Origin of the sequence: Nesterenkonia lutea, assembly GCF_014873955.1 — a bacterium.
GTDB lineage: Bacteria > Actinomycetota > Actinomycetes > Actinomycetales > Micrococcaceae > Nesterenkonia > Nesterenkonia lutea.
Map to the genome: position 1 here is coordinate 285,509 of NZ_JADBED010000001.1, position 229,442 is coordinate 514,950.

The following is a 229,442-nucleotide window of genomic DNA, read 5'->3' on the forward strand; positions in this document are numbered from 1 at the left end:
GTGCGGCGGGGGTGGTCATGAGGCTCCTTGCGTGACGGTGTGCGGGGGACAGGGGAAGCAGCATCTCTCAGACGGCTCCCCGTGACTCTTCTACACAGTGTAGAAGATGGTGATCCGTGAATCTTCCCGGGTTTCTTCGATCATTCAAAGAATCGCAGATCTTTGATGGAAAAACTGTGGTCTGGGAGCTTCACAGGCCGTGAACTGGGGTTGTCCCCAAAAACGGTCCACGATTCAAAGGAGATTCCGATGACCGCGACATTCACTTCCGAGAACCAGACCTCACAGCAGCGCAACGGGCTGAGCCCGGAGAGCGCCCAGGCCTTTCAGCAGAAGGTCGATGCCCTCCAGCGGGACTGGGACACCAACCCCCGCTGGGCGCAGACCACCCGCGAATACTCCGCGGCCGACGTGGTGCGGCTGCAGGGCAGCGTGCAGGAGGAGCACACCCTGGCCAAGCGCGGTTCCGAGAAGCTCTGGAGCCAGCTCACCGAGGAGCATGCGGAGGGGAAGTTCACCAACTCCCTGGGCGCGCTGACCGGAAACATGGCGGTCCAGCAGGTCAAGGCGGGGCTGCGGGCCATCTACCTCTCCGGCTGGCAGGTTGCCGGTGACGCGAACCTCTCGGGGCACACCTACCCGGATCAGTCGCTCTATCCGGCCAACTCGGTGCCCAGCGTGGTGCGCCGGATCAACAATGCCCTGCTGCGCGCGGATCAGATCGACTACCTCGAAGGCACGCGCACGGTCGAGGACTACCTGGTCCCCATCGTCGCCGACGCCGAGGCCGGCTTCGGCGGACCGCTGAACGCCTATGAGCTGATGAAGTCCATGATCGCCTCGGGCGCGGCCGGCGTGCACTGGGAGGATCAGCTGGCCTCGGAGAAGAAGTGCGGACACCTCGGCGGGAAGGTGCTGATCCCCACCGGTCAGCACGTGCGCACACTGCAGTCCGCGCGGCTGGCGGCCGATGTGCACAACACGCCCAGCGTCGTGATCGCCCGCACCGACGCCGAAGCCGCCACGCTGATCACTTCTGACGTCGACGAGCGCGATATGCCCTTCATCACCGGGGAGCGGACGGCCGAAGGCTTCTACAAGGTGCGCAACGGCATCGAACCCTGCATCGCCCGAGCGAAGGCCTACGCTCCCTATTCGGACCTGATCTGGATGGAGACCGGAACGCCGGACCTCGAGTACGCCAAGCAGTTCGCCGAGGCGGTCAAGGCGGAGTATCCGGACCAGATGCTGGCGTACAACTGTTCTCCTTCGTTCAACTGGAAGAAGCACCTCGATGACGAGACCATCGCGAAGTTCCAGCGCGAGCTGGGCAAGATGGGCTTCACCTTCCAGTTCATCACCCTGGCAGGCTTCCACGCGCTGAACTACTCGATGTTCGAGCTGGCCCGCGGCTATAAGGACGAGCAGATGAAGGCCTACGTGGAGCTCCAGGAGAAGGAGTTCGCGGCCGAGGCGCAGGGCTACACGGCCACCAAGCACCAGCGGGAGGTCGGCACCGGGTACTTCGATGCCATCTCCACCACGTTGAACCCCGAGTCCTCCACGGTGGCCTATAAGGGGTCCACCGAAGCGGGCCAATTCCACTGATCACACGGCATTGACAAAGGAGTCAGCCATGAACGCCCAGACCAGCACCACTCTTCGCTCCAGCACCACCGTCTACAGCACCACAGCGCACAGGAGCGCCCACTCTGAGACCGACACCGGGCGGATCGCCGATCCCGGCAATGCCATCACCATCAACGGGATCACGCTCACTGCAGCACGGGCGCCTCGGCAGAACGAGGTGTTCACCGCTGATGCGCTGACGTTCCTGAGCTCCCTGCACCGAGAGTTCGGTGCGCGGATCGCAGAGCTGGAGCCGGGGGAGCCGCAGCCGCAGCAGAACAATCGGGGCGGGGTCACCGGACAGCAGGATCCGGCGGCGGAGGCCGAGGCCTCCTGGAGGGCGCTGGTGGAGAAGCACCTGGCGCAGACGGACTGTGCCTTCGCGACTCCTCGACGGCTGACCCGTTCCGAGGACCGGATCTTCAGCCAGGGGCAGCCGCTCTCGGGCGGACTGGTCGACTTCGGCCTGCACATCCACCGCTGCGCGCGTCGGCTGGTCTCCGAAGGAAGGGCTCCGTTCATCTCGCTGCTGGGACTGGAGAGCGAGCAGGAGCTCGAGATCTGGCAGGAGATGTTCGCGCGGGCCGAAGAGCTGATCGGTCTCCCGGCCGGCACGATCCGGGCCATCACCTTCAGCACGGCGGAGGATGACGGCGGCGGTGCCATCCTCGTCGAGAAGCGGGCCCGCTGAGCATGCAGGAATCGACAGGAGAGGCCTTCGGTCTCGGAAGAGCACACTGCTCATCTCGAGGCCGGAGGTCTCTGTCTGCGGCCCCGGGGCAGTCGGGTGACGTGGCCTGTGACGCGGGCCACCGACCCGGTGTCTGCGGACGGTAAACTGCCCTCGTATGCGCACAGCACGAGAAACCTCATCGGTGAGGCAGGGGCCGACCCGTCCCCCGCTGCGTCCACTCGAGCGCGCCTCGGCCACTGCAGATGAAGACGGCTTCGACCTGATCGCCCTGGGTCGGCGGGTGCGTCATCTGCGCAAGCAGGCAGGACTGACCCTGGATGCGCTCGCGGAGTCCCTCGGCACAGCACCGAGTCAGCTCTCTCTGCTGGAGAACGGTCGACGCGAGCCCAAACTCTCCCAGCTGCAGCAGCTGGCCAAGGTGCTCCACGTCAGCGTCGACGACCTCTTCGGCGCTGAGCCGCCCTCGAAGCGCGCGGCCCTGGAGATCGAGCTGGAGAAGGCTCAGCGCGGTCCGCTCTATGCGGCGCTGAACCTTCCCACCGTGCGGATCGGCTCTCGGCTGCCCATGGACGTCCTGCAGTCGCTGGTGGCTCTGCAGGGTGAGCTGCGCCGTCGTCTGGAGGAACAGGCGGCGACTCCCGAGGAGGCGCGCCGGGCCAACACCGAGCTGCGCGAAGAGATGCGCGCCAGGAACAACTACTACCCCGAGATCGAGGCGGCCGCCCAGGAGCTTCTGGATGCCGTGGATCACCGGGACGGTCCGCTCTCTCATCACGTGGTGGCAGACATTGCGGCGCACCTGGGCTTCTCGCTGCGCTTCGTGCCGAACCTGCCGGAGTCCACGCGTTCGGTCACCGATCAGAAGAACCGGATCATCTACCTCACCCAGGGAAGCTCCCGGCAGTGGGACGCCCGGTCGGTGCTGCTGCAGGCGCTGGGTCACCAGGTGCTGGGTCACACCGAGCCGGGTGATTATTCGGAGTTCCTGCGTCAGCGGGTCTATACCAACTACTTCGCGGCGAGCCTGCTGATGCCCGAGGCCACCACGGTGCGCTTCCTCAAGGAGGCCAAGTCACGCAAGGAGCTGGCCATCGAGGATCTGCGGGATGCCTTCGCGGTGTCCTATGAATCGGCCGCCCACCGGTTCACGAATCTCGCCACCGAGCATCTGGGCATCACCTGCCATTTCCAGAAGGTCCATGAGTCCGGCATCCTGCACAAGGCCTATGAGAACGACGGGGTGAACTTCCCCGCCGATCACTCCGGGGCCATCGAAGGTCAGACCATCTGCCGACAGTGGACCTCCCGCCAGGTCTTTGACGTGGATGACAAGTTCCGCTCCTTCCATCAGTACACCGACACCACGGTGGGGACCTTCTGGTGCACGGCACGCACTGAGGCACACTCCTCCGGGGTGTATTCGCTCTCGATCGGAGTGCCCTTCGACCACGTGAAGTGGTTCCGCGGATCCGACACCACCTCGCGCTCGGCCTCGCGCTGTCCAGAGGACCCCACCTGCTGCCGCCAACCCCCGGCCGAGCTCGCCGTTCGTTGGGAGGGCAAGGCATGGCCTGCCGCGCGGGCCAACACCCACCTGCTCGCGGCCATGCCGCAGGGCGCCTTTCCCGGAGTGGACACCACCGAGGTCTACGAGTTCTTGGAACGCCACACACGGCAGGACTGATCGCCGGGTCCGGCAGACGAATCCTCACTGACTTCCCTCAGATTGTTGAACAATCCTCTGGCGTCAGGCATCCTTGACTCAACTCACACTGAGACGTGGGCAACATCAGTCCAAGGAGGATCACGTGGCACAGATCGACCTGAACAGTGACGTCGGAGAGTCCTTCGGCAACTGGACCATCGGCGACGACGCGGCGATCCTGCGCACCGTCTCGAGCGCGAACATCGCCTGCGGCTTCCACGCCGGGGACCCGCTGACCATTCGTGCCACCGCCACGGAGGCAGCGGCCAACGACGTCGTCATCGGGGCTCACATCGGCTACCGCGACCTGGCCGGCTTCGGTCGACGGCATCTGGAATGTTCCCCCGATGAGCTCGCCGCCGATGTGCTCTACCAGCTGAGCGCCCTGGAAGGAATCGCCTCGGCGGTCGGCTCACAGGTCCGGTATGTGAAGCCCCACGGCGCCCTGTACCACTCGATGATCTCCCACACCGGGCACGCCCATGCCGTCATCGACACCATCGCGGCCTACTGCGAGAGCACCGGACGCGACCTGCCCGTGCTGCTGCTGCCGGGTTCCATCGCCCTGGACTACGCTGCGGAGGCCGGTCTGCGCGGGGTCTCCGAGGCCTTCGCCGATCGCAGCTACAACCCTGACGGCACGCTGGTCTCCCGGCGTAAGCCCGACGCGGTGCTCCATGACACCGAGCAGGTCGTGGAGAACATGCTGCGCCTGGCCGAGGAGTCGGTGCTGATCGCTCGCGACGGCACCCGCATCGAGACCCAGGCCGAGTCCATCTGCACCCATGGCGATACGGCCGGGGCGGTGGCGATGGCGCAGTCGGTGCGCTCAGCACTGGAGGGCGCCGGAGTCGAGATCCGGAGCTTCGCATGATCAGCGCCATCCGCGAGGCTGGTCCTCGCGCGCTGCTGCTGGAGTTCGAGACCCTGGACCAGGTGCTGGCCTGCCATCAGCAGCTGCGCCGGGAGCCCCTTGCCGGTCAGGTCGAGGCGGTGGCCGCGGCACGCACCATCCTGCTGCGCTTCACCGCCCGGTTCGCCCTCCGCGAGGCGCGCCAGCAGCTGCCCAGCCTTGAACTGGGAGAGTTCTCGGCCGCAGACTCGCGCCGCGTGGAGCTGGAGGTCGTCTACGACGGCGAAGATCTGCCCGATCTGGCCTCTCACCTGGCGATGAGCGTCCAGGCGCTGATCAACTGGCACAGCGGAACAACCTGGGCCGGCGCCTTCGGTGGCTTCGCCCCGGGATTCACCTACTGCGTGCCCAGCACGACTCCCGATGCTGCGGCCCTCGGCAACGTCGGTCCACTCGATGTGCCGCGCCGCAGCAGTCCACGCACGGCCGTGCCCGCCGGCGCCGTCGCCCTTGCCGGCGAATTCTCCGCGGTCTACCCGCGCGTCTCCCCAGGGGGCTGGCAGCTGATCGGACACACCCCGGCGACCATGTGGGACCTCTCCCGGGAAGCCGACGGCGAGTCCCCGGCGCTGGTCCGCCCGGGCGACTCGGTGCGGTACAAGCCCGTGACCGCCCGGTCAGTGACCAGCGAAGCCACCGCTCAGCCCGAAGCCCCGAGCCAGCAGGACTCCCGCCCGGACCACGACGTCGCGCTCACCGTCCTCGACCCGGGACTGCAGACCCTGATCCAAGACTTCGGCCGCAGCGGGTTCAGCGACCTCGGAGTCTCCCGCGCGGGGGTCGCCGACGAGGACGCGGCGCGCCAGGTGAACAGACTTCTCGGCAATGCTCCACAGGCGGCCGTGCTCGAGACGCTGTACGGCGGAGTCAGCCTGCAGGCCGAGACCACCGTGGTGCTCGCGGTCGCCGGCGCACAGGTGACGCTGGACGTCACCGCCCCCGAGGGATCCAGCCGACGCGTGCGGCTGGGCGCCCCCTTCGCCCTCACCGCAGGAGAGACCCTGACCCTCGGCGCCCCCGAGTGGGGACTGCGCAGCGTGATCGGGCTGCGCGGAGGCATCGCTGCCACCCCGGTCCTGGGCAGCGTCTCCGCCGACACCATGTCCGGACTGGGCCCCGATCCGCTGGCGCCCGGAGACCAGCTCCGGACTGCCGGCACTGCCACGGGCGCCGTCGCCGCTGCGGAGCCCCAGAACCGCCGGGCGCAGGACCCCTCCTCCGAGGGCCAGTCCGCCCTGCGTTTCACCTATGGCCCGCGCGCAGACTGGTTCAGCACCGAGGAGGCGGTGCGGCTGGCGGCTCAACCCTGGGTGGTGAGCCGGTCATCAAACCGGATCGGGATTCGACTCGAGGTCCCCGAGGACGATGCGGCGCAGGGGGCCGAGAACTCTGCGCACAGGGCCCAGAACTCTGCGCCGGGGGCCCAGGACGAGGCGCCGCGACCGCTGCGCCGGCTCAAGGAGGGTGAGCTGCCGAGCGAGGGAGTCGTCCGCGGCTCGCTGCAGATGCCGCCATCGGGCACCCCAGTGCTGTTCCTCAACGACCACCCGGTGACCGGGGGGTATCCCGTGATCGGCGTCGTCATCGACGAGGACCTCCCCCTCGCGGCGCAGCTCGCCCCTGGAGACCAGATCACCCTGGTCTCGGTGGACCCCGAGACGCTGGCCCCGCCGCAGCATCCCTCCGCTGACTCCGCTGAACCGGCTGAACCCGCTGACCCGGCAGCGCCGACGCCCCAGACCACCGCGACCCCTGACGCCTGAGAGAAGAACCTCACCATGAAGCGCATCCTGATCGCCAACCGCGGCGAGATCGCCGTCCGCATCATCCGCAGCGCGCGGGAATCCGGCTACGTCGCCGCGGCGGTCTACGCCGATCAAGACGCCGACGCGCTGCACGTCCAGCTGGCCGATGACGCGGTGGCGCTGCACGGGACGACCCCGGCGCAGACCTATCTGGACCAGCAGAAGCTCCTCGCGGCCGCCCTCCAGGTCGACGCCGACGCGATCCACCCCGGCTACGGGTTCCTCTCCGAGAACGCCGACTTCGCCCGCGCCGTCATCGAGGCTGGACTGACCTGGATCGGCCCGAAGCCCGAGACCATCGAATCCCTCGGGAACAAGGTCACCGCCCGGGCGCTGGCGGTCAAGGTCGGCGCCCCGCTGGTTCCAGGCACGGACGGTCCGGTCGCCGATGGCGAGGAGATTCGTGAATTCGTGGCCGAACACGGGCTGCCCGTGGCGATCAAGGCCGCCCACGGCGGGGGCGGGCGCGGCATGCGCATCGTCCGTGAGGAGGCCGAGATCGACGAGGCCTTCGCCTCTGCAGTGCGCGAGGCCGAGTCCGCCTTCGGTCGTGGGGAGTGCTTCGTGGAGCGGTTCCTGGACCGGCCCCGGCACGTGGAGGCCCAGGTCCTGGCGGACACGCACGGCAACGTCGTCGTTGTCGGCACGCGGGACTGCTCGCTGCAGCGGCGCAATCAGAAGCTGGTCGAGGAGGCGCCCGCGCCGTTCCTCAGCGACGATCAGCGCGCCGACATCCACCGCTCCGCCCGGGCGATCTGCGCCGAGGCCGGCTACGTCGGGGCCGGGACCGTGGAGTATCTGCTCAGCCCGGGCCAGGGGGACCGGCCCGGACTGCTCAGCTTCCTGGAGGTCAACACCCGGCTGCAGGTGGAGCACCCGGTCACCGAGGAGACCTCCGGGGTGGACCTGGTGGCCGAACAGCTGCGCATCGCCGAGGGCGAGCCGCTGCGCCTCACGGAGGATCCGCAGCCGCGAGGCCACTCAGTGGAGTTCCGACTCAACGCCGAAGAGCCGGCCCAGGGCTTCCTACCCACCCCGGGTCCGGTGGAGCTCTTCGCTCCCCCCACGGGGCCCGGCATCCGGGTGGACACCGGCGTGCGCAGCGGTGATGAGATCTCCGGGGCCTTCGACTCGATGCTGGCCAAGCTCGTGGTCACCGGCCCGGACCGGCCCACCACGCTGCGCCGCGCCCGTATGGCGCTGGCCGAGATGCGCATCGAGGGTCTGCCAACCGTGCTGCCGTTTCACCGTCAGGTGCTCGAGGCCGAGGACTTCCTCGCCGCCGAGGGCGAGGACAGCTTCACAGTCCACACGCGGTGGATCGAGACCGAGTTCGAGGCCGCCTATGGGGAGTCCATGGCCGAGTCCGAGCATCTCGCCGCCGCGCTTCGTCACCGCAAGCATCGAATGCACCGCACCACCGTGGAGATCGACGGCCGCCCGGTCACCCTCGGGCTGCCGGGGGCTCTGCTGAGCCTGCTGGGCAGCGGCACCGGGACAGGTCCCGACAGCCAGAGAGGCTCCGGCAGCGGGACAGGCGAGGACGAGGAGGCGGACCCCCGCGTCGGAGCGGCACCCGGGGCCGTGGCGTCGAAGCTGGCAGGCAGCCTGGTCAGCTTCTCCACCGCGGACGGCGCCCAGGTCTCCGCCGGAGACCCGATCGCCGTGGTGGAGGCGATGAAGATGGAGTCCACCGTGGCCGCCCCGCGCAGCGGACGCTTCATTCGCGCCGATCTCGCGCCCGGCGCGGCGCTGCAGGCCGGCCAGCTCCTCGGCACCATCGAATGAGAGACCGAACCCACCTGTGACGTGCAGGTGCAGTGTCTGGCCCGATCGCTGTCTCGACTAGGTTGGTGTCATGACCGACGTGTTGTGGAGCTCCTTGTCTGCCGAGGGCCTGAGGGAGCACGCGCATGCCCCGGAGCGGGTCGCGGAGCTGCTGCGCGGAGCCATCGCGGCCGGGGCGATCCGTCCGGGCACCAAGCTGCCGGAGGTCCAGCTGACCCGTCAGCTGGACATCTCCCGGCACACGCTGCGCAGCGGATTCCAGATCCTCGCCGCCGAAGGGCTCGTGGAGCGCCATCCCAACCGGGGGGTGTTCGTGCACCAGCCCACCGCGGCAGACATCGCTGAGATCTATCGGGTGCGCCGGGTGCTCGAGGTCGGTGCGGTGCGCACCGCGGAGTTCCCCGCAGAAGAGCTGGAGCAGCTGCACCGGGTGGTCTCCGCCGCGGAGGTGGCGAGGGATCGCGGGGACGTCCCTGCGATGGCCCAGGCCAACCAGGTGTTCCACCGGACCATCGCGGCTCAGGTGCGCAGCGCGCTGATCGATGCACTCATGGAACAGGTCCTGGCACGGATGCGACTGGCCTTCCACGCGAAATCCGAGCAGCCCAGCTTCCATCACACCTTCATCGAGCGCAACCGGGAGCTGGCCCGGCTGCTCGGCGAGGGAGACCGGCAGGCGGCGGAGGACTACCTGGTGGACTATCTCGCCGCCGCCGAGGCTGAGCTGCTGGACCACCTGGGAGGCTGACCGGTCAGCTCAGGCGCTTGGTCCCGACGTAGACGGTGTTTGAGGAGGTGCCCCCGGTGAGGTGGTTGGCGAACTCCACGATATGGGCCCGGCAGTCATCGAAGACCGAAGCGAGGATGGTCATGAACTCCTCGTCCGGCGGGTCATCGGACCACAGGGTGAAGACCCCGTGCTCACCGAGGTGCTTCGCCAGGGCGGTCAGCCCCTCGGTGGTGTAGAGATCCGCGTGGCTCGGGTGAAGCGTGTGCCGCGGTGAATGGTCGACGTCGAGCAGGATGACGTCATGGAGGGGCGAACCAGCTTCGGGCGGCCGCCGCACCACCGCGAAGAAGTCATCGTGGCGCAGAGTCGTCCGCTCGTCCTCGACCAGCTGACTCGAGACCGGGAGCAGCTTGCGCTGGTGCCAGTCGATGACGGCTGGGAGAGCGTCGATGACCTGCAGCCGGTGCACCCGCTCATCGCCGAGTGCTGTGACCGCTGTGTAGCCCAGGCCGAGGCCGCCGACGAGCACGTCGAGCTTCTCGCCCGTGGCCGCGGCGAGGCCCAGGGTCGACATCTGCTCCTCGGCCACGGTGAACAGGCTCGACATGAGGAACTCCTCGCCCAGCTTCACCTCATAGATCTGCGTGCCCGTGCCGGGCTCGGTGCGCCGACGCAGCATCAGCTCGCCCATCGGGGTCTGCTGCCAGTCAAGCTCTTCGAACCGTGCGATCATGCGGATGCCTCTCCTTCGGGGGGGGGCGGACTCAGGAGTCCTCGGTGGCGAACTGGGTCCGGTAGAGCTCGGCGTAGCGCCCGTCGGCCGCCAGCAGCTTGGAGTGCGTGCCGCGTTCCACGATCTGGCCCGCCTCGACCACGAGGATCGCGTCGGCGGCGCGCACCGTGGAGAGCCGGTGTGCGATCACCAGCGCGGTGCGTCCCACCAGCGCCTCGGTCAGCGCGGCCTGTACGGCGGCCTCGGAGGTGGAGTCCAACGCGGCGGTGGCCTCATCGAGGATCACCACCTGGGGCTGGGCCAGCAGCAGCCGGGCCAGGGTCATCCGCTGGCGCTCTCCGCCGGAGAGTCGATAGCCGCGTTCCCCGACCACGGTGTCCAGCCCATCGGGCATGGAGTGGACCACCGATTCCAGCCGGGCCCTGCGGATGGCATCCCAGATCTGCGCGTCGGTGGCCCCGGGGGAGGGCAGGGTGAGGTTGGCGCGGATGGTGTCGTGGAAGAGGTGTCCGTCCTGGGTGACCACGCCCAGGGAAGCGCGCAGCGAGGCGAAGGTGGTGTCGCGGACGTCCACTCCGGCCAGGCGCACCGATCCGGAGTCGACGTCATAGAGCCGTGCCAGCAGGGCGGCGATGGTGGACTTGCCGGCTCCTGAGGAGCCCACGATGGCGACTGTCTGCCCGGGCTCCACGCGCAGGCTGACGCCGTGGAGGACCTCTTCGCCACCGCGCTGGTCCAAGGTCGCGACCTCCTCCAGCGAGGCGAGTGAGACCTTCTCCGCAGACGGGTAGGAGAAGGTGACCTCGTCGAACTCCACGGCGGCAGGGCCCTCCGGCAGCGGCTCGGCGTCCTCCTTCTCTGTGATCAGCGGCTTGAGGTCCAGCACCTCGAAGACTCGCTCGAAGCTGACCAGAGCGCTCATCACTTCCACCCGAGCGCTCGCGAGGGCGGTCAGCGGCGCATAGAGGCGGGTGAGCAGCAGCGCCAGGGAGACGACCGCCCCGGCTTCGAGATCGCCGACGATGGCGTAGAAGCCGCCCAGGCCGTAGACCAGGGCGAGGGCCAGTGCGGAGACCAGGGTCAGCGCGGTGACAAAGGTGGACTGCAGCATCGCGGTCTTGACCCCGATGTCCTGCACGCGCCGGGCGCGCCGCTCGAATTCGGCGGACTCCTCCTCGGGACGCCCGAAGAGCTTGATCAGCGTGGCGCCCGGGGCGGAGAAGCGTTCAGTCATCTGAGTGCCCATGGTGGCGTTGTGGTTCGCCGCCTCGCGCTGCAACACTGCCAGTCGGCTGCCCATGAGGCGGGCAGGCAGCACGAAGACCGGCAGCAGCACCAGGGCCAGCAGGGTGACCTGCCAGGACAGTGAGAGCATGGCGATGAAGGTGAGGACGACCATCACCAGGTTCCCGACGACGCCGGAGAGGGTGCCGCTGAAAGCGCGCTGCGCCCCGATGACATCGTTGTTCAGCCGGCTCACCAGCGCGCCGGTGCGGGTGCGGGTGAAGAAGGCGATGGGCATCTTCTGCACGTGGTCGAAGACTGCGGTGCGCAGATCAAGGATCAGACCCTCACCGATCCGTGATGAGAGCCACCGGCTGAGGATGTTGAACCCCGCATCGGCGACGGCGATGATCGCGATCAGCACGGCCAATCGGATGACGACCTCGACAGCGGCCGAGCTGGTGATCGCATTGACGACCTGTCCAGCCAGCAGCGGAGTCGCCACCGCGAGCGCGGCGGTGACCACCGAGAGGATCAGGAACCAGATCAGCCGGGTCCGGTGGGGGCTGGCGAACTGGCCGATGCGAGTCAGCGTCTCCCGGTTGAGCGGCCGATAGTCCTTCTTCGCATGGGTCATGCTGTACAGCGAGCCCCATGCCGCGCGTTCCATGCTCACGCACAAACCCCCAAGATCTCCGGTGATGCCGCGCTGGCTGCCACGGCACCGTTGTCAGCACAAGAGACAACCCACGTCACGCTACTCGCATTCCGGCAGCCCCCTCGCCCCAGAGCGGCCGACCCTTGGGCGTCGCCGGACCACTGACGTAGTGTCGCTGCCATGGATCTTGATCCCATGTCGGTGCTGTTCCTGCTCTTCGGTCTGGCGGCCGTCGCCGTCGTCGTGGGGTTCATCGTGATCGCGCTGATCCAGGTGCTCCGCGAGCCTCTGCTGCCGCCGGCGCTGCGGATGTGCTGGGTGATCGTCCTGATTGCTCTTCCGATCCTCGGCACGCTCGTCTGGTTCGTCTTCGGGCAGAGCATCAATGAGCGGATCCTCTCTGCGATCTGACGCCAGGTCCGGCCTGGGGATGTGACAGGCGTGTAAAAGGTGGGCCGATTGTTCCACAATCCCTTGCCTGGATTGTTGAACAACAGTACTGTGATCGGTGATCCACGGAATAGACGTGCGTCACACGTGCACTGCGCACAGTGCCGCCGCTGTTTCCCCTACTGACCCACGGAGGGCTCCTGTGGCTGACGCCTCAACCCCCAGATCGTCTTCAGCAGATGCACCCCACACCCCCGAGACCCACGGGCCAGATTCGAACGGGCCAGATTCGAACGGGTCGGATTCGAACGGGCCGGTGCTGATCCGGACCCGCCGAACCGCGCTGCTCGGGGCGATGTTCCTGATGGCCACCAGTGCCGTGGGCCCGGGCTTCATCACCCAGACCGCCACGTTCACCTATCAGCTGGGAGCCGCCTTCGGCTTCGCGATTTTGATCTCGGTGCTGGTCGACATCGCTGTGCAGCTCAACGTCTGGCGGGTGCTCGGGGTCTCCGGGCTCTACGCCCAGACCCTGGGCAACCGCATCCTGCCCGGCCTGGGCTGGGCGCTCGCGGCACTGATCTTCTTCGGCGGCGTGGTCTTCAACATCGGCAACATCGCCGGCGCCGGCCTGGGCCTCAACGCCATGACCGGCATGGACGCCCGCATCGGCGGTGCGCTCTCGGTGATCCTCGCGCTGCTGATCTTCCTCTCCAAGAAGGCCGGGGTCGCGCTGGACCGGATCGTGGTCGGCTGTGGCGCCGTGCTGATCCTGCTGATGATCTTCATGGCCGTCACCACTGCCCCGCCGCTGGGGGAGGCGCTGCGTCAGACCTTCGTGCCCGACCAGGTGGAGTTCCTGGTGATCACCACGCTGATCGGCGGCACCGTCGGCGGCTATATCACCTATGCCGGCGCCCACCGGCTCATCGCCTCGGGCAACACCGGGGTCGAGAACGTCAAGGCGATCTCGCAGACCTCGGTGCTCGGGATCATCGTGGCCACCGTCATTCGCTTCCTGCTCTTCCTGGCGATCCTCGGGGTCGTCTCCACCGGTGCGGTCCTGGCGGAGGACAACGTCGCGGCAGATGCCTTCTCGGTGGCTCTCGGAGAGATCGGTCTGCGCGTCTTCGGTGCGGTCTTCTGGGTCGCCGCGATCACCTCGATCCTGGGCTGCACCTACACCACGGTGTCCTTCCTGACCACGGAGAACACCAAGGACCGCACGAAGAACTGGTACTTCCTCGGCTTTCTGGTGCTCACCAGCGGGGTCTTCCTGCTGCTCGGCCAGGCGCCGCAGACCCTGCTGATCATGGCGGGCGCGTTCAACGGCACTGTGCTCCCGCTGGGATTCGCGGTGATCCTCTACGCCGCATGGCGCCGCCGGGACCTGCTGCAGGGCTATAGGTACCCCAAGTGGCTGCTCATCCTCGGCGTCCTGGTCTGGCTGCTGACCATCTTCATGGGCTACAGCTCGCTGGGCGGTCTGGCCAGCCTCTGGACCGAAGGGTGATCCCGCCGGACACAGGCTTCACCCCCGGAGGGGCGCCGCTGAACCCCGCCGCAGCCCGCGCACGCTTCCGTGCCGGGCTGCGGCGGCCCACCAGCGGGATCAGCCCGGGCTTCGCCCAGGTCAACCTGCTGGCGCTGCCGCGTGAGCTGGCCTTCGACATGCTGCTCTTCGCGCAGCGCAACCCGAAGTCCTGTCCGGTGCTGGGCGTCTTCGAACCGGGCCAGCACGACGACGCCGGCATCGCACACCCATTGCTGGCCGAGGGTGACCTCCGCACTGATCTCCCCGCCTACCGGGTCTACCGCGACGGCGAGCTCATCGCTGAACCCGATGACGCCACCGCGCACTGGCGCGAGGATCTGGTCGCCTTCCTGATCGGGTGCAGCTTCACCTTCGAAGCCCCGCTGCTGGAGGCCGGAATCCCGATCGCCCATATCGAGCAGGGCGTGAACGTGCCGATGTACACGACCGCCATCCGCTGCGCACCGGCGGGCCGGCTCCGCGGCCCTCTGGTGGTGTCCATGCGTCCGCTGCCGGCGGATCAGATCGCCGACGCCGTGCGGATCACCTCACGCTACCCAGGAGTCCACGGCGCCCCGGTGCACATCGGCAGTCCCGCAGCACTCGGAATCGATGACCTCGCCTCCCCGGACTTCGGGGATCCGGTGGAGATCCCCGCAGGCTGGACGCCGGTCTTCTGGGCCTGTGGGGTCACCCCGCAGGCGGAGGTGATGGAGTCCAAGCCGGAGCTGGCGATCAGCCACGCGCCGGGGCACATGCTGATCACCGACCTGCCCGACGCCCAGCTTCAGGTGCCGTGACACAGCCCTTCGGAGCTGTCAGTGCTCGTGAGGCACTGGAGCGCGGTCCCTCAGGGGCGCTGTGGGCCGGGGGCCGCGCCGTCGTCGTCCTTGGCCCGCGGACCTGAACGAGGGATTCTGCGCGGGACCCCCTGGAGCACGTCGTGGCGACCGTGGACCAGCCAGTACAGGATCAGCGCGACGACGACCACGCCTGCGCAGGCGCCATACATGAAGCGATAGTCAGCGAAGCCGACCAGCGGTCCCAGCAGCAGCGGGGAGAAGCCGAAGCCGGTGTCGAGCATGATGAAGAAGGTCGAGATCCCGATGCTCGTGCGGTGGGCGGGCAGGTCCGAGGCGATGATCGCCTGCAGCACCGGCAGCAGCGAGCCGAACCCGAAGCCGGCCAGCACCCCGGCGGTGAGCAGGACGCCCTGGTTGGGTGCCCACGCCAGCAGTCCCATGGCCACGATGTAGAAGATCACGGCGGGGTACACGGCGAGGTTGTCCCCGTAGCGGTCTTGGATCCTGCCCATGAACAGGCGCGACACCAGGACAGCACCGGCGTAGATCACGAAGAACAGCGAGGCCGCGTCCACCATGTCGAGGCTGCGGGCATAGCCGTTGAGGAAGGTCATCACCGAGGCGAAGCCGATGCCCAGCAGCATCGCCACCAGGGAGATCTTGAACGCGCGCGGCTCGATGATGTCCCGAGGGCGCAGCGTCAGCTTCTCCCGCAGGCTGGTCCGCCAGGGTCTGTCCTCGGGGAGCTTGAGGAACAGCACCGCGATCAGTCCGAAGACGGAGACGATGGTGACCGCCACGAACATCGCCCAGAAGTCATAGCGCTGAGTCAGCTGGATCGCGGCCAGCGGCCCGATCGCCGGGGGCAGGGAGTTGGCGAGCAGATAGTATCCGGCGCCCTCACCGCGGCGGGAGGCGGGGATCATCGCGAAGACGCCGGCGTTGAGCGCGGTCTGTCCGAAGCCGAAGGAGATCCCGTGCACGGCGCGCAGCGCGATGAGCATCTCGTAGCTGTCCACCCAGAGGTACGCCAGGCCGGCGAGGACATAGACCACCAGGCACGCCAGCACAGTGCGGCGCCGACCCAGGAAGTTCACGTACTTGCCCGCGAAGACCCGCGCACCCAGGGCGCCGACAACGAAGGCCGAGGCCGCGAACCCGGCGGCAGTCTCACCGGCGGCGAACTCCTCGGCCGCGTAGACCGCCAGCCCGGTCACCAGCACGAAGAAGACGATGGCCAGGAAGAGATTGATGACGATCGCCAGCAGGAAATCTTTGGTGAAGAGCGGCTCCTTCGGCGTCGCCGCGGGGTGCTTGTTCTGGGCCATCACAGGCCGATTGTTTCATGGTTCGCAGAAGAAACGACCGAAGGGCGAGCGGAGATCGGCATGGTGCAGATCACAGCGCGGCGGGCGCCGTATGGGACCCTGGTGGGATGATCCACAGTGTCCGGGAGATGGGACAGCGAGCTCTCCTCATCGAGCTCGCCACCGAGAAGGACCGCCCCCACCTCTCGGCACATCTCCGGCAGAGTCCCCTCCCCGGTCAGGTGGAAGTGATCCCCGGCACCAGAACGGTGCTGGTGGACTTCCGCCGACGCCGGGACGCCCTCGCGGCGATGAAGCTCGCCAAGCGGCTGAAGGTGCGCCGGCGCCGGGACGCCGATGCCGAGCAGGACGCACCGGAGACCGCGGACGGTGGCCTGATGACCCTGCCCGGGTCCTTCGCGCCGTGCCTGGGGCTGGATGACCGTGAAGCGGTGGTCGAGGTGCTCGACGTCGGCGGACGACCAGACCGGGTGCTCGTCCAGGACATGGGCCGCTTCGGCTTCGGTGAGGCAGGCGTTGGCAGATCGGGGTCCGTGGATCTCGTCGCGGCGCGCCAGGCCAACCGGCTCGTGGGCAATGACGATTCTGCCGCGGTCTTCGAGGTCCGCTCGGGCGAACTCAGCCTGCGGATCTGGCAGACCTCGATCCTGGCCGCAGCCGGAGCCGAGGTCTCCATGGAGATCATCACCGAGGAGCTCGTGCCGATCTCCCGCGGCGGGACCGATGCCGCGAGGACCGCTTCCCGTTCCCGCGCGGTCCCGGTGCGAGCGCCCTTCTGGGTCTTCCCCGGGGAGACGCTGCGGCTGGGTCCGGTGCAGCGCGGGGTCTACGCATACCTGGGGATCTCCGGGGGACTCGACGCCCCCCTCCGCCTGGGCAGCGCCTCCACCGATCTGGGTGCCCGGATCGGCCCCGCTCCCGTCCAGCCGGGCCACCGCTACGCTCTTGCCGGGGCGGCCTCGCGGTTCGTGGGCATCGCCTCGGTGGCGCCCACTCCGCTGCCGCCGCTCGATGCCCCCACCGTGCTCCGCTACGTGCCGGGACCTCGTGAGGAGTACTTCGGCACCCGCCGGGCTGCAGCTGCGGGACTCTCCCGTCTGGAGGGCCAGCCCTGGGAAGCCATGGAGCCCTCGGGCCGCGCCGGTCTCCGGCTGGACGGCGACGATCCGATCCGTCGCACACAGTCCGAGCCGCTGGCCGCGGAGCCGCTGATCCGCGGGGCCATCTGCGTCTGCGCCGCGGGCCAGCCGACGATCGCGCTCGCCGAGCATCCGGTCACGAGCACCGACCCCGTGCTCGGAGTCGTGGTGCGAGAGGATCTTGCCCTGGTCGCGCAGCTGCGTGCAGGCGCGCAGGTCAGATTTCAGGCCGTGGATCCCGAATCGCTGGGGGCCGTGCGGCCTCGATGAGACAATGATCGACGACGCGGTGCGCTCGCCCCAGACACCGAGACCGGATCCGACGCCGGCGTCCCTGCACCCCTCATCAAGGAGTCCATCATCGCTGCCGAGTCTCCCCACTCCCAGACCAGTCCCCAGGGTGACGTGACGGCCGAAGAGTCGATCCACGATGCTCCGACCCCGCCCGAGGCGCGGCGCACCTCCATACCGGGAAACCTGGTCCGTGGCGCGCTCATCGGTGCGGTGGAGACCGTCCCCGGGGTCTCCGGGGGCACCGTGGCGCTCGTGGTCGGGATCTACCGCCAGCTCATCGATTCCGCCTCGCATGTGGTCTCCGCAGGTCGGACGCTGATCACCGGCCCGGACCGCTGGGCCGGATTCAGGCACCACCTCAGGCTGGTGGACTGGAAGATCATCATCCCAGTGATGCTCGGCATGATCATCACGGTCTTCACCGTGGCGGGACCGATGTCCACCGCGGTGGAGACCTACCCCGTGCTGACCCGCGCCACGTTCTTCGGCATGGTGCTCGCCTCGATCGCAGTGCCGCTGCGCATGGCTCTGGAGGACCGGGAAGGTCCCCTCCGCATGCGGCACATCCTGGCCGGAATCCTCGCGGCGGCGGTGGTCTTCTGGCTCGTCTCACTCCCGCCGACCTCCGTTGAGCCCTCCTGGTACGTGATCCTTCCCGCCGCCGCGATCGCCGTCTCGGCGCTGCTGCTTCCCGGGCTCTCCGGATCCTTCCTGCTGCTGACCTTCGGTCTGTACGAGCCCACCCTGCGCGCCGCCTCCGAGTTTGACCTCGGCTACCTGGGCATCTTCGCGCTGGGTCTCGCGATAGGGCTGGTCGCGATCGTCAAGGGGCTGAAGTGGCTGTTGGATCATCACCATCGGATCACCATGGTGGTGCTCACCGGTGTCATGATCGGTGCGCTTCGCACGCTGTGGCCCTGGCAGGACGAAGGCCGTGGACTGCAGGGACCGGGGGATGAGCTCGGTCTGGTGCTGCTGCTGGGGGCCGCAGGCTTCGCCGTCGTGCTGGTGCTCGTGCTGCTGGACTACCGGCTCTCCCGGCGCCAGATGCGCTGACAGCGCCTCGGCGGGGCGGTTCCTCCCTCGAGCACACCGGCCCTTGCCCGTGCGGAAACCCTGCGGGATGGTGAAGCCACTATGGACGAGGCTCTTGAACGTGACTGCGTGATCGCCGGAGGAGGACCGGCGGGCATGGTCCTGGGCCTCATCCTGGCCCGGGCCGGTCTCCGCGTCACGGTGCTGGAGAAGCACGAAGACTTCCTCCGCGACTTCCGTGGGGACACCGTTCACCCGTCGACTCTCACACTTCTGGGCGAACTCGGGCTGCGTGAGCGGTTCCTGGCGCTGCCGGTCACCGCTCTGAGCACCCTGGACGGTGTCATCGAAGGTCAGCGGATCACCCTCGTCGACTTCGGCGCGCTCCCGAGCCCTGACGATTTCCTCGTGATGGTCCCGCAGTGGGACTTTCTGAACTTCCTGGCCCGTGAGGCGCGGAGGCTGCCCACCTTCGAGCTGCGGATGGGCACCGAAGCGACTGGCCTGCTCCACGAGGACGAAGATCGGCAGCCCCTTGAGGAGAAGGCGTGGGACGTCGACGCCGCGGTCCGAGGTCTGCGCGCGACCTCGCCTTCCGGGGTGCTGGAGATCCGCGCGACTCTGACGGTGGCTGCGGACGGTCGAGACTCTGGGCTGCGCCGCGCGGCGGGCCTGATTCCCGAGGAATCAGGAGTGCCCATCGATGTGCTCTGGTTCAGCCTTCCGAAACCCCCCGATCCGACGCCCCCCACTCTGGGTCACCTCTCCTCAGCCGGGATGGTGCTCACGATCGATCGCGGGGACAGCTGCCAGTCGGGTCTGATCATCAAGAAGGGCGAGTTCACCCAGATGCGGCGTGCGGGGCTGGATGCCTTCCATGCTCGGCTCACTCAGGCCGCTCCGGTGCTGGGCCCGGTGGTGGGCACTCTGACCGAGTGGAGGCAGGTCAAGCTGCTCACGGTGCAGATGAACAGGCTCCCGCACTGGTACCGCCCCGGCTTCATCGCCATCGGGGACGCCGCCCACGCGATGTCACCGATGTTCGGTGTGGGGGTCAACTTTGCGATCCAGGACGCGGTCGCGCTGGCCAATGCGATCGTGCCCGACCTTCGCCGGGGTGCAGCACCCGTCCGGACCCTCGCCCGCGTCCAGTCCCGCCGGGAGAGACCTGTGAAGGTCATGCAACGGATCCAGGGCCGAGGGCACCGGGTGATCGCCCGTTCCACCACGGGACGCCGAGTCCTTCCGCGTCCCATGGTGGCTCTGATCCGCCTCGCCTCACCGGCGCTTCGCCGTGTGGCCGCCCACGTCATCGGACAGGGGCTGTTCCCGGAACATGTGCACACCGGCTCCGTCACACCGAGGGGCGGGCACGGCGAGGTCGGAGGGGTTCCTGAAACGTGGTCGAAAACACGCCTGTGGCACAATGAAGGAAACTGAATCAATGCCACGTCCCCTGTGTGGGAGAGTCCGGCCGGTGTCCACGGAGCGCAGAGCTTCTGCAGACACCCGGGTCGGCGCCGAAGGAGCAATATCCTCCCCGGGAACCTCTCAGGCACTCAGTACCGTGCAGGGGTGGCAACTCTGGAAAGCAGCACGTCAGGTCCCCGGCCCGACGCGCTCACCCAAGGTGCAAGCCGGTCCGAGCCGTCCAGGCGGCGGTGACCGGTGAATCTCTCAGGTCCATCACAGAGCGGGGGAGGAACCCTTGTCATCTCCATGCCTGGAAGGTTCCTCCATGACCGCGACATCTGAACTGCTTCGCTCCAGCCTCGCTCCCGACGTCACCGAGTTCTCCGCGCGGCACATCGGTCCCACCTCCGAGACGGCGGCCACCATGCTGGCGACCCTGGGCTACGAGAGTCTGTCAGACCTGGTCGACGCCGCAGTGCCCGAGGCCATCCGTCAGCCGACTCCGCTGAACCTGCCGGAGGCGCTGACCGAGGCTGAGACCCTGGCGGCTCTGCGCGGGTACGCCGGCAGAAACCTGCCGCACGCGCAGATGATCGGACAGGGCTTCTACGACACCCACACTCCTCAGGTGATCCTGCGCAATGTGCTGCAGAATCCCGCCTGGTACACCGCATACACCCCGTACCAGCCAGAGATCTCCCAGGGCCGGCTCGAAGCGCTGCTGAACTTCCAGACCATGGTCGCGGACCTCACGGGGCTGGACATCGCCAACGCCTCTCTGCTGGATGAGGCTTCAGCCGTCGCCGAGGCGATCCTGCTGATGCGCCGCGGCAACAAGAAGCTCGCCACCGCGAAGATCGTGCTCGACTCCGACATCTTCCCGCAGACCCGCGCCGTGGTCACCGGCCGGGCCGAGGCGCTGGGGATCCAGATCGAGACCGCCGACATCGCCGCAGACGGACTGCCCGCTGGTGAGATCTGCGGGCTCGTGCTGCAGCAGCCCGCTGACTCCGGCGCCGTCGTCGATCACCGCCAGGTCATCGCTGAGGCCAAGGAGCGGGGCGCCCTGGTCACCATCGCCGCGGACCTGCTTGCGCTGACCCTGATCACCCCGCCCGGGGAACAGGGTGCTGACATCGCGGTGGGCAGCTCCCAGCGCTTCGGCGTCCCGCTGTTCTTCGGCGGACCCCATGCCGCGTTCATGGCAGTGAAGGCCGGGCTGCAGCGTCAGCTCCCCGGCCGGCTCGTCGGCGTCTCCAAGGATGCCGAGGGCCGCCCCGGCTACCGGCTGGCGCTGCAGACCCGCGAGCAGCACATCCGGCGCGAGAAGGCCACCTCGAACATCTGCACCGCGCAGGCGCTGCTCGCCGTGGCGGCCTCGATGTACGCCGTCTACCACGGCCCGGAGGGACTGGCCCGGATCGCGAAGCGCGTCCACCGCCACGCCCGCACCCTCGCGCAGACGCTGCGCGGCGCCGGCCACCAGCTGATCACGGAGTCCTTCTTCGACACCGTCCAGGTGCGGCTCGATTCACACGCCGCGGCGGAGGAGGTCATCGCCGCGGCCGAGCGTGCCGGGATCAACCTGCGCCGGGCGGGCGAGGACATCGTCGGCATCTCGTCGGATGAGACGACGACGCCGTCGCAGCTGAGCTCGGTGCTCAAGGCCTTCGGCGTCACCGAGCCCACCGGAGTCACCGAGGCAGCTGGGGCCGCTGAGGTGGCCGGCGAGGAGCAGAGCTTCGCCTTCCCGGCGGAGCTGGCCCGGACCTCGGAGTTCATGACCCATCCGATCTTCCATGAGGTCCGTTCCGAGACGCAGATGATGCGCTACCTGCGGCGGCTCTCCGACCGGGACCTGGCTCTGGACCGCACCATGATCCCGCTGGGCTCCTGCACCATGAAGCTCAACGCGGCCACCGAGATGGAAGCGATCTCCTGGCCCGAGTTCGCCGGGATCCACCCCTACGCTCCGGCGCCGCAGACCATCGGCTGGCGTGAGCTGATCGCTGATCTGGAGTCCCGGCTCGCCGAGGTCACTGGATACGCCGCGGTGTCCATCCAGCCCAACGCGGGCTCCCAGGGGGAGTACGCCGGGCTGCTCGCCATCCGGCAGTACCACCTCGCCCAGGGGGACGCCGCCCGGGACATCTGCCTGATACCGGCCTCGGCCCACGGCACCAACGCCTCCTCAGCGGTGCTGGCCGGTCTGCAGGTCGTGGTCGTCGCAACCGCCGAAGACGGCACGATCGACATGGCCGATCTCCAGGCCAAGATCGGCGCCCACCCGGACCGGATCGCCGCGATCATGCTCACCTACCCCTCCACGCACGGAGTCTATGAGGCCGAGGTGCGCGAGGTCTGCTCCACCGTCCACTCCGCCGGGGGACAGGTCTACATCGACGGGGCCAACCTCAACGCGCTGGTCGGTCTCGCCCAGCCCGGCGAGTTCGGCGGAGACGTCTCACACCTGAACCTGCACAAGACCTTCTGCATCCCGCACGGCGGCGGCGGTCCCGGGGTCGGCCCAGTAGCCGTGGCCGAACACCTCAAGCCCTTCCTGCCCAGCACCTCGGTCGGTGCCGCCTGGGCGACCGGAGAGCATGAGGGAGAAGGCCGCGACGGCGCCCCCGTCACCTCCACGCCCTTCGGCTCCGCGGGGGTGCTGCCGATCTCCTGGGCATACCTGGCGATGATGGGCTCCGAGGGCCTGACCAGCGCCACCGCCCATGCGCTGCTGAGCGCGAACTACATCGCTGCGCGGCTGAAGGACCATTTCCCGATCCTCTACACCGGCGAGCGCGGGCTGATCGCCCACGAGTGCATCCTTGACCTGCGTGAGCTCACCAAGGCCTCCGGGATCACCGCGGAGGATGTCTGCAAGCGGCTCATCGACTACGGCTTCCACGCCCCGACGCTGGCGTTCCCCGTGACGGGCACGCTGATGGTGGAGCCCACCGAGTCCGAGGACCTGGCCGAGATCGATCGATTCATCGAGGCGATGATCGGCGTGCGGGCCGAGATCCAGGACATCATCGACGAGAAGCTGACTGCCGCGCAGTCGCCGCTGCGCCTGGCGCCGCATCCGGCCGCCGTCGTCGCCGGGGACGACTGGGACCGGGCCTATCCGCGGCAGCAGGCCGCCTTCCCTGTGAAGAACCTGCTCCAGGACAAGTACTTCCCCCCGGTGAGCCGGATCGACGGCGCCCATGGCGACCGCAACCTGGTCTGCTCCTGCCCGCCGCCGGAAGCCTTCGAACTCGAGGAGAGCACCGCATGAGAGAGACAGCGCTTACTGCCGCCCATGCGGAACTGGGAGCCAGCTTCACCGACTTCGGCGGGTGGAAGATGCCGCTGAAATACAGCTCCGAACTGGAGGAGCACCACGCGGTGCGGCGCACCGCCGGGCTCTTTGATCTCTCCCACATGGGCGAGATCCGGATCATCGGGCCCGACGCCGCCACCTTTCTGAACACGGCCCTGGTCGGGAACTTGGCCGCGGTGAAGATCGGCAGGGCCAAGTACTCGCTGATCTGCCGTCAGGACGGCGGAATCCTGGACGATCTGATCGCCTACCGGATCGACGAGAACGAGTTCCTGCTCGTCCCCAACGCCTCGAACCGGGACGTGGTGGCCGCGGCGCTGACCGAACGTGCCGCCGCTGGCTTCGACGTCGAGGTCTGGGATGAATCCGAGGGCATCAGTCTGATCGCTGTTCAGGGGCCGGCGTCTGAGACGATCATCAGTTCGGTGGTGCGGGCCAATGAGACCTTCCTGGTGGAGGAGCTCGGTTACTACGCCTTCACCACGGTGACCATCGGCGGCGATGAGATCCTGCTCGCTCGCACCGGCTACACCGGAGAGGACGGCTTCGAGCTCTTCCTGCCCAATGACAAGGCTGGGGCTCTGTGGCTGGCCCTCCTCGAGGCTGGATCCGACCACGGTCTGGTCCCGTGCGGGCTGGCCTGCCGGGATTCGCTGCGCCTGGAAGCGGGGATGCCGCTCTACGGCAATGAGCTCTCCACCGAACGGGTCAGCTTCGAAGCCGGACTGCCGGTGGTGTCCTTCTCCAAGGAGGAGGATTTCATCGGACGTGCCGCGCTGGAAACGGCTAAAGCCGAAGGACGAGGCAAGACCTCGGGCCAGCGGCTCGTGGGGCTCAAGGGCCTGGGCAAGCGCGCCGGGCGCAGCGGCTATCCGGTGTTGGCCACTGAGGGGGAGAAGGCCGGCGTCACCGTGGGGGCGGTGACCTCCGGGCTGCCGAGCCCGACGCTGGGACACCCGATCGCCATGGCCTACGTGGACATCGATCAGACCGAACCCGGCACCCGCCTGGATATAGATCTGCGGGGCAAGCCGCAGCCCTTCGAAGTGGTCCCCCTGCCCTTCTACGCCCGTGAGCGCTGACCGCCGCTTCAGGATTCGAGGCCTCCCATGACCATCAGCATCTTTGACCTTCTCCGGGTGGGGATCGGTCCCTCCTCCTCCCACACCGTGGGGCCCATGCGAGCTGCTCGACGGTTCGTGATGGAACAGCTCTGCGCGACTGGAGCCCTGGACACGACCGCGTCCCTGCGCGTGGACCTCTACGGCTCGCTCTCAGCCACCGGGCGCGGCCACGGCACCTTCACCGCGGTCCTGCTGGGCCTCGAGGGCTGGGACCCGGAGAGAATCCTGCCCGAGCAGGTGGATTCGCGGCTTGCCGCGATGCAGGCCTCCGGCACCATCCAGCTCGCCGCTCAGCAGGACGACGACGGCGCGCAGCGCCATGCGGGCGGCCGGGAGATCGCCCTGCGCGTAGAGGACATCGTGCAGCGGCCGCTGACCGTCCTGGACCGGCACACCAACGCCATGACCCTCACCGCGCAGGACGCCCAGGGGCAGGAGCTGGCCAAGGAGACCTACTACTCCATCGGCGGGGGCTTCGTGCTCTCCGAGTCCGACGCGGTCGCCTCCGACGCCTCGCTCGGAGAGGCGCTCGCCACCGAGGACGCGACCGTTCCCTACCCGTTCACCACAGGCGCTGAACTGATGGACCACTGTGCCCGTTCGGGGCTTCCGGTCTCCCGTCTCATGATGGCCAATGAACGCGCCCTGCACCGTGCCCGCCACGGCGGCACCGAGGAAGAGGCGGAGAAGGACATCACGGCGAAGGTGCTGCACCTGTGGCAGGTGATGGAGGACTGCAAGAACTCCGCGCTGGAGCGTGAAGGCAGCCTCCCCGGCGGACTCAAGGTGCGCCGTCGTGCTCCTGACTGGCATGACCGGATGTGGAAGGACGATCCAGGCCGGACCCACGCGTACTGGCAGGAGTGGGTCAATCTGGTGGCGCTCGCGGTCAATGAGGAGAATGCCTCCGGAGGTCGGGTGGTCACCGCGCCCACGAACGGGGCGGCCGGCATCATCCCCGCGGTGGGCTTCTACGCGACACACTACGGTCCCGGTGCCAGCTACGCGGGGGAGGAGGACCGTGAGGACATTGCGGTGCGCTTCCTGCTCACCGCCGCCGCAGTCGGCGTGCTCTATAAGGAGCAGGCCTCGATCTCGGGAGCCGAGGTCGGCTGCCAGGGCGAAGTCGGATCAGCCTCCTCGATGGCGGCCGCGGGGCTCTGCGAGGTGCTCGGCGGCACTCCGAAGCAGGTGGAGAACGCCGCCGAGATCGCCATGGAGCACAACCTCGGACTGACCTGTGATCCGATCGGTGGACTGGTGCAGGTGCCCTGCATCGAACGCAACGCCATGGGGGCGACCAAGGCCGTGAACGCCGCGTGCATGGCGCTGATGGGCGACGGCGATCACCGAGTCTCCCTGGATGAGGTCATCGTGACCATGCGGGAGACCGGCAGAGACATGTCCTCGAAGTACAAGGAGACCGCGATGGGCGGGCTGGCGGTCAACGTCGTGGAGTGCTGAGCGCCCGGTTCCGCTCCTCGCCGCCGGCCGGCCTAGGCGAAGGCTGAGTAGCCCGTCAGGTCACGTCCGATGATCAGGCTCTGCACGGACTCGGTGCCCTCATAGGTGTGGATGGCCTCGATGTCGGCCATGTGGCGGGGGACCTTGTTCTTCAGCAGGATTCCATTGCCGCCGAGCATGTCCCGGGCGACCTGGGCGATCGCCCGCGCCTTCCGCGTGTTGTGATATTTCGCCAGTGAGGCCTGGGGGCCGGTGAGCGTGCCAGCCATGTCCCGCTCGGTCACCTGGCGCACATGCAGCTGCATGGAGGTCAGCTCGGAGACCATCCAGGTCAGCCGCTCCTGGACCAGTTGAAAGCTGGCCAGCGGACGGCTGAACTGTTCGCGCTGCTTGGAGTAGCTCAGGGCCGCCTCGACCAGGGCTGAGGCATGGCCGACGGCGGACCAGGCCACCCCCAGCCGAGTGGCGAAGAGAACCTTGGAAGCGTCCTTGAAGGTCTTCGAGCCGGGCAGGACGGCATGGGCGGGGACCTCGAGGTCCTCGTACTGGATCAGCGCCTGATGGATGGCGCGCAGAGAGGCCTTGCCCTGGATGACCTCGGCCTTGTACCCGCGGGTCGCCTGGTCCACCAGGAAGCAGCGGACATTGCCGTCGTGGATGCCGCCGAGGACCCGCGCCCAGGTGAAGGTGAGACCTCCCGAGGCGCCGTTGCCGATCCACTTCTTGGCGCCGTTGAGGACGTAGTAGCCGGAGTCATCGTCCCCGACCAGCTGCGCCGTGGTCTCAAGAGAGACGGAGTCGGAGCCGTGAGTGGGCTCGGTCAGCGCGAAGGACCCCAGCGTCTCAGCGCTGGCCAGCTTCATCAGATGCTCCGCCTTCTGGTCCTCCGAGCCGAAGTACGCCAGTGTGCGCAGCGCCAGGCCTCCCTGGACCGCCAGGGCAGTGCCCAGTGAGCCGTCCGCCCGCGAGGTCTCCATGTTCACCAGACCCGCGGCCATGGGGGAGAGCGTCTCCATCCCTGCTTCGCTCACATCCACACCGTCTGTGAGAAGTCCCAGCGAGCCGGCCCTGCGCACGAGGTCCAGCGGGTACTCCGCGTGCTCCCAGTGCTGGGCCATGCGGGTCTCCAGGCCGGCGGAGAATTCACGGGCCTGCGCCCACCACTTGCGGTCTGACTCAGGGAGGTCGTGGAAGACACCGTAATAGTCCAGGCCCTGAGCGGTGGAGACGTCGTAGACGGGATCGACGGAGGCATCGGGAGCATGATGTGTCATGGCACACATGTTACTCGATAGTCACAAGCCTTCGTGCCTTAGTTGCATCTCCGAACTGTGGACCAAAGTCCACTGGCGCGGGGTGATCGCTCCCCGAATAATAGTCAGTGGACGTGCAGCAGTGGTGCACGATTCAGGGAGAAGCATTGGCCTTGAGGCGCTCCGAGTTACGGTGCAAGGGTTCGGAGCAGAGCCTCGGCTGGTGTTAGTGCTCGGGCGGTGGGAACGGCACCGCCCGAGCCTCTCTGTGTCAGCGGTCTTTTCTCAGCGCGGAAGCCGCAGCTGAATCCCGGAGACCTGCACGCTCCAGATTCCTTCGGCCGGTGATCCCGCTTCAATGGTGCCTCCGAACGTCGCCGCACGATCCTCCATGCTGATCAGCCCGGTTCCCGACGAAGCATGCTTTGGAGCTGGGGCCTGGAGGGAATCGGTGCGGTTCGTCACGGCGAGGTCCACGGTGGCCTCCTTGACCTCGAGTTCGATGGTGCAGTCATTCGTCGCGTGCCCGCGGGCTCCGTGCTTGACGATATTGGTCGTGCACTCCTGCAGGATGCGGTAGAGACAGGCCTCCACCGACTGCGAGATCGAGCTGAGATCTCCATGCACCGAGGTCTCCACTGTGAATCCAAGGTCTTTCAGCCGCTCAGTGAAGCGTTCCAGCCCTGACTCCAGGTCCAGCTCAGGAGCATCGCCTGGCCCCGACCCGATGATGTTCTCGCGCTGCAGCACCAGCAGCACGCGGCGAAGATCGTGGAGGGCAGCGCTGGCTGACTGAGAGATCTGCGAGAGTGCCGCGGCACGGGACTCAGGAGTCCCCGTGGCCGCCGCGACTTGGGTCTGCATGGAGATGACGGTGAGGTCGTGCGCAAGAATGTCGTGGAGGTCTCGCGCGATGGATCGACGTTCTCCGGCCAGGGCCTCCTCATGGGTCGCCCGCAGTTGGACCAGCTCCCGCTCCGAGGACATGCGAGAGACCAGCTGCTTTCGCGTAGCGAGTCCGATGAAGAACGACAGGGCCATGACAATGGCCGGAACAAGTGCGAAGCCTGCCACTAGGAGCGGATCGCTCTGGGCTAGTCCGACGTTCGCGGCCAACCCGAGGGCCAATACAAGGTACAACAATCGTATAAGACGCGAGCAGTAGACCGCGGTAAGCCCAGAAAACAAGACCACGAGTAGGAGTGTCTCGAATTGTGATTCCAGCAAGGCTCCCAGCACTCCACCTGTCAGCGCCGCAAGTGCGCCCGCCGCAGGGTGCAGCCAGAACAGCGCCACCGCCAGGATCCAAACCAGGTAACCGAATAACAGTGTTGCGCTGAACTCCAGAGTTTCCAGGACCGTCGCCAGCAATACATCTGCGCAGATTCCACCGATGGTGCCTAGCGTCAAGAGATTGAGCAACCGTCGACTGGGAGCAACTTCACTAGACAAGGCCACGCTCAAGGATACGTCACGGCACCGTCAGTGCACTGGCATCAGCATCCGTTGGCAGTGGGAAAGGCGCGACAGATGAAGGAGCGGAAAAAGCTTGCGGCTTCGATGTTTGAAAGATCAAAGAAAGCGATAGCAGTGGTGAGAACGAGGGCGGAGACGAGAGCGATACGGTAGGCAAACAAAGCAAGAGACATTTCTTGTTCCTTTCGGGGGTATACCTTCTGATGTTGAACGTGTTAAATTATAATAAGGTGTGCCTAGATTCAGGCATAGTGGACTTAAGTACCTAATTTATACAGATTCACTCAATTGCGGCATTACTGCCGCCCGAAAGATGCCCGTATCGCCGGGCACGAGCTGGGTTCAGATAAACTAGGACACCGCGCCGGGTATCACAGGCCCAGGTGCCACCGGCCGAGGAAGAACAGGTTCAGCCATGCTCCGTCTCGTCGTTGCAGACGACCACCCGATCATGCGGGCGGCCCTGCGTGCCTATGTCGATTCCGCCCCAGACATGGTCTGTGTGGGCGAAGCGCAGAACGGAATAGAAGTCATCGAACGGGTCCGTGAAGAACGGCCCGACGTGGTGATCATGGACCTGAAGATGCCCAAGATGGGCGGCGTGGAGGCCACGGCAGAGGTCATGGCCATCGCCCCGGAGACCTCGGTCCTGGCGGTGACGACGTTCAGCTCTGAGGGACATGCGCTGCAGGCGCTCAAGGCCGGCGCCAAGGGATACATCGTCAAGGACGCCACGGCGGATCAGGTGCTGGAGGCCATCAGGCAGGTGCACGGCAGCTCAGTGCCGATCTCCCCGGATGTGGCGCGCAGGCTTGAGTTCAACGCCGTCAGCGAGGCAGAGGAGTTCTCGGTGGCGCTGGCCGACTCGGACTACCTGCCGCGGATACCGCCGCGAGAGACAGAAGTCCTGAGTCTCTTGGCGCGAGGATTCAGCAACCGCGAGATCGCGACACGCATGGTCCTCACCGAAGGCGCTGTCAAAGCACACCTCGGTCGGCTCTGCGCCCGTTTCGCCGTGCGGGACCGGGTCCAGCTGCTCATTCGCGCCACGCAGCTGGGACTCATCGAGCCACAGCTGGAGGACATCGCCCCAGAGGGCGGGGACACTTAGTCACTCGCCGCTCAGCGGCGCAGACCGCCCTGCCAGAGCGCATCGAAAGGCGTGTTCCCGGCGACCCGCTGGCGGATCCCCGCGGTGACGAAAGCCTTCGCTCGGCGCGCCGCCTCCCGCGCGGAGTACCCCTTGGCCAGTTCCGCGGTGATCGCCGCGGCCAGCGAGCAGCCGGCGCCGGAGACCGCATGCTCCCCGATCTTCGGCGCGGACAACACCTCCATGCCTTCGGCATCGACGAACACGTCCACCGCGTCAGACCCGGCGAGCCGGACACCGCCCTTGGCGAGGACAGCTGCCCCGGAGACACGGTGTATCTCGGCGGCGGCGGCCTGCAGATCCTCCAGGGACTCCACCTTCATCCCGGAGAGCTGCTCGGTCTCAAAGTGATTCGGCGTGACGAAGGTGGCCAGGGGCAGCAGCTCGGCCTTGAGCGCGTTGTCTGTGTCCTGGGCGTGGCCCGGTTCCTGTCCCTTGCAGATCAGCACCGGATCCAGCACCAGGTGACGGGGCTTCCGCTCGGCGACGGCGGCGGCCACGGTGGAGATGGTCGCCGGTGAGCCCATCATGCCCAGCTTGACCGCGTCCAGCGCTTCAGGACCGTAGTTGCCGAAGATAGCCTCGAGCTGATCGGAGATCACCTGGGTCTCCACCGGCACGAAGCGGTGATTCCAGTTGTCCTTCGGATTGAAGGACACGATGCAGGTCAGCGCCACCATCCCGAAGGTGCCCAGTTCCTGAAAAGTCTTCAGGTCGGCCTGCGCTCCAGCTCCGCCGGTGGCTTCGGATCCTGCGATGGTCAGAGTCATTGCCGGGCGTGCAGTGGTCTCAGTCATTCTCAGGGTCCTTCGTCTCGAGGGTCTCGGATGTGTCCTGAATCCGGGTCAGCGGCTGGGCCATCCAGCGGCCCAGGCCCAGCAGGATGCCGGCGGGGAACCCGATGAGCGGGATGAGCATCGGCACCAGGCCGCCTGCCCCCGCCACCAGCACCACGGGCCCGTAGAGGAGTCCCACGACCGCGTATCCGAGGATATGGACGGTCGGGCTCGGCTGATGACGGCAGAGCCAGGTGACCAGCAGAGTGCCCGGGATGCCGACGACGACGGCGGCCGCACCGATCAGCGGGATCAGCGGTGCCAGGAATCCATCTTCGTCGAGGCCGGGCATCAGGCCCAGCGACAGGAGCAGTCCGCCCATCACCGCCGTGGGGATCAGCCAGGAGACGATCCACCCCGTGAAGCCGATCCTCAGGACTGGCCGGGGGGCGGCGTGGGCGCGCTTGGGCGGCCTGGTGCGGCGCCTGGTCTTCTCTGGGGCTGGAGTCGTCATCGCCTAGATTCTACCGGCGGTGGAGGATCTGCGCTCAGCCCGTGTGGCCCAGGTGAGCCAGCGCCTGCCGGATGAGCCGCTCGCGCCCGCCGAGGAACTCCGCCTGCACCTCGGGACTGAGCACCTGCTCCGGAGTCATCCAGCTGAGCTCCAGGGCGTCCTGGCGAGGCGAGCACTCACCCGAGACAGGAACGATATAAGCCATCGAGACCGCGTGCTGGCGGTCATCGACCAGACCGGTCTCGGAGGGATACGGGAAGTACTCCGCCACCGTGAACGGCGTGGGGGAAGGGGGAATCTGCGGCATTACCAGCGAACCGAGATCCTTCTCGATGTTGCGCAGCAGCGCAGCGCGAATCGTCTCGCGGTACATCACCCGGCCCGAGACCACAGTGCGGTAGAAGTGCCCCTCCGCATCGGCGGTGTAGAGCAGGCCCAGCTCAGTGATGCAGCCGAGCGGATCCAGCCGGACGGGGATGGCTTCCACATAGACCATGGGGAGCCGGCGGCGGGCCTCGTAGAGGTCATCCTCGTTCAACCATCCGGGGTTCGGATCAGGGGTTCGAATGCTCATAGTCCCATCATGCACCACAACCGGTACAGACGTTTCTCAGGGACTACTCGTCGCGGTTCTCGAGGTCCACCACGAGACGGGTGGGATCTTCGAGCAGCCCGACCGAGAAGGGAACTTCATCGGGCAGGCCGATGAGATATTGCGAGTGAGCTTCGAAGGGGCCCTGGATGTAGACCTCTTCGAAGATGGCTCCGGTATCTCGCTCGTAGTACTCCCCGGAGGTGACCTGGTCCTGAACCGCCTCCTCGGGCAACCAGGAGGGACCGCTGATGCCGATCTGGAGGATCACTCCGCCAGCCATGGGGATGGGGTTGCCGCGCCCCAGCTCAGCTGCTGACTCCACGTACTCGGCGCGCCAGCTGGGACGGCCATCGCCGCTGAACTCGAAGACCACCCGATCGAATCCCTCATGAATGCCGGAGCGCACCTCGATCAGCTGCTGATCACCGGAGGCGGAACCATCCGGAAACCCGGCAGACTCCTGTGGCTCGGTGTCGAATTCTTCCCCGATCGGGTCTGCGTCTGACGCCTTCGAGTCGTCCGGAGAAGGTTGCGCGGAGTCGCTGGGGGAGGTGCCGCTCTCGACGTCGCCCTCGCGGCGGGACTGATCGCTCTCGGACTCGTCGCTGGTCGGGCTGCCAGGTTCTGCACCCGCCGAGGGCTCCGGTGAGACGGTGGCGGACTCCGGAGCGTCGGCCGGGTCCTGGTCGGCTCCGCAGCCGGTGAGCAGCAGCAGTGCGGCGGTGCTTGCCGCGGCGGACAGACGGTGCGTGATGAGGGCTCCTGTGCGGATGATCAGATGATGTCTTCGAGCGGCCGTCCCATGGCGGCCCGGCGCTCTGCATGATTGATCTTGTGCCGCCGCGACTCGGTCGCCAGGATGACCACGAAGGCTCCCATCGCGGCACAGAGCGCGACCCACACCGAGGTGACCTCTGAGAGGATGCGGGGGAAGATCAGCCAGAACATCCCCCACCCCATGCCCAGGGCAAGGGTGATCCTGCCCCGCTCGGTCATCGCGTAGTACGAGGCGGCCCAGATGCAGACGCTCAGACCGATCAGTGCCCAGATCACCGCGGGGAAGCCAGGCACGCGCCAGCCCATGGCGGTCAGCCAGATGGACAGCGAGGACATGCCTGCCACGAGCGCCCAGCCGGCGAAGAGACCGGTGGTGGTGTCGGCAAGCCGGCGCTCCAGGGAGCTGCGGGCGGTGCGGAAGGTGAACTGTCGGATCGCATCGATCAGGGCCAGCGCGACCGCCAGCGAGGCCAGCACCGCGATGGTGAGCATCCCGTGGTGGACTGCCGCGGTCCAGACCAGCATGAGCAGCGATGCGGAACCGACCTGCCAGCCGGAGAGGCGCTGACGCGGCGTCGCGGTCTGCGTGGTGGTCCATTGGTAGACCGCATGCGCGATGAGACCGATCACGATGAAGGGCCACAGCCAATAGAAGTTCGCGTCTGGGGAGAGCAGCGCCAGGTCTCCCGAGTACCAGCCCTCGACGAGCTGATCCAGGCCGTTGCCACCGAGGATCGCAGGGGCTGCGGTGAACGCGCCGAACATCCAGATCAGCGAGACCAGCGCGGCCAGCGCGCCGAGACTCACAAAGACCTGTCGGTAGAGGTCGGTGCGGACCGGTGCCGGATCGGGATCACGGGAGGGGAGGTTGTACGGGGGGATATAGGTGAAGAGGTCTTCCTCATCATCTGCGAACTCCACGAACTCCCGCCCGGTGGGACGGTAGTTCCGCGCTGTTGCGGCCTCGATCGCGGCGGCCTTCTCCAGGATGACATCGCGCTGCCGACGCTCATCCAGAGCGCGGCGAGGCTTGGGGAGCGTGACCGCAGCCGGCTCCTCCTGAGCCTCGGTGAGCGGACCTTCCGCGGGAGTGGAACCGCCGGCGTTCGGGTCGGAGGTCGCTTCCGGTGCATTCACCGGATCCCCGGACCCGGAAGCCGGCTCAGGGTCTGGTTCTTCGGCTGCGGTAGCGGGCCGGGCGGCGTCGTCGGGGTCCCCCGGACTGGGTGCGGGGGTGCTGGTTCCCGGGGTCTCCTCCTGGACGGAGGGGTGCTCGGATTCGGCGGGGGAGTCCGGGTGATCCTGTGCCTGTGCCTGTTCCGGTGCCTGTGTCGCAGGCTCGGGACGCCTGAAGGCGCTGGCCAGGCGACGCGTGGCATCCATGAACTTCTCGTCGAGGTTGTCGAAGAAGTCGCTCAGCCCGGACTCCTCCGATCCTGTCTCGGTCGGGTTCGGCCGCGGGGGTGTCGGCTGGCTGTGTCGCACCGCAGAAGCGCCGGCGGGTGTCGCCGAGGTCTGCCCGGAGGACTCGGTGCCGGGCAGCTCGGTCTCCTCCTGCTCGGGGGCGCCGCTCCCGGCGGTCTCACCGTCTCCCGCGGACTCCGACTCACCGGCATGCTCGTCGCTGGAGAGCTCCTCACTGAGGGTCTCTTCGCTGAGGGTCTCTTCGCTGGAGAAGTCGTCGCGGGGGAGCCCCTGCGCTGAGGCGGCCGGGGTCTCGGGTTCTGCTCCAGGGGCACTGGAGGCAGGGGGTTCGGAAGCGGGGAGAGTCTCGGTGGACTCGTCCTGGGACTTTTCAGTCAAGCCCGTGTTCCCCCTCTGCGTCATAGCTGGCATATGCGTTCACTGCCGCGGATCCGGCGTCCGCTCAGATGTGCTGGTCACTTCGCCGACGGTCTCCGTCCGGTCCTGCGACGCGAACGGTGCCTGGTCATCAGCACCGTGATTCCCAACCCCACCAGGGTACCCACAACGATGGCGGCGCCCGTGCTCGCCCAGGGTGGGAGCCCGGTAGTTGTTCCCGTAATGTAACCTAATCCGACCAGCCAGAGGGACCAGGTCAGCGCCCCCAGCAGCGTGAGCGCAACGATGGCGCTTCCGCCGAGCCGCATGATCCCGGCGGTGGCCATCGAGGCCGAACGCCCCCCGGGGATGCCACGGATCAGGAGCAGGCCGGCCCAGGTGGTGGCGCCTCCGGCGCGGATCGAGATCCGCACCATCTTCCGGTGCAGCCTGCGGCCCCACTTCCAGCGGTAGAGCAGACGGATCAGCTTGTACCGGAAGAGCAGGTAGACCCCGACATCCCCGGCCAGGCAGCCGATGAAGGTCACCCCGAGCACCAGCAGAAGCGGGAAGATGTCCTCCGCCGCCATGGTGCCGGAGGCGATGACCATGACCTCTGAGGGGAAGGGCGGGACGATCGCGGTGAACGCCACGGCGACCGCCAGCACGATGAAGTAGTAGAACCCCCACTCCTGGTAGAGGGCGGGATCGCCGAGGTCGTTGACGCCCAGGGCGATCACTGCGTTGGTCACTGCGGGGACTCCTGGAGGGTTCGCGGGGAGGTGAAGCTGCGCTGGACTCCGTTCAGCGGATCTCTGAAGGACAGCGTCTTGGCCAGCAGCTGCAGCGGCCTGTCGAACTCATCAGGTGCATCATCGAGAAGTTCGGGGTAGAAGCGGTCATTCAGAATACCCAGTCCCAGGAGCGCCATATGGATGCGCAGCTGGTGAGTCTTGCCGGTGTGCGGGATCAGCTGGAAATGCCCAACCTGCTCACCGGAGGGGCTGGTGCCGGCCGCGAGGAGCTCGACCCTTGAGGAGGAGTTGGCGCCCGGAATCGCCTCCGTTCGGCGCTTTCCGGTGCGAGCCTTCCGGTCATGAGGGCGTCTGCCCGAGTGCTCGGGCGCATAGGCGGCCAGCTGGGAGACGACGACCCCTTTGGTCTTCTCGATCCTGTTGCGCACGCTCAGCGGAAACCGGGAGGCGAGCGCCTCCGCGGTCATTCCCCGCGGCGCGGCGCTGACGCACTCATAGGTCTTGTTCACCTGTCGGTTCTCGAAGAGCAGCTGGTACGCCCCGCGGGTGGAGGGCTCCTTGGAGAAGAGCACCACGCCGGCGGTGCCGCGGTCCAGCCTGTGGACGGGAACCAGGTCCGGGACCCCGAGGGTGTTGCGCAGCCGCACCAGCAGGGATTCCTGGACATAACGGCCAGCGGGAGTGGTGGGCAGAAAGTGCGGCTTGTCCACGACGACCAGGTGCTCGTTCTCGTAGATGATCTCTTCGCGCACCGGCAGCGGGACCTCTTCGCTGACAGAGCGGTAGTACCAGAGGAACTCGCGCTCGCCCAGTGAGGTGGTGGTGCTCAGCGGGACGCCATCGATGTCCACGACCTCGCCGGCGTCGAATCGGGCGGTGATGCCGCCGTGGTCGATGTGTCCGAAGGTCTCCAGCACGTAATCGTGGATGGTCCGCCAGGGACCGGTCAGGGGCACACGCAGGCGTGTGGCGTTGACGCCGTTGCGCACGGGCAGGGGGGACTTCTGAGTCACAGGTCAGCTTTGAGGACGGTCAGCGGTCGGGCGGCTCAGCCCCAGACCGGTGCCTCAGTGGTCGCGGTGGGTTCAGGCTGCCCCAGAGGCTGGTTGACCTGCCAGGACATGCCGAAGCGGTCCTTGACCCAGGCGAAATTGGTGGCGAAGTCATAATCGCCGGGCTCCATCAGGAACTCCCCGCCGGGGGCGAGGCTGTCCACGATCTGGTTGAACTCCGCGGTGGAGTCCACGACCACTGCCACGGAGATCGAGGGCGTGAAGCTGAACTGGTGCTTCATCAGGCTGTCCTGGATCATCAGCACCTGACCGCCGATCTTCAGCTGCGCTGTGGCCACCAGGGGCACCGGGACGTCGATGACCTCGTCAGGATCGTCCTCCTCGCTCAGCTGCATGTCGGTGTGGTGGACCTCGGCGCCGGAGCTCCGGGAAGGTTCATCGTCGGCATCGACCACGTCGTCTTCTGCCTCTGCCCCGTCAGGAGCCGCACCCTGGTCGAGGTTCTGGTCCACGTTCTCCGCGGTGAGGTCATTCGCCGCAAAATCCTCGGGCTCCTCGCCGATGTCGAGCTGCACTTCCGCTTCAACGAGCTCCTCGTCCTCCGCCTCGGCGATGTCCTCGGACTCGGCGGGCGCGGGGGCGGGGTCATAGATCTCAGTGCCCGCGGGGTGATGCACGATCTCCAGCAGCTCGGCGTCGGGAAACACGCTGAGGTAGTGGTCGATGGCTTCCTGGGCCTGACCCTGGAACATCAGAAACGGAATGCAAAGAGTCATGTGCTCACCCTAACGGGAAATCGCGGGACTGGAACGTGTGTGCGCTCTGAGCATGAGCCTGCACGGACACCCACAACAAAGCCCTGCACCGAGATCATGGCGCGAATCGCAGTCCGGAGGGCGAGGAGTTGAAGCCCGCATCGCGGAGCAGCTGCCCCAGCGGGTGGGTGAGGATGCGTTCGCCGTTGACGCGCTCCACGGCGATCCTCCCCGTCTTGGCTGAGCGCAGCGCCGGGACCAGCGCCCGGGAGATCAGGTCCATCACAGACTCATCCTCAGTGAACAGCAGCAACGTCCGACCCCCGCGCTCCATGTAGAGAGCCAGTTCACCGCGGTGGAGGACGACGACGGCGCCCGCCTTGCGACCGGGCCGATGCGTGGAGCTCTCCAGCTCGGGCCAGTCCAGAGCGGCGCCGTAGGGATTCGCCGGATCGGCGGCGGCCAGGACCACGGCGGGATCCTGCTTCTTCCCCCCACCGCGCGGAGCGGCGCCAGGCGGTGAGGCGCTCGCCTGTTCCGCCGCGTCGTCGAGCCGCTCGGAGATCCAGCGCAGCTGATCGATGGTCGCGGAGGACGTGAACTGGGCGGCGCCGAGCTGCTCGATGAAATAGCCGCGCCGAATCTGGCCGGAGTCCTCCGCTGCCGAGAGCACCTTGTACACCGCGGCGAATCCGCCCTTGGCGGCGGCACCGAGTCCTGACTGCTGCTCGGACATCACCGAGCCGCGGGTGACCACTCCGTAGCGGTCCAGCAGGATCTCGGCACGGGTATGAGCCGCAAGGGTGGGATCGACCGCACCCCTGGGCACCAGCTGCCAGCGACCGCCGGCCCCGGCGCCCGGCAGGCCTGCGCCCGAGGCTCCTCCGATCCGGCTCCGATGAGATTCTGCGGCCTGCCGCAGCGCCATTCGCCGGGAGGCGTGCCGTGGCCGGGCCGGAGTCGGCTGCTTCTTGTGCGCGGTGGTGCCGGTGGACATGAACCGGCGCAGCGCGCTGAAGCTGTCCGGTGCCACCCGTCCGGCCCAGAAGAGCTCCCAGAGCGCGTTCTTGGTGGTCTCGCGGGAGCTGGTCAGTCCGGGGTCGAGCTGATCGTGCAGGGCCTCGATGAACCAGGCTCCGCCGCGGGTCAGCACCTCGAGGATCGCCTCCTGCAGGGGGGTGGGCGTGAAATCCTCACCGTTGCTGCCCATGCCCGCCGTGCCGGGCTGGTTCAGCAGCAGGGCCGCATCCTCGCGCGGGTAGAAGGCCAGCCAGCCGTCCTGGCCGCTCAGCGCCCCCTTGCCCACGGCGAGGAACTCTCCGCCGGTCAGCAGCTCATCCAGCATGGACGGGCGGTAGTCGGGAATCCGAGCTGGGAGGATGAACGATTCCCAGGCGCTGGCCGGGGCCGCCGCGCCGGAGAGCTGGGCCAGGGACTCTGCCACCGCGGAAGTGCCGGCGCTCGATGATCCCTTTCCTCGCGCCGCGGTGATGCCCTGCCATTCGAGCAGGAACTGGCCATAGGCCGCCGTCGGGACAGGCTCCACCTGGGCGCGGAGCGCCGCGAGGGAACGGCGACGGATCCTGCGCAGCATCTCGGCGTCGCAGTACTCCACCGTGTCGGCCCGCGCCTCGGCGGGAAGCTCGCGGTCGGGCCGGAACAGGCCCTCCACCACACGGTGCTCGCGCACCAGCCGGGTCAGCGTGTCAGCGACGACGGCGCGACTGAGCCCCAGCTCTGACCCCGCCTCCTCCACCAGGAACGGTCCGTGGGTGCGCGCATACCGGCCCACCAGATCTCCCAGCGGATCATCCACCGGGTCCAGGAAGGCATGCGGGATGCCGACAGGGATGGGCGTGCCCAGCCCGTCCCGGAGCCGGGAGGCGTCCTCGATCGCCGCGTAGCGCTCCTCGACGTGGTCCTGGCCAGCGGCGGAGCGCCACATCACCCGGAACGCGCGCTGGCTGGAGACGAGCGCCTCGGCGTGGTCCTTCGCCGGTTCACCCTCTTCGAGTCGGGCGGCGAGCTGCTCCGCGGTCAGCGGTCCGAGCAGGCGGAGCAGGTCAGCGACACCTTCTTGGCCGCGGAGATGCCGTGAGGGGACCAGACGCTGGGCGTAGGCCTCGGATTCGGCGATGATCGCGGCATCGAGGAACTCGCGCAGCTCGACCCGGCCGAGGAGCTCGCCGAGCAGGGCGGGGTCCACGGAGAGCGCAGCAGCCCGCCGTTCCGCCAGCGGGGAATCCCCCTCATAGAGGAACTGGGCGATATAGCCGAAGAGGATGGACTGGGCGAACGGAGAGGGCTTCGGGGTGGTGGTCTCCACGATCTTCAGCCTGCGCGCGCTGATGCTGCGCAGCAGGTCCAGCAGGGCGGGCATGTCGTAGACGTCCTGCAGCACCTCGCGCATGGCTTCCATGATCACCGGGAAGTCGGGGTAGCCCGAGGCGACCTCCAACAGCTGCGAGGAGCGCTGACGCTGCTGCCACAGCGGGGTGCGCTGGCCGGGATTCTGCTTCGGGAGCAGCAGGGCGCGCGCGGCGGCCTCGCGGAAGCGTCCGGCGAACAGCGCCGAGGAGCTGACCTGCGCGGTGATGAGGTCCTCGAGCTCGTCCGGGTCGAACTGGAAGAGTTCGGCCCCGGGGGGATCCTCATCCATCATCGGCACCCGCAGCACGATGCCGTCGTCGCTGGCCATGGCGGAGCCGTCCAGACCGAAGCGGTCATGCAGACGTTCACCGACCGCCAGCGCCCAGGGCGCGTGAACCTGCAGACCGTACGGGGAGAGCAGCACGATCCGCCAGTCCCCGAGCTCGTCACGGGTCTGCTCCACCACCAGCGTGGTATCGCTGGGCAGCACGCCCGCGGCCTCCTGCTGCTCGGTGAAATAGCGCAGCAGGTTCTCCTGCGCCCAGGTGTCCATGCCCAGAGCGCTCAGCCGTTCGGCGGTCTCCTCCGTGGAGCCCGAATGGACTTCACGGGTGAATCGGCCCAGCGCCCGGCCGAGCTCGGCGGGCCGGCCGAAGCCGTCACCGCGCCAGAACGGAAGCGAGGCGGGCTGCCCGAAGGCGGGGGAGACCAGCACCCGATCGAAGGTGATCTCTTCGATGCGCCAGCTGGTCGCGCCCAGGGCGAAGACATCGCCGATGCGGGATTCATAGACCATCTCTTCATCCAGCTCACCCACCCGGCGCCCGCCGGAACGTGCCGAGCCGGAGTCCTCGCCTCCGGCCAGGTAGACACCGAAGAGGCCCCGGTCCGGGATGGTGCCGCCCGAGGTGACCGCGATGCGCTGTGCTCCGGGGCGCCCAGACACCGTGCCGGCGTCGCGGTCCCAGATCACCCGGGGGCGCAGCTCGGCGAAGCGGTCAGAGGGATATTTGCCGGCCAGCAGGTCCAGCGTCGCCTCATAGGCGGACCGCGGCAGAGTGGCGAAAGGTGCGCTGCGCCGCAGGGTCTCGTACCAGGACTCCACGTCCAGGGTCTCCATGGCGGCCGCGGCCACGGTCTGCTGGGCCAGGATGTCCAGCGGGTTGCGCGGGATGTGCAGGGCCTCGATCTGCCCGGCGAGCATGCGTTCGACGACGACGGCGGTGCTGACCAGGTCACCGCGGTGCTTGGGGAAGAACCAGCCCACGGAGACCTCCCCGACCTGGTGGCCCGCGCGACCGATGCGCTGGAGTCCGGCGGAGACCGCGAAGGGGGCCTCCACCTGGATGACCAGGTCCACGGCGCCCATATCGATCCCGAGCTCCAGTGAGGAGGTGGCCACCACGCAGCGCAGGCGACCTGATTTGAGCGCCTCCTCGGTGAGCTTGCGCTGCTCCTTGGAGACGGATCCGTGGTGCGAGCGTGCCAGCGGATCCGGCTCGACCGCCTCGGCCTCCTCCCCGGAGGGGGCGTAGGCGTCGTCGTTGGCGGGGTCCTGGCTGGCGGGGGGTCGGCGTTCAGACCAGATCTCGTTGATCCGACCGGTGAGCTTCTCGGCGAGCCGGCGTGAGTTCACGAAGACGATGGTGGAGCGGTTCTCGGTGACCAGGTCCACGATCCGGTGCTCCACATGCGGCCAGATGCTCGGCTGCAGCGGCTGGGCGCTGAGCATGGTGTCCTCGGCGGGGAGATCGAGCGGGCCTGCCGAGTCAGCCTCGGGGGAGCCCTCCCCGATGCCCGGACCCGCCGCCGGGAACGGCACGGCTCCCTCGGGTGGAGCCGTGCTGGGGGAGGCCAGGTCCTCCACCGGCGCCGAGACCGTGATGTCCCACTTCTTCTCAGACTTCGGCGCGACGATCTCCACCTCGGCGGAGCCGCCCAGGAATCGGGCCACCTCCTCGCGCGGTTCCACGGTGGCGGAGAGTCCGATCCGCTGGGCGGGGGCCTCGAGCAGGTTGTTCAGCCGCTCCAGGGAGACCGTCAGGTGCGCGCCGCGTTTGGTGCCGGCCAGGGCGTGGACCTCGTCGATGATCACGGTCTTGACCCCGGACAAGGTGCTGCGCGCCTGGGAGGTGAGCATCAGGTAGAGAGATTCCGGGGTGGTGATCAGGATCTGCGGGGGCCTCCGCACCAGGTCGCGGCGTTCCTTCGGGGTGGAGTCGCCGGTGCGCACGCCCACAGTGATCTCAGCGGGCTCTTCGGCCGCGCCTTCGGCGGCGAGCCGGCGGGCGGTGTGCGCGATGCCGACCAGGGGGCTGCGCAGGTTGCGCTCGATGTCCACGCCGAGTGCCTTCAGCGGGGAGATGTAGAGGACCGAGGTGCCCGCGGTGGGCTCGGCGAAGAGCCGGTCGATCGACCAGAGGAAGGCCGAGAGCGTCTTGCCCGAGCCGGTGGGTGCCACGACCAGGGCGTTCCTGCCCTTCGCCACGGCTTTCCAGGCGCCGGCCTGCGCGGGCGTGGGCTGACCGAAGGAGGCTTGGAACCAGCGCCGGGTCGGCTCGGTGAACGGTTCCAGGGCGGTCATGATCCCACTCTAAATGGCGCCGCGGACACGCGGTGACGCATGGTCCGTCCGCTCCTCCCCGCGGGGCCGCTGACCATCTAGCTGACCATCTATAGGGCAGAAAACGGTGGAATGGCGCCCCGCCGCCGGACTCATTCCGCCGCATTGCGCCCTATCGATGGGGAGGCCGGGCGGCGAGTGAGAGGGTCAGCGGGCGAAGCGCAGGATGTCCTCGCGGCGCAGCGGCCGGTTGAACAGCGGGCCGTCGGGCTCCATGATCCGGCCCGCAGCCAGAGGCCCCACCGAGACGGGGTCGTAGCCCATCCGGACCAGCAGCCCCATGACCAGCCCGCGGGCGGCCTCATCATCTCCGGCCACCGCGAGCGCTCGCCGACCGGACAGGTCGGCGTCGGGCCGGGCGCCGTCGTCGAAATCTGCGTGGGCGATGTGGTTCAGCGCCTTGACCACTCGCGCAGAGCTGAACCGGCCGGCCAGCGCCATGGAGGTGGGCAGCTGCTCATCCACCGCCGCCTGCAGCCAGCCGGGGAGCAGCTCGTCCTGCCAGGTGTTCGTGGCATCGACGAGCACCGTGCCGGCGACCCAGTCCGGGTCCACCTCATCGAGCTCCTCCTGCGGCACGGCCAGGATGACGATCCCGCTCGTGTCCCGGGCGCGGACGGCGATGTCCTCACCCTCGACGGGCTGCGCGCCGGGGGCGTAGATCTTCAGGTGATGCTGCAGGGCACGTGGCGGGCGGGTGGAGGCGATGTCCACCGCGATCCCGGCGCGCAGCAGCGTGCGGGCGAAGGCGGTGCCGGCGCGGCCGGCGCCGAGGATGCCGACCACTGGAGCGGGTTCGCCCGGGGAGACAGTCTCGACGGGGGACTCACTCATGGTGATAGGACCGTCCCGCCGAGATCTCCTGTGCACGGTAGACCTGCTCGGCCAGCAGCATGCGCACCAGCTGGTGCGGGAAGACGAGCTTGGAGAGCGACCAGACGAAATCCGCGCGATGCTGCAGCTCATCGGTGACCCCGTAGGCGCCGCCAATGATGACGACGATGTGCTGGCCGGCGTCGAAGCTGCCCTGCAGATGCTCAGCAAGGACCGGTGAGCTGATGTTCTTGCCACGCTCGTCGAGCAGGATGACGTGGTCCTTGGGCTTGAGCGCCGCGAGGATCCGCTCGGACTCTTCCTGGCGGGCCGCATCGAGTTCACGGGAGGAATGCGGGAGCAGCTTCCAGTCCAGCTCATAGGGCTTGCGGAGCCGCTTGGTATAGCGGTCGATCCCCTCCACGGCCCATTTCTCGTGCTTCTTGCCGATGGCCAGGGCAGTGATGCTCATGAAGCTGAGACTACCGGCAACCCTAGGATGGAGCCCATGTCTGCACAGTTTCACATCGCCCCGGTGGCCCAGATGGACCCGCTCTGCCTCTACTCCGTGCTGCGGCTCAGGACCGACGTGTTCGTGGTTGAGCAGCAGTGCCCCTATCCCGAGCTGGACGGCCGGGACGTCGAACCCGGAGCGGTGATGGTCTGGGCGCAGGACGAGGGCACGGTCACGGCCACCCTGCGGGTGCTGCGCGAGCCTGAGGGCTTCCGGATCGGGCGCGTAGCGGCAAGTCCGGCGGCGCGGGGCAGCGGTCTCGCCCGGGAGCTGATGCGGCGCGGGCTCGAATATTGCGCGGCGCAGTCGCCCGAGGGGGCAGTGATCCTGGATGCCCAGCAGCCGCTGGAGAACTGGTACGGCGCATTCGGATTCACTCGGACCGGGGATTCATTCCTCGAAGACGGCATCCCGCATGTGCCCATGCGCCGCGGGGCGAACTCAGGTCTTTCGGCGCGGTCCGGCCACGAGTGAGGCCACAAGAAGGATCGCCACCCAGGAGAGCAGGTACCAGCCGCCGGTGAGCCGAAGGTCCCTCGGGGCAAGGTACATCCAGGCGATCAGCGGGACCCCGAGGCAGGCCATGACCGTCTGCCAGGTGGTCCAGAACCGCCCTTTCGGCCGGCGTTCTGTGGTCCCTGTTGCCATGGTCTCCTCCTGTCAGGGGCCGTGCAGAATCTGAGTCCCCAGCACCCTAACGGGTCAGCCGTTGGACTCGCATCCGAAGCCGTCGCCATCGGCATCCAGGCCATGCAGGTCTTCGCCGATCACCCGGACAGAGAAGTCCAGGTCGCCGCAGTTCACATCCGGCGGGTAGACCGGCACGCAGGGTTGGTAGTTCGGATCGCAGCTTCCCGACTGCTGCCCGGGTGCCGGCGCGGGGGCGGGTTCGGGAACCGGCTCTGCGGCACAGCCCTGCAGCGACGCGGTGTTGTCTGCGGCGATGTAGTCAGGCTCGCGGGTGTGGAAGTCGTAGCCGTCGCGCGAGTCATAGCGCGCGGTGGCCAGGCCCTCTTCGATCAGGGTCAGTCCCGCATCGGTGCCGCCCACGTCCAGATAGCGCAGGATCCGGTCATACCGGTCAGTGTCATCACCATCGCGGGTGAGCGTGACGGTCTTGCCGTGCACCAGATCTCCCATCCGCGCGGAGGCGGTGTCGAAATTGCACTCTCCGCGCTCTGGCGTGTCGATGCCGGTCACACGGACGGTGTCCCCGCTGTCCAGCTCGACGGTGTCCCCATCGATGATCCGCACGACGACGGCGCTGTCCTCGTCCCGGTCCGCTGACGGAGTGGGGGTCGGGGTCGGAGTCGGTGAGGGTGAAGGCGCCGGCGTCGGCGTCGGTGAGGGTGAAGGCGCGGGCGTCGGGGAGGGCGAAGGGGTCGGTGTTGGCGAGGGGGTCTCGCTCTCCGTGGGCTCGCCGGAGGGCTCTTCGGGTTCGGGTTCCTCCGTCTCCGGCGCCGCGAGCTCCTGGTCCTCGCGGTCGGAGGCGCTCTCCCGGGCGCCCTCGGGTGCCACGCTGTAGGCGATCAGCCCCACGACCAGGGCAAGCACGAAGAGGCCGATCAGCCCACCGCAGCCGATGACCCCGATCCTTGCGATCAGCGGCCAGCGCTTGAATCTCTGCCAGGCCGTGAGCCTGTACGGATCGTTGTCGGAGGCTTTTCCAGACAGGCGGAATCGCCCCGGGGAGTGCTGCGCCATCAAGGGAACCTCATCAAGTTCGAGTGACAGACCCGCGCCGGGTGCACGAGTCTGACATCACAGTAGCGCGACACGTGAGGTCTTCTCGTGCACGAGGTTGTGACGGGCTAGTGTTTCGTCATGGAGTTCACCATCGCCTCGAGCTGCGGGAACTCGCCCCGCATGCTGATCGTGGCGGAGATCGCCCGCGCATGGGCGGAGGATGATCGAGCCCACCTTCACGAGTGGCTGCGCGAGGACGCGGAGTGGCGCGTCTATCCGGGGGATCTCCCGACCGGTTTTCGAAGCGTGGTGCTGGACAACGTGGTGACCCACGGTCGATCGGGTTCCTGTGATGGCTCAGCTGTGAGCGCGGATGGCTCCCGGCTGCGCTTCGCCCATTTCTTGGTCTTCGCCTCGACCGCCAAGACCGCGCTGATCCGCTCGATCAGCTCGTACGTGGTGTCAGAAGGACAGGAAACTCCCGGTGCCGTCGACGGGTGAGGACTACCAGGGGTTCATCGGCTGGGTGCTGAGCCTGATGGAACGCTTCGGTGAACTCGGAGTCGGGCTGGCGATCTTCCTCGAGAACTTCATTCCGCCCATACCCTCTGAGGCCATACTGCCTGGGGCGGGATTTCTTGCGTATGCGGGACTGATGAGCCCTTGGGGCGCGTGGATCTGCGCGAACCTCGGCTCCCTGCTGGGCGCGCTGCTCTGGTACGGGGTAGGTGCCGCGCTCGGCGCCGAGCGGACGCGCGCCATCATGGGACGGCTGCCGCTGCTGAAGGCCTCGGACTTCGACAAGGCCGAGCGTTGGTTCGACCGTTGCGGTCCCTGGGCTGTCCTGCTGGGACGCTGTGTGCCGATCGTGCGATCGTTCATCTCGATCCCCGCCGGGATCACCCGGATGCCGATGCTGACGTTCCTGATCTTCACGCTGGTCGGGTCCGCGATCTGGAACGGCATCTGGATCGGCCTTGGATTCGCTCTGGGACCGGGCATCGAGCCGGTGCTGAACAGGTGGAGCGGTGTCCTGTCGAACCTCGTGGTGGCGCTCGCGGTCCTCGCGATGCTCGGGTTCGTGGTTCAACGGCTCCGCACCCGCCGGCGCAGATCCACTCCCTGACTCGCCCCGGCGTTTTACCGGCTCCTGCGTGGTCTACCGGGTCGACGTCGGGGCCGGTAGAGCACGTAAGCCAAGGTAAAACGCTGGGTGGAGAGAGTCTGCGGGTCCAGGCTCCCTTTCCTGAGGTTCGCCGGGCTTTTGCGGGCTCTTCACACTTGAGCGTGGAGTCCTGCTCGAGCATGGATTTGGGAGCGTCGGCGTGTCTGCCTGAAGCTCCTGGCCAGAATACGTGACTGGTAGTTGTTCTGATTCCGGAAACCCCGGCCGGTGCGCTTGATCTGCTTGATGGCCGTGTTCGCCGCCTCGGTCCGCGCGTTGGTCACCCGGGTCCGGATGAACACCTTGATCTGCGGCCACCACGCCGCCACCGTGGCCGCCAGCCTGTCGGCCTCGGGCAGCCCGGCAGCGGCCACCGCCAGCTCAAAGTCGATCCTCGCGCTCTGCGCCGCAGAGACGGACTCTGCGTTCAAGATCCTGCGCAGTTGCTCCTTCACCGCCCAAGCGGCGGCGACCTGCTCGAAATCGGCGTCGTCGAGGACCTGCTCGAGGCGGTGCAGCCCGGCGTCGGTGAGCCGGTCTCCAGCGCGCAGCAGAAGCATCCGGTGGGCCCAGACGGCGTCCTGCTTCCGGCCCCGCCGGCCCAGCACCTCGCGCAGGGCGCGCTGACGAACTGAAGTGAGCATTTGGTTGCCCAGCTTGACCAGGTGGAAGTGATCCACACTGATCTCCACCGCGGGAAGCACCGTGCGGATCGCAGACCGGAACGTGGTCGAGGGGTCGATCGCCACGACTTCGAGGCGGTCCAGCCACGCCTGGGAGCGTCCCTGCAGCCAGGCGGTGACGTTCTTCGAGGACCGGCCGTCGATCACTCCGAGGACGTGTCCGGTGTGGGCGTCGACGAAGGTGCTCATCCAGGGCTCCACCCGGCACCACACGGCGGTCTCGGGGTGCTTGAACCACTTCGCGGTGGCGAAGCGGTGCTCATCGATGCCCAGCGCCCGTACCGGCACCTGATCCACCTGGGGCAGGACCATGGTCTGGGTGAGGATCGCGGTGTTGACCGTGCCCCAGGCGATCCCGTGGGCGGCGGCGACTTCGGCGGTGGCCCGCCCGGAGTCCAGCACTGCGGCCGCCACCGTCTCCTTGAGTCGGGTGGTGCACCGTGCCCGCACGGGCAGCTGCTCGGTGACCTGGGTGAAGGTCCTGCGCGGGCATCGCGTCTCGGCGCAGAGGAAGCGCGGCTTGATGACCACCAGCTCGGCCCTGTCCCCGCCGGTCGGGATGTCCTTGACTCGTTGACGGACCCGCTGGTGCACCCGAGCGGAGAGCACCCCGCAACTCGGGCAGGCGTTCTCAGGGGCCTCGGCGGTGACCACGACCCGCCTGCCTCCCAGTGGCAGGTCAGTGGCTTCGGTGACGGTGTAGCCGGCCAGGTTGAAGACCACCGATGCTGCATCGCGCACCGGATGCTCATTGGTGTGGTGGGCAGACAGGGGCGAGGGCGCGCACGTATTCTGGGGCATGGCTCGTGTCCTTCGTGATCGAGGATAGATTCGTCGCAAAATCCATCCTCAAGCAAGGGCACGAGCCTCTTGACTCACGACGCCCCCACGCTCAACTGGGAAGAGCCCTTTTGCGCAGCACCGAGGCCTGAAATCCGAACTGCCTAGGCGTAATTTTGGGCTGTCGCTAAAAAGGTTGAACTGTGCCGGTAGAGGTCTGAGAGCTTTTCGATCTCGTGGAGATCTTCCGACTTGTCAGCATCGAAAGTACCGATTCGAAGTTTGGCGGCGTTATTGAAACGCAGACGGGCGATCGGCTTGCGGTTGTTGTCGTCGAGAATGATTGAGCAGTACGTCTTGTTGTCGCGCAGAACGACGCGTTCGGGGTCAAGTTCTTGGCTGAGGATCGCACGAATGATCATATGCCCCTGGATTTCTTCCGCTGTTGTCTCGATTCCTGAATCATCGAGAGGCTCTTCCGCTGCAGTTGGTTCATCCTGAGTTGCTTCGCGGACGTCACTAGTCCCGCCGGACGCGCCCAACGCTGCCTTCAGACGGTTGTTGGCCTGGTCGTTGAGGAAATGGGCGAATCCTTTCTCGACGAGCGGAGTCAAGTCCTCACGAACGCGCTGGGTCAGACGACCACTATAGATTTGGCCCAGTACGAGGCTGGCGAGATCCCAGCTGAGGGTTTTAGCTTCATTCGCAAAGAACCGCCTTGCAGCCGAGACGTACTTAAGTTCTTCGGCAGCGTTCAGCACGGAGTCCAAATCGAAGTTCGGCTTGGAGAGCTTATCGAGTTCGGCCAGGTTCGCCGTGTCGATGTCATCGAGGTTCAGTTCCAGGAACGGACGTTGGTCCATCTTGTTTGGTTCGTCGAGGTCGGTATAGAAACGGTACTCGACGCCGTTGGTGAGGACGGCGATCCGTGCAGTCGTCACATGGAAGTAACGGTACAGCTGGGAGGCGTTCTCGAGGGTGAGCGGTTCATTGAGCTTCTTACACTCGATGAGGATCGCGATTTCCTCATCCTTGATGATCGCGAAGTCGACTTTCTCGCCCTTCTTGAGACCAACGTCGGCGACGAACTCGGGGATCACCTCGTGCACATCAAAGACATCGAATCCAAGAACGCTCTGAATGAACGGCATGATTAGAGTAGTCTTCGTCGCTTCTTCTGTCTCGATAAGCGCACGAGACTGTTGCAGCTTCCGAGCGATAATGGACAGCTTGCCCTCAATGTCAGACATTTGTACGTCCCTCAATTGGATTTAACTGGTTGGGCAAATATCTCATATCGTCCTGCCTCCGGGAAGCATGGGCACGAGTGTTGCCAGTTTTTCTTCCTGTCTGCACAGGGAAGACCTCTCCGGGAGAAGTGACGCGAACCCCTACGTCGTCCACCTATTTTTTGGATGCCTCATGGGGGGCTCGTCGACAATCTGGACCGACTCTGACTCAGGTGTCACTAGACCCTTGACTACGGTGTACGCCAAGGCGGGACCCGCCGCCAATGCGGCGACAGCAGAAGACCAAGCTGCGTTATTTTTGCCTGCAGAGGCCCGCAGACTGCTACTTGGCTTCACGGGCCCTCGCAAGGGGTCGGAAGCTCTTCCGCCGCTTTACCTGCTCCTGCGTGGTCTACCGGGTCGACGTCGGGGCCGGTAAAGCACGAAAGCCAAGGTAAAACGCTGGGGCGGGGGAACCAAGAGACCCCCATCTGACAAGACTGCTTGTCGGATGGGGGTCATATGGCGGTGACGGTGGTGTTGAGTCTCAATACATATTCAAGGGATGTCTCAATACATCGGAAAGGTTCCGGTGGCCGATCATGATTGATGACCAAGCGCAAGCAGATCATCACAGCGGTCAACAGAGGCACGATGTCTCAAGCCCAGGCTGCACGGGCCTACGGGGTCTCGGAATCGATGGTTTCCAAACTCTTGAGACAGTGGGCCCGAGAAGGCGAGGCGGCGTTCTACACCAAGACCCGCAGACCCCATTCACACCCTGCCGCGACGGGCCAGGAGGTCATCACCGAGATCACCCGACTGCGGACTGAGCTGGTGGCCCAGGGCCTGGACGCAGGCCCGGCCACGATCAGAGATCACCTGCGCAAGAACCTCTCCGAGAATCAGACCCCGTCCCGGGCGAGCATCGCGCGGATCCTGAACCGGCAGAACCTGGTGGCACCCGCGCCGAAGAAACGACCGAAATCCTCGCTGCTCAGATTCGAAGCAGAACTGCCTAACGGGTGCTGGCAATCAGATGTCACCAAGATCGTCCTTGCCGACGGGAAGATCGCCGAGGTGATCACCTGGCTCGATGACTACTCCAGAATGGTGGTGCATCTGCAGGCACATCTGCGGGTCACGGTGGACACTGTGATCTCCTCCTTCACCGTCGCCGCAGGTCAGCACGGGATTCCAGCGGCCACACTGACCGATAACGGGCTGGTCTACACCACCCGGTTCCGGGGCGGGCCCAACCGGTTCGAGAAGCTGCTGCGCACCCACGACGTGATCCAGCGCAACGGTCGAGGCAATCATCCCCAGACCCAGGGCAAGGTCGAACGATTCCAACAGACGATGAAGAAATGGATCACTGCCCGCCCCGCGGCGGCCAGCATCACTGAGCTGAACCAGCTGCTGGGGGACTTCACCAGGATCTATAACACCGAGCGGATCCACTCAGCACGCCGCGCAACCCCTTATGCGGCCTATATCGGTCGGCCCAAAGACTCTCCGGCACCGCTGCCCGAAGACACCACGAGGTACCTACAAGATCGGGTGGATAAGTTCGGCAAGCTCAGCATCCGCTACGACGGGCGGATGCGACATATCGGGATCGGGCGAACCCACGCGGGAACCCCCGTGGTGAAGATCATCAAAGATCGCCATGTGATCATCGCGGACAAACGCACCGGAGAGGTCTTGAGGGAACTGATCCTTGATCCCACACGGGACTACCAGCCCCGTGGATCCGGGCAAGAAGAAAGGCCCTGAACCGAGGGTTCAGGGCCTTTCCGATGTACTGAGACATCACATGGCGGTGACGGTGGGATTTGAACCCACGGTGCGGGGTAACCGCACACAGCATTTCGAGTGCTGCACCTTCGGCCGCTCGGACACGTCACCAGGCCCGTTGAGTATACGCAAACATCACGCGCTCACCCAAAAGCGAGGATCCAGCTCAGCCCGGACCCAGCCTCAGCCACGCTCAGGCGTGGAACAGGGCGTGGACCTCGCCGGAGATCTCGCGCCCGCGCAGGGCCTCGATCTCCAGGACGACGGCGGCCCCGGTCACCTGGCAGCCCAGCTGCCCGATCAACTCTCGGCTGGCCGCCAGTGTGCCGCCGGTGGCCAGCACGTCATCGACGATCAGCACCCGGTGCTCCGGGTTCAGCACGTCCGGCGCCTCGATCACGGCGGTGCCGTACTCCAGCGTGTACTCCACGCGTCCGCCCGGGGCGGGAAGCTTTCCGGCCTTGCGGATGGGCAGGAACCCAGTTCCGGTCAGCGCCGCGATCATTCCGGCCAGCGTGAATCCACGTGCTTCGATGCCGGCCACCATGTCGAACCCGCCGGCAAAGGGGGCGAACAGCCCCTCGGCCACCGTGCGCAGGGCGGCAGGATCAGCCAACACGGGGGAGATGTCCTGGAAGAAGACGCCCGGCTCAGGGAAATCCGGGGTCACCGCGAACAGTGACCGGGCGTGGGCCAGCTGCCCTGCAGTGGGTGCCGATGAGCTGGGCCGGGACGCGCCGGTCACGGGTGGATGCGGCGAAGAAGGTGGTGTGGACACACCTGCCAGCCTATCCGCGGAACTGCTCGAAGAACGCTCGCAGCTGGGCGGCGCACTCCTGCCCACGCACGCCGGGGTGGACCTCCACCCAGTGATTGAGTCGCGGCTCGCGCAGGATGTCGAACACCGAACCCGCCGCTCCGGCCTTCTCATCCCATGCGCCGAAGATCACATGCCCGATCCGTGACTGGTAGATCGCCCCGGCACACATGGCGCAGGGCTCCAGGGTCACCGCGAGCACGCAGCCGTCCAGCCGCCAGCTGCCCCGAGTGGCGGCAGCGGCGCGCAGGGCGGTGATCTCAGCATGGCCCGCCGGATCGTCGTCGCGCACCCGGGTGTTGAAGCCCTCGCCGAGGAGCTCGCCCTCGGCAGAGAGGACGACGGCGCCCACCGGCACGTCCGCCGCCACGCCTGCCTGCTCCGCAAGCTCCAGACACCGGCCGATGGCTCTCTCCTGATCGCCACGGGCCCGTGGGGACCAGGCGACCTCGGAATCGATGTTCTCCGTCACGGGCCCAGCCTATGGCCCACGCTCCCGCGTCCGGTCCCAGCCGGGGCCAGTCTGAAGGGGTGCTGGTAACTTTGAGTCCATGCGCGTACAGGTTGTGGAACACCCACTGATCTCCCATAAGCTCACCCAGCTCCGCCGGGTGGAGACCGCCTCGAACCAGTTCCGCGAACTGACTCGGGAGCTGGTCATGCTGCTCTCCTATGAGGCCAGTGGATCCATCGCCACGGAGCCTGTCGAGATCCAGACCCCGGTGGCGACGATGACCGGGACCCAGCTTGCGGACCCCAAGCCGCTGGTCGTGCCGATCCTGCGCGCCGGCCTCGGCATGCTCGACGGCATGACCGCGATGGTCCCCACCGCCGAGGTCGGCTTCCTGGGCATGGCCCGGAACGAAGAGACCCTGGACATCATCACCTACGCCGAGCGCCTTCCCGAGGATCTCTCCGGCCGCCACGTCTTCGTCCTGGACCCGATGCTGGCCACGGGAGGCACGCTCGCCGAAGCCATCCGCTTCCTGAAGAAGGCCAACGCCGCGAAGATCACCTGCATCTGCCTGCTGGCCGCCCCGGAGGGCATCGAGCGGCTCCGCTCCAAGGTCGGCGACATAGACGTCGAGCTGTATCTGGCCGCCATCGACGAGAAGCTCAACGAGAAGTCCTATATCGTCCCGGGTCTCGGAGATGCAGGGGACCGGCTCTACGGCCTTGCGCAATAGGTCTCGCATCCGCGAAGAACTCCACCAGGCGGAATATCGTGATCCCGGTCACAAATAGAGCCTCGCATCTCATTATGTGAAATATCCCCCCTTTTGTTACTTGCGGATTTCAAATGTGACGGACACGCTGTATTGGATACCACCGTCCACCTGCAGCGGGGGAGTTGCCGCCAATGTCCGCACATCTGAGCCAGCCGCACAATCCTGGCTACGTTCATGTCTCCGTGCGCAACGCCGCCCGCCGAGCCGAGATGGCTCGCAGGATGCGCGAGGCCAATGCCAGTGCGGCCTCCGGGGACGCACATCCACGCACCGCGCCGGTGCCGGTGGTCGCCCAGAACGGCGGCGGGCCACAGATGGTCCAGCCCGATGTCGTGACGCGCGGCTTCGTGGTCTACGTGGGCCTCGATGAGGACACCGCCAGCGCCGCGGGCACCTCGCTGCACAAGATCGCCACCGAGCTGCGCGACTACGTGGAGCACATCGCCGCCGAGGCCCAGGTGCACATCGCCATGGCCCTCGCCTCCGCCGCCCATGAGGGCAGCGACCTCGAAGTGGTGCGTCAGGCCCTGGGAGACCCCACTGTCACCCACCGTGGGGTGGAGGTGCCGGTCAACACGCCACCTGCGCCGAGCAGCTCCGGGGTGCTGATCGATCTCTCCCGCCGCGAGGTCCGGCTCGACGGGGAAGGCCTGAATCTCACCTTCAAGGAGTTCGAGCTGCTGAACTACCTGGTGGACAACGGCTCGCGCACTGTGGGCCGTGAAGAGCTGCTGCAGACCCTGTGGCGCAATGTCGACGCGGACCAGATGCCCAATGAGCGAACCATTGACGTCCATATCCGCCGGCTGCGCTCCAAGCTCGGTCGGCTGGCCAACACGGTGCGCACTGTCCGCGGAGAGGGCTACCGGTTCTACGAGCACCCCGAGGTCACCGTCTGGGCGGCCCCTGAGTACTCGATCTGAGCAGCCGTGCCTGAACTGCTGATCCTGCGCCACGGGGAGTCTGGACATTCCTTCTCCGGGGATGACCACTCCCGAACCCTGACCGACCACGGGCGGCAGCAGGCCCGCGCCGTCGGCCGCTGGCTCATGGAGTCCGGGCACCTGCCGGACAACACGGTCTGCTCCGATGCGATGCGAACGCGGCAGACCTGCATCTGGGTCAATCACGAGCTCGGGGAGAAGGCACCGACTCCGTATCTGGACCAGCGGCTGTATCTGGCGGCGCCGCGGTCCATGCTCGCGATCATCAATGAGGTGCCCGAGACGGTGCGCTCGCTGCTGGTCGTCGCGCATATGCCCGGCGTGCAGGAGCTCAGCATGGACCTGGCCTCGGCACGCTCGGCGGAGGACCCCGTGATCCAGATGGCTGGCTCCTGGCCGCCCGCGGGACTGGCGCGGTTCGAGGTGGACAAACCCTGGGCCGAACTCGATGGGCGCGATGCACAGCTCACGGACTTCTTCACCGCCGATTGAACGTCACCGCCGGCTGACCAAGACCGCCGGTTGAGCATGACCGTCGGTTGAGCATGACCGTCGGCTGAGCATGACCCTCGGCTGAGCCGACGGGACAAGGCTGGATCAGCTCCCTGACTCCAGCAGACGCACCAGCTCCTCCAGCGCGTTCTCAGCCTGCGCTCCGCCAGCGCGCAGCACCACTGTCTCGCCGTGGCTCGCGTTCAGACTCATCACGCCCAGCAGGCTGTCGGCCTGCACCGAACGCTCCGGCGCAGCCGTTCGGGCGATCTCCACGAGGACCGGCTGTGCCGCGGCCGCATACGCGAACGCCGCGGCAGGCCGGGCGTGAAGCCCGGCCGCCGCGGCGATCACCGCAGTCCGCTCAATCATGCAGGAGAGGCTACACCCTTGCGTGCCCAGCGCTTCAGTGCGATCACCGAGAGCGCGGTGACCACGGCACCGACCAGCACAGCGACCAGGAACAGCCAGAAGTTGTCGATGGCGAACGGCACGAAGATGCCGCCGTGGGGCGCGTAGGACGTGATGCCGAAGGCCATCGTCATCGCACCGGTCACCGCACCGCCGAGCATGGAGGCTGGCAGCACGCGCAGCGGATCGGCCGCCGCGAATGGGATGGCACCCTCGGAGATGAACGCGGCGCCGAGCAGCACGGCGGTCTTGCCGTTCTCGCGCTCCGCGGCGCTGAACAGCCGGGAGTCGATGAACGTGGCAAAGGCCATGCCCAGCGGCGGCACCATGCCGGCGGCCATGACAGTGGCCATGATCATCAGCGGCCCGGTGTTTCCATCAGCCACAGCTGCCGAGAGGCCGGCCACGGCGAAGGAGTACGCCACCTTGTTCAGGGGTCCGCCGAGGTCGAAGCACATCATCAGGCCCAGGATGATGCCCAGGAGGATGGCCGCAGACCCGGTCATCCCGTTGAGCCAGGTCTCCAGGGCTGAGGTCAGCCCAGCGATCGGTCCGCCGAGGACGAGCAGCATCAGGCCGCCGGCGACCAGGGTGGCCACCAGCGGAATGATCACCACCGGCATCAGACCCGCCAACCAGCGCGGGACGCTGAGCCGGCGGAACCACAGTGCGACGGCGCCGGCGAGGACGCCGCCGACGATGCCCCCGATGAATCCGGCACCCATGGTCAGCGCGATCGCGCCGGCCGTGAAGCCGGGGGCGATGCCCGGGCGATCGGCCATGCCGAAGGCGATGTAGCCGGCCAGCGCGGGGACCAGGAAGCCCATGGCCGTGCTGCCCAGGGTGAAGAACACCGCGCCGAGGTAACCGCCCAGAGCGCCGAGGCCGAGGAACTCCTCCGGCAGCTGGTCTGCGGTGGGCAGGTTCCACAGGGTGTTTCCGAGAGCCACATCTTCAGCGACCTCGGTGATGTTGTAGCCGCCGAGCAGAAAGCCCAGCGCCATGAGCAGGCCGCCCGCGGCGACGAAGGGGATCATGTAGCTGACCCCGGTCATCAGGACCCGCTGCGTCTTTCGACCGAAGCCTTCGTGTTCCCCATCGGCTGCTGTGCTGCCATCGCCGTCCTCGGCACCACCGGAGGGGACGACGGCGGCCTTCGGGTCCTTGGCCGCGGCGAGCGCCTCTGCGATCATCTCGCGAGGCTCATCGATGCCGCGCTTGACGCGTGAAGCGATGACCGGCTTTCCGGCGAAGCGGTGGCGGTCACGCACATCCACATCGGTGGCGAAGATCACGGCGTCCGCCGCAGCGATGATGTCGGCGCCCAGGGGAGTCGCGCCGGAAGATCCCTGGGTCTCCACCTGGATGTCCACACCGGCTTCCTGCGCGGCCTTCTTCAGCGAATCGGCTGCCATATAGGTGTGCGCGATGCCGGTCGGGCAGGCGGTGACGGCGACGAGCCGCCCCACCGGGGTGCTGCCCTCACCGGCGTCGGAGGTCGATGCGGCGGTGTCGGCGCCGGATGACGGGCCGGCGGCACCGGAGCTGCGGCCGCCGGCGGCGGCCGTGACCGGCGCGGGCTGCACCGCCTCGGCGACGAGGTCGACCACGTGCTGCTCGGTCTGTGCCCCGCGCAGCTCGGCGAGGAACTCCTCGTTGATCAGCGAGGTCGCCAGGGCGGAGAGGATCTTCAGGTGGGCCTGGTCGGCGCCGTCGGGGGCGGCGATCATGAAGACCAGATCCGCAGATCCGTCGGAGGAGCCGAAGTCCACGGGCTCGGCGAGGCGGGCGAAGGCCAGTGTGGCCTCGGTGACTGCCCCGGTGCGGCAGTGTGGGATGGCGATCCCACCGGGCATGCCGGTTTCGGAGGTCTCTTCGCGGGCCCAGACATCGGCCGCGAGCGCCTGGAAATCGGCGCTGCGACCAGCAGAGCCGATCTGGGCGGCGAGGGCATCGATGACCTCGCGCTTGGTGCCGACGGTGAGCTTGTCGAGGCTCACCAGCTCCGGCGTGATGATGGTGTTCATGATGTCTCCACATTCGCTGTAGTGGTTGTGCTTGGGACGAGGATGAGCTGTTCGGTGCTGAGGTTTTCAGTGATCAGCTGGTCAGGTGTCGGCATGGTGGAACCGGACAGCTCGGCGGCGGCGCGTCCCATGGCCATGGCCTGCTTCAGGGACTCGGTCGGGGAGCTCCCGGCCTGCGCGGAGGCCAGGAATCCTGCCAGCGAGGCATCGCCGGCACCCACCGTGGAGCGGGGAATGATCGGAGGCCCCCACGCCCGCAGCGCCTCGGCCGGTCGGTGGGAGGCCTCCGGTGCGCTGTGTGGAATGAGCACTGCTCCGTGAGCACCCAGGGTGACGAGGCAGGCGCGAGCCCCGTGGCCCTGCAGCTCCAGGGCGAGATGCGCCGCCCGCAGCGGGTCGGTTTCCAGCGTCTCTGCCTGTGCCTGCTCATCGATGCTTGGACCATTGACCTCCCCGTCCAGCGTGGAGGCGGGCGCGGAGGCAGGGGAGGCGGCCGGGCCCGCCACGGCGGCATGCAGCTCGAGCAGCTCCTCGGCGTTGGGCTTGATCAGGTCCGGCGCCGCCTTCAGTGCGGCTGCCAGCGGTGCCCCCGAGGTGTCCAGCGCGATCCGCGGAGCGTGCTCGCCGAACGTCTCCCGAAGTGCGGTGATCGCCTGAGCGTAGAAGTCCACGGGGACTCCCGGCGGCAGCGATCCGGCCAGCGCCACCCAGGCCGCGCCCTCTGAGGCCTCCAGGAGCAGCCGAAGCAGGGACTCGGTGAGCGCGGCGTCGAACTCGGGACCGGGCTCGTTGATCTTCGTGGTCACGCCTGCGTGGTCGGTGATGGCGGTGTTGGTTCGCAGGGGCGCCCCGATGGGCAGCGCGCGTGCTGGCACATCGAGCTCCTGCAGCGCGAGCAGCACCGGGTCCCGGGCATCGCCGGGAAGCACCGCCAGAGAGGGTGTTCCTGCGGCGGTCAGCGCGCGGGAGATGTTCACGCCCTTGCCGCCGGGCTCTGCGGAGTGGCCCACGGCCCGCTGCACCGCTCCGGGACGCAGCGGAGCATCGAGCACCAGTGTCTTGTCCAGGCTCGGATTGGGAGTGAAGGTGACGATCACTGGGTGACCGCCACGACGACTCGGACATCCGCCTCGTGCAGCGCGTGAGCGAGCTCCGCGTGTGGCTCGGCATCGGTGATCAGCACATCGATCTCCTCTAGGGTGGCGAACTGTACAAGCGTGCGCAGGCCGAGCTTGCTTGAATCAGCAAGCAGCACGACCTGACGGGCGGCGTGGACCAGCCCGGACTTCACGGCGGCTTCAGCGGTGTCCGGTGTGGAGAGGCCGAAGCTCGCGTCCACCCCATTGGTGCCGATGAACGCGACATCGGCCTGTCGGCGGGCCAGTGTGGCCACCGCCTGGGCGCCGACCACGGCCCCGGTGATCCCGCGGACCTTTCCGCCGAGCACCTCGACGTCCAGGGCGGCCAGCTCGGCGAGCTTCTGCGCAATGGGCACGGAGCTGGTGGTGAGGAATCGCGTGTGCTGCTCGTCGATGAACTCGGCGGCGAGCAGCTCGGCGAGCGCCTCGGTGGTGGTGCCGGCGTCGAGGAGCAGCGAGGCATCGGGGGAGGAGGGCACGTAGCGCAGCGCCTCGAGCGCGATGGCCTGCTTCTGCCGGGAGTGCTCACTCTGCCGCTGCCTCAGCGAGGTCTCTCTGCGGGAGGGACTCGAGCTGACGACGGCCCCGCCGTGCACCCGCTGCAGCGAACCCGCCGTCTCCAGCTGATCGAGATCGCGGCGAACCGTCTCTCTCGTGACCTTCAGGTCCTGGGCGATCTCTTGGACCGTGACTGTGCCGCTGCGGCGCAATCGGTCGAGGATGCGCTCGTGGCGCTCGGGGGCGAGCAGTGTCATAGTGCGCTCCGTCGTCAGTGATCCAGACCACTTTCGAGTGGGTTTAGGCAAACTTTATCTGTGTTTGCCTGTGTATGCAACAGGTTTCGTCGCTCTCACACAGCTTCAGCAGGCATCCTGTGGAAGTCGTGGGAGGGGACAGCACCCGGATCGCTGGGCACCGGTCGGCGCTGCCCTCCACGCCGAAGGATCGTCGCGGCGATGGCCGACAGGTATCGCACCAACAGGAGGTGGGCATGAAAAAAGGCCCCGAACCGAGGGTTCAGGGCCTTTCCGATGTACTGAGACATCACACTGGTGCGCCCAAAGGGATTCGAACCCCCGACCTTCGGTTCCGTAGACCGACGCTCTATCCAGCTGAGCTATAGGCGCATCTTCAATTTTTCTATCTTCACCGCGCGGCTAACGCGACCTAGAAGACTATACACGGACCACCCGGGGCCCTACAAATCATCACAGCCGTCGAGAACCGGCCGCTTCGGCGTCGTCGTCATTTACAAGGCTGTCATCCGGGAACGCTACAGTGGACTACAGCTGGTCCCCATCGGTGCTGACGGGGACGCAGGGATGAGTGCGCACAGTGTTGTGTGCACCCGGAACACCTCAGGTGCTCCAGTCCTTGGGTCCTGGTCGCGCCAACCAGGAGGGGGTCAGGACGAACCTGTACCCAATGGAGGGAAACAATGGTCAACACCGTTGCAACGGCGCCCGGTGAGAACAGCTCCACAGACCACAGGACCACTGCTCCTGCGTTCACGGCTGATGCACCCACCACACACACCCCGCTGCTGAACTTCGTGGAGGAGATCGCAGCCCTCACCCAGCCCGCACGGGTTCACTGGGTGGAAGGCTCCGAAGCGGAGCACCGCACCCTGACTGACGAGCTGGTCGAGACCGGCACTCTGACCCGGCTCACCAGTCCCGACTTTCCGAACTCCTTCGCCGCGTTCTCTGACCCCGCAGACGTGGCCCGCGTGGAGTCACGCACCTTCATCTGCTCTGAGAACGAGCGTGACGCCGGGTTCACCAACAACTGGGTCGACCCCGCCGAGATGCGTGAGAAGCTCCAGGGGGTCTTCGCCGGTGCCATGCGCGGGCGAACCATGTACGTGATCCCCTTCGTGATGGGCCACCTGGACGCCGAGGATCCCAAGTTCGGCGTGGAGATCACCGATTCCGCCTACGTGGTGACCAGCATGCGCATCATGGCCCGGATCGGCACCGATGTGCTGCGCAAGATCGAAGAGCTGAATGCCTTCTTCGTGCCGGCGGTCCACTCCGTGGGAGCGCCGCTGGAGCCCGGGGAGCAGGACGTCCCCTGGCCGTGCAATGGCGAGAAGTACATCGTGCACTACCCGGAGACCCGCGAGATCTGGTCCTTCGGCTCCGGCTACGGGGGAAACGCCCTGCTGGGGAAGAAGTGCTACGCCCTGCGCATCGCGTCGGTGATGGCGCGGGATGAGGGGTGGCTGGCGGAGCACATGCTCATCCTGAAGCTGACCAGTCCAGCGAACCGCAGCTACTTCATCGCCGGTGCGTTCCCCTCGGCCTGCGGCAAGACGAATCTCGCGCTCATCGACCCCACGCTTGAAGGGTGGAAGGCCGAGACCCTGGGCGACGACATCACCTGGATCCGGCCGGGTCACGACGGTGAGCTGCGTGTGGTCAACCCGGAGTCCGGCTACTTCGGCGTCGCCCCCGGCACGGGCTGGCACACCAACGCCAACGCCATGCGCGCCATCGCCAAGGGCAGCTCGGTCTTCACCAACTGCGCGCTCACCGATGACGGCGGCGTGTGGTGGGAAGGCATGACCGAGGAGCCACCGGCGCACCTGACGGACTGGCGAGGCCAGGACTGGACTCCGGACTCCGATGAGCCGGCGGCCCATCCCAATGCGCGCTTCTGCACCCCGATCGATCAGACGGACATGCTCGCCGAGGAATACTTCGAGCCCGACGGGGTCAGGTTGGACGCCATCCTCTTCGGCGGTCGGCGCAAGACCACGGTTCCGCTGGTCACCCAGGCCCGCGACTGGAACCACGGCATCTTCTTCGGAGCCACGCTCTCCTCCGAGACCACGGCGGCGGCCGAAGGCGCGGTGGGCACGGTCCGTCGGGACCCGATGGCCATGCTGCCGTTCATCGGGTACGACGCCGGAGATTACCTCAAGCACTGGGTGGAGGTCTCCGGTCGGGCAGATCAGTCGAAGCTGCCCGAGATCTTCCTGGTCAACTGGTTCCGCAAGGGTCGGGACGGCAAGATCTCCTGGCCTGGCTTCGCCGAGAACTCCCGGGTGCTGAAATGGGTCACAGAGCGTCTGGACGGGGAGGGTGAGGCCGTGGAGACGCCCATCGGCTTCACGCCGACCATGGACGCCCTGGACCTCTCCGGACTGGAGATCACCCCCGAGGCGCTCGAAGACTCGATCAGAGTCGACCGGCAGGAATGGGCCACCGAACTCGAGGGCATCGATGAGTGGTTCGCCCAGTTCGGGGACTCGCTGCCGACGTCGATCGCGGCGGAGCAGGAGGAGCTGAGACGACGGCTCTCATCCTGAGCAATGGTCTGGAACGGACCCTCTGCCGCCTCGCCCGGTGAGCGGGGTCTAGGAGCCGATCTTCGCTTCCTGCTCAGTGCGTGTGACCGGTCGAGTGTCGCGGAAGCGCGGGTCTCTGCGGATCTCCTTGACCAGAGATACTCCCAGCAGCACGACGATGATCGTGAAGGGGACCGCAGAGAGCAGCGCGGTCTGCTGCAGCGCCTGCAGTCCTCCTGCGAGGAGCAGGACGATGGCGCAGAGCCCGGTGAGCAGGCCCCAGATGCCCAGCATGGGTCGAGTGGGATTCATCGAGCCGCGTGAGGAGAGCACGCTCAGCACGAAGGTGTTGGAGTCGGCGCTGGAGACGAAGAACAGGACCACCATGACCACGGTGAGCACGGAGGTGATCGCGGTGAGCGGCAGCTCTCCCAGCAGCGCGAAGAAGGTCACGTTGGTGTCCTCCAGCGTCGCCTCGCCGATGTTCGTGCCGCGGAACATGTCGGAGTTGATGGCGCTGCCGCCGAAGATGGTGAACCAGAGGCTGAAGACCAGGGTGGGCACGCCGAGCACGGCCACCACGAACTCCCGGATGCTCCTGCCCTTGGAGATCTTCGCGAGGAAGATCCCGACGAAGGCGCCCCAGCTCAGCCACCAGGCCATCATGAAGTAGGTCCACCACTGCATCCACTGCAGGTCCTCGGGCGTGCCGGGGGTGAGCAGCGCGACCATCGGGAACTCTGCGATGAACTGTCCCATGGAGCGGAAGTACAGGTTCGAGATGAAGCTGGTCGGGCCGATCACCAGGACGTAGAGGCCCAGCCCGGCAGCGGCGAGCATCGTCGCCTTGCTGATCCACTTGATCCCTCTGCTGACCCCCGACATGGCGGAGAGCGTGAAGATCACGGTGATGGCGCCGATGATGACGACCTGGACGAAGAGATCGGACGGGATCCCGGTCAGGCTGTTGACCCCTTCGGCGATCTGCGCCGCGCCCAGTCCCAGCGAGGTGGTCGTGCCGAAGAGGGTGGCGATGATGGTGAAGATGTCGATGAGCTGACCAGCCCAGCCGTCCATGCTCCGGCCCAGCACCGGGCGCAGCATGGGGGAGATGAGCCCGGTGTTGTGGCGGCGGTGCGTGGAGTAGGCGATGGCCAGGCCGAAGACGCCGAAGAGCGCCCAGGCATTGGGCCCCCAGTTGAAGTAGGAGAACTGCATGGCCGTCACGGCCGCGTCCATGGTCTCCGCCCCGGCGAGCCCATGCGGCGGAACCATGAAGTGGGTCATCGGTTCCGCGGCGCCATAGCTGATCAGCCCGATCCCCATCACGGTGCCGCAGATCATGGCGATCCAGGACCAGTTGCTGAACTCGGGGCGGTCGTGGTCCTCACCCAGTCGGATCTTCCCGAACCGGCTGAAGCCCATGTAGAGCATGAGTCCGATGCAGCCCGTGGTGACGACCAGGTATGACCATCCGATGTGCTGTGAGGTCCAGTTCGAGGCCGCCGTCATCACTGTGGTCAGGTGCTCCGGCGCCAGCGCCGCCCACAGCACGAACCCGAGCAGCGAGACGGTCGAGACGAGGAAGACCCCGCTCGGGCGCTCGCGGCCGGTCGGGCTCATGGCGTGCTTCTTGGCTGACAGACTCATCGGTTTCACATGTCCTTGGCTCAGCGAGCAGCCAGTGGCCTGTCGCGACGTATGCGCAGGCGATCGCCAGAACATCGGGTCAAGCATACTGAATGACGATCACCGCCGACGACCTGTTGCGCCGAGGACCCGTGCATGGTCCTCTTTCGTCGAGGGAACACGCCGTGACAGACTTGCCGGGTACACCAGGGTTCAACGCATCAGGGTTCAACAGCCGGGGCTTGCGGCGTCAGTGCTGTCATCCTCCCGTCAGGGTCGCTACTGCACACTCACCGCGCGGGCTGTTTTCAGGCTTCCGCCGGTTCTTCCCAGATTCTTCACGCAGCGGAGGCCCCATGCAGCCCCATGATCCGATCCAGGCCGAGAGCGCGTCTGCCGCCATCGATCCACGCATCGATCCCAGCGACCACGAGGCCGTGCTGCTGCCGGTCGTGCACCCCGCCGAGGAGCCGGAAGAGACGGGGAGCTTCGCGCAGCACCTGACCCGGCACGTCATCGATTCCTGGAATCACTCGGCCGCTGAAGAGACTCATCACGACCTGCCCGAGACGAATGAGCCGACGTCGTTCCATGCGCCGGAGCCCTATCGCTTCGAGGATTCGAGCGCACCTCCGACCTTTCCGACATCGACGTATTTCCCCTCCGACGCACTGCATGGGACCGAACAGTGGCCCGACTCCCAAGCTGCCCACGAGGGTATGGACGGCTTTCCGATCGAGGCTGATGGTGTGTTCAACGGCACATCGCAGGGCACGCGTCCGGGACAGCCTGGACGGCGGATCTCCTTCCCGGCGCGGTTCATCGCAGAGAAGTTCACCCGCCCCGTCTCTCAGGCCACCGGCCAGATGTCTACGCTGGACTGGCTCTCCGGAACACCGTTCGAGAACCCCCATCAGGCCCAGGAGCCGGGTGAGGCCGACGAGCTGGTCACGATCAACCTGGTCCTCGACATCGGTGAGGCCCTGTTCCGCTACGGGGCCGGCGCTCTGGAGGTGGAGACCTCCACCATCGCCGTCACCTCTGCCTTCGGGATGAAGAACACAGACGTCGACATCACCAACCAGTCGATCATCCTCAACTGGTCGCCCCCGGGAAAGATCCCGTACTCACGAGTGCGGGTGGTGCGCTCCTGGTCGGCGAACTTTCGGGCGCTCTCCGAGGTGCACACCCTCGTGACCGACATCGCCTTCGGGAGGATCACCCGCGCGGAGGCGGAGGAGACCCTGCAGGACATCACTCGGGACCCCAAGCCCTATCCGCGGTGGGTCGTCGCCATGGCCGGCGCCCTGTTCGCGGGGCTCTTCGCCAGCTACACCGGGGCGCCGCTGCTGGACGCCTCGCTGGGATTCCTGGCGACTCTGCTCGTGCTCGCGGTCACGCGCCAGCTGGCCATCTGGCGCGTGCCGGAGATCTTCACCCTCGCGGCCGGAGGGTTCCTGGCGACAGCTGTGGCGCTCTGTGCGCTCACCATGGGAGCGCCGATCACCACCTCCATGGTGGTCGCGGGGGGACTGATGATCCTGCTCCCCAGCGTGCGGATCGTCTCTGCCATCCAGGATGCGATCAATGCCTTCCCCATCACCGCGGCGGGCCGTCTGGTCTCCTCTCTGGTGGCCTTCTCAGGATTGACCGCCGGGATCATGCTCGGGGTGGTGCTCACCGGGCGGGCCGGCGCCCCCGAGGTCGATGTGACCCGCGAGATCCTGCGGATCTATCACCCCGGTGTCCTCACTCTGCTCGTCTTCCTCACGGCCATCACGGCCGCTGTCGTGCAGCAGGCTCCCTACCGGCTTCTGCTGCCCACGGGAGGAGTCGCTGCGCTCGGCTTCGCAGGGGTCTACGGGGCCGAGTTCATGGGCTTCGGGGGATGGTTCACCCCGATCGTGGGCGCGACGGTGGTCGGGGCCCTGGCGAGGGTGGTGGCACTGCGGCTGCGCGCGCCCCAGCTCGTGGTGGCGGTGCCGGCGATGATGTTCATGCTTCCCGGACTGATCGTCTTCCGCGGGATGTACCAGATAGCGATCAGCGAATCCGTGGCCTCTCGCTCAGCAGGCCTGTATGGGATCTTCGACGCGCTGATCATCATCATGGCGATCGCTGCGGGAATCGTGCTGGGGGACGTCCTGATGCGGCCGCTGACCAAGCGGCTGCAGTCCAACGAACGCAGCAAGGGACGGCGGCGCTGACCCTGGTTAGGGTAACCTTCCCCATAATTTGCTAACATTCAGGTGTGCAAATCAATCACACTCCCGCCACGCTGCGAACAGAGTCGATCTCGGTCTCCTATGGAGCGGCCCCGGTGGTCATCGATGCCGATATCGAACTGCTGCCAGGCGGAGTCACCGCGCTCATCGGTCCCAACGGCAGCGGCAAGTCCACGCTGCTGCGCGGCATCTGCCGTCTCGCCCAGACCCGAGGCCAGGTCACGCTGGACGGCTCCGACAGCGCGGCGCTCTCGCCGCGTGCCTTCGCCAGACGGCTGACCATCCTGGCCCAGCAGCGGCCCACCCCGGGAGGCCTCACCGTGACCGAGGTCGTGGAGCTCGGTCGACATCCGCACCGCCGGCGCTTCAGCCGCACCGACGACGCCTCTCGCCGTGCCGTGCAGCGCGCGATCGAGCTGACCGGACTGGAAGAGCTCGCGCACCGTCCGGTGACCGAACTCTCCGGAGGCCAGCTCCAGCGCGTCTGGCTGGCCACCTGCCTGGCTCAGGAGACCGACGTCCTGCTGCTGGACGAGCCCACCACCTTCCTGGACCTCAAGCACCAGATGAGCCTGCTCGATCTCATCCGGGACCTCGCTGACACCCATGGCCTGACCATCGGTGTGGTGCTCCATGACCTGGAGCAGGCAGCCGACATCGCCGACCGGGTCATCCTGGTCGCAGAGGGCCGGATCACCGCCACCGGCACGCCCGCCGAGGTGATGACCGCAGAACGGCTGAGCGGCACCTTCGGCGTGGACATCCAGGTGACCGAGCTGCCGTTCGGCGGACTGGCCGTGCGTGCCCAGCGTGCCGGACGCCGCGGAGCCGCGGGGCAGCTCACAGAACCGGCACTGCTCTCCGCCTGAGCCTCCGAGTCCTCCGAGAACCCGGTCTGTGAAGACCCCTTCACAGCCTCACCGAAAGGAACCATGCCCACTATGAACCTCTCTCCACGCCTCGGCAGGACAACGGCGGCCGCCGTCGTCGTCCTGATGGCACTGACCGCATGCGGCACCACCGACGTCGGAGAGACCGAGGACGAGTCGGCCTCCGCCGATTCGGGACCGGTCACCGTCACGGACTATCGCGGGGAGGAGATCACCCTGGATGCCCCCGCGGAGCGCGTGGTCACCCTGGAATGGGCGCAGACGGAGAACGTCGAGATCCTCGGCGGCAATCAGGTCGGCGTCGCTGACCTCGAGGGGTATGAGATGTGGAACTCGGCCGCGCCGGTCGAGGAGGGCACCACCGACGTGGGGCTGCGCACCGAGCCCAGCCTCGAGGCCATCGGCCAGGCGGACCCCGACCTGATCCTGGGTGTGGACGTCTCCGTCCCCGAGGGCCTGCTGGAGGATCTCGAGGAGATCGCCCCCGTGGTGCTGCAGCCCGGTGCCGACGCCTCGGATCCGCTGGGCAACATGGAGGACAATTTCCGCGTGACCGCGGAGCTGCTCGGCGCGGAGGATCGTGCCGATGAGGTCTGGACCGAGTTCGAAGAGACCCGCGACGCCGGCGCCGCGACCATCGAAGCCGCAGGTGTGGGCGGCACCCCCTTCGTTCTGGTCTACCCGACCGTCGAGGGCAACACCGCCACCTTCCGCATGCACGGCCCCGGAGCTCTGGCCCAGACCCTCGGTGAGGAGATCGGTCTGACCTCGGCCTGGGAGGACGAGGGTGACGAGGCCTTCGCGATCAGCCAGTCTGACATCGAAGGGCTGACCGCGCTGGAGGAGGACACGATCCTGTACTGGTGGACCGCGGAGACCGAACCCGAGGATCCCTTCGCCGAGCTCGAGGACAACTCGGCCTGGACCTCCCTGGGCTTCGTCGAGAATGAGGCCACTCACCCGGTGGAGGAGATCTGGATCTACGGCGGGCCCGCCTCGGCGGGTCAGTGGATCGACTATCTCGCCGACACCGCAGTCGAGACTGCCGGCCAGTAGTGACGCCGCTGGAGACTGTCGCCGGCACGACCCCCGCCGCGGCAGCGGTCCGGGACGCGCCGGGCAGGGCACGCGCAGCCGCGACCGCAGCCCTGGTCCTCGGCGCAGCGCTGCTGCTGGCGCTCTCCCTGGTGCACCTGACCCAGGGCACCTCGGCGGCATCGCCGCTGGACCTGCTGGCGGCACTCTTCAGCTCCGACGACGGCGCCGCCGCCTCTCAGCTCCGGGCCCTCGCACTGGATTCGCGGCTTCCGCGGCTCGTGGGAGGGCTCGTGGTGGGAGCGGCGCTGGGCGTGGCCGGATGCGCGCTGCAGGCGATGACCCGCAACCCGCTCGCCTCACCGGACACGCTGGCCGTCAACGCAGGGGCGCATCTCGCGCTCACTGCGGCGGCGGCCTTCGGCGTCTCGATGCCGCTGCTGAGCTCCGCCGCACTGGCCTTTCTCGGCGGAGGCACGGCGGCCGGCGTCGTGCTGCTGCTCGCAGGGTTCTCCGAGCATGCGCCGATCCGGCTCGTGCTCGCCGGCACTGTGGTGGCCATGGGACTGGCCTCGGTCACCGCCGCGCTGCTCATGCTCTATGCCCAGTCCACCCAGGGGCTCTTCCTCTGGGGTGCTGGCACGCTGAACCTCGCGGGTCTCTCCGGGCTGCTGCCCCTGCTGCCGGTCGTTCTCGCCGCAGCCATCGGACTGGTGCTGCTCTCGCGCAGCACTGATGTGCTCGCGCTGGGCACCGACACCGCCCAGTCCATGGGAGTGAACGTGGCGTTCCTGCGTGGAGCGCTGCTGGTCTGCGCCGTGGCGCTGTCCGCCGCCTCGGTGACAATGGTCGGCCCGCTGGGCTTCGTGGGCCTGTGCGCCCCCGCGATCGTCCGGCTGGCCGCGTCCAGGGTGAGCCGGCTGGGTCGCTTCGCCTGGGCACTGGGAGCCTCGGCCCTGGTCGGGGCGCTCATCGTGATCGGCGCCGACGTGGCCGTGCGTGCCCTGGTCTTCGCCGTGGCCGGTCCGAACCTAGCGGTGGCGATACCCACCGGTGTGGTCACCTCGCTGGTCGGCGCCGTGTTCCTGGTGGCCCTGGCCCTGCGGATGCGCAGCGCCGGCGGCAACCAGGAGATCTCAGCGATGCCGCTGCCACATGGGGTCACGCTCAGTCGACGGGTCATGTTCACCCTCGCCGCGGCCGTGCTGCTGATGATCCTCGCCGGCGCGGGGATGCTGCTGGGGGACTGGTGGCTGAAGATCGGCGACGTCCAGCTCTGGATCTCCGGAGAGGCTGCGCGCGCCATCGAGATCACCCTGGACTTCCGTGCGCCTCGCGTGGCCGCCGCCGTGCTGGCCGGGGCCGTGCTGGCGATCGCGGGTGCGCTGGTGCAGACCGTGACCCGCAACCCGCTGGCGGACCCCGGCATCCTGGGTGTGGCAGCCGCAGGAGGCGCCGGCGCTGTGGTGGCGCTGATCCTCTTCAGCACTTCCGCCTGGACCATGTCCGCCGGCGCCATGGTCGGGGCGATCATCGCCGGGCTCGTGGTGTTTCTGCTGGCCGGTTCGCGCGGAAGCTCCCCGGAGAAGGTGGTGCTGGTCGGCATCGGCGTCATGACTGCAGCTCAGGCGATCACCCAGCTGCTCATCTCCTCGACGAACCCCTATAACCAGGCCATGGCCATCTCGTTCCTCGGCGGCTCCACCTTCGGCACCACCTGGAGCGACCTGACCCCGATCCTGCTGATGCTGGTGCTGTCAGTGCCCGTGCTGATCTTCCTGCGCCGCGAGCTGGACCTGATCAGCATCGATGAGCTGACCCCGCGCATCCTCGGAGTCCGGCTGGCTCGGGTGCGCGCGACGGCGCTGATCATCGGAGTGCTGCTCTCGGCGGTCGCCGTCGTCGGAGTCGGGGTGATCAGCTTCGTCGGGCTCGCCGCCCCGCATATGGCACGCATGCTCGTGAGCAGAGAGCACAGATGGTTCCTGCCGGTGGCGGCGCTGCTGGGCGCAGTGCTGGTCTCGGTCTCGGACACCTTCGGCCGGACCGTGATCGCTCCGGATCAGCTTCCGGCGGGGCTCGTGGTCGCGGTGCTCGGCCCGCCCTACCTGCTCTGGCTGCTCAAGCGTTCGACCCGCAGCTGAGGCTGACGCGTCCGCCGCCTCAGACCGCCGATTCAGCCCACCGGTTGAGCTCGGCGGGTTCAGCCCACCGGTTCAGCTCTGTCGGACCAGTCCGAGGACCTCGTCGCGGACGGATTCCATCTGCTCCTGGCTGTGGGCCTCGCCGTTGAAGCGCAGGAACGGCTCGGTGTTGGAGGGCCGCAGGTTGAACCACCAGGTGCCATCGCTGGCGCGGACGGTCAGCCCGTCCATATGGGAGATCTCCACGTCGCGCTCGGCGAAGCTGGTCTCCACCCGTGTCGCGGCCGCGGCCTTGTCCTGGACCTCAGAGTTGATCTCACCGGAGGCGAAATAGGGGTTGAACTCGGCGGCGAGCTGGCTCAGCGGCTCGTCCTGGTTGCCCAGCGAGGCCAGCACATGCATGGCGGCGAGCATCCCGGTGTCGGCGTTGAAGAACTCGCGGAAATAGTAGTGCGCGGAGTGCTCCCCGCCGAAGATGGCCTGCTCCTGCGCCATCACGGCCTTGATGTAGGAATGTCCCACGCGGGTCTCCACCGGGCGTCCACCGGCCTGCTCCACCAGCTCCGGGACCGCGCGGGAGGTGATCAGGTTGTGGATCACCACCGGGGTGTCCTCACCTTCGGCCTGGGCGCGGGTGATCTCGCGGCGGGCCACCAGCGCGGTCACCGCGGAGGGGGAGACGGGCTGACCCAGCTCGTCGATCACGAAGCAGCGGTCGGCGTCGCCGTCGAAGGCCAGACCGATGTCCGCCCCGGTCTCGCGCACGGCGGCCTGCAGGTCGCGCAGGTTCTCCGACTCCAGGGGGTTGGCGGGGTGATTGGGAAAGGTGCCGTCGAGCTCGAAGAACAGCGGGGTGATCTCCAGTGGCAGCGGTGCGAGGAGGTCATCGCCGAGCACTGCACCGGTGGTGAGCCCGGACATGCCGTTCGCGGCGTCGACCACGACCTTGAGCGGGCGGATCCCGGAGAGGTCCACCAGGGAGCGGAGGTACTCCGCGTACCGGGCGAGGATGTTGACCGTCTCCACCGAACCGGGTGCTTCCACCGCTGGGATCTCTTCGGCCTCGAGGTACGCCTGCGCGGCGTCGCGGATGTCTTCCAGCCCGGTCTCCGCGGAGAGCGGCACGGCACCGGCCTTGGACATCTTCATGCCGTTGTACTCGGCCGGGTTGTGGCTGGCGGTGAAGACGACGCCGGGGGCGTCCAGCGTGCCGGAGGCGAAATAGAGCATGTCCGTGGAGATCAGGCCGAGCTGGGTCACGTCGGCGCCACGAGAGGTGGCGCCCTGCGTGAAGGCGGCGGCGAAGTCTCCCGAGGAGGCGCGCATGTCTCCGCCCACGAGCACGGTCTGTCCCGCCAGGCCGAGGATGTCCACGAAGGCGGCGCCGACGGCGCGCACCGACTCTTCGGTGATGGTCTCGTCCACGAGCCCGCGGACGTCATAAGCCTTGAATGAGGCAGAAAGATCAATGGTCACGGGGCTCATCGTACGTGAGCGGCATTCATCTAGCCCGCGCACAGGTGAACAGACGTAGACTGGCGTTGTGGAGATACTGGTAGTACTGGCAATAGGTGTCATGTTGTTCCTGGGTATCCGGATGCTGATGCAGCGGCAGGCCCAGAAGCTCAACGATGGCATCAAGGGCTCTGTCACCGCCGAGAACGCACGCAAGGCGGCGCTCGCGCTGACTGATGAACAGCACCGCGAGGTGTACCGCGCCATCGGTGCCGAAGACGGCCGCCGGGCGCTCGCTGTGTTCAAGCAGTCCACCGGGGCGCCGATCAAGGACTGCATCATCGCGGTCCAAGCCCTGCATGCGTATCCGCAGCAGTCACCCTCCGAGCTCAGGGCCGAGGACTCGCTCAACGACGACGGCGGCTCGGCAGTCTCCAGCCCCCTCGACACCGAGGACCGCTCCGGCCGCGAGGATGACGTCCTCGACGGCGAGCTGGTCGAAGACGCGATCGACGGTGTGCGCGAGGACGCGGACAGCTCTGAGGATGATTCGTCCCGGCCCATCGGCGAAGCGGACCCGCAGACCGGGGAGATCATCGGCGAGAACTCCCAGCAGATTCCAGACATCCCCGGAGGCGAGCCCCGGGCCCCCGAAGAGACCCCCCAGGACGTGGACGAGCGGGCCCGCCGGCTGATGGCGGAATCCGGCTTCGATCCCGAGGATGAGCTGACCATCCCCGAGGACTGGGGCACCGAGGAAGAAGAGATGGCGGGCTTCCACCTCGAGGTCCAGCGCGGTGAGGAGAAGATCACCCTCTCCCATGACGACCTGGAGCCCTGGGTCCACGATCAGCTCTACGCCCTGCTGCGCGACGACCTGGTGGATGATGCGGCCGAGCTGCTCTCCGCGCACTCCCCCCTGACCACGGAGGAAGCCCGCAAGTTCCTCGTGGTCTTCAAGAACCAGACCTGAGCCGGCTTGCGGCAGACTCCGTGACAGAGGGCTGACATGCCAGAGGGAGACACGGTGTTCCGGCAGGCTGCCGTGCTGCACGGCGCTCTCGCGGGACGGGAGCTGCTCACCAGCGATTTCCGGGTGCCCGCCTACGCCACCGTGGACCTCTCCGGGCGCGCCGTCGAGCGTGTCATCGCCCGCGGCAAGCATCTGCTCATCGAGTTCGGCGACGTGACAGTGCAGTCACATCTGAAGATGGAAGGCACCTGGCACGTCTACGCCCGAGACAGCCACGGCGGAAGGGTGCAGTGGAGACGCCCGGCCCATACCGCGCGCTGCGTGCTGCGCACAGCGCAGCACGAGGCGGTCGGATTCTCCCTGGGGGAGCTGCATGTCCTGACTCCGGCGGAGGAGCGGGAGAAGCTCGCCCATCTGGGACCAGATCCTCTGGGGCCCGACTGGGACGCCGACGAGGCCGCACGCCGGCTGCTCGCCTCACCCCGGCGCAGCATCGGAGTCGCGCTGCTGGATCAGCGAAACCTCGCCGGCGTGGGCAATGTCTTCCGCAGCGAGATCTGCTTCCTCGCCGGGGTCCTCCCCAGCCGCCCGGTCGCCGACGTGCCTGACCTGGCCCGGGTCATCCGGCTCTCCGAGAAGCTCCTCCAGGTCAATCGCCTGCGCAGCCGACGCTGCACCACCGGAGACCCCGCCGCCGGCCCTCCCTACTGGGTCTACGGACGTGGCAGCAGACCTTGCATGCGCTGCGGAACGAGACTGAGCCGCGGCGAGCTGGGCGAGGCCGAGCTGCGCAGAGCGGCAGTCGCCGATCGAGTGATCTACTTCTGCCCCTCCTGTCAGTCCTGAACCCAGCGCAGGAGATGAGCCCCACAGCCACAGACAAGCGAACAGAAGCGAGGAATGAATCGATGAGGACCACGCCAGCTGTCATCATCTTCGACGTGAATGAGACCCTCTCCGATATGGGTGCGATGGGAGGGTCCTTCGAACGGGAGGGGCTGCCCCCGGTCCTCGCCCGGGCCTGGTTCGCCGAACTCCTGCGCGACGGCTTCGCCCTGACCTCCACCGGGAAGAACCCCGCCTTCGCGGACCTCGCCGCCGATGGCCTGCGCCGACTCATCGCCGAACATTCCAGCCACCCTGACCCGGACCGGCAGGTGGAGAGGATCCTCGGCGTCTTCAAGAAACTGGAGATGCACGGCGACGCCGCCCCCGGGATCCGGGGCCTCGGCCGGCTCGCACAGCTGGTGACTCTGAGCAACGGAGCGCCCAGTGTCGCCGATTCTCTGCTCAGCCGGGCAGGTGTCAGGGACCAGTTCTCGCAGCTGCTCAGCGTCGAGGACGCGCTGCTCTGGAAACCCGCGCGCGAGGCCTATGACTATGCCGCGCAGACTCTTGATCGCCCCGTCGAGCAGCTGATGCTCGTCGCCGTGCACCCCTGGGACATCCAGGGCGCACACTCTGCCGGCCTGCGGACCGCATGGATCAACCGCAGAGGCAGCGCCTACCCCTCGTACTTCGCGGCCCCAGACATCGAGGCCGCAGACCTGGTGGAGCTCGCCGAGAAGCTCCAGCAGACGAGCTGACCAGCGAGCACGCAGAGCGTCTCCAGGTCACCGGGCCGGGTCCTCCTCGGTGCCTTCGTGGCGGAGGCCCGAGTGCCGACGCCTTCATCCACCCCGGGTTCAGGACTGTGCGGGGTCGGCGCTTGAAAATGTGCTGAACGCGGCGTCCACGGCTTCCAGGATCTCGATATCACCCTCGTGTTCGGCCCAGTGGGAGAACGCGGTGTCGAAGCACGTCAGGGCGGCGTGGACGAGGACGCGGGCACGCAGGTCGTCCAGGGCCGCCGGTCCGCCGAGCCGCGGGGAGAGGACGGGAATCAGTGACTGTGCCAGGTTCAGGTGCTGCTCCAGGTGCCCTGCGCGCAAGGTGTCGCTGGTGTTGACCACGCGGAGCTGCCGTGACCAGCGACCCCGCTGAGCGCGGACGCTCTCCGGGACGTTCCGCAGAGTCTGATGCAGCGCCTCCCAGGGAGCCAGACGGGCGAGGTGCTCGCTGAGCAGCTCGGGCAGGTCGATGCTGCTGGGGGGCAGATCACTGAAGAGCACATCTTCCTTGGTGCCGAAGTATCGGTAGAAGGTCCGTGGTGAGATCCCGGCGGCGGTGGCGATGTCGTCGACGGTGGTCTCGTCATAGCCGCGGTCCTCGAACTGACGCAGCGCCACGTCGGCGAGTTCCACTCGTAGTGCTCCCCGCGCGCGTTCCCTGATGCCGATCGACTCGTCCATGTGTCCAGTCTAACTGTCGGTTGTGGCAGAGCCTGCCACAAAAGTCATATAGTGTCTCTCCGAGAGGTGATTCCAGGCCTCAACAGTCTCTTCACCAGGGTTTTCATCCAAGGAGTTCAACAGTGTCCATCAGCACAGAGGCCGAAGCTCGGTCGCAAGCGCTCGATCCCCGCGGCACGCGAGTCATCTGGCTGCTGCTGATCTCGGCGTTCGTCGCGATCCTCAACGAGACGACCATGGGCATCGCGATTCCGCATCTGAATGTCGAGCTCGGCATCGCGCCTTCGCTGGGGCAGTGGCTGACAAGTGCCTTCATGCTCACCATGGCCGTCGTCATCCCGGTGACCGGTCTGGTGATCCAACGGTTCACCACGCGCGGAGTCTTCTTGACCGCGATGTCCCTGTTCACCGCGGGCACGCTGATCTGCCTGGTGGCACCGGGGTTCGCCGTGCTGCTGCTGGGCCGGATCATCCAGGCTTCGGGAACGGCGATCATGATGCCGCTGCTGATGACCACGGTCATGAACGTGGTCCCGGAGCATTCCCGCGGACGGATCATGGGCCGCGCCGGCATCGTGATGGCACTGGCACCCGCCATCGGCCCGACAGTCTCCGGAGTCATCCTGGATTCACTGAGCTGGCGGTGGCTGTTCGGTCTGATTCTCCCGATCGCCCTGATCGCGCTGCTGATCGGCGCGAAGTGGATGCTGAACCTGGGAGAGTCGGAGCACCGCCGCATCGATGTCGCCTCGATCGTCCTGTCGGCGCTTGGATTCGGCGGCGTCGTGTTCGCGCTCAGTCAGTTCGGCAGCGCCCATTCAGGAGAGTCGACGATCTCCTCTGCGGGCGCCTCGCTCCTGCTCGTGGGCGCCGGGATCTCTCTCGCCCTGTTCGTGTGGCGACAGCTGCGGCTTCAGCGCCAGGAACAGGCCCTGCTGGATCTCCGGGTCTTCCGCTCACTGAACTTCACGATGTCGGTCGCGGTGATGTCGATCCTGGCACTGTCGATGTTCGGAAGTCTGACGCTGCTCCCGCTGTATCTGCAGAACGTCGTCGGTCTGTCCGCGACCCAGGCCGGACTGATCATCCTGCCCGGATCCATCGTCATGGGGATCCTGGGGCCCGTCGTCGGAGCGATCTACGACTCCCGTGGTCCGCGACCGCTGCTCATCCCCGGAACCGTTCTCGTCTCAGCTGGACTCTGGTCCTACAGCGCAGTGGGGCAGGACACCTCCGTGGTGGTGCTCGCGGCGATCCAGGTGGCGATGTCCGTCGGACTGGCCATGTCGTTCACTCCCTTGTTCTCGGCATCGCTGAGCTCCCTGCGACCGAGTCTCTACTCGCACGGGTCCGCAGTGCTGAACACCCTCCAACAGGTCGCGGGGGCTGCCGGTGTGGCCGTGCTGATCACCACGATGTCATCGGTGGCGGCCGACGAGTCCGGCGCGCTCGGGGAGATCACAGCCCAGGCAGCCGGTGCCCAGTCAGCGTTCATGACCGCCGCGATCGTGTCACTGGCGGCTGTGATCGGAGCGTTCTTCGTCCGCGCACCATCGCGCGCCGAGGACCAGCTGCCCTCCGCTGACCCCAGCTGAATCTGAACAGGGGTCAGCGCTTGGAGAGCGCCTTCTCATGGTGGACAGCCTCGGCCCCGGACTTCTCGGACTCGACGAGGTAGACCGGATCATCGGAGGAGGCCCGGAAGGTCTGTCCTGCGAACTCCAGGTCCTCGGTGTGGCGGCTCTTCACAGTTCCGTGGGTCGTGCCCTGGGGCGTGTTCCAGGAGACTTCATCACCCTTGCTGAATGCCATGATGGTGCCCGTCTTTCGTGGTCGCGGTTTCTTCACAGAGTTTTCTTCACAGCGGGTTCTTCACAGAGGCTTCTTCACGGGGCCGCTCACTCGGCGTCGTCGAACTTCTCTCGGTTCGCCCAGGTCCGCCCTGGATCTCCGCCCCAGGCGTCCCAGGCCACCCGTCCGGGAGTCGGGTATCCATCCTGTCCGTGGAAGAAGCCCTCGGTGTCCCGGTCCACGACATGGCGGGCGAAGTACTGGCGGATCTTGTGGATGTCCTCCAACGGCACCGACGCACCTTCGGCGAGCTGCTGGGCCCGGTGCCTGCCGGTGTCGGTGAAGCCGCGGCCGGCCCTGCCCTCTTCGATCCAGTCCAGTGCGCGCGGGCGGCCGCCTGGCCGTCCTGCGGGGGAGTGTGGCCAGTCATCGAACACCTCCTTCAAGTAGGGGTGTGGCCCACTCTAGCGGCGTCTGCGGATGAGCACCGCGGCCAGCAGGAGGCACAGCAGGTAGATGATTCCCACCGTGATCCATCCCATCGTGAAGCCGCCCGGGGAGCTCACGATGATCCCCATCCCCAGCGGACCGATCGCGAAGCCGGTGAACATCCCGGCGGTGACCACGCCGCTGGAGGAGGCCATGGAGGCTGACGGGATGCTGCGCAGCAGCACGCTCATCAGCACCACCGAGACGCCCAGCGCTGAGGAACCGTGCAGCACCACTGCGGTCCAGAGCAGCGGGGCCCAGTCAGTGGCCTGCGCGCCGAGGAAGGCGCAGACGCCGCCCAGGGAGGTCAGCGCCAGCGCGAAGAGCAGCACAGGTCCCGAGGTGCCCCGCGCCATGACGCGCGCCCAGCCGATGCGGGCGGTCACCCCGACGACTCCGGCGACGGCGGCGGTGGCTCCTCCGAGGACCAGGGAGAAGTCGAGCTCCCGGACCGCGAACAGAGGCAGGTAGACATTCGTGGCCTGGACGCCGATGCCGTTGAGACAGCCGAAGGCGGCCAGTGCCCAGACTGCGGCGGAATGGCGGGGCCGCAGCTGTTTGACGCCCTCCACCGGGGATGAACCGCTGTCCTTCGGAGTCGTGCGCGTCTGCTGGAGCAGCGGCACGGATCGCAGGGTCCGCCAGGTCAGCACCAGAAGCGTCAGCGGGATCAGCATGGCCAGCGCTGCGGTGCCGCGCCAACCGATCAGCAGCGCGAGCAGCGGGAAGGTCAGGCTGGCCACCAGCTGACTGACCTGGACCCCGGACTGCTTGATGCCCACCCAGCCGATGCGCTTCTGTGCAGGGACCCGTTCCAGCAGGATCCGGTTGGTGACGCCGTTGGGGAAGGACTGTGCAAAGCCGGAGACTCCGACGGCGATCAGCAGCACCAGATACCCGCCCGGCACGCCGGCCAGGCCCAGCGCGAACGTCGCCATCAGGAAGATGACGGTCATCAGGCCCAGATCGGAATGTCGGTCGGCCAGACGCCCCAGAGTGGCGTTGCCCAGCGCGGCGCAGGCGAAGCAGGTGGTGGCCAGGAGTCCGAACTGGGCTTCGTTGATGCCGAGGTCGCTGATGATCTCTTCGCTGGTGGCGCTGAGCCCGTAGAGCAGCAGCGGACCCACGCCCACCGCGCCCAGCAGCACGGTCAACAGCCCCGGCCCCGCCGATGCCTTGCGCATGCGCACCTCCGATTCTCCACCGGTGTCCGCGTGCTCGGTGCGGGCGTCTTCGGGATCGAGACGCGTGCACGTCTCTCAATGCTGAGCGGAGCGCGTGGGATTCGAACCCACGGTGCGGGGTTGCCGCACACTGGTTTTCAAGACCAGCTCCTTCGGCCGCTCGGACAGCGCTCCCCGACTTTTCAGTCGGCATGGAGGTCCCCGGTGTTTCGTGGAAAACTCCAGTCACAGACTATACGTGAGTCCCCAGTACGGATCGAGTTGAGGAGCTGAGCATGCGAGCAGTGCACTACGACGGCGCAGGCGGACCTGAGGTCATCATGGTCACCGAGGTGCCGGATCCGGTGCCGCAGGCAGGCGAAGTGCTGATCGAGGTCGCCGCCGCCGCGCTGAACCGTGCCGATGTGATGCAGCGCCGGGGCATGTACGCCCCGCCCGAGGGGGTCTCTGAGATTCCGGGGCTCGAGGTCTCCGGCCGCGTGGTGGCCGCAGGCGAGGGCAGCGATCTGGGGGTGGAGGAGCTCATCGGCAAAGAGGTCGTCGCGCTCCTGGCGGGAGGCGGATACGCCGAGAAGGTGGTCGTCGATGCCCGCCATGTGCTGCCGGTGCCTGCCGGCGTCAGCCTCACTGACGCCGCAGGACTGATCGAGGTGGCGGCGACCGTGCACTCCAACCTGCGCGGGGAAGCTCAGGTCCAGCCCGGAGACACGGTCCTGATCCATGGCGGCACCGGGGGCATCGGCTCCTTCGCGCTGCAGCATCTTCGCTGCCTGGGTGTTGAAGTGCTGACCACCGTCGGTTCCGCGGAGAAGGCGCGACTCGCCGTCGAACTCGGCGCGGACCACGTGATCAACTACAACGAGGAGGACCTCGGAGAGCGCGTCCAGGAGATCACCGAGGGCCGCGGGGTGGACGTGATCCTCGACGTCGTCGGGGCGAAGTATCTGCAGACGAACCTCGCCTCGCTGGCGCTGGACGGGCGGATGGTGGTCATCGGTCTGCAGGGCGGACGCAAGGGGGAGGTCGACCTGGGCCTGATGCTGGGCAAGCGGCTGCGGATCATCGCCACCACGCTGCGCTCCCGCGGTGCCGAGGCCAAGGCGGAGATCGTCCGAGGTGTGGCCGCCGAGGTGTGGCCGCTGCTCGACTCCGGGAAGATCAGGATCCAGACGGACAGGACCTTCCCGCTGGACCAGGCCGCTGAGGCACATGAGTATTTCGACTCCGGCACTCACACCGGCAAGATCCTGCTGCGCATGAGCTGACTCCGCTGTTGGCCCCCTCCGTCGAGGGGTGGATGCCGCTCAACGGCGGGGAGAGGGGTTCGATAGACTTTCGCCCATCATGATGAAGCTCTTCCCGCGCCGCCGACGTGCCCGCCGCCTCGACAAGGAGCTGGGCAGGGGTCTGTGGCGTCAGGCCCATGATCGCTATGTCCGCGGCCTGGACCGGTATCACCAGGTGATCGAAGGCGTGGAGGATGACGCCACGCACAGCCAGCTGGTGCTGATCGGCGATGAGCTGGCCGAGCAGCTGGACACCGTCTACGAGCTCTGCCGACGAGCCGAGAGCAGCCGCCCCAGTCAGGGGCTCCAGGTTCCCGGGGGTGCGACCAAGCTGCACTCCTCCCTCTCGCGCGCGGCGAACCATCTGGCGACCACGGCGGAGGCGGCCGCGATGGTCAGGCTGGGACACGGCGAGACGGTGGCGGTGCGACGTCGCGCCGACCAGGTGCGGGCAGCGCTGCAGGACGCGCAGGACTCAGCCGTGTGACAAGGTCCCGCCTTCTCAGCGGGTGGCGTCGGTCAGCAGTCCGGCGAGCCGGCGACCGGTGTCCACCAGCGAGACCCGGTGAAGACCGTCAATCTCCTCGTGGGTGAACCAATTGACGTCATCTGTGGAGCCTTCGGGCTCCACCCTGAGGGTTCCGCCGGTCACGCGGGCCCGGTAGATGATGCGCAGGTTCTGCAGCGGGGTGCCGCGCTGATGGGGGTGAAGCCGACGCTCTCCGTCGATGACCAGATTGTCGATGCCGAGCAGCTCCTGGACCTCGGCCTCATATCCGGACTCCTCAAGGATCTCGCGCAGGACGCCTTCAGCCGGATCCTCACCCGGGTCGAGTCCACCGCCGGGCAGGGTCCACCCCTGGGCGTTCTCATTGACATACCAGTGCGGCAGAAGCATGCGCCCGGAGTCGTCGGTGATCACGGCGTAAGCGGCCACGCGGAGGTCCATGGGGGCACTGTAGCACCGGGGCATGTCGGCCCTCCGCACTACTCTGGGCAGTGCTTCGCACTATTCTGGGCGGGGCAGGAAGGTGACCGGATGAAACAAGTTTCAAGCCCCAGGCTGCGGGTCCAGCGGCTGGGCGACCTCGTCGGGGGCAGCGAGACCGAGCTCCGGCTGACCGGACAGGCTGACCGCATCACTCTGGAGGGCGTCGACCTCTCCGGTGTTGATCTCTCCGGTGGGCGGCTCACTGAATGCCTGTTCCGTTCGGTGGCGCTGACCGACGCTGACCTCGCGGCGGCATCCATCGTCGAATCCCGCTGGGAGCGACTGAGCAGTCCTCATCTGAAGGCACCGCGCTCGACCTGGCGGCACGTCACGATCCAGGACAGTCGCATCGGAGTCGCGGAGCTCTACGAGGCCGGTCTCAGCGGTCTGGTGCTGCGCGGGTGCAAGCTGGACCTGGTGAATCTGCGCAACGCCGTCCTCGCGGACGTGCTCTTCGAGGACTGCACCATCGGGGAGCTGGACATCTCAGGCGCTCGCGCGAACCGGGTGGCGTTCACCGGCTGCACGGTGGGAGTCCTGGAAGCTCAGGAGGCCAGGCTGAAGGACGTCGATCTGCGCGGAGCCCGGCTGAGCCGGATCGTGGGGCTTGCCGGGCTCAGGGGCGCGGTGATCAGCGAGGAGCAGCTGATGGACCTGGCTCCGTCCCTGGCAGGGCACCTCGGGCTGGTGGTGGGATGACGAAGCCCGATCAGGGACAACGTCACTCAACGCGTCGAGCCGAAATCTGCCACATCCAGCATGACGCCGGGCGGCGTTCAGGCCGGCTAGACCGAGTCTCGCAGGGTCAGAGAAGTCGCCATTCTGGTCACCCGCTCGGCAGGTCTCCCTTCAATCCGGTCCACCAATATCTCAGCCATCTTCTTGCCGAGTTCAACGATGGGGTGATGCACCGTGGTCAATTGCGGTGTCACTGATAGGGCGAACGCATCATCGTCGAATCCCACGACTGCGACGTCGTCTGGAATGCTCAGTCCGCGACTTTGGATCGTGGTGTATGCGCCAGCAGCCATCTGGTCATTGGCGGCGAACACGGCGTCAATGGTGACGTCCCGGTCAAGGAGTCGCTGCATGGCGGCCGCGCCAGAGTCGAACGTGAAATCCCCGATCTCGACAAGCTCTCCGGTGAGTCCCGCACCCTCCACGGCGGCACGCCACCCCGCGAGTCGATCGATTCCAGGCGGCATGTCCTGCCGGCCCGCGATGATGGCCAGATTTCTCCTGCCGCGCTCGAGCAGCAGGTTCGTGGCGCCGAAGGCCGCCTGCGCGTTGTCCACCTCCACGTAGTAGCTGTCTTCACCGCCGTCCAGCGGACGTCCGGCGAGGACCATGGGCGGCGCACCGGAGAGGTGCGTCCATGAATGATCCCCGATGTGGTGAGACACGACCAGCACGCCATCAACATTGCCTCCCAGCAGAAAGCCGCGAGTCTTCTCCGGTCGGGACTCCGAGGCGATGACCATATTCAGCGTGTAGTCAGTCTCCGTCAGGTGGAGCGCTATCCCCTCTACAACAGATGCGAAGAACGGATCAGCGAAGACCTTCGACGTCGACTCCGGGACCACGACGGCGATCGAGTTGGTCCGTCTGCTGGCGAGGGAACGCGCAACCCTGTTGGGGATGTAATTGAGCTCGGTGATGGACTTCTGAACAATTCGGACCAACTCAGGATCCACGCTCGGGGTGTCGTTGACTACGCGCGAGACCGTCGCCCGAGAGACACCTGCGTGGGCCGCGACCATCTCCAGGGTGGGGGATGGTCGGGTCCCGCTCGTGTCATGCGTCATCGTCATCTCCGAGGCCTCAAATGTGTCATCCAAACCTACTTCAGGACCGTCCACCAGAGATGAGCGCTTCCCGGGCCTGAGATATCAGCTTCGCATACGCCAGCCCGCTGTCCTTCACCGTGCGCTCGAAGGACTCATAGTCGACCCGCACGATCCCGAAGCGCTTGCCGTACCCCCAGGACCATTCGAAGTTGTCGAGCAGCGACCAGACGAAATACCCCCGGACGTCTGCTCCCTGATCGATGGCCGCACCGACGGCCGCGATGTGATCGAGAATGTACTGCGTGCGTTCGGCGTCATGCACCGCCCCGTCATCACTGACGATGTCGTCGAAGGCTGCACCGTTCTCTGTGACGAACAGTGGAGGCAGGGTCGAGTATTCTTCCCCGAGGCGCACGAGCAGCTTGCGCAGTCCGTCGGGGTTGACCTCCCAGTTCATTCCGGTCCTCGGCAGTCCTCGGCTGGGGAAAGAGATGTCTTCTGAGCCGATCCAGCAAGACGACGTCGGCCGTGCAGCGCCGCCGGAGTGTCCGTCGCCCCCCTCGTGATCCGGGTATCCGCTGATGAGGTCATCGTGGTAGTGGTTCACGCCCAGGAAGTCGATGGGGGCGCTGATCACGTCCAGATCTCCGGGACGAATGATGTCCCGGACGCCGAACTGATCCAGATCGGTCAGCGAATCCTCCGGGTAGGATCCCCGGAGGATCGGATCCAGGAAGATCCGGTTCTGCAATGAGTCGAATCGACGCGCCGCGTCGAGGTCCACCGGGTCAGTCGGATCCCGGGGGATGGCGTTGCTCAGGTTCAGCGTGATCCCCAGCTGTTGCGCGCCGCGGCTGCGCAGCGCCTGGGTCGCGAGCCCGTGGGCCAGATGTTGGTGATGCACGGCCGCGACTGCGGCGCGCGGCTCCTGCCGACCGGGCGCGTGAACACCGGCGGCATAGCCGAGAAGTGAAGAGCAGAACGGCTCATTGAAGGTGGTCCAGTGCTCGACCCGGTCCCCGAGGACTGAGTAGACGTCCTCGGCGTACTCCACGAAACGGTGCGCCGTGTCCCGGTTCGCCCACCCTCCCCTCTCCTCCAGCGCCTGGGGGAGGTCCCAGTGGTACAGAGTCAACCAGGGCAGGATTCCCGCCTCGAGGAGCTCATCCACGAGCCGCGAGTAGAAGTCCAGACCTTGGGTATTGGGCCCCCGGTCTCCCGGCCGTACCCGGGACCAGCTCGTGGAGAACCGGTAGGAGCCCAGTCCGAGCTCCTTCATGATGGCGACATCCTCGGGCATGCGGTGATAATGACGGACGGCATCGCGCAGCGTCTCGCCACGGGCGATGGCACCGGGCACACGGGCGAAGGCGTCCCAGACGGAGTCTTCCTTGCCGTCCTCGTGGCTCGCGCCCTCTACCTGGGCGGCGGCGGTGGCGGAACCCCAGATGAAGCCCTCAGGCCAGCCTCCGCCGATTGTGCTTGTGCTCTGGGCGGGGTGGTTTGTGTCGTTGAGTGGCATTAGCCCTTCACTGCTCCTTGCATGATTCCAGAAATGAGTTGACGACCCGCGATGATGAAGAGCACCAGCAGCGGGAGTGTGGCCAGGACCGCGCCGGCGAGGACGATCGAGTAGTCCACGTAGTGGGCAGCCTGCAGCTGGCTCAGCGCCGTCTGCAGGGTGGGGTTGCCGGCATCGAGGACGAGCAGCGGCCAGAGGAAGTCGGTCCAGGCGGTCATGAAGGTGAACAGCCCCAGGATCGCCATAGCAGGCCTGGCGGCCGGGACTCCCACGTGCCAGAACGTGGAGATCATCGACGCGCCATCCATGCGTGCAGACTCGATGAGTTCGTAGGGGATGCCGTCCACGAGGTATTGCCGCATGAAGAAGACGCCGAAAGCCGTGACCAGCGTCGGGATGACGACGGCTCCGATCTCCCCGGTCCAGCCCAACGTGCGCATCAGCATGAACAGCGGGATGATGCCGAGCTGGGTGGGGATGGCCATGGTGACGATCACGGCGACCATCAGCCCGTTGCGACCGCGGAATCGCAGCTTCGCGAAGGCGTATCCGGCCAGCGTGGAGAACCCCACCACGGAGATGGTGATGATGCTCGAGATCAGGATGCTGTTGCCGAGCGCGAGCCAGAACGGGATGGTGTCGAAGACCTGGCTGACGTTGGTCCAGAAGTTTCCTCCCGGCAGCAGCGGCGGCCAGGTCAGGCCCAGCGCCTCGTTGGTCCTGCTGCCGATCACCACCGACCACCAGAGCGGGTAGGCCGAGGACAACAGGAAGGCGAAGAGGAGTCCATACGTCAGGAATCCGGGCCGACGACCGTTGCCGAGCGCGCGTCGGCGCAGTGAATCCTTCTGCACGCTGGGGGCTCGGCTCTGCCGGGGCCTCGTCGCGGTGGCGGTCATGACTGTCTCCTCGGGGTCGTGCCGTCTGAGTGCTTCGGGCCTGCGGTGAGCTTGGGTGCCGGCGGCTGTTGCCCCACGGCGGGGAGCACGACCGCGGCAGCGCTGGAGCGCTTCCCGAAGCGCCGGCGTGGTGGCCTGCCCGGATCGCGCCCCTCACCGGAGGTGGCGATGCGCCTGGAGAGGAGCCAGTTGACGATGCCGAACGCCACGATGATCAGGAACAACAGCCAGGCGATCGTCGAAGCCTTGCCGAAGTTCTGCCGCTGGAAGGCCATCTCCCAGAGATAGAGCACCGTGGTCTGGAACTGACGACCGGTGCCGCCCACGGTGGTGGGATCGAAGAGGCGAGGCTCGGTGAAGATCTGCAGACCGCCGATGGTCGCCGTGATGATCACGAACACCATGGTGGGACGGATGCTTGGAAGCGTGATGCTGAAGAAGCGGCGCACCGCCCCCGCTCCGTCGATGGCGGCGGATTCGTAGAGATCTCGGGGAACCGACTGCATGGCGGCGAGGAGGATCAGCGCGTTGTAGCCGGTCCAGCGCCAGTTCACCATGGTGGCGATGGCGATGTGGCTGGGGAGAGTCTCGCTCTTCCACATGATGGGTTCGATCCCGAAGCTGGCGATGATGTTGTTGATAAGCCCGTACTGCTCCCCGAACATGTTGGTGAAGATCAGGGCGACGGCCACCGGGGTGACCACGTAGGGCAGCAGGATGCTCATCCGCCAGAACGTCCGGGCGCGCAGGTTCTGGTCCAGCACCGCGGCGATCAGGATCGCCACGGCGAGCTGTGGAATGGCGGAGAGCAGGAAGATGCTCATGGTGTTGAACAGCGAGTTCCAGAAGAAGCGATCCTGCAGCACCTCCGCGAAGTTCTGCAGTCCCACGAATTCGCCCTGTCCTGTGAGCAGGTGCCAGTCGTAGAGCGAGACGACGAATGTGTATCCGAGGGGAAAGAGCCCCACCAGTGCGAACAGGACGAAGAAGGGTGCGATGTAGAGATAGGGCGACACCTTCATGTCCATGACGTTGAGGCGGTGCCGCAGGGAGGGTTTCGAGGTCGAGGTCGGTACAACGGGGGGAGTGCTCACGGGCGGACGATTCAATGTCGTGGTCATGATGGTCTCAGACTCCAAGAGGGGGCCTCCGGCGACACCGGAGGCCCCACGCGGCCGGATGTGTTGACTAGTTGTTGACGACAACGTCGTTGAGAAGGGTGATCGCTTCATCCCACGCCTCGTCGGCCGTGGCCTCACCGGAGTCGATCATCTCCATGACAGGGCGGAAGACGCTCTCCTGGATCACCGAGTCGTCGGGACCCTTGAACTGCGCCACCACACCCTCGGCCCGCGATTCGAAGATGTCCCCGTAGGGAGCGTCGTTGAACAGCTCATTGGGGGTTCCGGCCTCGACGATCTCGGCCTGCGCCTCAAGCGTGCTCGGGAAGTTGTTCGCCGCTGCGGACTGCTTGACCTGCTGCTCAGGTGCGGTCAGCCACGCGGCGAGTTCGGCAGCCTCTGCCGGCTGTTCAGAGCTCGCCGGAACTGAGAGGAAGGCCCCGCCCCAGTTTGAGGCTCCACCGGGGAAGACGTCTGCGACATCCCAGCCGCTCTCTGGGCCGCCACCGGCAGCCTCCAGCTGGCCCTGGATCGTCCCGAGCATCCACGGCGGACAGACGATGGTCGCGAAGGATTCATCCACAAAACCCTGCCCGTTGCCCCAGTCATGCTGCTCCTGGTCGGCGGACAGGCCGTCAGCAGTGGCCTCGGCGAGCAGGTCGAACTGGGCGCGCATCTCTTCGTTGCCCTCGATGTTCAGCTCGCCCTCGGCCGTGTAGTAACCCTCTTCCATCTGGTTGACCATCGAGTTCCATACGAAGCCGGACTGGTCGTACCACGCCTTGCCACTCGCCTCGGTGTACTCGCGACCCACATCGAAGTAGTCCTCCCAGGTTCCCTCGTCGCCGCCTAGATGTTCGGCGACCTCCTCGCGATCGCTCGGCAGGCCCGCGGCGTCGAGAAGGTCGCCGTTGAAGCACAGCGCCTGCGGGCCGATGTCGGTGCCATACCCGATGGCCCGGCCCTCGGGGTCGGTGCCCTGCTCGAACTTCCAATCCACCCAGTTGTCCTTGATGTCTGCTGCGCCGTGCTCGTTGAGGTCCACGAACTGGTCAGAGACCTCCATGATGGAACCGAGCCACCCCTCTTCGACGGCGACGACGTCGCTGAGTCCTGAACCGGCGGCGAGCTTGGTGAACGCATCTGTACGGGCGTTGGCGCTGCCGTTGATGTTGTTCGCTTCAATGGTCACGCCGGGGTTCTGATCTTCGTACTCGCTGTAGAGATCGTCGTACCCGAAGGTGCCGAAGGTGGTCACGGTCAGGGTGATGGGATTGTCCTCGGATGCTGCGGCGTCCTCGCTGCCGCCGCATCCCGAGGCCACCACGGCCAGAGATGCGACGCCGCAGACGGCGGTGATCCTTCTATGTCGAGATGTGTGCACGATCGCTCCTTTGAGTGTGTGAGCGATCCGCACGGAATGTCGGAGAGCGCTCTCTGAGGTGTGTCACCGACGGTATGTGCTCTACATCACAAAGTCAATAGAGCGCTCTCTGAGGGATGGCGAAGTGATTCCGAGGACACGGGAGCGGACCTGCCGCCGCAGAGGCAGGGCCTGCGCTGCCGTACTGCAGCTGCGGTATCCGATGCCTGCATCTGGACGACGACGTGACTGGGGCCGCGTTGGGACGCTGTAAGCCTCATCCAACAAGGAAGTGGAGTGTCAGGTCACGGCAGGCATACTCAGTCGTCTTGGTCGTTTTTCCTATCGCCAGCGGTGGTTGGTCGTTGCGCTGTGGCTGCTTGCGCTCGGCGGCGTGGTGCTGGGCGCCGTCAATTCGGAAGGGCCGGTGAACACCCGAGCAACCATGCCGGGAATTGAGTCGCAGCAGGCGTTCGACCTCATCGAGGAACGCTTTCCCGACAGTGGGGCGGACGGCGGAACGGCAACGATCGTGTTCGTCGCTCCGCAGGGTCAGGAACTGACGTCCCCGGAGCATGAAGAGACCATCAATGCGTCCCTGGCCTCGGTCTCCGACGGCTCTCAGGTGCTGCGAGTGGTTCCGCCGTCGCCCGGCAGCAGCATCAGCACCGACGGTTCGACGGGGTTCGCGTCGGTCGCGTACGACGTTCCGTCGTCCGAAGTGACCGAGGAATCGCGCGCCGCGCTGGCTGATGCCGTGGAGCAGGCACGCGACGCTGGATTGACGGCGGAGATGTCAGGTTCGGCGCTCAAGACCAGTGCGCAGATGAGCGGTGTCGAGCTCGCCGGAGTCGCGGTCGCCGCGGTCGTGCTGCTGATGACCTTCGGATCGATGGTGGTGGCGGGCCTCCCACTCCTCACGGCGATCATCGGGGTGGCCATCTCGTTCCTCGGCGTCTGGGTAGTCGCCGGTCCGCTGGAGATGGCGATCAACAGCGGGATTCTTGCCCTGATGTTGGGACTGGCGGTCGGTATCGATTACGCGATGTTCGTCGTCTCGCGCTACCGGGAGGAGCGCCACGGCCCCGACGATGCCGAGCAGGCCGCTGGTCGCGCCGTCGGAACGGCTGGTTCCGCGGTGGTCTTCGCCGGGGCGACCGTGGTGATCGCCCTGGCCGGATTGTCCGTGGTCGGAATACCGTTGTTGGCGAAGATGGGTCTTGCCGCCGCGGGAGCGGTGGCGGTGGCCGTCGTGGTGGCGCTGACCCTGGTCCCAGCGTTGCTGGGCTTCGCCCCGAACCGTGTCCTCGCCAGAGCACAACGTCGAGGCAACTTTCACCCCGCCAATGCGCATTCCGTGGCGCGGCCCTGGATGCGGGTGGTGCTGCGCCGTCCGCTCCTGGTCACGATGGCTGGTGTCATGCTGTTGGCCGCTATCGCGGTTCCGTCGTTGTCGCTGCAGCTCGGCACCCCCGGGGATGCATCCCTCTCGCAGACAGAAACCCAGCGACGCGCATACGACATACGGGCCGCAGCGTTTGGTCCTGGGTTCAACGGCCCGCTGACTGTGGTGGTCGACGCTCGCGGCGCCGCGGATCCAGCGGCCGCGGTGGCGACCGTGGCGAACAGCATCAAGACGACCAGTGGCGTCGTGTCCGTTTCTGATGCAAGCTTCAACCAAGAGGGTGACACGGCGATCCTCAGCGCGGTGCCGTCGACAGGTCCGACCGACGAGCGCACCGAGGACCTGGTGGAGAAGCTTCGGGCGGAGCGACCGGGCGTGGAGGCTACGGAAAAAGTGAGCTACGAGATCACGGGCACCACAGCGTTGGACATCGACATGGCGCAGAAGATGCAGTCGGCCCTCGTGCCCTATGTCGGGATCGTGATCGGTCTCGCTGTGCTGCTCCTGCTGGTGGTGTTCCGATCGCTCTGGATCCCGGTCACGGCGGCGCTCGGTTTCCTGCTGTCGCTGTTCGCCGCACTCGGAGTCATCGTCGCGGTCTTCCAGTGGGGCTGGGCGGCGGACATGCTCGGCGTCGAGCAGACCGGGCCCGTGATGAGTCTGATGCCGATTCTTCTGGTGGGCATCGTGTTCGGGCTGGCCATGGACTATCAGGTCTTCCTTGTTTCACGAATGCGCGAAGCCCACGTGCACGGCAGACCGGCTCGCGAGGCGATCGTCACTGGTTTCCAGCAGAGCTCGAAAGTCGTGGTCGCGGCCGCGGTGATCATGATCGCCGTATTCGGCGGGTTCGCGATCGCCCATGAGCCGTTGATCAAGATGGTAGGCCTCGGGCTCGCGTGTGCGGTGTTGTTTGATGCCTTCGTGGTCCGCCTGACCCTGATACCCGCCATATTGCAGCTGCTGGGCGAGCGGGCCTGGTGGCTGCCGCGCTGGCTCGACCGGATCCTGCCCCACGCCGATGTGGAGGGCGAGTCATTGAACGAACAGCGGCCGAAGCCCGTCACGATGGTCAGCGTGCAGTGATGAACCCAGGAGTGTCGCTCCGATGAACCTGTTGACCGCCCTGGTCGCGTTCATCTTCGCCGCCCTCGGTGCCAGCCTGAGCACCGAGGGCATCTTTCGGCCGGGTGATGTGCTGCCCGGTGCACTTCTGAGCCTGGTTGCAAGCGGAGCCCTCTTCGCATCCACTCGGTATCCGCGCGCGGCGACCGTCGTAGCGATCGGCTGCGAAGCCGCCGTCTGCGCGGCCGGCTACCTGCCGACCCCGTTGCTGCTGGCCCCGCTGATCGGATGCCTGTACCGACTGACAGTTCTCAGCGGCCCCAGGACAGCCACCTGGTGGACCGGGATCGCTGTGAGCGCGGTGATACTGGGTGGAACGACCAACGACACGGACCCGACAGGAGGGTCCTTCCTCTTGGAAACCGTCGGCGTGGCCCTATGGCTGCTGCCAGCAGTGTTCGCCGGACGGCTGGCCCATGCCGAGCGGACCTACCTGCAGATGGTTCAGGCACGAGCCGAAGACGTCGAACGCAGCCGGGACGAGGATGTGCGCCGCCGGCTGAGCGAGGAACGACTCCGCATCGCGCGGGACCTGCATGATGTCGTCGCGCACCACCTCGCCGTCGCCAACGCCCAGGCTGGGGCGGCGGCGCACCTGCTTCCCAAGCGCCCCGAGCAGGTTCCTGACCTTCTCGCCAGTCTGGGCAGCTCCACGGCGGCGGCTCTGCGAGAGTTGAAAGCAACAGTAGGACTGCTGCGCACTCCCGACGACGACGACTCCTCAGCGGACACTGCGCCGGCGCCCAGCCTCGACCAGCTCCCGGACCTGGTCGAAACCTGCCGAGCGACCGGCATGGACGTCCGTATAGTCAGCGACGGGACGCCGCGGCGCCTACCGCCGATCGTCGAGCTCACCGTCTTTCGGGTCGTCCAAGAAGCCCTGACCAACGTCACCAAGCACGCCGTCCGCCCAGTCGTGACCGTCTCCCTGACGTACGACGAAGAAGCCTTCTCCGCACGCGTGGTCAACACCTCCGACCACCCTGTTCCCGCAGGGACGGTCGGTTATGGACTGATCGGCATGCGGGAACGCGTGCGCGCCGTCCACGGGACGGTAGAAGCGGGTGCCACCGGCCATAATCAGTACGAGGTCACCCTCACCATCCCTCTCAGCCCGTGGCAGGAAGACCTGGAACCCCAATGATCAAGATCCTTCTCGCCGACGATCAAGCGCTGCTGCGTTCGGCGTTTCGCATGCTGATCGACTCCTGTGACGACATGACGGTCGTCGCGGAAGCCACGAACGGCGAAGAAGCCGCCAGCCTCGCCCGCATACACCGGCCGGACCTGGTCCTGATGGACATTCGGATGCCCGTCCTCGACGGCCTGGCCGCGACGCAGCGCATCTGCTCCACGTCCGAGCTGGCGCACACGCGAGTGCTGATACTCACCACGTTCGAAACCGACGAATACGTAGCCCGCGCACTCCAGGCCGGAGCGAGTGGATTCCTCGGCAAGGACGTGACTTCTGAAGGCCTGCTCGCGGGGATCCGAACCGTGATCAGCGGGGAGGCTCTCCTCTCGCCGTCGGCCACCCGCGCACTCATCGGTCGCTTCTTGTCCAGTCCCGGCAGCATCGGTGAGCTGCCCCTGGGGTCGTTGGAGGCGCTGACCGACCGTGAGCGCGAACTCACCGCCCTGGCGGCTCACGGCATGTCCAACCAGGAGATCGCCGAACGGCTCGTCGTGAGTCCTTTGACAGTCCGGACACACATTCACCGGGCCATGATGAAGGTACAGGCACGTGACCGCGCCCAACTGGTGGTTGCCGCCTACCAGCAAGGTCTGGTCCGCGTGCGTTGAAACCAGCACCGTTGTAGTGATTTCCAAAGGCAATGGCGACACTGCCGAAGCCATCTACGACGAGTACGGGTTGTACCCGTTCTTCGCGCAGACAGGGGTGTCGGAGTCGACCGTATGGCCCTTTCGCCGCACTGACGGTGCTCTTCCTGTTCCTTGGTGCCTCGCCGATCGGACGACGTATGGGGTGATCCGGTCGTCCCCCGAACAAGCCTCGTCATTCCGAGACCGAGACCGAGACCGTGATCGCGCGGGCGCGCGGCCTGCGACGACGGCAGGTCATGCCATCCCGCAGAATCGTCAATCATCAATCGAGACTCAGGCGACGGATCGAGCTGTCGAACGTCCTTCGAAGCGCAGTTTCCAAGTCTGAATCAATAAGAAACCCCGAACTGAAGGTGTCTCCAGGTCAGGGGTTTCAGTCGAGCCGCCTGCCGGAATCGAACCGGCGACCTATTCATTACCCGATTAATAACAAGTTCCTGCTGGTCAGATCGCCTAGTGTCCGCTTCTGACAGGGTATATAGGTGTTCTCTCATATCCAGAGATATCCCGCGATTCTCCTGAATGCCCGTCCTAGACCGTAGTCTTGAGCGTAGTTACACCGCGCGTAGTTGCCGAGCTGCGGCCTGCATTCCGGATGTGTCAGACAGGTCGGTGTAGTGTCCCCGCGAAGTAGCCGCATTGTGTCCGAAGAAGGCCGTCCTCACGGCCTCGGGTACAGAGTCCAGTAGAAGGCTGTTCAGAGTGGCCCGCCACACGTGTGATCGTGCAGTCCGTAGCAGCTCGATATTCAGTTTCTCCGCCAGCGCTAGATAGAGGTCAGCAACGGCGGCGGTGCAATTGCGACCGTCCCATGGGACGGTGGGGTCTGCGGGGGAGCCGATTACTCGCTCGGCTTCGTGGTGGGCAGAGTTTCGTCGTTCGAGGATCCGTGCGGCCACCCTTCCGTCCAGGACAGGCACATGGCGACCTCGATGGGTCTTTGAGATTTCCGCAGTTACTTCCACATGCATGGTTCCATCGTCGGCAACCTCAACTTCCCGCCAGGTGATGCTGGTAGCCTCGCTGATTCGAAGTCCGGTGGCCGCCTGGAGCAGTGTCAGGTCGATGGCGTTACGCCGTTTGGCCACTCGGTCCTCTAGCTTCCACCGACCCCGCTTCGGGCTCTCGATGCCGTCGGAGGGGTCAATCTCTAACAGGTAGTCCACGACGCGCTGGTAATCCTCGCGACTCAGTGACCTTCCTCCGCGCCGCGGGGGCGTCTTGGGCCCCAGGTCGAGAGATTCACCCTTGATCGGGTCGGCCCCGATGAGGTTGTCGCGCTTGAGCTGCGCGACCACGTACTTCGAAAGCACGCTTCGCGCCTGGTGGGCACTCTCAGGTCCGTGGAGGTCTGCAATCTCACGCAGGGCGTGTTCCATGGCACGGAAGGTGGTGCCCGATGCGATGCTATGGCCTCGGAGGCTGTCGCGGTGGCGGTGGGTCTGGCAGTCTCCGGCGAGCAGTTTCAGTACGAGGGAGTATCGCTTCCGGCTGCTGTCACGAAGCCGGGCACTTTCGATTGCGGGTTTGGACACAGCGGCGATGTACTCGACCAGAGGATCTGTGGTCTTCCAGGTGCTGTCGGCGCTAGCCATGAGTTCGTTGGCGGTCTGCCGTGCACGTCTTCGAACCTCGCCCTTACTGGACCCCTGCGTGCGCTTGGTAACGAGTCTTCCGTCGGAGAGTCGAAGACTCCAATCCAGGAGCCACACGCTGCCCTTAGGCCTGGGTTGAACTCGGTCGATGGAGTGCTGACCCGGTTCTAACCTGGTGGTGGCTGCGCGCATTCTCGTCATACCCAGAGCGTATTTCTTACAAGTGGTTCAAGTCAAACGCAGGGTCGATGTTTGGCTGCAGGCGAGAGCTCTGCGGATTTGTACCCGTCCCTGCACCCAGTGCGTACCGGAGCAGGAGGGGCTCTGACGGTACGCAGAGAACCTTGTAAACAAAGGGATCGGGAGGGATTCAGGGTCGACGTACCGGGGTGTAACCCCTAGAAGCAGATTTGGCTGGGCAAGGCTTGGCTGGTGACCTTGAGGTGCACAAGTGTGCTTTCGGCTCGGCGTGGGACTGCCTGTGCCTACTAATCCTTGTGTTCTCAGGGCGTGCGCGCGCGGGGGCACGTCATCTTCCTTGATTGAAAGAAGTGTGCATAAGTGTGGGTAAGTGTGCTCGATGTGACCGTGAACAGTCCTTGATTCCCTTGATAGATCAGGCGATTCGGCTGTGGTTCCGATCGGTTCGGGTTAGAACCCCAAGTGTGCTCGAAGGCGCATTGACGTCTGACCCAGATCCGATGTCAGTCTTGATCAAGAACACAAAGAGAACATGAACAGGCGCGACATCAATCCCGGGTCAGTTGATCCCATTCTGGACATCCACCGGTGGCTTCGGTACTGTAAGGGCATTCGAAGGCGTTCCACGAGGCTCTGCAATTGCATCCTTGATACTCAGCTTCAACCCCAATGGTGAGCTGATAAAGGGCAACAGTATCCGGGGACCGGAAAACACTCGTACCGAAGGTGTTGCCGTGTCCTCGAATAGTTCTATCTCCGCCGTGTCGTATGGTTCGATCCCGCGGCTTTCGCTCAATACCCGCCAGACGTCTGAGACCCTCGGTGTCACGGTGCAGACGCTCGCTAAGTGGCGGTGCCGTGGTGAGGGTCCGCCCTTCAGTAAGGTCAATTCCATGATCCTCTACCGAATCGAATCTCTCGACCAATTCTTGCGTGAGCGGGAACAGGGTGGGGGTCGTGGGAAGTGACTAAAGCACAGACGGAACAGTCTGCTGGCCAGGATTCGAGCCAGTATCCCGTGATGCACGGCCAGGGCGGAGGAGCAAAGAATCCGCGATATCGGATTTTCAGCTTCACCCAACGACTGCATCATCCAGAATCGGGAAAACCCTTGATGACCCCCAAGGCGATTCAGGGGCATCTCGACGACTACGTCTCGATCACGGAGTATGCGTATCTCGTTCACGACAAGGACCAAGACTCGCAAGGGGCGCCCGTGGGCGCCCACATCCAGGGCGTCGTCCGGCTGAAACACGCTCGTGAACAGGAGCAGCTAGCCCAGTGGCTGCGTCTGCCGTCCGCACTGGTCAAGCCCATAATGGGCCGCGGTCCTGGCAAGTACGCTCGCGTGCTGCGGTATTTGACGCACGAGTCTCCCAGTGAGCAGGCTCAGGGCAAGCACCACTACAGCGATTCGGAGGTAGTGGCCAATTTCGATTGGCGAGCGGCGATAGATGCGCACTTCACACCCTCTGTGGAACAGCCGTTGACCGCGCTGCAGCAGGTCAAGATGGACTTACTCTCCGGACGCACTACGGCGAATCAGGTGCGTGACCAGCATCCGTTGATCTATGCCGAGCACTCTTTCAAGCTCCGGAGGCTGGAAACGGATTTCCTGGAAAGGGTGAAAGACCTCGCTGTCAGGCTCGATTACTGGACTGAAGCTGGGACAGCGGATCTCCAGCGGATCTACGGGCTAAAGACGGCTGCGGAGGAGCTGGGGATTCAAGGCTCCTTGGAAGAACAGTGTCTCCGTGCGGTTCGGATCAAGACGTCCCCATTTCCGGGCGGTGTGGTCTGACTCTGCGGGTGGTGAGCCCATCGGGCGGGCTGGGCGCGCCCCGCGCGCCCAGCCCGCCCGATGGGCTCTACATCTAAATCCGCCCCATTTCCGCTTACAGCATCACTTTCCACGGGACTGCCCGGGCGCTGCCTCCGAAACAAGGAGACAAACCCGCGGTCAGGCACGGGCACTGTTGGAGCCTGCTCGGACTCTCTCCCCGCGCTCCCACGCCTCAACGTCGCTCCTGTTGTTTCCGCGTAGGCCGGGCCCATGTGTTCCTCTATGACGCCCAACGGGTTAGAGCAGTGGCCAACCGGTAAGAAGCTCTTCAATCTCATCCTGTAGATCTATGGTGCGACGTATAGCGTTCACGGTCTTTACGAGGTGTTCCATCTCGCTGAAGGTCAGCACGTCCCCCTTTCGCGCATCTAGCCATTTCTTGAGGACTTGGTGGCCTCCAACCTCGAACCGCCACACGTCCTCGTCGACCCCTGGCAAAAGCTGAGGACCACCGTCCTGACCTCCATCCAAGTTGATTACGACCTGACCTTGGTCAGTAACCTCTTCGCCCGGAACCCATCGCTGCCCGGCTGGAATGGCGTCCACCGTGTTGGTGCCTCTTGTGGGCCCTCCTGTCGCGCCTGTGTCTAAGCCCTTGGCCTTCAGCATATGAAGGTCCACCAAGTTGGCTCCAAACTCGCAGACTAATCTGAACCTCGTAATGTCAGAGGTGATTGGAATACGAGGATAATCAGAACGCAGGAAGTTGCCGTAGCGGACGCGGTAGGTCCGCGAGTGCACGACCCCGTAGACGTAGTCGAGGACATCGCGAGGCCCTATGGTAGACGTCAAGTCACCCCTGTCCTTATCTACCGGGTCTAATCCGAGGTTCTCTTTCAGAAGTACCTTGAATTGTGGGCCGATGTTGGCATTTCGGCGTCCGCTCAGCGCCGCGGCGGACAGAAGAGTCTCGTCGTCTTGCTCGTCGTCCGCGTAGAGCCACAGAGGAAAAAGTACGGACCCAGTCGTCGCTTCTCCGGTCTTCGTCTCCGTCATCAGGTCCGTGACTAGAAACTGGTCCTGGACACCTGACTTGTTACTGCGAGCCGATATCAGTCCAATATTTTCATCGGACAGCATGTGCTTCATTACCTCGTACTTACGCCTATCGACGACGTCGGCGTGATACACAACGTAGCGGCTATCGAAGGGCCGATAGAGTATGGGCTTGATCGAGGAGCCACGTTTGTCGTCAGCTATGAGCTTCGCTCGTCGGTCCACGAGGTCCCAGTCTGCGTTGTCGCCGGGAAGATAGTGGATCCCTTTTGACGTGACCCGTCCTTTGGTCCCGAAATACTGTCGCCGTACTTCATCATCGGATTTGGTAGTACTGCAGAAGTCTTCGAGTCTCGCTTTCAAGCGGGTCGAACGAGTATCTACAGCTAGTTCGTCGCGATGAGTCGCAATTCCCACGGAGTACACCGGAAAGATTTCAGTGAGGGACGGAGCGTCCAGCCACTCCTCACGAGTGACCGGGTCCTCGGGCCTGAACGAGTAGAACGGTCCTACGGGAACGGAGTCTTCCCATACGGTTGTGTCCGTTGTGTTGGCGTCGAGCCAGTCGTACTTTTCTTCCCGGGAACCCCATTTATCACTGTAGTGGATCGTTGCCGGGCTCTGGTCCCCTTGGGTTTTGACAAAGATGGCAATGCAAACGCCCTGTTGAATCTGGTCAAAAACGTTATCGTCCACGCCTCCGTCAGGGTTGCTGTCCCGCCGCCGTATGCTGCCATGCAGGTCCAGTATGTAGATGTCGTTGAAGGTCTGGAGGAGACTCTGTCTCATCCCGCGGAAAGTCGGAGCGTCCAGGTAGGTGTGGTTTGTGACGTACCCTAAAACGCCATACCCCGTGGCATCGATTCGGGACTGACCGAGTCGAATGAACTTGACGTAGTCGTCCTGAAGCCACTTCGAGTTCTGCTCCTGAATAGGTGCGCCATCTACTTGATAGTAGGCAGTCAGCAACTCCCCGATGGCTGTCTTCACGGTGCGGAACCTGTTTACGCCGTTCCGGTTTGTTCCCACCAGCTCTCTGCGGGAGCTCGCGTTGGCGGACTGACCTTGATAGGGCGGGTTACCCAGCACTACCATTATCGGTTTCTGGGACTTGACTGCCGAAGCGGCATTAGCTTCATCGGAAATAAACTGTCCGAGAGGGAGAGTGCTATGCGCTTCCCCTGGATCGAGTGCGTTGGTCAGGTAAATGCCAATCCGCTCGTCAGTAGCGAAGTCGTAAGCCGCTTCTGCGCGTTCGTTCTCGGGGAGATCCTTGCCAGCAAGTTGAAGTGCAAGCTTCAGGTGCGCCACGGCATAAGGTGCCATCATGAGTTCGAAACCGTGCAGGCGCGGAAGCAGGTGCTCTTTCACGTACGCGGGCCACATGCCAGATCTCCCCTGTGACATGAAGCGTTCGCGTATCAGGTCCACGACTTCATATAGAAAGGTTCCAGTGCCTGTGGCGGGGTCCAGCACCAAGACTTTGTGCGGTTGGTCGTCACCCGGCCCGGTCCGCGTAGTGTCTGCGATGCCTGCCGGAAGTCCGAATGACGACGCCAGAATTTTGTCGACTGATCGGACGATGTAAGAAACTATGGGCAATGGCGTGTAATACACGCCGCGGACATCTCTCAACTCGGGGTCGTATGCCCCCAAGAAGGTCTCGTAGAAGTGGACAATTGGGTCTCGCTTTTCGGCTCCGAAGTTTTTAAGGATCTGATTCATGTCTGCGTCGTTGAGCAGCTGGGCCAAGTCGTCGACAACACTGACATACGGTTCGTCTTCCAACTCGGGGCCAGTCACAACGCCGAAGAGTCGGCGAAGAAACGGGTTCGTCCGGGGGATGCTCTGAGCGGCAGTCAGGCGGGTGAAGGCAACTTCAGCATCGCTATGCTGGACCCGAGCGGCAAACAGTCCATAAGCGATCGTTTGCGACATCATGTCGGCAAAGGCTTCATCGGTCAGATCAGCTACAAGGGTTTCTTTGAAGGCCCTATGTAGCCCCGTTGTGGTTTGAGACAGACTCTTCGCGCCCATGGCTGAGAGTATGACCTCGCGAATGAGTGCTGCGAGACGCGCCATGCGTTCAGCTAGTTTCTTCGGGGTCCTGATCTTCAGCGGGGCGGTGTCAAGGAAGTTTTGAAGGAGGACTGTTACTTCAGAGCTCGCCTCGTTGCCAAGAGTCACTTCGTTGGCGCTTACCGTTCCGAGTGTCTTCGCAGTTCGCAGTTCTCCTCGTACGTACCACCGGAACTCCACGTAGTCGGTAAGAATCAGGTTCTCGAATGCCCCGCGATATCGCTTTAACTGTTCCCCGCTCCGTGTGCGAGGCTTTTCTCGGTCGCTATCTCGCTCAATGATTTCTAGGGCAGCCGACCCTATGTCTTTGGCTTCGATCTTTCCTATCGAGAGCGTGCCATGCCTACGGGAGAGTTTGATGTCGTAGTCGGGTGCACCAGCTTCGCTTTGCTTCGGTTCATTCGTCGCAGTTACCTCAGAATCGAACGACTCGACTAATGCTTTCAGCGAATGTCGGTGTGAGTGCTCCGTGGAGTCGCCGGAGGCCAACGTTGCATTTAGTGCTGTGACGTACTCATCGATAGCCGGCAATTTATCCTCTTCCGTCCAAAAGCAATTGCTGCAAACCTATCAATCGGATCAGCCCCTTTCGCTTCAGACGACCGCGCCGCTCCGAATCGAGGTCCTGCCGCTCGATAGGTGGCAGTCATGCTCACGCCGCCAGAGCAACGGTCCGTGTCCATCGTTGTTTGTAGTCCACTGGGGTCAGTCCTGGGAGCCGCTTCTGCCTGCGGCGACGGTGATAGGTCCCCGGGATCGGCGGCTCTTGCCGCCCTTCTTCCCAAATGCACTTCACCAACAGCTGTCTCCATAGATCAGCCACGCTGTGCGGTCTGCCATCGGCTCACCAGCATCACGGGACTCATCTAAGAGGAACCGGTAGCCGCCCTTCGAATCATGACGGTGAGCGTCGGAGAGGGCATTCACGCGATGGGCGTGAACCTGCTCAACGCTGGTGACAGGATCGAGCGTCCATTGGTAGTGGAGCTGACGACCGAGCTTCAAGGCCGGCACGCCACCGCGACCGGTATCGCATCGACGGAGAGCACGTTCATGCGGGTGGAGCCATTCTCGGCAACACCTCGCCTTATTGTTCAAGGAGCCGGATCCGTTTGTGGGCTTCGCGGAGCTGGGCTGCCACGGTGCGGGTCGGGCGGGGCTCGGGGTCGTCATTGACCGCGGCTCGTCCCCGGGCAGGCTCGATCAGACGTGGCCCCTCGTTTCCTCAGACCCGGATAATCTGACCGACACCCGTCGCTGAATCGGCCGGCGGCTACTACCGATTCGCACGAGGGGTCTGCGCGTCATCACCATTCTCTCGGTGGGCGACGACAGGAATCGCGCCGTCTCAGGTTGGGGAATCCAAAGGGGAGGGCGGAGCCCTATCCCCTTTGGCGAGAAGTTATCTGTCGGACTCAGCGAAGCTAGAGTACCGTACAGATAAACTACTCGCCTTTGTTCTTTGCCCCTCGATAGAATAAGATTAGATACAGCCGGAAGAGGTATTTATTCGCGGGGCAAAGAACAAACGAGGAAAAGAGGCCAGGCGACCATGACCATTGCTGATGAGGCGCAGCCGAAGAAGGCGAGGCGTCGTCGGGCCACTTTTCCGAAGCGACTTGAGCTGCGCGTCACAGACGCTCAGCTCGCTCTGGCATTGAGTGCACGTGAGGCGGCAGAGGAGAGAACGGGAAGAAAGGTGACGCTCTCTGAAGTTCACCGGTCTGCTCTGACTGATGGATGTCGGTCTTTGATCTCTGGTCCAGCTCCTTCCACCGAGGTTTCGATCCAGGCTCTCGCTGTACTCGACGGGGTAGCTGAAGAGATGCGGCTGGTTCGAGGGGATCTCCGCAGGATCGGGCACAACGCCAATCAGCTTGCGGTACGTGCACATCACACCGGAGTCGTGGGTGACGTCAAGGATCTACTCCGGCAGCTTGTCATTCTGGATCGACGTTTGGTCCTGATTGCACGCAAAGCCGCCCACGCGGCGTCGGGGGCAGTTAGGTGATGGCAGGATTCATGCTTCTGGCAGCCGTAGTCCTTGCGAGTCCTACTCGGAACAGTGCTGCTCTCGATGCCTACCTTCGCAATGAGAAGGAGGGTCAGATGGCGGGTGAAAGGTTCGTGGCCGCGTCTGGCATCAACGGCGCCGTCCCCGAGTTTGCAGAGAGGCAGCGCAGGGACAACCGCAAACGGTGGGGAAAGAATGGCGCGCGTCAAGTGCTCAAGGGGGATAGAGCCGTTACCGAGGGGGAATTTGTCCAGGGATACCACGTGATCATGTCCCACGCGCGGGAAGGCATGGGGCGTCTTGACCCTAACAGCACTGAAGACTGGGAAACTGCCCATGAGCTTGCCGTGGCACTGGCGCGTAAGGTCGCGGGGAAGGCTCGTTTCGGAACGATATACACCCAGCGCGACGGGTCGACTGGCTGTCTACATTCGCACCTCCACATTGATTCCATCGACAAGTTCACGGGCCGCTCGTTCGATTCGTCTCACGTCAAGCACTCAGCCCTCGTAGAGACGACGAACCAGATGCTCGAAGAGATGGGCTATCAGCAAGTCCTGGTGTCGACGACGCGTGAATACTGGTCACTTAGCGACGGGTGAATTCTGGACACCCGGACCATGCTAGGAGACATGATCACTGTGGAAGATTGGGCTGAAATCCGTCGGCTACATTTTGCCGAGTCCATGCCGAAGAAGCAGATCGCTGAGAAGCTCGGGGTCTCCCGAACCACTGTCTATAAGGCCTTGGAATCCAGTGGACCTCCGAAGTACCAGCGCGAACCTAAGGGCTCGATCGCCGACGAGTACGTCCCAGAGATCCACAAGCTGCTCAAAGACACTCCCCGGATGCCAGCGACGGTGATCGCTGAACGGATCGGGTGGGAACACTCGATGACGGTGCTCAAAGACAAGGTCCGGGAACTGCGCCCCCTCTACACCGGGGTCGATCCGGCTGACCGATTGGTCCACCGCCCTGGGGAAGCCGCTCAGTTTGATCTATGGTTCCCCGAACCTCAGATCCCGGTCGGTTTCGGACAGACCCGCACCTTGCCGGTGCTGGTGATGACCCTGACGTTCTCGAGATTCCTGACCGCCACGATGCTGCCCTCGCGGCAGTCCGGCGACCTGCTGGCCGGGATGTGGCAGCTGATCAGCGGAGTCGGAGCGGTCTCGAAGTCCTTGATCTGGGACCGTGAAGCTGCGATCGCCCCCAAGGGCAGACCGCTGCCGCCGTTGCAGGCCTTCGCGGGGACCACCGCGACGAAGATGGTGATCGCTCCACCCAGGGACCCGGAGTTCAAGGGCATGACCGAGCGCAACAACGGGTACTTCGAGACCAGCTTCCTGCCCGGCCGATCCTTCGCTTCACCGCAAGATTTCAACACCCAGATCAGCACGTGGATCACTGGCCGGGCCAATCAGCGCATGATCCGCAGCCTCGGGGACAGACCGGTCAACGTCCTGGGCCGAGATCTGGCGGCGATGACCGCGCTACCGCCCTCCCCACCTTCGACAGGTTTCTCGCACCAGGTGCGTCTGGCCCGGGACTACTATCTGCGGATCGATGCGAATGACTACTCGGTGGATCCGCGGTTCATCGGTCGGTTGGTCCAGGTCACCGCGACCTTGGACCGGGTGGTGGCCGTGTGTGACGGTGAGATCGCTGCTGATCACCGGCGGTGCTGGGCCCGAGCCCAGGTGATCACAGACCCGGCTCATGTGGGCACCGCGAAGGCCATGCGGGCTCATTACAACGACACCGTGCGCCACCAGGTGCGCGGGACCAAGGACACTGAGGTGGCCTACCGGCCGCTGAGCGTCTATGACGAGCTTTTCGGACTCACCCACACCACGGTGCCGGCTGATGATCACAGGAGTGCCGCATGAGTGCCACCAGTGGTGAGAAGATCGGCTCGACCCTGGCGCATCTGGTGAAGGTGATGAAGACTCCCACGATCGGCAGGGTCTGGGAAGACCTCGCCGAGATTGCCCGGGAGCAGGGCTGGTCCCACGAGGAATACCTCGCTGCTGTCTTGGAGCGCCAAGTCGCTGATCGAGAGGCCAACGGCACCGCTCTGCGGATCCAGACCGCGAAGTTCCCCGCGATCAAGACCCTCGAGGACTTCAACACCGACTATCAGCCCGGCCTGCGCCGTGACGTGCTGGCTCATCTGCAGAACACGAGCTTCGTGCCCAAGGCAGAGAACGTCATCCTGCTGGGACCCCCAGGGGTGGGTAAGACTCATCTGGGCATCGGGCTAGGAATCAAGGCCTGCCAGGCCGGGTACCCGGCGCTCTTCGACACTGCTGCGGGGTGGGTCAACCGGCTCAGCGACGCGCATCAGCGCCACGGTGGTCTGGATCAGGAGCTCAAAAGGCTTCGCAGGTACCGGCTGTTGATCATTGATGAGCTCGGCTATCTGCCCTTCGATGCTGATGCGGCGAATCTGTTCTTCCAACTGGTCGCTGCCCGCTATGAACAGGGGTCTTTGCTGATCACGAGCAACCTCTCCTTCGGCAGGTGGGGTGAGATCTTCAGCGATGACACCGTCGCGGCGGCGATGATCGATCGGCTGGTCCATCACGCGGAGGTCCTCACCCTCGATGGAGAGTCCTACCGCACACGGAGCCGCCGCGAGCTCATCGAGACCACTACCTCTAGAACCCCGTAAGGAAAACACGGCGTTCAGTTTTTACCCGTCGCTGAGTGTTCAGTTTTCGGCCGTCGTTGACACCTGGAATACAGGGCTAAGGGCACCAAGGCCAGAGAGAAGACGGAAAAGTCTGAGCTCAAGGCTCTTGTGAAGCATAAGCAGTGGCAGGCCAGTGACAAGACGGTTCCGGAACCATTCTCCGTGGCCGTGCTCAAACAGCGGATCCGGGCGACCCTTGCGGATGGCAACTTCCTCAACTGGGACCAATTTGAGGAAGTTGCGATGGGATATGGCGTAGATGCAGAGCTGCGTGGAGAGGGTGGACGTGGTATCACGTATCGCATGATGCGCGACGATGGGACCGGGCGTGATGAGTGGTTGGAAGAGGGCTCAGTGGGGGACCGTAGGCGAGCGTCCAAGCTGGGAACTGAGTTCATGATGGATGCGGTCGAGCGCGCGATCCAGCAGAACGCTAGGCAGAGGGCCCTATTGCTCAACGGGGTGCGACAACCCTCAGTGCCGCCGCGTGCTGCACCGAGTCGGGTGGCGGTCCTTCTCCAGGGCATTCTGGATGACTCTGGCGACGAGGCTGTAGCCTCGATGCAGGCACCCGGAGAGCAGCGTGGAGATGGGGAGGATCACGGCCCTGTGCAGCTCCCTATGCGCGTCTCGTGCCCTGACAGGAGGAACTCTGAGAGTCCTGAGGAGACGGAGCTTGCGCCGGCGTCTTCTGAAGCTCCTGCCCCGACGGGGTACGAGCAGCACCGTCAGCAGTTGACGCAGCGTCTGGCTGCCAAGGGGCTGAGGGAGGAGCTGGATTCTCATGGTCCGGAGTTCGGCTGGAATTAGCTCGTCCTGGAGCGAGACAGACAACCAGTTTCGTAAGGCTAAGATCTGGTCTTGCGATAGCTAGCTATTGCGCTTCTCAAGCGGGTAGACCTGGTGGTTCTCGTCCCACCAAATCAGCTTGAAGAGACTCCCGGACTTGAATCCCCATAGACGTCCCGGTCCAGTTAGCCTGAACCTGAATAGTTCTTCCTCGCTGTCTTCGGTGAGCCCCTGCGCCCTGAGTCGTTCTCTAGCCTCGGCACACAGGCTGTCCAGTGGTTGACCGTGGTGTTTCCGATGTCCCCCAGAGGTCTCCTGCTCGATCTCACCCCAGGTTTTCTTGCCGCACTCTTCCAAGAACTTCAGGAGTTCGATGGTGCGTTTGGTGTCCATGTCCCAAGTCCATCCGCACGAAGAGTCCTGCGTCACGCCAGTGTCAATTTCGCGTGCAGTCCACTTGAAGAAGTTCCTGGCCGGGCGACCTTGATCGACTGCTTGAGCAGAGACGTTCTTGCCAGGAGGTCTCGCCTGGGGCAATGAAGGAACGTGCTTGCCGGTCTCGTTGTTTTGCTGCTTCGCGAGCTTCTTTGCCGCGCGTTTACTGCCGGCCATCTACGAGGCGCGCTGGGCCGAATCTAAGCCGCCGAAGAAGTCCTGCAATGCGTCCCGGTCTATTGGGGTCGAGAGTGTAGACCCTTCCGGGGCGTCTCCTCTGGCGTTGATCCAGGGATCCTCGTTATGGGAGAGGTCACTGAGCTGCTGTCCGGTTAGGTGACCGTACGCGGACAGGACGGCGTTCACCGTGTCTTGTTCCGCCTCTGACAGGGCGTTCGAGTCTCCACCCTGAATCTTCGAGATCCGAAACTGACCCCGGTGGGTTCTGTAGAGGTCGCGAACCACGGGGCCGTTGGCCCAAGCTTCGATCTGATTGTCGAAGATTGGCACCTCGTCCCAGGCCAGTGACCAACCCTGGGAGTAGTAGCAGAGCTTTTGCAGCTTCATCGTCGTCATCTCACCATGCTTCTCCAGGATGAACTGGGCTACATCGAGGGCATTAGCCATGACGGAACATCCTTTCGAGGTGGTGGTAGCAACGTCTAGAGACGGTGGTGGCTGCTGTACATACAGTAGCAGCAGAGGATCTGACTTTCCTGGGTACCGTGCTGGGTTGTCGCGCACCAGCTAGTCCCGTTTACCTCGTCACCTTCGAAGTGGCGAGTTGCTGGAAGATCGGGAGATCTGGGAACTAGGCCGTAGTTTAGAGCGTAGGTTAAGTCCTGGGGTTTGCGAGAAACGACAGGGATACAAGAAAACCCCAGGTCAGGAGCTCTTTTGGAGCCGCCTGCCGGAATCGAACCGGCGACCTATTCATTACGAGTGAATCGCTCTACCGACTGAGCTAAGGCGGCGCGGCGCCGCGGTGAGGCGCACGAGGGACAACTTTACTGCTGCACCCCACCGCGGTCAAAGCTCGTTCAGTCCTGGCTCGGCACCACCATCACCGGTCCCGTGGCATGGTGCAGCAGTTCTCGAGAGACGGACCCCAGGAGAGCGCTGCGCAGACCGCTGAGGCCCCGGGTGCCGACCACGGTCAGCTGCACCCGCGCGCTCATCTCGTGGAGCAGGTTCACCGGAAATCCCTCTTCAACTGTCCCGGAGACCGAGAGCTCCGGGAACTGTGCCTGGACCCAGCCCACCTCGACGTCGAGGTCCTTGTTCAGATCATCCATCCGCGAATGCACCAGCGCCTGTTCGCGGGCAGCAAGCTCCGGATACCACATGGCCGCGGTGGTCAGCGGCGGCAGGGCCATGACCAGCTGGAGATCGGTCTTGTGACTGAGCGCGGTCCGGGCGGCCTCTGCCGCCGCGCGACGGGAGTGGGGCGAACCGTCGATGCCGACCACCACGGGCCTGGAGTCGGCAGTGGTCAGCGCCTCGAGGCCTTCTCCCACGTCGGAGCCCTCAGTGTGCGGGACGACGACCGTGGGGGAGTGCGCATGAGCGGGAAGCGCGGCCGCGACCGAGCCGAGGATGCGCCCCGTGAATCCGCCGCGTCCGCGGCTTCCGACCACGGTCAGTTCGGCCGAACCGGAGAGCCGCACCATCACTCCGGCTGCGTCTCCATGCTCCAGCCGATACGTCACCTCGCCGTCGTAGCCGGAGAGCTTCTGCTTGGCTTCGTTCAAGACGGCCTCAGTGGCCTGGCGGGCGAGGGTCTGTCCCTCGGAGTCGGGAAAGCTCTCCAGATAGCCGCTCACCGCCGGAGCGATCGTGAAGGAGCTTGCGACCGTCAGGGCAAGGCCTCGGAAATGTGCCTCGCGGGCGGCCCAGCGCAGCGCGGCGGTGGCGTTGGCCGAGCCGTCGAAGCCGACCAGCACTCCGAGTGGCCGCGGCGCGCGCGGCTCCTCGGAGGCGGCACTGGGGGCTGCGGAGGTGTGGGTGTCGTGAGTCTGGGCGGAGTCTCGTGACTCCGCGGTGGGTGTGACAGGAACCTCGATGTTCATGGCAGCGTCCTAACGCAGATCAGCGGATGAGACCGGTGTCCATCAGGTGCCGCGGGCGACGTCTGCGTCACCGGTGTTCCGAGTCTACGCGTGGACTTCTACAAGCGGTAGAAGAACCTTCGATCCGGTGTTCAACACTCTGTTCGACCCTCCGCGAGGTCCCCGCCCAGAAGGTACCCGTCCACCGCGTCATCCACGCAATCATTGCCCGCCTGGTAACCCAGGTGGCCTTCTCCCTCACGAATGATCAATGAGGACTGAGGCACCGACTCGTGCATGTTCTCCGCCCATTCCACCGGGGTTGCAGGGTCTCCGGTGGTGCCGATGAACAGGATCTCCTCGACCTCTGTGAGGCCCGGATCCCAGGGCTCGGCCACACTCTCGGCCGGCCACTCCTGACAGACCACGCCCCGATGACCCAGGTACGGACCGAAGGTGGGGGCCTGGTCCGAGACTTCTTCGAATTCCGCCTCGATCTGCTCCGGGTCCTCGGGCATCGGGTAGTCCAGGCACATCACGGCGGTGAAGGCGAAGGAGTTGATCCAGTCATAGTTGCCATCAGGACTCCTCCCGGACTGCAGATCCGCGAAGTACTGGAACGCAGAGAAGTCATCCTCTGAGAGCGCCATGTTCAGCGCCTCGGACAGCACAGGCCAGCTCAGCTGGTTGTACAGGGGGGTGATGAACCCGCTGACCAGCGTGGACACGTTGATCGTGCGACCATCCGCGCCCTGGACAGGTTCTTCATCCACCTCCGCGAAGAGATCCTGGGTGCTCTGGACCACTTCGTCCACGGTGTCACCGGCGGCACAGTTCTCCTGCTCGGTGCACCACTGGGCGTAGTTCTCCAGCGCGTCCTCGAAGCCGAGGGCCTGCTGCGTGTTCAATTCGTGCGCCTCGATGGAGACGTCGAACATCCCGTCGAGCACGAACCTGCCCACACGCTGCCCGTAGTGCTCGGCATAGGTCAGACCGAGCTTGGTGCCGTAGGAGAAGCCCAGGTAGTCCAGCTCATCCTGCCCCAGCGCCGCGCGGATGACGTCCATGTCTCTGGCCGCAGAAAGCGTGTCCACATGCACGAGAAGGTCGCCGCTCTCCGCCTCGCACTGTGCCGCCAGCTCTGCGGCAGACTCGCGGGCCTCGGCGTAGGCGGCATCGGTGTCGAGCTGTTCGTCGGAGACCTGTTGCCGGTACTCGTCCATCTCTGCGTCGTCGAGGCAGGTCACCGGTGAGGAGCGGTGCACCCCGCGGGGGTCGAAGCCGACGACGTTATAGGTCTCCACCAGTTCCTCGCTGAACGCCGAGGTCAGCGTGTCTGCGACGGTGTTGTATCCGGAGGAGCCCGGCCCGCCGGGGTTGGTGAGCAGGTACTCGTCCTCACCGCCGGTCTCGGAGCTGATGATCCGGATCTCGAGGTCCTCGCCGGCGCCGGGGTCCTCGTAGTCCATCGGCACCGTGACATCGGCGCACATCATCGTGTCCTCACAGGAGGACCACTCGAGCTCCTGCTCGTAGTAGTCGGTGTAGTCGCCCGCGTCACCGGGCAGCGCGTCCGCCGGCACCGTAGTGGCGGTCATCGACTCTTCGTCTGTCGTGCCTTCCACCGCACTGCTCGCGGCGGAGTCGGACTCGTCTCCGGGGGTCGCGCAGCCCGACAGCAGCAGCGCGGCCGCCGCAGCGAGGCCCGCCAGTCGAAGCCCTCGCGGGAACAGCGGATTCTCAGGCACGGGACCTCCCGGGTAGGAACTGCATCATCAGGGCCTCCATGGCCAGAAGCGGGGGGACATTCTGCGTGATCCGGGTCCGGGCGGCATTGATCGCATCCAGCCCGGCCAGGGTCTGCTCGGCGCTGAGCGACTCGGCGTAGCGGGTCAGCTCCGCGCGCAGATGCTCATTGATCAGCTCAGCACCGGTGCCCAGCTTCAGGCTGAGCACATCACGGAAGACGGCCGTGAGATCGATCAGGGCCCGGTCCAGCGAGTCAGCGACGGCGCGCTTGGCCCGCCGGGTGTTCTCCTCCTCCAGCCGCTTGAACTGGGCGCGGAGCTTGGGCGGGATCTTCTCCTCCGCCTCGAGTCCGAGGGAGCGGCGCAGCGAGGCCTGCTCGGCGCTGAGCCGGGCCTCGGCAGTGCTGGCCGCGTCCGCCTGGGTCATCTCGACCAGCGTTCCCGCGGCCTTGATCGCTGCGGAGGAGGTGCTCAGTCGCAGCGGCAGCGTGACGATCTGCTCCCGTCGGCTGCGCGCCTCCGGGTCGCGGGCGAGCCGGCGTGCGACTCCGATGTGGTTCTGTGAGACCCGGGCGGCGAACTGAGCCTGCTGCTCGTTGAGGCCGTCCCGGGTGGTCAACAGCTGAGCCACCGCTTCTGTGGGAGGGATCCGCAGGCTGACCAGGCGGCAGCGGGACCGGATGGTGACCAGCACATCGGCCGGGCTGGGCGCGCAGAGCACCCAGACCGTGTGCGGGGGCGGTTCCTCGATGGCCTTGAGCAGCACGTTGGTGGCTCGTTCGGTCATCCGGTCCGCGTCCTCCACCACGATGACCCGCCACCGGGCGCCGTGGGGCTTCTCCTGGGCGGTGGTCACCAGCTGGCGGACGTCTTCGATCTTGTACGTGACGTTCTCGGTGGAGATCAGCTTCACCGAGGGGTGGCTCTGCGCGGCCACGAGGCGGCAGGACCTGCATTCGCCGCAGCCCCGGGCAGCGGGTTCCGGCTGGTCACAGTTCAATGCGGCGGCGAAGGCCCTCGCCGCGTTGGAGCGACCGGACCCGGGAGGTCCGGTGAACAGCCAGGCATGTGAGGGCGTGCCGGAGCCGGCGGCCTGACGCAGCTGCTCGACGACGGCGTCCTGCCCGACGAGTTCTGTGTAGACGCTCATGCGCTCAGGAGCTCCTCGACGCGGGCACGGATCTGCTTCTGCAGGCCCTCAGGGGCACCGTCGGCGGCGAGCACCAGGTATCGCTCCGGCTCCGCCTCGGCGCGGGCGAGGAACGCCGCGCGCAGCCGCTCGTGGAAGGCGTCCTCGGCCGATTCGATCCGGTCCGAGGTTCCCTCGCGGCCTTCGCGCCGGGCGCGGGCGGCGGCCGGCTCGAGGTCCAGCAGCACGGTCAGATCGGGCTGCAGGCCGCCGGTGGCGAAGACGTTCACGTCTGCCACCGCTTCGGTGCCGATCTGGCGGCCCTCTCCCTGATAGGCCACCGACGAGTCCACATAGCGGTCACAGAGCACGAAGCGGCCGGACTCCAGCGCTGGCCGGATGCGCTGGACCACATGGGCGGCACGGGACGCGGCGAAGAGCAGCGCCTCGGTCCGGGGATCCACCTCGCCCTGTCCGTGCTCGAGCACCAGGGAGCGGATGCGCTCGCCGATCGGGGTGCCCCCGGGCTCGCGAGTGCGCTCATAGGGCACTCCGCGCTCGACGAACCAGGACTCGAGAAGGCTCAGCTGGGTGGTCTTGCCGGCGCCGTCGCCGCCTTCGAAGGCGATGAATCCTCCACGTCTGAGCTGGTTCACCCTCCAAGCCTACCTAGCGCCACGGACGCCCCCGTGCGCCGGCGCAGGAAGCCACTCTGGACTGGTGCATCAACGCCCCGCGCGCACGCCAGCTCCGGGACAGCCCCGCTGGGGTACCGTAGCGGTGTGAATCAGCGCGAACGCACCTTCGTGGTCAGCGCGGGCCGCGGTGCCCACGCTCCGAACCAGCCCGTCAACAAGCCGGTGGACTTCACCTCGACCTACTCCTACAGGCCCGGAGTCCCGGCGGCGATGGACTACGCCCGCGAGGGCATGCCCTCCTGGGAGCCGCTGGAGGAGCTCCTGGCACAGCTGGAGGCCGGCACCCGCTCCAGCTACCGGGCCGAGGGCTTCGTCACCACCGCTGAGGACCACCCCGCACAGGTGCTGCCGGGTCTGCTCTTCGCCTCGGGCATGGCCGCCATCTCCGCCGTCGTCCATCTGCTCCCGCCGGGGAGCCACCTGGTCATGCCCCGGCACAGCTATATGGGCTTCTCCACCCTGGCGCAACAGATGGCGGACCAGGGACTGCTGACCCTGCACCGCGTGGACATCGCCGACACCGAACAGGTCATCACCACCCTGCATGACGTCTCCACGCTGGCCAGCGCCCAGGATGTGCAGGTGATGCTCTGGATCGAGTCCCCGACCAACCCGATGCTCGAGGTCGCCGATCTGCCTGCACTGTTGGCCGCCGCAAAGAAGCGCGGCGTGCTCAGCGCAGTGGACAACACCTTCGCGACCCCGCTGCGCCAGCGCCCGCTCAAGCATGGGGCCGATGTCGTGGTGCATTCGGTCACCAAGTTCCTCTCCGGACACTCGGACCTGATCATGGGCGCCGCCATCACCGGTGATCCCGAGATCCACCGACAGCTGCACCAGCACCGCACCCTTCACGGCGCCATCCCCGGACCGATGGAGGTCTTCCTGGCGCTGCGCGGCGTGCGCACCCTGGCTCTGCGCCTGGATGCGGCTGAGTCCAGCGCCGGCGAGCTGGCGAGACGGCTGGACCAGCTCAGCGAAGACGCCGGACTGCCGCTGCGCCGGGTCAACTACCCGGGCCTGGCCTCCCACCCGCAGCACCAGCGCGCTGCTGAGCAGCTGGGCGGGTTCGGCGCCATCCTGACCATCGAGCTCGACGCGGACCAGCCCGCTGGCCCAGGGCAACCCGGTCCAGGACAACCCGCTCCAGGACAGCCCGGTTCAGGTGAGCTCGGTTCCGCCGACCAGCGGACCGAGGCCGAGGTGGCCGACGCCGTGCTCAGCGCCCTGAAGATATGGACCCCCGCGACCAGCCTCGGCGGTGTGGAATCGCTCGCGGAGCGTCGTCGTCGTCATCCCGGGGAACCGACATCGGTGCCGGACGGGCTGATTCGACTTTCCGTGGGCATCGAAGATGTCGAGGACCTCTTCGCGGATCTGCTCAATGCGCTGCGGACCGCCGCAACGGCGGACCCATCAGATGACGAGACCATCCGATAACATCGAGGTATGCAGTCTCCCATCTCTGACATCTGGAGGTTCGTCCTCCTCTCCGAGTTCTGGATCCAGTTCGCCTTCGCCTTCGTCTGCCTGATCGTGGCCGTGGTCGCGCTGGTCAAGTGCATCCCCAAGAACGCGCAGCGCTTCGACATCGCGTTCAAGCGCACCAAGGGATTCTGGCTCGGCATGACCGGCGGCGCCGTGGTGCTGGCGCTGCTGGGCGCCTTCGGCAGCACGCCCTTCGGACTGATCTTCCCGGTGGCGGCCGCGTGCATGGCGATGGTCTACCTGACCGACGTCAATCCCGCCGTCTCCGAGTGACCCCGCTGCAGTCTCGGGCGAGCGATGCCGGCTCACATGCCCGTGACTGACCTGACCATCGCTGACCGACTTCGAAAGGGAGACCATCTCCAATGGCCTATGACCTGATCCTGCTCCGCCACGGGCAGAGCGACTGGAACGAGAAGAACCTCTTCACCGGATGGGTGGATGTCCAGCTCACCGCTCTGGGCCGTGAGGAGGCCGCCCGCGGCGGCGAGCTGCTCGCCGAGCACAAGCTGCTCCCGGACGTGGTGCACACCTCGCTGCTGCAGCGGGCCATCACCACCGCGCACCTCGCCCTGGAGACCGCCGATCGGCTCTGGATCCCGGTCAAGCGGGACTGGCGCCTGAACGAGCGCCACTACGGCGCGCTGCAGGGCAAGAACAAGGCTGAGACGCTGGAGCAGTACGGCGAGGACCAGTTCATGACCTGGCGCCGCTCCTATGACACCCCGCCGCCAGAGATCTCCGCAGACGACAAGTTCTCCCAGGTGGGGGACCCGCGCTATGCCGACCTCGGCGATGCCGCCCCGCGCACCGAGTGCCTCAAGGACGTGGTGGAACGGATGCTTCCCTACTGGGAGTCCTCCGTGGTGCCCGACCTCCGTGAGAACAAGACCGTCCTGCTGGCCGCTCATGGAAATTCGCTGCGCGCCATGGTGAAGTACCTCGACGGCATCTCCGACGAGGACATCGCCGGGCTGAACATCCCCACCGGGATCCCGCTGCACTACCAGCTGGACGAGGACCTCAAGCCGCTGAACCCGGGCGGCACCTACCTGGACCCGGAGGCCGCCAAGGACGCGATCCACGCGGTCGCGAACCAGGGCAAGAAGTAGCCCACGCACGTTTGAAGCCCCCTCAGCCATCACATGACGGCGGAGGGGGCTTCGTGCATCCAGGCGGGGGAGGGGCCTCCGCGCCTCTGCTGGGGGCGGGAACGGAGGGTTCCCTCATCTATTGGGCGCAAATCGTCGGAATAGGCGCCGCGTGGCGGGGGCGGGTTCTAGTGGTGGTTGCAACAGCCTGAGATTCAGGAGCTGCCAGTGCCATCACCACAGCACCCCCGGCCCAAGATCGGGCAGGGATACCCGCCCTGGTTCAAAGATCAGGTCCTCGACCAGCTGAACCGGAACCCGAACCTCACCCGGGTCGCCCGAGAAACCGGGATCAGCCGGGAAATGCTGCGACTCTGGGCCAAGGCCGCAGGAGTGGACCGCAGCCGGGCCCGGGGCGGCCCGAAGCATCCGGGCAAGAACGAGTTCCACCGGCAGCGACTCCAAGGCGTCAGCATTGCTGAAGCCGCAGTCGCTGCCGGGGCCGCGGAGTCCTCGGCGCGGAAATGGGATCGTGAATACAACACGAGGCCAAAGCGCTCTAAGACGGTGATGAGAGTTGCTGCTGACCACGCCCCCGAAGAGAAGGTCTGCGACAGGTTCCTATCTCTGCCGGAACGCGAGAAGATCCTGGATCTGAGGAACCATGGATGTTCTGCCGCCCAGATCGCACGGGAACTGGGCCGGGCCCGCTCCACGATCACCAGGGAGCTGGCCCGCAACAGCGGCCGCGATCACCGCTACCTGCCCTACGGGGCGCACCGGGCCGCCTCTGAACGCAGGGCCCGACCCAAGGCGTCCAAATTGGTGGCAGAGACCCAACTGCGCCGGTGGGTGCAGCAGAAGCTGTTGCTGCGGTGGTCTCCTGCCCAGATCAGTAAGAGACTGGTGGAGGATTTCCCCCAGGATCAGGAGATGAGGGTGAGCCACGAGACGCTCTACCAGGCGCTGTACTTCCAGGCCCGAGGCGGACTGAAGAAGGAAGTCCAAGCCGCTCTGCGCACCGGAAGGGCCCGGCGCAAACCTCAGGGCCAGCAGCGCCGACCCCGGGTCCTCGGTGACGAGATGATCATGATCTCAGAGCGTCCTGCGCAGATCGAGGACCGAGCGGTGCCCGGTCACTGGGAGGGTGATCTGATCATGGGAGCGTCGAATCGTTCTGCGATCGCGACCCTGGTGGAGCGGCGCACCCGGTTCACGATGCTCTGCCACCTTCCGCAGGGTCATAACGCTGCCGCGGTCGCCGACGCGTTGACCGAGCGGATGAAGTCTCTGCCGGGGCACCTACGGGGTTCACTGACCTGGGATCAGGGCTCAGAGATGGCCGCGCATCAGCAGGTCAGCGTGGCTGCGGATCTTGCGATCTATTTCTGCGACCCGGCCTCGCCCTGGCAGCGCGGGACCAACGAGAACACCAACGGGCTGCTGCGTCAGTTCTTCCCGAAGGGCTCAGATCTCTCAGCGCACGGGCCTGAGGACCTCGAACATGTGGCAGGGCTGCTCAACGGACGACCGAGGATGACCCTGCAGTGGCGGACCCCAGCAGAAGCGATGAGAGACTTACTCACCACCAGTTAGAACACCCGTTTGTTGCAACGACTGCTTGAATCCGCCGGGCCCAGAGCGACGATTTCTGCCCAACAGATGGTGGCGGGGGGATCGGCCCTGAGGCTCAGTGCTCGCGGGAGTCCCAGGCGCCGGTGACCAGGTAGTCGACCTTGTTCGCGACGGAGACCCCGTGATCGCCAAAGCGCTCGAAGAAGCGGCTCACCAGGCTGGAGTCCACGCTGGTGGCCGCGCTCTGCTGCCAGTCCTCGGCGGCCACGATGGTGAACACCGAGGCATGCAGATCGTTGAGCTGCTCGTTCAGCGCATGGATCTCCGCGACCAGGTGCAGCTCGCGGGTCTCGAGCAGCGTGATCAGCCGCGCGGAGATCTGCGTGGAGAGCTTCGACATCTTCTCGAAGACCGGATGCAGGACATCCGGGGCCACGCGGTCCGGGTAGCGCAGACGGGTCAGCTGGGCGATGTGCCGAGCAAGGTCGCCCATCCGCTCCAGGGAGGTGCTCATGCGCAGCGCGCCGACGATCATCCGCAGGTCGGAGGCCACCGGTCCCTGCAGGGCGAGCAGCTCGATGGCCTTCTCATCAAGCTCCACCTGCAGCCGGTCGATCTGGACATCTGCGGCGATGACCTCCTCAGCCAGCTGCAGATCGATGTTCTCGAAGGCGGTGTAGGCCTTCTCCATCGCTGCGTGGACCAGGGTGGTGATCTGGATCAGCTGTTCACCAAGATTGATGAGGTCTGCCTGAAAGAGCTTTCGCACGTTTCTGTGTTCCTTTCGTGCCGTGGAGTATCCCGACATCGAATCCTCGCTGGCGCAGATGACGCGACCAGAGTGAACAGACGACCTGAAGGTGAACGGTGGCTGAACCCTCAGGGTCGGACCGGACATATGGCGCTGTGCACCTGGGGGCGGGCCTAAGCTGTAGGGCGTGGATCCCCTGCTCATCGCCGCACTTGCCGGCGTCGTCGGTCTGGCCCTGGGCGTCGTCGGCATGTATGCCTTCCGTGTCAGTGAGAAACAGCGCGCCTCCGGCATCGACGTGGATGAGCCCTCCATGCCCGAGGGCGCCACCGAGGTGCTCGCCTCGCTGGGCCTGGCCTACATCGTGGTGGACACGGTGGACGGGGTCGTCCGTGCCAACCCCGCCGCCTACGCCTTCGGTCTGGTCCGGGGTCACACCGTGGTCCACCAGCAGCTGCTGAACCTCACCGCCCGTGTGCGCGGGGACGGCGTGATCATCGACCAGGAGCATGAGCTGGCCCGCGGGCTGCAGGGGGAGACCTCCCTGGTGGTGCATCTGCGCGTGGCCCCGCTGGGGGATGAGTACATCCTGGTCCTCGCCGATGACCGCACGGAGTTCTCCCGCATCGAGGCCGTGCGCAATGACTTCGTCGCCAACGTCTCCCACGAGTTGAAGACCCCGGTGGGAGCGATCTCGCTCCTCGCCGAGACGATCGAGGACGCAGCCGACGACGACGTGGCCGTGCGTCGCTTCACCCAGCGCCTGCACAAGGAGTCCCGCCGCCTCGCGGCGCTGGTCCAGGACATCATCGAGCTCTCCCGGGTGCAGGGCAAGGACGTGGTCCACGCCGGACGTCCGGTGGACCTGGAAGAGGTCATCGCCGATGCGGCGGACCGCTCCCGGCTGCCAGCGGAGTCCAAGAGCATCGAGCTCAAGATCGGCGGTGCGCTGCCGCACCGCGTCCACGGCGACGCGGATCAGCTGATGATGGCCTTCCGGAACCTGATCGACAACGCGGTGCGCTACTCCCCAGACTCCACCCGCGTCGGGATCGGACTCTCCAGTCGTGACGGGATCGCCCAGGTGAGCATCACCGACCAGGGGATCGGCATCGCCAAGGAGGACCAGGAGCGGATCTTCGAACGCTTCTACCGGGTCGACGCCGCGCGCTCACGTCAGACCGGAGGCACCGGACTGGGTCTGAGCATCGTCAAGCACGTCATCACCAACCACGGCGGAGAAGTCGCGCTGTGGTCCCAGCAGGGGAAGGGCTCCACGTTCACCGTGCGCCTGCCCGAGCTGGACGAGAGTCTCGACACCCTGGAAGGGCTCGGCCGCGGCGCGGCCGGGCTCGGATCAGGTCGCACTGACCCACACGATTCTGCATCGCGTCACAATGCAGAGAACCCGGCCCCCACACGGGCCGGCGAAGGAGGAAACGCGTGACCAGAATTCTGCTCGTCGAGGATGAGCCTTCATTCTCGGAGGCATTGTCCTACACCCTCGAGAAGGAGGGGTACGACGTCGTCGTCGCGGAGAACGGCTTCGACGCCGTGGACATCTTCGACCGCGAGGGCGCGGACCTCGTGCTGCTGGACCTCATGCTCCCCGGCCAGTCCGGCACCGAGGTGTGCCGGCAGATCCGACTGAAGTCGAACGTGCCGGTCATCATGCTCACGGCCAAGGACTCCGAGATCGACAAGGTCGTGGGCCTGGAGCTCGGTGCCGATGACTATGTCACCAAGCCCTACTCCTCCCGGGAGCTGCTGGCCCGGGTCCGCGCGGTGCTGCGTCGCCAGGTCGAGGCCGAGGTCGACGACGGGTCCATGGTCACCGCCGGGCCGGTCAGCATGGACATCGAACGCCACACCGTGGAGGTCAAGGGCGCCCCGCTGAGCCTGCCGCTGAAGGAGTTCGAGCTCCTGGAGATGCTGCTGCGCAATGCCGGGCGAGTGCTCACCCGCGGTCAGCTCATCGACCGGGTCTGGGGCTCCGACTACGTGGGGGACACCAAGACCCTCGATGTCCACGTCAAGCGGCTGCGCGCGAAGATCGAACCGGACCCCTCCCGCCCCGAGTTTCTCATCACTGTGCGCGGGCTGGGCTATAAGTTTGAGTCCTGACCGGGGTCGGTAGACTGGTCCAGATCTTTGAGCGTCGATCCCACTTCAGGAGTGTGCATGAGCACTGACAGCGAGTTTGCAGCGCAGAAGCCCACCGCCGCGCAACCGGGCAGCACCTCGCAGGGGGAGACCCGCCAGCCGATCCGGCGCGCGCTGATCTCCGTCTATGACAAGACCGGTCTCGAGGACCTCGCCGCAGGGCTGCACACCGCCGGGGTGGAGATCGTCTCCACCGGCTCCACCGCCAAGCGCATCGCGGCCGCCGGAGTCCCGGTCACCGAGGTCTCCGAGGTCACCGGATTCGCCGAGTGCCTCGACGGCCGGGTCAAGACGCTGCACCCGCGCGTCCACGCCGGGATCCTGGCGGACCGGCGTCGAGCCGACCACCGGGATCAGCTCAGCGAGCTCGAGATCGAGCCCTTCGACCTCGTGGTGGTCAACCTCTACCCCTTCGCCGAGACCGTGGCCTCCGGCGCGACCGAGGACAAGATCGTCGAGCAGATCGACATCGGCGGTCCCTCCATGGTGCGTGCCGCCGCGAAGAACCATGCCTCGGTGGCGATCGTGGTGGACCCGCTACGCTATCACGACATCATCTCCGCCGCCTCGGCAGGCGGATTCACGCTGACCGCACGACGCCGGCTGGCCGCCCTGGCCTTCGCGCACACCGCCGCCTATGACACCGCCGTGGCGCGCTGGACCTCCCAGCAGTTCGACGACGACTTCGACCCGGCCTCCGTGCCGGCCTCGCCGCTGGCCAGCATGGAGAAGAAGCTGAACTTCCCGCCCTATGCCGGCCTCGCGCTGCAGCGTCTGGACACGCTGCGCTACGGCGAGAACGCGCACCAGCCCGCGGCGCTCTACGCCGATTCCAGCGCGCGGCCCGGCCTGGCCCAGGCGGAGACGCTGCATGGCAAGGCGATGAGCTACAACAACTACGTCGATGCCGACGCCGCGGTGCGCACGGCCTTCGACTTCGCTGAGCCGGCCGTGGCCGTCATCAAGCATGCGAACCCCTGTGGCGCGGCAGTCGGGGAGACCGTGGCCCAGGCGCACCGGGCTGCCCATGCCTGCGACCCGCTCTCGGCCTTCGGCGGCGTGATCGCCGCCAACCGCACGGTCACCGTCGAGATGGCCAAGGCGGTCGCGGAGATCTTCACCGAGGTGGTGGTGGCTCCCGCCTTCGAGGAGGAGGCGCTGACCATCCTCAGGGGCAAGAAGAACATCCGCCTGCTGCGTCTGCCGGCGGGACACCGGCGAGACCGGATCGAGTACAAGCAGATCTCCGGGGGAATGCTGCTGCAGGCCTCCGATGCCGTGGACGCCGAGGGTGACGCTCCCGCCGCCTGGAAGCTGGTCTCCGGGGAGGCCGCCGATGAGCAGACGCTCGCCGATCTGAAGTTCGCCTGGCGGGCCATCCGCTCGGTGAAGTCGAATGCCATACTTCTGGCCCGCGACCAGGCCACCGTCGGCATCGGCATGGGCCAGGTGAACCGGCTGGACTCGTGCCGGCTCGCCGTGCAACGGGCCAACACGCTGGCCGGGGACGGGGTGGACCGGGCCCGCGGCGCCGTCGCCGCCTCGGATGCCTTCTTCCCCTTCGCCGATGGTCTGCAGAGCCTGATCACCGCCGGCGTGCGCGCCGTGGTGCAGCCGGGCGGCTCGCAGCGCGATGAAGAGGTCATCTCCGCGGCACGGGAGGCGGGACTGACGATGTACCTCACCGGGACGCGGCACTTCTTCCACTGAACCGCACAGCACCGTTCTGCACAGCACTGACTCGCACAGTACCGATCTGCACCAACCCGCACCGCACCGCACCGCACTGCACCGCACCGCACTGATCTGCTTCGGTCTCCTTCGGTCTCTCTTCAGGGGGAGCTGAGCGGGAGGATCCACCCCATAGTCCAGCTCGGCACCCTCGAAAGGGGTGAGGCAAGTGAATGAAAAGCTTGAAGATCTGGAAGATCTCATCCGCGAGGAGCGCCTGACCGAGCTCCGTCGCGCGCTGGACGACTTCAACGTCGGCGACGTCGTGGACTTCCTCGAACGACTCGGGGTCAAGGACCGGGCTGTGACCTTCCGTCTGCTCCCCAAGGCTGTGGCGGTCGAGGCCTTCGAGATGCTCGATCAGTCCCTGCAGCACGAGATCATCGAGGGCCTCAAGGACGTCGACGTCGCGCTGTTCTTCGAATCTCTGGACCCCGATGACAGGGTCCGGCTCATGGATGAGATGCCGGCCTCCATCGCGCGCCGGATGATGCGGCACCTGGACCCGCGCGAGCGCAGCCTGACCAACATCGTGCTGGGCTACCCCTCCGGGACCATCGGACGCCAGATGAGCCCAGAGTTCGTCGCCATCCCCGAGCATTGGACCGTCGCCCAGGCCATGGAGAAGGTCAGCCGGGCAGGTGAGGACGCCGAGACGCTCTACACGCTGCCGGTGGTCGATCCCGCTCGGCTGCTCCGTGGGGTGGTCTCCCTGCGTGACCTGGTCAGCGCCGGCGGCGAGGAGCTCGTCGTGGACCTGATGGCCGAAGCCGACTCGGTGGACGCCGATCACGACGCCGAGGACGCGGCCCGCCTGTGTGCCGACCGCAAGCACCTGGCCGTGCCGGTCACAGACTCTGAACACCGTGTGGTCGGCATCTTCACCGTGGACGACGCCCTGGACATCCTCGAACGTGCCGAGTCCGAGGACGCCGCCCGCCACGGCGGTGCAGAGCCGCTGCACCGGCCCTACCTCTCCACGCCCGTGCTGACCATCATGCGCTCGCGCGTGGTCTGGCTGCTGGTGCTCGCCCTCGGCGCGGCGCTGACCGTGCAGGTGCTCGACGTCTTCGAGGGCACCATCGAGTCGATGGTGGTGCTGAGCCTGTTCGTGCCGCTGCTGATCGGCACCGGCGGCAACTCCGGCAATCAGGCGGCCACCACGGTCACCCGCGCCCTGGCGCTGGGCGACGTCGGCACCCGTGACGTGCTCAAGGTGCTCTGGCGCGAGGTCAGGGTGGGCATCACGCTCGGCGCCACCCTGGGCGTGCTGGGATTCCTGGTCGCCGGATTCATCTACGGCTGGGACATCGGCACCGTGATCGGCCTGACGCTGCTGTCCATCTGCACCCTCGCCGCCTCGGTGGGTGGGCTGATGCCGCTGCTGGGCAAGAAGCTCGGCGCTGACCCGGCGGTGTTCGCCAACCCCTTCATCTCCACCTTCGTGGACGCCACCGGACTGATCGTGTACTTCATGATCGCCCGAACCGTGCTGGGGCTGTAGCCACCTGGCCGGAGACGGCATCTGAGGTAGATTTGTGAGCAGGGAAACGACATTTCATCGAACTTGAGGGAGATCCATGCCTGCGGCGAAGATCATCTATACCAATACTGACGAAGCACCCATGCTGGCCACCTTCTCCTTGAAGCCCATCGTCGAGGGCTTCGCCGCACCGGCCGGCGTCGAGGTCGAGACCCGGGACATCTCGCTGGCGGGCCGGATCATCTCGCAGTTCCCGGAGCACCTCCGCGAAGAGCAGCGCCAGAGCGACGCGCTGGCCGAGCTCGGCGACCTGGCGAAGACGCCTGAGGCCAACATCGTGAAGCTGCCCAACATCTCCGCCTCCGTGCCCCAGCTCAAGGCCGCCGTGGCCGAGCTGCAGTCCGCCGGCTATGCGCTGCCCGACTACCCCGAGGCGCCCTCCACCGAGGAGGAGCGCGACGTGCGCTCCCGCTATGACAAGGTCAAGGGCTCGGCCGTGAACCCCGTGCTGCGCGAGGGCAACTCCGACCGCCGCGCACCCGCCTCGGTGAAGAACTACGTGCGCTCCAACCCGCACCACATGGGCGACTGGAGCGCCGACTCCAAGACCAACGTGGCCACGATGACCTCCGGGGACTTCGCCGCCAACGAGCAGTCCGTGGTCCTCGACACCGAGGACACGCTGAGCATCAAGCACGTCGCCGCCGACGGCACGGTCACCGTGCTCAAGGACTCGCTGCCGGTCAAGGCCGGAGAGGTCGTCGACGCCACGGTCATGCGCGCCGCCGCGCTCGATGAGTTCCTCGCCGCGCAGGTGGCCCGGGCCAAGGAGGAGGACGTCCTCTTCTCCGCCCACCTGAAGGCCACCATGATGAAGGTCTCGGATCCGATCATCTTCGGTCACATCGTGCGCGCCTTCTTCCCGGGCCTCTTCGAGAAGCACGGAAAGACCCTCGAGGAGGCCGGCCTCTCCGCGAACGACGGGCTGGCATCGATCCTCTCCGGTGCGGAGAAGCTGGGCGAGGCCGGTGACGCCATCAAGGCAGAGGTCACCCAGGGTCTCGCCGAAGGCCCGCGGATGTCCATGGTGGACGACTCCAAGGGCATCACCAACCTGCACGTCCCCTCCGATGTCATCGTGGACGCCTCCATGCCGGCGATGATCCGCAACGGCGGACAGCTCTGGGGCCCCACCGGGGAGACCGATGACACCCTCGCGGTCATCCCGGACTCCTCCTACGCCGGGGTCTACCAGGCGGTCGTGGAGGACTGCCGCGCGAACGGCGCCTTCGACCCGACCACCATGGGCACCGTGCCGAACATCGGGCTGATGGCGCAGAAGGCCGAGGAGTACGGCTCCCACGACAAGACCTTCGAGATCGAGTCCGAGGGCACGGTCCAGGTGACCAATGCGGCGGGCGACGTGCTCCTGGAGCACGAGGTCTCCGCCGGTGACATCTGGCGCGCCTGCCAGACCAAGGACGCTCCCATCCAGGACTGGGTCAGGCTCGCCGTCACCCGGGCCCGCGAGTTCGACACCCCGGCCGTCTTCTGGCTCGACGAGAAGCGCGCCCATGACCGCACCATGATCGAGAAGGTCAACAGCAGCCTGGCGGATCTGGACACCGAGGGCCTCGAGATCAAGATCCTCGACCCGGTGGCGGCCACGAAGTACACCGTGGAGCGTCTGCGCCGCGGGGAGGACACCATCTCGGTGACCGGCAACGTGCTGCGTGACTACCTCACCGACCTGTTCCCGATCCTCGAGCTCGGAACCTCCGCGAAGATGCTCTCCATCGTGCCGCTGATGGCGGGCGGCGGGCTCTTCGAGACCGGCGCCGGCGGCTCGGCGCCCAAGCATGTCCAGCAGCTCACCGAGCAGAACTTCCTGCGCTGGGACTCCCTCGGCGAGTTCTTCGCCCTGGTCCCCTCGCTTCAGAAGTACGCGGAACAGGCCGATGCGCCCAAGGCCAAGGTCCTCGCCACCGCGCTGGACCGCGCCACCGCGACCTTCCTGATGGAGAACCGCTCTCCGGGACGCAAGCCCGGCAGCATCGACAACCGCGGTTCGCACTTCTACCTGGCCATGTACTGGGCCCAGGAGCTGGCGAAGCAGACCGAGGACGCCGAGCTCGCCGAGCGCTTCTCCTCCGTGGCCGAGGCGCTGACCTCCGGCGAGGAGCAGATCCTCGAGGAGCTCAAGGGTGCCCAGGGCGACCCGGTGGATCTGGGCGGGTACTACCGTCCCGATGAGGCCAAGGCCTTCGCCGTGATGCGCCCCTCGAAGACCCTGAACAGCATCATCGACGGACTCAAGGGCTGACCCCCCAGCGTTTTACCCCCTCTGCGAGTTCTACCGGGCCTACGGAAAGCCCGGTAGAACACGCAGGGCCCGGTAATTCGCTGAGCTGGGATGGCAGGGGCAGTCGTGGCAGGATGATTCAATGACCCAACGAATCCACGTCATGCCCGAGGGTGAACCCAGGCTCATCGCAGGTCTCCACGAGCAGGGGGCCGGGCTGGTCGCCGCTGACGAGCAGCCCGATGGCCTGATCATCACCGGCATGTTCCAGAAGCTGAACCTCACCGAGGTCCTCGCCGCGAACCCACAGCTGCGCTGGGTGCAGCTGCCCAGCGCCGGCATCGAGCTCTACGCGGAGGCCCTGAAGCAGTTCCCGGATCTGACCTGGACCTCTGCCAAGGGCTCCTATGCCAAGCCCGTGGGAGAGCACGCCCTGGCGCTGACCCTGGCCGCGCTGCGCGGGCTCAAGACCCGTGCGCTGGCCACCAGCTGGGGCGCCGAGGGCGGGATCTCGCTGAACGGGCTGCGCTGCGTCGTCGTCGGCGGCGGGGGAGTCGCCGCCGAGATCGTCCGGCTCTACAAGGGCTTCGACACCCATGTGACCGTGGTGCGGCGCACGCAGACACCCGTGGATGGCGCGGACGCGACCGTGTCCTTCGAGAAGCTCGACGAAGCCCTCGACGGCGCGGACGTCGTCGCACTGGCCGCCGCGGCCACCCCCGCGACCCGGCACATGATCAACGCCGAACGGCTCGGGCTCCTCGCCCGGGGCGCCGTGGTCATCAACGTGGGCCGCGGCAGCCTGATCGATCAGGATGCGCTGGCCCAGGCGCTCTCCGCCGGCACTCTGCGCGGGGCCGGACTCGATGTGACCGAGCCCGAGCCGCTGCCCGACTCCGATCCGCTCTGGTCCTTGGAGAACTGCCTGATCACCCCGCATACTGCTGACACCACGGACATGGTGCAGCCGCTGCTGCGGGAACGGATCCTGGCGAACCACCTCCGGTTCAGCGCCGGTGAACCGATGCTGGGCGTGGTGGATCCCGCTCAGGGATACTGAGAGACCCGGCGCAGCGGCCGCCGGTCCCATCCCGCCCAGACAGGAGTCACCGACATGGCCCATATCCTCACCGTTCGAGGTCACACTCCGGCGATCGCGGAGGGTGTCTTCCTCGCCCCGACCGCGGCGATCACCGGCGATGTCACCATGGGCGCGGACTCCTCCGCGTTCTACGGAGTCTCGGTGCGCGGAGACTCAGCTTCGATCACCGTGGGGGAGCGGACGAACCTCCAGGACAACGCCGTGCTGCATGCGGACCCGGGACACCCCTGCACCATCGGAGAGGGAGTCTCCGTCGGACACTCGGCGGTGGTCCACGGATGCCGCGTCGGAGCAGGCTCCCTGGTCGGCATGAGCGCCACCATCATGAACGGGGCCGTCATCGGTGAGCAGAGCCTGATAGCCGCCGGCGCCCTGGTGCTCGAAGGCACCGAGATCCCGCCCCGGTCACTCGTGGCGGGGGTGCCGGCGAAGGTCCGGCGCGAGCTCACCGAAGAGGAGATCGCCTCGCTGCGAGAGAACGCCGAGGTCTATCTCGGCCATAAGGACGCCCACCTCGCCGCAGAGTAGGGACCGCCCAGCATGCCGCTGACCCGGACGACGTCTTCGAGAAAGAGTCGGGCTGTGTTCAGCTGACCACCAGGATTCTCTCGGTAGCCTGACCTCAGGACCGACTCACGAGAGGAAGCCCCAGTGACCGCCTACGGATTTCACGCGTCGCAGGAACAGATCGCGCCGGCACAGCTGCTCCTCGACGTCCAGCACGCTGAGACGGTGGGGTTCGACTGCGCCATGAGTTCAGACCACTTCATGCCGTGGTCTGAACGTCAGGGACACTCCGGGTTCACGCTCTCGTGGCTCGGTGCGGCGCTGGCCACCACCTCCTTCCCCATAGGGTCGGTGATCGCTCCTGGGCAGCGCTATCACCCCGCCATCGTGGCGCAGGCCACGGCGACCCTCGGCGCGATGTTCCCGGGCAGGTACTGGACTGCGCTCGGCGCCGGACAGGCGATGAACGAACACGTCACGGGGGACAAGTGGCTGGACAGGGACACGAGACGGCGCAGGCTGCAGGAATGCGCGCAGATCATCTCCCGGCTGCACCGGGGGGAACGGATCCACAGCCACCACGGCCTGGTCGATGTGGAGGACGCCTACCTCTATGACCGGCCCGATCAGCCCATTCCGCTCTATGCAACCTGTCTCTCGGCCGAGGCCGCAGGGCGCGCCGCTGACTGGGCAGAGGGCATGATCACCCTCAACCAGCCCGGCAACGTGCAGGGAGACGTGCTCACGGCCTACCGAGAGGCGGGCGGTCGCGGGCCTGCCATGCTTCAGATCCACCTCAGCTGGGCGCAGACCTACGCGCAGGCGGAGGACATCGCCCATGACCAGTGGCGGACCAACGTCTTCGGTCCTCCTCTGGACCAGGACCTTCCCACCCCGGAACATTTCGATTCCGCCGCGGTGGGGGTGACTCGCGCCACCGTGGGGGAGGCCGTGTGGATCTCCCAGCACCCCGGTCAGCTCGCCGAATGGATCGCAGGATCGGCCGAGACGGGATTCGAACAGGTGTATCTGCACCACGTCGGCCAGGATCAGCGACCCTGGCTCGACCTCGCCGGTGAGGCGATCCTGCCCGAGCTGAGGGCCGTCTGATGCGGATCACCGACACCGCCGACCTCTGGTACAAGAACGCCGTCGTCTACTGTGTGGACCTCGAGACCTACCTGGATTCGAACGGCGACGGGATCGGGGACATCCCAGGTCTCGCCCAGCGCATCGACTACCTGGCCGATATCGGCGTCAGCTGTCTGTGGCTCATGCCCTTCTATCCCTCTCCACGACGGGACAACGGCTACGACATCGCCGACATGTTCGGCGTCGATGATCGCTACGGAGATCACGGTGACTTCGTGGAACTGGTGCGAGTCGCCCATGACCGCGGCATCCGGGTCATCATCGATCTGGTGATCAACCACACCTCGGATCAGCACCCGTGGTTCCGCAAGGCGCGAGCGTCGAAGTCCAGCCCCTACCGGGACTTCTACGTCTGGCGCAGCGACACTCCGCCCGAGACATCCGGTGAGGCCATGTTCCCCGGCGCGGAGGACGGGATCTGGACCTATGAGGAGAAGACGCAGGAGTGGTATCTCCACCACTTCCTGCACACTCAGCCGGACCTGAACACCGCGAATCCCCAGGTCCGCGATGCGATCGCGAAGACCATGGGATTCTGGCTCCAACTCGGCGTGGACGGATTCCGGGTGGACGCCGTGCCGTTCGCCATCAGCCAGACCACCCTGACCGGGTCCGACGACCATGAGCTCCTGGAGCCCCACGACTATCTGCGCACGCTGCGATCCTTCCTCCAGCGCCGTGTCAGCGGAACCAGCTCAGCCATCCTCCTGGGGGAGGTCAACCTCCCGCACCAGGAACAGCTGGCGTTCTTCGGCGATGATGGTGGCCAGCTCACGATGCAGTTCGATTTCGTGGTGAACCAGAAGGCCTTCCTCTCCTTCGCGCGCGAGGACGCAGGTCCCTTGGCCGAAGCACTGGGGAGGCGCCCCCGGGGGCTCCCCACGGAGACCCAGTATGCGAACTTCCTCCGGAACCATGACGAGCTGACCCTGAACCTCCTGACCGCTGAAGAGCGCGAAGAGGTCCTCGACACATTCGGTCCTGACGAGGAGATGCGTTTCGCCGGTCGGGGTCTCCGCCGCCGTCTGCCATCCATGTTCGACGGGGATCCGCGGCAGATCAAGATGGCCTACTCGCTGCTCTTCTCGCTGCCCGGCACGCCGGTGCTCTTCTACGGGGAGGAGATCGGCATGGGGGAGAACCTGGACGTGCCCGGACGAGAGGCGGTCCGCACCCCCATGCAATGGACCACCGACAAGAATGGCGGCTTCTCCTCCGCTCGGCCCTCGCGGCTGGCCCGGAGAGTGGTGGAGGGGCCGTTCGGGCCTCAGCATGTCAACGCCGCCGCAGCCCGTCGTGACGAGGACTCGCTGCTCCAACACATCACCCGGCTGGCGAAGCGCTACAGGGACTCTCCGGAGCTCGGATGGGGTGAGCTCGACATCCTGGACCAGCCACACCGGGAGGTGCTGGCCCACCGGATGGTCTGTGAAGACCAGGCGATGGTCCTGCTGCACAACCTCTCGCCGAAATCCATGGTGGTCCCGCTGGAACTGGTGAACGAGGAGGAGGGAACCGAACTGATCGATCTGCTCCAAGACGGTGGGTGTGCCATCGACGCCGAGCACCGCACCGAAGTCACTCTCCAGGGCTACGGCTACCGCTGGTTCAGGGTCAAACGAGCCAGTGACCCGCGCCTGGTCTGAGTCTCATCTGTCCACGCCCTCAGACCGGCTAGTCTGGAGAGTCACATCGGCTCGGGGCCCGCGCCCAGGGCTCGCCGCTCATCGTCTCGAACGTCCACGGGAACTTCCGCAAGAGAGTTCCCCCGAGTCCCTCCCAAGAGTCCTCAAGGAGTCCCCATGAAGCGCAAGGCCATGGCAGGCAGCAGTCTGGCCGCCGTCGTCATGCTCGCCGGCTGCGGAGGCAACCCCTTCGAGGCCGAGGACCAAGGGCCGGTGGTGCCCGGCTTCAGCGCGATCCAGGACCGGATGTGGGACGCCATGCTCACCGCAGACACGGTCAGCATCGAAGGTCAGGTGGAGGCCTCCGAGGCCGACGTGGACGAGATGTTCGAGGAGATCGACGAGGACCAGACCGGCGACCTGACCATCACAGGCGCCGTGGACGGCAGCGACTCAGAGATGACCTTCAGCGCCGGCGAGGTGAGCTTCACCCAGCGCGCGGTGGACGGGACCGAGTACTTCCGGGGCGAAGACTTCGCCTCGCTGCTGATGAGCGAGCTCGATGACGAGTTCGCCGACCTCGTTGAAGAGGAGTTCATCGACTCCGTGGTGGCCGACCAGTGGGTCCGTTTCAGCACCGACGACGGCGGGGCCGTGTTCTCCGCCGAGGACTTCATCACCACCTGGCAGCGTGAGCTCGACGATGACGGAGTCGGCGCGCTGCCGGGCACGGAAGAGACCCGGGACGGCGCCGATGTCTATGTCTACGCCACCGAGGACGAGTCCACCGAGTTCGTGGTGGCCGCCGAAGGCGCTCCCTACCTTCTCGAGATGCGCGACGATGAGTCCCACTACGTCTTCAGCCAGTGGAACGAGGCGCAGCGCCCAGAGGAACCCGAGAACGTGACCACGGTGGAAGAGATCTTCGTGGCCATCGCGCAGGACAACGGCTGGTCCACTGAGGATCTCGGTGGAGAGGCTGAGCAGGACGCCGGCGAGGACGGACCGTAACCACTTGAATGGAAGGAAAGACCATGAGCATGTTCACACGTGGAGACAGCAGGTCGACGACCACCAGCCGTCGGCGCGTCGGAGCTGGTCTGGTGGCGGTCGCCGCCTTGGCCCTCTCCGCATGTGAAGGGCCTGGGGGATCGCCCGAGGATGAGGACATGCAGGAGAACATCAATCCCTCCGGCGCGGAGGATCAGGGAATCCCCTCTGACGAGATCGCCGCAGATGAGGACGATCAGCAGCCTGCAGACCTCGCCGAGATCGAGGAGGAGATCTGGGAATCCTCGATGTCCCAGGAGAGTGTGAACATCCAGGTCCTCGCGGGGCTCGAGAGAGGCCACGAGCTCTTCGGATACGCCCCGGACTTCTTCGAAGCGGAGGGGGAGAGTTTCGAGATGCAGGTGACAGGGGAGATCGAGGGGGATTCTGTCACCGAGCTCAACTACGTCCCTGACTTCCAGGTGCTGACCTCCGGCGACGAGACCTATCAGACGGTTGAGGCCTTCGTCTTCGACTATGAGGCCCAGGTGCCTCCGGAGGTCGATCCTGAGCCTGATGCCGCGCAGCTGGATGCCGAGCTGAGCGCCGAAGGCGAGTGGGTCGACGTCACCGACAGCGAGCCAGCCGTGCCGCGCACCCCGGCCGCGCTCCTGGAGCTGCTCCGCACCGAGCTGGAGGAGTCTCTCGGCGTCAGCTCGCTCTCTGAGCTGGAGCTGGCGTCCGCAGTGGACACCCGCGAGGGGGAGAACGTGTGGGTCTACTCCGACGAACAGGTGGAGCTGGCGGTGCTTGCGGATGAGGGTTCTCCGCAGCTGGTCGGCGTCACCATCTTCGGTGAGGACCAGGATTTCACGGCCACTTTCACCCAGTGGAATGAAGCGGAGGCGCCCGAGGCCCCGGCCGACGACCTGATCATCGACCAGGAACAGCTGCAGGAGATCCTCAACGGTTTTGTGGGTCCTGACCAGGGCTGACGAACGCGCGACAAGAACGTCCAGCTCACTTCAAGGGTTCGTGGGCTATCGATACAAGTCCTGCACAGGCGGTAGGAGCATTCTCTGAATCGGCCTGAATCCGCCAGAATCGCTTCCCCCGGTCCATGTCGCGTAGGCAGAATGGATCATGTCATCGGCGAGAGGCCCGAGCCGCTCGTGGGTGACGGCGGAAAGACCGCTCAGCATCTCGCGATGCGAATACACGGAGGTACTACTTATGACTGCCACCGAAACCAGCAAGCTTCGCACGATCGCCGGCGTGATCGGCGTCGGCTCCCTCGCACTCTTTGGTGCCACTGCCTGCGACGACGGAGGCACAGCAGAGGAAGAGGCGCCAGCCGAAGAGGCACCGGCTGAGGAAGAGCCCATGGAAGAAGAGCCCATGGAGGAAGATCCGGCTGAGGAATCTCCGGCTGAGGAAGAGACCATGGAGGAGGAAGAAGAGATGTGATCATCCTCTTCTCCACGAAGGACCCCCGCGAGGAGCTCACGCTCTCTGCGGGGGTTCTTCTGCGTCGGGGGCTTCCCCGGCAGACACACGAGGACCGCCAGAAACGGCTCAGCCCTGCTCAGTCCTGCTCAGGCCTCGGCGGAACCTGCCGCGGCCAGTTCCTCGGCCCGCATGGAGCAGGAGCTGCAGACTCCGCGGAAGACCACATCAGCGATCTGGATCTGCATCCCGAGACTGGCCGGAGCCTGCAGGCACGGCGCTTTTCCGTGGACACACTCCACATCTTCTATCCGGCCACACAGCGTGCAGATCGCGTGGTGGTGATTGTCATGGGTCCGCGTCTCGTAGCAGGCGGGGGAGCCCGGCGGATCAAACCTGCGCAGCAGCTCCCGGGCAGTGAGGTCATGGAGCACGGTGTAGACCGACTGCACGGTGATCTCCGGAAGGTGTTGCCGCACCGCAGCGTGCACAGCCTCAGCGGGCCGGTGGGGCTGTGCGGCCACGGCTTCCAGGACGGCGAGCCGCTGGCGGGTCACGCGGAGTCCGCGTTCGCGCAGCCGAGCAGGCCAGTCGGGGGAAGTCATGGGCTCCAGTGTGCCGCACATATGAGTCATTCACAATAAATGGGACGCGTGTCACCGCACGTGTCACCGGGAGTGTCGTGGGCTGAGTCGCCGCGCGTGTCGCGGGAGAGTGTTCGGCGCGGGGACCGCGTGCTCCACAGGCACGGGCCGCTAGACTGACCACGCTGCCCCGTCTTCATCCGCAAGGAGAGCTTCAGTCCATGAGCACACCGGATATCAACAACGCCCCTCTGTCCGAGGTTGATCCAGAGATCGCCCAGGCGATCTCCGACGAACTCGGTCGCCAGCGCGACACCCTCGAGATGATCGCGAGTGAGAACTTCGTACCCCGCGCCGTTCTTGAGGCGCAGGGATCAGTGCTGACGAACAAATACGCCGAAGGGTATCCGGGGCGTCGCTACTACGGCGGCTGCGAGTTCGTCGACATCGCCGAGAACCTCGCCATCGACCGTGCCAAGGCACTCTTCGGTGCCGAGCACGCCAACGTCCAGCCGCACGCCGGGGCACAGGCCAATGTGGCGGTCATGACGGCCTTCCTGAAGCCGGGCGACAAGCTGATGGGCCTCTCGCTCGCCCACGGCGGCCACCTCACCCACGGCATGAAGCTGAACTTCTCGGGCAAGTTCTACGAGATCGTCGCCTATGAGGTCGACGCCGAGACCGGTGTCATCGACATGGACAAGGTTCGCGAGCAGGCCCTCGCCGAGAAGCCGGACATGATCGTCGCCGGCTGGTCCGCGTACCCCCGCCAGCTGGACTTCGCCCGCTTCCGCGAGATCGCCGACGAGGTCGGCGCGATTCTCTGGGTGGACATGGCGCACTTCGCAGGACTCGTCGCCGCGGGGCTGCACCCGAACCCGGTGCCCTACGCCGATGTGGTCACCACCACAGTGCACAAGACTCTTGCCGGACCCCGTTCAGGGATCATCCTGAGCAAGGAAGAGCACAAGAAGAAGATCAACTCCGCGGTCTTCCCAGGTCAGCAGGGTGGCCCCCTCATGCATGCCATCGCGGCCAAGGCCATCGCCTTCAAGATCGCTGGCACCGAAGAGTTCGCAGAACGGCAGAAGCGCACCATCGAGGGCGCCCAGATCCTGGCCAAGCGGCTCGTGGCGCCGGATGTGACCGAGCACGGCGTCTCGGTGCTCACCGGCGGCACCGACGTGCACCTGGTGCTGGTGGACCTGCGCAACTCCGAGCTGGACGGCAAGCAGGCCGAGGACCGGCTCCACGAGGTCGGCATCACCGTCAACCGCAACGCCGTGCCGAACGATCCGCGCCCGCCGATGACCACATCGGGACTGCGCATCGGCACCCCGGCGCTGGCCACCCGCGGCTTCGGCGAGGTCGAGTTCCGCGAGGTCGCCGACATCATCGCCGAGGCGCTGAAGCCTGATGCTGATCTGCATGGCCTGAAGTCCCGCGTGGCCACCCTGACCAAGGACTTCCCGCTCTACGAGGGACTGGAGGACTGGTGAGCTCACCGATGACAGAGAACATCAGTCAGCCGAGACACGACGACGCCGGGTCAGCGCCCGTCGCCGACGCAGCCTCAGCACCGCTGGGCCAGCTGCTCGACGGGAAGGCCACCGCCAGAGCGTTGAAGGCAGATCTGACGGAGCGGGTCTCCGCGCTGAAGTCCCGCGGCGTGACTCCCGGGCTCGGAACCGTGCTGGTCGGGGCCGATCCCGGCAGCCAGTCATATGTGGCGGGCAAGCACCGGGACTGCGCCGAGGTCGGGATCAACTCCATCGAGGTGCAGCTGGGTGCCGAGACCACGCAGGAGGAGCTCCTGGCAGAGCTCGAGAAGCTCAACAACGACCCCGCCTGCACCGGCTACATCGTCCAGCTGCCGCTGCCCAGGCATCTGGACACGCAGAAGGTGCTCGAAGCCATCTCTCCGGAGAAGGACGCCGACGGTCTGCACCCGATGAACCTGGGTCGACTGGTCGCCAACGTCAACGAGCAGATCAGCTCCCCGCTGCCCTGCACCCCCAAAGGCTGCGTGGACCTGCTGGACCACTACGGGCTGGATCTCAGGGGCAAGCACGTGGTCGTCGTGGGACGCGGCGTCACCATCGGGCGGCCCATCGGGCTGCTGCTCACCCGCCGCGACGTCAACGCCACCGTGACCCTGTGCCACACCGGCACCCAGGATCTCGCCGCGCATCTGGCCCAGGCCGACGTCGTCGTCGCTGCTGCTGGTGTCAAGCACATGATCGACCCGGCCCAGCTGAAGGCCGGGGTGATCGCCCTGGACGTGGGTGTCACCCGCGAGGTCAACCCGGAGACCGGCAAGGCGAAGATCTACGGTGACATCGCGCCGGGGATCGAATCCGTCGCCTCCTGGTACTCACCGAATCCCGGCGGGGTCGGGCCGATGACCCGCGCGGAGCTGCTGGCCAATGTGGTGCTCGCCGCCGAGAAGCAGATCCAGGAATAGCCCCAGCAGCGGCGGCGTTCTTTCAAATGTGAAGAACCTAGGATTTCTCTCTTTCGGACACTGGACGCCGTCTCCGCACTCCCAGACTCGTTCTGCGTCGGATGTGCTGCTGCAGTCCATCGACCTGGCAGTCGCCGCGGAGGAGCTGGGCATCGACGGCGCCTATTATCGGGTGCACCACTACGCCCGGCAGCTCGCCTCACCGTTCCCGCTGCTCGCCGCCGTCGGCGCAAAGACCTCGACGATCGAGATCGGCACCGGCGTGATCGACATGCGTTACGAGAACCCGCTGTACTTCGCCGAGGACGCCGGGGCGGCAGATCTCATCGCCGAGGGCAGACTCCAGCTCGGCATCTCCCGCGGCTCGCCAGAGCAGGCCGTGGAGGGCTGGCGCCACTTCGGCTACCAGCCCGCCGAGGGCGAGTCCGACGCCGACATGGGGCGCCGCCACACCGAGGTGGCTCTGCAGGTGCTCTCCGGGCAGGGCTTCGCCGAGCCCAGCCCACGCCCGATGTTCCCCAACCCGCCCGGGCTGCTGCGGCTCGAGCCCCATTCCGAGGGCCTGCGCCAGCGCATCTGGTGGGGTGCGGGATCGGACGCCACTGCCCGTTGGGCCGCGACTCGGGGGATGAACCTGATGAGCTCCACGCTGAAGGATGACGAGACGGGCGAGCCGTTCCACATCCAGCAGGCCAAGCAGATCCAGGCCTTCCGCGAGGAATGGGCCAAGCATGATCACGGCTTCGAGCCGCGGGTCTCGGTCTCGCGGTCGATCCTGCCGATCGTCTCGGACCAGGATCGTGCCTACTTCCTGGGGCAGCGGGACTCACAGGACCAGATCGGCATGATCGACGAGAAGACCCGGGCGATCTTCGGGCGCAGCTTCACCGCTGAGCCCGACGTCCTCGTGGAAGAGCTTGCCAGGGACGAGGCCGTCCAGGCCGCGGACACGGTGCTGGTCACCGTGCCCAACCAGCTGGGCGTGGACTACAACGCACACATCCTCGAGTCCCTGCTCGAGCATGTCGCCAAACCCCTGGGCTGGAAGTAGCCCCGTGCACGTGATCGTCCTGCCCGGAGGCGGGTACGCGAAGCTCTCTGATCACGAGGGAGAGCCTGTCGCCGAATGGCTGCGCGAGCTGGGATTCTCCGCCAGCGTCCTCCGCTACCCGGTGAGCACCAGACATCCCGCTCCACTGGAGGCCGTGCGGGCTGAGATCCGCCGGCTCAGGGGCGAGGGCGCTGAACGGATCGTCCTGCTGGGATTCTCCGCCGGCGGGCATCTGGCCGGCCACGCAGCGCTGACCGCCCCAGCGCAGGGCCCCGGGTGGGTGGACGCGGCCGTGCTGAGCTATCCCGTGGTCTCCATGGAGCTGGACACACATCGCGGCAGCCAGGACGAGCTCCTCGGGAGGACACCGAGCGCGCAGCTGCGCGCGGAGACCTCAGTGGACCGACTCGTGACCGCAGCGGCACCGCCGTTCTTCATCTGGCATACCGCGGAGGACGTCTCGGTTCCGGTGGAACATTCCTATCGACTGGGCCAGGCCCTGGCGCGCGCGAAGGTGCCGCATGCCCTTCATGTCTTCCCTGAGGGCGTCCACGGGATCGGACTCGCGGAGGGCTCCGGTCAGTCTGAGTCATGGACCGCGCTGTGCGCGGCCTGGTTGGAGCAGCTCTCCGAGACGTGGAGCGGCTGAGCCAGGACACCGAGCACCCCGGGGTCAGGGACGGCCCTGAACCACGGGAAGTCCAGGATCACTGGAAGTCCAGGGTCACTGGAAGTCCAGGGTCACGGGAAGTCCAGGGTTACGGGAAGTCCAGGGTCAGGGTCGGCCGGGATCGCGGGGAGGTTGTTGCCGCGAGGTCGACTGCGGCCGGGTCCGCAACCTCATCCTCGAGCTCAGGCGTGGTGCATGAAGCCAGGCGGGAGACGCAGACGCAGAGCTTGGTGTCGCTGCGCTTCTCCTCCTCGTTGAAGAAGACGTCGCGGTGGTCGATCACTCCGACGAGCTGTTCGGCCTTGACCACGCAGAGCCCGCACTCGCCCTTGCGGCAGTCGTACATGGCCTCCACACCGACGCGCTCGAGCGCCTCGAGGATGGATTCATCGGCTGAGACGATCGTGCGCTGCTCCGAGCCGCGGATGCGCAGCTCGAACTCCTCGGGGTCGAACCAGCCGCTGTTGCCGAAGGTCTCGTAGCGCAGATTGGGCATGGGCAGGTCGCGTTCGATCCAGGCGCGACGGATCGCGTCCATCAGGCGGATGGGCCCACACATGTAGAGCTCCGTGGAGGCATCCACCTGGTCCAGCAGCGCTTTGACGTCGAGCACGTCTCCTTCGTCGTCGACCGAGACCACGCACCGCGGGCCATGCTCCTCCTGCAGGTCCCGCAGGAAGGCCATGGCCGGCCGGGAGCGTCCCACGAAGACCAGCTGATAATCAGCGCCCAGGCGCTTGAGCACCCGGGCCATCGAATGGATGGCCGTGATGCCCACCCCGCCGGCGACCAGCAGGTAGCGCGGCGCGCCCACGCGCAGCGGAAAGTTCTGCACCGGCGCGGTGATCTCCAGCGAGTCTCCGGGCGCCAGGTTGTGCATGAATCGAGAGCCGCCGCGGGAAGTGGGGGAGAGCCGCACGCCGATCTTCACCCAGCTGCCGTCAGCCGCTCCCTCGACCACGGAGTAGGACCGCACGGTGTCCCGCTCGGCATCACGTCCGATGCGCACGTCGACGTGCGCCCCGGGCTCGGTGAAGAGCGGCTTCTCACCGGCCAGGACGATCTCGGCGATCTCATCGGCGGCGAGGCGGCGAGACGTCACCACTGCTCGCTGCCAGTGCAGCTGTGTTCCCTGAGACATCCAGCATCACCTGCCAGCGGCGCTGAGGTCGGCGTCGGTGGCCATCATGGACCTCTCGGCCTCCACGGCGCGCTGGATGAGTCTGCGGACCCACATGCCGCCGGCATCAATGTTGAGGTTGTAGAACTCGTGATCCGGATTCTCCAGAATGGCCTGCTGCTGGGCGGTGAGCATCTCCTCGTCCTCGGCGAAGACCCCGTGCACGCCGTCGCGCAGCTCCGTGGTGATGCGCTGGCTCTCGAGGCGGTAGTTGCGCATGAAGGCCCAGTAATACATCGCGTTGCTCTGATCCACCGGAGAGATGGTGTTCATGACATAGCCGTTGACTCCCTGGCTGCGGTCACCGCTCAGTGCGCCGGTGCCTGCCGCGGCGACTCCCACATCGATGCAGATGGTCGAGGGCATCTGGAACTCGATGATCTGCCAGCGATCAACCTTGCCCTCGAAGTCCGGGAACTTGTCCCGCATGTTCTTCAGCCAGAACGGAGGCGCATCGATGTTCTCCATATAGCGGGTCACCGTGACCGTGCGTTCGTCGTGGGTCACCTCGATGTCGGATTCGCTGAGCTCCTTCTGTCCGATGGAGGAGGAGTGCAGAAACTCCTCATGGGTGAGGTCCATGAGGTTGTCCAGCACCAGCTGGTAGTTCGCCCGCACGTCGATGGTCCGGCCGTCCCCGGCCCAGTCATCCGCGCCCATCTGGTGCATGTCGGGGATCAGTGCGGCGTCGGCGAGCATCGGATCGCCAGGCCAGACCCAGATGAAGCGGTGCCGCTCCACCACCGGGTAGGAGTTCACCATCGCGGAGGGGTTGATCGTCTTCTGCGCCGGCATGAAGGTGCACCGGCCCGCAGAGTTGTACTGCAGCCCGTGATAGGGGCACTGCACGCCGTCGGGGCCGACCAGGCTGCCCATGGACAGCGGGGCCAGCCGGTGCCAGCAGGCGTCGGTCAGCGCGACCGGACGCCCCTCCTCGGTCCGGTAGAGCGCCATCGGGCGGTCCGCGATCTTCCGCGAGAGGATCTTCTTGCGGTTGACCTCGTGATCCCATCCGGCCACGTACCAGGCGTTGAGCGGGTATGCCATGTTCTTGGCGGTGGCGCCGCTCGGGCTGAGATCTGTCATGGTGGCCTCCCTGGGCGATCCGTCGCTGACGGATTTTCATTGACTATGGAGATAGTTATATGTGCGCTGAGTCACACAATAGCTCTGGATATAGTGGAGGGCAAGCACCGTCTGCCGTCGAAAGGTCCGTCACCTGTGAGTCTGCGCTACGCCCTGCTGGCGATTCTCACTGCTGCGCCGCTGACCGGCTATGAGACGGCGAAGCGGTTCGAGGGGTCCGTGGGACATGTCTGGCATGCCCCCGACTCACAGATCTATCCCGAACTGCGCCGCATGGAGACGGAGGGGCTGGTGCAGGGCCGGGAGGAGCGCTGGGGCCCGAACAGCACGAAGACCCGCTACTACATCACCGCGGAGGGGGAGTCGGCCTTCCGCGGCTGGATGAGCGAACCGCTCAGATACGCGCCCTGGCGGGACGTGGCCCATATGCAGGCTGCCTATTTCGAGTGGACGGATCCGGACAGCGTCCGCATGCATCTGCAGCAGCATGCCCAGCACTATGAAGAGCAGATCGCCCAGTGGAGCAGCCAGGTCCAGGCCATTGAGTCACATGAGCACCCGATGATCGCGGCGAGGCTTCAGCGCTACCCCGCCGAGCAGCACGCGCGCATCGTTGCGTTCAAGTCCTTCGCCTACGAGGGACTCATCCGACTGGCCCAGGCCGAGGTGGACTGGGCCAACAGCGGACTGGCCCTCCTCGAGGAGCTCGAGGCACAGGATGCCGAGGGCGCAGGCTAGGCGTACTGCCGGCGGAGGTCCGGCTTGCGGATCTTCCCGGAGGCTGTGCGTGGCATGGATTCCACGAAGATCACCGACTTGGGGATCTTGTACCGCGCGAGCCTGCCGTCCAGATGCCGGAGCACCTGTTCCTCGGTGAGTTCATGGCCCTCGCGGACCACGACGATGGCCCGCGGGACCTCGCCCCAGCGCTCATCTTCGACTCCGATCACGGCGACGGCGGCGACCGACTCCAGTGCGGCGATCTGCTGCTCGACCTGGGCCGGGTAGATGTTCTCCCCGCCGGAGATGATCATGTCCTTGAGCCGGTCGGAGATGTAGAGGAATCCGTCCTCGTCGAGGTACCCCATGTCCCCTGTCTTGAGCCAGCTGGCGTGCTCTTCGTGGACGAAGGAGCTGGCCGTGGCCTCAGGCCGGTTCCAGTACTCCGCGATGACGTTGGGGCCGTGCACCTGAATCTCGCCCACCTCTCCGGGAGCGCAGGGCTGGTCTGCGGGATCCACCACCCGAACGTCGGTGTGGAAATGCGGCAGGCCTCCGGATCCCTGCTTGGACCGCGAATATGCCGAGGGGAGACTCGTGGCACCGGGTGAGGTCTCCGTCATCCCATAGCCCATGGTGAACGCCAGTCCGCGGCTCTCATAGGCCTCCAGCACACGCGTCGGCACGGCCGAGCCGCCGCAGGTGAGGTTGCGCAGCGAAGAGATGTCGGTGTGATCCCAGTCCGGATGCTCACAGAGCAGCTGGAAGGTGGTCGGGACCCCGGAGATGTTGCTGACGCTGTGCTCCTGGATGAGTGCGAGCACGCGGCCCGGCTCGAAGCGCTGTTCCAGGACGACGCAGCCGCCCTTGAGCAGCACCGGCAGGGCACCCTGGCCCAGTGCCGCGACGTGGAACAGCGGAGCGATCATCAGGGCGACATCTCTGCTGGTGATGTCGTGATCGGTCAGCACGTTGATGGCGTTCCAGGTGAGGTTGCCGTGGGTGAGCATGGCGCCCTTGGGGCTCCCGGTGGTGCCGGAGGTGTAGAGGATGACCGCGAGATCTTCGTGCGAGACCTGCACGTCGGGCCGATGGAGGGCGCCCGAGCTCAGCGCCTGTTCGAAGGGCTCCGCCGGGAGGGGAAGCTCTGCGTCCTCGTGCTGCGTCCCGTGCCCGTCGTCGACGATCATGATGCGCTCCACGGCCGTTTCGCGGCTCCCCGAGGCTGCCAGTGGCTGCAGGGTGCTGGAGGAGACCAGCAGCCGGGCCCCCGAGTCCTGCAGCGCGAACTGGATCTCCGGCGGCGCGAGCCGGGTGTTGAGCGGGACGAACACCGCTCCCAGGCTGCCCGCGGCGAAGAGGGTCTCCAGAAAGGCGGGCGAGTTCTCGCCGAGGTAGGCCACGCGGTCTCCCGTGCGGACACCTCGATCGGCGAAGGCGTTGGCGAGCCGATCGATCCGCTCCGCGAGCTGGTCGTAGGTCAGCTCACCGGCCGCGCTGATCAGAGCCGTCTCTCCGCGGGACCGTACGCGGCGTCGGTGGATCCAGTCTCCCAGACCATGGTTCTTCATCGTCTGTGTTCCTCCTCTTCCGGAAGATGTCATCGAGCGCCTTCCCAGACCAGCTCGTCGACGTTGGGGCTCTCGTCGATGAGTCCATGCCGTTCAGAGATCTCGGCGACCTCCTCGAGAGAATCCAGGTTGATCTCCTCGGGGAAGGTCGGGATGGCGATCTCGCTGAGCACTGATTGATCGATCTCCGTGTACTCGCCCAGCACCTCGCGGACCGCGTCGGGGTTCTCGTCGGCGTAGGCCTGGGACTCCTGCATCGCGGTGTAGAAGCTCTCCACGAGTTCGGGATCCTCATCGACCAGCTGCTGGGAGGCGAAATAGGTGCCGACTCCCAGTTCATCGACCACATCGGCGAAGGGTGCGAAGATCCGCTCGTAGCCCTCGTTGTCTGCGACTGTGGTGAAGGGGTCGACGGCGGAGACGGCGTCCACGTTGTCGGACTCCAGCTGGGCGATCATGTCGGGGAAGCCCACCTCCACGAAGTCCACATTGGCGGGGTCGCCCCCGGCCTCCAGGACACCTTCGGAGATCACGGAGTCGAAGATGTTGTTCAGCGTGTTGACCGCCACGCGCTTGCCCTCGAGGTCCGCCACCGTTTCGATGCCGGAGTCAGACTTCACCATCACGGCCGAGAAGTCGTTCTCGGAGTCGCCGGTGGTCTGCGGGCCTGCGGCGACCATCTGCAGCGGCAGGCCGCTGTCTGCGGCGACCAGCAGTGAGGTCACGTTGGAGAAGCCGAAGTCGAAGTCCCCGGACTGGACTGCGGGGATGATCGCTGCGCCGCCCTGGGCCAGGGTCAGGGTCAGATCGATCCCATGCTCTTCGAAGATCCCCTCCTGGTCACCCAGGTAGATCGAGGCGACGTCCACGATCGGGATGACGCCGACTTCAACCTCGGTGAGCTCGCCGTCCTGGGCCTCCGCGCCTGTGTCCTCGGCTGGCTCATCATCGGCATCTCCTGAGGGGGACCCGCTTCCGCAGGAGGTCAGGGCAAGGGCGGCGCAGAGCGCGAGGGCTCCGCGGGATAGGTTTTTCATGGCAGCTCTCCGGTCATGGGATGTGGGACGTCGGTGGTGGGGAACACGTGCTGCTGAAACTGCTGCTGGAACGTGCTGCTGGAAGCTTCCTGGTGCCGGTGCCGGTGTGGGCACCGGCTCAGACGGTGGACATCTGAGCTGATCTCTCCGATGTCCACCGTCCGAGCGGGCACCTCAGTGATCACTCACCTTCGAAATAGAGGGTGGAGGTGTCCGGCTCCGCGTCGATGAATTCGAACTTGACCATCAGGTCTCCGGCCTGCTGGATCTCGTCCCGGGGGAGTTCAGCGTCGAGCTCCTCCATGCGCAGGTTCTCGGCGGCCTCCTCGGGCAGGTCGACGAACTCGGGCAGCAGTGCCCGGGTGCCCTCTTCGTCCTCGGTGGACATCTGCAGCGACTCCGTCATGGCGTCCGAGAAGGCCTGGGCGATCTCCGGATTCTCTTCGACATATTCTCCGGAGCTGAAGCTGACCATGGTGGGCATGCCGGGAATGGCGTCCTGGAAGGAGTAGCCGACCAGCTGGTTGTTCTCATCGGCCAGCGCATTGCTCAGGAAGGGCTCGGGGACCCAGATGGCATCCGTGTTGCCCTGCTCGAGCTGTGCCTGCATGTCGGGGAAGGGCATCTCGGAGAACTCCACCGCGGCGGGGTCGCCTCCGGCCTGCTCCACTGACTCCATGATGGTCAGATCTCCCTGGGTCTGCAGCGCGTTGACCGAGACGGTGTTGCCCTCCAGGCCCTGCCAGTCGTCGATCCCGCTCTCGACCGTGGAGACCACGCCCGCGATGTCGTCGCCCTCGGCCAGCGAGTTCGAGTATCCGGTGACGATCCGCATGTCCAGGCCACGGTCATTGGCGTTGAGCACCGAGTTCGGGTTGCCGATGCCGAACTGCAGCTGCTGGGTGTTCACTGCGGGAAGCATTGCGGCACCGGCGTTCGAGGTGGACAGCTCGACGTCGAGCCCGTGCTCCTCGAAGATGCCGTTCTCGATGCCGTAGTAGATCCCGACCGAGGGAGCGATGGGCAGCACGCCCACCGTGATCTCAGTCAGCTCGCCGCCCTCGCTGCTGGTCTCGCCTTCGGACTCCGCGTCCTCATCCCCGGAGGCTGAGCCCGAACCGCAGGCGCTGAGGGCGAGGATGCTGATGGCGGCGATCCCGGTGACAGATGCGATGTTCTTCTTCATGGTTGCTCCTTGATGTGTGGGGTCGCGGAGGGGCGGCCCACGGCGGATACAGCGATTCCGTGCGGTGGTGATGCTGGTCGGGCTGCTCCGCTGCGGATCTTCAGCTCACGGAGTCTCCCCAGGGCGGATCGCTCGCAGTTCACGGATAGAACCGTGCCAGGAAGGTCGTCACGACGGCGGGGCGCTCCTGACCCTCGACCTCGAAGGTGGCGTCGACGATCAGGTGCAGACCGCCGCCCTTGACCTCTTCGACCTCGCGGATGGTTCCATGCATGCGAACTCGCGAGCCGACCTTGACCGGTGAGGTGAAGCGGACCTTGTCCAGACCGTAGTTGAGCTTGGTGCTGACATCGGTGACGTCGAAGAGCTCGCCCCAGAAGGGGATGATCAGCGACAGGGTCAGGAAGCCGTGGGCGATCGGCGCACCGAAGGGCCCGTCCTTCGCACGTTCGGGGTCCACGTGGATCCACTGATGGTCATCGGTGGCGTCGGCGAAGGTGTTGACCATCTCCTGGGTGATCTCGCGCCAGGCGGTCTCGCCCAGCTCGGTGCCGGCCATCGACCGTGCGTCGTCGAAGGATACGACCGTCCGAGCTGCATTGGTGTCAGTCATTCTGCTCCTCAGTTGGAGTGATTGTGTCCTGGGTCACATTCTATTCTTGATATACATATGCCCAGATGGTTTCTTGATCACAGTTCGGCTGAACTCTGCGGGGTTATTTGTGGGATTCTCTGTGGAGTCCTCGGCCGGTTCCTCGACGAGATCCTCGGCGAGATCCTCTGGGGTCGGGTGAACGGGACTAGGTGAAGGCCCCCACTCCTGTCACAGCGCGCCCGACGATCAGGGCATTGATCTCGTGGGTGCCTTCGTAGGAGTAGATGGCCTCGGCGTCGGCGTGGAACCGGGCGACATCGGTGTCCAGGGTGATGCCGTTGCCGCCGCAGACCTCACGGGCCAGTGCGACCGTCTCGCGCAGCCGCAGCGAGGTGTACATCTTCGCCAGCGCGGAGTTCTCATCGCGGTAGATCCCGGCCGCCTGCTGCTCGGTGAGTTGGACGACCATGCCCAGCGCGGCGGTGAGATTGCCGAGCATCATCGCGAGCTTCTCCTGGACCAGCTGGAATCCGGCGATGGGGCGGCCGAACTGTTCCCGCTGCCGGACGTAGGCCAGTGCGGCCTCATAGGCACCGGCCATGGCACCGGTGGCCATCCAGGCCACATCCGAGCGCATGCGCCGCAGGCAGCCTGCGACGTCGGAGAAGCTGTTGATCTGCTGGAGTCGGGCGCTGTCCGGGACTCTGACGTCCTGGTACCCGATGTCAGCGTTCTGCATGATCCGCAGCGAGGCCTTGCGCGGGATGACCTGCATGGACACGCCCTCGGCCGAGGTGGGGACCAGGAAGCACTTGACCTGCCCGTCCGCGGTGTCTCGCGCGAAGGTGGCCACGACGTCGGCCGCGGTCGCACCGCCGATCCAGCGCTTGGCGCCGTTGATCACCCAGTCCTTCGTCGCAGGGTCCTGGGTGGCGTGGGTGGCGAGTCCTCCGGCCACGTCGGAGCCGTGCTCAGGCTCGGTGAGACCGAAGACCCCGGTGAGTTCATGGGAGACGATCTTCGGGTCGAGCTCGCGGGCCTGCTCGGCGGATCCGCCCACGGCGCAGACCGTGCGGAACAGGCTCGCCTGGGCGTTGTAGTAGGTGGCGACATTGATGTCACACCGGGTGAGTTCGAAGTTTCGGAAGCCCAGGAAGATGTCGCGAATCGGTTCCCCCGCCTCGCGCAGCGCCGGGGGGTCCATCAGCCCAAGGCTGCGCAGCGGAGCGACGATCTCCTCGGGAAAGCGCGCCTCGTCCCATGCGGCATTGAGGTGCGGGTGGACCTGCTCAGCGAGCACCTCGCGCAGTCCGGTGATCACGCTGCGCTCGGCGGGGGTGAGCCGCTCGGCGAAGCCGTAGAGGTCTGAGGGGATGACGCTGCCGGTGACCGGTTCACGCATGGCGGACTCCCGAGGTGGTGGAGTCTGCGCTCGAGGTCTCGGGCTGATCAGCGGGCACGTCGAGTCCGAGCAGTGCGACGGCGTTGTGCTTGAGGATCCGCGGCCGCACCTCGTCCTTGATCGGCAGCTCTGCAAAGGCGCCCAGCCATTTCTCCGGGGTGATCAGCGGGTAGTCGGTGCCGAAGAGCAGCTTGGACGAGAGGATGTTGTTCGCGCTGCGCACCAGGGCTGGTGGAAAGTACTTCGGTGACCAGCCGGAGAGGTCGATGTAGACGTTGGACTTATGCGTGGCGATGGAGATCGCCTCGTCCTGCCAGGGCACCGAGGGGTGCGCCATGATGATCGGCAGCGCGGGGAAGTCCGCGGCGACGTCGTCGAGCAGCAGCGGGTTGGAGTACTTCAGCTTCAGCCCCGACCCGCCGGGGGTGCCTGCGCCCATCCCGTTCTGCCCGGTGTGGAAGATCAGCGGCAGACCGATCCCTTCCAGCGCCTCCCACAGCGGATAGTGCTGCGGGTCCGAGGGATCGAAGCCCTGCACCGTGGGGTGGAACTTGAAGCCGCGCACGCCCAGCTCCTCGGCCTGACGCTGCGCCTCGGTGATCGCCGCGCCCCCCATCCAGGGATCCACCGAGCCGAAGGGCAGCAGCACGTCGTTGTTGCGCAGACACCCCGCAACCAGATCATCGACCGAGTTGGGCGCGTGCTTCAGCTGGGTGCGCGCGTCCACGGTGAAGACCACCGCCGCCATCCGATGCGCCCGGTACACCTCAGCGATGCGATCGATCGAGGGGGTGCGCTCCGCGGTTTTGAAGTACTTCGCGGAGGCCTCGAAGAACACCTCGGGCAGGGCTCGGTGTCCGCTGGAGTCCATCTCCAGATGGACATGGGTGTCCACGGCTTCGATGGCCTGCACGTCGATGGCGGATCGGTATCGCATCGGTGGCTCCTCTCCTTGTCTCGACTGGGTCTCGGGCTGGGCTGGCTAGGGTCAGAGAGCTGGCTAGCTGGTCGGCTGCAGCTCGGCGGGAAGCTCCGGCATGGATTCGCCCACCGACTGCAGGTTCGTGTCGAGGATCTCGCGCCCCTTGTCCATCAGCGTCGCGTAGTCCCACCCGCCGTCGTGGTACTCCGAGACCACGGGTTCGGGGTGGCTCCAGATCTGCAGGCGGTCTCCGCCTGCGCCGATGACCTGGCCGGTGACGCCCTCGACCGCGTCGGAGGCCAGGAAGGCGACGACGCCGGCCGCATCCTGTGCCGTGCCGAAGCCGAGCTCCTTGCGGAAGAAGTCCGGCATGGGCTCACCCTGCTCCTCGGCCTGAACCGCCTTCTGGAAGTAGGGCACGGTCTTGGTCATCGCGGTCGCAGCCACCGGGATGACCGCGTTGACGCTCACGCCCGCACGTTTCATCTCCAGCGCCCAGGTGCGCACCATGCCGACGATCCCGGCCTTGGCGGCGGCGTAGTTGGTCTGTCCGAAGTTGCCGCGCTGGCCGGTGGGGGAGCCGATGCAGACGATCCGGCCTGCTACGCCCTCGGCCTTGAAGTGGCCGAACGCCGCACGCACGCAGGTGAAGGTGCCCTTGAGGTGGACGTTGATGACGGCGTCGAAGTCCTCGTCGGACATCTTCAGCAGCGACTTGTCGCGCAGGATGCCGGCGTTGGTGACCAGGATGTCGAGGCGTCCGAAGGTGTTCACCGCCGCCTCCACGAGCTTCTCGGCGGTCTCGGTGGACCCCACGGGTGCCACCACGGACACGGCCTTGCCGCCGTCGGCCTCGATCGACGCCACTGCTGCATCAGCGGTGGCCTGATCCACGTCGTTGATGACCACGCTGGCCCCCTGGGCGGCGAGCTCCCGGGCGTACGCCAGGCCCAGTCCTGCTCCGGAACCGGTCACGATGGCTACCTTGTCCTGCAACGACATAGTCTCTCCTCTGGTACGGCCACCTGTGTGGCCATGCGGCCTATGCTTACTGTGATACATCTCACTTGATAATATTGAGAAAGTCAATGATTTGTCTTCTCATCCGCCTAACCCCTCTCCTGAGGGCCTCTGCTAGGAGTCTCCATGCCCCCCTCGACCCCTGCTGCCTCCACCGCATCCGGTGCGGCGCCGCTCTCGGTGCAGCCGGACCGTGCCGGTGACGCCGAGGGCCGCTTTCAGGCGACACCGCTGGCCCGAGAGGTTGCCTTCCTCACCGCCCGCGCCCGCGTCCGGGGCAACGCCCTGGCCAACGAGCTGCTCAGCGACCTGGACCTCAAGGTGCGCCCCTTTGCGGTGCTCGCCATGGCCTGCTCGGGGACCAACCCCTCACAGCGAGAGCTCGGCGACTTTCTGGACCTGGACCCGAGTCAGGTGGTGACCCTGGTCGACCGGCTCGAGGAGCGCGGCGCCATCCGCCGAGAGCCGGACCCGCGCGACCGACGATCCAAGATCCTCGTGGCCACAGAGTCAGGGCAGCAGCTCCACGCCCAGGCCGCCGAGCGGACCCGGAAGGCAGAGGAGCAGACCCTGCAGGCCCTGACCTCCGCAGAACGAGACCAGCTGCGCGAGCTGCTTGCCCGGGTCGTCTACTGAACCGAGCGCAGGATCGTTCCGCGCAGAGGCCTAGGAGGGTGTCAATGAGTCCTCCGGGCGGAAGCCTTTCTTCGCCAGCTGGATCTGTTCATAGACATGGTGACGCAGCTCGGCGAAGCGCTGCGAGGAGCGCGTCTCGAGCTGATCGCGCTCCGCCGGCAGGTCCACCAGCACGTCCTCCTGGATGACCGTGGGCGAGGAGGACAGGATGATGACACGTTCGCCCAGGTAGACCGACTCATCGATGTCATGGGTCACGAAGAGCACCGAGACGCCGAGCTTCTTCCAGATGCCGCGGACCAGGTCTTCCAGGTCCGCGCGGGTCTGTGCGTCCACCGCGGCGAAGGGCTCGTCCATCAGCAGCACCTCGGGCTGGTAGGCCACGGCGCGGGCGATGGCCACACGCTGCTGCATCCCGCCGGAGAGCTGCCACGGGTAGGACTTCGGAACATGGGACAGGCCGACGGCCTCCAGCGCCTCGGCCACCACCTCACGTCGGGCAGTCTTGTCCATCCCCTGGTTCTTCAGCGGAAGCTCCACGTTCTCCGCCACGCGCAGCCAGGGGAACAGCGAGCGGCCGTACTCCTGGAAGACCACCGCCATGGACTTGGGCGGGCCGGTGACCTTCTCACCGTGCAGCGTCACCTCCCCGGCGGTGGGGGCCATCAGCCCCGAGATGCATTTGAGCAGCGTGGTCTTGCCTGAGCCCGAGGGTCCCACCAGGCACGCGAGCTGGCCCTTGGGCAGGTCGAAGGTGAGGTTTCGCACGGCCTCGATGTCTCCGCCGTCGGTGTGGTAGACCTTCTTCAGATTCTGCACCGAGAGCATGGGCTGCTCACCGGGCATGGTCCTGCCGACCGGGATCCTCCCATCGGGAGTGTCCTGGACGCTGGACTGGCTGATCACGGGATTGGTGGGCTGTGAGTGTGCGGAGGTCATCTCCGGGTCCCTTCTCTTGTGAAGCTCTGGTCAGTGAGGTTCTGGCCGGTGCGGCTCTTGTCGATCCAGCCCGGCAGGTGCTGCCCGGCCGCAGATGCATGTGTCGCGGCCCTCAGGCAGACTGCTCGATCTCGCGCAGCCCGTGGTACCAGCCCAGGATCCAGCGCTCGGCGAACTGGAAGAGGAAGGAGAGCACGACGCCGATCAGGCCCAGCAGGACGATGCCCGACCACATCTCTGGAATGGCGAAGGAGCGCTGGAACTGGACGATGGCGAAGCCGAGACCCTCGGTCGAGGCGAACATCTCCGAGATCACCATCAGGATCAGCGCGATGGAGAGTGACTGCCGGATGCCGGCCATGATCTGCGGCATGGCAGAGGGCAGGATCAGGTACCGCACGCTGTTGACCTTGGTCATCCCATAGGTGCGGCTGGTGTCGGCAAGGACCTCGTCCATCGAGCGCACACCTTCGATGGTGTTGAGCAGGATCGGCCAGACCGCGCCGAGCACGATCACCGAGACCTTCATCTCGTCACCGATGCCGATGAGCAGCATGATCACTGGAATGAGCACCGGGGGCGGGATGGCGCGGAAGAACTCCAGAGTGGGTTCGAGCAGGGCCCGCAGCCAGCGGAAGGAGCCGATGAACAGTCCGGCGACGATCCCGATCACGATGGAGAGGACGATGCCGATCATCAGCCTGCCCAGCGAGGGGAAGACGTCGCTGATGAAGCGTTCGCTGGTCCAGGTCTCGATGAAGGTCTCCACCAGCAGCTGGGGAGTGGGGATGAAGAAGTTCGCCTCGCCCAGGGATCCGAGGAACCAGATGAAGAGCAGGATCAGCGGCAGAGCCACGATGTTGAAGAAACTGCGGAGATATTTCATGCCGCCACCTCCGTGCGGACCGAGGAATGCCAGGACAGGATCTTGCGCTCGATGATCCGCATGACCAGGTTGATCAGGACTCCGAGCAGGCCGGTGGCGAGCACCAGGGCGTACATGGAGACGTAGTTTCCGCCGGACTGGGCCCGGCTGATCTCAGCCCCCAGGCCAGGGGTGCCGATGATCAGCTGCGCCGTGATCGCCAGGATCAGCGCCACTGCGGCGGCGAGTCGGACTCCTGTCATCACATAGGGAAGCGCCGTGGGAAAGGTGACGTAGCGCATGCGGGCGAAGGGCCCGAGGCCGTAGGAGCGGGCGGTGTTCATCGCCACGGCATCGACGTCGGCGACCCCGTAGAGCACCTGGATCAGCACCTGCCAGAAGCAGGCGTAGACGATCAGCATCAGCGAGGACTCGATGCCCACACCGAAGAGCAGCACGGCCAGCGGAATCAGGGCGACCGAGGGGACCGGACGCAGAAACTCGATGGTGGAGTTCGTGAACCGCCGCAGGAAGGTCGAGGAACCGATCACGAAGCCCAGCACCGTGGCCAGCACCACCGCGATGATCATGCCCAGTGCCCAGGCCCACATGGTGTCGGCCACCGCGACCCAGAAGTCGGTCAATCCGAAGTTGGTGATCAGCCCGCCGATGGCCTGCGAGGCAGGAGGCATGAAGCGCTCGTTGACCAGGCCGGTCAGCGGCAGCAGCTCCCAGGTCAGCAGCATGCCGAGCACGCCGGCGGCGCCCAGGAGCTTGGTGCTGAGTCCGCGTCGCCGTCGTCGTCGGGCTCGGCCGGGACCGGAGGTGGTGGCTCGCCCGGTGGCGCCGCTCTGCGCCACCGAGGACAGCGGGGCGGCGGGGTCTGGACGGGTGGGGATGTCCAGCGCGGCCGAGGTCGAGACATTTGTGTGACGTCGGATGTCACCCCCGCGACGGTCCGCGGCGGCAGAGGCCTCCCACCGGTGGAGTCGGTGGGCCTCCTCATCCCGGCTGCGTCGTGCCTCGCCGCGGGACCTGGGTCCCGGGCCTGAGCGCTCATCGGTCATCTGCGACTCCCTTGTGCAAGGTCGTTCCGAGCCTCACACCGAGATCAACCTCGGTGTGACGTGGAACACATCAGGCTCAGCATATGCCTATGGATCCAATAGTTCAAGAAGTCAATGATTGAGATAGTCAAGTAAGGCCCCCCGCCCGCGCTGGGAGGCGGATTCTCCGAGCAGCCGCGGCCTTGGAGCCGATCAGATGCCCGGACAATCCGCCCCTCGACGACGGGGTCGACGGGGGCCTCAGCGGAGGAAGAGCTTCTTCATCCGGTAGGTCGTCACGGCGAGTCCGATGACGATCATGACCAGGTAGTAGCCGATATGGGCGAGGGTGAGGGCGCCGAAGTCCCAGAAGGCGATGTCACGCATCAGCTCCACCCCGTGCCAGAGCGGCAGCGCCTGGATCACGACCTGGACTCCGGCGGGGTAGACGCTGATCGGGAACAGCGTGGCCGAGAACAGGAACATCGGGATCAGGACCATCATCATCCAGTCCATCTGCTGGAAGCGGGTCATGAACGAGGTCACCGCCATGCCCACCGAGGCGAAGCCCAGCGCGATGAACAGCGCCGCGCACCACATCAGCACGGCCGCCAGCGGGTCGACGAGTCCGCCGAGGATCAGCACGCCGAGGAAGCCCAGGGCGTAGATGCCGCCGCGGAACAGGGCGAGGCAGATCTCGCCCACGGCCACATCCACCGGTCCCAGGGACGTGGACATCATCGTGCGGTAGAGCTTGGTGATCTTGAGCTTGAAGAACACGTTCCAGGTGGAGTCGAAGATCGCACCGTTCATCGCCGAGACGGCCAGCAGCGCGGGCGCGATGAAAGCGGCATAGCTGATGGTTCCACCGCCGTCGAGGCCCACCTGATCGGCCTCGACGCTGGCGATCATCGGAGAGATGCCCAGTCCGAACGAGGTCAGGAACAGCACCGGCTCCAACAGCCCGGAGAGGAACATGACCCCGCGATTGTTCCTGATCGCCGTGAGTCCACGACCGAACACGGCACGGATGTTGCCCGAGTAGTAGTTGGCACCGAGACCGCTCCGGAACGTGCTGCGGGGCGGCGTCGGCAGAGCAGCTGAACTGCTGTGGGGCTCCGTCGCATCTGAACTGCCCCGTGCGGCCGCTGAGCGTTCGACGTCGGCCGCGTCCCTGGCGGCCATGCGGGTCTGTCTGCGCGCATCGGCCCTGGCGCCGGGAGTGCGCCCGCGCCATTCCTCCAGTCCCAGCCTGCGGGTGAAGACCCTGACGGTGATCAGCCATCCGCCGGCGGTGATCGCGAGCAGGTAGGCCACATGGACCAGGATCAGCCACATCGGGGTCGGCTGGGAGAACGCCAGCACCCGGCCCAGCTCATTGGCGTGCCAGATCGGCGAGAACCAGCCGATGACCTGCAGGAACCCCGGCAGATTCGTCAGCGGATAGAACGTCCCTGAGAAGAGGAAGAGCGGCATGATGACGAAGCGCTGGATCAGCGACATCTGCCCCTTCTCATCGCGGAGAGTGGAGACATAGGCCATGATCGGCAGGCCGATGGCCAGTCCGCCCAGCAGCGCGCTGGCGATCTGCAGGACGGCCAGCGGCGAGCTGACGGCGCCGAAGAGGTGCAGCACGAGCGTGAAGATTCCTGCGTGGACGGCGAAGCGGACGCTCACAGCGAGGATGTGGCCCGAGGCGATCTGTCCCGGACTCAGCGGGGAAGCCTGTGCGCCGTAGTAGAAGCGTCGCCATTTGAAACCCTCCATGACGGGGAAGGTGAACTCGATGCCCGCGGCCATCGCGACCGTGGAGGCGAGGACGGCAGGTCCGATGTACATCAGATAGCTGCTCGCCCCGTACTGGGTGAAGTCGCCTCCCTCGCCCACCAGCACCCCGAGGCCGAGGCCCATCGCCAGGATGTACATGATCGGCTGACTGATCGAGGAGAACAGGATGACCCCGCCATAGGCGCGCATTCCGCGCAGCGTGCGTTCAGCCTGGTGCAGGGCGCCGAGGCGGCGGACACCTCCGGCGAGGGCCTGCTTGTCGGCCGCCGGGCCGAGGGGCGAGTCGGCGCGGGAAGCCGTGTCAGTCCTGCTGCGCACCTGCTCAGTCAACGAGGCTCCTGCCGGTCAGCCGCAGGAAGACGTCCTCCAGTGATGACCGGCGGACGAGCGAGGTGACCGGGCGCAGCCCCGCCGCGTGGATGCGCTCCAGCGCAGACTCGGCAGAGGCCGCATAGACCAGCAGTCGGTCCGGAAGGACCTCGACATGGCTGAACCCCATGCCGCCGTCGGAACCAGCACCGCCGGGATCCTCCGCGGAGAGCAGCGTGGTGAGCTGCTCCGCCTGCTGCTGGTTGCGGTCCAGACCGAAGCGCAGCTCGAGGACCTCGCGGGTGGAGTGCTCGCGGATGAGTGCGGAGGGGGAGCCTTCTGCCATGATTCGTCCCTGGTCGACCACGATCAGGCGCTCGCAGAGCTGCTCGGCCTCATCCATATGGTGAGTCGTCAGCACCAGCGTGGTGCCGGATTCGCGCAGTCGGAACAGCCGGTCCCAGAGGATGTGGCGCGCCTGCGGGTCCAGGCCCGTGGTGGGCTCGTCCAGAAGCAGGATCTCAGGCTCGTTGACCAAGGCGCGCGCGATGGTGAGCCGGCGCTTCATTCCTCCGGAGAGGTCCTCCACCCGGGAGGTGGCCTTATGGGTGAGCTGCGCGAATTCCAGCAGCTCCTCGGTCTTCGTGTTCAGCCAGCGGCGAGGCAGGCCGAAGTACCGGCCGTACATGATGATGTTCTCGCGGACGCTGAGCTCTTCGTCGAGGTTGTCCTGCTGGGGGATCACTCCGAGCCGTGCGCGGACCTCGGGCCCGTTCTTCTCCGGGTCCAGCCCGGCCACGGACATGGTTCCGCCGGTGCGGGCGGCCACGGCGGCGATCATGCGCATGGTGGTGGACTTGCCCGCTCCATTGGGACCCAGCAGCCCGAAGGACTCCCCGCGGTTCACCGTGAAATCGATCCCGTCCACTGCGGTGAAATCTCCATAGCGCTTGGTCAGACCTGTGGCGCGGATCGCGTGTTCGACGGGCATGAGGTGCAGTGTACTCGGGCGCCCGAGACCCCTGGGGTCTGTCAAGGGTTCATCCTCAAGAGCGATGTGTCCTGCGCCGTCATCCGGGAGAATGAGTGACAAGTGAACACCCCTCTCCGATGAAAGGTCATCTATGTCCGTTCCAGTTCTCGAGACCGAGAACCTGGTCAAGGTCTATGGCAAGGGCGCGACTCGTTTCGACGCGCTCAAAGGCCTGACCTTCGAGATCCACGAGGGCGAATCTGTCGCCATCGTGGGCAAATCAGGTTCCGGCAAGTCCACCCTCATGCATCTGCTGGCGCTGCTCGACGAGCCCACCGCCGGCGTCGTCGCGCTGGAGGGTGAGCCGGTGAACAGGCTCAAGCCCAAGAAGGTCTCTCAGCTGCGCAATGACACCTTCGGCTTCGTGTTCCAGCAGTTCTTCCTCAACCCCAACCAGACCGTGCTGGAGAACATCACGCTGCCGCTGAAGATCGCCGGCGTCGGCAGGTCCGAGCGCAACCGCCGAGGCCTGGAGGTGCTGGAGCAGCTGGACATGGCCGACAAGGCCCGCAACAAGGCCACGAACCTCTCCGGCGGACAGAAGCAGCGTGCCTGCATCGCCCGAGCCCTGGTGAACAAGCCCACGGTGCTCTTCGCCGATGAGCCCACCGGCAACCTGGACACGGTCACCTCCGAGATCGTCGAGGACATCCTCTTCGGACTTCACCGTGACCACGGCATCACCCTGGTGGTCGTCACCCATGATGAGGACCTGGCGGCCAAATGCCAGCGTCGCCTCATGATGCAGGACGGCGAGATCGTCACCGAGGAGCACGGCGCGAAGGGGACGCACGCATGAGATCAGTCGACGTCGCCCGCACTGCGCTGGGCAACACCTTCCGTTCCAAGCTGCGCACGGCCCTGACCGTGGTCGCCATCGTCATCGGTGCCTTCACGCTCACGCTGACCTCAGGTCTCGGCGCAGGGGTGAACAAGTATGTGGACAATGTGGTCGCCGGATTCGGTGACTCCTCGCAGATGTTCGTCCTGAAGGCCGGTTCGGCCGAGGCCGAGACCGAGGGTCCCGCCGAATACGACCCGGAGGCCGCCGCGGGCTCGTCAGGCATGTTCGGGCCGGGCACCGGCGGCGACGTGCTCACCGAGTCCGACATCGAGAACATCGAAGACATCGACAACGTCTCCGCAGTGGATCCGGTGGTCGTCGTCTCCGCCGATTATCTGGAGAACAGCGCCGGCGATCAGTACGCGCTGACGCTGGACAGCCCGGCCAATGCGCTGGGGCTGGAGCTCGAGGCGGGGGAGACCCCCGGCGACGACGGGATGGACCTGAGCGTGCCGGCCGAGTGGCTCACGGTCTTCGACGCCGAGGACGCCGAGCAGGTCATCGGGGAGACCGTGGAGATCGGTGTCTCGAACGTGACCGGCGAGCAGTCGACCGTGGAGGCGGAGATCGTCGGGGTCACCGAAGAGGCCCTCTCCGGCATCGGCGCCACGCCGATGCCTTCCCGTGAGCTGAACCAGGAGCTCTATGACCTCTCCATGGAGGGCTACCAGGGCGAGGCCCAGGACGCCTACTCCATGGCCGTGGTCGACGTGGACGATCTCGAGGCCAATGAACAGGGCGTGAAGGACGCGCTCAGCGAGGAGGAGCTGCTCGGGATGACCGTCGAGGACCAGATCGGAGCGATCCAGGGCGTCATCGACGCCGTCTCCTGGGTGCTCTCGGGCTTCGGCCTCATCGCCCTGCTCGCAGCCAGCTTCGGCATCGTCAACACGCTGCTCATGTCCGTCCAGGAGCGAACCCGCGAGATCGGTCTGATGAAGGCGCTCGGCATGTCCAGCGGCAAGGTCTTCGGGCTCTTCTCCATGGAAGCCGTGGTGATCGGCATCATGGGCTCGGTGATCGGCGTGGGGCTCGGAGTGGCCGCGGGACTGATCGGCAACGGGTGGCTCACCGGAGAGGGCGGGCCGCTGGGCGAGGTGGCGGGGCTGACGCTCTTCGCCGTCGACCCGATGGCGCTGCTGGGCATCACCGCCCTGATCGTCGTCATCGCCTTCCTGGCCGGCACGCTTCCCGCCGCCAGGGCTGCGAAGAAGGACCCGATCGAGGCGCTTCGCTACGAGTGAGCGCGGCCCCGCGGGCTACGGTGAATGATGACCAGTGATGAAGACGAAACAGTGATGAAGACGAAGGAGCAGTTATGAGCACCCCACCCTATGGTGAACAGCCCGGCGGCCACCCCGGAGGTCAGCCCGGCGGTCAGCCGAACCCGAAGTACGGCACGGATCCCTATGCCCCCGGGACATATGGCGGTCCGATGGCGGAGCCGAAGAAGTTCAGCCTGCTGAAGACCTTCACGCTCGTCTCGCTGGCGATCTATGTCCTCAACGCCCTTCCCGGATTGTTCGGGGGCGGGGATGAGGCTCGCCAGGAGATGATCTCCGCCTATGAGCAGGCGGGCATGACCGGCCAGGAGGCGGTGGACGCCGCAGAGCTCGGGGCGGCGTTCAACACCGGCTTCGCCTGGATCACGCTGATCATCGGCGTCGGCCTGTACCTGCTGGTCTATTTCGGCCTGGTCAAGAACAAGAACTGGGCGCGCGTCACCGGCATCGTCTTCGCCATCATCGGCGTGGTCCTCAGCGTGGTCAGCGTCGCCTTCGGGGCGCTGTTCGGCCTGGGCGCCGACATGCTGGTCGTGGTGCTCACGATCGTCTACGTCATCGTCACCATCTACTGGCTGATGCTGGCGTTCAGCGGCGAGGTCAAGGCCTATCTGAAGCAGTTCACCAGGTAATCAGCCCCAACGCTCCGTCATGACGGGGGCGCTCCTGCTTCAGGGGCGCCCCCGTTCTGTTCTGCGGGGATAGTGTGAGCTCGTGAATCAGACCTCTCCCACCGGCAGCTCGCGCCGCATCATGGCAGCGATGTTCCTGCCGCTCTTCGCCGCGCTGCTGAGCATCAGCATCGTCAACGTCGCACTTCCCGCCATCGAGGACAGTCTCGGGGCGAGCTCCGCAGATCTGCAATGGGTGCTCTCGGGCTACGCGCTGGCCTTCGGCATGGCCCTGGTCCCGGCCGGACGCGCCGGTGACATCTGGGGCCGCCGCCGGCTCTTCATGATCGGCGTGGTGCTCTTCGGCCTCGCCTCCCTGGGCGCGGCGCTCGCGATGAGCCCGCTGGTGCTCAACGCCGCACGGCTCTTCATGGGATTCGCCGCCGGAATACTGACGCCCCAGGTCATCGGCATGATCCAGCAGCTGTTCACCGGGTCCGCGCGCGGCCGCGCCTACGGGATGATGGGCACGGTGATCGGGGTCGCCGTGGCGGCGGGCCCCGCGCTGGGCGGGCTGATCATCGACACCACCGGCACTGACTTCGGCTGGCGCGCGACGTTCTTGATCAACGTCCCGGTCACGGCCGCGGCGCTGCTCTGCATTCTGCTCTGGCTGCCGAAGCCCCAGGACGACGACGCGGCGCCCGGTGCTGAAGCGCAGGCGCCCACCGGTGGGCAGCCGCAGGGCATCCTGCGGCTGGACCCGCTCGGCGTCGTCCTGCTCAGCCTCGCGGTGCTGCTGCTGATGCTGCCCTTCATCCAGTTCCGCAGCCTGCTCGGTGGTCTGTCCGCTGTGGCGGGACTGCTGGTGCTGTGGCTGTGGATGCTCTGGGAGCGACGGGCGGGACGCCGGCACGAGTCCGCACCGATGGTGAACCTGAAGCTGTTCGCGCTGCCCAGCTACACGCTCAACACCATCGTGCTGGGCCTCTACTTCGCCGGCATGCCCGCCATCTGGGCCGTCGTCGCCGTCTATGTCCAACAGGGCCAGGGACAGGGCGCCCTGATCGCCGGGCTGGTGACCCTGCCCAGCGCCGCGATGGTCGTGCTGCTGTCCTCCCGCGTGGGCAGGGCGGTGGAGCGCAAGGGTCCTCGGATGCTCGTGGCAGGCACCGTCACGGCCGTGCTCGCGATGCTGCTGCTCTCCGGAGCCGCCGCGCTGATGGCGACCCCCTATGGTTCGCTCTGGCTGCTCGCCGCGGCCCTGGGCGTCGTCGGCGTCTCCCAGGCGCTGATCATCCCCAGTGCGCAGACGCTGTCCATGCATGATGTCCCCGAGCAGATGGCGGGGGCGGCCGGCGGGGTGGCGCAGACCGTGCAGCGCGTGTTCACCGCGATCGGCATCGCCGTGGTCACCGGCATCTACTTCTCGGTCAGCCAGGAGCAGGGGCATCAGAGCGGGATCGTGATCGCCACGCTGGTGATCGCCGCCCTGATGCTCAGCTCTGTGGCCGCCGCGATCTTCGCCGCCCGGCGGGCGGGTCAGGCAGGGCCTCAGGAGCCTCCGGGGCCTCAGGAGCACCGAGGACGCTGAAGCCTCAGCGCAGGCGCGTCACCGGGCGCAGGTCCTTGCCCGTCACATAGGCCGGAGCGCCTGCGAAGATCTCGGCACGCTCGGGGGACTCCTCCCAGGCCTGTTCCGCCGCGAGAAAGTCCTCGCGGTCACCGAAGCGGCTGACGAACCAGGTGAGCTCGTCCTTGCCGTCGGAGAGCCACATGGACTCCACGGTGAACCCCTGCTCCTCACGCGCCGGGATGACCTGCTTGGACAGGAACGAGACGAACTCATCGGCCAGCGCCGGGTCGAGCGTGTAGCGGCGCATCCAGGTCGTGCGCTCAGGGACATCGCCGCGCGGAGTCTCGGGCTGTGTGGTCATCTGGGTCTCCTCTGGGTGGCAGGGCGTCTGGCGTGCATCGGTCCAGGCCATCATAGGAGACCCAGGCGCCCCGGCGCCTGTGCAACATCCGCCCGGGGCTCCTGCGCAGCATCCTCGCCCGGGTGCCTGTGCGACCCCTGCGGTGCCGTCCTGCCCGCGATTCGCGTTCCGCGCGCGCAGACAGGGATAATCAGCCCATGAGTTCTCCGCAGCCCCTGCCCACTGGCAGCACATCCGGCGCGAACGGTGCGCTGAGAAACTTCGGCCGACGCACCTCGGGACTGAGCTTCGCGGTGATGATCACCGTGCTCCTGGTGGCGCTGATCTTCGCCGCGAACCAGAACGACGTGATCGGCTGGATCATCGCCGTGATCGCGGGCGGCTGGCTGCTGCTGGCCACCGTGCTGGTGCTCTCGGTGCGTTCAGGGGCCAAGAAGTTCGGCGACACCCTGGACTCCGCGCGGGCCGATGCCGCCTCGCGCCGGGCCGACGCCGGCGGGGGCACCGCCGTGGTCGATGAGGACACCCACGCCCGAAACCTCAAGCTGGACCATTCATTCAAGATCGTGGAAGTGCAGAAGCGCGTGATCACCCAGGAGCTCGCCAAGGGATCCGAGGCTGATCTGGAGATGATCGACCGGGCGCTGGACACCATCGAGACCACCGCCGGCAACGGCCGCGACATGCTCTCCGAGCACGTGGGCCGCAGCTCGGGCGCACAGCAGGACTCCGCCGGGCGCAGCGGCAGGAACAACGAGGACGACCGTCCGATCACCGGCGAGATCGTCAACTGAGAGGATCAGACGTGACTGAGACCCCCACGGATGAGAAGTACTTCGGCGAGCATCCCCACCGGATCGTGGACTCCAAGGCTGAGGGCCACATGCGCATCGCCTCGGTGAACGTCAACGGGATCCGTGCAGCTCACCGCAAGGGCATGGGCGAGTGGCTGGCGGACCGGGAGATCGACATCCTGGCCCTGCAGGAGGTGCGGGCGAACGAGGAGATCCTGACCAGGCTCGTCGCCGAGATGACCGAGCCCACCGGGCATCAGTGGCACGTCCACGAGCACGAGGCCGCGGACAAGGGTCGTGCCGGCGTCGCGATCATCTCCCGCACCGCACCCGTCGCGACCCGCACGGGAATCGGCGGGGGCCATTCCGAGGACGACGGCCGCTGGATCGAAGCCGACTACACGCTCGGTGACGGCACGACGCTGACCGTGATCAGCGTCTACGTGCATTCCGGCGAGGTGGGCACCACCAAGCAGGAGCACAAGATGCGATTCCTGGCCGATATGGCCGAATACCTGCCCAGGCTGGCCGCGCGCACCGACCACATCCTGGTGATGGGCGATCTCAACGTCGGCCACCGGGAGCTCGACATCAAGAACTGGAACGGCAATGTGAAGAACTCCGGATTCCTTCCGGAGGAGCGCGCCTATTTCGACCGGTACTTCGGCGAGCTCGGCTATGTGGATATCGCCCGCACCCTGGCCGGTGAGGTCGAGGGGCCCTACACCTGGTGGTCCTACCGCGGGAAGGCCTTCGACAACGACACCGGATGGCGCATCGACTATCACATGGCCACGCCGCAGCTGGCCGGGCTGGCCTCGAACCTCAAGGTCGACCGAGCCCTGGACTATTCGCTGCGCTGGTCCGACCATGCGCCGCTGGTCGTCGACTACCGGCTGCCCTGATCAGGGCGCCTGCCCGCTGAAACTTCTCTGACAACACGAAGGAACTGCTGTGACTGAGCGCGTACTCTCCGGGATGCAGCCCTCGGCTGACTCCCTGCACCTGGGTAACTACCTGGGAGCGCTGGTCAACTGGGTGAAGATGCAGGAGCGCTATGACGCCTTCTTCTTCATCCCGGACATGCATGCGATCACGGTGCAGCAGGATCCGGCCGAGCTGCGCATGCGAGTGCGCAGGACCGCCGCGCAGTACATCGCCGGGGGCCTCGACGTCGAACGCTCCACGCTCTTCGTGCAGTCCCACGTGCCCGAGCATGCGCAGCTGGGCTGGATCATGACCTGCCTGACCGGCATGGGCGAAGCCTCGCGGATGACCCAGTTCAAGGACAAGTCCGCCAAGCAGGGCGCCGATGCGGCCGGCGTCGGACTCTTCACCTACCCCATGCTGCAGGCCGCCGACATCCTGCTCTACCAGCCGCACGGCGTCCCGGTGGGGGAGGACCAGAAGCAGCACGTGGAGCTCTCCCGCAACCTCGCTCAGCGGTTCAACCACCGCTATGGCGAGACCTTCCGCGTGCCCGAGCCCTTCATCCCCGAGTCGGGGGCGCGCATCTATGACCTGCAGAACCCCACTGCGAAGATGTCCAAGTCCGCGCAGTCGCCGAACGGCCTGCTGAACCTGATGGACACCGATAAGCAGATCGCCAAGCGGATCAAGTCAGCCGTGACCGACGACGGCGGCGAGATCCGCTTCGACCGCGCCGAGAAGCCGGGCGTCTCGAACCTGCTGAGCATCTACTCCGCGGTGACCGACCGCCCCGTCCAGGAGATCGTGGACGAGTACCAGGGCAGGATGTATGGCCACCTCAAGGTGGACCTGGCCGAGGTGGTGGTCGCCCGGCTCGGGCCCATCAGGGATCGTGCCGAGGAGCTGCTGGAGGACCCGGCGCAGCTCGACGCCCTGCTCGCCACAGGTGCCGCGAAGGCGCGCTCGGTGGCGGGGGAGACCCTCGCCGAGGTCTACGAGAAGATCGGGTTCCTCCCGGCGGCGGGATGATTCCGTGCGGAGGGTGACGCGAGGTGACGTGAAGGTGATGCCAGGGTGAATGAGGACCCTTCTCGGCTGCGGCCACGGACCGGCGGGCTCGGTGTGATCGCCGGGCACGCGCGCGCGGCCGCGAAGGTGATGAATGACCGTGAAGAGGTCTCGGGGATGGTCAACCCGCTCGACCTCGACGCGCTGCGCCGCCGGGAGGTCAGGGCGCGTCGCGACTGGGGCCATGCTCGCCGCGCCGGGCGCAGCCGGGTCCAGATGATCGGGCCGAGCCTCTACTGGGGGCTCACCCGGCTGGACACGATGCGTGGAATGCGGATCATCAACCTGTTCCTGTTCCATTACGGGACGGTCATGGCCGCGGGTGCGGCGTACATGATGTTCTTCTCCGTCTCGGCGGCCCTGGTGGCGGGCTTCTCCGTGGCCGGGATCGTGATCGGCGGAGATGCGGAGCTGCAGCAAACGATCGTGGACCTGACCAACGACGCGCTGCCCGGGGTCGTCGGCGAAGGGGGGCTCGCCACGGAGGAGCGGCTCTTCGACACCCAGGGGTTCGGACTCACGCTGGTGGTCTCGCTGGTCGTGGCCACCGTCGCCTCACTCAGCTGGATCAACGGGCTTCGTGCCGGGATCCGGAGCATCTTCGACCGCCCGCTCATGGATGAGAACGTGCTGCTGGTCAAGGCGCGGGACCTTCTGGTCATGCTGCTGCTGGGGAGCATGCTCCTGGCCGCCACGGCCACCAGCCTTCTCTCCACGGAGCTCTTCAACTTCAGCGCTGACATCCTGGGCTGGGATCTGACCTGGCTCGAAGGTGTGGTCGGCACTGTGCTGACCGTGGCGGTGCCGCTGATCCTGGATCTGCTGGTCGCGGTCCTGGTCTTCCGCGTGGCCTCGCGGGTGGTGATGCCGGTCTCGGTGCTGTGGCGGGCCGCGCTGATCGCCGCGGTCGGTTCCTCCCTGCTGCGCAATCTCTCCACGGTTCTGCTCAGCGGGGTCGAAGGCGGCAACCTGATCGTGTCTTCCTTCGCCACGGTGCTCGGCTTCTTCATCTACTTCTTCGTGCTCAGCCTGGTCTACCTGCTCTCCGCGGCCTGGGCGGCCATCGCCACCGACCACCGCCTCCGGCGGGAGGGCCCCGCCGGTCGCGTCCGCTGATCGGGGAGCCAGCGGACTGCGGCCCGGCTGCGTGTACCGTCCGGGCAGGCCCGCGGTCTGCGTCGCCTGGCTCAGCTCAGTGTGCTGAGCAGCTCCTGGCAGGCGGATTCGCAGCGGCGGCAGGCCTCTGCGCAGATGCGGCAGTGGTCATGCATCTCGGCGTGCTGTTCGCATTCCTTCGCGCAGGCCTGGGTCGCCTCGATGCAGGCGCTCAGCGCCGCACGCACGAGCGCCGTGTTCTCCCCGGTCAGCCGGCTCAGCACGCGGCCGGTGGCGAGGCAGATGTCCGCGCAGTCCTGATCGGTGCTGATGCAGGAAGTCAGCTCCCCGGCGCTGGGCTCGCTCAGGCAGGCGTCGGCACAGGCGGTGCAGGTCTGGGAGCACTCATAGCAGGCGGCGATGCACGCTGCGAGCTTCTCCTGGTCGCCGACGCGGGCGCCGCGGGGATGTGCTTTGAGCATCTCGGTCACGTGAGTCATGATGATCCTTCTTCCGGTGATCGCGGTTCCTCGGTCTTTCCACGGCCGAGGCTACTGGGTCTGCCTCCGCGGCGGAACCCCCGCATGCAGCCCGAGGCCGCCTCACGCGGTCCCGCAGGCTCAGCGGCGGGCGGTCCGGGGGAAGAGTGAGTCCACCACGGGACGCGCCGCATCGCGCGGCTGCCCGGACCAGGGGAAGTGGTGCATGGAGATCATCGGGCTGGCGTTGATCTCCAGGACAGAGGGATCGTGGACATCAGATTCGCCACGTGGAAGCAGGACATCGAACCCGACGATCCTGAGTCCCGGGAGAGCCCGCGCCGCGCGCTCGACGAGTTCACGCTCTTCGTCGCCGATCTCATCAGTGGCGTCGACCGCGTCTCCTCCGGTGTGCAGATTCGACGTGCTGCGGAGGTAGACGCGCTCCTCGACCTCCGGAACGGTGTCGAGTCCGTAGCCCCGGCGAGCCAGGTACTCACGCGAGACGTCGTCGATGACCAGTTCCTTGTGGATCGGTCCCCGATCCAGGTTCTTCGCGGCCACCAGGTCGGCGATGCTCATCCTGCCGTCTCCGAGCACGCTGGCCGGTCTGCGTCGAGTGGCTGCGATCAGGACGTCGTCGACGATCAGGCAGCGGTGCTCCACGCCGGTGAAGAACTCCTCCACGAGGATCCGGCCGCTGGTGGCCCCCACGCGGGTGAACGCCGCGTGGAACTCCTCTTCGGTCTCGATCCCGGCGAAGACGTCCTGGCCCTGGCGGCCGTTGTGCGGCTTGACCACGACCTTGGTGAAGGGTGAGGCCCAGGCCCACGCTCTGGCTGATTCCGCGGGGGAGAAGACCGCGTTCTCGGGAGCGTTGACCTTCAGATCCCGAAAGAGCCGACTGGCGACGTCCTTATAGGCGGCGATCTTCTTGACGAGGTCGCCGTTGTGGTTCGTGCCCCCGCCGTTCCAGGTTCGCATGCGGTTCTGGTGCTCCAGCACCATGCGTCGACTGTTGGCTGACTTCCTGACGGTGATGCCGCGATCCAGCGCCTCAGCGGCGACCACGATGTTCGTGAAGTTCGTCCTCCCGACCCCGACGTCGATCAGATGCTGGGCGGCAGCTTCATATCTGTCCACGAGGTCACCCCACCTGTCTGCTCTGATGCGTGATTCCTACATGCTGCGGGTCAGCACGGCTCGCTTGACCTCTTGGATGGCCTTGGTGACCTCGATGCCGCGCGGGCAGGCATCGGTGCAGTTGAAGGTGGTGCGGCAGCGCCACACGCCCTCTTTGTCGTTGAGGACCTCCAGGCGCATGTCGCCGGCGTCGTCGCGGGAATCGAAGATGAATCGGTGCGCGTTGACGATCGCCGCCGGGCCGAAGTACTGACCATCGGTCCAGAAGACCGGGCAGGACGAGGTGCAGGCGGCACAGAGGATGCACTTGGTGGTGTCGTCGAAGCGCTCGCGCTCCTCGGGAGACTGCAGACGCTCGGCGGACGGGGCAGGGGAGTTGTTGACCATGAAGGGCATGATCTCGCGGTAGGACTGGAAGAAGGGCTCCATGTCCACGATCAGGTCCTTCTCCACCGGCAGGCCCTTGATCGGCTCGACCAGGATCGGCTTGGAGGTGTCCAGGTCCTTGAGCAGGACCTTGCAGGCCAGGCGGTTGCGGCCGTTGATGCGCATGGCATCGGAGCCGCAGACGCCGTGGGCGCAGGAGCGCCGGAAGGTCAGGGATCCATCGATCTGCCATTTGACCTTGTGCAGGGCATCCAGCACGCGGTCAGTGCCATACATGGTGAGCTTCCACTCATCCCAGCGCGCGTCCTCGGAGAACTCCGGGTCGTAGCGGCGGACCTGCAGGGTGATCTCGAAGCTCGGAATCTCGCCGCCGGCGCCACCGACCTCGGCCAGGTCGATCTTGGACGCGGGCTCTGCGACTTCTTGGGTGGGAGTGCTCATCAGTACTTACGCTCCATCGGCTCGTAACGGGTGAAGACGACCGGCTTGGTGTCGGCGCGGATGCCGTGGGTGCCCTCGGTCGAGGACTCGGTATCCAGGTACATCATCGAATGCAGCATGAAGTTCTCATCATCACGCTCGGGGAAGTCCTCGCGGTAGTGACCGCCGCGGGATTCCTTGCGGTGCAGGGCCGCCACCGTCATGACCTCGGCCATGTCCAGCAGGAAGCCGAGCTCCACAGCCTCGAGCAGGTCCAGATTGAACCGCTTGCCCTTGTCCTGGATCTGCACGTTCTTATAGCGCTTGCGCAGATCAGCGATGACCGCGAGGGCTTCCTTGATGGTCTCCTCGGAGCGGAACACCTGCATGTTCGCGTCCATGGTCTCCTGCAGCTCGGTGCGCAGCGTCGCCGTGCGCTCACCGCCGGTGGAGGCGCGCATCGCGTTGAGCTGGTTCTCGGTGAACGCCGTCGGGTTCTCCGGGATGTCCACGAACTCAGCGGTGCTGGCATACTCCGCGGCGGCGAGACCGGCGCGCTTGCCGAACACGTTGATGTCGAGCAGCGAGTTGGTGCCCAGACGGTTCGAGCCGTGCACCGAGACGCAGGCGACCTCCCCGGCGGCGAACAGGCCCGGGACAACAGTGTCGTTGTCCTGCAGCACCTCTGACTTCACGTTGGTCGGCACGCCGCCCATCGCGTAGTGGCAGGTCGGGAAGACCGGGACGGGCTCGGTATAGGGCTCGACTCCGAGGTAGGTGCGTGCGAACTCGGTGATGTCAGGAAGCTTCGCGTCGATGTGTGCGGGCTCCAGGTGGGTCAGGTCCAACAGCACATAGTCCTTGTTCGGACCGGCGCCGCGCCCCTCGCGCACCTCGTTGGCCATCGACCGCGCCACGATGTCACGCGGTGCGAGGTCCTTGATCGTGGGAGCGTAGCGCTCCATGAAGCGCTCACCCTCGGAGTTGCGCAGGATGGCGCCTTCGCCGCGCGCCGCCTCGGAGAGGAGGATGCCCAGTCCGGCCAGGCCGGTCGGGTGGAACTGCACGAACTCCATGTCCTCGAGCGGGATGCCGGCGCGGTAGGCCAGGGCCATGCCGTCGGCGGTCAGGGTGTGCGCATTCGAGGTGGTCTTGAAGATCTTGCCCAGACCGCCGGTGGCGAAGACCACTGACTTGGCCTGGAAGACGTGGATCTCGCCGTTGGCCAGATCATAGGAGACGACGCCGGCCGTCCTCTTCTGCATGTAGGTCGTGCCGTCTTCACGGGTGACCTCTTCCTCCACCGTGAGCAGATCCAGCACGTAGTACTCGTTGTAGAACTCCACGTTGTGCTTCACGCAGTTCTGGTACAGCGTCTGCAGGATCATGTGCCCGGTGCGGTCCGCGGCATAGCAGGCCCGACGCACGGCAGCCTTGCCGTGGTCACGGGTGTGCCCGCCGAAGCGTCGCTGGTCGATCTTGCCCTCGGGAGTGCGGTTGAAGGGCAGGCCCATCTTCTCCAGGTCCAGCACCGCGTCGATGGCCTCCTTGGCCATGACCTCCGCGGCGTCCTGGTCCACCAGGTAGTCACCGCCCTTGACGGTGTCAAAGGTGTGCCACTCCCAGTTGTCCTCTTCGACATTGGCCAGCGCGGCACACATGCCGCCCTGGGCGGCGCCGGTGTGAGACCGGGTCGGGTAGAGCTTGGTCAGCACCGCCGTGTGGGCGCGCTGTCCGGACTCGATGGCTGCCCGCATGCCTGCGCCGCCAGCGCCGACGATGACGACGTCGTACTTATGAACCTGCATCAGCTTGTGGCTCTCTTTTCTTGGTGTTCGGAAGCTTGCGAACGCACGGAGGTGCGCACCGGGGACGCCCCGGCGGACCTCAGGCGTTCTGGCAGAAGGAGGGTGCCGAGTCCAGCAGCGCGCCGGTGTTGTCGACCATGCAGGGCTCGAAGGTGAAGATCACCATGGTGCCCAGGACGATGATCACGACGACGGAGAGGCACAGGATGGACTTGAGCCACATCCGTGTGGAGTCCTTCTCCGCGTAGTCGTTGATGATCGTGCGCATGCCGTTGCCGCCATGGAGCATGGCCAGCCAGAGCATCGTCAGGTCCCAGAACTGCCAGACCGGATTCGCCCACTTGCCTGCGACGAAGCCGAAGTCGACCTGGTGGATGCCTTCGCCGACCAGCAGGTTGACGAACAGGTGCACGAAGATGAGCAGCACCAGAGCGGCGCCGGAGACGCGCATGAAGACCCATCCGGCCATCTCGAAGCTGCTCGAGGAGCCCGAGGAGCTGCGCAGGTACTTGGGATCGATCCGTCCGGATCGGGGGGCCGCGATGCCCTGGTTGGGCAGGGCCACGGAATTTGTGGTCGTCATCTTCAGAATCCTCCCCAGCCCTCAAGGAACAGCATCACGTGGCGTGCTGTGAAGCCGATCATCACGATCGCCCAGAGGCCCATCACGGCCCACAGCATCTGCTTGTGGTAGCGGGTTCCCTGGGACCAGAAGTCCACGAGGATGATCCGCAGACCGTTGAAGGCATGGAAGACGATGGCGCCGACCAGGCCGATCTCGCCCATGATCATGATCGGGTTCTTATACGCGCCGATCACCGCGTCATATGCCTCTGGCGAGACTCGCACGAGAGACGTGTCGAGTACGTGCACCAGCAGGAAGAAGAAGATCCCGACACCTGTGATCCGGTGCCCCACCCAGGACCACATGCCTTCCCGGCCCTTATAGAGTGTGCCCTTTTTCTGCGTCACCTGTCATTACCTCCCTGCATCTTTGCATGGCGTTCCGCGCCGCACAGTTGCGTACGTGTGTTCTTCGCTGCGGCGGTGCGGAATCCGTGACGCCGGCGCGAGTGCGATGTCATGTACAAGAGTAGAGCACCGCGACCCCCCATGCGGCTCATGGTGCGCCTGTCCAGGCATTGTTGCGCCGTTCCGCAGGGACCTCTCCGCACGCTCGACGCGAAATGACGGCGCGCCCCATCGGGTTCTACAACGTGTAGAAGATTCGCAATGTTATGACGCAATTCCAGTGCGCTGTGAGAGTGCACCCGAAGACAGGCCCGCTGCGCGGCTGACGGGGCGCGCCAGGGTATGGGTCTACCCTGGGGAGGTGACTTCACAGGCAGCTTTGGACAAGTTCTATACGGTGATCCCCGCGGGTGGAGTGGGGACGCGGCTCTGGCCGCTCTCCCGCGCCAGCGCCCCCAAGTTTCTCCACGACCTCACCGGGGCCGGGACCACGCTGATCCGGGGGACGTATGAGCGGCTCGCGCCGCTCACCGGCAGCCGCGTCATGGTGGTCACCGGGGAGTCCCACCGCGAGGCGGTGCGGGCCCAGATCCCGGAGCTGAACACCGAGGACCTGGTGCTCGAGTCGGAGCCCAAGGACTCCGGGGCGGCCATCGGGCTCGCCGCCGCAATCCTGCACCGCCGCGATCCGGAGATCATCATGGGCTCCTTCGCCGCGGATCAGGTCATCGCGCCGGTGGACGTCTTCCAGCAGGCCGTGCGCGAGGCCGTCGCCGCTGCCGCCACCGGCAAGATCGTCACCATCGGGATCACCCCCACCCACGCCTCCACGGGCTTCGGCTATATCCGCCGCGGCGCCGCGCTGCAGCTCGAGGGCGCCCCGATCCAGGACGCTCCGCATGCCCATGAGGTGGTGGAGTTCGTGGAGAAGCCCAGCCAGGAGCTCGCCGAGCAGTACGTGGCCTCTGCGGACTATCTCTGGAACGCGGGAATGTTCGTCGCCCCCGTGGCACTGCTGCTGGAGCACCTCGCCCGCGCCGAGCCTGAGCTGCACGCCGGACTCACCGAGATCGCCGCCGCCTGGGGAACCGAGCAGCAGGCCGAGGTGACCGCCAGGGTCTGGCCGCAGCTGCCGAAGATCGCGATCGACTACGCCGTGGCCGAGCCGGCAGCGGCCGCCGGGGATGTCGCGGTGATCCCGGGAACCTTCACCTGGGATGACGTGGGGGACTTCGCGGCCATCGCCCGGCTGAACCCGGCCCGAGAGCAGGAGTCCATGACTGTCCTGGGGGAGAAGGCGAGGGTCTACTCGGACCAGTCCTCCGGCGTCGTCGTCTCGGACACCCAGCGTCTGGTGGCACTGATCGGAGTGGAGAACATCGTGGTGGTGGACACCCCGGACGCGCTGCTGGTCACGACCACCGATCACGCGCAGTCGGTGAAGCAGGCAGTGGAGGCGCTGAAGGCCCATGGAGAATCCGATGTCCTCTGAACCGGCACCCCGCAGCGTGATGCTCAAGGCCGCCCACGCCTCTGCCGCCGAGCTCGTCGACGCGCTCGAGCCGAAGCTGGTCACGGTCCGCAGGGATCTGCATGCCCACCCGGAGCTGTCCTGGAAGGAGGAGCGCACCACCGAGAAGCTCGCCGCGCATCTGCGCGCCGCCGGGCTGGACCCACAGCTGATGCCCGAGACCACTGGCCTCTATGTGGACGTCGGCGAGGGGGAGTTCGCCGCAGGATTCCGCGGTGACATCGATGCCCTGCCGGTGGAGGAGCTCACCGAGCTGCCCTTCGCCTCCACCCACCCCGGCGTCACCCACGCCTGCGGCCATGACATCCACACCACGGTCGCGCTCGGGGTCGCGCTGAGTCTGCAGCAGCTGCATGAGAACCGGATCGACGACGGCGACCCCGCCGGCCTGGGCGCCAGCGTGCGGGTGATCTTCCAGCCTGCCGAGGAGACCATGCCCGGCGGAGCCCTGGAGATGGTGCGTCAGGATGTGCTGAGCCCGCTTCCGCGGATCTTCGCGCTGCACTGCGACCCCCGCATCGACGTGGGAAGGATCGGCACCCGGATCGGGGCCATCACCTCGGCGGCCGATGTGGTGCGCATCAACGTCGCCGGACGCGGCGGGCACACCTCCCGCCCGCATCTGACCGAAGACATGATCTCCGCGCTGGCACACATCGCCTCCACCGTGCCTGCCGTGCTCTCCCGGCGCGTGGACGTGCGCTCGGCGGTCTCGCTGGTCTGGGGACAGATCGAGGCCGGCAGCGCGCACAACGCCATCCCCTCCACCGGCACCCTGGTCGGAACCATGCGGATCCTCGACGCCGATGCCTGGCGCGACGCCGGGAAGCTTCTCGACCAGATCGTCGAGCAGGTCGCCGCGCCCTACGGGGTCGAGGTCGAGCTCGAGCACATCCGCGGCGTGCCCCCGGTGATCAACAACGAGCGCGAGACCACGCTGCTGGAGAACGCCGGCCGTGAGGTGCTCGGCTCCGAGGGTCTGGAGCTCGCTCCGCAGTCCATGGGCGGGGAGGACTTCGCCTGGATGACCCAGGAGCTTCCCGGGGCCATGTTCCGGCTGGGCACCAACACCCCCGGCGGCCCGGAGTTCGATCTGCACCGCGGTGACTACGTCCCGGATGAGCGCGCGATCGGCTATGGGACCAAGATCATGGTGACCACCGCGCTGGGCGCGATCCGCGAGCTGCGCCGCACCCAGTCCCGCTGAGCCTCGTAGGATGGCCTCTATGACTCAGGACGATGATTTTCTGACCGGACGGATCGCGCGCATCCCGGCCCCGGAGCACGACGCCGACTGGGACCGCCTCACCACTCAGGCCAGGATCGCGATGACACGGGCCTATGCCCCCTATTCGAACTACCCGGTGGGCGCCGCCGCGCTGCTCGAAGATGGGTCGATCATCTCGGGCTGCAATGTGGAGAACGCCTCCTACGGGCTGGGGCTCTGCGCCGAGTGCACCATGATCGGCGCGCTGCAGATGAACGGCGGCGGCCGGATCGTGGCCTTCACCTGCGTGAACCGCGAGGGCGAGTACATCACGCCCTGCGGGCGCTGCCGGCAGCTGCTCCATGAGTTCTCCGCCGAGACGATGCACGTGCGCACGGCGAAGGGCGCCACCACGCTGGCGGCCCTGCTTCCCGAGTCCTTCGGCCCGCGTGATCTTGAGATGACCGATACGGAGACGACATGAGCCCTGCCGGCCTGACCTACGACCGCTCCGCCCATGACGCCGTGGAGCTGATCCGGACCAAGCGGGACCACGGGCGGCTCTCCCAGGAGCAGATCGAATGGATGATCGCGGCCTACACCGACGGGTTCGTCGGCGATGAGCAGATGTCGGCGCTGGCCATGGCGATCCTGCTCAACGGCATGACCCGTGAGGAGATCGGCCACTGGACCGCGGCGATGATCGCCTCGGGAGAACGGATGGACTTCTCCTCGCTGCGCACCCCCGACGGCGCGCGCCGGCTCACCGCCGACAAGCACTCCACCGGCGGTGTGGGGGACAAGATCACGCTCCCGCTGGCACCGCTGGTGGCCAGCTTCGGCGTGCCCGTGCCGCAGCTCTCCGGGCGCGGACTGGGCCACACCGGCGGCACCCTGGACAAGCTCGAATCCATCCCCGGCTGGCAGGCTGAGCTGAGCAACACCGAGCTGCTGCGTCAGCTCGACGAGGTCAACGCCGTGATCTGCGCAGCAGGCCCGGGTCTGGCTCCCGCCGACAAGAAGCTCTATGCGCTGCGCGATGTCACCGGCACCGTGGAGGCCCTGCCGCTGATCGCCTCCTCCATCATGTCCAAGAAGATCGCCGAGGGCACGGACGCACTGGTGCTCGACGTCAAGGCAGGCTCCGGGGCGTTCATGAAGTCCCGGGCGGACGCCGTGGAGCTCGCCCGCACCATGGTCGCGCTGGGCACCGACGCCGGGGTCAGCACCACGGCCCTGCTCACCGAGATGGACACCCCGCTGGGGCTCACCGCCGGCAACGCCATCGAGGTCGAGGAATCGATTCAGGTGCTCTCCGGCGGCGGCCCTGCCGACATCGTCGAGCTCACCGTGGCACTTGCCCGCGAGATGCTCGACGCCGTGGGGATCAGCGGAGTCGACCCGGCAGAGAATCTTCGCAACGGCCGGGCGATGGACTCCTGGCGCCGGATGATCTCCGCCCAGAGCGGGGACCCGGATGCGGACCTGCCGCAGGCCAGGCACAGCCACACCATCACGGCGGCGGTCTCTGGCACCGTGACCCGGCTGGACGCGATGGCCGTCGGGCTGGCCGCATGGAGACTCGGCGCAGGACGTGCCCGGAAGCAGGACTCCGTGCAGGCAGGCGCCGGAGTGCGCATGCATGCCAAGCCGGGTGACACGCTCACCGCAGGCCAGCCGCTGTTCACCCTGCTCACCGACGACGAGCACCGGATCTCCCGCGCCGCGCAGTCGCTCGAGGGGGCGGTGGACGTGGATGCCGACGGCGGCCCGCATGAGGCCCCGGATCTGGTCTTCGACCGGATCAGCGCGGCAGACCTGACCGACTGAGGACATCGGCATGGGGCCTGGAGAACTCCTTGATGCCATCAACGCGGGCATCCTTGACGCCGCCTCCGGGTGGTGGACGCTGGTGGGGCTGTTCCTGCTGTGCATCATCGACGGCTTCTTCCCGATCGTGCCCTCCGACTCTCTGGTGGTCGGTCTGGGCTCGCTCGCGGACGAGCCCGGCACACCGTTCCTGCTCTGGGTGATCCTGGTGGCAGCCGCGGGCGCCCTGCTCGGCGACTTCATCGCCTACCGGATAGGCCGCGCCATCGGCCCGATGCGGTTCGGATGGATGCGTCGACCTGCTCCGCAGCGGACGCTGATCTGGGCTCGGCACGAGCTGGACAAGCGCGGAGTGCTGCTGATCTTCGTGGGCCGCTTCATCCCCGGGGCTCGGGTGGCGATCAACTTCGTCGCCGGCACCACGCGCTTCTCGCTGCGCCGGTTCCTGATCATCGACCTCATCGCCTCTCTGGTCTGGGCCTCCTACTCGGTGGGCATCGGGGCGATCAGCGCGAACATCTTCGACTCGGTGCTGGTGGCGATGACCGTCTCGATCTCCGGAGCGGTGCTGCTGGGCTGGATCTTCGACCGCCTCTTCCGACTTCTCGCGGCCTGGCTGGACCGCAAGGGCGTGCACATCGACCCTGAGGGCTACCTGGACACTGCGGCGCTTCCTGTGGAGGCGCCGCTGCGGCTGCACCGGGACAGGCGCCATCCCGACGACGACGGCACGCCTCCTGCTGAATCCTCCCGCTGAAACATCCAGCGGGGTGTCCCGGCCGAATCTCCTGGGCGACTTCGGGAGCGGTCCTCGATAGACTCGGGCCCATGACTTCCACTGCTTCTGATGTCCGCACTGCCGCCGCCCAGCTCGAAGAGCAGCTGCGCAACCTTCCCAAGGTCTCCCTCCATGATCACCTCGACGGATCGCTTCGCCCGGAGACCCTGATCGAGCTCGCCGCGGAGATCGGTCACGAGCTTCCCGTCCAGGATCCCGAGGAGCTCGCCGAGCGTTTCCGGCAGAACGCAGATGCCGGGTCGCTGGAGAAGTACCTTGAGGCCTTCGCGCACACCGCAGCGGTGATGCAGACCGCGCAGAACCTGCGCCGGGTGGCCAAGGAATACGTGGAGGACTTGGCGGCCGACGGCGTCGTCTACTCCGAGGTGCGCTGGGCGCCCGAGCAGCATCAGGAACAGGGGCTGAGCCTGGACGAGGCCGTCGAGGCCGTGCAGTCGGGCCTGAACGAGGGCATGGAGGCCGTGGCCGAGAAGGACGGCGTGATCGTGGTCGGCCAGCTGGTCACTGCCATGCGTCAGTCCGACCGCGCCTCCGAAGCGGTGGAGCTCGCGCTGCGCCACCGTGATCAGGGCGTGGTCGGCTTCGACATCGCCGGACCCGAGGCTGGCTTCCCGCCGAGCCGATTCGCCGACGCCTTCACCCGACTGGCCAGCGAGATGCTTCCCGCCACGGTCCACGCCGGCGAGGGCGACGGCATCGAGTCGGTCCGTGACGCACTGGTCTCCGGGCGCGCCCAGCGCCTGGGCCACGGTGTGCGCGTGGCCGATGACATCAGCGTCATCGAGAGCGAGCCGGACTCGGCGGCCGGTGAAGAGGTCTTCCAGGTGGAGCTGGGGCCGGTCGCGCGCTGGGTGCGTGACCGCCAGATCCACCTCGAAGTCAGCCCCACCTCCAATCTGCAGACCGGTGCCATCGCGGGCTTCGCCGAGAGCGGGAAGCCCGAGCTCAGCGATCACCCCTTCGACATGCTCTACCAGCTCGGCTTCAACGTCGGTGTCAACACCGACAACCGGCTGGTCTCCGGCGTCACGCTCTCCGGAGAGCTGGCGCTGCTCGCGAGCACCTTCGACTATGGGCTCGCCGAGCTTGCTGACTTCCAGATCAACGCGCTGGAGTCCTCCTTCATCGGTCATGAGGAGCGCGAGGCGCTCGCGGCCATGATCCTCGAAGCCTGGCAGTGACCCGCCCGGAGCCAGCGGCCCCGACGGTGACCTCGTCCAGCGTGATGACCTCCCCCGCAGCGGCGAGCTCTCCGGCGGAGGGGGCGCAGATCAGCGCGCTGCGCTGGGTCATCGCCCGGCTGCGCGAGCACTGCCCGTGGACCTCCCAGCTGACCCACGCCGACCTCACCGAGTACCTGGTGGAGGAGGCCTATGAGGTGCTGGAGGAGATCGAGGCCGGGAGCCTCGATGAGGGTCTGCGCAAGGAGATGGGGGACCTGCTCTTCCAGGTCGCGCTGCACTCCCAGCTTGCCCAGGAGCGCGGCAGCTTTGACCTCGACGGTGTGGCGGAGGCCATCACGGCCAAGCTCGTGCGGCGCAGTCCTCATGTCTTCACCGCCGACGGACAGCTCGCAGTGGATCCCGCAGCCACCGTGGAGCAGGTGGAGGCGGCCTGGACACGGATCAAGGCTGACGAGAAGGCGGACGAGAAGGCGAGCGAGGCGGAGGAGAGAGCTGGCGGCGCAGCGAATGAGAACGCCGCGGAGCCGCCGGTTCACCACCAGCGGGAGACGGATCTGGACGGGGCCTCCGAGAGCCACCTGGCCGGCGTCGTCGGCTCGCTTCCCGCGCACCTGCCCGCGCTCGCCAAGGCGGCCAAGGTCATCGATCGGCTCGGACGCGCCAGCGGTGAACATCTTCCGCCCCGGGCCGGTGAGCCGCCGTCCGCGGCTGACGAGGAAGAGCTCGGTGAACTACTCTTTGCTGTGGTGCGCACCGCACGCGCGAACGGACAGGATCCGGAGCGCGCGCTGCGCAGTCACCTCAACCGACTGAGCTGAACAGCCGGAACGGCGCGGAACTGCGCGGAGCTGCGCTGAACAGTCAGATCTGAACACACCGGCGCAAGGGCGCGCGCGGCACACGTCCAAGTTTCCCACCGAATGAAAAAAACAAGGAGCCGACAGAATATGTCTCTGATCGTCAGTGTGTACGGCCGCGAGATCCTCGACTCGCGCGGCAACCCGACCGTGGAGGTCGACGTCCTCCTCGAGGACGGCAGCTTCGGCCAGGCCGCAGTCCCCTCCGGCGCCTCCACCGGTGCCTTCGAAGCCGTGGAGCTCCGCGACGGCGACAAGGACCGCTACCTCGGCAAGGGCGTCACCGGCGCCGTGGCCGCGGTCAACGATGTCATCGCCTCCGCGCTGGAAGGCCAGGACGCCACCGAGCAGCGCATCGTCGACCAGATCCTGCTGGACCTTGACGGCACCGAGAACAAGAGCTCCCTGGGCGCCAACGCGATCCTCGGCGTCTCCATGGCCGTGGCCAAGGCCGCCGCCGATGCCTCGGACCTCCCGCTCTACAAGTACCTCGGCGGTCCCAACGCCCACCTGCTGCCGGTGCCGATGATGAACATCCTCAATGGCGGCTCCCACGCTGACTCCAATGTGGACATCCAGGAGTTCATGATCGCCCCGATCGGCGCGGCCACGTTCTCCGAGGCGCTGCGCTCCGGCGTGGAGGTCTACCACGCGCTCAAGGCGCTGCTGAAGGAGAAGGGTCTGGCCACCGGCCTCGGCGACGAGGGCGGCTTCGCGCCGAACCTCTCATCGAACCGCGAAGCGCTGGATCTGATCACCGAGGCGATCACGCGGGCCGGGTACACCCCCGGCAAGGACATCGCCCTGGCCCTGGACGTGGCCGCCAGCGAGTTCTTCTCCGACGGTGCCTACACCTTCGAGGGCGAGTCCAAGACCCCCGAGCAGATGAGCGCCTACTACGGCGAGCTCGTCGACGCCTATCCGCTGGTCTCCATCGAAGACCCGCTGGACGAGGACGACTGGGCCGGCTGGAAGACCCTGACCGATCAGATCGGCGACAGGGTGCAGCTGGTCGGCGACGACCTCTTCGTCACCAATCCGGATCGGCTGGGCAAGGGCATCGCCAACAACACGGCGAACTCGCTGCTGGTGAAGGTCAACCAGATCGGTTCGCTCACCGAGACCTTGGACGCGGTCTCGCTGGCCCAGCGCAGCCGCTACACCACGATGATCTCCCACCGCTCCGGCGAGACCGAGGACACCACCATCGCCGACCTCGCGGTGGCCACCAACGCCGGCCAGATCAAGACCGGCGCCCCGGCGCGCTCCGAGCGCGTGGCCAAGTACAACCAGCTGCTGCGCATCGAGGAGGAGCTCGGCGATGCGGCACGCTACGCCGGCGCCTCCTCCTTCCCGCGCTTCAGCGCCTGAGCAGCGCCAGCTCGATGAGGCGCGGCTGAGCAGCGCGGGCTCAGTCCGCACCGCCTGAGCAGAAGCAGCTGACGGGCGACGCCTGCTCAGCTGTGCTGCCTGGACGGGGTGTGGGCCATGGAGCGCCGGTTTCGACCGGTGAGCTCCACGGTCCGCACCCCGTCCTTTTCATGCGCGTGTCAGAACTCGGCGGCGTCGCCGGGTGCAGATATCGTGAGAAGCCACGCCTACTTCCCTCTTCCCCCTCAAGGCGGTGACATCTCGTGCCGAACAGACGCGCATCCTCCTCGGAGGTCAAAGCCCGTGCGGCCCAGGCGCGTCGGCTGGCCGAGCGCGAACAGGTCTCCGGTGAGATCCGGACCCCCGCAGACATCACCGCCCGGCGCGTGAAGCGCGCCGGCGGCTCCTCCGCCTCAGGCTCGGCGAAGACCCCGGTCAGTGCTGCCACCACAGTGCCCGAGCGAACGTTTCCAGGCCGGATGATCGTGCTGAGCATCGTCGTGCTGGTGGTCATCTCCTTCCTCGTGCCCACAGTGCACAGCTTCTTCCAGCAGCGCTCCGAGATGCTCGAGCTCGAGGCGCAGATCGCTGCGGAGCGCCAGGAGCAGGCGCAGCTGCAGTCCGAGCTGCTGCGCTGGGACGATCCGGACTTCGTCCGTCAGCAGGCCCGCGAGCGGATCAACCTGGTCATGCCGGGGGAGCGGCGCTACCAGGTCATGGGAACTGCGGAGGAGCCTTCCGTCGAGGCGGCGGAGCTGGACTCCGCCGAGGTGCGTCAGGACCTGCCCTGGGCAGAGGCCCTCTGGGACTCCCTGGTCCGCTCCGCCGCCACCGACTGAGCTGTCCAGGTCTGTGAAGTAAGCTGGGGCCCCGTGAACTCGACTCTGCCTCGCCCCAGCGATCTGGACACCCTCAGCCTGCAGCTGAGCAGGCCCGTGCGCGACGTCGTCGAGATCCCTGCCCGCTGTGTCTGCGGCAACCCGCTGGTCGCCGCCACCGCCCCGCGGCTGAGCAACGGCATCCCGTTCCCCACCACGTTCTACCTGACTCATCCTGCTGCCACCGCCGCGGTCTCCCGGCTGGAGGCCGCCGGCGTGATGGCCGAGATGACCCAGCGGCTCAGCACCGAGGCTGACCTCGCCGCCGCGCACCGCGCAGCACACGAGAACTACCTCGCTGAGCGGGAGCGCATCCGCGTGCTCGCCGGACTGGATCCCGTCTGGGAGATCGAAGGGGTCAGTGCAGGCGGCATGCCCGAACGGGTCAAATGCCTGCACGTGCTGGTCGGACATTCACTCGCCGTCGGACGCGGAATCAATCTGCTGGGGGACGAGGGACTTGACCGCATCGCGGAGAGCTGGACGCCGGAGACCTGCACCTGCGCCCAGTCCTGGGACCATGAGGCCCCCGTCCCACAGCGAGATCTCAGCCGCCACGTGCGCCGCGCGAACCAGGGCTTCGCCCGGCAGCAGACCTCATCCAGCGAAGACGCGCCCCGCTCGCAGCCCGAAGAGGAGAACGCATAGAGTGCTGCCAGAGCTCTCCGTGAGACAGTCAGACCGCCGAACATCGAAGAACGCACGCCAGGAAGAGGACACCCCATGAGAGTTGCTGCCATCGACTGCGGGACCAACTCCATCCGCCTGCTCATCGCCGATGTCGACGAGGCCGGCCGCGTCACCGATGTGGTGCGACAGATGACTGTGGTCCGACTGGGCGAAGGAGTGGACGAGACCGGAGAGTTCTCCGCAGACGCCCTGGACCGCACCTTCGCCGCCGTGGACAGCTATGCAGCGCTGATCCGCCGTCACCAGGTCGAGGCCGTGCGCTTCGTGGCGACCTCAGCCTCCCGCGATGTGGCCAACCGCGAGGAGTTCATGACCGGCGTGGAGCACCGGCTGGGTGTGGAGCCCGAGGTGATCCGCGGCAGCGAGGAGGCGGGACTCTCCTTCGCCGGGGCGGCCTCGGTGCTGGACTGGGACGCCCAGCGCAAGATCCTCGTGGTCGATCTGGGCGGCGGCTCCACCGAGTTCGTCCTGGGCACCTCAGCCGGGGTCGAGCACGCCATCTCCACGGACATGGGCTGCGTCCGCTTCAGCGAACGGCATATGCGCACCGACCCGCCCACCGACACTGAACAATCCATGACCGCCTTCGAGACCCTCTCCTTCCTGGAGAACGTCTCCGAGGTCATGCCGCTGCACGAGACCGAGGTGGTCATCGGGGTCGCCGGAACTGTGACCACGGTGGCCGCGCATGCGCTCGAGCTCGAGGACTACGAGCCGGACCTGATCCACGGCGCCGAGATCGATCTCGACCGGATCCACCAGTCCGTGGAGGAGCTTGTGCACGCCACCCGCGAGGCGCGCGCCCAGATGCCGATCATGCACCCCGGCCGGGTCGACGTCATCGGTGCCGGGGCGCTGATCTGGGGCACCATCCTGGACTACCTGAACAAGGTGACCGAGGGACGGATCGTCTCCGCCGTCGCCTCCGAGCACGACATCCTCGACGGCATCGCGATGTCCCTGGCGCACACCCGCGCCCAGACCACCGGTGCCGACGCCCAGGCCACCCGCGCCCAGACCAGCGACGCCCAGACCACCGCTGCCGACGCCGAGACCACCGATGCCGAGGCACCTGCATGAACGGCGCACCCCAGAGCCGGCGCACCGGTTCACGCGCACTGAGCGCCGCCATGGTCGCCGGACTCGCACTCGGCTCAGCAGTGGTGGCAGCCCCGGCCGCCCACGCCGACGAGTGGCGGGACCAGCAGTACTGGCTGGAGGACTATGGCGTCACCGAGGCCTGGGAGACCACCCGCGGCGAGGGGATGACCATCGCCGTCATCGACACCGGCGTCGATTCCTCCCACCCCACCCTTGCAGGGGCGGTGGTGGGCGGCGCGGATGTCTCCGGAGCCGGCGACGGCGGGGCCCCCGTCGACCAGATCGCCACCGAGCATGGAACTCTGGTCGCCTCGCTGGCCGCCGGCCGCGGCACCTCGGAAGAGGCCGAGGAGGTCGCCGAGCTCGTCGAGGGAGACTTCGAGGACCTCGATGAGGACGAGTGGGAGGACTGGTGGGATGACTTTGAGTCTGACCTCGAGGAGATCTACGGCGAGGACTGGCAGGAGGCGGTCGACACGGAGGCGCTCGAGGAGTTCGAGGAGACCCGCTCCGCCCCGCGCGAGCTGACCCAGGACGAGACCGGCGACGACGGCGTGGTCGGCGTCGCCCCGGAGGCCTCCATCCTCTCCGTCTCGCTGCTGCTGGAGGATCCCAACCCCTATGGCGGAGGTACCGAGGAGCAGATCGCCGAGGCCGTGACCTGGGCGGTGGACAACGGTGCCGACATCATCAACATGTCCCTGGGCTCCGGCTTCCAGGAATGGCCCGAGTCCTGGGATGAGGCCTTCCTCTACGCCGAGGAGAACGATGTCCTCGTCGTCGCGGCCTCGGGCAACCGCGCCTCGGGTCATCTCTCGGTGGGCGCGCCCGCGACCATCCCTGGGGTGCTCGCCGTGGCCGGAGTGGACGAGCAGCGCAGCATCAGCGAGGACTCCTCCTCGCAGGGCATCGCGATCGGCATCGCCGCCGCGTCCGAGCCCCTGGTCGGCGCGGTCCCCGGCGGGGACTACATGCAATGGAACGGCACCTCCGGTGCTGCCCCGATCGTCTCCGGCGCCGCGGCGCTGGTCTGGGCGGCGAACCCCGAGCTCAGCGCCGCTGAGGTCAAACACCGGGTGCTCTCCACGGCTGACTCCGAGGGGGCCGACGGCGTCGACCCCGAGTACGGGCACGGTGTGCTCGATGTCGCCGATGCCGTGAGCGGGGAGGTCCCAGCCTTCGATGCGTCCCAGTACCCGACCTTGGCTGAATGGGTGCGCGTACATCGCCGCGGCCAGGTCGAGGAGACCGAGCAGCAGGAGATCCCGGAGGACGCCGGCGTCGTGGCCGGCCCCGAGGGTGAGCCCCGGGCCATGCCCGAGGCCAGCCGGGCCAGCACTGCGCAGGACTGGGCCGGGCCGGTGGCACTGGGTGCCGCAGCACTGCTGATCGTCGCGGTGATCACCATGGCCGCGGTGCACTACAACCTCGTGCGCAGACAGGACCCCTGAGCTCTGCTCAGCCGCCCCTGCAGCCGCTGGACGACCAGACCATTCAATGCAGAGCAACGTATAGGATGAAGGATATGGCTATCTCTCAGACACTTTCCGCGAAACCCCGCGTCCTCATCGTCGGCGGCGGCTACGTCGGTCTCACCACCGCACAGCTGCTGCAGAAGAAGGTGAAGGCCGCCGGCGGCATCGTCACCGTCGTTGACCCGATGCCCTACATGACCTACCAGCCCTTCCTTCCGGAGGTCGTGGGCGGTCACATCGAGGCCCGGCACGCAGTGGTCTCCCACCGCCGCCACCTCAAGGACTCCGAGATCATCACCGGCAAGGTCACCGGCGTGGATCACGACGGACGCACCGCCACTGTGGAGCTCTCCCAGGGCGAGACCGTGGAGCTGCCCTACCAGGACATCATCATGGCCGCCGGCGCGACCACGAAGACCTTCCCCATCGAGGGCCTGGCTGAACACGGCATCGGCCTGAAGACCATCGAAGAGGCGCTGACGCTGCGCAATCACATCCTCGAGCGCATCGAGGCCGCCTCGGTGATGACCGACGAGAAGGCCAAGTCCCGCGCCTTGACGTTCACCGTGGTGGGCGGCGGCTTCGCCGGCATCGAGACCATCGCGGAGATGGAAGACATCATCCGCGCCGCCGTGGGTGCGAACCCGCGCGTGGGCCAGACCGATGTGCGCATCGTCATGGTCGAAGCCATGGGTCGCGTCATGCCCGAGGTGACCGAGGACCAGGCCGTCGGCGTGGTCGAGCACCTCCGCGGTCGCGGCATCGAGGTGCTGCTCAACACCTCGCTGGGCTCCGTCGTGGACGGCGAGCTGACGCTGATCAACATGGGGGACAAGTCCGAGGCTGATCGTTTCGAGTCCGACACCCTGGTGTGGACCGCAGGCGTGGCCGCAAACGTGGTCGCCAAGAACTCCGGCTTCCCGGTGGATCCCCGCGGCCGCGTCACCGGCGCCGCGACCCTGCAGATCGCCGATGAGGATGGCAAGGTGCTGCAGAATGCCTGGACCGCGGGCGACATCTCCGCGATCCCGGACCTCTCCGGCGGAGGGCTCCCCGACGGCACCTGCGTGCCCAACGCCCAGCATGCTTCGCGCCAGGCCAAGGTGCTGGCGAAGAACCTGCTGGCTGCGAGCTATGGTCAGGGCCAGCTCAGCGAGTACAAGCACGACTCCCTCGGAGCCGTCGCCGGCCTGGGCATGTTCCAGGGCGTGGGCAACCCGCTCAAGGTCAAGATCAGCGGATTCCCCGCCTGGATGGCACACCGCGGCTACCACGCCATGGCGATCCCCACGATGGAGCGCAAGATCCGCGTGGTCGGCGGCTGGATCAACGAGCTCGTGCTGGGCCGGGACTACACCCCGGTGCGCGACCTGGAGACCCCCTACCGCCAGTTCCAGGAAGCTGCAGGAGGCGGAAAGAAGAAGGAAACCTCACCGAGCTGACCAATAGGCATGATGCAGAGCTGAGACAAGAAGGCGGGCTGTCAGTGACAGCCCGCTTTCTGCCCCTATAGCCCAATCGGCAGAGGCAACCGACTTAAAATCGGTCCAGTGTGGGTTCGAGTCCCACTGGGGGCACCTCCAGTGATGTGCACGACCAGCCTCTCGCCATGGGTGAGTATGCGAGGATTCGGCTGAGGATGAGTGCACAGGTGAGGAAACGCGCCGACGCGGGTTCGGCGGCGGGATCCTCGCCCGGCCCGGCTCAGCGCACACCGCGGGCGGCGAGGGCCTCTGCGGTCTCCTCGGCGTGGCGCAGGCTCATCACCAGCAGCGGCATCACCGTGGCACGTGGAGTGGGCCGCATGCCGCGTGCGCGCTGGGCCTCGCGGATCTCGGAGTAGAAGGACAGGATCACGGGCACGGAGCGGATCGTCAGCGAGAGGCCCAGTGAGATGCGCTCCGAGCTGAGTCCGAATCGGGCCAGCTGGGGGTCCAGCGGACGCAGCAGCCTCTCGCAGCCGGAGAGGATGTCAGAGGTCGCCGTGCTCAGGGTGAACAGAGCCGCCAGCAGAACGACGGCGAGCACCCGGGTCAAGTTGAACGCCGTCTCTGCGGGGCTCAGGAAGATCAGCCCCGGGAGGGTCAGCACCAGCACGAGCCATTTGAGCCGCCAGAGCTGGGCCAGCAGGGCTCCCGGGCCGAGGCCGGAGAGCACATAGCCGGCCAGCACACTGGCCCAGATCACCAGCAGCACCCAGGGGTTCTCGCGGAAGATCGACGCGGACAGGGCGGCGAGAAAGATGAAGAGGAACTTCGCGCCCACCGGCATGCGGTGCAGCGCGGAGCGTCCGGCGCGGTAGAGCGGGATCATGGGACCGCCGAGTTCCTGCGTCGCAGCACCGCCGAGTCCCTGCCTCGCAGCGCCAGCCTGCCTGGCAGCATCACCGGGATGCCGGTCGCCGCCGCTCGCGGGCGTGGGTGAAGGGCGCGGGATAGGCCCGCGCCAGTGAATGGGTCAGCGTCACCGCGATCGCTGTCTTGATCGCATCGCCGGGGAGGAAGGCGAGATTGAGCAGCAGCGCCTGCTCCAGGCTCAGTCCCAGCTGGAAGGCCATCACCGGCAGACCGCAGGCGTAGACCACGAGGATCCCGCCGAGCAGCGTTCCGGTGATGGTGCGCCAGAGTCGCAGCGGCCAGGACGACTGGGTGATGAGCCCGACGACGAAGGCTCCCGGTATCCAGCCCAGGGCGAAGCCCGCGCTGGGCCCCGCGAACGCGCCGAGGCCGCCCGACCCCTGCGAGAGCAGCGGCAGGCCAGCCACGACCAGCAGGTGCAGCAGCGCGATGGCTCCTGCCCCGCGCCACGGGCCGAGCACCGCCCCGGCGAGCATCACGCCCAGGGTCTGCAGGGTGATGGGGACGCCGCCGGCCAGCGGGATCGCCGGAAGCTGGCCCAGCACCGCGACCAGGGCCGCGAACATGGCCATCTGGGAGATGCTTCGCACGGCTGAGCTGGTGCCGAGCGGGGCGCTGCGGGTCGCGGGGGAGGCGGGGGTCTGGTGCTGAGATCTGTTGAACACCGTTCAAATATAGCGCCCATCCCGGCTCAGGTTCGGCCTGCGGCGGATTCCCTGCGGATTTCCCGCCTCGAATCAGTCCACAGGGGGCCGGGGCGTTAGAATATTCAAGGACTCGTCCCTCGCGGGAACGGCCGGTCGGCTGTGACCTGCGAGGACGAAAGATGACATCCACCCGAGCACCGATAGGAGTGCGGTCACACCATGTCCAACCCGATCTTCAACACCGGTGCCTTCCCTGACCAGTTCAGCGAGAAGAAGCGTGAGCGGCGCCGGTTCTATATGAATGACCAGGGTGGCGTCACCGAGCAGCAGCGCCGGCAGGCCCCCGCCCAGGGTCAGCCCTTCGCCGCGCAGTACGGCATGCCGGGACAGCAGGCCGGCGCCGGACGCGCAGGTGCGGACCAGCTGAACCAGCAGTACAACCTGCCCGACGCCGCAGGTTCGCAGGGCGCCCCGATGACCTACGACGACGTCATCCGCAAGACCGTCACCAGCTTCGCCGTCCTGCTGGTGGGTGCGGCGGTCGCCGTCGCACTCGGAGTGGTCATGCCCGGTCTGGTGATGGGCCTCGCGCTCGTCGCCGTTCTGGTCGGCTTCGGCCTCGGACTGGTCAATGCCTTCAAGAAGGAGCCGAACCCGGCTCTGATCCTTGCCTACTCGGCCACCCAGGGCTTCTTCCTCGGTGCCATCACCATGATGCTCGAGGGCATGTTCCCAGGCATCGCCGTGCAGGCCGTGATGGCCACCGTGGCGGTCTTCGGCACCATCCTCGCGCTCTTCAAGTCCGGAAAGATCCGGGCCACTCCGAAGCTGAACAAGATCTTCTTCGTGGCGATCATCGGCTATGCCGTGTTCTCGCTGATGAACTTTGGTCTCATGATATTCACCGACATGGGCATGTTCGGTCTGCGTTCAGGCTGGTTCGGCATCGCCATCGGCGTCTTCGCCATTCTGCTGGCCTCGTACTCCCTGGTCATGGACTTCACCAACATTCAGGAGGGTGTGGACGCAGGGGTCGCTCAGAAGTACGGCTGGGCCGCCGCCTTCGGTCTCACCGTCTCTCTGGTCTGGCTCTACATCGAGATCCTGCGAGTCATCGCGATCGTCCGTTCGATGGCTGAATGACCACCGGTGGGTTCAGCGCCGCAGCCTGGCGCTGAGCCCGCGATGCTCTCGTCCGAGAGCCGCCGGGCCCGTTCGACGCATTCGCTGCGTGGGACGGGCCCGTCCTTGTTAAGAACATGTGGATCCCATGTCAGGATGGTCCAATGAACACAGTCGAAAAGATCGAGCTGATGGAAGAGGACGTCCCGCCGCGGATGGCGGAGGAGCAGCGGATCCAGGATGACGTCCCCTGGGGCATCCGGATCGCTGCCGCCTGGTCCTGGCGGGTCATCATGATCCTGGCCTTCATCGGCGTGCTGATCTGGCTGCTCAGCCATGTCTCGCTGCTGATCATCCCGCTGCTGGTCGCCGCCCTGCTGGCCACGCTTCTGCGCCCGCTCCACAACCTCTTCGTCAAGATCAGGTTTCCGCGCGTGCTGGCTGCGATCAGCAGCCTGCTCGTGCTCATCGGCCTGGTGGCCGGGCTGCTGTGGCTGGTCGGCCAGCAGCTCTTCACCGGGTTCGCCGAGATGGCCACCCAGGTCCAGGAGGGTCTCTTCGAGCTGGTGACCGTCGCGGAGGAGACTGCGGCTGGTTTCGGCGTCGAGATCTCCACCGATCAGATCAACCAGGGGCTCGAGGAAGGCCTGACCTACGTTCAGGACAACTCCGAAGCCATCCTCGGCGGTGCCATGAGCATCGGCTCCACCGCCGGCAACATCCTCGTGGGACTCGTCCTGGCTCTGTTCACCCTGGTCTTCTTCCTCGCCGACGGTCGCAAGATCTGGGACTTCATGGTGTTCTTCGCCCCCGGCAAGCACCGCCCCGCCATCCATGGTGCCGGTCGCCGCGGCTGGACCGCGCTGGGATCCTATATGCGCATCCAGGTCTTCGTGGCTGCGGTGGACGCCGTGGGCATCGGCGTCGGCGCGGCCATCCTCGGCGTTCCGCTGGCGCTGCCGGTGGCGGTGCTGGTCTTCCTGGGCTCCTTCATCCCGGTGGTCGGCGCCGTGGTCACCGGATTCGTGGCCATCCTCCTGGCGCTGGTCGCCAACGGGCTGGTCAATGCGCTGTTCATGGTCGGCGTCGTGCTGCTGGTCCAGCAGATCGAGTCCAACATCCTGCAGCCCATCGTCATGGGCAAGGCAGTGAAGCTGCATCCGCTGGCAGTGATCCTCGCGGTGACCGCGGGCACCACTCTGCTGGGCATCGTGGGCGCCCTCTTCGCGGTGCCGGTGCTGGCCTTCGTGAACCGCGCCGCGCAGTACCTCGTGAAGGAGGAATGGCGATCAGACCCCGAGGCGAAGGCGATGGAGCGGCTGGAGAAGGAAGAAGCCATCAAGCGCGCCGCTGAGAAGGAGGTGCAGGAGGCGGAGGAGCAGGCCTCGCTGGCGAACATCACCCGGCGGCTGAAGGAGACCATCCCCGGCCTCAACCCCGACCGCCGAGCCTTCGCACGTCGAGGCGGCGCTGCGGCGGGTACGGTGACACGCACCGAGACCCAGACAGACTCCACGACCCAGACCGGCTCGTCACCGCGCAGCGACCCGCAGGCGCCGGGTGAATCCGGGCCTGCGAGGTCGTCCAGGACACAGACCAGTGGCAGCTCGGGCGGGGAGACTACGATCGCCGGAGACGACCACCCCCGGCCGGAGGATGAGGGCAGAAGAGAATGACACAGATCCGACACAGCACGGGTTCCGCGTCGGAGCCCGCAGCCCGCAGTGATCCAGCCCGCCCAGGAGCACAGCTGAGCGTGCAGCTCGAAGACATCCAAGCGGCCCAGGAGCTGCTCGCCGACATCATCGTGCGCACTCCCATGGAGCACTCCCGCGCGCTGGGCCGCCTGGTGGATGCCACCGTGCATCTGAAGGCCGAGAACCTCCAGCGGGCAGGCTCCTTCAAGGTGCGCGGCGCCTATGTGCGCATGGCCCGGCTCTCCGCGGAGGAGAAGGCGAGGGGAGTGGTCGCCGCCTCGGCAGGCAACCATGCCCAGGGTGTGGCGCTGGCAGCCAAGAAGCTGGGCATCACCGCCAAGATCTACATGCCGCACGGGGTCGCGCTGCCCAAGCTCGCCGCCACCCGGGACCACGGCGCGGAGGTGATCCTCTATGGCTCCGACGTCGACGAGGCCCTCGCCGAGGCGCAGCGGCACTCGGATGAGACCGGATCGGTCTTCATCCATCCCTTCAACAACACCGATGTGGTCGCCGGACAGGGGACCATCGGCCTGGAGATCCTGGAGCAGGAGCCCGAGGTCGACACCGTGATCATGGGGATCGGCGGGGGAGGCCTGTTGGCGGGCTCGGCCGTGGCGATCAAGCAGCAGGCGGCCCGGCTGGGTCGCGAGGTCAAGATCATCGGGGTCCAGGCGGAGAACGCGGCCGCCTACCCGCCGTCGCTGGCCGCAGACGCGCTGGTGCCGATCAAGGGGGTGCGCACCATCGCCGACGGCATCGCCGTGGGACGCCCCGGCGAGATCCCCTTCGAGATCATCAAGGAGCTGGTCGACGAGGTCGTCACGGTCAGCGAGGACGCGATCGCACGGGCCCTGATCTTCCTGCTGGAGCGCTCCAAGATGGTCGTCGAGCCCGCCGGAGCGGTGCCTGTGGCGGCGCTGATGGAGGGCAAGCTCGCCGACCTGGGGATCGAGTCGAAGAACGTGGTGGCGGTGCTCTCCGGAGGCAATATCGACCCCATGCTCATGCTGCGCGTGATCCAGCACGGTCTCTCCGCCGCTCAGCGCTTCCTCACCGTCAAGCTCATGCTCAAGGATCTGCCCGGGGAGCTGGCCACGATCTCACAGATCATCGCCGATGCTGATGCGAACGTCACCGGCGTGGACCACAGCCGGATCGGCGGCGCGCTCTCGATGGGCGAGGTCTCCATCGTGATCAACATGGAGACCAAGGGCGCCGAGCATTCGGAGCGGGTGCTCAACCGGCTGCGCGCCCAGGGCTATGAGCCGATGGTGCCGCAGCACTGACCCTGGCCCTCACAAAGACGACGGCGGGCCCCTCACCAGGTGAGGGGCCCGCCGTCGTCGTTGCGAGGTCTCAGCCCTTGAAGGGCTCCGCGGAGATGATCTCCACCGGGATGTCCTTGCCGTTGGGCGCGGAGTAGCTCAGCTTGTCACCGGGCTTGGTGCCGTTGATGGCTTCGCCGATGGGGGAGCGCTCGGAGTAGACCTCCAGGTCCGTGTCTCCGGCGATCTCGCGGTTGCCGAAGAGGAACTTCATCTTGTTGCCGGCGATCTTGGCCTCGACGAGCATTCCGGGCACCACGGAGTCGCCGGTGGGGGCGTCGCCGACGTAGGAGTTCTCGAGCAGGTCGTTGAGGTAGCGGATGCGCGCCTCGGCCTTGCCCTGCTCCTCCTTGGCCGCGTGGTAGCCGCCGTTCTCCTTGAGGTCGCCCTCTTCGCGGGCGGACTCGATGCGGTCAACGATCTCCTGGCGGCCGGGTCCGCTGAGGTGCGCGAGCTCGCCCTTCAGCCGGTCGTAGGCCTCCTGGGTGAGCCACTGAGCATTCTCGTCGATCTCGGGGGTGTTCGTTGACACGGTTCATCTCTCCTTTTCATGCAAAGACCCCGCCGGGGGACGGCATGGTGTTCCGGCCCTGGGTCCGGAACCTGCCTCGGCGGGGTGTTGTTGCGTTCCACACATGGTAGTGGTGCCGCTCCGGATTCTCAATCAGGACCGTACGGGTCAGTCGGAGCCTGCTCCGGCTTCGGCCGCAGGCGGTGGAAGGAAGCCCGCTTCGCTGAAGGCGGAACGCGCCCTCTCCCCGGCCATCACGCCCAGGAACTCCTCCGCCGCAGCATCGTCCTCCGGATCATCCAGCACCCCGGCCCAGACCTGGGTGGTGGAGCCGTGGAAGCCGGGAATCTCGAAGGTCTGCAGCGGGGTGTCTCGGGCCAGCACATCGGTGACATAGGCCAGGGCCGCATCGCTGCGTCCGGCCGTCAGCGCGGTCAGTGCGCTCTCCGGCTCCGCGGCACCGCCGGCGCTCGCCAGCGTCATGTCCCTGGCCTCGAGCTCAAGGCCGAACGTTCCGGAGAGGTCCGTGATCTGCTCGGTGCAGGGGGCGTCCTCGGCGCAGGTGCTCACGCTCAGGTCAGCAGCGCGGGCCGCGAAGTCATTGAAGCCCTTGATGCTCTGGGGGTTCTGCGGCGTGGCGACCAGCACGAGCCGGTTGCTCGCCAGCGGAAGCGGATCGCCCTTGATCAGGCCGTCCTCGGTGAGCTCCTGCATATGTTCCCGCGAGGCGGTCACGACGATGTCGGCCTGATGCTCGGAGTTCGCGCGGCCCAGCAGGGCTCCTGCGTCGAGGTAGTCGATCTCGGCCGAGATTCCGCTGCCGCGGTCATAGAGGTCGGCGCTGAGCCGCTCCAGCGCAGGCTCGGTGGAGTGAGCCGCCAGCACTCTGACGCTGCGGTCCTCACTGGGCTGGACCTGGTACGGGGAGCCACATGCGCTGAGCACGAAGGCGGCCACGAAGCAGAGCAGGAGCACGAGCGCGATGACGCCGCGGAGTCGGAAGAACAAAGAGTCAGGTTTCACAGACTGGTCCCTGGGTGCGTATGGGAGCCCGTCTGCTAGAGCTCGGTGTGTGGTGCCGAAGGATCGGTGCCGAAGAATCGGTGTTGGACCAACCTACCAGCAGGAGTCGACCATTCCGGTGACTCCACGAGTCTCGGTCCGCACATCGGTGCTGTAGTACTGGGTGCGGTCCTCGGGGCCGGTGCCCTCCTGGGGGCCCAGGGTGACGATCTCCGCCCCGACGACGGCATAGCTGCTGTCGAGCACGTGGATCATGCAGCGGGCCGTGGCGTCGAGATCCTTCGTGACCTGGAAGTCCACTGTGGCTTCCGTGTCTGAGGTGATCGTGTAGCCGACGTCGTTGTGGGTGATCTGGCCGATGGAGTTGCCCACGGTGAAGTAGATCATCGCTGCCAGCGCCAGCAGAAGCGTGCCCAGGATCATCCATCGCTGGGACTTCTTCGACACGCTGCGCCGAGGCGCGCCATACCGCGACTCCATGCCGGAGGGGGCGGTCGCGGTGGTGCTGGACTCGGTCATCGGGACTATTCTAGGTGCTTATGTCGAGCTCTCACCTCACCGCCTCCACGATGTCCTCCCCGGACGACTCCGCAGCCCGCTCTGCACCCCGGGACCTTCCGGACTCCACAGGTCTGCGCATGCTCGCCGTCCACGCCCACCCCGACGATGAGTCCTCCAAGGGGGCGGCCATGATGGCCGCCTACGCCGCCGCCGGCGCCGAGGTGATGGTGGCCACAGCCACCGGAGGCGAGCGGGGCGACCTGCTCAACCCCGCGGCCGGAGAGATCTTCGCCTGCCAACGGGACCTTCCCGGAGTGCGCCGGCTGGAGATGGCCGAGGCCGCTGCGGCGCTGAACGTCCAGCACATCTGGCTCGGCTTCTCCGATTCGGGACTGCCCGAGGGTGATCCGATGCCGCCGCTTCCCTTCGGCAGCTTCGCCACGCTGCCGCTGGAACAGGCCGCGGCACCGCTGGTGCGTCTGGTGCGCAGGTTCCGTCCCCACGTGGTCATCTCTTATGACGAGTCCGGCGGCTACCCCCACCCGGACCACATCATGAGCCACAAGATCACCGTGGAGGCGTTCCGAGCCGCCGGCGACGCCACGCGGTATGAGGACCTGGGCGAGGCCTGGCAGCCGCAGAAGCTCTACTACGACCGCGCGTTCAACCCCGGCCGGTTCGAGGCGATCCACAATGCGCTGGTGGAGGCCGGGTACGAGTCTCCCTACGAAGAGAGGCTGCTGCGCTTCCGCGACGGCTCGATCCCCTGGATGACCGATCATGAGGTCACCACGCAGATTCCGGTGGGCGCCTTCCTGGAGCAGCGGGACCTCGCGCTGCGAGCCCACCGCACACAGGTGGAGCCCGACGGCTTCTTCTTCGCCACCCCCAATGACTTCCTGCGCGAGGTCTACCCCTATGACGACTATGTCCTGGTCGAATCCCTGGTGGAGACCGAGCTGCCAGAGCATGACATCTTCAGCGGGCTGCGCTGACCGGCGCTCGGCTGGGCTGGGCTGATCGGCGCTGGCCTGGCCGGTGCGGGCTGATCGTGCCGGGCTGGAATGACCGGTGCCGGACAGCCAGACTCCATGCGCGGCAGGCTTTCTCGGGTGATTTCTACAACGCGTAGACTTGGCCCAGCTGTCGCCGTCGGCGGCGGCTCCCGCACAGCGGTCCGGCAGGACTGACGACGTTCAAAGGCAGAGACACCCGTGGACCTATTTCCGCTGCTGAGCAGTGTGAGCCCAGGTGGGGGCGGCGGCGACGCTCCCGAGCTTCGTCCTGGACTCAACGAGCAGGACATCACCCCTGGGATCGAGGGATTCCTCTTCACCGCAGTGGTGGTGGTGCTGCTCATCGTGGTGATCCGCGACCTCGCCAAGCGCGTGCGCCGGATGACGTACCGCGCCCAGGTCGAGGAAGAGATGTACGGGGAGGAGCCGGAGTTCCCCGGGGAGATCACTGAGGCTGAGATCTCCGCCGCCCAGCAGCGTTCCCGGGTGGCCGCCGCCGAGGCCCGCTTCGGCCCCGCACCAGTGACCGAGCCGGCCCCGGCCGAAGCAGACCCGGAGCAGCCCCCTTCCCCCCGCTGAGCCCCCACCCCGCTGAGCCCCCAACCCGTCGAGCCCTCAACGCCGCTGAGCGCCCAGCTCTGCTGAGCCGCTCCACCCCGTGGAGGGCGGATTCTCCGGGGAGTTGAGTGGGTTCTGCCCGCACGGAGAATCCGCCGCTCAACGTGGCCGGGCCGTGTCTTACACTGGGCCCATGGTGACCACCCTGCCCTATGGATCCTGGCCCTCGAGCATCTCAGCCGAACAGCTCGCCGTGGGAGGCAACCGGCTCGGCTCCCCACGCTGGGTCGGACCGCAGCTCTGGTGGAGTGAGGCGCTCGCCGCTGAGGGCGGTCGCCAGACCATCGTCCGCACGACCGGGGATCCGCTGACCGTCTCCCCTCACCCCGACGACGCCGCTCGTCCCGAACCGCGGCATCCCGCCACGCAGGGTCCGGACCCCGTGACCGTCCTGCCCGCACCGTTCAATGCGCGTTCCCGAGTCCACGAGTACGGCGGCTCGTCCTGGATCGCGCTGACCCGCAGCGACGACGCCGAGGGTGGCGCTGCGGATCCGCTCGTGCTGTTCGTGAACTTCGCCGATCAGCGGATCTATGCCTTCACCGAGGGGACACGCCCGCGCCCGATCAGCCCGGAAGGACCTGAGGTCCCCTCGGCCGGAGGCCCCTCGCTGCGCTGGGCCCAGCCCACCGAAGTCACCCTGGCCGACGGTACGCGGGAGGTCTGGTGGGTCTGTGAGGAGCATCTCGGCGGAGAAGACGCAGACGGGGCGCCCAGGATCGAGCGCTATATCGCCGCGGTGCCGCTGGACGGCTCTGCGGTCGAGGATGAGTTCGCGATCCGCAAGGTCACACCTGCCTCGCGCTTCGTCGCACATCCGCGGCTCTCCCCGGATGGGACCCAGCTGGCCTGGATCTCCTGGGAGCACCCGCAGATGCCGTGGGACGGTACCCAGCTGCATGTGGGTCACGTCGTCGCCGGCATGGTGGTCAATGAGCGGGTGCTCGACGGCGGCACCCAGGTCTCGGTGCTGCAGCCCGAGTGGAGGCGTGCCGGTGAGCTGGTCTACCTCAGCGACCGCTCCGGATGGTGGAACCCCTGGACCGTGACGCTGGCCCCTGAGGGTATGACTGACGCGTCCGGGCATGTGGGGACAGCCGTCATGGAGGAGCCTCGTCAGCTGCTCACCGATGAGCAGGAGCACGCCGGGCCGCTGTGGCAGCTCGGAGAGAGCTGGCTGACGCCCATCGACGCGGACCACGCACTGAGCGTGCATGGAACGGCCACCGATTCGCTCGGGGTGCTGGACCTCGCCCGCGGCGGCATGCAGCCGCTGGAACTGCCGCACACCACCCTGCACGGCGTGGCCCTGCGCCAGGACGGGGCGCTCGCCGTCTACGGCTCCTCCACCACCGCCTTCCCCGCGATCAGCGTGGGTCGGCTCGGCATCGTGGGTGAGCAGTGGCAGGTCGACCGCCTTGCCGTCGTCCGCTCCTCACGTGAGGACGCTCCTGACCCTGCTCTGCTGCCCGCGCCGGAGCCGATCACCCTCGCCGACGCCTCGGGTCAGCAGATCCACGCGGTGCTGTACCGTCCCCGCCAGGAGGGCTTCGCCGCCCCGGAGGGAGAGCTGCCGCCCTTCATCGCTCAGGTCCACGGCGGCCCCACGGGGCAGGCGGCCGTCGGGCTCTCGCTCGGTGTGGCCTACTACACCTCCCGGGGGATCGGAGTGGTCGACATCAACTACGGAGGCTCCACCGGATTCGGCCGCGCGTATCGGGACCGGCTCATGGGGGAGTGGGGCGTGGTGGATGTCGCAGACACCGTGGCCGTCATGGAGCATCTTGTGACCCAGGGGATCGCCGACGGCGACCGGTTGGGCATCGAAGGGGGCAGCGCCGGAGGCTGGACCACGCTGGCCTGTCTGACCCGGACCACGACCTTCTCCGCCGGGGTCTCCAGCTTCGGCGTGGCCGATCTGGTCGCGCTCGCGGAGGACACCCATGACTTCGAGTCCAGGTACCTCGACGGGCTGGTGGGACCGTATCCGGAGGCCGCGGAGATCTACCGCGAGCGCGCGCCGCTGAACCACGTGGATTCGCTGCAGACCCCGGTGCTGCTGCTGCAGGGAGACGAGGACCCGATCGTCCCGCCGAACCAGGCGGAGATGTTCCGCGATGCCTTGGCCGCGAAGTCCATCCCGCATGCGTACCTGCTCTTCGCCGGCGAGCAGCATGGGTTCCGCAGGGCGGAGAACATCATCACCAGCTTCGAGGCTTCGCTGAGCTTCTATGGGCAGATCTTCGGATTCGAGCCCGAGGGCGTCCCCCGCCTGGAGCTCACCACCTCTGCGGGCTGAGCGGGGGTCCCGGCCCGGTGCTCAACGGGGGTGGGGCGCCGCGCAACGTGGAACTCGAGGCGCCGGTGCGCGAGACTGGGTGGATGGGACACCGCCTCGCCGAAAGCTCCTCGCTGTACCTTCGCTCCCACGCCGAGAACCCCGTGGGCTGGTTCCCCTGGGGCGCTGAGGCCTTCGCCGAGGCGCGCCGCCGGGATGTCCCGGTGTTCGTCTCGATCGGCTACGCGGCGTGCCACTGGTGTCATGTGATGGCGCGCGAGTCCTTCGCCGATGAGGCGCTCGCGGGCGTGCTGAATGAGCGCTTCGTCGCGATCAAGGTGGACCGCGAGGAGCATCCGGATGTCGATGACACCTATATGGCGGCCACCCAGGCGATGACGGGCCAGGGCGGCTGGCCGATGAGCGTCTTCACCCTGCCCGACGGCCGGGTGTTCCATGCCGGGACTTACTTTCCGCCGCGTCGCGTGGGCCAGGTGCCCTCCTTCGCGGAGGTGCTCGAAGCCGTGCACGCCGCCTGGACCCAGCGCCGTGCGGAGGTGGAGACCTCCGCCGAGCAGATCGCCGCCTCGCTCGGAGCCCAGCGCCGCCAGCAGGCAGGCCTGGCCACCACTGTCGCCACGGAGGCGAAGGCCCCGGATTCCTCCCCATCGGCGCCCACCATGGACGCGGCAGAGCTGGACGGTCTGATCGCCGAGGCGCTGCAGGTGCTCGCCGAGCAGGAGGACACCGCGCACGGCGGCTTCGGCTCCGCGCCGAAGTTCCCACCGTCCCCGCTGCTCGGCTTCCTGCTCGAGCACGCCGCCTGGGACCGCGGCTCGCCGGCCGCCGGGCTGGCGATCCGCACGCTGGAGACGCTGAGCCGCTCCGCGCTGTTCGACCAGGTCGAGGGCGGGTTCGCGCGCTATGCCACCGATCTGGCCTGGGCGCTGCCGCATTTCGAGAAGATGCTCTACGACAATGCCCAGCTGCTGGGTCACAGCGCCCGGCTCAGCGTGCACCCCGCCGCAGACGCCGAGCAGCAGGAGCGGGCCGCCCGCCAGGCCAGGATGAGCATCGACTGGCTGACCCGGCGCATGCTCCTCGAGGACTCGGGCCTGCTCGCCTCCTCGCTGGACGCCGACACCGTCGACGAGCACGGCCAGCACGCAGAGGGGGCCACCTACCTGTTCAGCGACGAGGAGCTGCGCCAGGCGGCGCTCGCCGCCGGGCTCGACGAGACCGCGGCGCAGCAGCTTCTTGCCCTGAACCACGGAGTGCCCGCGGATGAACATGCGCTGCGCTCGGGCTCCCCGCTGCACATCACTGCCGAGACCCCGCGCACCCTGCATTTCGAGGCACCGCTGACCGGGGCCCAGACCAGACTCTGGGACCGCGTCCTGCCGGAGCTGCGGCGTCGTCGTGCGCAGCGGAATCAGCCCGCCCGCGATGAGAAGGTCGTGGCCGCGTGGAACGCGCAGGCCATCAGCTCGCTGGCGGTGGCGGCCGCGCTCTGGGCCGATGAGGCCCTGCTGGCCGACGCCGAGGAGTTGGCGCAGCGGCTCTGGGAGACCCACACAGCCCTCGACGACGACGGCGCCGCCCGCGTCCACCGGATCTCCTACGCCGGAGCCCGTGCCGCTGAGCTGGGCGGACTTGCCGATCACGCGCACCTCGCCGTGGCCTGCTTCCAGCTCAGCTCCGCCGGAGCCGCCGGTGCACCCGCAGCAGGAGCACACGGAGACTCCGGAGCTGGGACCAGCGAGACCGGGGGAGCAGCGGGAGAGCGCCGATGGCTCGAGCGCGGCGAGGCGGTGCTGCGGCAGATGCTGAAGACCTTCGTGCAGCACCAGGACGGCGAGCTGCAGCTGCTCGAGACCGCCGACGTCGGCGGCCTGCTCTCCGCCGCCCAGCAGGGCCCGCTGCTGGCCACCCCGCTGGACGGTCCCGAGCCCAGCAGCGTCGCGGCGCTGGGTCAGGCCCTGCAGATGGCCGAGGCGCTGGAGCTGCTCGGCGCCGAGGACATCCGGCCCGCGCAGATCCTGCAGCATGTGAAGCTCGCCGCGCCCAAGGCGCCCACCGTGGTCGGTGCCTCGCTGCTGGTCGCAGGCCGCGCGGCGCGGAGGTCGCCGGCCTTCCGCTTCCTCGGGGGCACCGCCGAACACCTGGTGGAGGTCCGGCGGGCGGGCGCGCTCTATGGGGTGTTGGTGGAGCCGGTGGCAGCGGAGCTGGTGGATCCGGAAAGTCCGCTGCGGCTGAGCGTGTGTCTCAATGCCGTGGGCTCGATGATCTGTCTGCCCCCGGTGGACTCGGTGCCGGCTGCGCTCGATGGCCTGCGCTGAGGCGGGGGAGAGGACTCAGCCCAGCAGGGCGAACATGATCGCGATGTAGTGGCAGATGAAACCGATCAGCGTGCAGGCGTGGAAGAGCTCGTGGAACCCGAACCACTCCCGCGAGATGTTGGGACGCTTGAGAGCGTAGAAGACGGCCCCGATGATGTAGGCGGCCCCGCCCACGCAGATCAGTGTGGCCGCCACCGCATCGGCGGCGAAGAAGTCTCCGATGAAGATCAGCGCCGCCAGGCCGAGGATCACATAGCTGGGGGTGTAGAGCCAGCGAGGTGCGCTGGTCCAGAAGATCCTGAAGGCGGCGCCGACCAGGGCTCCGATCCACACCGAGACCAGCAGGATAGTGTCTCTGGGCTCCGGCAGCAGAGCCAGCGTCAGCGGGGTATAGGTGCCCGCGATGATCAGCATGATGTTGGTGTGGTCCAGGCGCTTGAGCACCATGCCTGTCCGGTGAGACCAGTTCCCCACATGGTAGGTGGCGGAGACGACGAAGAGCATCAGCCCGGTGATCACATAGACCACGCAGGCCGCACGCAGCGCTCCCGACGGCGCCAGGACGATGAGCACGATGCCGGCGATCAGCGCGAACGGGATCATGCCTGCGTGCAGCCAGCCGCGCAGCCGGGGCTTCACGTGCGAGGAACCGGCGAAGGAGGCGCTGCCGGGGCCTTCCTGGGCTGCTTCGAGGACGGGATGCTCGGTCTGCTGCTCGTCGGGGGACACGGCACAAGTGTAGGACGGAACCGAACCGGCCAGTAACCTCGTGTGGCGCAGAACGCAGCACGTCGGCCGATCAGCCCAGCCCGGATCACCCGACCGTCCCTTAGGGTGGGGAATGCATCAATACTGCAGGAGGATCCATTGGGGTTGCGCAATCTCGCCTATGCCGTCTATGAACGGCGGATCAGTCGTGCTCTGCCCAAGGATCGCATCCCGAAGCACATCGGCGTGGTCGTGGACGGCAATCGACGCTGGGCCCGGCTGGCGGGAACGCCGACGGCGGACGGTCACCTCGCGGGCGCCAAAAAGATCGTCGAGTTCATCGACTGGTGCGCCGAGCTCGGCGTGCCCACGGTGACCCTGTACATGCTCTCCACCGACAACATGAACCGCTCGGCCGATGAGCTGGATCAGCTCATGGACATCATCGCTGACACCCTGGAGCGCCTCTGCGAGTCCCGGCCCGGGGGGCGGCCCGTGCGGGTGCACCCCGTGGGACAGCCGGAGCTGCTGCCCGCCCCGCTCGCCGCCCGGCTGCGCAGCATGGATGCGGATCTGGCCCACGCCGAGGAGGAGCCCGCCGTGCACGTGAACGTCGCCGTGGGCTACGGCGGTCGTCAGGAGATCGTCGACGCGGTCAAGGATCTGCTCCGCGACGCCGAGTCCCAGGGCCGCAGCCTCAGCGAGGTGGCGCAGGATCTGACGCCCGGCTCGATCGCTGACTGGCTCTACACCCGTGGCCAGCCCGATCCGGAGCTGATCATCCGCACCTCGGGGGAGCAGCGCCTCTCCGGCTTCCTGATGTGGCAGTCGGCCTACTCGGAGTTCTACTTCTGTGAGGCCCTGTGGCCCGATTTTCGCCGCGTGGACTTCATCCGCGCGCTGCGTGACTACGCCCAGCGGCAGCGCCGCTTCGGCAACTGAACTGTTCACCCGTTCGTAACCGGAGAACGCTCCGAACTACTGCCATGTAATTCGATCCAGGAGTACGCTTCAAAGTGTCAGAACACTGACCGGAGAGGCCCGATAGCGTATGCCCCAGGCATCACGTGGAAGGGGTCGGACCGGCCCCACGGGGCCGAACCGACCACACCCTGAGAATCGATACGGGGACAGTACAAGGTTCCGCCGCGAGCCAGATGCACTTCACCGGTGCATCCCCGCTCGTGGACGGGACCTTCTGTGTTCCCGGGTATGGAGAAACCGTGGCCTCCTCGCACCTGACCCCAGCAACCCCAGACTCTCTCGGCACAGCTGAGCTTGATTCAGCCGTGGCCGGAGAAGTCGCCCAGAAGTCCTATGTGCTCGACACCTCAGTGCTGCTCTCGGACCCCAAGGCGTTCCTGCGCTTCGCCGAACATGAGGTCATCCTTCCCGTGGTGGTCATCTCCGAGCTGGAGAAGAAGCGTCACGACGCTGAGCTGGGATACTTCGCCCGTTCCGCACTGCGGCTGCTCGACGAGCTGCGCGTCAAGCACGGAGCGCTGAACCGTCCGATCCCGCTCAACGATGAGGGCGGGGAGCTGCTGGTGGAGCTCAACCACATCTCCCTGGAGGTGCTCCCGGCCGGCTTCCGCGGAGCCGACAACGATGCGCGGATCCTGGCCGTGGCGAAGAACTTCGCCGACGAGGGACGCGATGTCACCGTGGTCTCCAAGGATCTGCCCATGCGGGTCAAGGCCTCTGCCATGGGCCTCGCCGCGGACGAGTACCGCAATGAGTGGGTCACCGATTCCGGCTGGACCGGTCTGGCCGAGGTGACGGCCACGGAGGAGCAGGTCAACGCGCTCTACGACGGCGAGAAGATCGATCTCGAGGACGCCGAGGAGCTGCCGGTCAACACCGGACTGGTGATCTCCTCGGGACGCGGCTCTGCGCTGGGACGGGTGCACCAGCACGGCACCTCACGGAAGTACGTGCAGGTGGTGCGCGGGGACCGCGAGGTCTTCGGGCTCCACGGACGCTCCGCCGAACAGCGCCTGGCCATCGACATGCTCATGGACCCCGAGCTCGGCATCGTCTCGATGGGAGGTCGAGCGGGGACGGGGAAGTCTGCGCTCGCCCTCTGCGCGGGCCTGGAGGCCGTGTTGGAGCGTGGGGAGCACAAGAAGATCATCGTCTTCCGCCCGCTGTTCGCCGTGGGCGGGCAGGAGCTGGGCTATCTCCCGGGCTCCGAGGCGGAGAAGATGAACCCCTGGGGCCAGGCGGTCTATGACACCCTCGGCGCCCTGGTCTCGCAGAATGCGCTGGAGGAGATCATGCACCGCGGACTGCTCGAGGTGCTGCCGCTGACCCATATCCGCGGACGTTCGCTGCATGACGCATGGGTGATCGTGGATGAGGCGCAGTCACTGGAGAAGAACGTGCTGCTCACCGTGATGTCCCGCATGGGGCAGAACTCGAAGATCGTGCTCACCCACGACATCGCCCAGCGCGACAACCTGCGCGTGGGCCGCCACGACGGGATCGCCGCCGTGGTGGAGATCGTCAAGGGGAATCCGCTCTTCGGGCATGTCACGCTGACCCGTTCCGAGCGCTCGCGGATCGCGGCGCTGGTCACGGAGCTGCTCGAAGACGCCTGAGCCCGGGCTGCCGGACGCGGAATGACTCGGACCTGCTGAGCGGGCAGCGCGCGTCGTCACCTGGGGCGTCGTCACCTGGGGGAGATGCGTGCTGCCCGTTCGGCTCGGGCCTGCCGGGTGAAGAACAGTGCGACGACGACGCCGGCCACCGCCCCTGCCAGGTGCCCGGTCCAGGACACCCCGCCGGGGCTGATCGGGGTCATGCCGACCAGCATGCTCAGGCCATAGAGGAACAGCACAGCGAGGGAGAACACCACCGCGAGAATGCGCCGGGTCAGGATCCCGTAGGCGACGAGGAAGGTGGCGAAGCCGTAGATGACCGCCGAGGCGCCGATGTGCAGCCCTCCGCAGTCGAAGCCCTCCGGCGCGTGGCAGACCCAGGGGGTGCCGCCGATCCAGAGCAGGACCCCGGAGAGCAGCCAGATCAGGCCGGTGATCTTCACGAAGTGCCGGGTCAGCAGGGAGAGCATCCCGCCCAGAATCAGCCAGGACATCGTGTTGCTGAACAGGTGACCCAGGCTGCCGTGCAGCAGGGGCATGAACAGGATCCCCAGCAGGCCGTCGGCGTCCCTGGCCTGCAGGCCGAGCGCGCGATTGATCCAGTTCCCGGTGAAGAACGAGGCCAGGAAGAAGGCCCACATCCCTGCCAGCGGCACCACCACCGGGAGGAAGGTCCGTCCGAAGGTGGACTTCAGATCCGAACTCAGCGAGCCCCAGGAATCTCCGGACCCGCTGCTGAACTCCTTGCCCGCTCGGGGGTCCTGCAATGATCGGCTCATACACCCATGCTACTGAGCCAAACGGCCCCGGGTCGCTGTGCGTCCGGTGCCGACGGTGGTCACAGCCCAGCACGTGGCCTAAGATCTGGGGAGACGAGCTGATACTTAGGCAGGCAAACTATTCAGTGGCGATGGACGCGTGATCCCGTCGTGAGGTGAGAATGTTGAAGGACGAGGCCCGCCGCGAGGCGCCAGAGGTCGGTTCAGCAGACTCCGCCGCCAGCTCTGTGACCGGGCCGGCCAAGGACAGCGGCTTCTGGTACAGCGGCACCGCTCATGCGCCGAGCTCCGTGGATGTGTTGAACCTCCTGCGCAGGTACCGCGAGTCTGAGCGGCGCATGCGCGCCCGGACCCGCGATGCAATGGGCATGGGGGAGACCGACCTGCTCGCGCTGCGACACGTGCTGCGCGCCCAGTCCACCGGCGTGCTGCTGCGCCAGCGCGACCTGGCCCATGAGCTGGAGATCAGCGCCGCCTCGGTCAGCGTGCTGGCGGATCGACTGATCCGGGACGGATACGTCCGGCGGGTGCCGGTTCCCGGTGACCGTCGCTCCGTGGCCATCGAGCCCACGATCGCCGGCGATGACGAGGTCCGGGACACGCTCAGCGAGATGCACCGCAGGATGCTCGGTGCCGTCGAGACCCTCACCGAGGAGGAGCGCGAGGCTGTGGCCAAGTTCCTCAATGGGTTGATCACCAGCGTGGAATGAACCAGGCTGGGTGAACATCACCCTGAGGCCATGGAGGAGTCCGACATGACTGAGAACCCCGCAGTGCCCGCGAAGGCCGGAGCGGCAGAGAACGCCGTGACGCTCAACATCGATGACCACGGTGGCGAGGGCCGCCCTGTGGTGCTCATCCACGGCTGGCCGCTCACCGCAGAATCCTGGTCCGCGCAGATCGACACCCTGATCGCCGCCGGGTTCCGTGTGATCACCTATGACCGCCGCGGGTTCGGCGGGTCGGCGGCGCCAGGGTCCGGATATGACTACGACTCCTTCGCCGATGACCTGGAGCGGGTCCTGGATGACCTGGACCTCGAAGATGCCACGCTGGTCGGCTTCTCCATGGGCGGTGGTGAGGTGGCTCGCTATGCCGCTCGCCACGGAGTCCAGCGCCTTCATTCGGTGGTCTTCGCCTCGGCGGTCCCGCCGTGCCTGATGCAGTCGGCGCAGAACCCGGACGGTCCGCTCGATGCGGAGACCTTCGAGCAGATGCGCGAGGGACTTCAGCAGGATCCGGAGGGCTTCTACGAGCAGTTCACCACGGATTTCCTCTCTGCCCAGGGGGAGCTGGCGGTCAGCGACGGACAGCGCGAGGAGGTGCTGGCACTGGCCAGGCAGGCCGATCACACCGCCGCACTGGGGTCCATGGACGCGTGGGCGCACACGGACTTCAGGGCGGACCTCGACGCCGTCACTGTGCCTGCCCTCATCATCCACGGAGACTCCGACGCCGTGGTCCCCTTCGAAGGCTCCGGAAGGCGGACGCATGACGCACTGCCCGGGTCCGAGCTGGTGGTCATCGAAGGCGCCCCGCACGGCGTGAATATCAGCCATTCAGACGACTTCAACCGGGGGCTCATCGAATTCCTGGTCCGCTGACGGGCGTCCCCGTCCGGCAGGTCGCACGTTCGGCGCGTCCGGTTATTAGACTGACGCCATGACCCAGAACACTGCTGAGACCGAATACCGTATCGAGCGCGACACCATGGGTGAGGTGAAGGTGCCCGCCCAGGCCCTGTACCGCGCACAGACCCAGCGTGCTGTGGAGAACTTCCCGATCTCGGGACGCACTCTGGAGCGCGCACACATCGAAGCGCTGGCCCGGGTGAAGAAGGCCGCGGCGCTGGCCAACAAGGACCTCGGAGTCCTCGACGCCGAGCTCGCCGAGGCCATCGTCCACGCCGCCGAGCAGGTGGAGTCCGGAGACCTGGACGAGCACTTCCCGATCGACGTGTTCCAGACCGGCTCCGGAACCTCCTCGAACATGAACACCAACGAGGTGCTCGCCACGCTGGCCAACCGCTACCTGGCGGAGAAGGGCTCGGACAAGGAAGTCCACCCCAACGATCACGTCAACGCCTCCCAGTCCTCCAACGATGTCTTCCCCACCTCGGTGCATGTGGCCGCCACCTCTGCCCTGGTCAACGACCTGCAGCCGGCGCTGGCCTATCTCGCCGAGTCCCTGGAGACCAAGTCCAAGGAGTTCGCCACCGTGGTGAAGTCCGGTCGCACCCACCTGATGGACGCGACCCCGGTGACCCTGGGCCAGGAGTTCGGCGGATACGCCGCGCAGGTCCGCTACGGCATCGAGCGCATCGAGTCCGCGCTGCCGCGGGTGGCGGAGGTTCCGCTGGGCGGCACCGCCGTGGGCACCGGGATCAACACCCCGCAGGGCTTCGCGGAGAAGGCCATCGCCAACCTGGCCGCAGACACCGGGCTGCTGCTGACCGAGGCGCGCGACCACTTCGAGGCCCAGGCCAACCGGGACGGGCTCGTGGAGGCCTCCGGGCAGCTGCGCAACATCGCGTACTCGCTGATGAAGATCAACAACGACCTGCGCTGGATGGGCTCTGGCCCGAACACCGGCCTGGGCGAGATCTCGCTGCCGGATCTGCAGCCCGGCTCCTCGATCATGCCCGGCAAGGTCAACCCGGTGATCTGCGAATCAGCGATCCAGGTCTGCGCCCAGGTGATCGGCAATGACACCACCGTGGCGCTGTCCTCCACCAACGGTGCCTTCGAGCTCAATGTGGGCATCCCCGTGATGGCCGCGAACCTGCTGGAGTCCATCCGCCTGCTGAAGAACACCAGCTACGTGATGGCCGACAAGATGATCAAGGGCCTGACCGCCAATGAGGAGCGCGCCGCGTTCCTGGCTGCCGCCTCGCCGTCGGTGGTGACCCCGCTGAACAAGCACATCGGCTATGAGGCCGCCGCGGAGATCGCCAAGCACGCGGTGAAGAACAAGCTCACGGTGCGCGACGCCGTCGTCGAGCTGGGCTATATCGAACGCGGCGACCTCACCGAGGCGCAGCTGGATGAGTCCCTGGACCTGATGAGCATGACCCGCCCCGGCTGATCGGGCCCATACTGACCACCCTTCCTGGCTGGTTGAGTTATCCGGTGGGAACGTTTCCGCCGGATAACTCAACCAGCCAGGAGGTTTGGCAGGTTCAGGTGTCTCAGCTGAGGAATCGGGCGGGGGCTCCAGCGTCCAGGGCCCAGTCGATGACCATCCGCTGGTCCTCGCTGATCGGCTCGGGCAGCGCCGAGACGCGGAACCAGCCGACCTCCACGGACTCCTCGTCGTTGACCCGCGCGTCGCCCGAGAGTGCCTCCATCTCCAGGACGGTGTCCAGGTAGCGGCAGGCGTCGCCGTTGGGATAGCGCACCAGCCCGGTCGCGAAGACCCCGGCCACCCGCACGGCTCGGGCGATCACCCCGGTCTCCTCCTGCACCTCGCGGGCAGCCCCGAGAGCGGGGTCCTCTCCCGGGTCCAGGATCCCGGAGGTCACGGTCCAGGCCCCGTTGTCGGCGCGGCGCACCAGCAGCACCTCGGCCTCGGCGCTGACGCCGTCCTCCGTGTCCACTGGATCGGGCCGACGGATCACCACGCCGCGGGTCGCGGGGACCCACAGCTCCTTGGTGCCGATGTCTTGACGCAGAGCTTTGATGAAATCAGGGGTGGGCATGGCCTCACCCTAGCGAGATGCCTCCGCTGAGAGTCAACGCCAGCGCCGTGCCCAGAAGCAGGAAGGGGCCGAAGGGAACGGTGGTCTTGGCGGTGGCCCGCCCGGAGATCAGCAGCGCCGCGGAGACCAGCCCGCCGAGCAGGAAGGACAGGACGACGGCGACCAGCACCGTGGCCCAGCCGAGGAGCCCCGCGTAGAGCCCCAGGACGACGGCGAGCTTGACATCGCCCATGCCCAGGGCTCGGGGGCTGATCATTCGCACCACCAAGAAGGCCGTGCCCCAGATCAGCGCGGCGGCGAGGGCGCGCAGCGCCACGAGCGGCTGACCCAGCAGCAGCGCCGCGGGGATCAGCAGTCCCACAGCGACGCCGGCCCAGGGGTAGATGATGCGATTGGGGAGTCGGTGCTCGCGCAGGTCGCTGAAACTCAGAGCCAGCGCGCAGACGGCGAAGACCACCCCGCCGAGGAGCAGCAGCAGTCCCGCCATCACGCGGGCGAGCGAGCCCGAGGCGAGCAGCTCGACGATGAACGCGATCACGGCACCACCCTAGAGGGCATCACCCCGTCAGGGAATGGCGATGACCCGGCTGTGGAGCCCAGGGGTGGGGAGCGGGCTCAGACCTCGCCGATGCTGGTGACCACGTCGGCCCGGCCCTCGTCCAGCCGATAGGTCACGCCCATGACCGCTGTGCGGCCCTCGGCCACGGCGTCGTGGAGCACGCGGGAGTGGTCGACGATCCGGTGTGCCGTCTGCTTGACGTGTTCCTCCACCGTGTCGTTGACGCTGGTGATGCCGGCGCGCTGGGCGGCGAGCACCGAGGGGGTGATCCGTTCGACCAGGCTGCGCACGAACCCGGTGGGGGTGATGCCGGAGTCCACGGCCTGCACCGCGGCGGAGACAGCGCCGCAGGAGTCGTGGCCGAGCACGACGATCAGCGGGACCTTCAGCTCGGAGACGCTGAACTCGAGGGAGCCGAGCACGGCGTCGTCGGTGACCTGCCCGGCGGTGCGCACCACGAAGATGTCGCCCAGGCCGACGTCAAAGATGATCTCCGCGGCCAGTCGGGAGTCCGAGCAGCCGAAGATGACCGCGACGGGGTGCTGAGAGTCGGTGAGGGAGGAGCGTCGGGCCGCATCCTGATTGGGGTGTTCGGACTCCCCGGAGACGAAACGTTCATTGCCGGCCTTGAGCCGGTTCCAGATCTCAGCGGGAAGCGGCTGGGCCGCTGTGGTCGATGCCGTCATTCGGAAGCTCCTCCGTCGTCGTCCTCTGTTTCTACCTCAACATCGATCGCTTCGGTGACAGCTTGGAGGAAAGTCTCAAACTCCGCGTCATCGGCGGTGCCGCCCAGCACGATAGCCGTGCCGTCGATGGTGTTCTCCTCGGCCGACAACACGTAGTACCGGCGGTCCTCATCCTCGTTCTCGCGGATCTCGAAGCTCAGTCCGTTGACGGTCTCCTCACCGACGGCACCGGCCTGGCCGGTCTCCTCGTTGACCCAGGCGGGGTTGGGCTCATCGGTCTGCGCGAAGCTCAGGAAGCTCTGCTCGTCGATCGAGTAGCCGACCTCCCAGGCCGTGACGCCGAGCTCCGCGCGGTTCTCCCACCGGGCGTAGTTCGCGCTCCATTCCGCAGGAAGGTCCGGGACGATGGCGGCATAGTCGGTCACGTCATTGGTCCACCCGGCGGCTTCACCGACATTCTCGTCCGGGGTGTAGCTGACGTCCTGTTCAGGCCGCAGCCCCATGACCGCGAAGACGCCCAGCAGGGTCACCGCCACCGTGATGACGATGCCGACGAGGGGCTGATTCATCCGCTTGGCCTGGGACTCGGTGAGCTGCGGGGTGGGGGTCTCTTCTTGCTCGGTCACGCCCCCATTGTCGCACCGCCGACGGGGGTCTCTGTCGCACCGCTGACGGAGGTCTCTGTCGCACCGCCCGCCGGCGTCGCAGCTCGCAATCTCCCGACGCGGTCTCCGGCAGCCTGGAGGCTCGCGGCTATGATCGTTGCAGGGTCGGCGACGAGGCCGGCCACATGCCGAGACGACAAGGTGGCCCCAGCCCATGAACGATTCTTCGCAGCACCGCAGCAAACGCTCCGACGATGGCTCTTCCCAGGACTTCTCCCACCTCTCCGCTCGACTCGCTGTCGGGGACTCCGAACCGGACCGCCACCTGGCCATGGAGCTGGTGCGCGTCACCGAGGCAGCGGCCATCGCCGGCGGCGCCTGGGTCGGCATGGGGGACAAGCTCACCGCCGACGGTGCTGCAGTGGACGCCATGCGCTCCCTGCTGGACACGGTCAACGTCAACGGCGTCGTGGTGATCGGCGAGGGCGAGAAGGACGAGGCCCCGATGCTCTTCAACGGCGAGCGCGTGGGCAACGGCACCGGACCCGAGGCTGACGTCGCCGTGGACCCGATCGATGGCACGCGGCTGACCGCCCTGGGCTACAACAACGCGCTGGCGGTCCTCGCCGTGGCCGAGCGCGGCACCATGTTCGACCCCTCCGCCGTGTTCTATATGGACAAGCTGATCACCGGACCCGAGGCTGCCGACATGGTCGACCTGCGCCTTCCGGTCAAGCAGAACCTGCATCTGATCGCCAAGGCCAAGAACAAGCGCATCAACCAGATCAACGTCTGCGTGCTCGACCGCCCCCGACATTCCAAGCTCGTCGACGAGATCCGCGAAGCCGGAGCCCGCGTCCGCTTCATCATGGACGGCGACGTGGCCGGAGGCATCGCCGCGGCCCGCGAGGGCTCAGGAGTTGACGTGCTCATGGGCGTCGGCGGCACACCCGAGGGCATCATCACCGCCTGCGCCATCAAAGCCGTGGGCGGCGTGATCCAGGGCCGACTGGCTCCCGTGGATGAGGAAGAGGCGCAGAAGGCCCTCGACGCCGGCCACGACGTCAGCAGGATCCTCACCACTGACGAACTGGTCACCAGCGACAACTGCTACTTCGCCGCCACGGGCATCACCGACGGTGATCTGCTGCGCGGAGTGCGATACCAGGGCGACAAGGTGAGCACCCAGTCCATGGTCATGCGCTCGAAGTCCGGGACCGTCCGGATCATCGACGCTGAGCACCAGGCTCGCAAGTGGGAGTCCTACACCCGCAACTGACCGTCGCCCCGCTCAGCGGGCCGGTGCGGGTGCGGGTGAGCACCGGTGTGCACCGCGCCCTCGGAAATCCCGGGACGGTCTCTGCGGGAGGTGCTGACAGGCTCCCATCGCGTCGCTACTGTGAAGCCATGACCTTCGCGAATGTGGGAACGCTGGGAGTCGCGTCAGGCTCGCGAGACGAGGTCGTCTCGATCCTCACCCGCCCCAATCCGGACCTGAAGCCAGCCGGCTGTCTTCTCTATGAGGTCGGTGTCAGCGATGAGCACCCGGACACCGTCTTCGTCATGGAACTCTGGAGCTCCGCCGTAGCCCATCAGAAGTCGCTCCAGCTGCCGAGCGTCCGCGCGCTCATCGCAGAGGCGATGCCGCTGCTCTCCGGGGCGATGGGCGGCGATCAGTTCGACGTCGCCGGCTCCCCGCTCCCATAGCTCCGCGCCGCGGCTCTGCGTCACTGCACCTCGACGTCACTGCACCTCGGCGTCGGGCGGAGCAATGTTGTGCCGGCGGGCACCGTCGGCTGAGGCCACCCCCGTGACGGCGCTCAGATCCGGGCGCCGACGGTCGGCCTGGGCGGAGAGCCCCGCGGCCGATCCAGTCGGCTCCTCCGTGTAGCCGGTGATCTGGCCGAGACTGCGCAGGACCTTGTCGACGACCAGTCCCGCCTCTCGCAGCTCCGCTACCACCTCGTCCATGGCGTCGAGGTGATCGTCATCCACGGTGATGATCCACTGCTGCGCGCTCATGCCCGGGTGCTCCCTGGACCGGCGCTCCCTGATCCCGCGCTGTCAGACCGGGCGCTCCCTGACCCGGCACTCTCCGAGCCCGAGCTCTCCGGTGCCGCGCCCTCCAGCGGCGGAATGACGGCCAGCCCGGCGCCCACGTCTGCGATCTCCGCATCCTCGATCTCCTCCGCGGTCCGGATCAGCTCGTCCCAGAGCTCCTGGCCGCGCAGACCCGTCGCTCCGGCCACCACGGCGGCGATCCCGGAGACATGTGGCGCGGCCATGGAGGTGCCGCTGATGCTGCGGTACCGCTCCGGGTTCGGCCAGGAGGAGTAGATGTCCACTCCGGGGGCGGCGATGTCGACCTCTCCGCCGTCATGGGGCAGCGATCGCGCGGAGAAGTCCGCCACCTGCAACGCGGAGTCCAGCGCGGCCACCGCCATGACGAAGGGACTGTTCGCGGGAGCCCCCACGAAGCCCGGGTCTCCTGCGCTGCGTCCCGCGTTGTTCCCCGCCGCGGCGATCAGCAGGGAGCCCTGCTCCAGTGCGCGACGGCCCGCGGTCACGTACGGGGGATGGACCTCGCGCACATCCGCGCCCAGCGACATCGAGATGACCTGGCAGCCGTTCTGCAGCGCCCAGTCGATGCCCGCCAGGATCGAGGTGTCCGAGCCGGAGCCGTCCTTGCCCAGGACCTTGCCGGAGTAGATCTCCACCCCCGAGGCCACGCCGTAGCCGGGTCCGCTCTGCGTCGTCCAGGGCCCGCAGGCGGTGCCGATGCAGTGGGTCCCGTGGCCATGGGCATCCTCGGGTCCCTCCCCGGCGATGAAGGACTCCACAGTCACGCTGCGCGAGCCGAAGTCGGGGTGCCGCGCATCGAAACCGGTGTCGAGCACGGCCAGCCGCATGCCTTCGCCGGTCTGTCCGCCCTCCTGGGCCCGGTGGATCTGCACCGCCTGCAGCCCCCAGGTGAGCTCGGCGCTGTCCGCGGAACTCCTGGCCGCGGCCTCCACCGGCCCCGCAGTGGGATCGGCGGCGCTCGGCGGAACTGTGGTGGCGTAATAGGTGAGCTCAGGGCTGTAGCTCATCGGCCGACGTCGTTCTCTGCACCTGCCGCTGAAAGCTTCCAGCTCTCCGGGCTCCCCGTCCACCACGCCCACGCCCAGGCGTGGAAAGTAGATGTCGGTGGAGAACCCCTGGGCGCTGAGCAGACCCGGCGCCTCCCGTTCCAGCACCTCGGCATCGGAGGTGTCGAATGTCACCACAAAGCGTCCCATTGCTGTCCCGTCCCTCGCTGGAGCCCGCACGTGCGCACCAGGCTAGGGACGAAACCTGCATATCCGCCGAGTGCCCCGCCGAATCTCCAACTCTCAGCTGTCCGGGACCTCGTCCTCCGGCGCGGGTGTTTCCCTGTGCGGGCCCGGCGGGGTCATGGCGCATAATTGGGGACTGTGACGCGACAGGACAGCACCCCCACCCGAATCGACGCCCCCCGCAGCCCAGCCGGCACCCCGCGGGTCGGGGTGATCGGCGACGGTCAGCTGGCCCGCATGATGGCCCCGGCCGCCGTCGAACTCGGGATCGAGCTGCACCTGCTGGCCGGCTCCGCCGACTCCTCCGCGGCCCAGGTCATACCGCACACCACGCTCGGGGACTACCGGGATCCGCAGCAGGTCACGGCCTTCGCCGCAGACCTGGACGTGATCACCTTCGATCATGAGCACGTCCCCGCCGAGGTGCTCAGCGCGCTCGCCGAGGCCGGCACCCCCATGCACCCGGGGCCCGCAGCGCTGATCTACGCCCAGGACAAGCTGGCCATGCGCCGGGCCGTCGAAGAACTCGGCCTGCCCAATCCGCGCTGGGCCGAGGTGCACACGGTGGCGGAACTGATCGACTTCGGCACCGAGTCCGGCTGGCCCGTGGTGCTGAAGACCCCGCGCGGTGGCTACGACGGCAAGGGAGTGCGGATGATCGACTCCGCTGCCGAGGCCGACGCCGCCCAGGACTGGTTCGACCGTGCGGCTGAGACTCCCACCGGCCTGCTCGCGGAGGAGAAGGTCCCCTACACCCGTGAGCTCTCCGCCCAGGTGGCGCGCTCCGCGGCGGGGGAGACGGTGCTCTACCCCGTGGTGGAGTCCACGCAGACCAACGGGGTCTGTGACGAGGTCATCGCTCCGGCCCCGCACACCAGCGCCGCTCATATCGCCGCCGCGGAGCGGATCGCGCGGCGGATCGCGGAGAAGCTGCAGGTCACCGGGATGCTGGCGGTGGAGCTCTTCGAGATCAGCGAGGACGCGGGGGACCCCGAGGCCGGAATCGTGCCGGGAATCTACGTCAACGAACTGGCCATGCGCCCGCACAACTCCGGGCACTGGACCATGGACGGCTCCATCACCAGCCAGTTCGAACAGCATCTGCGCGCCGTGCTGGGCCTTCCGCTGGGCGCCACGGAGGTCAAGGGCGGGGCGGGCGGCTACACCGTGATGAAGAACCTGCTGGGCGGCTCCGCTCCGGGGGAGCGCTCCCTGCAGGGGTCCTTCCCGGCCGCGATGCGCCGCTCCCACGGCTCGAAGATCCATCTCTACGGCAAAGAGGCCCGCCCGGGTCGCAAGATCGGGCACGTGAACATCCTGACCCAGACGCGTTCTCCGCAGGAGAGCTGGGAAGCCCGCAGGTCGCGGCTGCAGCGCGTCCGCCGCGCCGCCGCCGACGTGGCCGAGATCATCGTGGAAGGACCAGCATGACCAAGCCCAGCGCGCAGACCCCGGAGGGCTCCGCCCGAGACCCAGCCGGCGACCCCTCCCAGGATCCGGCCGGAAATTCGGCCGACGCTCCCGCCCAGACCACGGCCAAGGTCGCCCTGGTCATGGGCTCCAACTCGGACTGGCCCGTCATGCAGGCCGCCGCCCAGGCGCTGGACGAGTTCGGCATCGCCTTCGAGGCCGACGTCGTCTCGGCCCACCGCATGGCCGAGGAGATGATCCGCTACGGCAAGACCGCCCACACCCGCGGCATCCGGGTCATCATCGCCGGCGCCGGGGGTGCCGCCCACCTGCCCGGCATGCTCGCCTCGGTGACCCCGTTGCCGGTGATCGGCGTGCCGGTCCCGCTGAAGCACCTCGACGGCATGGACTCACTGCTGAGCATCGTGCAGATGCCGGCGGGGGTGCCCGTGGCCACTGTCTCGGTCGGCGGAGCGCGCAACGCGGGCCTGCTCGCCGTGCGCACACTGGCCGCCGGAGACACCTCCCAGGCCGCTGAGCTGCGCGCCAAGCTCCTGGACTTCCAGACCACCCTCGCCGCCGAGGCCCACGCCAAAGGGGCCAAGCTGCGCGAGGAAGCCGCCGAACTGGGGACGTACCGCGCCCGATGACTGACTCCGCCATCAGCTACCACCGGTTCACTGCGCAGCCGGATGTGATCCGCACCCCGCAGCGCGGCTCGGAGACCGACCGCACGCGTCGCGCCTTCATGCTCTTGGGGCTGACCCTGTTCATCCCCGGCGGCGCGCAGATCGCTGCCGGCTCCAAGACGATCGGCCGGATCGCGCTCGCGGTCACGGTGGCCTGCTGGTTCACCGCGCTGCTGCTGGGGCTGATGTTCCTGACCATGCGCGGGGTGGTGCTCTCCATGCTGACCCAGCCCTTCATGCTCTGGCTGAGCGCGGTGGTGCTCGGTGCGCTGGCGCTGGGCTGGCTGCTGCTGTGGCTGGACACCTTCCGCCTGATCCACTTCGCCTCCCTGGCCCCGGGGATGAAGCCGATCGTCGCCGTCGTCCTGGTGGTGCTCATCGTGCTGACCTCCGGCGGTCTGGGCTACGCGGCCAAGCTGGTCAATGAGGGCCGTGCCGCGCTGGGCGGCATCTTCGCAGGCGGTCCCGCGATCCCTGCTGTGGACGGTCGGTACAACTTCCTGCTCATGGGCGCCGATGCGGGCGAGGGCCGCGAGGGCCTGCGCCCGGATTCGATCCACGTGGTCAGCGTCAATGAGGACTCGGCCGAGACGATCATCTTCTCCATCCCGCGCAATTTCCAGAACGCCCAGTTCAGCGAGGACTCCCCGCTGAACACGGTCTACCCCGCCGGCTATGACTGCGGCGACGAATGCATCATCAACTCGCTCTACACCGACGTGATGAACAACCATCAGGACCTCTACCCGGAGTCCGAGGATCCCGGCGCGGAGGCCATGATGGACGCGGTCTCGGGCACGCTGAACCTCGAGGTCTCCGGCTACGTGATGATCGACATGGGCGGCTTCGAGGACCTCGTCGACGCCATGGGCGGGGTCACCGTGGACTCGGGGGGCTGGGTGCCCTACCGCGGCGCGCTGCCCGACGGCACCTGGGGCGACAACTGGTGGGCCCCCGGGGTGCATGAGTTCTCCGGGCAGGAGGCGCTGGCCTATGCGCGCTCCCGGACCTTCAGCTCGGACTACAACCGGATCCAGCGTCAGCAGTGCATCCAGCAGGCCATGATGTCGCAGTTCAACCCGCAGACCCTGCTCTCGCGCTTCAGCGAGATCATGCAGGCGGGCGGCAACGTGGTGGAGACCAACCTGCCGCAGTCCCAGCTGGGCTCCTTCCTGGACCTGGCCGTGGACGCACAGGGACAGCAGACCCAGCGACTCGTGCTGGGCGCCCCGGACTTCGAGTCGGACGGGAATCTCTTCTCCACCTACCCTGATTTCGACCTCATCCAGCAGCGCGTGGATCAGCTGATCGCCAATGAGCAGGAACAGAACGACGACGGCGGCCTCTTCGGCTCCGCTGGGTTCCTGCCCGCGCAGTCAGGGGCCCTCGGTGTGATGCTCGCGACAGCCCCCCAGGCGCAGGAGCAGGCAGCCGATGCGGTGGAGGAGGACGCGGCACCCATCGATTCCACGCCGCCTCCCACCCAGCCAGACGGCTCCGAGCTGACCCGGGAGTATCTCGTGGAGGCTCAGCAGAACGGTCAGGTGGACCTTCTGCAGCAGGCTGCCTCCACGAACTACCTCTGCGAACCCGTGAATTAGGGCTGGTAGGGTTCTCCCGATGTTCAGGATGATCAACCCCGTCCGCGAGTACGCATGGGGCTCCACCACTGCGTTCAGCGAACTCTTCGGCTGGGCTGCTTCGGCGACCCCGCAGGCGGAGATCTGGATGGGTGCCCATCCTGCCGATCCCTCCTCGCTGGAGCTGGTCCCGGAGGGTCAGGGTTCTGGCGCCGCTGTGGCCCCGGGTGCTGGGCCCACGGAAGCTCAGGCCGGTGTTCATGCCGACGGCGAGGGCGTGGTCGATCTGCCGCAGTACCTGCAGCGCTCGGGGGAGCCCGCGGGGAACTTTCCGTTCCTGCTCAAGGTCCTCGCCGCCGAACAGCCGCTCTCGATCCAGTCCCACCCCACCACCGAGCGGGCCCGGCGCGGATTCGCCGCCGAGGAGGCGTCGGGTCTGGAGCTGAACCACCCCCGGCGCAGCTATAAGGACCCCAACGCCAAGCCAGAGCTGATCGTGGCGCTGAGTGAGTTCTCCGCGCTGTGCGGATTCAGGCCCCACGTGCAGGCCGCCGCAGAGCTGCGTGCGCTGACAGAGATGCTCACCGGCGCTGACCGGACGCGCGGCGTGCTGGATCAGCTTCAGGAACATGTGGCGGGGCAGGACTACGCCAGCGCTCTGGAATATCTCCTGCGCAGCGGCCGCGAGGAGTCCACTGCGGCGGCCGAGGAGCTGACCGGCCTGCTCACGGCTGCAGATTCAGACGCTGACCTCACTGCGCGGATCGGTTCCGGGGCGGCACAGATGCTGCTGCACATCGCCCGATCCTTCCCCCAGGACCCGGGGATCTTCGTCGCACTGCTGCTGAACCGGATCCAGCTGCAACCCGGGGAGTCGATCTACCTGCCCGCCGGCAACCTCCACGCCTATCTGCACGGGGTCGGGGTGGAGATCATGGCCAACTCGGACAATGTGCTGCGCGGGGGACTGACCAGCAAGCATCTCGACGTCGACGAGCTGCTCAGCGTCACTGACTGCAACGTCCTGCCGGTCCCGCACTGCCCCGTACACGAGACCGCCTGCCGGGAGACCGGGACCGGTTCACCGACCCCTTCGCCGCGGCGCGTGCGCTACCAGGCGCCCTTCGAGGAGTTCGAGCTCGAGCGGATCGAGTTCCCCGGCGAGGCCGTGCTGGAGAGCCCGGGTCACGGGATCGTGCTCTGCACAGCCGGGGAGCTCACGCTCAGCGCGCCAGCCGATCCCGCCGCCGATCCCACTGCTGCTGACCCCGCCAGCGGGGAGGCCGCAGACCCAGGGCCGCCTCGTATGCTGAGCCTGACCGCCGGGACCTCGGCCTTCCTGCCGGAGACCGCCGGCCACCGGATCCGGGCCGCCGCACATGCCCAGGCCTTCGTGGCCACCACCGTCGTCGCACCGGTCACCGCCGAACGCACAGTCGACACCGTCAGCCCAGACCAGGAGCAGCCCCGCCCATGATCACCAAGCTATATCGGCGCATCCGCGAGCTCATCATCACGCTCTGGCGCGAGGTCGCGAAGTTCGGCGCCGTCGGAGGGGTCGCCTTCATCATCGACTCGGCGATCTTCCTCTGGCTGATCAGCGGGCCCATGGACGACTCTCAGCTCAAGGCGAAGGTCGTGGCCGGCGTCGTCGCCACAATGTTCTCCTGGGTGGCCAACCGCTACTGGACCTTCCGGCACAAGCGCTCCACCGGCAAGACCCGCGAGCTGGTGATGTTCCTGGTGATGAACGCGATCGGCCTGGGCATCCAGACCGGCTGTGTGGGCATCGCCAAATACGTGCTGGGCCTGACCTCGGTGACCGAGGTGTTCATCGCCGGCAACGTGATCGGACTGGTGCTGGCCACCATCTTCCGCTTCTTCGCCTATAAGTACTGGGTCTTCACGACCGACCGCTCCCAGCTGGCGGACCTGCCCACCGAGCAGGATCCCGCCGCCGATGCCGCCGCGACGACCCGCGAGCCGGAGGCCTCAGAACCGGGAGTTCAGGAGCGCGCAGGCGCCGCTGAGGCGCCGCGTCCCGCGCAGGTCTCGGAGGACGTGGACCCCACCGACGCCCCGCAGACAGCCGACGCCCCGCGGACCGGAGAAACGCCCCGCATCACCCGCCGCTGAGTCCCGCCCGGGCGTACGAGCATCTATTGGGCGCGACGCGGTGGAATAACGCGCCTGGCCGCGCCTGATTCCACCGTTTTGTGCCCAACAGATGCAGGAGGGGCGCGCGAAGGCGCGCGAAGGGTCCCGCGGGCCCAGGCGAGCCCCGGCGAGCAGGCGTCGGCCTCAGCGGACGCCCTCGTTGCGGATCAGCTGCTCCCAGGCGGCCGGCTGCGCGGCGGGATCGCCCTGGAAGAGCACCACAGGACGGCTGTGCGCCCAGGCGTCGAGCATCTGGGCGAAGACGACGACGCCGGCCGGCCCGGTCGCCTCGACGCCCGCTCCCCAGCGATCCACGTTCCAGTCCTGCCAGTCCACCTGCGGAGGTGCGCCTGCCAGCACGAGTCCAGCAGGCGGAGAGGCCACTCCAGTGAGCTCCTGCGCCACAGGCAGCTCCACCGGGGGAAGCGGCGCGGGCAGCTGATCCGGATGCTGGCGGACCTCTGCGGAGATGTCCAGCACCCAGGCGGGGAGCGCCTCGCCGGTGGCCTCCTCATAGGAGGCATCCAGCAGGCCGGGGGACAGCGCCGCCAGCTCGGCCTCCCCGAGGGACTGCGCCAGCACGCCTGAACCGGTCCAGTCACCCGGCCGGTCGGTGATGATCAGCGCAGGAGCCAGTGCCGCGGCGGCGCTGGCGCGGGCGTCGTCGTCGGTGTGTTCGGCTCCGGTCTCTGCATCGCCGGAGGCGGTGAGCTCGACCTCCCACCCGAGGGCTCCGGCGGCGAGCAGCACCGCGGCGGCCTTCCAGTGCGCCTCGGCGTCCACCAGGACCGTGTCGCCGGGCTCGAGCTCAGTCTCCTGTGAGAAGAGTCCGATGAGCTTCACCGCCCAGTTCTGCAGCACGCGTCCGGAGAGCTCCACGCGTTCGGCATCCGCCCCGCCGTACCAGGTCAGTGCCGGCTGAGGGCGGGATTCGAGCAGGTCCAGCAGCGCCGGGAAGGTCTGCGGGGACTGACCGGATGTGCCTGAGAGTGTGAGCGGGGTCATAAAAATGCTCCTGGCGCCGCCACGCCTCGCGCCGAGCTGATTTCTGGCGGCGTGTCGGGCGTGAACGAGGGGTTGGGGGTCTGGTAATGGCAACTCTAGTCGCGCACTTGACGGATCGTTACTTACGCCAGTGTAATTAGGAGCAGTACACGGCAGGAATAAACCTCGGGAGGCCCTTTGATGGGGAACGCAGAGCGGCTGGGCGAAACACGGCCCGGCACTACGGCCACAGCCCGCAGGACGGGTCTCGAGGTTCCTGCTGATTGGTTCGTCGACCCTGCTGATCCCCAGGCCGCTGAGCGCCTGGAGCACGGCAAGGCTCTCGAAGATCAGGCCACCGCCTTCCTCTCCGCCCACGAGGAGGCCGAGCGGCAGGCCGATGCAGCGTCCCCGGTCACAGCGCTCAGTGAGGCACCTTCCCGCCGCACTGAGATGCTGAACCCGGGCACGCAGACCCCGCAGACGAACCCCGGCACCCGCACCGCGGAGCCGAGGACCGCGGATCCCCGGACCGCAGAGTCCACCACCACGTGGCTGGGTCTGCCCGCACTGGTCCCCACCGAGGAGATCGAGGGCGAGCTCGCCTGGCAGGTGGACGCCCTCTGTGCGCAGACCGACCCGGAGGCGTTCTTCCCCGAGAAGGGCGGCTCCACCCGTGACGCCAAGAAGGTCTGCGGCGCCTGCACAGTGAAGCAGGAGTGCCTGGACTACGCGCTGGGCAATGACGAGCGCTTCGGGATCTGGGGCGGCCTCTCCGAGCGGGAGCGGCGCAAGCTGCGGAAACGGGCACTCTGATCAACGCTCACTCAGGACCACATATCGCCGCTGTCGTACTGCACGACGGCGGCGATTTGCCGTCCGCCCCGATCGACTCTGCGTCCGGCAAGCCCGCCCCGACCAACTCGGACCCGACCAACTCTGCACCGACCAACTCTGCGCCGGGCGAGGCATACACCAGCGCCGCCGAGCGCGCGCGGGAGGCCATCGCCGCGCAGACCCGACACCCGGACACCATCATCGAGTTCTCCGCCTCCGAATACCGCGGGGTCCAGGACCTCTCCCGCTCGCTGCACTCGCACCTGCTCGAGGACCGCCGCCACGCACGCCAGAGCGCGACCGCCGGAAGCACCGGGACCAAGAACACCCAGCTCTGGCGCAGCCTGGAGCGCCAGCTGCCCGACGGCTTCAACCCCCGCCACCAGTGGCTCTGGATCCTCCCCGCCGGCACCATCCCCACCACGGATGCCCTGGAGCGGCTCGAGGAGCGGCTGTTCACGGTCAAGGATGAGGAGCACCACTCCCAGATCCAGGTGATCGGCGCCAAGCAGCTCTACGCCGAGACCCCGGAACGTCTGGTCAACGTGGGACTGTTCAGCGCCCGCTCCGGCGAGGTGCTCACCGGCACCGAGCCGAAAGAGCTGGACCAGGGCCAGTACGACGGCCGCGACGCCGTCCCCGCCGTCTCCGGCGCGGGGATGCTCGTCCACGCCCCCCTCTTCGGCGACCTCGGCGGCTTCGACCCCGGCCTGAGCGGAGACTATGCCTCCGCGCAGTTCTGCCGCCGGGCTCGCGAGGTCGGCGCGCAGATCGTCATCGAACCCACCGCCCGGGTGCTGCGCGAAGACCCGCCGCGCCGGGAGATCGTGCACCGCCTCGGCGGCACCCTGTATCTGCCCGCGCAGCAGCGGATCGGCCAGATCCGCCGCCGGCTGGTCAACGCCAGTCCGCTTGCGGTTCCCTTGCTGTGGCTGGGAATGTGGGTGGCTGCGCTGCTGCGGCTGATCGGGATGACCGTGGTGAAGGTCCCTGACGCCGGTGTGGGTCAGTTCTTCGCCGCCGTGGGAGCCCTGCTCGGACTGGGGACGACGGCGCACACTCGCCGCTTCGACGCCCAGGGCCGCAGAGCCGCGCTCGCCAGGCTCCGTCGCGACGAACAGATCGAGTCCTCCGCCAAGCACCTGCGCGCCGGTCGGGAGGCCGAGTCGCAGATGATGCTCAGCTCCGCTGCGATCCGGCACCAGCGCCGGTCGGCGATGACCGCAGAGACCGTCTCGGCGCCGCGGACCAGCTTCACCCCCGGGTTCTACGGCGAGCCGGATGACACCGGTGAGCGGGAGAACAACGAGGACGCGCTCCTGGAGGTCGGCGCCTCCGACGGCGAGTTCGACGAGATGCCCTCCCGCCGCTCCGGCGACCGGCTCGGCCTGTTCCTGATGATGCTGGGTGTGATCGGAGCTTCGCTGCTCGCCTTCCGCGGGCTGCTGGCCGCCGAAGCCATCACCGGTGGCGCGGCCCTGCCCGTGGCCGGCTCCCTGCAGGAGGTCTTCGCCCACACGCTGAGCTTCCTCGCCGTGGACAGCCTCGGGGCGCGCTCCGCCGCGGACCCCTTGACCCTGATCCTGCTGGTCCTCTCCGCGCTGAGCCTCGGCCACGGCTCGGCCGTGCTGGTCTGGCTGCTGATCCTCGCGCTGCCGCTGAGCGCACTGACCGCCTGGTACGCCGCCGGCCTCTGGTCCACCCGGGCCTCCCGCCGAGTGGTCTCCGCGCTGCTCTGGGCGGCGCTGCCCACCCTGCACATCGCTGTGGGGGAGGGCCGCATCGGCGCTGTCCTGGTCCACATCCTGCTGCCGGTGGCCGTCGTGGCGACAGTCCGCGCCGCGGGCCGCGCCGCCGTCGGCCTCGGGGTCGCCGGAAGCTGGGAGTACGCCACCGGCGCCGCGCTGCTGCTGATGGTGCTCACCGCCGCCGCCCCGGCGCTGCTGCCCCTGGTGGTCATCATCGGGGTGGTCCTGGCGCTGGTGCTGGGCCGGCGCGGACGTCCGCTGTGGCTGATCCCGCTGACCTCGCTCGCGGTGGCTGTGCCGATGATCGCCTCGGCGCTCACCCAGGGCAAGAACCTCGCGTCCGTGCTGGTCCACGAGCCCGGCCGCGCGCTGGCAGCCGATGCCGCGCCGGTCTGGCAGCAGCTGCTCGGCTTCTCCCGCGCCTTCGACCCGGCCGCAGGCCTCGCCGCCGCGGGAGCCTCCGGATCCTGGCTGCCGGGCTACCTCGAGGGTGACTTCTGGAACCTTCGCATTGCTCTGCTCATCGGTCTGCCGCTGCTGCTGATCGCCCTGCTGGGGATGTTCACCGGAGGCCGCACCCGCCCGCTGCCGATCGTGGCCGGAGCGATCCTGCTGGGAGCCCTGGGCCTCTCGGTGCTGGTCTCGCTGCTCGCCGCCGGATCCGACGGCACCGCCGTGATCGGCGGCAATCCGGGCCCCGTGGTCTCGGTGATGCTCTTCTGTCTGCTCGCGGCCGGAATGGCTTCGCTGGACCGGTTCCCGCTGGCCTTCCCCCGCGTGGGCGGCACCATCACCCCTGTGATCTCCACGCTGCTGGTCCTCTCCATCGGTGCCTCACTGGTGCTGTTCTACGGCCCCCGCATGGCCCCGGGTGCGCAGCTGACCGGGCAGCCGCTGACCGCCGTGAACGCCGCGCCCACGCTCATCGAACCCGGATCCGTGCGTCAGCTGCCCGCCACCGCCGCGGACCAGGGCGACGGTCCTGCACAGCTGCGAACACTGGTGCTCTCCTCCGCCGATCCCGGGGTGATCGGCGAGCTGGTCTCCGGCCAGGGCCGCACGCTGGACAAGTCCCGCGCCGTGATCGCTGCCGGCGATGCCCCGCTGTGGGCCCAGCCCGAGCGCATCCCGGAACTGCTCGGCGGCACCGCCGGTCAGCCCGCCGACGCCGCCCCTGCCACTGACGCCGAGGCCGAGTTCTCCCTCGCCGACCAGCGCCTCTCCGCGCTGATCGCTGCGCTGATCACCCCGGGCGCCGTGCAGACCCAGGAGCTGATGGCCGAGCTGGGCATCGGCTACGTGCTCATCGACCCGGGCGAGCCCGCCGCGCTGACCGACGCCGTGGACACCGCCGCCGGACTCATCTCCGTGGGCAGGACCGATCGTGGTGAGCTCTGGCGCGCCGAGGTCGACGAGGAGAACCTCCTTCCGGCAGCGGAGGGGATCTCCGGAGTGCCCACCGCCTGGGCGCGGATCGTGGACCCGCAGGGCGAGGTCCAGGCGCTGCTGTCCGCCGAGGAGCAGAAGCTCAGTGTGGACCTCGAGGAGGTCACAGCGGACGACGGCGCCGGGCTGGGTCTGGACCCGGGAGGCGAGTACCTGCTGGAGCTGGCCACCGAAGCCGCGAACGGCTGGCAGGCCAGCTGGGAGGGTGAGGCCCTGGAGGCGGCCACCGTGCTCGCCGAGCCGACCGAGGACGGTGCAGCGGGATCAGCCGCCTGGATGCAGCGTTTCGAGCTGCCCTCCGAAGCGCTGTCTGCTCAGGGTGAGAGCCTGCAGGGTCAGCTGAGCGCGGAGCATCGCAGCCTGTATCAGCTTCCCGTGCTGATCGCCCTGGGTGCCTTCCTGCTGCTGGTGATGCTGATCGCCCTCCCGCTGCCGCGGGGGACACGCATCCTGCCGGTGGCGAACACCGATCAGCTGGAAGGACGCCGAGGATGAGCGCCAAAAAGGTCAGGGTCAAAAAGCTCATCAAGGAGCAGCGCCGCGCCCGGGAGCGGGCCATCCGCGAGCAGCAGCGCGCCGCCACGGAGAAAGCCAAACAGGAGGCCGCCGCCGCCCGCGCCGAACTCAAGGCTGATGAGCTGCGACTGCGCGAGGAGCAGAAGGCCCAGCGCCTCGCTGAGAAGCAGGACGCCGCCACGGCATCCAGAGAGCGGGCGCCGAAGGACCAGGCGGCCAGCACGCGGACATCGAGCACGACCCTCGCACCCACGCCCGCACCTACGCCCGCAGCCGCCGCCGCGTCCTCGCCCGACCCCTCGTCCGACCCCCGGGCCCGCGGCTCGCGAAGGGACCGTCGAGCCGGAGAACATTCCTCCGCAGCCGGCACCCGCGGCGCGGGGACGCGGACGGCCGCCGTCGTCGTCACGGTGAGCGTCCTCGCGGCACTGGTCGGCTCCGTGGTGCTGGACGGACTGATGGATGGACGGTCCGAGGCGGCAGCCGGTGCCGGAGCAGGCGAGAACGCCGCCGCTCTGGGCGCCGCCGCCGTGGCCGCGCCGCGCAGCGGACAGAGCTTCATCTGCCCGCCCATGCCCGGACAGCCGGATTCGCTGAGCACCGATGGTGAGCTGGAATACCGTGATCGGGACTCCTCGGCCTCCGCGCAGTTCTCAGCGGTGCTCTTCGCCACGGATCTCAGTGGAAGCTTCCCCGCGTCCGAGTGGGCCCAGCTGAACCAGGAGTCGCGGGTCAATGAGATCACGCTGACCGAGGGCTCCGAGACGCAGGCCCCAGACTCGGAGGCCGCCGCAGAAGAAGCCCCGCTGGGCCAGCGTGAGGCCGTCTATGAGTCCTCAGCCGATCCGGTCCGGCCTCCGCTGCTCAGCGTCGACGCCGCAGCCGACGGCGGCGCGCTGGCTGCCGCCGCCCTCTACGAGTACCAGGCCGACGCTGGCCCGGTGGCAGGTCTCGCGGTGGGCGAGTGCACGGCCCCGGAACGCACCCAGTGGTTCTTCGGCCCCGAGATCGCCGCCGGAGCCTCCTCGCTGCTCACCCTGGCGAATCCCTTCGATCGCTCGGCCACCGTGGAGGTCACCAGTGTGGACTCTGAGGGCGACCGCGGCACCCGTGGCGCCCGCTCCGTGGTGGTCCCGGGACAGACCACCCGCGCAGTGAACATCGCCGGACTGGCCTCCGCCGGAACTGAGCTGGGGATCTCGGTCCGCTCCTCGGGAGCCCCGGTCACCGCCCAGCTGCAGTCCTCCCGAGGCTCCGGCGTCACCGGCACCGGGATCGAGTTCCTCCCGGGGCTGACCGAGCCCGGCACCAGTCACGTCATCCCCAGGGTCTCCGTGCCGGAAGGCATCAGCGAGGCCGAGGGCACTGCGGAAGACGAAGCGGACCCTGAAGAAGACACGGACGAGGAAGAACCGGCCGGGCCGACCCCGCCACAGCTGTGGATCCACGTCCCAGGAGATCAGGGCGCCACAGTGGAGCTCCAGGTCTACGGCGAGGACGGGCAGCAGAGCATCGACACTCCTGGCGTGTTCACCGTGGACGGGGGAGAGGTCGACGTGATCGACCTCCAGGGCCTCGAGCCCGGAGTCACGGACATCCGCGTGCGCACCGACGTTCCTGCCCATGCCGCGATCCGCAGCGACTCCGCAGCAGGCACCGACTTCAGCTGGGCCGCCCCGGCGGATGCCCTCACCGAGGGCTCCGGCACGTTGCTGCCCGAGGTGGGGGAGTCTGAGCTGCGGCTGTTCGCCTCCGGCGCCGGAGGCACCGTCGCCTACCGGGTGATGGACACCGAGGGTGATTTCGGCGAGGAACAGACCGTCGAGCTTGCCGCCGACGGCGGAGGCATCATCTCCGCAGAGGACATCGCCTCCGCCGCGCCCGACACCCAGGACGGCGAAGCGGAGGCCGGCGTCGTCGTCTTTGCTGCGCCTGAGCTCACCGGAGAGGGAAGCGTCCATGCCATGCTGGCCAGCACAGACGGTGAGGACGAGGAACAGATCAGCCTGTCGCCGGTCTCGCCGCTGCGCGGTGCCGACCAGTACGTTCCCGTGCGTCTGCTCCGCTGAGAAGCCCGCAGCCGGGGTGTTGCTGCTGACCATGAGGGAAAGAGGCCGAGTAAACTCATGGTCCTGGACTGGTTCAACGTCACGGGCCTGATCTCCACGGTCCGACTCCTGCGTGGCAGTCCCGGTTCTGCGCCCACCCCTGAGAGCCACCTAGCCGCGGAAGGACCTGGTCATGGAGAGTGTCGAAAGTACGGAGCAACAAGCCTCCGAGGTCGCCGCAGACATCGGCGAAATACTGAGCGAGCGAGGGTTGACTGTCGCGGTCGCCGAATCGTTGACCGGCGGGAAGCTGGCCAACCAGTTTGCGGCGGCGAAAGGTTCCGGTGATTGGTTTGTGGGCGGAGTGGTGGCCTACCAGTCATCAGCCAAGCACGGTGTGCTCGGCGTCCCTTCCGGGCCGGTGATATCCGAAGAAGCAGTCATCAGCATGGTCAACGGGGTCACTGCGATGTTCGACGCCGACGCAGGGGCAGCGGCCAGCGGGGCCGCAGGACCAGATGGGCAGGAGGGGCAGGAGCCCGGTACCACGTGGCTGGCCGCTGGGGTGCTGGGCGAGGTGGAGACCGAACTTCATCACTTCTCCGGTGAGCCGCTGGAGGTGCTGGCGCAGACCCAGCTGTGCTCCCTGCGGCTGCTGCGATCAGTGCTGAACCAGCACCGTGCTTCAGTGCCCGGAGGACGCTGAGCTTCACGGTCCGATCGCCCAGGTCTCAGTCGGCTTTCTCGTGCTCTAGTCCGATTCCTCGTCCTCTGCAGGGGCGTCCGCCACCTCGTCGTCGTCGAGGTCTTCCACGTCCTCATCGGAGGGGCCGGTATCGCTGTCGAGAACTGGCGGGGCGCTCTCTGTGACCTCTTCCGGTTCAGCTTCGTCAGCGGGACCGGTCTGGGTGTCACAGCCGGTGAGAGCCAGCAGGGCGACAACAGCGACCGCGGTGATGGGAGCCTTGTTCATGATTCCTGTTCTTCCTCTATACGGGTGGTCTTCCACGGTGAACCCCGGCCGATCGTGCCCGGGCGACTGATATCAGTGCCCGGCGCCGAGCTTGCCTGCCATCCGATCATGCAGGGCGAGGCTGGCGGCGTTGAGTCCGGAGATCTCCACCCGCTTGCCGTACTTCGAATACTTCTCCGTAATCGCGTCCAGAGACGCCACTGTTGAGGCGTCCCAGACGTGGGAGTTGTACATGTCGATCACGATGTGCTCGGGATCCTCGGCATAGTTGAACTGGGTGTAGAGGTCATTGGAGGAGGCGAAGAACAGCTCGCCGATGACCTCATACTTGGCGATCTCCTCACCGAAGTGCTGCTCGATCCGGCGCTCGACCGTGGCCAGGTGGGCCACCCGGCGGGCGAAGAGCACGAACGCGGTCAGCACACCGAGCCCAACGCCGATGGCCAGGTTGTGCGTCCAGACCGTGGCGATGACCGTGATCAGCATGACCGTGGTCTCGGACTTGGGCATCATCTTCAGCGTGGAGGGCTTGATGCTGTGCCAGTCGAAGGTTGCGACCGCCACGAAGATCATCACGGCCACCAGGGAAGCCATCGGAATCATTGCCACGATGTCGCCCAGGGCGACGGCGAGCACCAGCACGAAGATCCCAGCGCAGAAGGTGGAGATCCTGGTGCGGGCACCGGAGGCCTTCACGTTGATCATGGTCTGCCCGACCATGGCGCAGCCGCCCATCCCGCCGAAGAAACCGCTGATCACGTTCGCCACGCCCTGTCCCCAGGACTCACGGACCTTGCCGGAGCGGGTGTCGGTGACGTCATCGACCAGCTTGGCGGTCATCAGGGACTCGAGCAGTCCTACGGCTGCCATGCCAAGGGCATACGGGGCGATGATCTGGAAGGTCTCCAGGGTCAACGGGACATCCGGGATGAACAGGGACGGGATCGCCTGTGGCAGCTCGCCCTTGTCCCCGACCGTGGGCACGTTGAACGCGAAGACCACGGCGAGCACGGTCAGCAGCACGATCGAGACCAGCGGGGCCGGCACGATCCTCGTGATCCGCGGCAGCAGGTAGATGACCACCAGGCCCAGAGCGACCAGCGGGTAGACCAGCCAGGGCACATCGATGAGATCGGGGAACTGGGAGGTGAAGATCAGAATGGCCAGGGCGTTGACGAAGCCGACCATGACCGAGCGCGGGATGAAGCGCATCACCTTCGCGACTCCGGTGACACCCAGGATCACCTGGAAGACGCCGGCCAGGATCACTGCGGCGATGAAGTAGTCGAGCCCGTGGCTCTCCACCAGCGGGGCGATCACCAGGGCGGTGGCCGCGGTGGCGGCGGAGATCATGGCTGGTCGCCCGCCGAGGAAGGCGATGGAGACGGCCATGGTGAAGGAGGCGAAGAGCCCGATGCGGGGGTCCACGCCGGCGATCAGCGAGAACGCGATGGCCTCGGGGATCAGGGCCAGGGCGACGACGAGTCCTGCCAGGATCTCGGTCTTGAGCAGGCGGGGGGATTTCAGGGTGCGAAGAACTGACTGGCGTTCTTCCGGGGTCATTTCTGCAGAGGGCGCGACAGTGGAGGCGGCCATGAATCTCCGTTCGGCGTTGTGGGCACGGTGATGCCCGGGTTCAAGGTCTGCGAGTGTGCGCGCAACAACGCGCGCTAGAAGAATGAGGAGGCCGAGCGGTTCAGGATTGCGCGGTCTACGCCAACTTTACTCTTACGTAAGGGTAGAGTTACAAGATGTGTGACGAAGGTCTCAGTCGGAGAGCTTGCTCTGGAGGTCTTCGACGATGTGCTCAGCCTGGGTCAGGTAGGAGGCGAGCTTCCGGCGTTCCGTGGTGACCCGCTGCAGAGCTGCTTCGGCCTGCTCGCGCTGAGCCGGAGTCAGAGATTCCAGGTCCAGCAGTCCCACTACTTCGGAGATCTCCTCGAGGCTGAAGCCCAGCGGCTTGAGGTAGTTGATGCGCCGGAGTCGGGCCAGGTCGGCCTCGGTGTAGACACGAAACCCACCCTCGGTGCGACTGCTCGCTGGCAGCAGACCGATGTCGCCGTAATGGCGGATGGTGCGCAAGGAGAGACCGGTGCGCTCGGCGAGCTCACCGATGTGCATCACTTCACCCGTCAGATTCTCCGACATGTGGCCTCCCTGCATCGTGGCCGACTCCTTGAACGACGCAGCCCTCTCCGCCCTCGGGAAGGTCTTGGGTGGCATGCGCGCCTTGGCTGACCCTCACCTTACGTCAGGTTCCCCAGCGCGAGCAGGTGCAGAGGTGAACCCGAAGTGCGCTCACCGAGCAGCTTCGGTCGGCCCCGCCGCGCCGCGCCTGATGCCCGCGCGAGGACCTGGTTGCTAGGGTGAGGTCTCGTGGATTCCTCCCGTCGATGCACCAGAAGCAGCTGTGAGCGGCCCGCCGCCGCCACGCTGACTTATTCCTATAAGGACTCCACCGTGGTGGTGGGCCCGCTGAGCGTCTATGCGGAGCCGCATACCTACGATCTCTGCGACCGTCACGCCGCCTCGGTCACCCCGCCCCGCGGCTGGGAGGTCCTGCGGTTGAACCTTCCCGGTGCGCCGCAGCAGGTCGATGACCTGCTCGCCCTGGCCGATGCCGTCCGGGAATCCCCGCAGGTCCGCGCCGCAGCGCGCGCCCAGAGCCAGGCCGGGCGGCCGGAGGCGCAGACCCAGGCGTCGCAGAGTGAGGGCCGCAGAGAAGACGAGCTGGAGCTTCCCACCCGGTCCAATCGTGAGCGCATGGCGCCTCCAGCTCGAGCAGGAGGCTCGGGGATCTCCCGCGGACACCTGCGCCTGATCGACGGCTGATCGTCGCCCCATATTGGCGGCGATCACCAGCCCGGCGGGCGTTGATAGAGTGACGTGCCAATGACACCGGGAGGTCACGTGGGAACAGCTCCACACGCAGATGCGATGCATATCGGTGAACTCGCCGAGCGCACCGGCCTGTCCCTGCGCACCATCCGCCACTACGGCGACGTCGGCCTGCTGCCCGCAAGCGGACGCACCGAAGGTGGGTTCCGCCTCTACAGCGAAGCCGACCAACAGCGGCTGATGCGGATCAAGTACCTCAAACCGCTGGGCTTCAGCCTGGAGGAGCTCTCCGAGGTGGTCGCGCTGCTGGAGCTCGATGCGCTCGACGCCGAGCAGCGTGTGAAGGCCCAGACCGCGCTGGAGCACGTTGTCCGGGAGCGTGAGAAGCTCGCCGCCTACCTGCGCCAGGCGGATCTGCTCACCGAGCAGCTTCGGGGACAGCTCACCGAGCAGCCCAGCGAGCAGATCAGCGATTGAGCGTCCGGCGTGCTGCAGACCCCCGGGTGTGAGATCTTGAACACATAACTCGAACCCTTCCCTAACGTCAGGGTAGGGTCTTGGCGGTGGCCGGTTTGAGGTTCACTCACCGGTTTCCTCCTCCTCTTCCGCGCAGCGCCGCGCACAGTCACGTCGTACGAACATCCCTGGGCACTGGCGTGTCCACAACATTGAACGGAGCCTCATGGCACACTCGCCCACGGCCGTCGCCGAGGAGCTGACTCCCGAGGAACGGCAGTCTGTTCTTCGCACCCTCAAGTCCCCGCGCCTGCTCAAGACCGAGGTCCTGGCGGGGCTGGTCGTGGCGCTCGCGCTGATCCCCGAGGCCATCGCGTTCTCGCTGATCGCCGGCGTGGACCCCCGCTACGGGCTCTTCGCCTCCTTCACCATGGCCGTCTCCATCGCCTTCCTCGGCGGACGTCCGGCTATGATCTCCGCCGCCACCGCGGCCACCGCACTGGTGATCGCCCCGCTGGTAGAGAGCCACGGCATCGACTATTTCATCGCCGCAGTGATCCTGGCCGGCGTCTTCCAGGTCCTGATGGGCGTGGTCGGAGTGGCCAAGGTGATGCGTTTCATTCCGCGCTCGGTCATGGTCGGCTTCGTCAACGCCCTGGCCATCCTGATCTTCACCTCCCAGTTCCCCGATCTGATCGGCGTTCCCTGGCTGGTCTACCCGCTGGTCGCTCTGGGCCTGGTGGTCATCTACCTGCTGCCGCGGATCACCACCGTGGTCCCGCCGCCGCTGGTGGCGATCGTGCTGCTGACTGTGCTGGGCGTGGTCTTCGCACTGAACGTGCCCACGGTCGGGGACAAGGGTGAGCTGCCACAGTCCATTCCTTCACTGTTCGTGCCGGACGTCCCCTTCACCCTGGAGACCTTCCAGATCATCGCGCCCTTCGCACTGGGCATGGCCGCCGTCGGGCTACTGGAATCGCTGATGACCGCCAAGCTCGTCGATGACGTCACCGACACCCGCTCCGGCAAGGTCCGCGAGTCCTGGGGTCAGGGCGTGGCGAACATCATCACCGGCTTCTTCGGCGGGATGGGCGGCTGCGCCATGGTCGGTCAGACCATGATCAACGTGAAGGCCTCCGGTGCCCGCACCCGGATCTCCACCTTCCTGGCCGGAATCTTCGTGCTCATCCTGGCCGTGGCTCTGGGTGACATCGTCGCGATGATCCCGATGGCCGCCCTGGTCGCGGTCATGATCTTCGTCTCCATCGCGACCTTCGACTGGCACAGCATCAAGCCCTCCACGCTGAAGATGATGCCCAAGTCTGAGACCACGGTCATGCTGGTCACGGTCATCGCCACGGTCTGGACCCATAACCTGGCCATCGGTGTTGGCCTTGGCGTGCTGACCGCCTTCGTGCTCTTCGCCCGCCGCGTGGCGCACCTGGCCACGGTCGAGCGCCGGATCGAGCAGCACTTCGGTGAGGAGATCGCCAAGTATGAGGTGATCGGCGAACTCTTCTTCGCCTCCTCGAACGATCTCTACACCCAGTTCAACTATGCCGAGGATCCCGATCACGTGGTGATCGACATGTACAACTCCCACGTCTGGGACGCCTCAACGGTGGCCTCTCTGGACGCGATCACCGAGAAGTACGCCAAATACGGCAAGCGGGTGGAGATCTCCGGACTCAACGCCGCCAGCCTGGATCTGCATGGCCGCATGGCAGGCAAGCTCGGCGCCGGTCACTGACCGGACATCTGGATCAGGCCGGTTCAGGCTGAGCGCAGAACAGCAGGGCCGGTGTCCTCGGATGACGACGCCGGCCCTCTGTTCTGCCCTGCGCGGTAGGCTTGGCCACATGCCCAGTGCCAGCACATCCGCCACGCCGCGTCCCGGAACGGAACGCCCCGCCGTCGCCCTCTCCGTCGGTCTGCTGAAGATCCTGCGCTGCCCGGTCAGTGGCAGCTCGCTGCGCCAGGACGGGGATCACCTCGTCTCCACCAGTGACGAGACCCTGCGCTATGCGATCGAGCGCGGCGTGCCCAAACTGCTCGCGCCTCGCTGACATTCGCCGCGGCCACCACGACTTTTCCCAGACTCATCCGAGACAGCAGAAGGACTCCTATACCTATGAGCTTTGATCACCGCATCGCGGACATCTCCCTGCACGAGGCCGGCCGCCACCAGATCCGCCTGGCCGAGCATGAGATGCCCGGACTGATGTCCCTGCGCGCGGAGTACGGCGACTCCCAGCCCCTGGCCGGGGCCCGCATCGCCGGGTCGCTGCACATGACCGTGCAGACCGCCGTGCTGATCGAGACCCTGGTCGCGCTCGGTGCCGAGGTGCGCTGGGCCTCCTGCAACATCTTCTCCACCCAGGATGAGGCGGCCGCCGCCGTCGTCGTGGGTCCTCATGGAACCCCCGAGGACCCGCAGGGCGTCCCGGTCTTCGCCTGGAAGAACGAGACGCTCGAGGAGTACTGGTGGACCGCCAGCCAGATCTTCGCCTGGCCGGGTGTGGATGAGGACCCCACGGTCGGTGCCAACATGATCCTCGACGACGGCGCCGATGCCACCATGCTGGTGCACAAGGGCGTCGAGTTCGAGGCCGCCGGGGCCGTGCCCTCGGCCCAGGACTCGGATCCCGAGGAGTACACCTATGTGTTGGCCACCCTGCGGAAGTCGCTTGAGGAGAACCCGCAGCGCTGGACCGGGATCGCGAAGAACCTGCGTGGGGTCACCGAGGAGACCACCACGGGCGTGAACCGTCTGTACCAGTTCGCTCGCGAAGGCAAGCTGCTCTTCCCCGCGATCAACGTCAACGATTCGGTCACCAAGTCCAAGTTCGACAACAAGTACGGCGTGCGCCACTCGCTGCCCGACGGCATCATGCGCGCCACCGATGTGCTCATCGGCGGCAAGGTGTCGGTGATCTGCGGCTACGGCGATGTGGGCAAGGGTGCCGCAGAGGCGCTGCGCGGCCAGGGCTCCCGGGTCATCATCACCGAGATCGACCCGATCAACGCGCTGCAGGCCGCCATGGACGGCTACCAGGTGGCCCGCCTGGAAGACGTGCTGGAGATCGGCGACATCTTCGTCACCACCACCGGCGGCAGGGACATCATCTCCGCCGAGGCTATGCAGAAGATGAAAAACAAGGCGATCGTGGGCAACGTCGGACACTTCGACAACGAGGTGGACATCGCCGGCCTGGCCGCGATCCCAGGCGTGAAGAAGGTCGAGATCAAACCGCAGGTGCACGAATGGGTGTTCCCGGCCGAGGAGTCCCGCGCGGAGGGCCACTCCATCATCATGCTCTCCGAGGGACGTCTGCTGAACCTGGGCAACGCCACCGGGCACCCCAGCTTCGTGATGAGCTCCTCCTTCGCGAACCAGACCATCGCCCAGATCGAGCTCTTCACCAAGACCGCCCCGGACTACACGGGCGAGGACCGCTACGAGACCGACGTCTACGTGCTGCCGAAGATCCTGGATGAGAAGGTCGCCCGACTGCACCTGGAGGCGCTCGGGGCGAAGCTCACCGAGCTGTCCAAGGAGCAGGCCGACTACCTCGGTCTGGATGTGGCCGGCCCGTTCAAGCCGGAGCACTACCGCTACTGATCCCCATGCAGCGCCTGAGGGTCACCGCCGCCCTGGTATTCCTGGGCCTGGCCGTGGTGTCCCCGGCACTGCTGGTGGACTTCAACGACGACGGCGCGCCCAGCAGCTTCTGGCTGTTGGGCGCGCCGTTTGCATGTGGCCTCACCGCAGCCGCACTGGCCTGGTGGGGGCGGAGCTACGGCCTCGCCGTGATGAGCGCCTTCGTGGGGTTCCTCGCCGTGCCTGCCTGGATCTTCGTCATCTACCTGCTGGCGGGGCCCTGAGGATGTTCAGCGTGCCCTTCGCCAACTTGATCCTCAAGTCTCCCAGCGCGCCGAGTTGGTCATCCCGGCAAGCGACGTCAGCTCAGCCGGAAGCGCAGCCCGAAGTTGTTGAGCAGGGATGGCAGCCCCTGGGGATCGAGCGTGTGAGATTCCAGCTCGATCTCCGCCTGGTTGAGGATCTCGGCCATGAACTTGGAGGTCAGCAGCAGCACCAGGTGTCGTCCCGGGCAGAGACCGGGACCGGCGCTGAAGGGCACCAGCGGCCAGTCCTCCCGTGTTCGGGGATGCTCCCAGAGCTCTGGCGCGAAATGGTGGGCGAAATCCAGCTGGCGGTCGTCACGGTGGAAGAAGGGCGCGAAGACCAGCACCGAGGTGCCTGCCGGCATCACCCCGTGGCTGAACTCCACATCGGTGGTGGTCTCGCGCAGGATCATCGGCGTGGTGGGCCAGAGTCGCAGGGACTCCAGGACCGTGGCGCGGAGTCGTCCCAGCAGCGGCGTGGCCTCGCTCGCCTCCTCGGTGATCTGGTGCCTGACGGCCTCGAGGCGGGCGGGATGGCTGGCCAGCAGGGCCAGCGCACGGAAGGTCGCCATCCCCGCCGGGTCGAAGGCGAAGAGCCACTGCGGGATCTGCTGCGCCGGCTCGGCTTCGCTTCCCTGGGGCCGCTGAGACATGAAGGCCGCCAGACTGCCGGGCTCGGCACGGTCCAGTGCCGCCTGCATCTGATCCAGCAGCGCGGCACGCCCTTTTCTGTCCACCGGTTTCAGGAACGCCCAGTTCCCATCGGCCCGCAGCTTCTCGGTCAGGGCGGTCAGCTCAGTGTTCTCCCGAGCAGAGTCTCCGAGGACCACGCGCCTGACGATCCGGAACCAGGCGTCGAGGAACGGCTTGTATTCGAGGATTCCCCCGTCCGCACCCACCTGATCCAGCAGCACCTTGGCCTCCTGCTCCACCACGGGCATGAAGGCGTCCGCCATCTGGTGGATGGGACTGCCGTGTTCCAGGGTCACCTCATTGAGACGGCGGCGCTGGGTGCGTTCCGTGCCGTGGGAGATCAGCGCGACCTTGGGTTCAAGGTGTTTGAGCGCGTGGCGCTTGAGCGTCTCGGCCGTGGCGAAGGGTTCTGGAGAGTCATCCAGGACCCGGTGGACATCTTCCGGGTGGAGGATCAGTGCCATCGGGCGACCCGGGATGTTCAACATCAGTGGACCGCGGCCATATTTGTCCGCGAGGGTCTGTGCCCTGCGCACGCCGCGGCCGTCGAGGTCGAAGCGTTCGGAGGCGGCCACAAGCTTCGGCCGCCGAATGATGGGGCCCTTGGCGACCATCGGCAGCTGGATGTCGCGGAGCGCCTGCAGGGTTTCCCCCACAGTGGCTCGGGGGAGCGGGTTCTGCGTCGGAGAGATCGGTTCCACGGTCATGGTGTCCCTTCTTCGGTGACTGGCTTGTGCTCGCGGGACATGTTCATCTGCCCCCGGAGACTCCGGAGCTGATGGCGACGCCCAGTTCGGCCTGCCGGGTGTCAAGGTGCCTCAGCTGGATCGCGAGCGGGACATCGGTCTCGACTCGCAGCCCATAGGCGACGCCGAGCGGGACGGCCTGGGGATCGATGAGATCGTTGATCCGGACATGCCGCACCCGGTCGGCGGGAACCTCGACCGTGTAAGGACCCACCGGGTCCCGGTCCGGGTGGTACACGGTGACCTCGGCGCAGGCGTCTGATGAGGTCATGTTGAGCAGGCACAGCTCGTCCCGGCTGGTGAACTCAGGTTCATGCCCGGTGGAGTCCTCGGGCATGAACCCGGCGGCGAAGGCCCAGCTCGTCCTGCCCAGCGCGGTGTCGTGACTCATGAGTGTCCTTCCTCGCCGAGGATCGTGCGCAGGTGGTCATTGAGGTAGATCCCCTGCGGGTCCAGTTCCTGGCGGAGCTCGCGAAACCGATCCCATTCCGGGTACATCTGACTCAGGTGTTCGGCCGTGCGGGTGTGCTTCTTGCCCCAGTGTGGGCGGCCTCCGTAACGGAGCATCAGTGGTTCCATATCCTCGAAGTATGCGCGGTGCTCGAGCTCCGCGTTCTGCAGCAGAGCGATCGTCATGGTGGGCCGCTCCCGGGCGTTGGAGAGCATCGCCTGGTCCGGGGCTATGGTGCGGACCAGGACTCGCCAGCCGACCTTCGCCCTGTGGCGTTCCTTGATGCGTTCCCGTGCCTCGCGGAAGGCGGCGAGGCCGGACTCTCGGGGCAGCATGTATTCCATCTCATCGAAGCGCAGGTCGCGGTGATTGGGAATGATCTTGTAGGAGGGTCCGGTCTCTTCGCGCTTCACCTGGCCGGGCAGATCGATGCCATCCAGCTTGCCGGGCTCGTCAAGGATGCGGATCTGCGCCAGGTCGCTGCGCGGGTACCAGTAGAAGTCCACGTGCCGGTAGGCGGCGGCGTATTCGTCGAAATGCTCCAGCACCCAGTCGATATGTGTCATCACGTAGAGTCGGTGCAGATGGTAGGCCGGGCGCACCCGGAGCGTGAGCGAGGTCAGGATCCCCAGCGCGCCGAGCGAGACCTGGACGGCTCGGGTCAGCTCTGAGTCCGGGGCCTCCCCGGCGTCGACGCCGAAGGACAGCACCTCGCCGGTGCCTGTCACCATCCGTCCGCCGACAAGTGCCGATGAGAGGTTCCCCAGGTCTTCGCCCGTGCCGTGGGTCCCCGTGCCGATGGCCCCGGCGATCGTCTGATAGTTGACGTCTCCGAAGTTCTTCAGCGCCAGTCCGACGTCGTCCAGCTGCGCCCCCAGATCCTCGAGACCAGTGCCGGGGAGCACTGTCGCCAGTCCGGCCTCGGAGTCATGGCCGAGGAGGCCGCTCATGTCGTCCAGGGAGACGAGGACGTTCTCGGTGGCCATCAGGGGGGTGGAGGAGTGCCCGGAGCCGACGGGGCGCAGCACCCCGCCCGTCTGGACCGTGCTGCGCACAAGCCCCGCCACTGC

The 229,442-nt window shown here is 66.7% G+C and carries 208 protein-coding genes, 5 tRNA genes and 1 riboswitch (2 of these 214 running past the window's edge); of the genes, 118 read left to right on the plus strand and 95 right to left on the minus strand.

Annotated elements, in window-relative coordinates; all coding sequences use genetic code 11:
• Positions 1-19: the 5' end (the start) of a hypothetical protein gene (locus H4W27_RS01380; RefSeq protein WP_225938962.1), read on the minus strand. The gene continues 377 nt to the left of window position 1, outside the view; 19 of the gene's 396 nt are visible here — the first part of the coding sequence; it begins with the start codon at positions 17-19; the stop codon falls past the left edge of the window.
• Between the two features lie 230 nt (positions 20-249).
• Here H4W27_RS01380 and aceA point away from each other — a divergent pair, with 230 nt between their 5' ends.
• From aceA to H4W27_RS01415, 7 genes are all read left to right on the plus strand, one after another.
• Entirely contained in the window at positions 250-1,608 is a 1,359-nt protein-coding gene (aceA, locus tag H4W27_RS01385) for an isocitrate lyase (RefSeq protein ID WP_192594343.1), read from the plus strand.
• Between the two features lie 28 nt (positions 1,609-1,636).
• The gene (locus H4W27_RS01390; RefSeq protein ID WP_192594344.1) at positions 1,637-2,320 is read left to right on the plus strand and encodes an aldolase/citrate lyase/malate synthase family protein; all 684 of its coding nucleotides are present in this window, start codon (positions 1,637-1,639) and stop codon (positions 2,318-2,320) included.
• 157 nt (positions 2,321-2,477) lie between these two features.
• Complete coding sequence (locus H4W27_RS01395) at positions 2,478-4,007, plus strand: helix-turn-helix transcriptional regulator (RefSeq protein WP_192594345.1); 1,530 nt, start codon at positions 2,478-2,480, stop codon at positions 4,005-4,007.
• A 124-nt stretch (positions 4,008-4,131) separates the two neighbouring features.
• Entirely contained in the window at positions 4,132-4,902 is a 771-nt protein-coding gene (locus H4W27_RS01400; RefSeq protein ID WP_192594346.1) for a LamB/YcsF family protein, read from the plus strand.
• Positions 4,899-6,704 (plus strand): 5-oxoprolinase subunit B/C family protein, encoded by a 1,806-nt coding sequence (locus tag H4W27_RS01405; RefSeq protein WP_192594347.1) that lies wholly within the window; start codon positions 4,899-4,901, stop codon positions 6,702-6,704. Before H4W27_RS01400 ends, H4W27_RS01405 begins: the two co-directional genes overlap by 4 nt.
• Before the next feature lie 15 nt (positions 6,705-6,719).
• Entirely contained in the window at positions 6,720-8,534 is a 1,815-nt protein-coding gene (locus H4W27_RS01410) for an acetyl/propionyl/methylcrotonyl-CoA carboxylase subunit alpha (RefSeq protein WP_192594348.1), read from the plus strand.
• Between the two features lie 70 nt (positions 8,535-8,604).
• On the plus strand, positions 8,605-9,282 hold the full coding sequence (locus H4W27_RS01415; RefSeq protein WP_192594349.1) for a GntR family transcriptional regulator: 678 nt from the start codon (positions 8,605-8,607) through the stop codon (positions 9,280-9,282).
• 4 nt (positions 9,283-9,286) lie between these two features.
• Here the strand turns inward: H4W27_RS01415 and H4W27_RS01420 are convergent, their stop codons facing one another.
• Both H4W27_RS01420 and H4W27_RS01425 read right to left on the minus strand, forming a co-directional pair.
• Positions 9,287-9,997 (minus strand): polyamine aminopropyltransferase, encoded by a 711-nt coding sequence (locus H4W27_RS01420; RefSeq protein WP_192594350.1) that lies wholly within the window; start codon positions 9,995-9,997, stop codon positions 9,287-9,289.
• Between the two features lie 31 nt (positions 9,998-10,028).
• Positions 10,029-11,897, minus strand: a complete 1,869-nt coding sequence (locus H4W27_RS01425) for an ABC transporter ATP-binding protein (protein WP_192594351.1) — start codon at positions 11,895-11,897, stop codon at positions 10,029-10,031.
• 162 nt (positions 11,898-12,059) lie between these two features.
• Between H4W27_RS01425 and H4W27_RS01430 the strand changes: the two genes are divergently transcribed.
• The 3 genes from H4W27_RS01430 to H4W27_RS01440 all read left to right on the plus strand — a co-directional run bounded on the left by H4W27_RS01430 (position 12,060) and on the right by H4W27_RS01440 (position 14,603).
• Complete coding sequence (locus H4W27_RS01430) at positions 12,060-12,290, plus strand: PLDc N-terminal domain-containing protein (protein ID WP_192594352.1); 231 nt, start codon at positions 12,060-12,062, stop codon at positions 12,288-12,290.
• A 334-nt stretch (positions 12,291-12,624) separates the two neighbouring features.
• Complete coding sequence (locus H4W27_RS01435; protein WP_192596352.1) at positions 12,625-13,782, plus strand: NRAMP family divalent metal transporter; 1,158 nt, start codon at positions 12,625-12,627, stop codon at positions 13,780-13,782.
• Positions 13,779-14,603 (plus strand): putative hydro-lyase, encoded by an 825-nt coding sequence (locus H4W27_RS01440; RefSeq protein ID WP_318782066.1) that lies wholly within the window; start codon positions 13,779-13,781, stop codon positions 14,601-14,603. The genes H4W27_RS01435 and H4W27_RS01440 overlap by 4 nt, the downstream gene beginning before the upstream one ends.
• 50 nt (positions 14,604-14,653) lie before the next feature.
• Here H4W27_RS01440 and H4W27_RS01445 read toward each other — a convergent pair whose 3' ends face one another.
• Positions 14,654-15,934 (minus strand): MFS transporter, encoded by a 1,281-nt coding sequence (locus tag H4W27_RS01445; RefSeq protein WP_192594353.1) that lies wholly within the window; start codon positions 15,932-15,934, stop codon positions 14,654-14,656.
• Positions 15,935-16,062: 128 nt separating this feature from the next.
• Between H4W27_RS01445 and H4W27_RS01450 the strand changes: the two genes are divergently transcribed.
• The 6 genes from H4W27_RS01450 to H4W27_RS01475 all read left to right on the plus strand — a co-directional run bounded on the left by H4W27_RS01450 (position 16,063) and on the right by H4W27_RS01475 (position 25,728).
• A complete protein-coding gene (locus H4W27_RS01450; protein WP_192594354.1) occupies positions 16,063-17,343 on the plus strand; it encodes a carboxyltransferase domain-containing protein in 1,281 nt (426 codons plus the stop codon).
• 135 nt (positions 17,344-17,478) lie between these two features.
• Complete coding sequence (locus H4W27_RS01455; RefSeq protein WP_318782067.1) at positions 17,479-18,423, plus strand: DUF368 domain-containing protein; 945 nt, start codon at positions 17,479-17,481, stop codon at positions 18,421-18,423.
• Between the two features lie 81 nt (positions 18,424-18,504).
• A complete protein-coding gene (locus tag H4W27_RS01460) occupies positions 18,505-19,842 on the plus strand; it encodes an FAD-dependent oxidoreductase (RefSeq protein ID WP_192594355.1) in 1,338 nt (445 codons plus the stop codon).
• Between the two features lie 11 nt (positions 19,843-19,853).
• A riboswitch (glycine riboswitch) is annotated at positions 19,854-19,980 on the plus strand.
• 160 nt (positions 19,981-20,140) lie between these two features.
• Positions 20,141-23,095, plus strand: coding sequence for an aminomethyl-transferring glycine dehydrogenase (gene gcvP, locus H4W27_RS01465; protein ID WP_192594356.1), 2,955 nt, complete (start codon positions 20,141-20,143; stop codon positions 23,093-23,095).
• Positions 23,092-24,222, plus strand: a complete 1,131-nt coding sequence (gcvT, locus tag H4W27_RS01470; RefSeq protein WP_192594357.1) for a glycine cleavage system aminomethyltransferase GcvT — start codon at positions 23,092-23,094, stop codon at positions 24,220-24,222. Before gcvP ends, gcvT begins: the two co-directional genes overlap by 4 nt.
• A gap of 27 nt (positions 24,223-24,249) precedes the next feature.
• Complete coding sequence (locus H4W27_RS01475; protein ID WP_192594358.1) at positions 24,250-25,728, plus strand: L-serine ammonia-lyase; 1,479 nt, start codon at positions 24,250-24,252, stop codon at positions 25,726-25,728.
• 32 nt (positions 25,729-25,760) lie between these two features.
• Here H4W27_RS01475 and H4W27_RS01480 read toward each other — a convergent pair whose 3' ends face one another.
• The 3 genes from H4W27_RS01480 to H4W27_RS01490 form a co-directional block, all read right to left on the minus strand.
• Complete coding sequence (locus H4W27_RS01480; RefSeq protein ID WP_192594359.1) at positions 25,761-27,002, minus strand: acyl-CoA dehydrogenase family protein; 1,242 nt, start codon at positions 27,000-27,002, stop codon at positions 25,761-25,763.
• Between the two features lie 264 nt (positions 27,003-27,266).
• The gene (locus H4W27_RS01485) at positions 27,267-28,022 is read right to left on the minus strand and encodes a sensor histidine kinase (RefSeq protein WP_225938963.1); all 756 of its coding nucleotides are present in this window, start codon (positions 28,020-28,022) and stop codon (positions 27,267-27,269) included.
• Positions 28,023-28,477: 455 nt separating this feature from the next.
• Positions 28,478-28,630 (minus strand): hypothetical protein, encoded by a 153-nt coding sequence (locus H4W27_RS01490; protein ID WP_192594361.1) that lies wholly within the window; start codon positions 28,628-28,630, stop codon positions 28,478-28,480.
• A 242-nt stretch (positions 28,631-28,872) separates the two neighbouring features.
• Here H4W27_RS01490 and H4W27_RS01495 point away from each other — a divergent pair, with 242 nt between their 5' ends.
• Positions 28,873-29,568 carry a response regulator transcription factor gene (locus tag H4W27_RS01495; protein WP_192594362.1) on the plus strand — a complete coding sequence of 232 codons (696 nt, stop codon included), beginning with the start codon at positions 28,873-28,875 and terminating at the stop codon, positions 29,566-29,568.
• An 11-nt stretch (positions 29,569-29,579) separates the two neighbouring features.
• Here the strand turns inward: H4W27_RS01495 and thiD are convergent, their stop codons facing one another.
• The 11 genes from thiD to H4W27_RS01545 form a co-directional block, all read right to left on the minus strand.
• A complete protein-coding gene (gene thiD, locus H4W27_RS01500) occupies positions 29,580-30,404 on the minus strand; it encodes a bifunctional hydroxymethylpyrimidine kinase/phosphomethylpyrimidine kinase (RefSeq protein ID WP_192594363.1) in 825 nt (274 codons plus the stop codon).
• A complete protein-coding gene (locus tag H4W27_RS01505) occupies positions 30,397-30,897 on the minus strand; it encodes a hypothetical protein (RefSeq protein ID WP_192594364.1) in 501 nt (166 codons plus the stop codon). Before H4W27_RS01505 ends, thiD begins: the two co-directional genes overlap by 8 nt.
• Positions 30,898-30,931: 34 nt before the next feature.
• Complete coding sequence (locus H4W27_RS01510; protein WP_192594365.1) at positions 30,932-31,471, minus strand: NUDIX hydrolase family protein; 540 nt, start codon at positions 31,469-31,471, stop codon at positions 30,932-30,934.
• A gap of 43 nt (positions 31,472-31,514) precedes the next feature.
• Positions 31,515-31,898 (minus strand): AMIN-like domain-containing (lipo)protein, encoded by a 384-nt coding sequence (locus tag H4W27_RS13990; protein ID WP_343931893.1) that lies wholly within the window; start codon positions 31,896-31,898, stop codon positions 31,515-31,517.
• Positions 31,899-32,266: 368 nt separating this feature from the next.
• Positions 32,267-34,072 (minus strand): ICP22 family protein, encoded by a 1,806-nt coding sequence (locus H4W27_RS01515; RefSeq protein WP_192594366.1) that lies wholly within the window; start codon positions 34,070-34,072, stop codon positions 32,267-32,269.
• Positions 34,073-34,149: 77 nt separating this feature from the next.
• Positions 34,150-34,803 (minus strand): DedA family protein, encoded by a 654-nt coding sequence (locus H4W27_RS01520; RefSeq protein ID WP_192594367.1) that lies wholly within the window; start codon positions 34,801-34,803, stop codon positions 34,150-34,152.
• Positions 34,800-35,819 carry a pseudouridine synthase gene (locus tag H4W27_RS01525; RefSeq protein ID WP_192594368.1) on the minus strand — a complete coding sequence of 340 codons (1,020 nt, stop codon included), beginning with the start codon at positions 35,817-35,819 and terminating at the stop codon, positions 34,800-34,802. Before H4W27_RS01525 ends, H4W27_RS01520 begins: the two co-directional genes overlap by 4 nt.
• A 35-nt stretch (positions 35,820-35,854) precedes the next feature.
• The gene (locus H4W27_RS01530; RefSeq protein WP_192596355.1) at positions 35,855-36,595 is read right to left on the minus strand and encodes a VOC family protein; all 741 of its coding nucleotides are present in this window, start codon (positions 36,593-36,595) and stop codon (positions 35,855-35,857) included.
• A 94-nt stretch (positions 36,596-36,689) separates the two neighbouring features.
• On the minus strand, positions 36,690-41,528 hold the full coding sequence (locus H4W27_RS01535) for a DNA glycosylase AlkZ-like family protein (protein WP_192594369.1): 4,839 nt from the start codon (positions 41,526-41,528) through the stop codon (positions 36,690-36,692).
• Positions 41,529-41,714: 186 nt separating this feature from the next.
• Positions 41,715-42,401 carry an NADPH-dependent F420 reductase gene (locus H4W27_RS01540; RefSeq protein WP_192594370.1) on the minus strand — a complete coding sequence of 229 codons (687 nt, stop codon included), beginning with the start codon at positions 42,399-42,401 and terminating at the stop codon, positions 41,715-41,717.
• Positions 42,394-42,852, minus strand: a complete 459-nt coding sequence (locus H4W27_RS01545) for a 23S rRNA (pseudouridine(1915)-N(3))-methyltransferase RlmH (protein WP_192594371.1) — start codon at positions 42,850-42,852, stop codon at positions 42,394-42,396. Before H4W27_RS01545 ends, H4W27_RS01540 begins: the two co-directional genes overlap by 8 nt.
• 36 nt (positions 42,853-42,888) lie before the next feature.
• On the opposite strand from H4W27_RS01545, the gene H4W27_RS01550 reads away from it, so the two are divergent.
• Complete coding sequence (locus H4W27_RS01550) at positions 42,889-43,368, plus strand: GNAT family N-acetyltransferase (protein ID WP_192594372.1); 480 nt, start codon at positions 42,889-42,891, stop codon at positions 43,366-43,368.
• Here the strand turns inward: H4W27_RS01550 and H4W27_RS01555 are convergent.
• Positions 43,336-43,542 (minus strand): hypothetical protein, encoded by a 207-nt coding sequence (locus tag H4W27_RS01555; RefSeq protein ID WP_192594373.1) that lies wholly within the window; start codon positions 43,540-43,542, stop codon positions 43,336-43,338. The genes H4W27_RS01550 and H4W27_RS01555 overlap by 33 nt on opposite strands.
• A 54-nt stretch (positions 43,543-43,596) precedes the next feature.
• Complete coding sequence (locus H4W27_RS01560) at positions 43,597-44,598, minus strand: thermonuclease family protein (RefSeq protein ID WP_192594374.1); 1,002 nt, start codon at positions 44,596-44,598, stop codon at positions 43,597-43,599.
• 120 nt (positions 44,599-44,718) lie between these two features.
• Here H4W27_RS01560 and H4W27_RS01565 point away from each other — a divergent pair, with 120 nt between their 5' ends.
• Positions 44,719-45,081, plus strand: coding sequence for a hypothetical protein (locus H4W27_RS01565; protein WP_192594375.1), 363 nt, complete (start codon positions 44,719-44,721; stop codon positions 45,079-45,081).
• Entirely contained in the window at positions 45,065-45,706 is a 642-nt protein-coding gene (locus H4W27_RS01570; RefSeq protein WP_318782070.1) for a DedA family protein, read from the plus strand. Before H4W27_RS01565 ends, H4W27_RS01570 begins: the two co-directional genes overlap by 17 nt.
• Before the next feature lie 149 nt (positions 45,707-45,855).
• Here H4W27_RS01570 and H4W27_RS01575 read toward each other — a convergent pair whose 3' ends face one another.
• Together H4W27_RS01575 and H4W27_RS01580 are read right to left on the minus strand one after the other, a co-directional pair.
• Entirely contained in the window at positions 45,856-47,229 is a 1,374-nt protein-coding gene (locus H4W27_RS01575) for an ISL3 family transposase (RefSeq protein ID WP_192594376.1), read from the minus strand.
• A gap of 143 nt (positions 47,230-47,372) precedes the next feature.
• A complete protein-coding gene (locus H4W27_RS01580) occupies positions 47,373-48,458 on the minus strand; it encodes a type I restriction endonuclease (protein ID WP_192594377.1) in 1,086 nt (361 codons plus the stop codon).
• Positions 48,459-49,046: 588 nt separating this feature from the next.
• On the opposite strand from H4W27_RS01580, the gene H4W27_RS01585 reads away from it, so the two are divergent.
• On the plus strand, positions 49,047-50,213 hold the full coding sequence (locus H4W27_RS01585; protein ID WP_192594337.1) for a DDE-type integrase/transposase/recombinase: 1,167 nt from the start codon (positions 49,047-49,049) through the stop codon (positions 50,211-50,213).
• A gap of 41 nt (positions 50,214-50,254) precedes the next feature.
• On the opposite strand, the gene H4W27_RS01590 is transcribed toward H4W27_RS01585, so the two are convergent.
• From H4W27_RS01590 to tadA, 3 genes are all read right to left on the minus strand, one after another.
• Positions 50,255-50,345, minus strand: a tRNA-Ser gene (locus H4W27_RS01590).
• 82 nt (positions 50,346-50,427) lie between these two features.
• On the minus strand, positions 50,428-50,979 hold the full coding sequence (locus H4W27_RS01595; protein ID WP_404821859.1) for an adenine phosphoribosyltransferase: 552 nt from the start codon (positions 50,977-50,979) through the stop codon (positions 50,428-50,430).
• A gap of 43 nt (positions 50,980-51,022) precedes the next feature.
• The gene (gene tadA, locus H4W27_RS01600) at positions 51,023-51,523 is read right to left on the minus strand and encodes a tRNA adenosine(34) deaminase TadA (protein ID WP_318782071.1); all 501 of its coding nucleotides are present in this window, start codon (positions 51,521-51,523) and stop codon (positions 51,023-51,025) included.
• 79 nt (positions 51,524-51,602) lie between these two features.
• Here tadA and upp point away from each other — a divergent pair, with 79 nt between their 5' ends.
• The 3 genes from upp to H4W27_RS01615 all read left to right on the plus strand — a co-directional run bounded on the left by upp (position 51,603) and on the right by H4W27_RS01615 (position 53,716).
• Positions 51,603-52,238 carry a uracil phosphoribosyltransferase gene (gene upp / locus H4W27_RS01605; RefSeq protein WP_192594378.1) on the plus strand — a complete coding sequence of 212 codons (636 nt, stop codon included), beginning with the start codon at positions 51,603-51,605 and terminating at the stop codon, positions 52,236-52,238.
• 173 nt (positions 52,239-52,411) lie between these two features.
• Positions 52,412-53,203 (plus strand): winged helix-turn-helix domain-containing protein, encoded by a 792-nt coding sequence (locus tag H4W27_RS01610; protein WP_192594379.1) that lies wholly within the window; start codon positions 52,412-52,414, stop codon positions 53,201-53,203.
• A gap of 6 nt (positions 53,204-53,209) precedes the next feature.
• Positions 53,210-53,716, plus strand: coding sequence for a SixA phosphatase family protein (locus tag H4W27_RS01615; protein ID WP_192594380.1), 507 nt, complete (start codon positions 53,210-53,212; stop codon positions 53,714-53,716).
• A 105-nt stretch (positions 53,717-53,821) separates the two neighbouring features.
• Here H4W27_RS01615 and H4W27_RS01620 read toward each other — a convergent pair whose 3' ends face one another.
• The 5 genes from H4W27_RS01620 to H4W27_RS01640 all read right to left on the minus strand — a co-directional run bounded on the left by H4W27_RS01620 (position 53,822) and on the right by H4W27_RS01640 (position 58,420).
• Positions 53,822-54,088 (minus strand): HPr family phosphocarrier protein, encoded by a 267-nt coding sequence (locus H4W27_RS01620; protein ID WP_192594381.1) that lies wholly within the window; start codon positions 54,086-54,088, stop codon positions 53,822-53,824.
• A complete protein-coding gene (locus H4W27_RS01625; protein WP_192594382.1) occupies positions 54,085-56,154 on the minus strand; it encodes a PTS fructose transporter subunit IIABC in 2,070 nt (689 codons plus the stop codon). The genes H4W27_RS01620 and H4W27_RS01625 overlap by 4 nt, the downstream gene beginning before the upstream one ends.
• Positions 56,151-57,251 (minus strand): 1-phosphofructokinase family hexose kinase, encoded by a 1,101-nt coding sequence (locus H4W27_RS01630; protein WP_192594383.1) that lies wholly within the window; start codon positions 57,249-57,251, stop codon positions 56,151-56,153. The genes H4W27_RS01625 and H4W27_RS01630 overlap by 4 nt, the downstream gene beginning before the upstream one ends.
• Positions 57,248-58,048, minus strand: coding sequence for a DeoR/GlpR family DNA-binding transcription regulator (locus tag H4W27_RS01635; RefSeq protein WP_318782072.1), 801 nt, complete (start codon positions 58,046-58,048; stop codon positions 57,248-57,250). Before H4W27_RS01635 ends, H4W27_RS01630 begins: the two co-directional genes overlap by 4 nt.
• A gap of 295 nt (positions 58,049-58,343) precedes the next feature.
• Positions 58,344-58,420: transfer RNA gene (locus H4W27_RS01640), tRNA-Arg, on the minus strand.
• Between the two features lie 311 nt (positions 58,421-58,731).
• Here H4W27_RS01640 and H4W27_RS01645 point away from each other — a divergent pair.
• Positions 58,732-60,606 (plus strand): phosphoenolpyruvate carboxykinase (GTP), encoded by a 1,875-nt coding sequence (locus H4W27_RS01645; protein WP_192594384.1) that lies wholly within the window; start codon positions 58,732-58,734, stop codon positions 60,604-60,606.
• Positions 60,607-60,654: 48 nt separating this feature from the next.
• Here the strand turns inward: H4W27_RS01645 and H4W27_RS01650 are convergent, their stop codons facing one another.
• Positions 60,655-62,235: a BCCT family transporter gene (locus H4W27_RS01650; RefSeq protein WP_225938964.1), complete on the minus strand. Its 1,581-nt coding sequence runs from the start codon at positions 62,233-62,235 to the stop codon at positions 60,655-60,657.
• Between the two features lie 335 nt (positions 62,236-62,570).
• On the opposite strand from H4W27_RS01650, the gene H4W27_RS01655 reads away from it, so the two are divergent.
• From H4W27_RS01655 to H4W27_RS01670, 4 genes are all read left to right on the plus strand, one after another.
• Positions 62,571-64,421 (plus strand): threonine/serine exporter family protein, encoded by a 1,851-nt coding sequence (locus H4W27_RS01655; RefSeq protein WP_192594386.1) that lies wholly within the window; start codon positions 62,571-62,573, stop codon positions 64,419-64,421.
• A gap of 44 nt (positions 64,422-64,465) precedes the next feature.
• On the plus strand, positions 64,466-65,308 hold the full coding sequence (locus tag H4W27_RS01660) for an ABC transporter ATP-binding protein (RefSeq protein WP_318782073.1): 843 nt from the start codon (positions 64,466-64,468) through the stop codon (positions 65,306-65,308).
• A gap of 63 nt (positions 65,309-65,371) precedes the next feature.
• Entirely contained in the window at positions 65,372-66,385 is a 1,014-nt protein-coding gene (locus H4W27_RS01665) for an ABC transporter substrate-binding protein (protein ID WP_192594387.1), read from the plus strand.
• Positions 66,385-68,508, plus strand: a complete 2,124-nt coding sequence (locus H4W27_RS01670) for an iron ABC transporter permease (protein ID WP_318782074.1) — start codon at positions 66,385-66,387, stop codon at positions 68,506-68,508. Before H4W27_RS01665 ends, H4W27_RS01670 begins: the two co-directional genes overlap by 1 nt.
• A gap of 72 nt (positions 68,509-68,580) precedes the next feature.
• On the opposite strand, the gene H4W27_RS01675 is transcribed toward H4W27_RS01670, so the two are convergent.
• Positions 68,581-69,993 (minus strand): phosphomannomutase/phosphoglucomutase, encoded by a 1,413-nt coding sequence (locus H4W27_RS01675; protein ID WP_192594388.1) that lies wholly within the window; start codon positions 69,991-69,993, stop codon positions 68,581-68,583.
• A gap of 91 nt (positions 69,994-70,084) precedes the next feature.
• Between H4W27_RS01675 and H4W27_RS01680 the strand changes: the two genes are divergently transcribed.
• The 3 genes from H4W27_RS01680 to H4W27_RS01690 all read left to right on the plus strand — a co-directional run bounded on the left by H4W27_RS01680 (position 70,085) and on the right by H4W27_RS01690 (position 72,522).
• Positions 70,085-70,936 carry a hypothetical protein gene (locus H4W27_RS01680; RefSeq protein ID WP_192594389.1) on the plus strand — a complete coding sequence of 284 codons (852 nt, stop codon included), beginning with the start codon at positions 70,085-70,087 and terminating at the stop codon, positions 70,934-70,936.
• 36 nt (positions 70,937-70,972) lie between these two features.
• Positions 70,973-71,782 (plus strand): Fpg/Nei family DNA glycosylase, encoded by an 810-nt coding sequence (locus H4W27_RS01685; RefSeq protein ID WP_192594390.1) that lies wholly within the window; start codon positions 70,973-70,975, stop codon positions 71,780-71,782.
• A gap of 62 nt (positions 71,783-71,844) precedes the next feature.
• A complete protein-coding gene (locus H4W27_RS01690) occupies positions 71,845-72,522 on the plus strand; it encodes a haloacid dehalogenase type II (RefSeq protein WP_192594391.1) in 678 nt (225 codons plus the stop codon).
• A 99-nt stretch (positions 72,523-72,621) separates the two neighbouring features.
• On the opposite strand, the gene H4W27_RS01695 is transcribed toward H4W27_RS01690, so the two are convergent.
• The gene (locus H4W27_RS01695) at positions 72,622-73,227 is read right to left on the minus strand and encodes a TetR family transcriptional regulator (RefSeq protein ID WP_192594392.1); all 606 of its coding nucleotides are present in this window, start codon (positions 73,225-73,227) and stop codon (positions 72,622-72,624) included.
• Positions 73,228-73,349: 122 nt separating this feature from the next.
• On the opposite strand from H4W27_RS01695, the gene H4W27_RS01700 reads away from it, so the two are divergent.
• Entirely contained in the window at positions 73,350-74,822 is a 1,473-nt protein-coding gene (locus tag H4W27_RS01700) for an MDR family MFS transporter (protein ID WP_192594393.1), read from the plus strand.
• A 13-nt stretch (positions 74,823-74,835) separates the two neighbouring features.
• Here H4W27_RS01700 and H4W27_RS01705 read toward each other — a convergent pair whose 3' ends face one another.
• From H4W27_RS01705 to H4W27_RS01720, 4 genes are all read right to left on the minus strand, one after another.
• Entirely contained in the window at positions 74,836-75,039 is a 204-nt protein-coding gene (locus H4W27_RS01705; RefSeq protein ID WP_192594394.1) for a hypervirulence associated TUDOR domain-containing protein, read from the minus strand.
• A gap of 86 nt (positions 75,040-75,125) precedes the next feature.
• Entirely contained in the window at positions 75,126-75,455 is a 330-nt protein-coding gene (locus H4W27_RS01710) for a hypothetical protein (protein WP_225938965.1), read from the minus strand.
• 27 nt (positions 75,456-75,482) lie between these two features.
• The gene (locus H4W27_RS01715; RefSeq protein ID WP_192594395.1) at positions 75,483-76,691 is read right to left on the minus strand and encodes an MFS transporter; all 1,209 of its coding nucleotides are present in this window, start codon (positions 76,689-76,691) and stop codon (positions 75,483-75,485) included.
• 86 nt (positions 76,692-76,777) lie between these two features.
• A tRNA-Ser gene (locus H4W27_RS01720) sits at positions 76,778-76,865 on the minus strand.
• Between the two features lie 101 nt (positions 76,866-76,966).
• Between H4W27_RS01720 and H4W27_RS01725 the strand changes: the two genes are divergently transcribed.
• Both H4W27_RS01725 and H4W27_RS01730 read left to right on the plus strand, forming a co-directional pair.
• On the plus strand, positions 76,967-77,956 hold the full coding sequence (locus tag H4W27_RS01725) for an NAD(P)H-quinone oxidoreductase (RefSeq protein WP_192594396.1): 990 nt from the start codon (positions 76,967-76,969) through the stop codon (positions 77,954-77,956).
• Between the two features lie 79 nt (positions 77,957-78,035).
• Positions 78,036-78,464 carry a hypothetical protein gene (locus tag H4W27_RS01730; RefSeq protein ID WP_318782075.1) on the plus strand — a complete coding sequence of 143 codons (429 nt, stop codon included), beginning with the start codon at positions 78,036-78,038 and terminating at the stop codon, positions 78,462-78,464.
• Between the two features lie 15 nt (positions 78,465-78,479).
• Here the strand turns inward: H4W27_RS01730 and H4W27_RS01735 are convergent, their stop codons facing one another.
• A complete protein-coding gene (locus tag H4W27_RS01735) occupies positions 78,480-78,926 on the minus strand; it encodes an NUDIX hydrolase (RefSeq protein WP_192594397.1) in 447 nt (148 codons plus the stop codon).
• Positions 78,927-79,016: 90 nt separating this feature from the next.
• Here H4W27_RS01735 and H4W27_RS01740 point away from each other — a divergent pair, with 90 nt between their 5' ends.
• Positions 79,017-79,667, plus strand: coding sequence for a pentapeptide repeat-containing protein (locus tag H4W27_RS01740; protein WP_192594398.1), 651 nt, complete (start codon positions 79,017-79,019; stop codon positions 79,665-79,667).
• Between the two features lie 86 nt (positions 79,668-79,753).
• On the opposite strand, the gene H4W27_RS01745 is transcribed toward H4W27_RS01740, so the two are convergent.
• The 5 genes from H4W27_RS01745 to H4W27_RS01765 form a co-directional block, all read right to left on the minus strand.
• The gene (locus tag H4W27_RS01745; protein ID WP_192594399.1) at positions 79,754-80,773 is read right to left on the minus strand and encodes a LacI family DNA-binding transcriptional regulator; all 1,020 of its coding nucleotides are present in this window, start codon (positions 80,771-80,773) and stop codon (positions 79,754-79,756) included.
• 40 nt (positions 80,774-80,813) lie between these two features.
• Positions 80,814-82,277, minus strand: a complete 1,464-nt coding sequence (locus H4W27_RS01750; RefSeq protein WP_192594400.1) for a GH1 family beta-glucosidase — start codon at positions 82,275-82,277, stop codon at positions 80,814-80,816.
• Positions 82,277-83,176, minus strand: coding sequence for a carbohydrate ABC transporter permease (locus H4W27_RS01755; protein ID WP_192594401.1), 900 nt, complete (start codon positions 83,174-83,176; stop codon positions 82,277-82,279). The genes H4W27_RS01750 and H4W27_RS01755 overlap by 1 nt, the downstream gene beginning before the upstream one ends.
• Positions 83,173-84,297: a carbohydrate ABC transporter permease gene (locus H4W27_RS01760; protein ID WP_192594402.1), complete on the minus strand. Its 1,125-nt coding sequence runs from the start codon at positions 84,295-84,297 to the stop codon at positions 83,173-83,175. Before H4W27_RS01760 ends, H4W27_RS01755 begins: the two co-directional genes overlap by 4 nt.
• Positions 84,298-84,364: 67 nt before the next feature.
• On the minus strand, positions 84,365-85,681 hold the full coding sequence (locus H4W27_RS01765) for an ABC transporter substrate-binding protein (RefSeq protein ID WP_192594403.1): 1,317 nt from the start codon (positions 85,679-85,681) through the stop codon (positions 84,365-84,367).
• A 271-nt stretch (positions 85,682-85,952) separates the two neighbouring features.
• Between H4W27_RS01765 and H4W27_RS01770 the strand changes: the two genes are divergently transcribed.
• From H4W27_RS01770 to H4W27_RS01780, 3 genes are read left to right on the plus strand one after another with little or no spacing between them, the layout of a single operon-like run.
• Positions 85,953-88,151 (plus strand): MMPL family transporter, encoded by a 2,199-nt coding sequence (locus H4W27_RS01770; RefSeq protein ID WP_318782077.1) that lies wholly within the window; start codon positions 85,953-85,955, stop codon positions 88,149-88,151.
• 22 nt (positions 88,152-88,173) lie between these two features.
• Positions 88,174-89,334, plus strand: a complete 1,161-nt coding sequence (locus H4W27_RS01775; protein WP_192594404.1) for a sensor histidine kinase — start codon at positions 88,174-88,176, stop codon at positions 89,332-89,334.
• On the plus strand, positions 89,331-89,993 hold the full coding sequence (locus H4W27_RS01780; RefSeq protein WP_192594405.1) for a response regulator transcription factor: 663 nt from the start codon (positions 89,331-89,333) through the stop codon (positions 89,991-89,993). The genes H4W27_RS01775 and H4W27_RS01780 overlap by 4 nt, the downstream gene beginning before the upstream one ends.
• 596 nt (positions 89,994-90,589) lie before the next feature.
• On the opposite strand, the gene H4W27_RS01785 is transcribed toward H4W27_RS01780, so the two are convergent.
• Complete coding sequence (locus H4W27_RS01785; RefSeq protein WP_192594406.1) at positions 90,590-91,414, minus strand: site-specific integrase; 825 nt, start codon at positions 91,412-91,414, stop codon at positions 90,590-90,592.
• A 1,178-nt stretch (positions 91,415-92,592) separates the two neighbouring features.
• Between H4W27_RS01785 and H4W27_RS13915 the strand changes: the two genes are divergently transcribed.
• Positions 92,593-92,799, plus strand: a complete 207-nt coding sequence (locus H4W27_RS13915; protein WP_404821860.1) for a helix-turn-helix domain-containing protein — start codon at positions 92,593-92,595, stop codon at positions 92,797-92,799.
• Complete coding sequence (locus H4W27_RS01795; RefSeq protein ID WP_192594407.1) at positions 92,796-93,632, plus strand: Rep family protein; 837 nt, start codon at positions 92,796-92,798, stop codon at positions 93,630-93,632. The genes H4W27_RS13915 and H4W27_RS01795 overlap by 4 nt, the downstream gene beginning before the upstream one ends.
• 279 nt (positions 93,633-93,911) lie before the next feature.
• On the opposite strand, the gene H4W27_RS01800 is transcribed toward H4W27_RS01795, so the two are convergent.
• Positions 93,912-97,280, minus strand: a complete 3,369-nt coding sequence (locus H4W27_RS01800; RefSeq protein WP_192594408.1) for a type ISP restriction/modification enzyme — start codon at positions 97,278-97,280, stop codon at positions 93,912-93,914.
• Positions 97,281-98,771: 1,491 nt separating this feature from the next.
• Between H4W27_RS01800 and H4W27_RS01810 the strand changes: the two genes are divergently transcribed.
• The 4 genes from H4W27_RS01810 (at position 98,772) to H4W27_RS01825 (ending at position 102,268) form a co-directional block, all read left to right on the plus strand.
• The gene (locus H4W27_RS01810) at positions 98,772-99,365 is read left to right on the plus strand and encodes a relaxase/mobilization nuclease domain-containing protein (RefSeq protein ID WP_192594410.1); all 594 of its coding nucleotides are present in this window, start codon (positions 98,772-98,774) and stop codon (positions 99,363-99,365) included.
• Between the two features lie 30 nt (positions 99,366-99,395).
• Positions 99,396-100,652 carry an IS21 family transposase gene (istA, locus tag H4W27_RS01815; protein WP_192594411.1) on the plus strand — a complete coding sequence of 419 codons (1,257 nt, stop codon included), beginning with the start codon at positions 99,396-99,398 and terminating at the stop codon, positions 100,650-100,652.
• Positions 100,653-100,705: 53 nt separating this feature from the next.
• On the plus strand, positions 100,706-101,437 hold the full coding sequence (gene istB / locus H4W27_RS01820) for an IS21-like element helper ATPase IstB (RefSeq protein ID WP_449867018.1): 732 nt from the start codon (positions 100,706-100,708) through the stop codon (positions 101,435-101,437).
• Between the two features lie 129 nt (positions 101,438-101,566).
• Positions 101,567-102,268: a hypothetical protein gene (locus H4W27_RS01825; protein WP_192594413.1), complete on the plus strand. Its 702-nt coding sequence runs from the start codon at positions 101,567-101,569 to the stop codon at positions 102,266-102,268.
• A gap of 60 nt (positions 102,269-102,328) precedes the next feature.
• Here H4W27_RS01825 and H4W27_RS01830 read toward each other — a convergent pair whose 3' ends face one another.
• The 7 genes from H4W27_RS01830 to tmk all read right to left on the minus strand — a co-directional run bounded on the left by H4W27_RS01830 (position 102,329) and on the right by tmk (position 108,263).
• The gene (locus tag H4W27_RS01830) at positions 102,329-102,859 is read right to left on the minus strand and encodes a hypothetical protein (protein WP_192594414.1); all 531 of its coding nucleotides are present in this window, start codon (positions 102,857-102,859) and stop codon (positions 102,329-102,331) included.
• Complete coding sequence (locus H4W27_RS01835) at positions 102,860-103,309, minus strand: Panacea domain-containing protein (protein WP_192594415.1); 450 nt, start codon at positions 103,307-103,309, stop codon at positions 102,860-102,862.
• A 271-nt stretch (positions 103,310-103,580) separates the two neighbouring features.
• Positions 103,581-103,656, minus strand: a tRNA-Thr gene (locus H4W27_RS01840).
• Between the two features lie 66 nt (positions 103,657-103,722).
• Entirely contained in the window at positions 103,723-104,751 is a 1,029-nt protein-coding gene (locus tag H4W27_RS01845) for a universal stress protein (protein ID WP_192594416.1), read from the minus strand.
• A 131-nt stretch (positions 104,752-104,882) separates the two neighbouring features.
• A complete protein-coding gene (locus H4W27_RS01850; protein WP_192594417.1) occupies positions 104,883-106,478 on the minus strand; it encodes an alpha/beta hydrolase in 1,596 nt (531 codons plus the stop codon).
• Positions 106,471-107,628, minus strand: coding sequence for a DNA polymerase III subunit delta' (locus H4W27_RS01855; RefSeq protein ID WP_192594418.1), 1,158 nt, complete (start codon positions 107,626-107,628; stop codon positions 106,471-106,473). The genes H4W27_RS01850 and H4W27_RS01855 overlap by 8 nt, the downstream gene beginning before the upstream one ends.
• A complete protein-coding gene (gene tmk, locus H4W27_RS01860) occupies positions 107,625-108,263 on the minus strand; it encodes a dTMP kinase (protein WP_192594419.1) in 639 nt (212 codons plus the stop codon). Before tmk ends, H4W27_RS01855 begins: the two co-directional genes overlap by 4 nt.
• A 126-nt stretch (positions 108,264-108,389) precedes the next feature.
• Between tmk and H4W27_RS01865 the strand changes: the two genes are divergently transcribed.
• From H4W27_RS01865 to H4W27_RS01880, 4 genes are all read left to right on the plus strand, one after another.
• Positions 108,390-109,745: a trans-sulfuration enzyme family protein gene (locus H4W27_RS01865; RefSeq protein WP_318782079.1), complete on the plus strand. Its 1,356-nt coding sequence runs from the start codon at positions 108,390-108,392 to the stop codon at positions 109,743-109,745.
• Between the two features lie 9 nt (positions 109,746-109,754).
• Positions 109,755-110,066, plus strand: coding sequence for a DUF2516 family protein (locus H4W27_RS01870; protein ID WP_192594420.1), 312 nt, complete (start codon positions 109,755-109,757; stop codon positions 110,064-110,066).
• A gap of 92 nt (positions 110,067-110,158) precedes the next feature.
• A complete protein-coding gene (locus H4W27_RS01875) occupies positions 110,159-110,905 on the plus strand; it encodes a phosphoglyceromutase (protein ID WP_192594421.1) in 747 nt (248 codons plus the stop codon).
• Positions 110,906-111,247: 342 nt separating this feature from the next.
• Positions 111,248-112,480, plus strand: a complete 1,233-nt coding sequence (locus H4W27_RS01880) for an IS30 family transposase (RefSeq protein ID WP_449867019.1) — start codon at positions 111,248-111,250, stop codon at positions 112,478-112,480.
• Positions 112,481-112,574: 94 nt separating this feature from the next.
• Here H4W27_RS01880 and phoU read toward each other — a convergent pair whose 3' ends face one another.
• Positions 112,575-113,228 (minus strand): phosphate signaling complex protein PhoU, encoded by a 654-nt coding sequence (gene phoU, locus H4W27_RS01885; RefSeq protein WP_192594422.1) that lies wholly within the window; start codon positions 113,226-113,228, stop codon positions 112,575-112,577.
• 169 nt (positions 113,229-113,397) lie between these two features.
• Between phoU and H4W27_RS01890 the strand changes: the two genes are divergently transcribed.
• The 12 genes from H4W27_RS01890 to H4W27_RS01945 all read left to right on the plus strand — a co-directional run bounded on the left by H4W27_RS01890 (position 113,398) and on the right by H4W27_RS01945 (position 127,732).
• Entirely contained in the window at positions 113,398-114,657 is a 1,260-nt protein-coding gene (locus H4W27_RS01890; protein WP_318782082.1) for a sensor histidine kinase, read from the plus strand.
• Positions 114,654-115,334, plus strand: coding sequence for a response regulator (locus tag H4W27_RS01895; protein WP_192594423.1), 681 nt, complete (start codon positions 114,654-114,656; stop codon positions 115,332-115,334). The genes H4W27_RS01890 and H4W27_RS01895 overlap by 4 nt, the downstream gene beginning before the upstream one ends.
• Before the next feature lie 57 nt (positions 115,335-115,391).
• A complete protein-coding gene (gene purH, locus H4W27_RS01900; protein ID WP_192594424.1) occupies positions 115,392-117,083 on the plus strand; it encodes a bifunctional phosphoribosylaminoimidazolecarboxamide formyltransferase/IMP cyclohydrolase in 1,692 nt (563 codons plus the stop codon).
• A gap of 190 nt (positions 117,084-117,273) precedes the next feature.
• Positions 117,274-118,608 (plus strand): magnesium transporter, encoded by a 1,335-nt coding sequence (gene mgtE / locus H4W27_RS01905; protein WP_192594425.1) that lies wholly within the window; start codon positions 117,274-117,276, stop codon positions 118,606-118,608.
• A 76-nt stretch (positions 118,609-118,684) separates the two neighbouring features.
• The gene (locus H4W27_RS01910; RefSeq protein ID WP_192594426.1) at positions 118,685-120,910 is read left to right on the plus strand and encodes an NADP-dependent isocitrate dehydrogenase; all 2,226 of its coding nucleotides are present in this window, start codon (positions 118,685-118,687) and stop codon (positions 120,908-120,910) included.
• Positions 120,911-121,031: 121 nt separating this feature from the next.
• Positions 121,032-121,949, plus strand: coding sequence for an NAD(P)-dependent oxidoreductase (locus H4W27_RS01915; protein WP_192594427.1), 918 nt, complete (start codon positions 121,032-121,034; stop codon positions 121,947-121,949).
• A 54-nt stretch (positions 121,950-122,003) separates the two neighbouring features.
• Positions 122,004-122,519, plus strand: a complete 516-nt coding sequence (locus H4W27_RS01920) for a gamma carbonic anhydrase family protein (RefSeq protein WP_192594428.1) — start codon at positions 122,004-122,006, stop codon at positions 122,517-122,519.
• 123 nt (positions 122,520-122,642) lie between these two features.
• The gene (locus H4W27_RS01925; RefSeq protein WP_192594429.1) at positions 122,643-123,608 is read left to right on the plus strand and encodes a TIGR03885 family FMN-dependent LLM class oxidoreductase; all 966 of its coding nucleotides are present in this window, start codon (positions 122,643-122,645) and stop codon (positions 123,606-123,608) included.
• Positions 123,608-125,296, plus strand: coding sequence for an alpha-amylase family protein (locus tag H4W27_RS01930; RefSeq protein WP_192594430.1), 1,689 nt, complete (start codon positions 123,608-123,610; stop codon positions 125,294-125,296). The genes H4W27_RS01925 and H4W27_RS01930 overlap by 1 nt, the downstream gene beginning before the upstream one ends.
• 156 nt (positions 125,297-125,452) lie before the next feature.
• Positions 125,453-126,286, plus strand: a complete 834-nt coding sequence (locus tag H4W27_RS01935) for a hypothetical protein (RefSeq protein ID WP_192594431.1) — start codon at positions 125,453-125,455, stop codon at positions 126,284-126,286.
• A 23-nt stretch (positions 126,287-126,309) separates the two neighbouring features.
• On the plus strand, positions 126,310-127,260 hold the full coding sequence (locus tag H4W27_RS01940; protein ID WP_192594432.1) for a hypothetical protein: 951 nt from the start codon (positions 126,310-126,312) through the stop codon (positions 127,258-127,260).
• A gap of 238 nt (positions 127,261-127,498) precedes the next feature.
• The gene (locus H4W27_RS01945) at positions 127,499-127,732 is read left to right on the plus strand and encodes a hypothetical protein (protein ID WP_192594433.1); all 234 of its coding nucleotides are present in this window, start codon (positions 127,499-127,501) and stop codon (positions 127,730-127,732) included.
• Between the two features lie 128 nt (positions 127,733-127,860).
• Here H4W27_RS01945 and H4W27_RS01950 read toward each other — a convergent pair whose 3' ends face one another.
• On the minus strand, positions 127,861-128,316 hold the full coding sequence (locus H4W27_RS01950) for a Fur family transcriptional regulator (protein WP_225938968.1): 456 nt from the start codon (positions 128,314-128,316) through the stop codon (positions 127,861-127,863).
• A gap of 200 nt (positions 128,317-128,516) precedes the next feature.
• Between H4W27_RS01950 and glyA the strand changes: the two genes are divergently transcribed.
• From glyA to H4W27_RS01970, 4 genes are all read left to right on the plus strand, one after another.
• Positions 128,517-129,794, plus strand: a complete 1,278-nt coding sequence (gene glyA, locus H4W27_RS01955; RefSeq protein WP_192594435.1) for a serine hydroxymethyltransferase — start codon at positions 128,517-128,519, stop codon at positions 129,792-129,794.
• Between the two features lie 83 nt (positions 129,795-129,877).
• The gene (locus tag H4W27_RS01960) at positions 129,878-130,759 is read left to right on the plus strand and encodes a bifunctional methylenetetrahydrofolate dehydrogenase/methenyltetrahydrofolate cyclohydrolase (RefSeq protein WP_225939185.1); all 882 of its coding nucleotides are present in this window, start codon (positions 129,878-129,880) and stop codon (positions 130,757-130,759) included.
• A gap of 28 nt (positions 130,760-130,787) precedes the next feature.
• Positions 130,788-131,810, plus strand: coding sequence for an LLM class flavin-dependent oxidoreductase (locus H4W27_RS01965; protein WP_192594437.1), 1,023 nt, complete (start codon positions 130,788-130,790; stop codon positions 131,808-131,810).
• A 4-nt stretch (positions 131,811-131,814) separates the two neighbouring features.
• On the plus strand, positions 131,815-132,459 hold the full coding sequence (locus tag H4W27_RS01970) for an alpha/beta hydrolase (protein WP_318782083.1): 645 nt from the start codon (positions 131,815-131,817) through the stop codon (positions 132,457-132,459).
• A 109-nt stretch (positions 132,460-132,568) separates the two neighbouring features.
• Here H4W27_RS01970 and H4W27_RS01975 read toward each other — a convergent pair whose 3' ends face one another.
• A complete protein-coding gene (locus tag H4W27_RS01975) occupies positions 132,569-133,621 on the minus strand; it encodes a PDR/VanB family oxidoreductase (RefSeq protein WP_192594439.1) in 1,053 nt (350 codons plus the stop codon).
• Between the two features lie 6 nt (positions 133,622-133,627).
• Positions 133,628-134,746 carry an aromatic ring-hydroxylating dioxygenase subunit alpha gene (locus H4W27_RS01980; RefSeq protein WP_192594440.1) on the minus strand — a complete coding sequence of 373 codons (1,119 nt, stop codon included), beginning with the start codon at positions 134,744-134,746 and terminating at the stop codon, positions 133,628-133,630.
• 135 nt (positions 134,747-134,881) lie between these two features.
• Between H4W27_RS01980 and H4W27_RS01985 the strand changes: the two genes are divergently transcribed.
• Entirely contained in the window at positions 134,882-135,484 is a 603-nt protein-coding gene (locus H4W27_RS01985) for a PadR family transcriptional regulator (protein ID WP_192594441.1), read from the plus strand.
• Here the strand turns inward: H4W27_RS01985 and H4W27_RS01990 are convergent.
• From H4W27_RS01990 to H4W27_RS02020, 7 genes are all read right to left on the minus strand, one after another.
• Positions 135,481-137,037: an acyl-CoA synthetase gene (locus H4W27_RS01990; RefSeq protein ID WP_192594442.1), complete on the minus strand. Its 1,557-nt coding sequence runs from the start codon at positions 137,035-137,037 to the stop codon at positions 135,481-135,483. The genes H4W27_RS01985 and H4W27_RS01990 overlap by 4 nt on opposite strands.
• 29 nt (positions 137,038-137,066) lie before the next feature.
• On the minus strand, positions 137,067-138,074 hold the full coding sequence (locus H4W27_RS01995) for an ABC transporter substrate-binding protein (RefSeq protein ID WP_192594443.1): 1,008 nt from the start codon (positions 138,072-138,074) through the stop codon (positions 137,067-137,069).
• 181 nt (positions 138,075-138,255) lie between these two features.
• Positions 138,256-139,260: an ABC transporter substrate-binding protein gene (locus tag H4W27_RS02000; RefSeq protein WP_192594444.1), complete on the minus strand. Its 1,005-nt coding sequence runs from the start codon at positions 139,258-139,260 to the stop codon at positions 138,256-138,258.
• A 139-nt stretch (positions 139,261-139,399) separates the two neighbouring features.
• Positions 139,400-139,873, minus strand: coding sequence for a MaoC family dehydratase (locus H4W27_RS02005; RefSeq protein ID WP_192594445.1), 474 nt, complete (start codon positions 139,871-139,873; stop codon positions 139,400-139,402).
• Between the two features lie 187 nt (positions 139,874-140,060).
• Complete coding sequence (locus tag H4W27_RS02010) at positions 140,061-141,257, minus strand: acyl-CoA dehydrogenase family protein (protein ID WP_192594446.1); 1,197 nt, start codon at positions 141,255-141,257, stop codon at positions 140,061-140,063.
• Positions 141,250-142,194 (minus strand): amidohydrolase family protein, encoded by a 945-nt coding sequence (locus tag H4W27_RS02015; protein ID WP_192594447.1) that lies wholly within the window; start codon positions 142,192-142,194, stop codon positions 141,250-141,252. The genes H4W27_RS02010 and H4W27_RS02015 overlap by 8 nt, the downstream gene beginning before the upstream one ends.
• A gap of 63 nt (positions 142,195-142,257) precedes the next feature.
• The gene (locus H4W27_RS02020) at positions 142,258-143,181 is read right to left on the minus strand and encodes an SDR family NAD(P)-dependent oxidoreductase (protein ID WP_192594448.1); all 924 of its coding nucleotides are present in this window, start codon (positions 143,179-143,181) and stop codon (positions 142,258-142,260) included.
• Between the two features lie 144 nt (positions 143,182-143,325).
• Here H4W27_RS02020 and H4W27_RS02025 point away from each other — a divergent pair, with 144 nt between their 5' ends.
• Positions 143,326-143,835 (plus strand): MarR family winged helix-turn-helix transcriptional regulator, encoded by a 510-nt coding sequence (locus H4W27_RS02025; RefSeq protein ID WP_192594449.1) that lies wholly within the window; start codon positions 143,326-143,328, stop codon positions 143,833-143,835.
• A 30-nt stretch (positions 143,836-143,865) separates the two neighbouring features.
• Here H4W27_RS02025 and H4W27_RS02030 read toward each other — a convergent pair whose 3' ends face one another.
• The 5 genes from H4W27_RS02030 to H4W27_RS02055 all read right to left on the minus strand — a co-directional run bounded on the left by H4W27_RS02030 (position 143,866) and on the right by H4W27_RS02055 (position 149,773).
• The gene (locus H4W27_RS02030) at positions 143,866-144,663 is read right to left on the minus strand and encodes an ABC transporter ATP-binding protein (RefSeq protein ID WP_192596368.1); all 798 of its coding nucleotides are present in this window, start codon (positions 144,661-144,663) and stop codon (positions 143,866-143,868) included.
• 223 nt (positions 144,664-144,886) lie between these two features.
• Entirely contained in the window at positions 144,887-145,660 is a 774-nt protein-coding gene (locus H4W27_RS02035; protein WP_192594450.1) for an ABC transporter permease, read from the minus strand.
• Positions 145,657-146,385 carry an ABC transporter permease gene (locus tag H4W27_RS02040; protein ID WP_192596369.1) on the minus strand — a complete coding sequence of 243 codons (729 nt, stop codon included), beginning with the start codon at positions 146,383-146,385 and terminating at the stop codon, positions 145,657-145,659. The genes H4W27_RS02035 and H4W27_RS02040 overlap by 4 nt, the downstream gene beginning before the upstream one ends.
• A 561-nt stretch (positions 146,386-146,946) precedes the next feature.
• The gene (locus H4W27_RS13505) at positions 146,947-148,803 is read right to left on the minus strand and encodes an ABC transporter permease (RefSeq protein WP_225938971.1); all 1,857 of its coding nucleotides are present in this window, start codon (positions 148,801-148,803) and stop codon (positions 146,947-146,949) included.
• Positions 148,796-149,773 carry an ABC transporter ATP-binding protein gene (locus tag H4W27_RS02055; protein ID WP_192594451.1) on the minus strand — a complete coding sequence of 326 codons (978 nt, stop codon included), beginning with the start codon at positions 149,771-149,773 and terminating at the stop codon, positions 148,796-148,798. The genes H4W27_RS13505 and H4W27_RS02055 overlap by 8 nt, the downstream gene beginning before the upstream one ends.
• A 133-nt stretch (positions 149,774-149,906) precedes the next feature.
• Here H4W27_RS02055 and H4W27_RS02060 point away from each other — a divergent pair, with 133 nt between their 5' ends.
• From H4W27_RS02060 to H4W27_RS02075, 4 genes are all read left to right on the plus strand, one after another.
• Positions 149,907-150,614 carry an ABC transporter ATP-binding protein gene (locus tag H4W27_RS02060; protein ID WP_192594452.1) on the plus strand — a complete coding sequence of 236 codons (708 nt, stop codon included), beginning with the start codon at positions 149,907-149,909 and terminating at the stop codon, positions 150,612-150,614.
• Positions 150,611-151,903 (plus strand): ABC transporter permease, encoded by a 1,293-nt coding sequence (locus H4W27_RS02065; protein ID WP_192594453.1) that lies wholly within the window; start codon positions 150,611-150,613, stop codon positions 151,901-151,903. The genes H4W27_RS02060 and H4W27_RS02065 overlap by 4 nt, the downstream gene beginning before the upstream one ends.
• 74 nt (positions 151,904-151,977) lie before the next feature.
• Positions 151,978-152,574 carry a hypothetical protein gene (locus tag H4W27_RS02070; RefSeq protein WP_192594454.1) on the plus strand — a complete coding sequence of 199 codons (597 nt, stop codon included), beginning with the start codon at positions 151,978-151,980 and terminating at the stop codon, positions 152,572-152,574.
• Positions 152,575-152,656: 82 nt separating this feature from the next.
• Positions 152,657-154,147, plus strand: coding sequence for an MFS transporter (locus H4W27_RS02075; RefSeq protein ID WP_192594455.1), 1,491 nt, complete (start codon positions 152,657-152,659; stop codon positions 154,145-154,147).
• 4 nt (positions 154,148-154,151) lie between these two features.
• Here H4W27_RS02075 and H4W27_RS02080 read toward each other — a convergent pair whose 3' ends face one another.
• Positions 154,152-154,490 carry a hypothetical protein gene (locus tag H4W27_RS02080; RefSeq protein WP_192594456.1) on the minus strand — a complete coding sequence of 113 codons (339 nt, stop codon included), beginning with the start codon at positions 154,488-154,490 and terminating at the stop codon, positions 154,152-154,154.
• 197 nt (positions 154,491-154,687) lie between these two features.
• Between H4W27_RS02080 and H4W27_RS02085 the strand changes: the two genes are divergently transcribed.
• From H4W27_RS02085 to H4W27_RS02100, 4 genes are all read left to right on the plus strand, one after another.
• Positions 154,688-155,284: a hypothetical protein gene (locus H4W27_RS02085; RefSeq protein WP_192594457.1), complete on the plus strand. Its 597-nt coding sequence runs from the start codon at positions 154,688-154,690 to the stop codon at positions 155,282-155,284.
• 89 nt (positions 155,285-155,373) lie between these two features.
• Positions 155,374-156,189, plus strand: coding sequence for an exodeoxyribonuclease III (locus H4W27_RS02090; RefSeq protein ID WP_192596371.1), 816 nt, complete (start codon positions 155,374-155,376; stop codon positions 156,187-156,189).
• A 49-nt stretch (positions 156,190-156,238) separates the two neighbouring features.
• Positions 156,239-157,243 carry a tryptophan--tRNA ligase gene (gene trpS / locus H4W27_RS02095; protein WP_318782085.1) on the plus strand — a complete coding sequence of 335 codons (1,005 nt, stop codon included), beginning with the start codon at positions 156,239-156,241 and terminating at the stop codon, positions 157,241-157,243.
• A 45-nt stretch (positions 157,244-157,288) separates the two neighbouring features.
• Positions 157,289-158,398, plus strand: a complete 1,110-nt coding sequence (locus H4W27_RS02100) for a YihY/virulence factor BrkB family protein (protein WP_192594458.1) — start codon at positions 157,289-157,291, stop codon at positions 158,396-158,398.
• Positions 158,399-158,469: 71 nt separating this feature from the next.
• Here H4W27_RS02100 and H4W27_RS02105 read toward each other — a convergent pair whose 3' ends face one another.
• The 6 genes from H4W27_RS02105 to sdhC form a co-directional block, all read right to left on the minus strand.
• The gene (locus H4W27_RS02105) at positions 158,470-158,877 is read right to left on the minus strand and encodes a four-helix bundle copper-binding protein (RefSeq protein ID WP_192594459.1); all 408 of its coding nucleotides are present in this window, start codon (positions 158,875-158,877) and stop codon (positions 158,470-158,472) included.
• Positions 158,878-158,997: 120 nt separating this feature from the next.
• The gene (locus H4W27_RS02110; protein WP_192594460.1) at positions 158,998-159,999 is read right to left on the minus strand and encodes a hypothetical protein; all 1,002 of its coding nucleotides are present in this window, start codon (positions 159,997-159,999) and stop codon (positions 158,998-159,000) included.
• A gap of 36 nt (positions 160,000-160,035) precedes the next feature.
• On the minus strand, positions 160,036-160,827 hold the full coding sequence (locus H4W27_RS02115; protein WP_192594461.1) for a succinate dehydrogenase iron-sulfur subunit: 792 nt from the start codon (positions 160,825-160,827) through the stop codon (positions 160,036-160,038).
• Positions 160,827-162,614 (minus strand): succinate dehydrogenase flavoprotein subunit, encoded by a 1,788-nt coding sequence (gene sdhA / locus H4W27_RS02120; RefSeq protein ID WP_192594462.1) that lies wholly within the window; start codon positions 162,612-162,614, stop codon positions 160,827-160,829. The genes H4W27_RS02115 and sdhA overlap by 1 nt, the downstream gene beginning before the upstream one ends.
• Positions 162,615-162,693: 79 nt before the next feature.
• Positions 162,694-163,197 (minus strand): succinate dehydrogenase hydrophobic membrane anchor subunit, encoded by a 504-nt coding sequence (locus H4W27_RS02125; protein ID WP_192594463.1) that lies wholly within the window; start codon positions 163,195-163,197, stop codon positions 162,694-162,696.
• A 2-nt stretch (positions 163,198-163,199) separates the two neighbouring features.
• Positions 163,200-163,586 (minus strand): succinate dehydrogenase, cytochrome b556 subunit, encoded by a 387-nt coding sequence (sdhC, locus tag H4W27_RS02130; protein ID WP_318782086.1) that lies wholly within the window; start codon positions 163,584-163,586, stop codon positions 163,200-163,202.
• A gap of 361 nt (positions 163,587-163,947) precedes the next feature.
• Between sdhC and H4W27_RS02135 the strand changes: the two genes are divergently transcribed.
• The 14 genes from H4W27_RS02135 to H4W27_RS02200 all read left to right on the plus strand — a co-directional run bounded on the left by H4W27_RS02135 (position 163,948) and on the right by H4W27_RS02200 (position 178,086).
• Positions 163,948-165,078 carry a mannose-1-phosphate guanylyltransferase gene (locus H4W27_RS02135; protein ID WP_192594464.1) on the plus strand — a complete coding sequence of 377 codons (1,131 nt, stop codon included), beginning with the start codon at positions 163,948-163,950 and terminating at the stop codon, positions 165,076-165,078.
• Positions 165,079-165,097: 19 nt separating this feature from the next.
• Positions 165,098-166,324: an amidohydrolase gene (locus H4W27_RS02140; RefSeq protein WP_192596374.1), complete on the plus strand. Its 1,227-nt coding sequence runs from the start codon at positions 165,098-165,100 to the stop codon at positions 166,322-166,324.
• 19 nt (positions 166,325-166,343) lie between these two features.
• Entirely contained in the window at positions 166,344-166,808 is a 465-nt protein-coding gene (locus tag H4W27_RS02145) for a cytidine deaminase (protein ID WP_192594465.1), read from the plus strand.
• Positions 166,805-168,154 carry a thymidine phosphorylase gene (locus H4W27_RS02150; protein WP_192594466.1) on the plus strand — a complete coding sequence of 450 codons (1,350 nt, stop codon included), beginning with the start codon at positions 166,805-166,807 and terminating at the stop codon, positions 168,152-168,154. Before H4W27_RS02145 ends, H4W27_RS02150 begins: the two co-directional genes overlap by 4 nt.
• 10 nt (positions 168,155-168,164) lie before the next feature.
• Complete coding sequence (locus tag H4W27_RS02155) at positions 168,165-168,911, plus strand: DedA family protein (protein ID WP_192594467.1); 747 nt, start codon at positions 168,165-168,167, stop codon at positions 168,909-168,911.
• A gap of 71 nt (positions 168,912-168,982) precedes the next feature.
• A complete protein-coding gene (locus H4W27_RS02160; RefSeq protein WP_192594468.1) occupies positions 168,983-170,134 on the plus strand; it encodes an adenosine deaminase in 1,152 nt (383 codons plus the stop codon).
• 44 nt (positions 170,135-170,178) lie between these two features.
• Complete coding sequence (locus tag H4W27_RS02165) at positions 170,179-170,955, plus strand: MazG nucleotide pyrophosphohydrolase domain-containing protein (protein ID WP_192594469.1); 777 nt, start codon at positions 170,179-170,181, stop codon at positions 170,953-170,955.
• A gap of 129 nt (positions 170,956-171,084) precedes the next feature.
• Entirely contained in the window at positions 171,085-172,365 is a 1,281-nt protein-coding gene (gene eno / locus H4W27_RS02170) for a phosphopyruvate hydratase (RefSeq protein WP_192594470.1), read from the plus strand.
• 263 nt (positions 172,366-172,628) lie between these two features.
• Positions 172,629-173,204, plus strand: a complete 576-nt coding sequence (locus H4W27_RS13790; protein ID WP_192594471.1) for an FtsB family cell division protein — start codon at positions 172,629-172,631, stop codon at positions 173,202-173,204.
• 33 nt (positions 173,205-173,237) lie between these two features.
• The gene (locus tag H4W27_RS02180; protein WP_192594472.1) at positions 173,238-173,891 is read left to right on the plus strand and encodes a DUF501 domain-containing protein; all 654 of its coding nucleotides are present in this window, start codon (positions 173,238-173,240) and stop codon (positions 173,889-173,891) included.
• 75 nt (positions 173,892-173,966) lie between these two features.
• Entirely contained in the window at positions 173,967-175,013 is a 1,047-nt protein-coding gene (locus H4W27_RS02185) for a Ppx/GppA phosphatase family protein (RefSeq protein WP_192594473.1), read from the plus strand.
• Positions 175,010-176,485, plus strand: coding sequence for a S8 family peptidase (locus H4W27_RS02190; protein WP_192594474.1), 1,476 nt, complete (start codon positions 175,010-175,012; stop codon positions 176,483-176,485). The genes H4W27_RS02185 and H4W27_RS02190 overlap by 4 nt, the downstream gene beginning before the upstream one ends.
• Before the next feature lie 74 nt (positions 176,486-176,559).
• Positions 176,560-177,951, plus strand: a complete 1,392-nt coding sequence (locus H4W27_RS02195; protein ID WP_192594475.1) for an NAD(P)/FAD-dependent oxidoreductase — start codon at positions 176,560-176,562, stop codon at positions 177,949-177,951.
• Between the two features lie 61 nt (positions 177,952-178,012).
• Positions 178,013-178,086 (plus strand) — tRNA-Leu (locus H4W27_RS02200).
• Positions 178,087-178,213: 127 nt separating this feature from the next.
• Here the strand turns inward: H4W27_RS02200 and H4W27_RS02205 are convergent.
• Positions 178,214-178,822, minus strand: coding sequence for an energy-coupling factor transporter transmembrane component T family protein (locus tag H4W27_RS02205; protein WP_192594476.1), 609 nt, complete (start codon positions 178,820-178,822; stop codon positions 178,214-178,216).
• Between the two features lie 70 nt (positions 178,823-178,892).
• Entirely contained in the window at positions 178,893-179,531 is a 639-nt protein-coding gene (locus tag H4W27_RS02210) for a biotin transporter BioY (protein ID WP_318782088.1), read from the minus strand.
• Between the two features lie 201 nt (positions 179,532-179,732).
• On the opposite strand from H4W27_RS02210, the gene H4W27_RS02215 reads away from it, so the two are divergent.
• From H4W27_RS02215 to ilvA, 3 genes are all read left to right on the plus strand, one after another.
• On the plus strand, positions 179,733-180,656 hold the full coding sequence (locus tag H4W27_RS02215) for a Bax inhibitor-1/YccA family protein (protein WP_192594477.1): 924 nt from the start codon (positions 179,733-179,735) through the stop codon (positions 180,654-180,656).
• A gap of 143 nt (positions 180,657-180,799) precedes the next feature.
• Positions 180,800-182,311, plus strand: a complete 1,512-nt coding sequence (locus tag H4W27_RS02220; RefSeq protein WP_192594478.1) for an AI-2E family transporter — start codon at positions 180,800-180,802, stop codon at positions 182,309-182,311.
• A gap of 80 nt (positions 182,312-182,391) precedes the next feature.
• Positions 182,392-183,621 (plus strand): threonine ammonia-lyase, encoded by a 1,230-nt coding sequence (ilvA, locus tag H4W27_RS02225; RefSeq protein WP_318782089.1) that lies wholly within the window; start codon positions 182,392-182,394, stop codon positions 183,619-183,621.
• Between the two features lie 70 nt (positions 183,622-183,691).
• Here the strand turns inward: ilvA and greA are convergent, their stop codons facing one another.
• From greA to H4W27_RS02240, 3 genes are all read right to left on the minus strand, one after another.
• Positions 183,692-184,192: a transcription elongation factor GreA gene (greA, locus tag H4W27_RS02230; protein ID WP_192594480.1), complete on the minus strand. Its 501-nt coding sequence runs from the start codon at positions 184,190-184,192 to the stop codon at positions 183,692-183,694.
• 147 nt (positions 184,193-184,339) lie between these two features.
• Entirely contained in the window at positions 184,340-185,194 is an 855-nt protein-coding gene (locus H4W27_RS02235; RefSeq protein WP_192594481.1) for a molybdate ABC transporter substrate-binding protein, read from the minus strand.
• Positions 185,195-185,287: 93 nt separating this feature from the next.
• A complete protein-coding gene (locus tag H4W27_RS02240; RefSeq protein WP_192594482.1) occupies positions 185,288-185,713 on the minus strand; it encodes a DUF4307 domain-containing protein in 426 nt (141 codons plus the stop codon).
• 50 nt (positions 185,714-185,763) lie between these two features.
• Between H4W27_RS02240 and mca the strand changes: the two genes are divergently transcribed.
• The 4 genes from mca to H4W27_RS02260 all read left to right on the plus strand — a co-directional run bounded on the left by mca (position 185,764) and on the right by H4W27_RS02260 (position 191,946).
• Positions 185,764-186,690: a mycothiol conjugate amidase Mca gene (mca, locus tag H4W27_RS02245; RefSeq protein ID WP_192596376.1), complete on the plus strand. Its 927-nt coding sequence runs from the start codon at positions 185,764-185,766 to the stop codon at positions 186,688-186,690.
• A 219-nt stretch (positions 186,691-186,909) separates the two neighbouring features.
• The gene (locus tag H4W27_RS02250) at positions 186,910-187,290 is read left to right on the plus strand and encodes a hypothetical protein (RefSeq protein ID WP_192594483.1); all 381 of its coding nucleotides are present in this window, start codon (positions 186,910-186,912) and stop codon (positions 187,288-187,290) included.
• Between the two features lie 172 nt (positions 187,291-187,462).
• A complete protein-coding gene (locus tag H4W27_RS02255; RefSeq protein WP_192594484.1) occupies positions 187,463-189,628 on the plus strand; it encodes a S9 family peptidase in 2,166 nt (721 codons plus the stop codon).
• Positions 189,629-189,711: 83 nt separating this feature from the next.
• The gene (locus H4W27_RS02260; RefSeq protein WP_192594485.1) at positions 189,712-191,946 is read left to right on the plus strand and encodes a thioredoxin domain-containing protein; all 2,235 of its coding nucleotides are present in this window, start codon (positions 189,712-189,714) and stop codon (positions 191,944-191,946) included.
• A gap of 15 nt (positions 191,947-191,961) precedes the next feature.
• Here the strand turns inward: H4W27_RS02260 and trhA are convergent, their stop codons facing one another.
• Entirely contained in the window at positions 191,962-192,585 is a 624-nt protein-coding gene (gene trhA / locus H4W27_RS02265) for a PAQR family membrane homeostasis protein TrhA (protein WP_318782375.1), read from the minus strand.
• 228 nt (positions 192,586-192,813) lie between these two features.
• Here trhA and uppS point away from each other — a divergent pair, with 228 nt between their 5' ends.
• Entirely contained in the window at positions 192,814-193,596 is a 783-nt protein-coding gene (gene uppS, locus H4W27_RS02270; protein ID WP_192594486.1) for a polyprenyl diphosphate synthase, read from the plus strand.
• A gap of 347 nt (positions 193,597-193,943) precedes the next feature.
• Positions 193,944-195,254, plus strand: a complete 1,311-nt coding sequence (locus H4W27_RS02275; RefSeq protein ID WP_318782377.1) for a PhoH family protein — start codon at positions 193,944-193,946, stop codon at positions 195,252-195,254.
• Positions 195,255-195,325: 71 nt separating this feature from the next.
• Here the strand turns inward: H4W27_RS02275 and H4W27_RS02280 are convergent, their stop codons facing one another.
• Positions 195,326-196,033, minus strand: a complete 708-nt coding sequence (locus tag H4W27_RS02280) for a rhomboid family intramembrane serine protease (protein WP_192594488.1) — start codon at positions 196,031-196,033, stop codon at positions 195,326-195,328.
• 161 nt (positions 196,034-196,194) lie between these two features.
• Here H4W27_RS02280 and H4W27_RS02285 point away from each other — a divergent pair, with 161 nt between their 5' ends.
• The 3 genes from H4W27_RS02285 to H4W27_RS02295 are packed head-to-tail and all read left to right on the plus strand — an operon-like array spanning position 196,195 to position 199,117.
• Complete coding sequence (locus tag H4W27_RS02285; RefSeq protein ID WP_192594489.1) at positions 196,195-196,743, plus strand: MarR family winged helix-turn-helix transcriptional regulator; 549 nt, start codon at positions 196,195-196,197, stop codon at positions 196,741-196,743.
• A gap of 45 nt (positions 196,744-196,788) precedes the next feature.
• The gene (locus H4W27_RS02290; protein ID WP_192594490.1) at positions 196,789-197,637 is read left to right on the plus strand and encodes an alpha/beta fold hydrolase; all 849 of its coding nucleotides are present in this window, start codon (positions 196,789-196,791) and stop codon (positions 197,635-197,637) included.
• Between the two features lie 58 nt (positions 197,638-197,695).
• Positions 197,696-199,117, plus strand: coding sequence for a class II fumarate hydratase (locus H4W27_RS02295; RefSeq protein ID WP_192594491.1), 1,422 nt, complete (start codon positions 197,696-197,698; stop codon positions 199,115-199,117).
• 103 nt (positions 199,118-199,220) lie between these two features.
• Here H4W27_RS02295 and H4W27_RS02300 read toward each other — a convergent pair whose 3' ends face one another.
• The 4 genes from H4W27_RS02300 to H4W27_RS02315 form a co-directional block, all read right to left on the minus strand.
• Positions 199,221-199,730, minus strand: a complete 510-nt coding sequence (locus H4W27_RS02300; RefSeq protein WP_192594492.1) for an NUDIX domain-containing protein — start codon at positions 199,728-199,730, stop codon at positions 199,221-199,223.
• A gap of 4 nt (positions 199,731-199,734) precedes the next feature.
• Positions 199,735-200,268 carry a prepilin peptidase gene (locus H4W27_RS02305; RefSeq protein WP_192594493.1) on the minus strand — a complete coding sequence of 178 codons (534 nt, stop codon included), beginning with the start codon at positions 200,266-200,268 and terminating at the stop codon, positions 199,735-199,737.
• A gap of 77 nt (positions 200,269-200,345) precedes the next feature.
• Positions 200,346-200,975, minus strand: a complete 630-nt coding sequence (locus tag H4W27_RS02310) for a carbonic anhydrase (protein WP_192594494.1) — start codon at positions 200,973-200,975, stop codon at positions 200,346-200,348.
• Positions 200,972-201,601: a DUF4245 domain-containing protein gene (locus H4W27_RS02315; RefSeq protein WP_192594495.1), complete on the minus strand. Its 630-nt coding sequence runs from the start codon at positions 201,599-201,601 to the stop codon at positions 200,972-200,974. The genes H4W27_RS02310 and H4W27_RS02315 overlap by 4 nt, the downstream gene beginning before the upstream one ends.
• Positions 201,602-201,794: 193 nt before the next feature.
• On the opposite strand from H4W27_RS02315, the gene glpX reads away from it, so the two are divergent.
• Entirely contained in the window at positions 201,795-202,859 is a 1,065-nt protein-coding gene (gene glpX / locus H4W27_RS02320) for a class II fructose-bisphosphatase (RefSeq protein ID WP_192594496.1), read from the plus strand.
• Between the two features lie 128 nt (positions 202,860-202,987).
• The gene (locus tag H4W27_RS02325) at positions 202,988-203,287 is read left to right on the plus strand and encodes a putative quinol monooxygenase (protein ID WP_192594497.1); all 300 of its coding nucleotides are present in this window, start codon (positions 202,988-202,990) and stop codon (positions 203,285-203,287) included.
• 36 nt (positions 203,288-203,323) lie between these two features.
• Here H4W27_RS02325 and H4W27_RS02330 read toward each other — a convergent pair whose 3' ends face one another.
• Together H4W27_RS02330 and H4W27_RS02335 are read right to left on the minus strand one after the other, a co-directional pair.
• Positions 203,324-203,602, minus strand: a complete 279-nt coding sequence (locus H4W27_RS02330) for a hypothetical protein (RefSeq protein ID WP_192594498.1) — start codon at positions 203,600-203,602, stop codon at positions 203,324-203,326.
• Entirely contained in the window at positions 203,599-204,843 is a 1,245-nt protein-coding gene (locus H4W27_RS02335; RefSeq protein ID WP_318782091.1) for a S8 family serine peptidase, read from the minus strand. Before H4W27_RS02335 ends, H4W27_RS02330 begins: the two co-directional genes overlap by 4 nt.
• Positions 204,844-205,032: 189 nt before the next feature.
• On the opposite strand from H4W27_RS02335, the gene H4W27_RS02340 reads away from it, so the two are divergent.
• From H4W27_RS02340 to H4W27_RS02360, 5 genes are all read left to right on the plus strand, one after another.
• Positions 205,033-206,325: a 5-(carboxyamino)imidazole ribonucleotide synthase gene (locus H4W27_RS02340; RefSeq protein ID WP_318782092.1), complete on the plus strand. Its 1,293-nt coding sequence runs from the start codon at positions 205,033-205,035 to the stop codon at positions 206,323-206,325.
• A gap of 122 nt (positions 206,326-206,447) precedes the next feature.
• The gene (gene purE / locus H4W27_RS02345; protein WP_225939200.1) at positions 206,448-206,954 is read left to right on the plus strand and encodes a 5-(carboxyamino)imidazole ribonucleotide mutase; all 507 of its coding nucleotides are present in this window, start codon (positions 206,448-206,450) and stop codon (positions 206,952-206,954) included.
• A complete protein-coding gene (locus H4W27_RS02350) occupies positions 206,951-208,594 on the plus strand; it encodes an LCP family protein (protein ID WP_192594501.1) in 1,644 nt (547 codons plus the stop codon). Before purE ends, H4W27_RS02350 begins: the two co-directional genes overlap by 4 nt.
• Positions 208,595-208,613: 19 nt before the next feature.
• Positions 208,614-210,050, plus strand: coding sequence for a mannose-6-phosphate isomerase, class I (gene manA / locus H4W27_RS02355; RefSeq protein ID WP_192594502.1), 1,437 nt, complete (start codon positions 208,614-208,616; stop codon positions 210,048-210,050).
• Positions 210,047-210,709 (plus strand): GtrA family protein, encoded by a 663-nt coding sequence (locus tag H4W27_RS02360; RefSeq protein WP_192594503.1) that lies wholly within the window; start codon positions 210,047-210,049, stop codon positions 210,707-210,709. The genes manA and H4W27_RS02360 overlap by 4 nt, the downstream gene beginning before the upstream one ends.
• A 165-nt stretch (positions 210,710-210,874) precedes the next feature.
• Here the strand turns inward: H4W27_RS02360 and H4W27_RS02365 are convergent, their stop codons facing one another.
• Positions 210,875-211,735, minus strand: coding sequence for a TIGR03089 family protein (locus H4W27_RS02365; protein ID WP_192594504.1), 861 nt, complete (start codon positions 211,733-211,735; stop codon positions 210,875-210,877).
• Between the two features lie 180 nt (positions 211,736-211,915).
• Here H4W27_RS02365 and H4W27_RS13735 point away from each other — a divergent pair, with 180 nt between their 5' ends.
• The 4 genes from H4W27_RS13735 (at position 211,916) to H4W27_RS02385 (ending at position 219,015) form a co-directional block, all read left to right on the plus strand.
• Entirely contained in the window at positions 211,916-212,530 is a 615-nt protein-coding gene (locus tag H4W27_RS13735) for a WhiB family transcriptional regulator (RefSeq protein ID WP_192594505.1), read from the plus strand.
• A gap of 56 nt (positions 212,531-212,586) precedes the next feature.
• Positions 212,587-216,240, plus strand: coding sequence for a glycosyltransferase family 2 protein (locus tag H4W27_RS02375; RefSeq protein ID WP_192594506.1), 3,654 nt, complete (start codon positions 212,587-212,589; stop codon positions 216,238-216,240).
• Complete coding sequence (locus H4W27_RS02380; protein WP_192594507.1) at positions 216,237-218,330, plus strand: DUF5719 family protein; 2,094 nt, start codon at positions 216,237-216,239, stop codon at positions 218,328-218,330. Before H4W27_RS02375 ends, H4W27_RS02380 begins: the two co-directional genes overlap by 4 nt.
• 172 nt (positions 218,331-218,502) lie before the next feature.
• Positions 218,503-219,015: a CinA family protein gene (locus H4W27_RS02385; RefSeq protein ID WP_192594508.1), complete on the plus strand. Its 513-nt coding sequence runs from the start codon at positions 218,503-218,505 to the stop codon at positions 219,013-219,015.
• Between the two features lie 45 nt (positions 219,016-219,060).
• Here the strand turns inward: H4W27_RS02385 and H4W27_RS02390 are convergent, their stop codons facing one another.
• The 3 genes from H4W27_RS02390 to H4W27_RS02400 all read right to left on the minus strand — a co-directional run bounded on the left by H4W27_RS02390 (position 219,061) and on the right by H4W27_RS02400 (position 221,430).
• A complete protein-coding gene (locus H4W27_RS02390; RefSeq protein WP_192594509.1) occupies positions 219,061-219,282 on the minus strand; it encodes a hypothetical protein in 222 nt (73 codons plus the stop codon).
• Positions 219,283-219,354: 72 nt separating this feature from the next.
• On the minus strand, positions 219,355-220,878 hold the full coding sequence (locus H4W27_RS02395) for a SulP family inorganic anion transporter (protein ID WP_192594510.1): 1,524 nt from the start codon (positions 220,876-220,878) through the stop codon (positions 219,355-219,357).
• A 171-nt stretch (positions 220,879-221,049) separates the two neighbouring features.
• On the minus strand, positions 221,050-221,430 hold the full coding sequence (locus tag H4W27_RS02400; protein ID WP_225938973.1) for a MerR family transcriptional regulator: 381 nt from the start codon (positions 221,428-221,430) through the stop codon (positions 221,050-221,052).
• 228 nt (positions 221,431-221,658) lie between these two features.
• On the opposite strand from H4W27_RS02400, the gene H4W27_RS02405 reads away from it, so the two are divergent.
• The 6 genes from H4W27_RS02405 (at position 221,659) to H4W27_RS02430 (ending at position 226,461) form a co-directional block, all read left to right on the plus strand.
• A complete protein-coding gene (locus H4W27_RS02405) occupies positions 221,659-222,114 on the plus strand; it encodes a DUF3499 domain-containing protein (RefSeq protein WP_192594511.1) in 456 nt (151 codons plus the stop codon).
• A 78-nt stretch (positions 222,115-222,192) separates the two neighbouring features.
• The gene (locus H4W27_RS02410; protein WP_404821841.1) at positions 222,193-222,597 is read left to right on the plus strand and encodes a helix-turn-helix domain-containing protein; all 405 of its coding nucleotides are present in this window, start codon (positions 222,193-222,195) and stop codon (positions 222,595-222,597) included.
• 205 nt (positions 222,598-222,802) lie between these two features.
• Positions 222,803-224,326 carry a SulP family inorganic anion transporter gene (locus H4W27_RS02415; RefSeq protein ID WP_192594512.1) on the plus strand — a complete coding sequence of 508 codons (1,524 nt, stop codon included), beginning with the start codon at positions 222,803-222,805 and terminating at the stop codon, positions 224,324-224,326.
• A 109-nt stretch (positions 224,327-224,435) separates the two neighbouring features.
• On the plus strand, positions 224,436-224,642 hold the full coding sequence (locus tag H4W27_RS02420; RefSeq protein WP_192594513.1) for a hypothetical protein: 207 nt from the start codon (positions 224,436-224,438) through the stop codon (positions 224,640-224,642).
• A gap of 65 nt (positions 224,643-224,707) precedes the next feature.
• Positions 224,708-226,198, plus strand: a complete 1,491-nt coding sequence (ahcY, locus tag H4W27_RS02425) for an adenosylhomocysteinase (RefSeq protein WP_192594514.1) — start codon at positions 224,708-224,710, stop codon at positions 226,196-226,198.
• A gap of 5 nt (positions 226,199-226,203) precedes the next feature.
• The gene (locus tag H4W27_RS02430; RefSeq protein ID WP_192594515.1) at positions 226,204-226,461 is read left to right on the plus strand and encodes a hypothetical protein; all 258 of its coding nucleotides are present in this window, start codon (positions 226,204-226,206) and stop codon (positions 226,459-226,461) included.
• Between the two features lie 77 nt (positions 226,462-226,538).
• Here H4W27_RS02430 and H4W27_RS02435 read toward each other — a convergent pair whose 3' ends face one another.
• The 3 genes in view from H4W27_RS02435 to H4W27_RS02445 are tightly spaced (at most 43 nt apart) and all read right to left on the minus strand, a layout consistent with a single transcriptional unit that may run on beyond the window.
• Positions 226,539-227,882, minus strand: coding sequence for a cytochrome P450 (locus H4W27_RS02435; RefSeq protein ID WP_192594516.1), 1,344 nt, complete (start codon positions 227,880-227,882; stop codon positions 226,539-226,541).
• A gap of 43 nt (positions 227,883-227,925) precedes the next feature.
• Positions 227,926-228,312 carry a sensory rhodopsin transducer gene (locus tag H4W27_RS02440; RefSeq protein WP_192594517.1) on the minus strand — a complete coding sequence of 129 codons (387 nt, stop codon included), beginning with the start codon at positions 228,310-228,312 and terminating at the stop codon, positions 227,926-227,928.
• On the minus strand, positions 228,309-229,442 hold the 3' portion of the coding sequence (locus tag H4W27_RS02445) for a D-arabinono-1,4-lactone oxidase (RefSeq protein WP_192594518.1). The gene runs 111 nt beyond the window's last position; only the last 1,134 of its 1,245 coding nucleotides appear in the window; its start codon lies beyond the right edge, outside the window; it ends in the stop codon at positions 228,309-228,311. The genes H4W27_RS02440 and H4W27_RS02445 overlap by 4 nt, the downstream gene beginning before the upstream one ends.

Coding starts and splice junctions, on each gene's coding strand:
- H4W27_RS02070 (WP_192594454.1), top strand. CDS start 151,978: ATGAGCACCCCACCCTATGGTGAACAGCCCGGCGGCCACCCCGGAGGT.
- H4W27_RS02085 (WP_192594457.1), top strand. CDS start 154,688: ATGAGTTCTCCGCAGCCCCTGCCCACTGGCAGCACATCCGGCGCGAAC.
- H4W27_RS01990 (WP_192594442.1), bottom strand. CDS start 137,037: ATGAAGAACCATGGTCTGGGAGACTGGATCCACCGACGCCGCGTACGG.
- H4W27_RS01635 (WP_318782072.1), bottom strand. CDS start 58,048: ATGACACTGCTCGCCCCCGAGCGCCACGAGCGCATCCTCGACCGATTG.
- H4W27_RS01585 (WP_192594337.1), top strand. CDS start 49,047: ATGACCAAGCGCAAGCAGATCATCACAGCGGTCAACAGAGGCACGATG.
- H4W27_RS02350 (WP_192594501.1), top strand. CDS start 206,951: ATGACTGACTCCGCCATCAGCTACCACCGGTTCACTGCGCAGCCGGAT.
- H4W27_RS01680 (WP_192594389.1), top strand. CDS start 70,085: ATGTTGTTCCTGGGTATCCGGATGCTGATGCAGCGGCAGGCCCAGAAG.
- H4W27_RS02080 (WP_192594456.1), bottom strand. CDS start 154,490: ATGACCACACAGCCCGAGACTCCGCGCGGCGATGTCCCTGAGCGCACG.
- H4W27_RS02395 (WP_192594510.1), bottom strand. CDS start 220,878: ATGGCCGCCTCCACTGTCGCGCCCTCTGCAGAAATGACCCCGGAAGAA.
- H4W27_RS01475 (WP_192594358.1), top strand. CDS start 24,250: ATGACCATCAGCATCTTTGACCTTCTCCGGGTGGGGATCGGTCCCTCC.
- H4W27_RS02165 (WP_192594469.1), top strand. CDS start 170,179: ATGACCTCCCCCGCAGCGGCGAGCTCTCCGGCGGAGGGGGCGCAGATC.
- H4W27_RS02150 (WP_192594466.1), top strand. CDS start 166,805: ATGAGCCCTGCCGGCCTGACCTACGACCGCTCCGCCCATGACGCCGTG.
- H4W27_RS01580 (WP_192594377.1), bottom strand. CDS start 48,458: ATGTCTGACATTGAGGGCAAGCTGTCCATTATCGCTCGGAAGCTGCAA.
- H4W27_RS02310 (WP_192594494.1), bottom strand. CDS start 200,975: ATGACGGCATCGACCACAGCGGCCCAGCCGCTTCCCGCTGAGATCTGG.
- H4W27_RS02415 (WP_192594512.1), top strand. CDS start 222,803: ATGGCACACTCGCCCACGGCCGTCGCCGAGGAGCTGACTCCCGAGGAA.
- eno (WP_192594470.1), top strand. CDS start 171,085: ATGTCTCTGATCGTCAGTGTGTACGGCCGCGAGATCCTCGACTCGCGC.
- H4W27_RS01445 (WP_192594353.1), bottom strand. CDS start 15,934: ATGGCCCAGAACAAGCACCCCGCGGCGACGCCGAAGGAGCCGCTCTTC.
- H4W27_RS01995 (WP_192594443.1), bottom strand. CDS start 138,074: ATGAAAAACCTATCCCGCGGAGCCCTCGCGCTCTGCGCCGCCCTTGCC.
- H4W27_RS01415 (WP_192594349.1), top strand. CDS start 8,605: ATGACCGACGTGTTGTGGAGCTCCTTGTCTGCCGAGGGCCTGAGGGAG.
- H4W27_RS02435 (WP_192594516.1), bottom strand. CDS start 227,882: ATGACCGTGGAACCGATCTCTCCGACGCAGAACCCGCTCCCCCGAGCC.
- H4W27_RS02380 (WP_192594507.1), top strand. CDS start 216,237: ATGAGCGCCAAAAAGGTCAGGGTCAAAAAGCTCATCAAGGAGCAGCGC.
- H4W27_RS01485 (WP_225938963.1), bottom strand. CDS start 28,022: ATGGCCCTGTCGTTCTTCATCGGACTCGCTACGCGAAAGCAGCTGGTC.
- H4W27_RS01675 (WP_192594388.1), bottom strand. CDS start 69,993: ATGAGCCCCGTGACCATTGATCTTTCTGCCTCATTCAAGGCTTATGAC.
- H4W27_RS02145 (WP_192594465.1), top strand. CDS start 166,344: ATGACTCAGGACGATGATTTTCTGACCGGACGGATCGCGCGCATCCCG.
- H4W27_RS01405 (WP_192594347.1), top strand. CDS start 4,899: ATGATCAGCGCCATCCGCGAGGCTGGTCCTCGCGCGCTGCTGCTGGAG.
- H4W27_RS01410 (WP_192594348.1), top strand. CDS start 6,720: ATGAAGCGCATCCTGATCGCCAACCGCGGCGAGATCGCCGTCCGCATC.
- H4W27_RS01915 (WP_192594427.1), top strand. CDS start 121,032: ATGACCCAACGAATCCACGTCATGCCCGAGGGTGAACCCAGGCTCATC.
- H4W27_RS02005 (WP_192594445.1), bottom strand. CDS start 139,873: ATGACTGACACCAATGCAGCTCGGACGGTCGTATCCTTCGACGACGCA.
- ahcY (WP_192594514.1), top strand. CDS start 224,708: ATGAGCTTTGATCACCGCATCGCGGACATCTCCCTGCACGAGGCCGGC.
- H4W27_RS02360 (WP_192594503.1), top strand. CDS start 210,047: ATGATCACCAAGCTATATCGGCGCATCCGCGAGCTCATCATCACGCTC.
- H4W27_RS01705 (WP_192594394.1), bottom strand. CDS start 75,039: ATGGCATTCAGCAAGGGTGATGAAGTCTCCTGGAACACGCCCCAGGGC.
- H4W27_RS02240 (WP_192594482.1), bottom strand. CDS start 185,713: ATGACCGAGTCCAGCACCACCGCGACCGCCCCCTCCGGCATGGAGTCG.
- H4W27_RS02440 (WP_192594517.1), bottom strand. CDS start 228,312: ATGAGTCACGACACCGCGCTGGGCAGGACGAGCTGGGCCTTCGCCGCC.
- H4W27_RS02365 (WP_192594504.1), bottom strand. CDS start 211,735: ATGACCCCGCTCACACTCTCAGGCACATCCGGTCAGTCCCCGCAGACC.
- gcvP (WP_192594356.1), top strand. CDS start 20,141: ATGACCGCGACATCTGAACTGCTTCGCTCCAGCCTCGCTCCCGACGTC.
- H4W27_RS02280 (WP_192594488.1), bottom strand. CDS start 196,033: ATGAGCCGATCATTGCAGGACCCCCGAGCGGGCAAGGAGTTCAGCAGC.
- H4W27_RS02295 (WP_192594491.1), top strand. CDS start 197,696: ATGACCCAGAACACTGCTGAGACCGAATACCGTATCGAGCGCGACACC.
- H4W27_RS02255 (WP_192594484.1), top strand. CDS start 187,463: ATGGTGACCACCCTGCCCTATGGATCCTGGCCCTCGAGCATCTCAGCC.
- H4W27_RS02055 (WP_192594451.1), bottom strand. CDS start 149,773: ATGCCCGTCGAACACGCGATCCGCGCCACAGGTCTGACCAAGCGCTAT.
- H4W27_RS01920 (WP_192594428.1), top strand. CDS start 122,004: ATGGCCCATATCCTCACCGTTCGAGGTCACACTCCGGCGATCGCGGAG.
- istA (WP_192594411.1), top strand. CDS start 99,396: ATGATCACTGTGGAAGATTGGGCTGAAATCCGTCGGCTACATTTTGCC.
- H4W27_RS01845 (WP_192594416.1), bottom strand. CDS start 104,751: ATGAACATCGAGGTTCCTGTCACACCCACCGCGGAGTCACGAGACTCC.
- purH (WP_192594424.1), top strand. CDS start 115,392: ATGAGCACTGACAGCGAGTTTGCAGCGCAGAAGCCCACCGCCGCGCAA.
- H4W27_RS01780 (WP_192594405.1), top strand. CDS start 89,331: ATGATCAAGATCCTTCTCGCCGACGATCAAGCGCTGCTGCGTTCGGCG.
- H4W27_RS02020 (WP_192594448.1), bottom strand. CDS start 143,181: ATGTCGTTGCAGGACAAGGTAGCCATCGTGACCGGTTCCGGAGCAGGA.
- H4W27_RS01430 (WP_192594352.1), top strand. CDS start 12,060: ATGGATCTTGATCCCATGTCGGTGCTGTTCCTGCTCTTCGGTCTGGCG.
- upp (WP_192594378.1), top strand. CDS start 51,603: ATGCGCGTACAGGTTGTGGAACACCCACTGATCTCCCATAAGCTCACC.
- H4W27_RS01620 (WP_192594381.1), bottom strand. CDS start 54,088: ATGATTGAGCGGACTGCGGTGATCGCCGCGGCGGCCGGGCTTCACGCC.
- H4W27_RS02390 (WP_192594509.1), bottom strand. CDS start 219,282: ATGAACAAGGCTCCCATCACCGCGGTCGCTGTTGTCGCCCTGCTGGCT.
- H4W27_RS01625 (WP_192594382.1), bottom strand. CDS start 56,154: ATGAACACCATCATCACGCCGGAGCTGGTGAGCCTCGACAAGCTCACC.
- H4W27_RS02215 (WP_192594477.1), top strand. CDS start 179,733: ATGTCCAACCCGATCTTCAACACCGGTGCCTTCCCTGACCAGTTCAGC.
- H4W27_RS02420 (WP_192594513.1), top strand. CDS start 224,436: ATGCCCAGTGCCAGCACATCCGCCACGCCGCGTCCCGGAACGGAACGC.
- H4W27_RS01755 (WP_192594401.1), bottom strand. CDS start 83,176: ATGACCGCCACCGCGACGAGGCCCCGGCAGAGCCGAGCCCCCAGCGTG.
- H4W27_RS02400 (WP_225938973.1), bottom strand. CDS start 221,430: ATGTCGGAGAATCTGACGGGTGAAGTGATGCACATCGGTGAGCTCGCC.
- H4W27_RS02385 (WP_192594508.1), top strand. CDS start 218,503: ATGGAGAGTGTCGAAAGTACGGAGCAACAAGCCTCCGAGGTCGCCGCA.
- H4W27_RS01575 (WP_192594376.1), bottom strand. CDS start 47,229: ATGCCCCAGAATACGTGCGCGCCCTCGCCCCTGTCTGCCCACCACACC.
- H4W27_RS01665 (WP_192594387.1), top strand. CDS start 65,372: ATGCCCACTATGAACCTCTCTCCACGCCTCGGCAGGACAACGGCGGCC.
- purE (WP_225939200.1), top strand. CDS start 206,448: ATGGGCTCCAACTCGGACTGGCCCGTCATGCAGGCCGCCGCCCAGGCG.
- H4W27_RS02140 (WP_192596374.1), top strand. CDS start 165,098: ATGCTCAAGGCCGCCCACGCCTCTGCCGCCGAGCTCGTCGACGCGCTC.
- gcvT (WP_192594357.1), top strand. CDS start 23,092: ATGAGAGAGACAGCGCTTACTGCCGCCCATGCGGAACTGGGAGCCAGC.
- H4W27_RS02205 (WP_192594476.1), bottom strand. CDS start 178,822: ATGATCCCGCTCTACCGCGCCGGACGCTCCGCGCTGCACCGCATGCCG.
- aceA (WP_192594343.1), top strand. CDS start 250: ATGACCGCGACATTCACTTCCGAGAACCAGACCTCACAGCAGCGCAAC.
- H4W27_RS02285 (WP_192594489.1), top strand. CDS start 196,195: ATGTTGAAGGACGAGGCCCGCCGCGAGGCGCCAGAGGTCGGTTCAGCA.
- H4W27_RS01785 (WP_192594406.1), bottom strand. CDS start 91,414: ATGGAACACGCCCTGCGTGAGATTGCAGACCTCCACGGACCTGAGAGT.
- H4W27_RS01435 (WP_192596352.1), top strand. CDS start 12,625: ATGTTCCTGATGGCCACCAGTGCCGTGGGCCCGGGCTTCATCACCCAG.
- H4W27_RS01910 (WP_192594426.1), top strand. CDS start 118,685: ATGCCTGCGGCGAAGATCATCTATACCAATACTGACGAAGCACCCATG.
- H4W27_RS01750 (WP_192594400.1), bottom strand. CDS start 82,277: ATGCCACTCAACGACACAAACCACCCCGCCCAGAGCACAAGCACAATC.
- H4W27_RS01460 (WP_192594355.1), top strand. CDS start 18,505: ATGGACGAGGCTCTTGAACGTGACTGCGTGATCGCCGGAGGAGGACCG.
- H4W27_RS01395 (WP_192594345.1), top strand. CDS start 2,478: ATGCGCACAGCACGAGAAACCTCATCGGTGAGGCAGGGGCCGACCCGT.
- H4W27_RS01535 (WP_192594369.1), bottom strand. CDS start 41,528: ATGACCGCCCTGGAACCGTTCACCGAGCCGACCCGGCGCTGGTTCCAA.
- H4W27_RS01545 (WP_192594371.1), bottom strand. CDS start 42,852: ATGAGCATCACTGCCCTGGCCATCGGCAAGAAGCACGAGAAATGGGCC.
- manA (WP_192594502.1), top strand. CDS start 208,614: ATGTTCAGGATGATCAACCCCGTCCGCGAGTACGCATGGGGCTCCACC.
- H4W27_RS02015 (WP_192594447.1), bottom strand. CDS start 142,194: ATGCGATACCGATCCGCCATCGACGTGCAGGCCATCGAAGCCGTGGAC.
- H4W27_RS01695 (WP_192594392.1), bottom strand. CDS start 73,227: ATGGACGAGTCGATCGGCATCAGGGAACGCGCGCGGGGAGCACTACGA.
- H4W27_RS02160 (WP_192594468.1), top strand. CDS start 168,983: ATGACTTCCACTGCTTCTGATGTCCGCACTGCCGCCGCCCAGCTCGAA.
- H4W27_RS01725 (WP_192594396.1), top strand. CDS start 76,967: ATGCGAGCAGTGCACTACGACGGCGCAGGCGGACCTGAGGTCATCATG.
- H4W27_RS01540 (WP_192594370.1), bottom strand. CDS start 42,401: ATGAGTGAGTCCCCCGTCGAGACTGTCTCCCCGGGCGAACCCGCTCCA.
- H4W27_RS01940 (WP_192594432.1), top strand. CDS start 126,310: ATGAGCATGTTCACACGTGGAGACAGCAGGTCGACGACCACCAGCCGT.
- H4W27_RS01935 (WP_192594431.1), top strand. CDS start 125,453: ATGAAGCGCAAGGCCATGGCAGGCAGCAGTCTGGCCGCCGTCGTCATG.
- H4W27_RS01555 (WP_192594373.1), bottom strand. CDS start 43,542: ATGGCAACAGGGACCACAGAACGCCGGCCGAAAGGGCGGTTCTGGACC.
- H4W27_RS02430 (WP_192594515.1), top strand. CDS start 226,204: ATGCAGCGCCTGAGGGTCACCGCCGCCCTGGTATTCCTGGGCCTGGCC.
- H4W27_RS01495 (WP_192594362.1), top strand. CDS start 28,873: ATGCTCCGTCTCGTCGTTGCAGACGACCACCCGATCATGCGGGCGGCC.
- H4W27_RS02325 (WP_192594497.1), top strand. CDS start 202,988: ATGACCTTCGCGAATGTGGGAACGCTGGGAGTCGCGTCAGGCTCGCGA.
- H4W27_RS02330 (WP_192594498.1), bottom strand. CDS start 203,602: ATGAGCGCGCAGCAGTGGATCATCACCGTGGATGACGATCACCTCGAC.
- H4W27_RS01490 (WP_192594361.1), bottom strand. CDS start 28,630: ATGTCTCTTGCTTTGTTTGCCTACCGTATCGCTCTCGTCTCCGCCCTC.
- mca (WP_192596376.1), top strand. CDS start 185,764: ATGTCCTCCCCGGACGACTCCGCAGCCCGCTCTGCACCCCGGGACCTT.
- H4W27_RS02155 (WP_192594467.1), top strand. CDS start 168,165: ATGGGGCCTGGAGAACTCCTTGATGCCATCAACGCGGGCATCCTTGAC.
- H4W27_RS01610 (WP_192594379.1), top strand. CDS start 52,412: ATGTCCGCACATCTGAGCCAGCCGCACAATCCTGGCTACGTTCATGTC.
- H4W27_RS01950 (WP_225938968.1), bottom strand. CDS start 128,316: ATGACTTCCCCCGACTGGCCTGCTCGGCTGCGCGAACGCGGACTCCGC.
- thiD (WP_192594363.1), bottom strand. CDS start 30,404: ATGACTGAGACCACTGCACGCCCGGCAATGACTCTGACCATCGCAGGA.
- H4W27_RS01690 (WP_192594391.1), top strand. CDS start 71,845: ATGAGGACCACGCCAGCTGTCATCATCTTCGACGTGAATGAGACCCTC.
- H4W27_RS02300 (WP_192594492.1), bottom strand. CDS start 199,730: ATGCCCACCCCTGATTTCATCAAAGCTCTGCGTCAAGACATCGGCACC.
- H4W27_RS02000 (WP_192594444.1), bottom strand. CDS start 139,260: ATGAAGAAGAACATCGCATCTGTCACCGGGATCGCCGCCATCAGCATC.
- H4W27_RS01975 (WP_192594439.1), bottom strand. CDS start 133,621: ATGTCTCAGGGAACACAGCTGCACTGGCAGCGAGCAGTGGTGACGTCT.
- H4W27_RS02290 (WP_192594490.1), top strand. CDS start 196,789: ATGACTGAGAACCCCGCAGTGCCCGCGAAGGCCGGAGCGGCAGAGAAC.
- istB (WP_449867018.1), top strand. CDS start 100,706: ATGAAGACTCCCACGATCGGCAGGGTCTGGGAAGACCTCGCCGAGATT.
- H4W27_RS02010 (WP_192594446.1), bottom strand. CDS start 141,257: ATGCGTGAACCGGTCACCGGCAGCGTCATCCCCTCAGACCTCTACGGC.
- H4W27_RS02065 (WP_192594453.1), top strand. CDS start 150,611: ATGAGATCAGTCGACGTCGCCCGCACTGCGCTGGGCAACACCTTCCGT.
- glyA (WP_192594435.1), top strand. CDS start 128,517: ATGAGCACACCGGATATCAACAACGCCCCTCTGTCCGAGGTTGATCCA.
- H4W27_RS01980 (WP_192594440.1), bottom strand. CDS start 134,746: ATGACAGATCTCAGCCCGAGCGGCGCCACCGCCAAGAACATGGCATAC.
- H4W27_RS01550 (WP_192594372.1), top strand. CDS start 42,889: ATGTCTGCACAGTTTCACATCGCCCCGGTGGCCCAGATGGACCCGCTC.
- H4W27_RS01760 (WP_192594402.1), bottom strand. CDS start 84,297: ATGACCACGACATTGAATCGTCCGCCCGTGAGCACTCCCCCCGTTGTA.
- H4W27_RS02115 (WP_192594461.1), bottom strand. CDS start 160,827: ATGAGCACTCCCACCCAAGAAGTCGCAGAGCCCGCGTCCAAGATCGAC.
- H4W27_RS01480 (WP_192594359.1), bottom strand. CDS start 27,002: ATGACACATCATGCTCCCGATGCCTCCGTCGATCCCGTCTACGACGTC.
- H4W27_RS01830 (WP_192594414.1), bottom strand. CDS start 102,859: ATGGCCGGCAGTAAACGCGCGGCAAAGAAGCTCGCGAAGCAGCAAAAC.
- H4W27_RS02035 (WP_192594450.1), bottom strand. CDS start 145,660: ATGAAATATCTCCGCAGTTTCTTCAACATCGTGGCTCTGCCGCTGATC.
- glpX (WP_192594496.1), top strand. CDS start 201,795: ATGAACGATTCTTCGCAGCACCGCAGCAAACGCTCCGACGATGGCTCT.
- H4W27_RS01930 (WP_192594430.1), top strand. CDS start 123,608: ATGCGGATCACCGACACCGCCGACCTCTGGTACAAGAACGCCGTCGTC.
- H4W27_RS01810 (WP_192594410.1), top strand. CDS start 98,772: ATGCTTCTGGCAGCCGTAGTCCTTGCGAGTCCTACTCGGAACAGTGCT.
- H4W27_RS01655 (WP_192594386.1), top strand. CDS start 62,571: ATGCAGCCCCATGATCCGATCCAGGCCGAGAGCGCGTCTGCCGCCATC.
- H4W27_RS02040 (WP_192596369.1), bottom strand. CDS start 146,385: ATGCTGCTGACCTGGGAGCTGCTGCCGCTGACCGGCCTGGTCAACGAG.
- H4W27_RS01420 (WP_192594350.1), bottom strand. CDS start 9,997: ATGATCGCACGGTTCGAAGAGCTTGACTGGCAGCAGACCCCGATGGGC.
- H4W27_RS01880 (WP_449867019.1), top strand. CDS start 111,248: ATGCTGCGACTCTGGGCCAAGGCCGCAGGAGTGGACCGCAGCCGGGCC.
- H4W27_RS01685 (WP_192594390.1), top strand. CDS start 70,973: ATGCCAGAGGGAGACACGGTGTTCCGGCAGGCTGCCGTGCTGCACGGC.
- H4W27_RS01565 (WP_192594375.1), top strand. CDS start 44,719: ATGGAGTTCACCATCGCCTCGAGCTGCGGGAACTCGCCCCGCATGCTG.
- H4W27_RS02125 (WP_192594463.1), bottom strand. CDS start 163,197: ATGACGACCACAAATTCCGTGGCCCTGCCCAACCAGGGCATCGCGGCC.
- H4W27_RS02190 (WP_192594474.1), top strand. CDS start 175,010: ATGAACGGCGCACCCCAGAGCCGGCGCACCGGTTCACGCGCACTGAGC.
- H4W27_RS01390 (WP_192594344.1), top strand. CDS start 1,637: ATGAACGCCCAGACCAGCACCACTCTTCGCTCCAGCACCACCGTCTAC.
- H4W27_RS01735 (WP_192594397.1), bottom strand. CDS start 78,926: ATGGACCTCCGCGTGGCCGCTTACGCCGTGATCACCGACGACTCCGGG.
- H4W27_RS01530 (WP_192596355.1), bottom strand. CDS start 36,595: ATGACTCTTTGCATTCCGTTTCTGATGTTCCAGGGTCAGGCCCAGGAA.
- H4W27_RS02105 (WP_192594459.1), bottom strand. CDS start 158,877: ATGACTCACGTGACCGAGATGCTCAAAGCACATCCCCGCGGCGCCCGC.
- H4W27_RS01740 (WP_192594398.1), top strand. CDS start 79,017: ATGAAACAAGTTTCAAGCCCCAGGCTGCGGGTCCAGCGGCTGGGCGAC.
- H4W27_RS01855 (WP_192594418.1), bottom strand. CDS start 107,628: ATGAGCGTCTACACAGAACTCGTCGGGCAGGACGCCGTCGTCGAGCAG.
- H4W27_RS01715 (WP_192594395.1), bottom strand. CDS start 76,691: ATGCGCAAGGCATCGGCGGGGCCGGGGCTGTTGACCGTGCTGCTGGGC.
- H4W27_RS02260 (WP_192594485.1), top strand. CDS start 189,712: ATGGGACACCGCCTCGCCGAAAGCTCCTCGCTGTACCTTCGCTCCCAC.
- H4W27_RS02030 (WP_192596368.1), bottom strand. CDS start 144,663: ATGCTCTCGGTGCAGAATCTGAAGAAGGTCTACCACACCGACGGCGGA.
- H4W27_RS02185 (WP_192594473.1), top strand. CDS start 173,967: ATGAGAGTTGCTGCCATCGACTGCGGGACCAACTCCATCCGCCTGCTC.
- H4W27_RS01560 (WP_192594374.1), bottom strand. CDS start 44,598: ATGGCGCAGCACTCCCCGGGGCGATTCCGCCTGTCTGGAAAAGCCTCC.
- H4W27_RS02090 (WP_192596371.1), top strand. CDS start 155,374: ATGCGCATCGCCTCGGTGAACGTCAACGGGATCCGTGCAGCTCACCGC.
- H4W27_RS01870 (WP_192594420.1), top strand. CDS start 109,755: ATGCAGTCTCCCATCTCTGACATCTGGAGGTTCGTCCTCCTCTCCGAG.
- H4W27_RS01450 (WP_192594354.1), top strand. CDS start 16,063: ATGGGACAGCGAGCTCTCCTCATCGAGCTCGCCACCGAGAAGGACCGC.
- H4W27_RS01510 (WP_192594365.1), bottom strand. CDS start 31,471: ATGAGCATTCGAACCCCTGATCCGAACCCCGGATGGTTGAACGAGGAT.
- H4W27_RS02220 (WP_192594478.1), top strand. CDS start 180,800: ATGAACACAGTCGAAAAGATCGAGCTGATGGAAGAGGACGTCCCGCCG.
- H4W27_RS01945 (WP_192594433.1), top strand. CDS start 127,499: ATGACTGCCACCGAAACCAGCAAGCTTCGCACGATCGCCGGCGTGATC.
- sdhA (WP_192594462.1), bottom strand. CDS start 162,614: ATGCAGGTTCATAAGTACGACGTCGTCATCGTCGGCGCTGGCGGCGCA.
- H4W27_RS01775 (WP_192594404.1), top strand. CDS start 88,174: ATGAACCTGTTGACCGCCCTGGTCGCGTTCATCTTCGCCGCCCTCGGT.
- H4W27_RS02195 (WP_192594475.1), top strand. CDS start 176,560: ATGGCTATCTCTCAGACACTTTCCGCGAAACCCCGCGTCCTCATCGTC.
- H4W27_RS02025 (WP_192594449.1), top strand. CDS start 143,326: ATGCCCCCCTCGACCCCTGCTGCCTCCACCGCATCCGGTGCGGCGCCG.
- H4W27_RS01505 (WP_192594364.1), bottom strand. CDS start 30,897: ATGACGACTCCAGCCCCAGAGAAGACCAGGCGCCGCACCAGGCCGCCC.
- H4W27_RS01730 (WP_318782075.1), top strand. CDS start 78,036: ATGATGAAGCTCTTCCCGCGCCGCCGACGTGCCCGCCGCCTCGACAAG.
- H4W27_RS01835 (WP_192594415.1), bottom strand. CDS start 103,309: ATGGCTAATGCCCTCGATGTAGCCCAGTTCATCCTGGAGAAGCATGGT.
- H4W27_RS01650 (WP_225938964.1), bottom strand. CDS start 62,235: ATGAGTCTGTCAGCCAAGAAGCACGCCATGAGCCCGACCGGCCGCGAG.
- H4W27_RS01745 (WP_192594399.1), bottom strand. CDS start 80,773: ATGACGCATGACACGAGCGGGACCCGACCATCCCCCACCCTGGAGATG.
- H4W27_RS01875 (WP_192594421.1), top strand. CDS start 110,159: ATGGCCTATGACCTGATCCTGCTCCGCCACGGGCAGAGCGACTGGAAC.
- H4W27_RS02060 (WP_192594452.1), top strand. CDS start 149,907: ATGTCCGTTCCAGTTCTCGAGACCGAGAACCTGGTCAAGGTCTATGGC.
- H4W27_RS13735 (WP_192594505.1), top strand. CDS start 211,916: ATGGGGAACGCAGAGCGGCTGGGCGAAACACGGCCCGGCACTACGGCC.
- H4W27_RS01645 (WP_192594384.1), top strand. CDS start 58,732: ATGGTCAACACCGTTGCAACGGCGCCCGGTGAGAACAGCTCCACAGAC.